Annotated in this window: 199 protein-coding genes, 1 tRNA gene, 1 other RNA gene, 2 pseudogenes and 1 riboswitch (1 of these 204 cut by a window edge); of the genes and pseudogenes, 77 read left to right on the forward strand and 126 right to left on the reverse strand. The window is 60.4% G+C overall.

Going from position 1 to position 230,686, the window contains the following annotated elements:
• From SIAM614_RS02565 to SIAM614_RS02625, 13 genes and pseudogenes are all read right to left on the reverse strand, one after another.
• A pseudogene (locus SIAM614_RS02565) lies at positions 1 to 214 on the reverse strand (hypothetical protein); the annotation flags it as partial.
• A 210-nt stretch (positions 215 to 424) separates the two neighbouring features.
• On the reverse strand, positions 425 to 1,867 hold the full coding sequence (locus tag SIAM614_RS02570) for a Ni/Fe hydrogenase subunit alpha (RefSeq protein ID WP_006931831.1): 1,443 nt from the start codon (positions 1,865 to 1,867) through the stop codon (positions 425 to 427).
• 11 nt (positions 1,868 to 1,878) lie between these two features.
• Complete coding sequence (locus SIAM614_RS02575) at positions 1,879 to 2,448, reverse strand: NADH-quinone oxidoreductase subunit B family protein (RefSeq protein ID WP_006931832.1); 570 nt, start codon at positions 2,446 to 2,448, stop codon at positions 1,879 to 1,881.
• Positions 2,445 to 3,173 carry a 2Fe-2S iron-sulfur cluster-binding protein gene (locus SIAM614_RS02580; RefSeq protein ID WP_006931833.1) on the reverse strand — a complete coding sequence of 243 codons (729 nt, stop codon included), beginning with the start codon at positions 3,171 to 3,173 and terminating at the stop codon, positions 2,445 to 2,447. Before SIAM614_RS02580 ends, SIAM614_RS02575 begins: the two co-directional genes overlap by 4 nt.
• Entirely contained in the window at positions 3,170 to 5,050 is a 1,881-nt protein-coding gene (locus SIAM614_RS02585; RefSeq protein ID WP_006931834.1) for an NAD(P)H-dependent oxidoreductase subunit E, read from the reverse strand. The genes SIAM614_RS02580 and SIAM614_RS02585 overlap by 4 nt, the downstream gene beginning before the upstream one ends.
• Before the next feature lie 483 nt (positions 5,051 to 5,533).
• A complete protein-coding gene (locus SIAM614_RS02590) occupies positions 5,534 to 6,721 on the reverse strand; it encodes a M56 family metallopeptidase (protein ID WP_006931836.1) in 1,188 nt (395 codons plus the stop codon).
• On the reverse strand, positions 6,708 to 7,103 hold the full coding sequence (locus tag SIAM614_RS02595; RefSeq protein ID WP_006931837.1) for a BlaI/MecI/CopY family transcriptional regulator: 396 nt from the start codon (positions 7,101 to 7,103) through the stop codon (positions 6,708 to 6,710). The genes SIAM614_RS02590 and SIAM614_RS02595 overlap by 14 nt, the downstream gene beginning before the upstream one ends.
• 170 nt (positions 7,104 to 7,273) lie before the next feature.
• Positions 7,274 to 7,552, reverse strand: a complete 279-nt coding sequence (locus tag SIAM614_RS02600; protein WP_040438985.1) for a DUF2160 domain-containing protein — start codon at positions 7,550 to 7,552, stop codon at positions 7,274 to 7,276.
• Complete coding sequence (locus SIAM614_RS02605) at positions 7,552 to 8,349, reverse strand: carbohydrate ABC transporter permease (protein WP_006931839.1); 798 nt, start codon at positions 8,347 to 8,349, stop codon at positions 7,552 to 7,554. The genes SIAM614_RS02600 and SIAM614_RS02605 overlap by 1 nt, the downstream gene beginning before the upstream one ends.
• A gap of 11 nt (positions 8,350 to 8,360) precedes the next feature.
• A complete protein-coding gene (locus SIAM614_RS02610; RefSeq protein WP_006931840.1) occupies positions 8,361 to 9,227 on the reverse strand; it encodes a carbohydrate ABC transporter permease in 867 nt (288 codons plus the stop codon).
• Positions 9,224 to 10,315, reverse strand: a complete 1,092-nt coding sequence (locus tag SIAM614_RS02615; protein ID WP_006931841.1) for an ABC transporter ATP-binding protein — start codon at positions 10,313 to 10,315, stop codon at positions 9,224 to 9,226. The genes SIAM614_RS02610 and SIAM614_RS02615 overlap by 4 nt, the downstream gene beginning before the upstream one ends.
• A 12-nt stretch (positions 10,316 to 10,327) precedes the next feature.
• Complete coding sequence (locus SIAM614_RS02620) at positions 10,328 to 11,392, reverse strand: ABC transporter ATP-binding protein (RefSeq protein ID WP_006931842.1); 1,065 nt, start codon at positions 11,390 to 11,392, stop codon at positions 10,328 to 10,330.
• Positions 11,393 to 11,565: 173 nt separating this feature from the next.
• Positions 11,566 to 13,305: an ABC transporter substrate-binding protein gene (locus tag SIAM614_RS02625; protein ID WP_040439129.1), complete on the reverse strand. Its 1,740-nt coding sequence runs from the start codon at positions 13,303 to 13,305 to the stop codon at positions 11,566 to 11,568.
• A 539-nt stretch (positions 13,306 to 13,844) separates the two neighbouring features.
• Between SIAM614_RS02625 and SIAM614_RS02630 the strand changes: the two genes are divergently transcribed.
• The gene (locus tag SIAM614_RS02630) at positions 13,845 to 14,903 is read left to right on the forward strand and encodes an NAD-dependent epimerase/dehydratase family protein (RefSeq protein WP_040438988.1); all 1,059 of its coding nucleotides are present in this window, start codon (positions 13,845 to 13,847) and stop codon (positions 14,901 to 14,903) included.
• A gap of 396 nt (positions 14,904 to 15,299) precedes the next feature.
• Here the strand turns inward: SIAM614_RS02630 and SIAM614_RS02640 are convergent, their stop codons facing one another.
• The 3 genes from SIAM614_RS02640 to SIAM614_RS02650 form a co-directional block, all read right to left on the reverse strand.
• Positions 15,300 to 16,436, reverse strand: coding sequence for an ABC transporter substrate-binding protein (locus SIAM614_RS02640; RefSeq protein ID WP_006931846.1), 1,137 nt, complete (start codon positions 16,434 to 16,436; stop codon positions 15,300 to 15,302).
• Positions 16,437 to 16,561: 125 nt separating this feature from the next.
• On the reverse strand, positions 16,562 to 17,416 hold the full coding sequence (kynA, locus tag SIAM614_RS02645; RefSeq protein WP_006931847.1) for a tryptophan 2,3-dioxygenase: 855 nt from the start codon (positions 17,414 to 17,416) through the stop codon (positions 16,562 to 16,564).
• A 133-nt stretch (positions 17,417 to 17,549) separates the two neighbouring features.
• Complete coding sequence (locus SIAM614_RS02650) at positions 17,550 to 18,638, reverse strand: ABC transporter substrate-binding protein (protein ID WP_208983877.1); 1,089 nt, start codon at positions 18,636 to 18,638, stop codon at positions 17,550 to 17,552.
• A 565-nt stretch (positions 18,639 to 19,203) separates the two neighbouring features.
• Between SIAM614_RS02650 and SIAM614_RS02655 the strand changes: the two genes are divergently transcribed.
• The 4 genes from SIAM614_RS02655 (at position 19,204) to SIAM614_RS02670 (ending at position 27,468) form a co-directional block, all read left to right on the forward strand.
• Complete coding sequence (locus SIAM614_RS02655) at positions 19,204 to 22,536, forward strand: transglutaminase family protein (RefSeq protein WP_006931849.1); 3,333 nt, start codon at positions 19,204 to 19,206, stop codon at positions 22,534 to 22,536.
• A 33-nt stretch (positions 22,537 to 22,569) separates the two neighbouring features.
• On the forward strand, positions 22,570 to 24,975 hold the full coding sequence (locus SIAM614_RS02660) for a circularly permuted type 2 ATP-grasp protein (protein WP_006931850.1): 2,406 nt from the start codon (positions 22,570 to 22,572) through the stop codon (positions 24,973 to 24,975).
• Positions 24,976 to 25,017: 42 nt separating this feature from the next.
• The gene (locus SIAM614_RS02665; RefSeq protein ID WP_006931851.1) at positions 25,018 to 25,893 is read left to right on the forward strand and encodes a transglutaminase family protein; all 876 of its coding nucleotides are present in this window, start codon (positions 25,018 to 25,020) and stop codon (positions 25,891 to 25,893) included.
• A gap of 138 nt (positions 25,894 to 26,031) precedes the next feature.
• Positions 26,032 to 27,468 (forward strand): serine protease, encoded by a 1,437-nt coding sequence (locus SIAM614_RS02670; RefSeq protein ID WP_006931852.1) that lies wholly within the window; start codon positions 26,032 to 26,034, stop codon positions 27,466 to 27,468.
• A 41-nt stretch (positions 27,469 to 27,509) separates the two neighbouring features.
• Here the strand turns inward: SIAM614_RS02670 and SIAM614_RS02675 are convergent, their stop codons facing one another.
• The 10 genes from SIAM614_RS02675 to SIAM614_RS02720 form a co-directional block, all read right to left on the reverse strand.
• A complete protein-coding gene (locus SIAM614_RS02675; protein ID WP_006931854.1) occupies positions 27,510 to 28,568 on the reverse strand; it encodes an ABC transporter ATP-binding protein in 1,059 nt (352 codons plus the stop codon).
• Between the two features lie 10 nt (positions 28,569 to 28,578).
• Positions 28,579 to 29,868, reverse strand: coding sequence for an MGH1-like glycoside hydrolase domain-containing protein (locus SIAM614_RS02680; RefSeq protein WP_006931855.1), 1,290 nt, complete (start codon positions 29,866 to 29,868; stop codon positions 28,579 to 28,581).
• A gap of 43 nt (positions 29,869 to 29,911) precedes the next feature.
• Entirely contained in the window at positions 29,912 to 31,144 is a 1,233-nt protein-coding gene (locus SIAM614_RS02685; protein WP_006931856.1) for a carbohydrate ABC transporter permease, read from the reverse strand.
• Positions 31,141 to 32,445, reverse strand: a complete 1,305-nt coding sequence (locus SIAM614_RS02690) for a carbohydrate ABC transporter permease (RefSeq protein ID WP_040439134.1) — start codon at positions 32,443 to 32,445, stop codon at positions 31,141 to 31,143. The genes SIAM614_RS02685 and SIAM614_RS02690 overlap by 4 nt, the downstream gene beginning before the upstream one ends.
• 201 nt (positions 32,446 to 32,646) lie before the next feature.
• Positions 32,647 to 33,996: an ABC transporter substrate-binding protein gene (locus tag SIAM614_RS02695; RefSeq protein WP_006931858.1), complete on the reverse strand. Its 1,350-nt coding sequence runs from the start codon at positions 33,994 to 33,996 to the stop codon at positions 32,647 to 32,649.
• Position 33,997: 1 nt separating this feature from the next.
• On the reverse strand, positions 33,998 to 34,795 hold the full coding sequence (locus SIAM614_RS30420) for a substrate-binding domain-containing protein (protein WP_229597934.1): 798 nt from the start codon (positions 34,793 to 34,795) through the stop codon (positions 33,998 to 34,000).
• A complete protein-coding gene (locus tag SIAM614_RS32695) occupies positions 34,792 to 35,103 on the reverse strand; it encodes a LacI family DNA-binding transcriptional regulator (RefSeq protein WP_040438993.1) in 312 nt (103 codons plus the stop codon). Before SIAM614_RS32695 ends, SIAM614_RS30420 begins: the two co-directional genes overlap by 4 nt.
• 298 nt (positions 35,104 to 35,401) lie before the next feature.
• The gene (rbsD, locus tag SIAM614_RS02710; RefSeq protein WP_006931868.1) at positions 35,402 to 35,812 is read right to left on the reverse strand and encodes a D-ribose pyranase; all 411 of its coding nucleotides are present in this window, start codon (positions 35,810 to 35,812) and stop codon (positions 35,402 to 35,404) included.
• Between the two features lie 26 nt (positions 35,813 to 35,838).
• On the reverse strand, positions 35,839 to 37,020 hold the full coding sequence (locus SIAM614_RS02715; RefSeq protein WP_006931870.1) for a GAK system CofD-like protein: 1,182 nt from the start codon (positions 37,018 to 37,020) through the stop codon (positions 35,839 to 35,841).
• Between the two features lie 70 nt (positions 37,021 to 37,090).
• Positions 37,091 to 38,347 carry a glycerate kinase type-2 family protein gene (locus SIAM614_RS02720; RefSeq protein ID WP_006931876.1) on the reverse strand — a complete coding sequence of 419 codons (1,257 nt, stop codon included), beginning with the start codon at positions 38,345 to 38,347 and terminating at the stop codon, positions 37,091 to 37,093.
• A 190-nt stretch (positions 38,348 to 38,537) separates the two neighbouring features.
• Here SIAM614_RS02720 and SIAM614_RS02725 point away from each other — a divergent pair, with 190 nt between their 5' ends.
• Positions 38,538 to 38,927, forward strand: coding sequence for a DUF427 domain-containing protein (locus tag SIAM614_RS02725; protein WP_208983878.1), 390 nt, complete (start codon positions 38,538 to 38,540; stop codon positions 38,925 to 38,927).
• Between the two features lie 65 nt (positions 38,928 to 38,992).
• Here SIAM614_RS02725 and SIAM614_RS02730 read toward each other — a convergent pair whose 3' ends face one another.
• The 5 genes from SIAM614_RS02730 to SIAM614_RS02750 form a co-directional block, all read right to left on the reverse strand.
• Positions 38,993 to 39,364: a hotdog family protein gene (locus tag SIAM614_RS02730; protein ID WP_006931878.1), complete on the reverse strand. Its 372-nt coding sequence runs from the start codon at positions 39,362 to 39,364 to the stop codon at positions 38,993 to 38,995.
• Positions 39,361 to 39,750, reverse strand: coding sequence for a MaoC/PaaZ C-terminal domain-containing protein (locus SIAM614_RS02735; protein ID WP_006931880.1), 390 nt, complete (start codon positions 39,748 to 39,750; stop codon positions 39,361 to 39,363). The genes SIAM614_RS02730 and SIAM614_RS02735 overlap by 4 nt, the downstream gene beginning before the upstream one ends.
• 3 nt (positions 39,751 to 39,753) lie before the next feature.
• Positions 39,754 to 41,295 (reverse strand): AMP-binding protein, encoded by a 1,542-nt coding sequence (locus tag SIAM614_RS02740; protein ID WP_006931883.1) that lies wholly within the window; start codon positions 41,293 to 41,295, stop codon positions 39,754 to 39,756.
• A gap of 102 nt (positions 41,296 to 41,397) precedes the next feature.
• Complete coding sequence (locus SIAM614_RS02745) at positions 41,398 to 42,171, reverse strand: enoyl-CoA hydratase/isomerase family protein (protein ID WP_006931885.1); 774 nt, start codon at positions 42,169 to 42,171, stop codon at positions 41,398 to 41,400.
• 10 nt (positions 42,172 to 42,181) lie between these two features.
• On the reverse strand, positions 42,182 to 42,808 hold the full coding sequence (locus SIAM614_RS02750) for a TetR/AcrR family transcriptional regulator (protein ID WP_006931887.1): 627 nt from the start codon (positions 42,806 to 42,808) through the stop codon (positions 42,182 to 42,184).
• A 459-nt stretch (positions 42,809 to 43,267) separates the two neighbouring features.
• On the opposite strand from SIAM614_RS02750, the gene hemA reads away from it, so the two are divergent.
• The 10 genes from hemA (at position 43,268) to SIAM614_RS02795 (ending at position 53,502) form a co-directional block, all read left to right on the forward strand.
• Positions 43,268 to 44,485, forward strand: coding sequence for a 5-aminolevulinate synthase (hemA, locus tag SIAM614_RS02755; protein WP_006931889.1), 1,218 nt, complete (start codon positions 43,268 to 43,270; stop codon positions 44,483 to 44,485).
• A 472-nt stretch (positions 44,486 to 44,957) separates the two neighbouring features.
• Positions 44,958 to 45,692, forward strand: a complete 735-nt coding sequence (locus tag SIAM614_RS02760; protein WP_208983879.1) for a DUF1194 domain-containing protein — start codon at positions 44,958 to 44,960, stop codon at positions 45,690 to 45,692.
• 148 nt (positions 45,693 to 45,840) lie between these two features.
• Positions 45,841 to 47,094, forward strand: a complete 1,254-nt coding sequence (locus SIAM614_RS02765) for a cation:proton antiporter domain-containing protein (protein ID WP_006931894.1) — start codon at positions 45,841 to 45,843, stop codon at positions 47,092 to 47,094.
• A gap of 48 nt (positions 47,095 to 47,142) precedes the next feature.
• Positions 47,143 to 48,753 carry a glutamate synthase-related protein gene (locus tag SIAM614_RS02770; protein WP_006931897.1) on the forward strand — a complete coding sequence of 537 codons (1,611 nt, stop codon included), beginning with the start codon at positions 47,143 to 47,145 and terminating at the stop codon, positions 48,751 to 48,753.
• Positions 48,754 to 48,782: 29 nt separating this feature from the next.
• Positions 48,783 to 50,759: a thiamine pyrophosphate-binding protein gene (locus SIAM614_RS02775; RefSeq protein WP_006931899.1), complete on the forward strand. Its 1,977-nt coding sequence runs from the start codon at positions 48,783 to 48,785 to the stop codon at positions 50,757 to 50,759.
• A gap of 293 nt (positions 50,760 to 51,052) precedes the next feature.
• Complete coding sequence (locus SIAM614_RS02780; RefSeq protein ID WP_006931900.1) at positions 51,053 to 51,274, forward strand: hypothetical protein; 222 nt, start codon at positions 51,053 to 51,055, stop codon at positions 51,272 to 51,274.
• Positions 51,271 to 51,438, forward strand: a complete 168-nt coding sequence (locus tag SIAM614_RS32400) for a hypothetical protein (RefSeq protein ID WP_006931902.1) — start codon at positions 51,271 to 51,273, stop codon at positions 51,436 to 51,438. The genes SIAM614_RS02780 and SIAM614_RS32400 overlap by 4 nt, the downstream gene beginning before the upstream one ends.
• The gene (locus SIAM614_RS02785) at positions 51,435 to 52,502 is read left to right on the forward strand and encodes a Rieske 2Fe-2S domain-containing protein (protein ID WP_006931904.1); all 1,068 of its coding nucleotides are present in this window, start codon (positions 51,435 to 51,437) and stop codon (positions 52,500 to 52,502) included. Before SIAM614_RS32400 ends, SIAM614_RS02785 begins: the two co-directional genes overlap by 4 nt.
• Entirely contained in the window at positions 52,499 to 53,260 is a 762-nt protein-coding gene (locus tag SIAM614_RS02790) for a hypothetical protein (protein WP_006931906.1), read from the forward strand. The genes SIAM614_RS02785 and SIAM614_RS02790 overlap by 4 nt, the downstream gene beginning before the upstream one ends.
• Positions 53,257 to 53,502 carry a hypothetical protein gene (locus SIAM614_RS02795; protein WP_006931908.1) on the forward strand — a complete coding sequence of 82 codons (246 nt, stop codon included), beginning with the start codon at positions 53,257 to 53,259 and terminating at the stop codon, positions 53,500 to 53,502. The genes SIAM614_RS02790 and SIAM614_RS02795 overlap by 4 nt, the downstream gene beginning before the upstream one ends.
• Positions 53,503 to 53,730: 228 nt before the next feature.
• Here SIAM614_RS02795 and SIAM614_RS02800 read toward each other — a convergent pair whose 3' ends face one another.
• The 8 genes from SIAM614_RS02800 to SIAM614_RS02835 form a co-directional block, all read right to left on the reverse strand.
• Positions 53,731 to 54,513: an alpha/beta fold hydrolase gene (locus tag SIAM614_RS02800; RefSeq protein WP_006931909.1), complete on the reverse strand. Its 783-nt coding sequence runs from the start codon at positions 54,511 to 54,513 to the stop codon at positions 53,731 to 53,733.
• A gap of 8 nt (positions 54,514 to 54,521) precedes the next feature.
• Positions 54,522 to 55,583 (reverse strand): branched-chain amino acid ABC transporter permease, encoded by a 1,062-nt coding sequence (locus SIAM614_RS02805; RefSeq protein WP_006931911.1) that lies wholly within the window; start codon positions 55,581 to 55,583, stop codon positions 54,522 to 54,524.
• 15 nt (positions 55,584 to 55,598) lie between these two features.
• Positions 55,599 to 56,627: a branched-chain amino acid ABC transporter permease gene (locus tag SIAM614_RS02810; RefSeq protein ID WP_006931913.1), complete on the reverse strand. Its 1,029-nt coding sequence runs from the start codon at positions 56,625 to 56,627 to the stop codon at positions 55,599 to 55,601.
• Positions 56,624 to 57,349 carry an ABC transporter ATP-binding protein gene (locus tag SIAM614_RS02815; RefSeq protein WP_006931914.1) on the reverse strand — a complete coding sequence of 242 codons (726 nt, stop codon included), beginning with the start codon at positions 57,347 to 57,349 and terminating at the stop codon, positions 56,624 to 56,626. The genes SIAM614_RS02810 and SIAM614_RS02815 overlap by 4 nt, the downstream gene beginning before the upstream one ends.
• Entirely contained in the window at positions 57,349 to 58,131 is a 783-nt protein-coding gene (locus SIAM614_RS02820; RefSeq protein WP_006931916.1) for an ABC transporter ATP-binding protein, read from the reverse strand. Before SIAM614_RS02820 ends, SIAM614_RS02815 begins: the two co-directional genes overlap by 1 nt.
• A gap of 139 nt (positions 58,132 to 58,270) precedes the next feature.
• Positions 58,271 to 59,470, reverse strand: coding sequence for a substrate-binding domain-containing protein (locus SIAM614_RS02825; RefSeq protein ID WP_006931918.1), 1,200 nt, complete (start codon positions 59,468 to 59,470; stop codon positions 58,271 to 58,273).
• 786 nt (positions 59,471 to 60,256) lie between these two features.
• On the reverse strand, positions 60,257 to 61,318 hold the full coding sequence (locus SIAM614_RS02830) for an ABC transporter ATP-binding protein (RefSeq protein WP_006931920.1): 1,062 nt from the start codon (positions 61,316 to 61,318) through the stop codon (positions 60,257 to 60,259).
• Positions 61,319 to 61,345: 27 nt separating this feature from the next.
• Entirely contained in the window at positions 61,346 to 62,134 is a 789-nt protein-coding gene (locus tag SIAM614_RS02835) for an IclR family transcriptional regulator (RefSeq protein WP_040438999.1), read from the reverse strand.
• Positions 62,135 to 62,252: 118 nt separating this feature from the next.
• On the opposite strand from SIAM614_RS02835, the gene SIAM614_RS02840 reads away from it, so the two are divergent.
• The 9 genes from SIAM614_RS02840 to SIAM614_RS02880 all read left to right on the forward strand — a co-directional run bounded on the left by SIAM614_RS02840 (position 62,253) and on the right by SIAM614_RS02880 (position 72,752).
• Positions 62,253 to 63,512 (forward strand): ABC transporter substrate-binding protein, encoded by a 1,260-nt coding sequence (locus SIAM614_RS02840; RefSeq protein ID WP_006931925.1) that lies wholly within the window; start codon positions 62,253 to 62,255, stop codon positions 63,510 to 63,512.
• A gap of 87 nt (positions 63,513 to 63,599) precedes the next feature.
• Positions 63,600 to 64,517: a carbohydrate ABC transporter permease gene (locus SIAM614_RS02845; protein ID WP_006931927.1), complete on the forward strand. Its 918-nt coding sequence runs from the start codon at positions 63,600 to 63,602 to the stop codon at positions 64,515 to 64,517.
• Position 64,518: 1 nt separating this feature from the next.
• Positions 64,519 to 65,367 carry a carbohydrate ABC transporter permease gene (locus tag SIAM614_RS02850; protein ID WP_006931929.1) on the forward strand — a complete coding sequence of 283 codons (849 nt, stop codon included), beginning with the start codon at positions 64,519 to 64,521 and terminating at the stop codon, positions 65,365 to 65,367.
• A complete protein-coding gene (locus tag SIAM614_RS02855) occupies positions 65,364 to 67,439 on the forward strand; it encodes an alpha-galactosidase (protein ID WP_006931932.1) in 2,076 nt (691 codons plus the stop codon). Before SIAM614_RS02850 ends, SIAM614_RS02855 begins: the two co-directional genes overlap by 4 nt.
• A 61-nt stretch (positions 67,440 to 67,500) precedes the next feature.
• The gene (locus SIAM614_RS02860) at positions 67,501 to 68,265 is read left to right on the forward strand and encodes an SDR family NAD(P)-dependent oxidoreductase (protein ID WP_006931933.1); all 765 of its coding nucleotides are present in this window, start codon (positions 67,501 to 67,503) and stop codon (positions 68,263 to 68,265) included.
• On the forward strand, positions 68,262 to 69,182 hold the full coding sequence (locus tag SIAM614_RS02865) for a 2-dehydro-3-deoxygalactonokinase (RefSeq protein ID WP_006931935.1): 921 nt from the start codon (positions 68,262 to 68,264) through the stop codon (positions 69,180 to 69,182). Before SIAM614_RS02860 ends, SIAM614_RS02865 begins: the two co-directional genes overlap by 4 nt.
• A complete protein-coding gene (locus SIAM614_RS02870) occupies positions 69,179 to 69,793 on the forward strand; it encodes a 2-dehydro-3-deoxy-6-phosphogalactonate aldolase (RefSeq protein WP_006931937.1) in 615 nt (204 codons plus the stop codon). Before SIAM614_RS02865 ends, SIAM614_RS02870 begins: the two co-directional genes overlap by 4 nt.
• A 4-nt stretch (positions 69,794 to 69,797) precedes the next feature.
• Positions 69,798 to 70,637, forward strand: coding sequence for an SMP-30/gluconolactonase/LRE family protein (locus SIAM614_RS02875; RefSeq protein WP_040439139.1), 840 nt, complete (start codon positions 69,798 to 69,800; stop codon positions 70,635 to 70,637).
• Between the two features lie 213 nt (positions 70,638 to 70,850).
• Positions 70,851 to 72,752, forward strand: coding sequence for a beta-galactosidase (locus tag SIAM614_RS02880; protein WP_006931942.1), 1,902 nt, complete (start codon positions 70,851 to 70,853; stop codon positions 72,750 to 72,752).
• Between the two features lie 590 nt (positions 72,753 to 73,342).
• On the opposite strand, the gene SIAM614_RS02885 is transcribed toward SIAM614_RS02880, so the two are convergent.
• The 5 genes from SIAM614_RS02885 to iolG form a co-directional block, all read right to left on the reverse strand.
• On the reverse strand, positions 73,343 to 74,020 hold the full coding sequence (locus SIAM614_RS02885) for a DsbA family oxidoreductase (RefSeq protein ID WP_157139653.1): 678 nt from the start codon (positions 74,018 to 74,020) through the stop codon (positions 73,343 to 73,345).
• 153 nt (positions 74,021 to 74,173) lie between these two features.
• Positions 74,174 to 76,063 carry a monovalent cation:proton antiporter-2 (CPA2) family protein gene (locus tag SIAM614_RS02890; RefSeq protein ID WP_006931946.1) on the reverse strand — a complete coding sequence of 630 codons (1,890 nt, stop codon included), beginning with the start codon at positions 76,061 to 76,063 and terminating at the stop codon, positions 74,174 to 74,176.
• On the reverse strand, positions 76,063 to 76,680 hold the full coding sequence (locus SIAM614_RS02895) for an NAD(P)H-dependent oxidoreductase (protein WP_006931948.1): 618 nt from the start codon (positions 76,678 to 76,680) through the stop codon (positions 76,063 to 76,065). Before SIAM614_RS02895 ends, SIAM614_RS02890 begins: the two co-directional genes overlap by 1 nt.
• A 189-nt stretch (positions 76,681 to 76,869) precedes the next feature.
• Positions 76,870 to 78,003, reverse strand: a complete 1,134-nt coding sequence (locus SIAM614_RS02900; RefSeq protein WP_006931950.1) for a Gfo/Idh/MocA family protein — start codon at positions 78,001 to 78,003, stop codon at positions 76,870 to 76,872.
• Positions 78,004 to 78,178: 175 nt separating this feature from the next.
• Positions 78,179 to 79,177 carry an inositol 2-dehydrogenase gene (gene iolG, locus SIAM614_RS02905; protein WP_006931952.1) on the reverse strand — a complete coding sequence of 333 codons (999 nt, stop codon included), beginning with the start codon at positions 79,175 to 79,177 and terminating at the stop codon, positions 78,179 to 78,181.
• A gap of 117 nt (positions 79,178 to 79,294) precedes the next feature.
• Here iolG and SIAM614_RS02910 point away from each other — a divergent pair, with 117 nt between their 5' ends.
• From SIAM614_RS02910 to iolB, 8 genes are all read left to right on the forward strand, one after another.
• Complete coding sequence (locus SIAM614_RS02910) at positions 79,295 to 80,161, forward strand: MurR/RpiR family transcriptional regulator (protein ID WP_006931953.1); 867 nt, start codon at positions 79,295 to 79,297, stop codon at positions 80,159 to 80,161.
• Positions 80,162 to 80,306: 145 nt separating this feature from the next.
• On the forward strand, positions 80,307 to 81,248 hold the full coding sequence (locus SIAM614_RS02915; RefSeq protein ID WP_006931955.1) for a sugar ABC transporter substrate-binding protein: 942 nt from the start codon (positions 80,307 to 80,309) through the stop codon (positions 81,246 to 81,248).
• A gap of 168 nt (positions 81,249 to 81,416) precedes the next feature.
• A complete protein-coding gene (locus SIAM614_RS02920) occupies positions 81,417 to 82,544 on the forward strand; it encodes an ABC transporter permease (RefSeq protein ID WP_006931957.1) in 1,128 nt (375 codons plus the stop codon).
• A gap of 1 nt (position 82,545) precedes the next feature.
• Positions 82,546 to 83,325: an ATP-binding cassette domain-containing protein gene (locus tag SIAM614_RS02925; protein ID WP_006931959.1), complete on the forward strand. Its 780-nt coding sequence runs from the start codon at positions 82,546 to 82,548 to the stop codon at positions 83,323 to 83,325.
• Between the two features lie 28 nt (positions 83,326 to 83,353).
• Positions 83,354 to 85,312 carry a bifunctional 5-dehydro-2-deoxygluconokinase/5-dehydro-2-deoxyphosphogluconate aldolase gene (locus SIAM614_RS02930; RefSeq protein ID WP_006931960.1) on the forward strand — a complete coding sequence of 653 codons (1,959 nt, stop codon included), beginning with the start codon at positions 83,354 to 83,356 and terminating at the stop codon, positions 85,310 to 85,312.
• Complete coding sequence (gene iolD, locus SIAM614_RS02935) at positions 85,309 to 87,150, forward strand: 3D-(3,5/4)-trihydroxycyclohexane-1,2-dione acylhydrolase (decyclizing) (protein ID WP_006931962.1); 1,842 nt, start codon at positions 85,309 to 85,311, stop codon at positions 87,148 to 87,150. The genes SIAM614_RS02930 and iolD overlap by 4 nt, the downstream gene beginning before the upstream one ends.
• Before the next feature lie 205 nt (positions 87,151 to 87,355).
• The gene (iolE, locus tag SIAM614_RS02940; protein ID WP_006931964.1) at positions 87,356 to 88,252 is read left to right on the forward strand and encodes a myo-inosose-2 dehydratase; all 897 of its coding nucleotides are present in this window, start codon (positions 87,356 to 87,358) and stop codon (positions 88,250 to 88,252) included.
• Positions 88,249 to 89,052 (forward strand): 5-deoxy-glucuronate isomerase, encoded by an 804-nt coding sequence (iolB, locus tag SIAM614_RS02945; protein WP_006931965.1) that lies wholly within the window; start codon positions 88,249 to 88,251, stop codon positions 89,050 to 89,052. Before iolE ends, iolB begins: the two co-directional genes overlap by 4 nt.
• Positions 89,053 to 89,391: 339 nt before the next feature.
• Here the strand turns inward: iolB and SIAM614_RS02950 are convergent, their stop codons facing one another.
• From SIAM614_RS02950 to SIAM614_RS02980, 7 genes are all read right to left on the reverse strand, one after another.
• Positions 89,392 to 91,824 carry a methyl-accepting chemotaxis protein gene (locus tag SIAM614_RS02950; RefSeq protein WP_006931966.1) on the reverse strand — a complete coding sequence of 811 codons (2,433 nt, stop codon included), beginning with the start codon at positions 91,822 to 91,824 and terminating at the stop codon, positions 89,392 to 89,394.
• Between the two features lie 312 nt (positions 91,825 to 92,136).
• The gene (locus SIAM614_RS02955; RefSeq protein ID WP_006931967.1) at positions 92,137 to 93,045 is read right to left on the reverse strand and encodes a sugar kinase; all 909 of its coding nucleotides are present in this window, start codon (positions 93,043 to 93,045) and stop codon (positions 92,137 to 92,139) included.
• A gap of 191 nt (positions 93,046 to 93,236) precedes the next feature.
• On the reverse strand, positions 93,237 to 94,058 hold the full coding sequence (locus SIAM614_RS02960) for a carbohydrate ABC transporter permease (RefSeq protein WP_006931969.1): 822 nt from the start codon (positions 94,056 to 94,058) through the stop codon (positions 93,237 to 93,239).
• Entirely contained in the window at positions 94,055 to 94,945 is an 891-nt protein-coding gene (locus SIAM614_RS02965) for a carbohydrate ABC transporter permease (RefSeq protein ID WP_006931972.1), read from the reverse strand. The genes SIAM614_RS02960 and SIAM614_RS02965 overlap by 4 nt, the downstream gene beginning before the upstream one ends.
• A gap of 121 nt (positions 94,946 to 95,066) precedes the next feature.
• Complete coding sequence (locus tag SIAM614_RS02970; RefSeq protein WP_006931974.1) at positions 95,067 to 96,350, reverse strand: ABC transporter substrate-binding protein; 1,284 nt, start codon at positions 96,348 to 96,350, stop codon at positions 95,067 to 95,069.
• A gap of 65 nt (positions 96,351 to 96,415) precedes the next feature.
• Positions 96,416 to 97,504 carry an ABC transporter ATP-binding protein gene (locus tag SIAM614_RS02975; protein WP_006931976.1) on the reverse strand — a complete coding sequence of 363 codons (1,089 nt, stop codon included), beginning with the start codon at positions 97,502 to 97,504 and terminating at the stop codon, positions 96,416 to 96,418.
• Positions 97,501 to 98,307: a DeoR/GlpR family DNA-binding transcription regulator gene (locus SIAM614_RS02980; RefSeq protein WP_006931978.1), complete on the reverse strand. Its 807-nt coding sequence runs from the start codon at positions 98,305 to 98,307 to the stop codon at positions 97,501 to 97,503. Before SIAM614_RS02980 ends, SIAM614_RS02975 begins: the two co-directional genes overlap by 4 nt.
• 478 nt (positions 98,308 to 98,785) lie before the next feature.
• On the opposite strand from SIAM614_RS02980, the gene SIAM614_RS02985 reads away from it, so the two are divergent.
• From SIAM614_RS02985 to SIAM614_RS03005, 5 genes are all read left to right on the forward strand, one after another.
• Complete coding sequence (locus SIAM614_RS02985; protein ID WP_006931979.1) at positions 98,786 to 100,288, forward strand: alkaline phosphatase; 1,503 nt, start codon at positions 98,786 to 98,788, stop codon at positions 100,286 to 100,288.
• 109 nt (positions 100,289 to 100,397) lie between these two features.
• Entirely contained in the window at positions 100,398 to 100,856 is a 459-nt protein-coding gene (locus SIAM614_RS02990) for a hypothetical protein (protein ID WP_208983880.1), read from the forward strand.
• A 9-nt stretch (positions 100,857 to 100,865) separates the two neighbouring features.
• The gene (locus SIAM614_RS02995) at positions 100,866 to 101,546 is read left to right on the forward strand and encodes an ABC transporter ATP-binding protein (protein ID WP_006931983.1); all 681 of its coding nucleotides are present in this window, start codon (positions 100,866 to 100,868) and stop codon (positions 101,544 to 101,546) included.
• Entirely contained in the window at positions 101,539 to 102,861 is a 1,323-nt protein-coding gene (locus SIAM614_RS03000) for an ABC transporter permease (protein ID WP_006931985.1), read from the forward strand. The genes SIAM614_RS02995 and SIAM614_RS03000 overlap by 8 nt, the downstream gene beginning before the upstream one ends.
• Before the next feature lie 26 nt (positions 102,862 to 102,887).
• On the forward strand, positions 102,888 to 103,451 hold the full coding sequence (locus tag SIAM614_RS03005; protein WP_006931987.1) for a copper chaperone PCu(A)C: 564 nt from the start codon (positions 102,888 to 102,890) through the stop codon (positions 103,449 to 103,451).
• A 282-nt stretch (positions 103,452 to 103,733) separates the two neighbouring features.
• Here SIAM614_RS03005 and SIAM614_RS03010 read toward each other — a convergent pair whose 3' ends face one another.
• The 4 genes from SIAM614_RS03010 to SIAM614_RS03025 form a co-directional block, all read right to left on the reverse strand.
• On the reverse strand, positions 103,734 to 104,825 hold the full coding sequence (locus SIAM614_RS03010; protein WP_006931989.1) for an ABC transporter ATP-binding protein: 1,092 nt from the start codon (positions 104,823 to 104,825) through the stop codon (positions 103,734 to 103,736).
• Positions 104,826 to 104,858: 33 nt separating this feature from the next.
• A complete protein-coding gene (locus SIAM614_RS03015; RefSeq protein ID WP_006931990.1) occupies positions 104,859 to 106,007 on the reverse strand; it encodes a carbohydrate ABC transporter permease in 1,149 nt (382 codons plus the stop codon).
• The gene (locus SIAM614_RS03020) at positions 106,007 to 107,248 is read right to left on the reverse strand and encodes a carbohydrate ABC transporter permease (protein WP_006931992.1); all 1,242 of its coding nucleotides are present in this window, start codon (positions 107,246 to 107,248) and stop codon (positions 106,007 to 106,009) included. The genes SIAM614_RS03015 and SIAM614_RS03020 overlap by 1 nt, the downstream gene beginning before the upstream one ends.
• Before the next feature lie 143 nt (positions 107,249 to 107,391).
• Complete coding sequence (locus tag SIAM614_RS03025; RefSeq protein WP_040439006.1) at positions 107,392 to 108,759, reverse strand: ABC transporter substrate-binding protein; 1,368 nt, start codon at positions 108,757 to 108,759, stop codon at positions 107,392 to 107,394.
• 249 nt (positions 108,760 to 109,008) lie between these two features.
• Here SIAM614_RS03025 and SIAM614_RS03030 point away from each other — a divergent pair, with 249 nt between their 5' ends.
• A complete protein-coding gene (locus tag SIAM614_RS03030; protein ID WP_006931995.1) occupies positions 109,009 to 110,052 on the forward strand; it encodes a LacI family DNA-binding transcriptional regulator in 1,044 nt (347 codons plus the stop codon).
• Here the strand turns inward: SIAM614_RS03030 and SIAM614_RS03035 are convergent, their stop codons facing one another.
• Positions 110,053 to 110,721 carry a GntR family transcriptional regulator gene (locus tag SIAM614_RS03035; protein WP_006931996.1) on the reverse strand — a complete coding sequence of 223 codons (669 nt, stop codon included), beginning with the start codon at positions 110,719 to 110,721 and terminating at the stop codon, positions 110,053 to 110,055.
• A gap of 854 nt (positions 110,722 to 111,575) precedes the next feature.
• Here SIAM614_RS03035 and SIAM614_RS03040 point away from each other — a divergent pair.
• On the forward strand, positions 111,576 to 113,036 hold the full coding sequence (locus SIAM614_RS03040) for a TolC family outer membrane protein (protein ID WP_006931997.1): 1,461 nt from the start codon (positions 111,576 to 111,578) through the stop codon (positions 113,034 to 113,036).
• A gap of 122 nt (positions 113,037 to 113,158) precedes the next feature.
• Here the strand turns inward: SIAM614_RS03040 and SIAM614_RS03045 are convergent, their stop codons facing one another.
• The 4 genes from SIAM614_RS03045 to SIAM614_RS03065 form a co-directional block, all read right to left on the reverse strand.
• A complete protein-coding gene (locus SIAM614_RS03045) occupies positions 113,159 to 114,190 on the reverse strand; it encodes a quaternary amine ABC transporter ATP-binding protein (RefSeq protein WP_006931998.1) in 1,032 nt (343 codons plus the stop codon).
• On the reverse strand, positions 114,183 to 115,067 hold the full coding sequence (locus SIAM614_RS03050) for an ABC transporter permease (protein WP_006931999.1): 885 nt from the start codon (positions 115,065 to 115,067) through the stop codon (positions 114,183 to 114,185). Before SIAM614_RS03050 ends, SIAM614_RS03045 begins: the two co-directional genes overlap by 8 nt.
• A gap of 83 nt (positions 115,068 to 115,150) precedes the next feature.
• Positions 115,151 to 116,143, reverse strand: a complete 993-nt coding sequence (locus SIAM614_RS03055; protein ID WP_006932000.1) for an ABC transporter substrate-binding protein — start codon at positions 116,141 to 116,143, stop codon at positions 115,151 to 115,153.
• A 488-nt stretch (positions 116,144 to 116,631) separates the two neighbouring features.
• The gene (locus SIAM614_RS03065; protein ID WP_006932001.1) at positions 116,632 to 117,492 is read right to left on the reverse strand and encodes a LysR family transcriptional regulator; all 861 of its coding nucleotides are present in this window, start codon (positions 117,490 to 117,492) and stop codon (positions 116,632 to 116,634) included.
• A gap of 90 nt (positions 117,493 to 117,582) precedes the next feature.
• Here SIAM614_RS03065 and SIAM614_RS03070 point away from each other — a divergent pair, with 90 nt between their 5' ends.
• The 3 genes from SIAM614_RS03070 to SIAM614_RS03080 all read left to right on the forward strand — a co-directional run bounded on the left by SIAM614_RS03070 (position 117,583) and on the right by SIAM614_RS03080 (position 119,844).
• A complete protein-coding gene (locus SIAM614_RS03070; RefSeq protein ID WP_006932003.1) occupies positions 117,583 to 117,996 on the forward strand; it encodes a VOC family protein in 414 nt (137 codons plus the stop codon).
• Positions 117,993 to 118,940 (forward strand): 2-hydroxyacid dehydrogenase, encoded by a 948-nt coding sequence (locus SIAM614_RS03075; RefSeq protein WP_006932006.1) that lies wholly within the window; start codon positions 117,993 to 117,995, stop codon positions 118,938 to 118,940. Before SIAM614_RS03070 ends, SIAM614_RS03075 begins: the two co-directional genes overlap by 4 nt.
• 85 nt (positions 118,941 to 119,025) lie before the next feature.
• Complete coding sequence (locus SIAM614_RS03080) at positions 119,026 to 119,844, forward strand: sugar phosphate isomerase/epimerase family protein (RefSeq protein ID WP_006932008.1); 819 nt, start codon at positions 119,026 to 119,028, stop codon at positions 119,842 to 119,844.
• Positions 119,845 to 119,989: 145 nt separating this feature from the next.
• On the opposite strand, the gene gndA is transcribed toward SIAM614_RS03080, so the two are convergent.
• A complete protein-coding gene (gndA, locus tag SIAM614_RS03085; RefSeq protein WP_040439160.1) occupies positions 119,990 to 121,414 on the reverse strand; it encodes an NADP-dependent phosphogluconate dehydrogenase in 1,425 nt (474 codons plus the stop codon).
• 347 nt (positions 121,415 to 121,761) lie between these two features.
• Here gndA and SIAM614_RS03090 point away from each other — a divergent pair, with 347 nt between their 5' ends.
• Positions 121,762 to 122,742 carry an ABC transporter substrate-binding protein gene (locus SIAM614_RS03090; protein ID WP_006932014.1) on the forward strand — a complete coding sequence of 327 codons (981 nt, stop codon included), beginning with the start codon at positions 121,762 to 121,764 and terminating at the stop codon, positions 122,740 to 122,742.
• Positions 122,743 to 122,998: 256 nt separating this feature from the next.
• Positions 122,999 to 124,699: an ABC transporter permease gene (locus tag SIAM614_RS03095; RefSeq protein WP_006932016.1), complete on the forward strand. Its 1,701-nt coding sequence runs from the start codon at positions 122,999 to 123,001 to the stop codon at positions 124,697 to 124,699.
• Between the two features lie 151 nt (positions 124,700 to 124,850).
• Here the strand turns inward: SIAM614_RS03095 and SIAM614_RS03100 are convergent, their stop codons facing one another.
• Both SIAM614_RS03100 and SIAM614_RS03105 read right to left on the reverse strand, forming a co-directional pair.
• Positions 124,851 to 125,897: an ABC transporter ATP-binding protein gene (locus SIAM614_RS03100; RefSeq protein ID WP_006932017.1), complete on the reverse strand. Its 1,047-nt coding sequence runs from the start codon at positions 125,895 to 125,897 to the stop codon at positions 124,851 to 124,853.
• Positions 125,898 to 125,952: 55 nt separating this feature from the next.
• A complete protein-coding gene (locus SIAM614_RS03105) occupies positions 125,953 to 126,870 on the reverse strand; it encodes a phosphotransferase (protein WP_006932019.1) in 918 nt (305 codons plus the stop codon).
• Positions 126,871 to 127,095: 225 nt separating this feature from the next.
• Here SIAM614_RS03105 and SIAM614_RS03110 point away from each other — a divergent pair, with 225 nt between their 5' ends.
• A complete protein-coding gene (locus SIAM614_RS03110) occupies positions 127,096 to 128,673 on the forward strand; it encodes a trimethylamine methyltransferase family protein (RefSeq protein WP_040439163.1) in 1,578 nt (525 codons plus the stop codon).
• Between the two features lie 66 nt (positions 128,674 to 128,739).
• Entirely contained in the window at positions 128,740 to 131,175 is a 2,436-nt protein-coding gene (locus SIAM614_RS03115) for a GcvT family protein (RefSeq protein ID WP_040439011.1), read from the forward strand.
• 289 nt (positions 131,176 to 131,464) lie between these two features.
• On the opposite strand, the gene SIAM614_RS03120 is transcribed toward SIAM614_RS03115, so the two are convergent.
• The 3 genes from SIAM614_RS03120 to SIAM614_RS03130 form a co-directional block, all read right to left on the reverse strand.
• A complete protein-coding gene (locus SIAM614_RS03120) occupies positions 131,465 to 131,773 on the reverse strand; it encodes a hypothetical protein (protein WP_006932025.1) in 309 nt (102 codons plus the stop codon).
• Between the two features lie 122 nt (positions 131,774 to 131,895).
• Entirely contained in the window at positions 131,896 to 132,723 is an 828-nt protein-coding gene (locus tag SIAM614_RS03125) for a phosphate/phosphite/phosphonate ABC transporter substrate-binding protein (RefSeq protein ID WP_208983881.1), read from the reverse strand.
• Positions 132,720 to 133,655: a fatty acid desaturase gene (locus tag SIAM614_RS03130; protein ID WP_006932027.1), complete on the reverse strand. Its 936-nt coding sequence runs from the start codon at positions 133,653 to 133,655 to the stop codon at positions 132,720 to 132,722. The genes SIAM614_RS03125 and SIAM614_RS03130 overlap by 4 nt, the downstream gene beginning before the upstream one ends.
• Positions 133,656 to 133,940: 285 nt before the next feature.
• On the opposite strand from SIAM614_RS03130, the gene SIAM614_RS03135 reads away from it, so the two are divergent.
• Complete coding sequence (locus tag SIAM614_RS03135; RefSeq protein WP_040439013.1) at positions 133,941 to 135,263, forward strand: NAD(P)/FAD-dependent oxidoreductase; 1,323 nt, start codon at positions 133,941 to 133,943, stop codon at positions 135,261 to 135,263.
• Positions 135,264 to 135,821: 558 nt separating this feature from the next.
• Positions 135,822 to 136,943 (forward strand): ATP-dependent DNA helicase, encoded by a 1,122-nt coding sequence (locus tag SIAM614_RS03145; protein WP_006932031.1) that lies wholly within the window; start codon positions 135,822 to 135,824, stop codon positions 136,941 to 136,943.
• Here the strand turns inward: SIAM614_RS03145 and SIAM614_RS03150 are convergent.
• Entirely contained in the window at positions 136,927 to 137,577 is a 651-nt protein-coding gene (locus SIAM614_RS03150) for a TetR/AcrR family transcriptional regulator (RefSeq protein WP_006932032.1), read from the reverse strand. The two genes, SIAM614_RS03145 and SIAM614_RS03150, sit on opposite strands and share 17 nt — an antisense overlap.
• 406 nt (positions 137,578 to 137,983) lie before the next feature.
• On the opposite strand from SIAM614_RS03150, the gene SIAM614_RS03155 reads away from it, so the two are divergent.
• From SIAM614_RS03155 to SIAM614_RS03165, 3 genes are all read left to right on the forward strand, one after another.
• Positions 137,984 to 140,449: a Tex family protein gene (locus SIAM614_RS03155; protein ID WP_040439015.1), complete on the forward strand. Its 2,466-nt coding sequence runs from the start codon at positions 137,984 to 137,986 to the stop codon at positions 140,447 to 140,449.
• A gap of 258 nt (positions 140,450 to 140,707) precedes the next feature.
• Positions 140,708 to 141,394 carry a DUF2270 domain-containing protein gene (locus SIAM614_RS03160; RefSeq protein WP_006932035.1) on the forward strand — a complete coding sequence of 229 codons (687 nt, stop codon included), beginning with the start codon at positions 140,708 to 140,710 and terminating at the stop codon, positions 141,392 to 141,394.
• A 225-nt stretch (positions 141,395 to 141,619) separates the two neighbouring features.
• A complete protein-coding gene (locus SIAM614_RS03165) occupies positions 141,620 to 142,045 on the forward strand; it encodes a GNAT family N-acetyltransferase (protein ID WP_006932036.1) in 426 nt (141 codons plus the stop codon).
• Positions 142,046 to 142,132: 87 nt separating this feature from the next.
• Here the strand turns inward: SIAM614_RS03165 and SIAM614_RS03170 are convergent, their stop codons facing one another.
• Positions 142,133 to 143,374 (reverse strand): NAD(P)/FAD-dependent oxidoreductase, encoded by a 1,242-nt coding sequence (locus SIAM614_RS03170; protein ID WP_006932037.1) that lies wholly within the window; start codon positions 143,372 to 143,374, stop codon positions 142,133 to 142,135.
• 192 nt (positions 143,375 to 143,566) lie between these two features.
• On the opposite strand from SIAM614_RS03170, the gene SIAM614_RS03175 reads away from it, so the two are divergent.
• Positions 143,567 to 144,214: a GntR family transcriptional regulator gene (locus tag SIAM614_RS03175; protein ID WP_006932038.1), complete on the forward strand. Its 648-nt coding sequence runs from the start codon at positions 143,567 to 143,569 to the stop codon at positions 144,212 to 144,214.
• Here SIAM614_RS03175 and arsB read toward each other — a convergent pair.
• Positions 144,211 to 145,257: an ACR3 family arsenite efflux transporter gene (gene arsB / locus SIAM614_RS03180; RefSeq protein ID WP_040439017.1), complete on the reverse strand. Its 1,047-nt coding sequence runs from the start codon at positions 145,255 to 145,257 to the stop codon at positions 144,211 to 144,213. The two genes, SIAM614_RS03175 and arsB, sit on opposite strands and share 4 nt — an antisense overlap.
• A gap of 58 nt (positions 145,258 to 145,315) precedes the next feature.
• On the reverse strand, positions 145,316 to 145,669 hold the full coding sequence (locus tag SIAM614_RS03185) for an ArsR/SmtB family transcription factor (protein WP_006932040.1): 354 nt from the start codon (positions 145,667 to 145,669) through the stop codon (positions 145,316 to 145,318).
• Positions 145,670 to 145,891: 222 nt separating this feature from the next.
• On the opposite strand from SIAM614_RS03185, the gene SIAM614_RS03190 reads away from it, so the two are divergent.
• Positions 145,892 to 147,043, forward strand: coding sequence for a calcium-binding protein (locus SIAM614_RS03190; RefSeq protein ID WP_040439020.1), 1,152 nt, complete (start codon positions 145,892 to 145,894; stop codon positions 147,041 to 147,043).
• A gap of 15 nt (positions 147,044 to 147,058) precedes the next feature.
• On the opposite strand, the gene SIAM614_RS03195 is transcribed toward SIAM614_RS03190, so the two are convergent.
• The 8 genes from SIAM614_RS03195 to SIAM614_RS03230 form a co-directional block, all read right to left on the reverse strand.
• Positions 147,059 to 147,889 carry a dipeptide ABC transporter ATP-binding protein gene (locus tag SIAM614_RS03195; protein WP_006932042.1) on the reverse strand — a complete coding sequence of 277 codons (831 nt, stop codon included), beginning with the start codon at positions 147,887 to 147,889 and terminating at the stop codon, positions 147,059 to 147,061.
• A 1-nt stretch (position 147,890) separates the two neighbouring features.
• Positions 147,891 to 148,727, reverse strand: a complete 837-nt coding sequence (locus SIAM614_RS03200; protein ID WP_006932043.1) for an ABC transporter ATP-binding protein — start codon at positions 148,725 to 148,727, stop codon at positions 147,891 to 147,893.
• Positions 148,728 to 148,730: 3 nt separating this feature from the next.
• Positions 148,731 to 149,660, reverse strand: coding sequence for an ABC transporter permease subunit (locus SIAM614_RS03205; protein ID WP_006932044.1), 930 nt, complete (start codon positions 149,658 to 149,660; stop codon positions 148,731 to 148,733).
• 16 nt (positions 149,661 to 149,676) lie between these two features.
• Positions 149,677 to 150,684 (reverse strand): ABC transporter permease subunit, encoded by a 1,008-nt coding sequence (locus SIAM614_RS03210; protein ID WP_006932045.1) that lies wholly within the window; start codon positions 150,682 to 150,684, stop codon positions 149,677 to 149,679.
• A 118-nt stretch (positions 150,685 to 150,802) separates the two neighbouring features.
• A complete protein-coding gene (locus SIAM614_RS03215) occupies positions 150,803 to 152,407 on the reverse strand; it encodes an ABC transporter substrate-binding protein (RefSeq protein WP_006932046.1) in 1,605 nt (534 codons plus the stop codon).
• Between the two features lie 295 nt (positions 152,408 to 152,702).
• The gene (gene glpK, locus SIAM614_RS03220; protein WP_006932047.1) at positions 152,703 to 154,196 is read right to left on the reverse strand and encodes a glycerol kinase GlpK; all 1,494 of its coding nucleotides are present in this window, start codon (positions 154,194 to 154,196) and stop codon (positions 152,703 to 152,705) included.
• Positions 154,197 to 154,272: 76 nt separating this feature from the next.
• The gene (glpD, locus tag SIAM614_RS03225) at positions 154,273 to 155,793 is read right to left on the reverse strand and encodes a glycerol-3-phosphate dehydrogenase (RefSeq protein ID WP_006932048.1); all 1,521 of its coding nucleotides are present in this window, start codon (positions 155,791 to 155,793) and stop codon (positions 154,273 to 154,275) included.
• A gap of 180 nt (positions 155,794 to 155,973) precedes the next feature.
• On the reverse strand, positions 155,974 to 158,265 hold the full coding sequence (locus SIAM614_RS03230; RefSeq protein WP_157139654.1) for a mechanosensitive ion channel domain-containing protein: 2,292 nt from the start codon (positions 158,263 to 158,265) through the stop codon (positions 155,974 to 155,976).
• 298 nt (positions 158,266 to 158,563) lie between these two features.
• Between SIAM614_RS03230 and SIAM614_RS03235 the strand changes: the two genes are divergently transcribed.
• Positions 158,564 to 159,679: a DUF2336 domain-containing protein gene (locus SIAM614_RS03235; protein WP_157139655.1), complete on the forward strand. Its 1,116-nt coding sequence runs from the start codon at positions 158,564 to 158,566 to the stop codon at positions 159,677 to 159,679.
• A gap of 127 nt (positions 159,680 to 159,806) precedes the next feature.
• On the opposite strand, the gene SIAM614_RS03240 is transcribed toward SIAM614_RS03235, so the two are convergent.
• From SIAM614_RS03240 to fliI, 3 genes are all read right to left on the reverse strand, one after another.
• Positions 159,807 to 160,241, reverse strand: coding sequence for a paraquat-inducible protein A (locus tag SIAM614_RS03240; RefSeq protein ID WP_006932051.1), 435 nt, complete (start codon positions 160,239 to 160,241; stop codon positions 159,807 to 159,809).
• Positions 160,242 to 160,445: 204 nt separating this feature from the next.
• Positions 160,446 to 160,853, reverse strand: a complete 408-nt coding sequence (gene fliJ, locus SIAM614_RS03245; RefSeq protein WP_006932052.1) for a flagellar export protein FliJ — start codon at positions 160,851 to 160,853, stop codon at positions 160,446 to 160,448.
• 28 nt (positions 160,854 to 160,881) lie between these two features.
• Positions 160,882 to 162,207 carry a flagellar protein export ATPase FliI gene (fliI, locus tag SIAM614_RS03250; protein WP_040439023.1) on the reverse strand — a complete coding sequence of 442 codons (1,326 nt, stop codon included), beginning with the start codon at positions 162,205 to 162,207 and terminating at the stop codon, positions 160,882 to 160,884.
• 371 nt (positions 162,208 to 162,578) lie between these two features.
• On the opposite strand from fliI, the gene ctrA reads away from it, so the two are divergent.
• A complete protein-coding gene (gene ctrA / locus SIAM614_RS03255) occupies positions 162,579 to 163,271 on the forward strand; it encodes a response regulator transcription factor CtrA (RefSeq protein ID WP_031270498.1) in 693 nt (230 codons plus the stop codon).
• Between the two features lie 116 nt (positions 163,272 to 163,387).
• Here the strand turns inward: ctrA and SIAM614_RS03260 are convergent, their stop codons facing one another.
• From SIAM614_RS03260 to SIAM614_RS03295, 8 genes are all read right to left on the reverse strand, one after another.
• On the reverse strand, positions 163,388 to 164,359 hold the full coding sequence (locus SIAM614_RS03260; RefSeq protein ID WP_006932056.1) for an MBL fold metallo-hydrolase: 972 nt from the start codon (positions 164,357 to 164,359) through the stop codon (positions 163,388 to 163,390).
• A gap of 309 nt (positions 164,360 to 164,668) precedes the next feature.
• A complete protein-coding gene (locus SIAM614_RS03265) occupies positions 164,669 to 165,553 on the reverse strand; it encodes a CheR family methyltransferase (protein ID WP_006932057.1) in 885 nt (294 codons plus the stop codon).
• Positions 165,550 to 166,773 (reverse strand): protein-glutamate methylesterase/protein-glutamine glutaminase, encoded by a 1,224-nt coding sequence (locus tag SIAM614_RS03270; RefSeq protein WP_006932058.1) that lies wholly within the window; start codon positions 166,771 to 166,773, stop codon positions 165,550 to 165,552. The genes SIAM614_RS03265 and SIAM614_RS03270 overlap by 4 nt, the downstream gene beginning before the upstream one ends.
• 20 nt (positions 166,774 to 166,793) lie before the next feature.
• Complete coding sequence (locus SIAM614_RS03275; protein ID WP_006932059.1) at positions 166,794 to 167,159, reverse strand: response regulator; 366 nt, start codon at positions 167,157 to 167,159, stop codon at positions 166,794 to 166,796.
• A gap of 36 nt (positions 167,160 to 167,195) precedes the next feature.
• On the reverse strand, positions 167,196 to 167,687 hold the full coding sequence (locus SIAM614_RS03280; protein ID WP_006932060.1) for a chemotaxis protein CheW: 492 nt from the start codon (positions 167,685 to 167,687) through the stop codon (positions 167,196 to 167,198).
• Positions 167,684 to 170,488, reverse strand: coding sequence for a hybrid sensor histidine kinase/response regulator (locus SIAM614_RS03285; protein ID WP_006932061.1), 2,805 nt, complete (start codon positions 170,486 to 170,488; stop codon positions 167,684 to 167,686). The genes SIAM614_RS03280 and SIAM614_RS03285 overlap by 4 nt, the downstream gene beginning before the upstream one ends.
• 134 nt (positions 170,489 to 170,622) lie before the next feature.
• Positions 170,623 to 171,267 carry a histidine phosphotransferase ChpT gene (gene chpT, locus SIAM614_RS03290; RefSeq protein WP_006932062.1) on the reverse strand — a complete coding sequence of 215 codons (645 nt, stop codon included), beginning with the start codon at positions 171,265 to 171,267 and terminating at the stop codon, positions 170,623 to 170,625.
• Between the two features lie 183 nt (positions 171,268 to 171,450).
• Positions 171,451 to 171,852, reverse strand: a complete 402-nt coding sequence (locus SIAM614_RS03295) for a YHS domain-containing (seleno)protein (RefSeq protein ID WP_006932063.1) — start codon at positions 171,850 to 171,852, stop codon at positions 171,451 to 171,453.
• Between the two features lie 207 nt (positions 171,853 to 172,059).
• Here SIAM614_RS03295 and SIAM614_RS03300 point away from each other — a divergent pair, with 207 nt between their 5' ends.
• The 3 genes from SIAM614_RS03300 (at position 172,060) to SIAM614_RS03310 (ending at position 175,080) form a co-directional block, all read left to right on the forward strand.
• Positions 172,060 to 172,665: a DUF1134 domain-containing protein gene (locus SIAM614_RS03300; protein ID WP_040439029.1), complete on the forward strand. Its 606-nt coding sequence runs from the start codon at positions 172,060 to 172,062 to the stop codon at positions 172,663 to 172,665.
• Positions 172,666 to 172,804: 139 nt separating this feature from the next.
• Entirely contained in the window at positions 172,805 to 174,151 is a 1,347-nt protein-coding gene (locus SIAM614_RS03305) for a coiled-coil domain-containing protein (RefSeq protein WP_157139657.1), read from the forward strand.
• A gap of 146 nt (positions 174,152 to 174,297) precedes the next feature.
• Positions 174,298 to 175,080, forward strand: a complete 783-nt coding sequence (locus tag SIAM614_RS03310) for a DeoR/GlpR family DNA-binding transcription regulator (protein ID WP_006932067.1) — start codon at positions 174,298 to 174,300, stop codon at positions 175,078 to 175,080.
• Between the two features lie 91 nt (positions 175,081 to 175,171).
• Here SIAM614_RS03310 and SIAM614_RS03315 read toward each other — a convergent pair.
• Together SIAM614_RS03315 and SIAM614_RS03320 are read right to left on the reverse strand one after the other, a co-directional pair.
• Positions 175,172 to 175,247 (reverse strand) — tRNA-Glu (locus tag SIAM614_RS03315).
• Between the two features lie 135 nt (positions 175,248 to 175,382).
• Positions 175,383 to 175,739, reverse strand: a complete 357-nt coding sequence (locus tag SIAM614_RS03320; protein ID WP_006932068.1) for a hypothetical protein — start codon at positions 175,737 to 175,739, stop codon at positions 175,383 to 175,385.
• On the opposite strand from SIAM614_RS03320, the gene SIAM614_RS03325 reads away from it, so the two are divergent.
• Together SIAM614_RS03325 and rpoH are read left to right on the forward strand one after the other, a co-directional pair.
• The gene (locus tag SIAM614_RS03325; protein WP_006932069.1) at positions 175,738 to 176,763 is read left to right on the forward strand and encodes an RluA family pseudouridine synthase; all 1,026 of its coding nucleotides are present in this window, start codon (positions 175,738 to 175,740) and stop codon (positions 176,761 to 176,763) included. The genes SIAM614_RS03320 and SIAM614_RS03325 overlap by 2 nt on opposite strands.
• A gap of 177 nt (positions 176,764 to 176,940) precedes the next feature.
• On the forward strand, positions 176,941 to 177,825 hold the full coding sequence (gene rpoH / locus SIAM614_RS03330; protein ID WP_006932070.1) for an RNA polymerase sigma factor RpoH: 885 nt from the start codon (positions 176,941 to 176,943) through the stop codon (positions 177,823 to 177,825).
• 282 nt (positions 177,826 to 178,107) lie between these two features.
• Here rpoH and SIAM614_RS03335 read toward each other — a convergent pair whose 3' ends face one another.
• The 5 genes from SIAM614_RS03335 to SIAM614_RS03355 form a co-directional block, all read right to left on the reverse strand.
• Positions 178,108 to 179,049, reverse strand: a complete 942-nt coding sequence (locus SIAM614_RS03335; protein ID WP_006932072.1) for an ABC transporter substrate-binding protein — start codon at positions 179,047 to 179,049, stop codon at positions 178,108 to 178,110.
• A 22-nt stretch (positions 179,050 to 179,071) separates the two neighbouring features.
• On the reverse strand, positions 179,072 to 179,824 hold the full coding sequence (locus SIAM614_RS03340; RefSeq protein ID WP_198137256.1) for an ABC transporter permease: 753 nt from the start codon (positions 179,822 to 179,824) through the stop codon (positions 179,072 to 179,074).
• Positions 179,825 to 179,974: 150 nt separating this feature from the next.
• A riboswitch (TPP riboswitch) is annotated at positions 179,975 to 180,081 on the reverse strand.
• 297 nt (positions 180,082 to 180,378) lie between these two features.
• Positions 180,379 to 182,130 (reverse strand): hypothetical protein, encoded by a 1,752-nt coding sequence (locus SIAM614_RS03345; protein ID WP_006932075.1) that lies wholly within the window; start codon positions 182,128 to 182,130, stop codon positions 180,379 to 180,381.
• Positions 182,131 to 182,395: 265 nt separating this feature from the next.
• The gene (locus tag SIAM614_RS03350; RefSeq protein ID WP_006932076.1) at positions 182,396 to 183,688 is read right to left on the reverse strand and encodes an adenylosuccinate synthase; all 1,293 of its coding nucleotides are present in this window, start codon (positions 183,686 to 183,688) and stop codon (positions 182,396 to 182,398) included.
• A gap of 283 nt (positions 183,689 to 183,971) precedes the next feature.
• Entirely contained in the window at positions 183,972 to 185,240 is a 1,269-nt protein-coding gene (locus tag SIAM614_RS03355) for an MFS transporter (protein ID WP_006932078.1), read from the reverse strand.
• Between the two features lie 320 nt (positions 185,241 to 185,560).
• Between SIAM614_RS03355 and SIAM614_RS03360 the strand changes: the two genes are divergently transcribed.
• Entirely contained in the window at positions 185,561 to 186,457 is an 897-nt protein-coding gene (locus SIAM614_RS03360; RefSeq protein ID WP_040439032.1) for a DMT family transporter, read from the forward strand.
• 156 nt (positions 186,458 to 186,613) lie between these two features.
• Here the strand turns inward: SIAM614_RS03360 and serA are convergent, their stop codons facing one another.
• The 18 genes and pseudogenes from serA to ruvC all read right to left on the reverse strand — a co-directional run bounded on the left by serA (position 186,614) and on the right by ruvC (position 206,741).
• Positions 186,614 to 188,200, reverse strand: coding sequence for a phosphoglycerate dehydrogenase (serA, locus tag SIAM614_RS03365; protein ID WP_006932080.1), 1,587 nt, complete (start codon positions 188,198 to 188,200; stop codon positions 186,614 to 186,616).
• Positions 188,201 to 188,279: 79 nt separating this feature from the next.
• The gene (locus SIAM614_RS03370; protein ID WP_006932082.1) at positions 188,280 to 189,458 is read right to left on the reverse strand and encodes a phosphoserine transaminase; all 1,179 of its coding nucleotides are present in this window, start codon (positions 189,456 to 189,458) and stop codon (positions 188,280 to 188,282) included.
• Positions 189,459 to 189,733: 275 nt separating this feature from the next.
• A complete protein-coding gene (locus tag SIAM614_RS03375; RefSeq protein WP_040439034.1) occupies positions 189,734 to 190,531 on the reverse strand; it encodes an outer membrane protein in 798 nt (265 codons plus the stop codon).
• 430 nt (positions 190,532 to 190,961) lie between these two features.
• The gene (glmM, locus tag SIAM614_RS03380; protein WP_006932089.1) at positions 190,962 to 192,305 is read right to left on the reverse strand and encodes a phosphoglucosamine mutase; all 1,344 of its coding nucleotides are present in this window, start codon (positions 192,303 to 192,305) and stop codon (positions 190,962 to 190,964) included.
• Between the two features lie 186 nt (positions 192,306 to 192,491).
• Complete coding sequence (gene ftsH / locus SIAM614_RS03385) at positions 192,492 to 194,411, reverse strand: ATP-dependent zinc metalloprotease FtsH (RefSeq protein ID WP_006932090.1); 1,920 nt, start codon at positions 194,409 to 194,411, stop codon at positions 192,492 to 192,494.
• A 169-nt stretch (positions 194,412 to 194,580) separates the two neighbouring features.
• On the reverse strand, positions 194,581 to 195,954 hold the full coding sequence (gene tilS, locus SIAM614_RS03390; protein ID WP_157139658.1) for a tRNA lysidine(34) synthetase TilS: 1,374 nt from the start codon (positions 195,952 to 195,954) through the stop codon (positions 194,581 to 194,583).
• Positions 195,938 to 196,885: a tol-pal system protein YbgF gene (gene ybgF, locus SIAM614_RS03395; RefSeq protein ID WP_006932092.1), complete on the reverse strand. Its 948-nt coding sequence runs from the start codon at positions 196,883 to 196,885 to the stop codon at positions 195,938 to 195,940. The genes tilS and ybgF overlap by 17 nt, the downstream gene beginning before the upstream one ends.
• A 244-nt stretch (positions 196,886 to 197,129) precedes the next feature.
• Positions 197,130 to 197,615 carry a peptidoglycan-associated lipoprotein Pal gene (gene pal / locus SIAM614_RS03400; protein ID WP_006932093.1) on the reverse strand — a complete coding sequence of 162 codons (486 nt, stop codon included), beginning with the start codon at positions 197,613 to 197,615 and terminating at the stop codon, positions 197,130 to 197,132.
• Between the two features lie 151 nt (positions 197,616 to 197,766).
• A pseudogene (gene tolB / locus SIAM614_RS03405) lies at positions 197,767 to 199,115 on the reverse strand (Tol-Pal system beta propeller repeat protein TolB).
• A 45-nt stretch (positions 199,116 to 199,160) separates the two neighbouring features.
• Positions 199,161 to 200,123: a cell envelope integrity protein TolA gene (locus tag SIAM614_RS03410; protein ID WP_006932096.1), complete on the reverse strand. Its 963-nt coding sequence runs from the start codon at positions 200,121 to 200,123 to the stop codon at positions 199,161 to 199,163.
• Positions 200,124 to 200,129: 6 nt separating this feature from the next.
• Positions 200,130 to 200,582, reverse strand: coding sequence for a protein TolR (tolR, locus tag SIAM614_RS03415; protein WP_006932097.1), 453 nt, complete (start codon positions 200,580 to 200,582; stop codon positions 200,130 to 200,132).
• A gap of 3 nt (positions 200,583 to 200,585) precedes the next feature.
• On the reverse strand, positions 200,586 to 201,290 hold the full coding sequence (tolQ, locus tag SIAM614_RS03420) for a protein TolQ (protein WP_006932098.1): 705 nt from the start codon (positions 201,288 to 201,290) through the stop codon (positions 200,586 to 200,588).
• Between the two features lie 276 nt (positions 201,291 to 201,566).
• Positions 201,567 to 202,034, reverse strand: a complete 468-nt coding sequence (ybgC, locus tag SIAM614_RS03425; RefSeq protein ID WP_006932099.1) for a tol-pal system-associated acyl-CoA thioesterase — start codon at positions 202,032 to 202,034, stop codon at positions 201,567 to 201,569.
• A gap of 80 nt (positions 202,035 to 202,114) precedes the next feature.
• Entirely contained in the window at positions 202,115 to 204,169 is a 2,055-nt protein-coding gene (locus SIAM614_RS03430; RefSeq protein WP_208983883.1) for a methyl-accepting chemotaxis protein, read from the reverse strand.
• A 170-nt stretch (positions 204,170 to 204,339) separates the two neighbouring features.
• Positions 204,340 to 205,380: a Holliday junction branch migration DNA helicase RuvB gene (gene ruvB, locus SIAM614_RS03435; RefSeq protein ID WP_006932101.1), complete on the reverse strand. Its 1,041-nt coding sequence runs from the start codon at positions 205,378 to 205,380 to the stop codon at positions 204,340 to 204,342.
• Positions 205,370 to 205,615, reverse strand: coding sequence for a hypothetical protein (locus SIAM614_RS03440; protein WP_006932102.1), 246 nt, complete (start codon positions 205,613 to 205,615; stop codon positions 205,370 to 205,372). The genes ruvB and SIAM614_RS03440 overlap by 11 nt, the downstream gene beginning before the upstream one ends.
• Positions 205,612 to 206,229, reverse strand: a complete 618-nt coding sequence (gene ruvA / locus SIAM614_RS03445; protein ID WP_006932103.1) for a Holliday junction branch migration protein RuvA — start codon at positions 206,227 to 206,229, stop codon at positions 205,612 to 205,614. Before ruvA ends, SIAM614_RS03440 begins: the two co-directional genes overlap by 4 nt.
• Entirely contained in the window at positions 206,226 to 206,741 is a 516-nt protein-coding gene (gene ruvC / locus SIAM614_RS03450) for a crossover junction endodeoxyribonuclease RuvC (RefSeq protein ID WP_081455180.1), read from the reverse strand. The genes ruvA and ruvC overlap by 4 nt, the downstream gene beginning before the upstream one ends.
• A 187-nt stretch (positions 206,742 to 206,928) precedes the next feature.
• On the opposite strand from ruvC, the gene SIAM614_RS03455 reads away from it, so the two are divergent.
• Entirely contained in the window at positions 206,929 to 207,690 is a 762-nt protein-coding gene (locus SIAM614_RS03455; RefSeq protein ID WP_006932105.1) for a sulfite exporter TauE/SafE family protein, read from the forward strand.
• A gap of 155 nt (positions 207,691 to 207,845) precedes the next feature.
• Here SIAM614_RS03455 and SIAM614_RS03460 read toward each other — a convergent pair whose 3' ends face one another.
• From SIAM614_RS03460 to SIAM614_RS03485, 7 genes are all read right to left on the reverse strand, one after another.
• Entirely contained in the window at positions 207,846 to 208,157 is a 312-nt protein-coding gene (locus SIAM614_RS03460) for a MazG-like family protein (RefSeq protein ID WP_006932106.1), read from the reverse strand.
• Positions 208,158 to 208,257: 100 nt separating this feature from the next.
• Positions 208,258 to 209,004: a YebC/PmpR family DNA-binding transcriptional regulator gene (locus SIAM614_RS03465; protein WP_006932107.1), complete on the reverse strand. Its 747-nt coding sequence runs from the start codon at positions 209,002 to 209,004 to the stop codon at positions 208,258 to 208,260.
• A gap of 99 nt (positions 209,005 to 209,103) precedes the next feature.
• Positions 209,104 to 209,934, reverse strand: a complete 831-nt coding sequence (locus tag SIAM614_RS03470; protein WP_006932108.1) for a TIGR00282 family metallophosphoesterase — start codon at positions 209,932 to 209,934, stop codon at positions 209,104 to 209,106.
• Positions 209,935 to 209,977: 43 nt separating this feature from the next.
• Complete coding sequence (locus SIAM614_RS03475; RefSeq protein WP_006932109.1) at positions 209,978 to 210,556, reverse strand: 5-formyltetrahydrofolate cyclo-ligase; 579 nt, start codon at positions 210,554 to 210,556, stop codon at positions 209,978 to 209,980.
• A 43-nt stretch (positions 210,557 to 210,599) separates the two neighbouring features.
• Positions 210,600 to 210,754, reverse strand: a non-coding RNA gene (ssrS, locus tag SIAM614_RS31095) — 6S RNA.
• Between the two features lie 311 nt (positions 210,755 to 211,065).
• Complete coding sequence (locus tag SIAM614_RS03480; protein WP_006932110.1) at positions 211,066 to 211,446, reverse strand: cell division protein ZapA; 381 nt, start codon at positions 211,444 to 211,446, stop codon at positions 211,066 to 211,068.
• A gap of 6 nt (positions 211,447 to 211,452) precedes the next feature.
• On the reverse strand, positions 211,453 to 211,749 hold the full coding sequence (locus tag SIAM614_RS03485) for a DUF4164 domain-containing protein (RefSeq protein WP_006932111.1): 297 nt from the start codon (positions 211,747 to 211,749) through the stop codon (positions 211,453 to 211,455).
• A gap of 435 nt (positions 211,750 to 212,184) precedes the next feature.
• Here SIAM614_RS03485 and tkt point away from each other — a divergent pair, with 435 nt between their 5' ends.
• From tkt to SIAM614_RS03535, 11 genes are all read left to right on the forward strand, one after another.
• Complete coding sequence (tkt, locus tag SIAM614_RS03490) at positions 212,185 to 214,173, forward strand: transketolase (RefSeq protein WP_040439192.1); 1,989 nt, start codon at positions 212,185 to 212,187, stop codon at positions 214,171 to 214,173.
• Between the two features lie 143 nt (positions 214,174 to 214,316).
• Positions 214,317 to 215,327 carry a type I glyceraldehyde-3-phosphate dehydrogenase gene (gap, locus tag SIAM614_RS03495; protein ID WP_006932119.1) on the forward strand — a complete coding sequence of 337 codons (1,011 nt, stop codon included), beginning with the start codon at positions 214,317 to 214,319 and terminating at the stop codon, positions 215,325 to 215,327.
• A 165-nt stretch (positions 215,328 to 215,492) separates the two neighbouring features.
• Positions 215,493 to 215,681, forward strand: coding sequence for a hypothetical protein (locus tag SIAM614_RS03500; RefSeq protein ID WP_006932121.1), 189 nt, complete (start codon positions 215,493 to 215,495; stop codon positions 215,679 to 215,681).
• A gap of 34 nt (positions 215,682 to 215,715) precedes the next feature.
• Positions 215,716 to 215,889 carry a hypothetical protein gene (locus tag SIAM614_RS31850; protein ID WP_006932123.1) on the forward strand — a complete coding sequence of 58 codons (174 nt, stop codon included), beginning with the start codon at positions 215,716 to 215,718 and terminating at the stop codon, positions 215,887 to 215,889.
• A 40-nt stretch (positions 215,890 to 215,929) separates the two neighbouring features.
• The gene (locus SIAM614_RS03505; RefSeq protein ID WP_006932125.1) at positions 215,930 to 216,553 is read left to right on the forward strand and encodes a LysE family translocator; all 624 of its coding nucleotides are present in this window, start codon (positions 215,930 to 215,932) and stop codon (positions 216,551 to 216,553) included.
• A gap of 28 nt (positions 216,554 to 216,581) precedes the next feature.
• Entirely contained in the window at positions 216,582 to 217,775 is a 1,194-nt protein-coding gene (locus SIAM614_RS03510; RefSeq protein ID WP_006932132.1) for a phosphoglycerate kinase, read from the forward strand.
• Between the two features lie 507 nt (positions 217,776 to 218,282).
• On the forward strand, positions 218,283 to 219,350 hold the full coding sequence (gene fba, locus SIAM614_RS03515) for a class II fructose-bisphosphate aldolase (RefSeq protein WP_006932134.1): 1,068 nt from the start codon (positions 218,283 to 218,285) through the stop codon (positions 219,348 to 219,350).
• A gap of 116 nt (positions 219,351 to 219,466) precedes the next feature.
• Entirely contained in the window at positions 219,467 to 220,108 is a 642-nt protein-coding gene (locus SIAM614_RS03520) for a thiamine phosphate synthase (RefSeq protein WP_006932135.1), read from the forward strand.
• Between the two features lie 14 nt (positions 220,109 to 220,122).
• The gene (locus SIAM614_RS03525) at positions 220,123 to 221,307 is read left to right on the forward strand and encodes a tetratricopeptide repeat protein (RefSeq protein ID WP_006932136.1); all 1,185 of its coding nucleotides are present in this window, start codon (positions 220,123 to 220,125) and stop codon (positions 221,305 to 221,307) included.
• Positions 221,308 to 221,553: 246 nt separating this feature from the next.
• Positions 221,554 to 222,117 carry an elongation factor P gene (efp, locus tag SIAM614_RS03530; protein ID WP_006932138.1) on the forward strand — a complete coding sequence of 188 codons (564 nt, stop codon included), beginning with the start codon at positions 221,554 to 221,556 and terminating at the stop codon, positions 222,115 to 222,117.
• A gap of 73 nt (positions 222,118 to 222,190) precedes the next feature.
• Entirely contained in the window at positions 222,191 to 222,997 is an 807-nt protein-coding gene (locus SIAM614_RS03535; RefSeq protein WP_006932140.1) for an inositol monophosphatase family protein, read from the forward strand.
• Between the two features lie 189 nt (positions 222,998 to 223,186).
• On the opposite strand, the gene SIAM614_RS33500 is transcribed toward SIAM614_RS03535, so the two are convergent.
• Positions 223,187 to 224,218, reverse strand: coding sequence for a hypothetical protein (locus SIAM614_RS33500; RefSeq protein WP_157139660.1), 1,032 nt, complete (start codon positions 224,216 to 224,218; stop codon positions 223,187 to 223,189).
• A gap of 55 nt (positions 224,219 to 224,273) precedes the next feature.
• Here SIAM614_RS33500 and SIAM614_RS03545 point away from each other — a divergent pair, with 55 nt between their 5' ends.
• From SIAM614_RS03545 to SIAM614_RS03555, 3 genes are all read left to right on the forward strand, one after another.
• Entirely contained in the window at positions 224,274 to 225,239 is a 966-nt protein-coding gene (locus SIAM614_RS03545) for a peptidoglycan -binding protein (RefSeq protein ID WP_006932144.1), read from the forward strand.
• Positions 225,240 to 225,341: 102 nt separating this feature from the next.
• Positions 225,342 to 226,031, forward strand: coding sequence for a M50 family metallopeptidase (locus SIAM614_RS03550; RefSeq protein WP_006932145.1), 690 nt, complete (start codon positions 225,342 to 225,344; stop codon positions 226,029 to 226,031).
• 69 nt (positions 226,032 to 226,100) lie between these two features.
• On the forward strand, positions 226,101 to 226,349 hold the full coding sequence (locus SIAM614_RS03555; RefSeq protein ID WP_006932146.1) for a DUF1272 domain-containing protein: 249 nt from the start codon (positions 226,101 to 226,103) through the stop codon (positions 226,347 to 226,349).
• Positions 226,350 to 226,358: 9 nt separating this feature from the next.
• On the opposite strand, the gene SIAM614_RS03560 is transcribed toward SIAM614_RS03555, so the two are convergent.
• The 4 genes from SIAM614_RS03560 to SIAM614_RS03575 all read right to left on the reverse strand — a co-directional run.
• The gene (locus SIAM614_RS03560) at positions 226,359 to 228,107 is read right to left on the reverse strand and encodes a TRAP transporter permease (RefSeq protein WP_157139675.1); all 1,749 of its coding nucleotides are present in this window, start codon (positions 228,105 to 228,107) and stop codon (positions 226,359 to 226,361) included.
• A gap of 279 nt (positions 228,108 to 228,386) precedes the next feature.
• Positions 228,387 to 229,343: a TAXI family TRAP transporter solute-binding subunit gene (locus SIAM614_RS03565; RefSeq protein ID WP_006932148.1), complete on the reverse strand. Its 957-nt coding sequence runs from the start codon at positions 229,341 to 229,343 to the stop codon at positions 228,387 to 228,389.
• A gap of 208 nt (positions 229,344 to 229,551) precedes the next feature.
• On the reverse strand, positions 229,552 to 230,292 hold the full coding sequence (locus SIAM614_RS03570) for a DUF1013 domain-containing protein (RefSeq protein ID WP_006932149.1): 741 nt from the start codon (positions 230,290 to 230,292) through the stop codon (positions 229,552 to 229,554).
• Positions 230,293 to 230,447: 155 nt separating this feature from the next.
• Positions 230,448 to 230,686, reverse strand: the 3' portion of a protein-coding gene (locus SIAM614_RS03575) for an NAD(P)H-quinone oxidoreductase (RefSeq protein WP_006932151.1). 766 nt of this gene lie beyond the right edge of the window; only the last 239 of its 1,005 coding nucleotides appear in the window; the start codon falls outside the window, past its right edge; it ends in the stop codon at positions 230,448 to 230,450.

Below are 230,686 nucleotides of genomic sequence, written 5' to 3' on the forward strand. Positions count from 1 at the left end.
ATCTCCCGGAAGGAATAAGCCCTTCTCCGCCGATCTCCGCATCGGCGAAGATCACCACATCGTGGCTTGAGACCGCCAGCGCGTGCTCGGCGACAAGCTGATAATCGGTGTCGACCTCAAGTCCCGGCAAGCTGCGCGCGGCAATGGCCTCGGACAAGGCCGGCCCAAGCCCGTCATCGCCTCTACCTGGATTGCCATAGCCGATCAGCAGCATAAAGGCGTCCTCAATTCTGGGTTCCTACAAAAGCCCTTTCCACCGTCATCCCGGGCAAGCGCAGCGCGAGCCGGGATCGGGGAGGCAATCACCATTCCAAGCTTCTTTTTTCCCAAACGGGAACAAGGGGCTCGCCGATCCCGGATCTCCGCTTTGCTGCGTCCGGGATGACTATCTGAGAGGCATTCATTCCACCGAACCTCCCCATGATCAAACACACTGCGTCCGGCTGTCGACCAGCGCGCCGTCCGCGTTGAACAGCTCCACCTGCAGCGGCATCTGGCCGAGGGCGTGGGTGGCGCAGGAAAGGCACGGGTCATAGGCGCGGATCGCGACTTCGACGTGGTTCAGCATGCCCTCGGTGATCTGTTCCTTGCCGGACAGATGCTTGACCGCGACATCCTTCACCGCGCGGTTCATGCCCTCGTTGTTATGGGTCGTGGAGACAATCAGGTTGCAATAGGTCACCTGGTCATGCTCATCGACCTTGTAATGGTGGATGAGGTTGCCGCGCGGCGCTTCAATCACGCCGATGCCTTCCTCGCGCCGGTCGCCCTTCACGATCAGATCCGTTCCCTGCAGGTCGGGATCGTTCAGAAGCTCCCTGATCTTTTCCACGCAGTGCAGAACCTCGATCATCCGCGCCCAGTGATTGGCCAGCGTGGAATTGTTCGGCGTGCCGCAGGTCACGGCCTTCAGGTCCTTCAGGGCGGCATTCGCCAGAGCCGTATCGATGAAGGCTGCCGTGTTCATGCGCGCCAGAGGTCCGACCCGGTACCAGCCTGCGTCTGAACCAAGCGTCTTGATGAAGGGGAACTTCATGTAGGACCAGGAGCGCACGTCCTCGACGATCAGCTCATGATACTTCGTGTAAGGCACCTGATCGAAAATCATGTCTCCGGTCGAGCTGAGCGCCCGCAAATTACCGTGATAAAGATCGAGCGCACCGTCGCTCTCACGCACCAGCGACATATAGTTGGACGGGAACGAGCCGAACTCGGCGACCAGATCCTCATGTTCCAGCGTGTAGTCTTTTGCGAGCTTCACCGCATCCAGGGACCATTCGATCATCTGATCCACTGAAGCCAGGAAATGATCGCGCCGTTCGATGGGAAGATTGCGGTTGATGCCGCCCGGAATGGCGCCGGTGCCATGAACCTTCTTGCCGGCCGTCGCCTCGATGATTTCCTGCCCGTACTTGCGCATCAGGATGGCGCGCTTGCCGAGTTCCGGGTTCTCCTTGATCACCTCGAAGATGTTGCGTTTTTCCGCAGGCGCGCCGAAGCCGAACAGGAGATCGGGCGCTGCAAGATGGAAGAAGTGCAAAACGTGGGACTGCATCACCTGGCCGTAATGCATCAGCCGGCGCATCTTTTCCGCCGTCGGCGTCAGTTGGTCGACACCGGCGATCATGTCCATGGCTTTCGCCGCCGCCAGATGGTGGCTGACCGGGCAGATGCCGCACAGCCGCTGCACGATCACCGGCACTTCCCACATCAGGCGCCCGCGAATGAAGCGCTCGAAGCCGCGGAATTCGACGATATGCAGCCGGGCTTCATCCACCTCGTTTTCCGCATTGAGATGGATCGTCACCTTGCCGTGGCCTTCCACGCGGGTGACGGGGGAGATTTCAATCAGTCTGGGTTCAGCCATTGTGATCCCCCTCAGTCGAACTTGATCATGTCACGCTCAAAGCCCCGGAACTTGCCGGTCAGCAGCTTGGAAAGCGTATCGAAAATGATGTCCCCACTCGGTGCGCAGCCCGGGATCTGGTAGTCGATCTCCACCACCTGGGAACACGGATAGACCTCGTCCAGCAGCAAGGGCAGGGCCGGATCGTTGGGCACGTTGTGGGTCGTGTTGCGGATGTATTTGCCGGTGATATAGGCCTCGTCCAGACATTCGCGCAGCGGTGCATCGGAATGCATGATCGCGTTGCGCATGGCCGGCAGCCCACCCATGATCGCACATTGACCGAGCGCGATCAGCACATCGCAGTTGCGCCGGAAATCATGCAGCACATGCACGTTCTCCTCGTTGCAGCAGCCCCCCTCGATGATGCCGATGTCGCAGCGCTGGGTGAAGCGCTTCTTGTCGGTGAGCGGCGAGCGGTCGACTTCGACAAGCTGCATCAGCTCGATCAGCCTCTCATCGATATCGAGAATCGCCATGTGACAGCCGAAACAGCCGGCAAGAGAAGCGGTCGCGATCCGGGCCTTGGGCAGCTCGCTCATTTGCGCTTCTCCTCGATGTCGTGGCCGATCAGACCATGATCGAATTCCCGCTCGCCGATGGGAACGGCGAAGCCGACGCGCTTGCGGATGATGCAGCCAACCGGGCAGACCTCGGCCGAGATCGCATGATCGGTGACCTCGGCATCGGTATCGGCAAGGTTCTCGCCGTTGACCGCGACCCGCCGGTGAATACCGCGGCCGACATAGCCGAAGATGCCCTTGCCATCGACGTCCTGGGAGGCGCGGATGCAGCGCCCGCAGGAGATGCAGCGGTTGGTGTCCAGCGCGATGTCGGGGTGAGACGCATCCAGGGCCCGGCACGGTTCCAGATACGGAAATCTGGTGGCTTCCGTCATGTCGAGCCGGTAGGCCATGGCCTGAAGCTCGCAATTGCCGCTGGCTTCGCAGATCGGGCAAAGGTGATTGCCCTCATGGAACAGCATTTCCACCAGGTCCCGGCGCATCTTGGTCAGGCGTGGTGTCTCGTTTTCCACCGCCTGCCCCGGCGCTGCCGGCTGGGTGCAGGCGGCAACGCTGCGCCCGCCTGCCTTCACCGTGCAGACCCGGCAACTGCCCTGGTGGCGCAAGCCCTCGTGATCGCACAGGCGCGGGATATAGACCCCGGCCTCGTCGGCCGCTTCCATGATGGTCTGGCCTGCATAGGCGGTGATCTCCACCCCGTCGATGGTGAAGGTAAAGCCGGTCTCTTTCTTCGTGCCGCTCATTGGGTGAAATCCTTGTCGAAGATATAGGAGCGGCGCTTGGCGATCTTGCGCGCACCGTCGATGGCCGACTGGATGTCGAACGTGTCGCGAATGCCGTCCTTGCTCGGCTTGATCACTGCCGAATAGACCAGCGGAAAGTTCTTCAAGGTGGTGAGGACCGGGTTGGGAGACGTCATGCCGAGGCCGCAGCGGCTGGTCTCGATGATCGTTCCGGACAGGTCCTTGAGGTAGTCTATGTCCTCCGGGTTCGCGAGGCCCTTGCGGAACTTCTGGATCGCCTTCTGCAGAAAGACGTTGCCGACGCGGCAGGGTGTGCAATAGCCGCAGCTCTCATGCACGAAGAAGGACATGTAGTATTCGACGATCTCCAGAACGTTGCGCTCGCCGTTGAAGACGATGATCGCACCACCGGTCGCAAGGTCGTCGAACGTCAGTTTGCGGTGAAAGCTGTCGCGGGCAATCATCGTGCCGCTCGGTCCGCCAACCTGGACGGCGGCAGCATCCTCGCCGCCAACCATCGCCAGCAGTTCCCAGACCGTGTGTCCGTAAGGCAGTTCATAGATGCCCGGGTTCAGGCAGTCGCCACAGACGGAAAACAGCTTGGTGCCGTGCGAGCCTTCCATGCCCATGGCATTGAACCAGGCCGCCCCCTTGTCAAGAATGCGCGCGGCGTGACAGAAGGTCTCCACGTTGTTGACCACCGTCGGATACCCGAGATAGCCGCGGTTGACCGGAAACGGAGGCCGCGTCTTGGGTTCGCCCGGCAGGCCCTCGCAGGAGCTGATAAGCGCACCTTCTTCGCCGCAGATATAGGCGCCCGCACCGAGCTGCAGGCGGATATCGAAATCAAACCCCTTCACGCCCAGAATGTCCTTGCCGAGCAGGCCCCGCCAGCGGCGCTCTTCCAGCACCTGAAGCAGAAGCTCGCGCAAATAGACATACTCGCCGCGCAGATAAAGGATGCCCTCGCGGGCCCCGACGGCTCTTGCCGCAATCGTCATGCCTTCGATCAGCAGATGGGGCCGTTCGGTCAGGAGGACGCGGTCCTTGAAGGTGCCCGGTTCGCCTTCATCGGCATTGCAGATGACGAAGTGCTTTTCGGCACGCTCGCTGGCGGCAAAACGCCATTTCCGGCCGGTGGTAAAGCCCGCGCCGCCGCAGCCGCGCAGCCCGCTTTCCTCAATCGCCGAAATGATCTGCGTCGGGGTAATGGTGGCCGCCTTGGCAAGCCCGGCGTCTTCCGGCACCGGACCGAGCAACACTTCACCTGCATGGCGGATATTGTTGTCGACCATATGCAAGGCGCGTTCGGAGGGTGTCAGCGCCTCGAACCGGTCGCTGATCAGCTGCTCCGGGCTGCGGCCTGCCTTCAACGCCTGCGCGGCGCTGCGCGCCGTCTCCGGCGTCAGCTTCGTCAGGACGATGTCGTTGACCATCGCGGCCGGTGCCTGGTCGCACATGCCGATGCAGGGAGTGTATTCCAGCGAAAACGCGCCGTCGTTGCTGGTCTCGCCCACCTTCAGCCCGAGCTCGTCTTCAAATGCGCAGGCAACTTCCGACAGCCCGGAGAAGCGGTCGACGATATCATCACACAGCCGGATGGTGACCCTGCCCTTCGGTGTCAGGGACAGAAAGGAATAGAAGCTGGCAACGCCTTCCACCTCGATCCGGGTGAGACCGGTGGCAGCGGCGATATGGTCCATGGTCGCCGGAGCAATGCAGCGGTAGCGATCCTGCACCTCGCGCAGGATATCGAGCATGCGATGCTTGTCGTTGCCGAATTGCGCGCAGATCGCGTCGATCTCTTCGGCTGAAACAGGTGCGGTTCCGCAGATGGCCGTCGAGATCCCGTTTCCGGTCTTCTGCCCGTTATCCATGGCCCCTCCCTTCCGATACTCAAAGCTGACTGCACCCGAGCAGGCACAAAACAGCGCCGCCCCTTCCGGAACCGATTGCGGGTGTCGCGCCTGCCCTAAATCGATTTGAGGTCTAACCGGCCTGCTGCACATGATGGCAGCGACCCGCGACAGACTTGTGAAATTTCCCGGTGGCCTCACGCTCCCAGACTTGCAGGGCAACGTCTTTGAGGAAGATCAACCTGCATAAAATCGGGGCAGCCTGTGCCCTCACGGCCCGTCATCGGGATGCGGTTGCGGTCCCGGACTGGCGCACACTTGCCTCCGGCAATCACGTGCATGGCTGAATGTTCAAAGTCGGATGTTGTGAAGGTAACGGGAGAGAAAGCGCCAGTTGCGCAAGCAGTACCACACGCTAGCGTGTGCTTGCGTCATCTCACGAGGGCGTGGTGAGACCTATGCCCTGCTCCGGACGGCAAGCCGACCGGAGCAACGCGACATCCCTCAGCGCAGCGGGCGCTGCGCGAAGGTGTTATAGGCCTGCAGCTGCCCGTTCGAACCGTTTCTGGTTTCCAGCCGTTCCAGGTTGATGATCGCCGACAGCATCAGCCGGTCCTGGCTCCAGTCGGCCGGTTTCTGGATCGACAGAGCCGACAGAAACACCACTGCCACCATGGGCAAGACGGCCAGACAGGTTACACCCCAATGCGGGCGCACCCGGTTGGTTTCCAACAGGGCTTCCACCCGGCGGCGCAGTTTCTGTGCCGGTGAGCGGCGCAGCAGCTTGTCCTGCACTTCCAGAAGGGCAACGGCAGCAATGCCGACGGAACGCTTGCGCGCTTCCCTGTCCTGGTGCTTGCGGATTCCCGCCTGGGCGGCCCGCAGCAGGCACATGCAGTAGGACCTCAGGTCCACATGAGCGTTTTCCGCGACCTTTTGATCGCAGGCCAGTTCACGCAGGCGCTCGACTTCGGACTTCCACATGTAGAAGAACGGGTTCCAGAAAAACAGCGGCCGCAGAAGCTCCAGTCCGATTTCCCAGGTGACGTCGCCCTGGCGCAGATGCTGGAACTCGTGCTTGAGAACCAGCTTCAGATCTTCCGGCTCGGCTAGAAGATCGGACGGGATGACCACGTAGTGACGCTTCAGGCCGCGCGCCGAGAACGGCACCATTGCGCGGTCCGACAAAAGCAGTTGCACACGGCCGTTAGTCCGCCATTCATGGCAGGTGGCCAGCACCCGGTACAAACGCACGAAACCGACGACAAGCTTCAATGCGAAATAGCTGAACCCGGCCACCAGGGCAAAAGCAATTCCGGCACCAACGCCGGTAGACACGGTCAGGATCTTTTCACTGAGCTGCGCGCGAAGGCCCAGCAATGACTGGAAGTCTTCCGCCGGAATGGCAATGCCGCCACGCAGGTACTGCGAGACCGCATAATCGGCCAGATTGACGGACAGGGTCCGGGGGACCACTTCCGCCGACAGCATGTGCTGGTAGCCCATGACGGCGAAAGGCGTTAGCAGGATCAGGGCGAACAAGCCGTTCAGCAGCCCAAGCTGCACGGAAAAATCGACCTTTCTACCGGAACGGGCCAGCAGAAGTTTGGCGCCCAGCCACACCATTGCAGTGATGGCGAGTGTGATGTTCAGATCGATATAGATATCGAAAATCTGGTTAAGTAGCGTCATCTGTCCTCCTCCTGTCCAGCAACGCTCTGATTTCCTCCAGATCGTCTCCCGTGAGTTCGTATTCATCGACAAGCCGGGCCACGAGGGACGCAGGTGTGCCGTCGAACAGTTTTTCTGACAGATTTCGGAGAGATCGGGACTGGTAGGTATCCCTGGTCAGCCGAGGGGAATAGATGAAAGTCTTGCCTTCTTTGCGGCTGTCCACGAAGCCTTTTTCATCCAGAATTCGCATGATGGTGGCACAGGACGTATAGGCGAGTTTTCTCTCCGGCGGCAGACAAGCTAGAATGTCCCGCACGGAGCCTTCACCGAGTTTCCAGAGTTCAGTCATGAACTCCAGCTCGACTTCGGTCAAAAACTCGTTGCTCTTACGCTTTCTCATTACAGTCCTGTACCGATCACGGAAAATGAATGTGGCTTACAACATCTATTCATGCACCAGAATATCGGAAATTACTATGTCTTTAGTCGACGAAGAGGTTCGTGTTTCTCCAATCGTTGAGACGTCCTGATGGACGAAACGCGCGGGAAACCCGCGCGCCTTTGGTCACATCAGACTTTCCAGAAGCAGAACACGCCCCAGCTGATGCTCAGGGCCAGCGGCCACCAGAGCGGGTTGCCCACCAGGCCGAGCCAGGCCAGGAAGATATAGGCCGTTCCGAGCAAGGTGATGAAGAGGCGGTCGCCGCGGGTCGTTTCCAGTCCGAGGACGCCCCTTCGGGCAGCTCCGCCGGGAAACTTCACCTCCAGGGCGGTCAGCACCCCGATTGCGGAGAAGATGCCGACGAACAGCAGAGCCGTCGGCAAGGTCCAGGCCATCCAACCGAGCATCATACCCTCCCCAGGGCAAAGCCCTTGGCAATGTAGTTACGGACAAAATAGATGACGATGGCGCCGGGAATGATAGTCAGGGTCCCGGCGGCCGCCAGCAGACCCAGTTCGTAACCGGCGGAGGAAGCGGTTCGGGTCATCACGGCGGCAATGGGTTTCGCCTCGACGGCGGTAAGTGTCTTGGACAGCAGCATTTCCACCCAGGAGAACATGAAGCAGAAGAAGGCCGCCACCCCGACGCCGGACTTGATGGCCGGCAGGAAGATCGTCATGAAGAAGCGCGGGAAGGAATAGCCGTCCACATAGGCGGTTTCGTCCAGTTCCTTCGGCACCCCGCTCATGAACCCTTCCAGGATCCAGACCGCCAGCGGCACGTTGAACAGGCAGTGCGCCAGGGCAACGGCCAGATGCGTGTCGAACAGGCCGACGGCGGAATAGAGCTGGAAGAACGGCAGCGCGAAGACGGCGGCCGGTGCCATGCGGTTGGTCAGCAGCCAGAAGAACAGGTGCTTGTCGCCCACGAAGGAATAGCGGGAGAACGCATAGGCTGCCGGCAGTGCAACTGTGATCGAAATGACCGTATTGATGGTCACGTAGATGATCGAATTGATGTACCCCCAATACCACGTCGGATCGGTGAAGATGTCGATGTAGTTGGCAAAGGTCCAGGTCTGCGGGAACAGGGTGAACCCGGACAGGATCTCGTTGGTGGTCTTGAAGCTCATCGCGACGAGCCAGTAGATCGGCAACATCAGGAAGAGAATGTAAAGGATGGGAACCAGGCTTTTCAGGCGCATGACGGTTCTCCTCAGGACTTGTTATCGTTCATCGTCATCAGCGTGTAGAACAGCCAGGAGGCGAACAACGTGATGGCGAAATAGATGAGGGACATGGCGGCTGCCGGTCCAAGGTCGAACTGACCAAGCGCGATCTTCACAAGATCGATCGACAGCAGGGTCGTGGAGTTGCCCGGACCGCCCCCCGTCAGCACGAAAGGCTCCGTGTAGATGTTGAAGCTGTCCATGAAGCGCAGCAGCACGGCAATGGTCAGCACCGTTTTCATCTTTGGCAACTGGATGAAGCGGAACACGGCCCAGCGGGAAGCCCCGTCGATTTCCGCCGCCTGATAATAGGCGTTCGGGATCGAGACCAGGCCGGCATAGGCCAGCAGCACCACCAGCGACGTCCAGTGCCAGACATCCATGACGATGATCGTCACCCAGGCCGCAATCGGGTTCTGGGTCATGTCATAGGAAATGCCCAGGGTGTGGTTCAGGAAGTAACCGAGCAGGCCGATGTCCGGCAGGGTGAAGATGTTCCACATGGCGCCGACCACGTTCCACGGGATCAGCATCGGCAGGGCCATGGTGACCAGGCAGAACGGCACCCAGAAACCCTTCTTGGGCATGGACAGCGCAATCGCGACGCCGAGCGGCACCTCGATGATCAGGATCAGGAAGGTGAACAGGAACTGCCGTCCGAGCGCATTGTGGAAACGCTCGGAACGAAGCACCTGCTCGAACCAGTCCAGCCCCTGCCAGAAGAACAGATTATCGCCGAAGGTTTCCTGCACGGAGTAGTTCACCACGGTCATCATCGGGATGAGCGCGTTGAAGGCGACGAGAAGGAGCACCGGGGTTACGAAGAACCAGGCGCGTTGATTTTGCGTTTTCATCGGGCACCTCCCTCAGGCTGGCTCGCCAGCCACCCGTCCTTGTAGAGACGCGTCTGGGATTGTTTGAAGTCGAGCATCACGTCGTCTCCGGCATTGGGTGCTTCGCCCTCCAGAATGGCGTTGATGCGCATGTCGTGAGCGACCGCCTCAACCACCTTGTGGCGGCCGATGTCGGCAACCTTGCGAACCTTCGCCGCAATGCCCGCACCACCGGCGGACACCTTGACGAATTCGGGCCGGACGCCGATCTCCGCCGCGCCATCGCCGGCAGTGGCCACCGGGCCTTCCAGCGCGACCCTTTCGCCGCGGAAGAATGCCGCTCCGTTCTGGACGTCGCAGGGAAGGACGTTCATGCCCGGAGAGCCGATGAAGTGCCCGACGAAAGTGTGGGCGGGACGTTCGAACAGATCCACGGGCGTGCCGATCTGCACAACCTCGCCGTCCTGCATCACCACCACCTGATCAGCGAACGTCAGCGCTTCGGTCTGATCGTGGGTCACATAGATCATGGTCGCCCTGACCCGTTGGTGAAGTTCTTTCAGCTTGGACCGCAGCTTCCATTTCAGATGCGGATCGATCACCGTCAGTGGTTCGTCGAACATCACCACGTTGACGTCCTCACGGATGAGGCCACGGCCCATGGAGATCTTCTGCTTGTTGTCCGGCGAAAGATTTGCCGCCCGGACCTTCAGCATGTCTGTGACTTCCAGCATTTCGGCGATCGCGGCGACCCGGCGCTTGACCGTATCCTCGTCGCGCCCCCGGTTCCTGAGCGGAAAGGCCAGATTGTCGTAGACGGTCATCGTGTCGTAGATGACCGGGAACTGGAACACCTGTGCGATGTTGCGTTTCGCCGGCGGCAGCGACGTGACATCCTGATCGTTGAACAGGATCTTGCCTTCAGAAGGCACCAGCAGGCCGGAAATGATGTTCAGCAGCGTGGACTTGCCGCAGCCCGACGGGCCAAGCAGGGCGTAGGCCCCGCCGTCGTCCCAGGTCAGGTCGATCTTCTTCAGGGCGTAATCTGCGTCGCTCGCCGGATTGGGCTGGTAGCTGTGGCGCAGATTGGAGAGCTTGATTTGTGCCATGATGTCCTCTCCTCAGGCGACCAGCTGGCCGTCAGGCGCAAAGAAGAAACAATGGCGCGGATCCAGGTAGAAACTGTGGACCTCGCCGACGGAATAGGGATGAACTCCCGGAGACAACGACACCCAGGCATTGCCGTCCATGTCGAAGTGGGCGCTGCTTTCCGATCCGCTGAGCTCCGTCACCAGAACGTGACCGTCGAGCTTCACCGTGTGATGGGCACTTTCCACCGGCATGACATGGTGGGGCCTTATCGCCAGGGTGTATGTGCCGTCCTGAAGCCCTGAGGCGGCGCCCGTCACCTGCCAGCGTGTGACCTCGTTGAGGATGACCATGTCACCCTGCTTGGTCACCGGCGCGATATTGATCGGCGGGTTTGAGAAGACCTTGGCCGCATCCAGGTCCTTCGGCTTGCGGTAGATGTCGGCGGTCGGGCCGAACTGCACTACGTTGCCATCGGTCATCAGGGCCGTGTGCCCGCCCAGAAGCAGGGCTTCCTCGGGCTCCGAGGTCGCATAGACGACGACCGCGCCGCGGCCTGCGAAAAGCTCGGGAAGCTGATCGCGCAGTTCTTCGCGCAGCTTGTAATCGAGGTTGGCAAGAGGCTCGTCGAGGAACACCGCGTCGCTTTCCTTGACGATGGCGCGCGCCAACGCGGTGCGCTGCTGCTGGCCGCCGGAAAGTTCATGCGGATTGCGCTTGAGATAGGGCTTCAACTTCATCAGTTGAGCGGCTTCTTCCACCCGGCCCTCTATCTCCGACTTGGCAACGCCCGCGACTTTCAGCGGCGAGGCGATATTGTCGAAAACAGACATATGCGGGTAGTTGACGAAAAACTGATGCACCAGGCTGATGTTGCGCTTTTGCGCGGACAGGCGCGACACGTCCTTGCCGTTGAGCACGATCTGCCCGCTGGCCAGGCTGTCGAGGCCCGCCATCAGCTTGATCAGCGAGGTCTTGCCCGAGCCGGTTTCTCCAAGCAAAACGTTGAAGTGACCGGGATGCAGCGTGAGGCTCGTTTCCTTGACATGGGTGATGCCTGCAACGCGCTTGCTGACGTTCTTGAGTTCTAGAGACATTTATTTTTCGCCCGCGTCCGGACAGGTGCAAATGGCGAAACATTGATTTCGCGCCCTGTCGCTTCGGATCGGTGGTGGACCGGGGAAACGCCCCGGTCCGGCTTGTTGGGTGATGGGTGCCCGGGCACCGTGCGCCGCATGGCGGACACGATGCCCCTGCACGTTGCCAAGGCTTATTTTTCAGCCCAGCGTGCGACCAGTTCGTCGTAGTTCACGGTCTGGCCCTGCGGCTTTTCGTTTTCGAGCTTGGCCTTCGGTGCGCCCGGTTTGTCGAGCCATACCTGCGGGTCGGACTCTTCGTTCAGACGCGGGCCGCACCCGCCGTAGACGTTGGCGCGTTCGTCAGCCTGCTGCATGCGGGCCATGACGATGTCCATTTCCTCGGCCAGACGGTCCATGGCTTCCTGCGGCGTGAAGGCGCCGGAGTTCACGTCACCGATCTGCTGCCACCAGATCTGGGCCAGCTTCGGATAGTCCGGAACGTTGATGCCGGTCGGGGACCAGGCCACACGGTCCGGCGAGCGATAGAACTCGACCAGGCCGCCGAGCTTCGGAGCACGCTCGGTGAAGGACTCGTGACGAACGGTACTGTCGCGGATGAAGGTGAGACCGACATGGCTCTTCTTCACGTCAACCGTCTTGGAGACCACGAACTGCGCATAGAGCCAGGCGGCTTTCGCACGGTCCACCGGAGTGGAGTTCAGGATCGTCCAGGAGCCCACGTCCTGGTAGCCGACCTTCTGGCCTTCTTCCCAGTAAGGACCATGGGGGCTCGGCGCCATGCGCCACAGCGGCGTACCTTCGTCGTCAACCGTGTTGTTGCCTTCGGACTTCGGCTTCACCATGTCCGCGGTGAACGCGGTGTACCAGAAGATCTGCTGGGCAACGTTGCCCTGGCTGAGAGCCGGCAGGGACTGGTAGAAGTCGAAGCTGGCAGCACCCGGAGGCGCATAGTTGCGCAGCCACTCGTCCCACTTGCGGATTGCATAGACGGCCGCCGGGCCGTTTGCAGCACCGCCGCGGGAAACCGAAGCACCAACCGGGTTACAGGTGCCGGCTTCCATGCGGATGCCCCACTCGTCAACCGGGATACCGTTCGGCTCGCCCTTGTCGCCAGCGCCCGCCATGGACAGCCAGGCATCGGTCATGCGCCAGCCGAGGTCCGGTGCGCGCTTGCCGTAGTCCATGTGACCATAGATCTGAACGCCGTCGACTTCCTTCACGTCCTTGGTGAAGAATTCCGCAATATCCTCATATGCGGACCAGTTGACCGGCACACCGAGATCATAGCCGTATTTTTCCTTGAAGGCCTTCTGCAGGTCTTCGCGGTCGAACCAGTCCTTGCGGAACCAGTAGAGGTTCGCGAACTGCTGGTCAGGAAGCTGGTAGAGGTCGCCGTCCGGACCGGTCGTGAACTGGGTGCCCATGAAGTCATCCAGGTCGAGACCCGGGTTGGTGACATCCTTGGCGTCGCCGTTCATCCAGTCGGTCAGGTTGTAGGCAAGCTGCAGACGCGAATGGGTGCCGATCAGGTCGGAGTCGTTGACATAGGCGTCATAGAGGTTCCGTCCGGTCTGCATCTGGGTCTGCACGGCCTGAACCACTTCCCCTTCGCCGAGGATCTGGTGATTGACCTTGATACCGGTGATTTCTTCGAAGGCCTTGGTCAGAACTTCCGACTCGTAGGAGTGCGTCGGAATGCCTTCTGACAGGACGTTGATTTCCATGCCTTTGAACGGTTCGGCCGCCTTGATGAACCACTGCATTTCTGCAAGCTGATCGTCTTTCGACAGAACGGATGGCTGGAATTCCTGGTCGATCCACTTTTGCGCCGCTGCTTCATCGGCAAAAGCGGACCCTGCCCCCGCAAGCACAGCACCAGCTGCGACTGCGGTGAGTAGATACTTACGCATCTGCATCTCCTCCCGTGAGATAATATTCGCCGTCTTTATCCGGCTAGGGATAGATGGTCACAGCATCGCCATGATGTCAAACTAAATTTTTAGTAGATAATCAAGCCGCCTCTATGGAGAGGCAATACATTGTTTTTAAAAGCTTTTCCAGGAAAGGAAACCCAATCAAATGCGATCCAGAAACCCTGCAGCCTGTCAAGCCATGCCTGTAGTGTGGCATAAATTTGACACTGTATGTAGCACGAAATCGGGTTTCGAGTCTTTCATATTTTTCATCAAGACGCTTCTATTGAGGTTCGTTTTGCATCGCAAAACGAAATCTGAATTAATATTTTGCACTGCAGCAGAGCGTGTAGAGTTACATGCAGGCGCTGCGTAGAGCCTGATGATGGACCCCGGTCCTGCTCCGGTGATTAGATGCAGCCAGCCGCGGTGCAGATCATCTCCTGCATTGACGCACCCCCTCCAGTGGCTATGTCTCATGGCGAACGAGCCGCCAGCGCCTTCACGGCTCCCCGAAGCGAGGATCAAAGCAACCAATGACCACTTTTCCAACTGATGAACCGGTGCTGGTAACGGGGGCCACAGGCTATGTCGCCGGCTGGCTGGTGAAAGAATTGCTCGATGCGGGAATAACGGTACATGCTGCCGTCCGAGATCCGGGAGACACCAGAAAGACCGCACACCTTCAGGAAATTGCAGCCACATCACCCGGCACCTTGCGCTTCTTCAAGGCCGATCTGCTGAACGAGGGCTCCTACGCCGAGGCCATGGCAGGCTGCGCGATCGTGTTCCACACAGCCTCGCCGTTCACCACGTCGGTCAGGGACCCGCAACGGGAGCTGGTCGATCCGGCCGTAAAAGGCACAGGGAACGTTCTGGAAACGGCCGCCCGGACACCTGGTGTCAAACGCGTGGTCGTCACCAGTTCCTGCGCGGCCATCTACACCGATGCGATCGATTGCTCAAAGGCGCCCGGCGGCGTTCTGACGGAAGATGTCTGGAACACCTCGGCATCCCTCGACTACCAGCCCTACAGCTATTCCAAGACACTCGCGGAACAGGAAGCCTGGAAGATTGCCGAGGCGCAGGACCGCTTCAAACTGGTCACCGTCAATCCGTCACTGGTGATCGGCCCTGCCCTCAACGACAGGCCGACCTCGGAAAGTTTCAACATCGTCCGCCAGATGGGCGATGGCACCATGAAACGGGGCGCGCCGAAACTCGGCCTGGGGGTTGTGGATGTACGCGACCTCGCAAGGGCGCATATGGAAGCAGGCTTCAGGGAAGATGCCGACGGTCGGCACATCATCTCCGGCCACAACACCAACATTCTGGAACTCGGCAAGGCCTTGATCGAGAAATACGGCGACCGCTACCCGGTCCCGCGCCAGTCTCTGCCGAAATGGATCGTCTGGCTGGTCGGACCGATTGTCGGCGATATTTCCCGGAAATTCGTCGCCAACAATGTCGACGTGAAATGGCGCGCCGACAACACCAAGAGCAAACGTGCACTCGGCATGACCTACAGGCCGATGAAGACCTCCATGGAAGAGATGTTCCAGCAGATGATCGACGCCGGGGCCTTCGGGAAATAGCTCGCGTCAGATCACACCCTCTCCGTTCGCTGAGGTCGCGGCATGGATTGCAGGGTCAAGCCCTGCAATGACGGAAGCTGGGCAAAGTATCGAAGTATACATGCCCTCTATTCTCCTACTCGCTCCCCGTCATCCCATGGCTCGACCATGGGATCCATGCCGATGCCCTTGGGCCAGACCGCAGCCCCAACTGGAATGGTCAAGGTGTGGTTTGCCGGGGGCGAGCCCTGGAAAGACCGCAGTCAGGTGAGGTGTAATTTCGCCAGCATAGGCAATGGAACCCAGCCCCGTGCTTCCGGCGAAGCGCGAGCCGGGACCGGGGAGCCCCATGATTTCAAAAAGAAAAAGGCGCAGCCGGAAGCCGCGCCTTTCTGATGAAGAAAACCCGAAGTGGGCTTACATCTTGCACTCGTCCGAATAGGCATCGCCGTGATCGGTCAGGGCCGTTCCGACGATCTTGTTGGTGTAGACGTCACCTTCCTTGATCACCTCACGGACGTAGATGTCCTGGATCGGGTGATGGTTCGGGCCGAAGCTGAACTTGCCACGCACGGACGGGAAGTCGGCGGCTTCAAGAGCTGCGCGGAAAGCGTCCGCGTCCGTCACATCCGATTTGGCCATGGCCGACAGCAGCAGGTTGGCGGTGTCGAAGCCCTGGGCCGCATAGAGCGACGGCAGGCGGCCGTATTCGGCCTGGAAGCTTTCGACAAACGCCTTGTTGGCATCATTGTCGATGTCCTTGCTCCACTGGCTGGTGTTCTTCACCCCCAGCGCCGCATCGCCAACGGCCTGCAGGATGCCCTGATCGAACGAGAAAGCCGGACCGACGACCGGCAAGCCGATGCCGCTGTCGGCATATTGCTTCAGGAAGGAAATCCCCATGCCGCCGGGCAGGAAGAAGAACACGCTGTCGGCGCCCGATGCGCGGATCTGGGCAAGCTCGGCCGCATAGTCGGTCTGGCCCAGCTTGGTGTAGATCTCACCCGCCAGTTCGCCGTCATAGTAGCGCTTGAAGCCCGTGAGCGAATCCTGGCCGGCCGGATAATTCGGCGCCAGGATAAAGGTCTTCTTGAAACCGGCTTCCTTGGAGTACGCACCAGCGGCTTCATGCAGGTTGTCGTTCTGGTAGGCGACGCTGAAATAGTTCGGATGACAGCCCTTGCCGGCCAGTGCGGAAGGCCCCGCGTTCGGCGACAGATAGAACTTGCCCTGAGCCGTTACCGACGGCACCACCGCCATGGCCAGGTTCGACCAGATGATACCGGTCAGGACGTCGACCTTGTCCGACTGGATCATCTTGTCGGCAAGTTGAACCGCCACGTCCGGCTTGCGCTGGTCATCCTCGATGATCACTTCCAGGTCCTTGTTGCCGGCTTGTTTGACCGCCAGCATGAAGCCGTCGCGCGCGTCGATGCCGAGACCCGCGCCACCACCAGACAGCGTCGTGATCATGCCGACCTTCACCGGTTCGGCCTGGGCGGCTCCTGCCAGAATGGCCACCAGGCTGGCAGCCGCAGCAAATTGTTTCAACATAGGAAATCCCCTCTCTTAAGTCCCTTGAGCCCGCTTGCGGGGCTCTTGAAACGACACTCTATCGGCACATTCGCGGATGGCAAACATGCAATTCGTCATAGAGTGAGAGGAGCGCTCCCTTTACTTTAAAGAGCGGTGCGCACGTGCCAGAGTTCGGGGAAGAGTTCGACTTCCAGCATGCGTTTCAGATAGGTCACGCCGCCAGTGCCGCCGGTCCCGCGCTTGAAGCCGATCACCCGTTCCACGGTGGTGACATGATTGAAGCGCCAGCGGCGGAAGTAGTCTTCCAGATCAACCAGTTTTTCACCAACCTCATAGAGCGCCCAATGGGCGGCCGGGTCCCGGTAGACCGTCTGCCACAAAGCCATGATCTCGGGGATTTCGCGATGCGGGGCAGACGAAGGCTCGGCGATGGCGCTCTCCGGCACATCGAGCCCCTGACGGCGGGCAAAGGCAAGCACGACCTGATACAGGCTCGGCCGCGCCAGCTCCGCATTCAGCAGAGCAACGCTTTGCGCGTCATGCTCATGCGGGCGGATCATCGCCGTGTTCCGGTTGCCCAGCGCATATTCGATCAACCGGTATTGCAGCGACTGGAAACCGGAGGACATGCCGAGCGCATCGCGGAACTGCGTGTAGTCGCTGGGGGTCATTGTCCGCAGCACGTCCCAGGCTGAATTCAGCTGCTCCATGATACGGCTCACCCGGGCAAGCAACTTCATCGCCTGCGGCATGTGATCGTCTTCAATGGCCTCGCGGGCGGCGTTCAGCTCATGCAGCATGAGCTTCATCCACAATTCCGAGGTCTGATGCTGAATGATGAAAAGCAGCTCGTCGGACGCATCGGACAAGGGCGCCTGAGCGCGCAATATCTGTGTCAGGCCCAGATAATCGCCGTAGGACATCTTGTCCGCAAAGCGCATCTCGGCGCCTTCCGATTCCGGATTATAGGCTTTTTCCGGCTCGACTTTATCGTTCATGGTTCTCCCCGCTGGTCTCTTCGAACGACCGTTTGACGGCATCTATAGCCTCCACACGGCAGAGTTGGATAGAAGAGATATCAAAGGGTCATGACAAAACGGGTGGATACCGGCGCTTCCCTCCGGCGTGTTCTCAATTGTCGGCGGCTTCCAGAATGGCGGTTGCGGAAAAGTCGTAGTGGCTGCGGTTGGACATTGATTTGCAGAAGCCCGCAAAATCTATCTTGTCCCAGTTCCCGTCCCCAAGCCGACTGAGATAAACGTCCACATTCTGCGAGGTAATGGGCGACATCTTGAACATGACATCGACGGAGACCTCGCTCTGGATGCGTCTGAAATAATGGTCTCTCAGCATGACAATCGACCAGGCACCCGCGAAAAAATGACCGCCATGGGTCATGGTCAGGTTGCCCGATTTCACCGAGTTCATACCCCTGTTTGACCAGTTGAGCCCTGCAAACAAGATGTCCTTGCCGATATGCAATCCGGCCTCGGCCGCTGCCCGTTGTGCGCCGAGGGCAATCTCGTCATTTGCGCCCCACACCACATCGATCCGCGTCCGGTTCAGGACGTTGCGCGTGCGCACGAAAGCAAGTTCCTCGTTCCAGTTCACCGGAATGGCATGGACCAGCTTGACATCGCTGTTGTCCGCGACGGCGCGCATCATGCCGAGTTCGCGTTGAAGGCCGGCAGGTGTGGTCGTGTCACCTGTCAGCGCAAGCAGCCGGATTTCCTTTACCTGCGGATGAAACAGCCGCGCCTCGTCAAACAGCGACTGCGCCATGTCGTAACCGGCCGTTTCATTATCCGGAACGATCGAGGCAATGATGCCGCTCAGATCGATATTCCGGCGTTCGAGTTCAACCCTTTGCTGGGGTGTCAGCTTGTTGAGCAGGAACAGAACCTTGCTGGGCTTGCCTTCCATAAGCTGCATCAGCCGGGCTGCTGACTGGTTCTCGTTGACCAGGATGAAATAGTCGGGCAGGTCCCCCTGGTCCAGACGGCGTCTGAGCAGTTCCTGCATGCCGTAGGGACGCCGGTTTGCGTAGAGAATTTCCAGGTCGACATTCAGATCGGCGGCAGCAGCAGACATCGTTTTGGACACGTCGCCCCAGAAGCCCGTTTCACCACCCGGATTGATGAAGGTCACGCGAAAGTCCGACGCCTGGACCACACTGGCCGCAATCCAGAACCAAACCATGCACAGCAGTCTGACGAACATATCTATCCTTCGCACTTCAACCTTGCCAGCAACGGACCTGCAGCCCGGCTCGCCTTGACAGACGTGCCCCGAACCTTGGCTCTGAAGCCCGTCCGCCGCCAGGGAAAGAGGCTGGAACAGCTTCATGTTCATATGAACCACAAAACACATTCTGAAGAAGCGGCAAGCATTTGCACGCACTTCAGTCGGTCAACACCCAAGATTGTCAGGAACAGGCCCTCAAGACTGCCTGCGAAGGAACCGGGTTCGGCAGGAGAACTGCCACCAGGCCATTTGCAGGCAGGCGGCACCTTGATCCGATTTTCTTAATCAAAGCAAAATCAGCGCTGAAAAAGCACGTTTCAAAACCGGCGTCACCGGAAGGCTCACGGCGTGCTTAACGAACCCTGACCGGCTGATCGGGGGTGCGCTTGACCACCTGCCCGAGCGTCAGCGCTGCTGTCAACACACGACGCTCCGGCCGGTTTGCAAGGCCAAACTGCCTACAGAAAGACGTGGTTATACGTTTGATTTTGTGAAAACCTGAGACACGCGCCTTGAAACGGACACTACCGGGATCCTGTTAATGTCAATTCGTGCAAGCATTTATCATCTCACCCATTACCGATACGACCGTCCAGTTACGTTAAGCCCGCAGATCATTCGCCTGCGGCCGGCCCCTCACAGCCGCACCCGGGTCCTCTCTCACTCGCTCAAGGTTTCGCCGCAAGGACACTTCGTCAATCACCAGCAGGACCCCTACGGCAACTGGCTGTCCCGCTTCGTGTTTCCCGAACCTGTGCGCGAATTCAAGATCGAGGTGGATCTGGTCGCCGACATGGCCGTCTATAATCCGTTCGATTTCTTCATCGAGGAAAGCGCGGAGGAATGGCCCTTCGACTATCCGCCGGAACTTCGCGAGGATCTCCAGATCTACCGGCGGCTCGACCCGACCGGGCCGCGCATGACCGCATTCCTGGAAACCGTCCCGAAGGATCGCCTGAGAACCGTCGACTTCATCGTCGGGCTGAATGCCAAAGTCTCCCAGACCGTCAACTACGTCATCCGCATGGAGCCCGGCGTCCAGACACCGGAAGAAACCTTCGAGAAAGGCACCGGGTCCTGCCGCGATTCCACCTGGCTGCTGGTGCAGGCTCTGCGCCATCTCGGCTTTGCCGCAAGGTTTGTCTCCGGGTATCTCATCCAGTTGAAGCCGGACCTCGAAGCACTGGACGGCCCCTCCGGCACCGACCACGACTTCACCGATCTGCACGCCTGGGCCGAGGTTTTCCTGCCCGGTGCCGGCTGGATCGGACTGGACCCCACCTCCGGACTGCTTGCAGGCGAAAGCCACATTCCGCTGGCCGCGACACCGCATTACGTCAACGCTGCGCCGATTGTCGGCATGGCGAGCAAGGCGGAGGTCGACTTTTCCTTCGACATGAAGGTCGCCCGAGTTGCCGAACATCCGCGCATCACCAAACCGTTTTCCGACGACGCCTGGGCCGCGCTCAATCAGCTCGGTGCCAAGGTCGACCGTATCCTGTCGCAGGAAGATGTTCGCCTCACCATGGGCGGCGAGCCGACCTTCGTCTCGATCGACGATTTCGAAGCCGCAGAATGGAACACCGACGCGGTCGGCCCGACCAAACGCCAGAAGGCGGACATTCTGATCCGCCGTCTGCGCGAACGGTTCGCCCCCGGCGGTTTCCTGCATTACGGCCAGGGGAAATGGTATCCGGGCGAAACATTGCCCCGCTGGACCTTTTCGCTCTACTGGCGGCGCGACGAAAAACCCATCTGGAAAGACCCGGCCCTGATCGCCGAAGAAGGCGACGACACCAAAGCCGGCGCCGAACAGGCAGAAGCGCTGCTGCAGGAGATTGCGACAAAGCTGGAAATCGATCCGGACTATGTCGTGCCTGCCTACGAGGACCCGGCGGTCTGGCTGGTGAAGGAAGCCAACCTGCCGGAAAACGTCACCCCGAAAAACTCCAAGCTGGAGGATGCCGAAGCCCGGCATCGCATCGCGCGCGTCTTCGACCGGGGGCTGACCGAACCTGCCGGCCATGTGCTGCCGATCCAGCGATGGCAGTCGAAGGCTAGCGGACACCGCTGGCGGTCCGAGCGCTGGAAACTGCGCCGTGATGCACTGTTCCTCGTTCCCGGAGACAGCCCCGTCGGCTACCGCCTGCCGCTGGAATCCCTGCCCTATGTCCCACCGGCCCGGTACCCCTACACCAACATCGCCGACCCGACTGTGCCGCGCGACCCTCTGCCGGAGTTTCCCGCCGGTCAACGCGCCGACCGCAAGCAGAATGTCGCCCATTTCACCGCTGCTGAAGGCCAGCAGGACCGGCAGGAGCAGACCCTGCCGGAGGGTGAACTCGGCGAAGCGTCCGTCAGAACCGCTCTGTCAGTGGAAGCCCGCGACGGACGGTTGTGTGTCTTCATGCCGCCGGTGGAGCGGATCGAGGACTATCTGGAACTGATTTCGGTTGCGGAAGCCGCCGCGGCCGATCTCGACCTGCCGGTCCACATCGAAGGGTATCCGCCCCCGACCGACCCGCGCATGAATGTCATCCGCGTCGCACCCGATCCAGGCGTGATCGAGGTCAACATCCACCCCGCGGCCAACTGGCAGGACTGTGTCGCCATTACCGAAGGCGTCTACGAGGAAGCCCGCCAGTCACGGCTCGGGGCCGACAAATTCATGATCGACGGCAAGCACACCGGTACCGGTGGCGGCAACCACGTAGTGGTTGGCGGCGCGACGCCGCTCGACAGCCCGTTCCTGCGCCGGCCCGATCTTCTGCGCAGCCTGATCCTGCATTGGCAGCGCCATCCGAGCCTCTCCTATCTGTTCTCCGGCCTCTTCATTGGCCCGACGTCCCAGGCACCACGTGTTGACGAAGCCCGGCACGACGGCCTGTACGAGCTGGAAGTCGCCCTGGCCCAGATCCACCGCCCCAACGAAGGCGCTGCCCCGTTCCCGTGGCTGGTCGACAGGCTGCTGCGCAACCTTCTGGTGGATGTCACCGGCAACACCCACCGGGCGGAAATCTGCATCGACAAGCTCTACTCACCCGACGGCCCGACGGGGCGGCTGGGTCTGGTCGAGTTCCGCGGCTTCGAAATGCCGCCGGACCCGCGCATGAGCCTTGCCCAGCAACTGTTGCTGCGGGCCCTCATCGCGCGCCTGTGGCAGCAGCCGCTGTCCGGCAACCTGACCCGTTGGGGCACGGCCCTGCACGACCGTTTCATGCTGCCACATTATGTCTGGACGGATTTCCTCGATGTTCTGGGCGATCTGGAGCATCACGGCTTTCAGATGCGTCCGGACTGGTTCGAGGCCCAGGCGGAATTCCGTTTCCCCTTCTGCGGAGAGATTGAGGTGGACGGCGTGCACCTGGAGCTGCGCCAGGCGCTGGAACCCTGGCACGTCTTGGGCGAGACCGGCGCCATCGGCGGCACTGTGCGCTATACCGACAGTTCCACCGAACGCCTGCAGGTCAAGCTCACCACCAGCGATCCGGACCGCTATGCCGTCACCTGTAACCGCCGCACGTTGCCGCTGAGGAAAACCGAGACCAATGGTGTTTCAGTCGCCGGTGTCCGCTACAAGGCCTGGCAACCGGCCGTGGCACTGCATCCTGTGCATCCGGTCGACGCCCCGCTCACCTTCGATATATTCGACCGGTGGAGCGGCCGGGCGCTCGGTGGCTGCGTCTACCATGTTGCCCATCCGGGCGGGCGGAACTATGAAACGTTTCCCGTCAACGGAAACGAGGCAGAGGCCCGGCGCCTTGCCCGGTTCGAGCCGCACGGCCACACGCCCGGGCTCTATCTGCCGGGGCTGGAACGGCCGCATCCGGAGTTTCCGTTGACGTTGGACCTGCGCAGACCGCAGAATGTCTGACGGGCCGGCAGCCCCGCCGATTGGAAACGACGTATGAGCTTGGACGAAAACGCAGAACCCGGAGCGCTTCGCTACGGCCTCTTGAAGGCCTATCGTCACTTTCCGGATGTCTCGGACGAGCTGCTGTTTCCCGACGGGCGGGTGAGACCTGTCTGGCGGCCGTTTCTCGATCATCTGAGCGCATTGACGGCAGATGAAATCACCGAGCGGTTTGCGCGCGGCAATCAGTATCTGAACGATGCCGGTGTCTATTTCCGTCAGTACGGGCAGGATGGGGCCAACGAGCGCGAATGGCCACTGAGCCATATTCCGGTGATCATCAGCCAGGACGACTGGCAGGTGATCGCGGATGGCCTGACGCAGCGCGCCGAACTTCTGGAACAGGTCGTTGCCGACCTTTACGGCGACAACCGGCTGGTGGCGAATGGCTATCTGCCCGCAAGCCTGATTGCGCAAAGTCCCGAATGGCAGCGTCCGCTCGTAGGCATCAGGCCGAAATCGGGGCACTTTCTGCATTTCCTCTCGTTTGAGATCGGCCGCGGGCCCGACGGCACCTGGTGGGTCCTGTCCGACAGGGCCCAGGCGCCATCGGGCGCCGGTTTCGCCCTGGAAAACCGGGTCGCGACGGGGCGCGTCTTCAACGAATTCTTTGCCCGGGCAAACGTTCACCGGCTGGCCGGATTTTTCCGGCGGTTCCGCGATCACCTGGTCGAACTGCGCGGGGAGAGCGACAGCCGCGTTTCCATCCTGACGCCTGGTCCCCTGAACGACACCTATTTCGAGCATGCCTATATCGCCCGCTATCTCGGCTTCATGCTGCTGGAAGGCGAAGACCTGACGGTTGAAAACGGCAAGCTGATGGTGCGTACGGTTGCCGGCCTGAAGCCCGTCAGTGTTCTCTGGCGGCGCCTCGATGCCGGCTGGGCCGATCCGGTGGAGTTGAACGAAACCTCACAGATCGGCACACCGGGCCTTGTTCAGGCCGTGCGCAGTGGCGCGGTGACCATGATCAACGCACTCGGCACCGGCATCCTGGAAACGCGGGCGCTGCTGGCGTTCCTGCCGCGCATCAGCGAGCATCTGCTCGGCGAACCGCTGAAACTGCCGAATGTCGCGACCTGGTGGTGCGGCGAAGAGGGAACGAAAGCCTACGTGAAGGAACACGCAGAGGGCATGATGTTCAGCCCCGCTCTGTCGACCGCCCTGCCTTTCACCTCCTCCCAGACCGACTTTATCGGCAAGGATTTCGGCAAGTTCCACAAGGGCATTCTGGAAACCTGGATCGACAGCAAGAGCGACAAGCTCGTCGGACAGGAAGCCGTCACCCTGTCGACAACGCCGGCCTACGACAACGGTCTTCTGGTTCCCCGGCCGATGAGCCTGCGGGTGTTCCTTGCCCGGACCGCCAACGGCTGGGAAGTGATGGCAGGTGGCTTTGCCCGGATCGGCCAGACGGAAGATGTCAGCGCCATTGCCATGCAGTCCGGCGGGTCCGCCGCCGATGTCTGGATCGTCGGTGGCCAGAAGCAGCACAAGGAAACCCTGCTTCACCAGACGGAATCGCCGTTCTTCAAATCGCAGACCGGCTCGCTGCCCTCTCGCGCAGCCGACAACCTGTTCTGGCTCGGTCGCTATGTGGAACGGGCGGAAGGCGCAGTGCGGCTGCTGCGGGCCTATCATGCCCGCCTGATGGAAACGGCAGACCCGGAGGCCCCACTTGTCGCCCTGACGGCGGACTATCTCGACAAGATCGGCATGTCACCGGCCGAACCGGTTCCGGCGGGTTTATGCGACATGCTGCAATCTGCCGTCGCCAGCGCGGCGAAGGTGCGCGACCGGTTTTCCGTCGACGGCTGGCTGGCGCTCAACGACCTGGCCCAGACTGCAAACGGCGTCAGGCGCACGATGCATGCCAATGCCGACGTCACACGGGCCATGGGCCTGCTCCTGCGCAAGATCACCGGCTTTTCGGGCCTCGTGCATGAGAACATGTACAGGTTCATCGGCTGGCGCTTTTTGTCCATCGGCCGCGCATTGGAACGTGCCCACCGGATGGCCGATCTCCTGTCGGTCTTCACCGCCAAGGATGCACCGGAAGGCTCTCTTGAACTGCTGCTGGAGGTTGGCGACAGCGCCATGTCCATGAGCCGGCGTTATGCGGTTTCCCTCAGCCACGCCACGGTGCTGGACCTTCTGGCGATGGACACGCAGAACCCGCGTGCGGTGCTCTATCAGCTCACCGACATGAAAGATCATATCGGCGTGCTGCCCAACGCGACGGAAAACGGACACCTGTCGGAGCTGGCCCGCTCCGTCCTGCAGGTTCATACCCTTCTGGCAATCGCCACCCCGGATACCCTGACACCGGACTCTCTTGCCGATCTGCGGGACCAGATTGCCTATCTCTCCGTGGAGCTGACCGATGCCTATATCCGCTGACATACGGCCGCGTTTCCACAACTCGCCCGACGTGAGGCACCCTTGCTCTACGATGTAACGCTTGAAATTACCTATGATTATGCCAGTCCGGCCAACTACGGTCATCACGCGCTCAGGCTGATGCCGGCAACCATTCCCGGTGAGCAGAAGTTGCTGTCCGGGCAGATCCACATCGTGCCCGGCCCGTCCGAGCGGCACGACCGGGTGGACTTCTTCGGCAATGCCGTCACGGATGTCGCCTACCGCCGCAGCCACAGCGACCTCGCTTTCAAGCTCAAGGCCCGGATCGACAGAACCGCAATGCCGGAAGAACTCGACATTTCTCCACCGCTGAGCGCCCTGCCGAAGGAACTCTCCGCAGTCCAGTCCCTGGCGCCCAAGGCACCGGTTCATTTCCTGTCCGCCTCCCCGCGTCTGCCCCTCGACCCTGCCTTCGCGGTCTATGCGCAGGATCTCGTGGAACCGGGAATGAGCACGATTTCAGCCGTGGAAGCCATCGGCGAGGCCTTGAACAGGGACATGCGTTTCGACGCTGAGGCCACGACAGTCGACACCCCGGCCATCGAGGCCTTCGAGCGCCGCCACGGCGTCTGCCAGGATTTTTCGCATATCATGATCGCCTGCCTGCGAAGCATCGGAATACCGGCAGGCTATGTCAGCGGTTTTCTGCGGACCATCCCGCCGGAAGGCCAGGAACGGCTGGAGGGTGCCGACGCCATGCATGCCTGGATCATGGCCTGGTGCGGCATCGAGATCGGCTGGATCGAATACGATCCAACGAACGCGCTGCGGGTCGGCCAGGATCACATTGTTGTCGCCCACGGCCGTGACTATGGCGATGCAGCGCCGGTAAAGGGCGTCTTGCGCACGTCCGGGTCTCAATCGACCGATCACAAGGTCGATGTTGTTCCGCTTTGAAACAAGCCGTTATCCGGTCGTTTCCTCTGAATATTGCCTTTGGATATTATCGTAAGATATCCCCGGCTGAGCCGGGCGAACCTGTTTCCATCAGGGCCGATTTGGTAAAATGTGGAACGCGACCAAGGGGAGTTGGTTATGCGTTCTTTGCTTCATGCCATCGTGTTTTTGCTGGTCTCGGCCGGTACCGTTCAGGCAGGTTATGACCAGTCCAGGGACTGGTTCCATGCCAAGGACTGGCGAGAACGGGTCCGCATCCAGTTTCTGCTGGTTTTCACCGGCGATTACGCCTCCCAGGTGGACGGCACCTTTGGCAAGCTCACCTTTAACGCTCTGACCACATTCCAGAAACATCGGGAGTTCTATCCGGACGGTGTGCTCGATGACGAGCAGATGCAGATCCTTCAACGCGACGGTCTCGACCTTGTCGAACGGGTCGGCTTCGAAACCTATAAGGATGCGATTGCCGGACTGCAGCTTGGCGTTCCGGGCAAACTCTTCGAGCCGTCCACCCAGACACAGCGCGGGCACCTGTGGCGGGTCTATGACAACAGCATCGAACTTGAAACGCTGCAGGTCCCGAAAGACGAGACCGCCTATGCGGCCCTCTACAAGCGCCTGACCGACACCAGCGACGGCAGGACCGTGGAGCACAAGCAGTTCCGCAACGATTACTTCGTCGTTTCCGGCCGGCACAACGGACGCGATTTCTATCTGCGCATGATGAAGACCTCTTCGGACAGCCGTGGTTTCTCGCTGACCTGGCAGGCGCGGCATGCCGTCTTCATGGACCGGGTAGCCGTCGCGATGTCGAACAGCATGACGTTTTTCGACGGAACCGATGAGGAGAAACTGGACGCGGTCACATCGGCGCCCGCACTGGAGCTTCCCGAACCCGATAGCCGCAGCGATCCGCTGCCCAAGGGAGCGCGCAAGGATGTTCCCGGCCGCAAGACCTCTTCATCCGGCAGCGGCTATTTCCTGACCACGGAAGGCCACATCGGTACCAATGCGCATGTGGTTGGCAACTGCCGGTCGCTGGATATTCCCGGCCACGGAACCGCAAGACTGGTGAAGGCCGATACGGAAAACGATCTTGCGATCCTGCAGCTCGACAGCAGAAAATCGGAGCATGCCGCGCAATTCCGCTCCGAACAGCCGATTGTGCGCGGCGAGGAAATCTTCGTGATCGGCTACCCGTTTGCCCAGATCCTGGACAACAACCTGAACTTCACTCCCGGCATGATCTCGTCACTGGCGGGCGTGAAGGGCGACAGCCGTCAGTTCATGCTGACGGCCCCTGTCCAGCCCGGCAATTCAGGTGGCCCGGTTCTTGACCGCACCGGAGCCGTCGTCGGCACCGTGGTGTCCCGTCTCGACACGTTCAAGACGCTGAAGCTCGCCGGTGATCTGCCGGAGAACGTGAACTTCGCCGTGCGCGGAAAGCTGATGGCGCAGTTCATGGAAGATCTTGGCCTGTCACCGCGCTACAACACGATCACCAGCATCAAGAGCCCGACCAGGATTGACGAGGAAGCCTCGCAATACACCGTCCTGGTGCTCTGCCGGAACTGAGCCTGCCGAAAAGAGATCCCTTCGTTCCGGCAGGCCTGACTTCAGCGGATGGCCTTGTCCTCTGCATCGAAGAAGTGCAGGCGGCTTTCATCGAAGGTGAGACCGACACGGGTGCCTTCCTCCACTTCGTCCGCCCCGCTGATGCGCACCAGGATCGTGTCCAATCCGTCGAGTGCCACATAAAGGAAGGTGTCGGCCCCCAGGTATTCGGCAACTTCCACCGTGCCGCTGCAATGTCCTTCGCCCGGCGTGGTGATACCGATATGCTCCGGGCGGATGCCCAGTTTCACCGGCACCTGCGCGCCTCCGGCATGCGGATAGGGACCGCCGCCGTGCCCTCGCAGCGAAAACTGCCCCTCTTCCAGCGAACACGGCAGCACGTTCATCTTCGGCGAGCCGATGAACTGGGCAACGAACAGATTGTCCGGCCGCTCATAAAGTTCGCGCGGAGACCCGACCTGCTCGATCCGGCCGGCCTGCAACACCACGATCTTGTCGGCCAGCGTCATCGCCTCGACCTGGTCGTGGGTCACATAGATCATCGTGGTGCCAAGGCTCTTGTGAAGGCGGGCGACCTCGAAGCGCATTTCAACGCGCAGGGCTGCATCCAGGTTGGACAGAGGTTCATCGAACAGGAAGGCGCTCGGCTCGCGCACGATCGCACGGCCAATGGCCACCCGCTGGCGCTGACCGCCTGAAAGCGCCTTGGGGCGCCGGTCGAGATAGTCGTCCAGCTTCAGAACTTCGGCGGCCGCATTCACCTTGCGGTCGATCTCCGCCTTTGGAAAGCCTGCCGTCTTCAGGCCGAAGCCAACATTCTCGCGCACCGACATATGCGGATAAAGCGCATAGGACTGGAACACCATCGACAGCCCGCGCCCGGAAGGCGGCAGCGCCGTCACGTCCTTGCCGTCGATCTCGATGGCACCTCGACTGGTTTCCTCCAGGCCGGAAATCAGACGCAGCAGTGTCGATTTTCCGCAGCCGGATGGCCCGACAAAGATGACGAATTCGCCGTCCTTGATATCGAGGTCGATCCCCTTGATGACCTGCAGGTCGCCGAACCATTTTTCGACCTTGTTGAGCTGGATCGCTCCCATCGCGTCCCCCTTAAGCTGCCTGCTCGGCGTGTGAAGGCGAAGCCCAGGTCAGCCAGATGGCCGACGTCCAGGAGAACGATCGCCCACCTGCGCCCGCCCCCGTTTCCGGACTGAAATATTCGGCAAAGCCACCGGTTTCGATCAGCCGCGCCGTGTCAGCCCGCAACCGTTCGGCCCGGGCGGCATCGCCCGCTTCGGCAAAGCCCTTTGCGATCATGTAATTGATCATCGCCCATACCGGCCCGCGCCAATAGCGCAAGGGCTCGTAGCTGCGGTGGTTAGGATCGTAGGACGGCATCAGATAGTCGACTTTTGCCGCGATCCTGTCGAAATGGTCTTGAAGCGCAGCAAGCGTCTTCGGATCGTTGAGCCCTGCATAGAGCGCCAGGAAGGATGCGCTGGAGAGGCCGTCGGTCAGTTTGCCGCTGCGCTCGTCGAAAGCGACATGAGCCTTGACCTCATCGTTCCACAGCGTCCTGCTGCCTTTTTCCATCGCACCGATCCAGCCCCGGATCTCGTCGGCTTCCGCACTCCTGCCGAGTTTTTCAGCCAGCGCCAGAAGATCCCGGTTGGCACGCAGGAAGATGAAGGTCACACCCGGATCGGCGACGAAGAACGGGCAGGTCTCGGCAACCTTTTGCGGATCCCAGCCAACCTTGCGGCAGGCGGCGACGATGCTGAGGTAGCGGTCGTAATCCTCCTTGTGCGGCCGCATGGCCGGGTCCACATGTGAGGTATCCTTGCGCTCATAGGGACCAATGTCCTTCACCTCGACCGCGCGCAGCGCTTCATCCCAGTCCGGCAGGTTGTCCCGGCCGGATTCCCAGGGGTGGATAACGGCAATGACGCCAAGGTTTTCCGGGTCGCGATAGGCCAGATACCACCGATGCCAGGCCATCAGCTTGGGCAGCAGCGCTTCTGCCCGCTCCAGTGCCTTGCCGGTCCGGTCATCCTCCACCAGACTGTGAACGACGGACGCGGCCACCGGTGGCTGGGAATGTCCGGAACTCGGGATCGGGCCGCCATCGGTGCCCCACACGCTCGGCCCGGGAAAATAACTCGGGTCATCCTTGCGGAACAGGATGTGCGGCACCATCCCGTCGCGCCACTGACCCTCGAACAGCATTTCGATTTCCTGCCAGGCGCGGTCCTGATCGAATTCCGCGAACCCCAGCGCGACGAAGACGGAATCCCAGTTCCACTGGTACGGATAAAGCCCCTTTGTCGGGATCGTATATCCGCCCTGGTCATTTTCGGTCAGGATGGCCCTTGCCGCCTGGTCTAGATCTGTGTGTGCCACAGCAAACTCCCTTGGGCTCTTCACAGCCCCTTCTCTTGATCGTTCAACCCTTGACGCTGCCGGCCGTCAGGCCCTGGACAAGGAAACGTTCGAACCACAGGAAAATGAAAAGGACGGGCACGGTCGCAATCACCGCGCCCGCCATGAGATGCTGACGCGGCACCTCGGAGGAATTGAGGGACACAACTCCGCGCGACAGCGTGAAGATGTCCGGATCGTCCAGGAACATGAACGCGAACAGGAATTCGTTCCAGGCGATCATGAAGACGTAAAGCGAAACGGAGGCCAGCGCCGGCAGGGACAGCGGCAGGGTGATCTTCAGGATCACGCCGATGCGCGACAGCCCATCCATCAGCCCGGCTTCTTCCAGTTCGGACGGCAGACCGCGGAAGTAGCCCTGCAGCATGTAGAGCGCGACCGGGATCGTGGTGGCCGGATAGACGATGAGAAGGCCGGTGAGCGTATTGCGCAGGCCAAGCTGCGAGAACACCGCATAGAGCGGGATCACCAGAACAATGGCCGGCACCATGTAGATGAGCAGCACGGAGCGGGCGAGGAACGCCTGCCCCGGAAACCGCAAGCGCGACACAGCATAGGCGCCTGGCACCGAGAACAGAAGCGTCAGCACGACGGTTGCCACGGAAACGAAGGCGGACACCATCAGGTAGCGGCCGAAATTGAACTGGGTGAACAGCTCGACATAGGACCGGAACAGACCGCTGATGCCCTGACTGACATCGATCGACAGGTCCAGCGGGTTGGCGAGAAGTGCCTGCTGGCTTTTCAGCGACGTCATGATCATGACGTAGAACGGCAAGGCCACGATGATGGAAAAGACGACGAAGCCGATGCCCTTGGCAATGCGGATATAGACCACCTCGCGCTCGTAGCGCGACATGGCGCCAAGCTGGGCGCCGCTGAGACAGATGGCATTGGCACCGGCAACACCGACGATAAACAGCACCAGACCGAGGCCCTGCCACAACGTGTGCTGCCCAAGCGACAGACCGAAGGGAGCCGCGAAGGAGGCCGCGATCAGGACGACGAACAGGACAGCCGCCGACAGACCCCTGTCCGCCATTGCACCAGCGTGGCCCGTCGACTGCCGCCACACCAGAACAAGAGCACTGACAAGACCGGCAAGACCTGCGGCGGATGCCTGCGGCAGGGCCACGTCTCCTGTGACCAGCGTCAGCGTGACCCCGATCACCACCATGGCTGTTACGCCCCAGATGAGGCCCGTCAGGGCAACCAGAACGATGCTGCCGGGTTTCATAGCCCTTCCTCCTTCGGCGAGAAGCGGATGAACAGGGTGGCGAAGGTGACGAGGACGACGAACACGACAACCGCGACAGCCGCACCGGCGCCCAGATTGGACAGGGCGAAACCCTGTTCGTAGACATCGACGGTCAGCGTGCGGGTGCCCGCATTGCCGCCGGTCAGAAGGAAGATGTCGTCGAATTTGTTGAAGGTCCAGATGAAGCGCAGCAGGAACAGGACTGAGAGGATGCCCATGAGCTGCGGCAGCGACAGGTACCAGAATTGCTGCAAGGGCGTCGCCCCGTCCATTTCGGCAGCCTCGTACATATCCGTGTTGATCGACTGCATGCGCGCCAGGATGAACAGGAAAGACAGCGGGAAGTAGCGCCACGCCTCAAAGGCGATCACCGTCGTCAACGCCAGTGGAAACTCCATCGGAATGCCGAGGAAGGAAAACTCGATCGCCCGCTGCCCGAAGAAATTGATCGGATCGGCAATGACGCCCATCTTGGTCAAGAGGGCATTCAGCGTGCCGGAGAACGGGTCGAACAGCACCACCCAGGTAAAGGCGACGGCAATCACGGGCGAGACGTAGGGAAACAGGAACAGGCCGCGCAGGACACCCCGACCCGGAAAGGCCGTGTTCAGGAGCTGCGCCGCGAAGAGCCCCAGCACCAGGGCCCCGCCCGTGCCGAAGATTGTGTAGTAGAAGGTGATGCGCAGCACGGACCAGAATTCGTCCGCGCTGAAGATGCGGCTGAAGTTCTCGAACGTGAATTCGAAGTTGGTCAGCACGTTGTTGGCGTCCCCGGTAATCACGGGTTCGCTGGCCCGTTCGGGTCGATTTGCATCCAGAAATGCTTGTGAAACCGTTCCCACCAGCTCGACGTCGCCGCGCCAGCCGGGCGCCACCATGCCAAGGTCGCAGGTCATCTTCGAGCCGTTCAGCGAACAGCCTTCGGAGTGCGAGGTCACCGTGAAGCCTTCCGGCACCACATCGCTCAGCGTCACGTTGCGGATTTCCTCGTCCTGCGAGGAGTTGCGCAGCCGGTATTCCAGCCGGGCCTCGTCGCCCGGCGCTTTCGGCCGGCCACGCACCCGTTCGTTGACGAGCACGGTCGGCGGCCGCAGGTCTGCAAGCTGAACCGGTTTCACGCTGATCCAGAAATTGGCAAGCAAAGGTCCGGCAACAATCATCAGGATGATCGCAAATGTCGGTGCCAGCATCAGATAAGCCAGCCACATTTCGCGACGCTGCATCGGGCCGATGCCTTTCGGTGGCCCTGAGGACGCGTCGGCTTGGGATTTGGTGTTCATGTTTCCGCCCGGGGTCTTGATCCCGTTCTGCCGCTGGTACCGTTCCGGCACCAACCGGCAACTGTCTGGAGCTCCATCAGGACTGCGGACATGGCCGCAGCAGAAGATGGGGAAGGACCGGGCATCCGATAGACGCCCGGTCCGGGCCGTTATGTGCGGGCTTTCCCACCCCTAAGTGGGGTCTTGAGGGGTGGAAACGCGTTACTGGATCTTGGCCAGTTCTTCGTTGAGCTTGGCAACGGTTGCCGCTGCATCGCGCTCGTCGTCGATGTATTCACGCACCAGACGGTTCATCACCTGGCTGTTGATCATCTTGGACGCGAGCGAAAGCTGGCCTTCCTTGACGCCCCAGCGGCTGGCGGTGTCGAGACCGGACACGATGGTCTTGATGGTGTCCGCGTCGTAGAGATCCGTCAGCGGTGCCTTGCGGTCGACGCCGACCGGAAGCTTCGCCCAGCCATCGACGAATTCGGTCGCATTGTCGGCCGTACCGCGGCGGATCGGGAACTTGCCTTCCGGCGCAATCGACAGCGTCGAGAGGTATCCCTCGTCCATGGAAAATTCGACGAATTGCATGGCCGCTTCCGTGTCCGCATCGTTGGTGATGCCGAAATAACGGATGTCAGCCCAGGCAGCGCCATCGGGATTGGACGGACCGCTCAAGGTGGTGACGACACCGGTCTTGGACGCAAGCTCCTTGGAGGTCGGGTCACCGGTGATGGTCGGCGGGGCGCTGTCACGCAGGCCAGCAAGCTCATCGAGGATGAACGGCGACCAGATGACCATGGCTGCTTTGCCGGCAAAATAAAGTTCGCGCGACTGCTTCCAGAACAGGTCCCCCGGAGGCGATGCCTTGGCGATTGCCTTGTAGAACTCGAGTGCCTCGACGGTTTTCTTCTCGTCCAGCGGCTCGAAGCCTTCTTCGCCCACCGGGCTCACACCATTGGCCAGAAGCACATGCTCCAGCACCTGGCTCATGAAGTTTTCATCCACCTTGGTTGCGGCAACGAAGCCGAACATTTCGGGTGGATTATGCAGCTTTTCGACAGCCGCCAGAATGTCTTCATAGCTGTCCGGCGCAGCAAGACCGTTTTCTTCGAACAGGTCCTTGCGGTAGATCACCATCTGCGTCCAGCCGTCCACAGGGACGGAGGCAACGCCGTCTTCAACGGCGGCCATGGCAACCGCACCCGGTGCAAAGGTGTCAGCGCCCAGCTTCTCGAACACCTCGGTTGCAGCTTCGGTGTCCAGAATGCCGGCTTCAGCCCAGGGCAGCGCATATTGCAGCGTGTGATAGATGACGTCCGGCAAGTCACCGGCGGCAAAGGCTGCCGTGGTGCGCGTGCCGAGATCGGACTCGGTCACCGGAATGACATTCACCTCGATGCCCGTTTTTTCCTTGAACGCAGCGGCCATTTCTTCCTGCTTGGCCAGGCGCTCCGGCTGTTCTTCTGTCGTCCAGAACCGCAACGTCTCGGCCTGTGCGGCCGTCAGACCGAACGCGAGAACACCCGCGATGGTCGAGGCCAGAAATGTCGTCCTCCCAATCATATTACTCTCCCTTCCTGCCGGAATATGGCTGTTGGTTCAGCCGGTCGCGGAGCGCGCTTGCAAGCGCCTCCGATGAATTTGCCGGAGCGCCGTCGGAGGCGCGCCGGATCAGGCTTGCCTTGGCAAGGGCCTGCAGATCCGTGGGGTTCTTGCCGTCCAGAACGTCGATCAGCATGCGCGCAACCCTGCCGCCTGCTTCCTGCGCGCTCTGCGAAAATGTCGTCAGCGGCGGGTCCAGATATTCGCCCACCGGCAGGCCGTCATAACCGACGATGGTGACGTCAGAGCCGACCTTCAGACCGAACTTGCGGCAGAACTGGACCGCCCCGATGGCCAGGGCATCGGTCACGCACAAAAGGGCGGTCGGCGGCGCCTCAAGCGACAGCAGCGCCTCGGCCCCTGCAAAACCGCCCTTCTCGCTGAGCGGCTGGATGTTTTCGAGGTCCGGATCATGCGCAAGGCCCAGCGCCTCGAGGCCCTGCCGGTAACCGTCGCGCCGCTGAAGCGCGAAATTGAGTTCCATCGGACCGCCGATTAAGCCGATCCGCTCATGCCCGAGGCTGTAGAGATGGCGGACGCCATCGGCAAAGGCAGCCTCGTTGTCGATATCGAACCAGGCATAGCCGGCCGGATCGCGCGTTCGGCCGTGAGTGACAAAGGGGAAATTGTTCTCCCGCAGATAAGCGATGCGCGGATCGTCCACCTCCGTCCGGGTGACGATGAAGCCATCCACCTTGCGCCGGGCGATCAACCGCTTCACGGTTTCTATCATGTGTTCGCGTGAATGGGCCGTCGTCACCAGAAGGTCGAGCCCCAGTTCGTCGAGGGCCCTGGCGATGCCGTCGATGAATTCCGAAAGGATGGATCGGCGCCGCTGCCATGGCCAACGGGGATGACGATGCCGAGCGTGTCCTGGCGCCCGCGCTTCAGATTGCGGGCGGTGGCCGACGGCTGGTAGCCGAGATCCTGAACTGCTTTCAGGATGCGCTTGCGGGTGGCATCGGAAATATCGGTGTAATTGTTGAGGACCCGCGACACGGTTCCCTTCGCAACGCCCACATGGCGCGCCACGTCGTCAATAGTGACGGAATCGCGAAGTCGCGACATCGATCCTCCCTGCGAGCCTTTTTCGCTCCGGTCCCTGTCCGCCGCCGCTTTCGGCAACGGTTTGTTTTATTGAGAAAATTTTTACAAAACCGATTTTGTAAGTCAACAAAATCGGTTTCGGAGATGGAATATTTCTTTTTTGCAGAGCGGGAAGCAACTGAGGTTACAACGAAACATGCCGCTGCAACGTTTCGGAAAACAGAAAAGGGAGGAGCATTTCCGCTCCTTCCTTTGCAAGGATCAATCTCTGGTCACCGGCCTTTGAAACAGATCCGACCGCCAACGATTACGGCGAATGTCAGAACGGCACCCCGGAAACGAGAATCAGGTTGGCGTAAGGCGTGCACTCGCCGGTGCGGATAACGGCGCGTGCTTTCGAGCATCGTTCCTTGAAGTCCTCATGAGACATGCGGACGTGTTCGATGGGCTTGCCGGCATCGGCCGCCCAGTGCGCCAGCCGGACCTCGATCTGCGTAACGAGATCCTCCGAAGCTTCATCCGCGAAGACCGCCTGCTCGACAATCATCTCATCGGCCAGCGCTTCCAGGACATCGAAAAAACCCGGAACACCCGGGCTCACCGCCAGGTCGATCACACCGACATTGGCAGGCACCGGCAGGCCCGCATCCGCCAGGACGATTTCGTCCATATGGCCGAGCGAGGCGACCAGTTTGCTGAGGTGCCGGTTCAATAGCTTCGTACGTTTCATGGCCTTGTCCTGATGTTCGGGGGTGCTTACGTGAGAGAGACCAGCGTTTCGCACAGCGGCACGGGATCATAATAGGGTGCGGAGGCCTTGCTGACGAGGGCGAGCCGAACCACGGAAAGACCAAGATCCCGCAGCCCTTCCGTTTCACTTTCCGGAACCGCCTGGTCGACAATCACGAAATTCAGCAGCCGGTCCACCGGGCAGTCGCTGCCCGCGTCCCGCCTGAGATAGGCAAGCAGGGTCATCACCTTGCCCGCCACGCTCATGGTTCCGGTTTCCGGGTCATGCCCCGTTCCGGGCACATAGACCTTCGGCACCGTGCGTGCGGCGATGGCTTTTCCGACCCCAGTCGGCAAAAGGTTGGCAAGCAGGCTGGTGTAGAAGCTGCCAGGGGCATAGCAGATGATATCCGCGGACTGGATCAGGCTCCGGTTGCGGTCCGGAAAAACCGCCTCTGCCACATCCTTGCGGGACAGGCCCCGATTGAGGAAAAGGGATTTGATCGGCGACACCAGCGGCGGATGTTCCTTGCCGGTCAGAAGATGCTGGCCAATGACCACCTCGCCATTCTCCAGCTCCGCGCCCAGATGCAGGTTGTCGTCCGTGACGGCCCGCACGGTGCCCTGAACCCCCACCAGCTTGGCCACCAGAAAGATGATCGGTTCAAGCTGCTGGTTCTGGTTGAGATAGCCCCCGGCCAGGATCAGGTTGCCGATACTGGCGCCCCTGAGATCGAAACTATCCGGACGAGCGTTATCAAACATGCCCAACTGGTTCTGGATCAGCGTGCGCATCGGCTGCTCGATCGCCGCCACCAGAACATGCGTCCCGGCAATCATGCTTTCCAGCTCACCCGCAAGATCGGCTTGCGCCGCCGTTTTGGAAAACCGGTGCGTGAACAGGCGAAAGACATCCGGGTGACCGAGCACCGTCTCGTCGGCAAGGGCCATCAGCCGGCTTCTGAGATCGCCTATGGCCGGCATGTTGAAGGCAATGCGGAGACCTTGCGAGCTGCCGCCGCTATCGAAGGGTGTGACCAGATGAATGGAATTATGCGTATAGCGTTTCAGGCTCTGCGCAACACCGTTGAGGGCCGATCCCCCGCTGAAAAACAGCGTCCTCGGACCAAGCTTGGGGTTGGACAGAAACCGTTCGATCCGGAAGGGATCGGGCAGGCGCGCCACACGGGTGATGGTGATTTCAGTCAAGTCCTGTCCCTTGGGATGTCCGGCCAGATCAGCCAGGTAAAGGAAATGGGGCGCCTATCCGGCCAATGCGCTATCCGATCCATATGGCACGGAAATCATTGACATTCGTCAGTGTCGGTCCGGTGACAATCTGATCTCCGATCGTGTCGAAAAAGCGGTGAGCGTCATTGTTGAGCAACGCTTCTTCCACATGGGCACCGGCCGTGTCCGCCCGGGTGAGCGTATCGGGCCCGATAACGGCCCCGGCCACCTCCGCGGCGCCGTCCACCCCATCGGTATCGCAGGCAATCGCATGGATGCCCGGTGCACCACGCAAGGCGAAGGCCAGAGCCAGAGCATATTCGGCGTTGGGCCCGCCGACACCTTCACCGCGCCGGGTAACCGTCAGCTCGCCGCCGGACAGAAGCAGCAAGGGCCGGCTGCCCTCTGGCCGTTCACTTTGACGATTCAAGGCCAGTTCGGCATGGGCGCGTGCCACGTCCCGCGCCTCGCCTTCCAGCGCATCGCCCAGGATCTCGACATCGCAGCCTTCCGCCTCCGCAAGGCTTCTGGCAGCTTCCAGAGATTGTGACGGAGCCGCGAAGATGACATTCGACACGCGGCTGAGCTTTTCGTCATCCGGCTTCAGAACGCCGCTGCCCTCAGCCAGCACGTTCTGAACCGAGTCCGGAACCTCGATCTTCCACTGGTTCAGGATGGCCTTTGCATCGTCTGCCGTGCTTTCGTCACCAACCGTCGGACCAGACCCGATCTCGGCGGGATTGTCGCCGGGCACATCGGAAATTAGCAGGGCCAGCATCTTGGCCGGATAGGCAGCAGCAGCCAGCTGGCCGCCCTTCACCCGGCTCAGATGTTTGCGCACGACATTCATCTGGCCGATCGCAGCCCCGGAGGCCAGAAGCGCCTGATTGACCGCCTGCTTCTCGGCAAGCGTAATCTCTCCCGCAGGCGCGACAAGCAACGCCGAGGCGCCGCCGGACATCAGCGCCAGCACGAAGTCACCCTCACCCAGGCCGGAGACCAGCTCGATCATGCGCTCGGTTGCGACAAACCCCATTTCGTCCGGAACCGGATGCGCAGCTTCCACGATCTCGATGCCCTCGCACGGCCTCGCGTAGCCGTAGCGCGTGATCACCAGGCCTTCGCAAGGTCCCCAGACCTTTTCGACCGCCTCCGCCATGCGGGCGGAAGCCTTGCCTGCGCCGATCACCACAACGCGGCCTGCCGGCTTTTCCGGCAGAAACCCGGCGAGGCTCTGCATCGGGTCGGCCACTTCGACGGCCCGCAGAAACAACCGCTTCAAAAAATCCTGAACGCTTTCGGCCATGGCACCACTTCTTTCGTAAATCGTGTTGTCCTGTTTGAGCCCAGAACCGGAGGAATTATCAAGGCCGAAACGATGTCTTCCGGTCTGGCATGCCTCAAAACCCAGCGAAACTGTGTGCCGTGCAGCATAGAAATGTTTTGCGTTTTACCCCTGCAATCCACACATGAGCACCAATTCCACGGAGGACATGATGACAGCGCAGACAATGCCTGCCTTTGAAACGGCAATCCGCAATCCGAACGATCCCGGCCACCTGATGGTGATCAAGGATGTTCCCCGGCGCATCCGCATCTACCAGGGCGCGGCCCTGCTGGCGGACAGCATCAACGCAGTTCGCGTCCTTGAAATCGGCAAGTCTTTTTATGACCCCGTGATCTACGTGCCGGAAGCGGATCTCAAGACCCGGTTCGGGTACGTCGACAAATCCACCCATTGCCCCATCAAGGGCGATGCCAGCTACATTTCTCACGATGGTGAGGAGATTGGTTGGGTCTACCGCTCACCAGTGCCGATGGCAGAAAAACTGTCCGGGCATTATGCCTTCTGGCCGTCCAAGGTCCGGATCGTGGAAGGCGAGTAGAAGCCCGGGAACGCGCGTCCGCTCAGCCGAACGCCGCGCAGCAGTCGGAAACCTGAAACAATGGCTCAGCCCTTGCCGACATCCTCGACGTAGACCAGCGCCCGGCCCTGACAGATCCGGGTGCCGTCTTCGGCTTCGCAGACCGTTTCCAGGTCGACCAGGTGTTTTTCGGGCCGCAGGCGCGTGATGGTGACCGAGGCCGTCAACGTTTCCCCGACAGGTGCGGGCGCCAGAAATTCCAGGCTTTGCTTCAGGTAGTTGGTTCCCCTACCCGGCAGCTCAACCCCCAGCAGATAGGAGAACAGCCCGCCGATCAGCGGCCCCGGAACAGAAACCGGAACCTCTGTGGCGTTCCCGGCAAGCTGCGCGAAACCACGCATGTCGTCCTCTGTGTAGCTGCGCCTGACTTCCGCGCGCGCCCCGACTTCCAGGCTCATGACTGTCCTCCGAGTTTGCAGGAACCGGACAAGGTCACGGCACCATCCGCCGCGCGGGCAACTTCGATCATGATCAGATCCGCATCGTTCTCACTCGGCGTGAACGAGAACGTCAGCTCCTCGTCCGCATAGGCCGGGTTCGGAAACATCAAGGTCTGAACAGCATGGCTCCGCCCCGGATAGAGCGCTTCCAGATGCGCGAAGACCCGCGTGTAAAGCAGCATCCCGTGCGAGACTGTCCGGCCGAACCGGGTACGGCTGGAAAACTCGGGATCGACATGGATCGGATTGTCGTCACCGGACAGTTTTGCAAAGGCGTCGAAATCCTCCTGGCGGGGGATCCAGCGAAACGTCGCACCGTGCTGCGCGTCAGCGGTAAGGCTCATCGGTTATGCTTTCTCCAGAGGCTTGTCGGCAAGGAAGTCGTCTTTCAGAATGTTCTTGCGCACCTTGCCCGCTGCGGTGCGCGGCAGATCGTCCACGACGGTGAAGCTTTTCGGCACCTTGTAGGGGGCAAGCTGCTTGCGGCACCAGTCGGACAGTGTCGCCGTGTCGAGATTTCCGCCCGGCCGGGCAATCAGGAAGGCTGCACCAACCTCACCCCATTTGGGGTCCGGCACACCGATGACAACGGCTTCAAGGATTGCGGGATGACCGACCAGCACCTTCTCCACTTCGGCAGGATAGACGTTCTCGCCGCCCGAGATGTACATGTCCTTGATCCGGTCGACGATGTAGTAGTAGCCGTCCTCGTCGCGGCGCCCGATGTCGCCGGATTTCAGCCAGCCGTCGACAGTGAAGGTCGCGACCGTCGCGTCCTTGTTGTCCATGTAGCCCGGCGTGATGTTCGGCCCGCGAAACTGGACCTCCCCCTCGCCCGGCCCTTCGACGATGCCGCCGTCGCCGTCGACCAGACGGACGTCCGTCAGGATCTGCGGCTTGCCGACCGAGCCGATCTTGGCGGATGCATGGTCCTTGTCCATCAGGAACACGGTTGGACCGGTCTCGGTCATCCCCATGCCGTTGCAGATGGTGACACCGCGCTCCTGAAACTCGGACAGCAAGTGTTTCGGCACGGGCGCACCGCCACAGCCGAGCGACCGGACCTTTGAAAAATTCGTCTTGCCGATCCTGGGTGACAGGGCCAGCGCCTGATAGATCGCCGGAACACCGAAGAAGCAGGTGACATTTCCAGCGGAAACGAGATCAAGCACCGTCTCCGCATCGAACTTGCGCAGAACCGTCGACATGCCGCCGTTGAGAAAGATCGGCAGCGTCGGCAGATTGATCCCGGCCGTATGAAAGAGCGGCAGGAAATTGACGCCCTTTTCCCCGATGGAAAGGCCCGTGGCCTGGCAGTAGTTGATCATGTTGGCATAGGCCATGCCCGCCGTTTGGATGACCGCTTTGGGCAGGCCGGTCGTGCCGGAGGTGTAGAGCAGATACCAGGGCGCCGACGCCTTGACCTTGCCGCAACCGATTGCAGCAGGACTTGCCGCTGCCAGAGGATCATCGAGAGCACTGACGCCAGGGCCTTTGGCGCCCAACGGCAGGAGCGACAGGCCGGCACCGGCGGCAAGCTCTGCGGCAATTTCCGCAAAGTCCTGATCATGAAACAACAACTTCGCCCCGGAAGCAGCCAATATGGGCTGCAGCTCGGCCACGGGCTGGCGCCAGTTCAGTGGCACCAAGAGGATACCGGTCTTCTGGGCGGCAAACAGCAGCACGAAGAAATCGGGATGATTGTGGCAAAGCACCGCCATGCGGTCGCCCTTGGCAAGTCCGCGGCGCAGCAGCAGGTTGCCCAGGCGGGTGGCGCGCTGGTTGATTTCACAGAAAGTGAACGATCTGCCGCTGTCTTTGTCGACAAAGGCAGTTGCCCCGGGCGTGAGCTCCGCCCGTTTTGCAGCCATGTCGGTCAAATACTCCATAGGTCCTCCCAGCACCTGATGCGGCCGTGAGCCGGCGGCCCGTGGAAGGTTGAGGCGATCTTATTGGCAGTCGTCGCTCGAACCTTCAGGCCGGACGTCTCCTCAAGCCCACTTCCTGGTGAATTCCTTCATCCCGTCGAGCGTGCTCTGACGGCTTACCAGGTCCAGAAACCTGGTCTTTTCCTGATCAAGACGCTCACGCACACCGTTCCGCCTGCGTTCATCCCAGACACTCTGCCGTGTCGCGCGGTGGGTCTGCGCGAAACCCTTGGCGAAATCCGCGACCCAGCCTTCAATGGTTGCGGCAAGGTCAGCGCCCGGCACGCGGCATTCGGCAAGTCCCAACGCAACCGCATCCGCCGCACCGATGCGGGTGTTGCGATACTGGATTGCAAGTGCCCTGGATGTACCGATCCGCTCGGGCAGCAGCGCAGTCCAGCCGCCGTCCGGCCCAAACCCCACCTGATTGTAATAAGGCTGGACAAAGGCCGTCTCCGACATGGCGACCATATCTGCCGCCAGCATCAAGCCCGCAGAACCACCCGTCACCGGCCCGTTGACGGCCGCCAGCACCGGCGCGGGAAAGGCCAGCAGATCGAGGATTGTCTCGTGCAGGCTGCCGACGAGCTCTTCAGTATAGGCATGAAGTTCCTCGGCTGACCCGGCATGGTCCATGAAGCCGCCGATATCGCCGCCGGTCGAGAAACTGGAACCGCGACCGGACAGCACCAGCGCCACCGGCTCGGCAGCCGAAGCATAAGCAAGGGCGCTCCGCAGATCGGAGACCAGAGCCGGAACCAGGGCGTTGTGCCGCTCGAGCCGATTCAGCCAAAGCCAGATCGCATCGCCGCGTGTTTCTGTCTCTACGAGGCTCATGACATCTGCCTCAGGGTTTGATGCCGTTGGCAATCAGGTCGTAGGCACTGGCCACAAGATCGGAAATGGGTTTTTCCGACTTGAACACGACCAGTTGCTCACCCAGCGCCCGGGCAATTCCCATCAGCGCCCAGGCACGGGTTTCCGTGTCGCCCTTAGAGATCTGGCCGGCAGCCTCGGCAGCGACCAGCCCCGACCGGTAGCCGTCGGCAAATGTCCTGTAATATTCCTCATAGGCGGCAGGATCGACAAACAGTGCTTCCTGCACGATCCGGTAGAGATCGGGGTGGGCCTGGACGAATTCCAGAAAAGCCCGAAGACCGGCCTCCTCTGCTTCCAGCCGGTTGCCGATGTCCTGCGTCGCCTCGGCGATCGTATGGCGGACAAGGCGGCCCATTTCCAGAACGAGTTCGGAGAACACCTGCTCCTTGGTGGTGAAGTAGATGTAGAAAGTGCCTTGGGCGACGCCGGCCTCACTGGTAATGTGGCCGATGGAAGCGTCGTTGTAGCCTTTCTCGCCGATCACCCGTTCGGCAGCGGTCAGGATCGCCTTCCGGGTGGCTTCCCCGCGCGCCGTTTTCGGCTGATTGCCCGCACCCTTTTGCGATGCATGTGCTTCTGCGGCCGGTTTGCCCACCTGCTGTTTCCTCCCAAATCCTGAAACATGAATCAGTATTCATGTTTGAGAAGTGAAAGCAAGAACCTTCTTCAAAGAGACCCGCGCACTGCGGCCATTCGGCGCTGTGGGGAGGCCCGGACCAGCCTGCTGTTCGAGGCGCACCCGCAAACTTTCCGGCAATCAATTTTGCATATCCTTGCGGTTCACCGGAAATAGCGAGCGTTTTCCACCATTGGATAGGCGCTGGTTTCTCCGGTTAAACTGCGGCGACTGACAGTATGGCGTTTGGACGCAGCCGGGGTTTTTGACCTTGATCAAGGCCAAAACTTTGATAAGCAGTTTTGAATGGCTATAAGTTAGCTGCTAGTCTGGAATCGGACGGAAAGGCTCCAGACAGCAAATTAGCCGCGCGGGACGCGAGTTGCGCGGGCAGGAGAGAGGCGCTGGCAAAGTGCCCGCGATGAGAGGATCCTGAGAATGGACGTGAACGCGTATCTGGAAGAACGCCTGGGCAAACTGCATGACAATGGTAATTACCGCGTGTTTGCAGATCTGGAACGCCAGGCAGGTGATTTTCCGCGCGCAACCCGCTACCGCGAGGATGGTTCCGTTCAGGACGTGACCGTCTGGTGCTCCAACGACTATCTCGGCATGGGCCAGAACGAAAAGGTCGTGTCCACGATGCAGGACGTGATCTCCAAATGCGGCGCAGGCGCAGGCGGAACGCGCAACATTTCCGGCACCAACCACTACCATGTTATTCTGGAGAACGAGCTGGCCGACCTTCACGGCAAGGAAGCTGCTCTGATCTTCACTTCCGGTTATGTTTCCAACTGGGCAGCGTTGGGTACGCTCGCCTCCCAGGTCCCGGGCATGATCGTCTATTCGGACTCGCTCAACCACGCGTCCATGATCGAGGGCATCCGTCATGCCCGCTGCGAAAAGCGCATCTTCAAGCACAACGACTATGAAGACCTGGAACACCAGATGGCGGCGGACGACCCGAACGCGCCGAAGCTGGTCGCATTCGAGAGCGTCTACTCCATGGATGGCGACATCGCGCCGATCAAGGAAATCTGCGACGTTGCCGACAAGTTCGGCGCTCTGACCTACCTCGACGAAGTACATGCCGTCGGCATGTACGGCCCGCGCGGCGGCGGCGTTGCCGAACGCGAAGGCCTGATGGACCGGCTGACCATCATCGAAGGTACGCTCGGCAAGGCTTTCGGCGTCATGGGCGGTTACATTACCGGTTCGAAGACGGTGGTCGATTTCATCCGCTCCTTTGCGTCCGGCTTCATCTTCACCACTGCTCTGCCGCCTGCACTGGCAGCAGGCGCGGCCGTCTCCATCCGTCACCTGAAGAACAGCCCTTTCGAGCGCAAGGCGCACAAGGACCGGGTCGCTCAGGTGCGCGCCGCTCTCGACAAGCGCGGCATTCCGCACATGGAGAACCCGAGCCACATCGTTCCGGTGATGGTGGGCGATGCCAAGAAGTGCAAATGGATCTCCGACATCCTTCTGGATACCTACGGCATCTACGTTCAGCCGATCAACTATCCGACGGTCCCGGTCGGCACGGAGCGCCTGCGCTTCACCCCGACCCCGCTGCACACGGCCGAGGACATCGAACATCTCGCCAACGCGATCAACGACCTGTGGTCGCAGTGCGCTTTGGCCCGGGCTGTCGCGTAAGTTCAGGTTTCAAACAGATCAGGCAAAACCCGCTTTCGGATGGAAGGCGGGTTTTTCTTTGACCGTTTTCAACCGTGGTTATCCCGTGACTTGAGCACGAGTTCCAAGCTGTTGCAGTTCCTGTGAACGATAAAGCGCATTAGCATGGACTTCAGGATCGAACCTTCATGATTTGTCGTCCCGGTTTGTTGCGTCAACAGCAAGACCGGGACCAAGTACGCCGTGTGGTATGAGACGAAAAACGCAAACTCAGTGAGTTACTGGATCCCTGCCTGCGCAGGGATGACAAGTTGCCAGTGCTTGAGTGCAAATATTCTGTGGCGAGGGCTTCCCCGAATACGAGTGGGGCAAGCCGCATAATGACACGTGAAAACAACGACAAACTACGCGACACGACCATCATTCACCCTGCCTTTTTCGCGCCCCTGCCCTAGCTACCCTTGAGGGTCTTTGTTTCGGGGAGATGATTGCGATGCGGATAATCCTTGCTGTTGTTGTCTGGTGCCTGTTCCTGATCCCGCCGGCCTATTCGGAAGAGCTCGACCTGGAACTGGTGCTCCTGGCCGATGCGACCGGGTCCATCGATGACGAGGAAATCCGCTTCCAGCGCAAGGGATATGCCGATGCGATCACGGATCCGTCAGTGCTGAATGCCATTTCCAGCAATATCTACGGCAAGATCGTCGTCACCTATGTCGAATGGGCGGACATGCTGTCACAGGACGTTGTCGTCGACTGGACGATCATCGACGGACCGGAGAGCGCCCAGCATTTTGCGACGCAACTGATGGCAGCCCCACGCCGCGCCTATGGTCGCAACGCCATCGGCGCAGCGCTTCTGAAAGGCAAGGAACTGATCGACGGCAATGCCTATGCGGGCCTGCGCAGGGTGATAGACCTCTCCGCCGACAGCGCCAACAACTGGAACGGCCCGACCATACCCGAAGCCCGGGATATCGTGGTTTCCTCCGGAATTGTGATCAACGGCCTGGCGGTTCTGTGCCGTCACTGTTCCGGCCGGCCGATAGCCTACGACCTGGAAGAACGGTTCTATCAGAGCATCATCGGCGGACCGGCCGCCTTTGTCGTGACCGCCGACAGTCCCGAAACCTTCGCCGAAGCCGTTCGCAAGAAACTGATCCTGGAAATTGCCGCGAAGCCCTCTGACGCACAGCACATCCTGAAACAGTCAGCGGCCTTGCAGTAACCCTCACACGGGCTTTTCCCGGCCCCTTCCAACTGCACTTTCGCCCGTGACAAATCACGGCTGTCACACAACCGCGTCATCGCATTATGATTTGAGACGGCAGCCTGCGCTGTCCTAACGTCACAGCGTCCGAGGGGAAAATCGTTTCATGACAACCGGCCTGTTGCTTCTGGCGCTGTTTACGGTCAGCTACACGCTGCTGGCCAGGACATTGTCGAACGGCATACTGACGGCGCCGATCCTCTTCATCGGGTTCGGTTACCTGATGGCGCAGACCGGGCTGATGCCCGGGACCGATGCGGAACGCCTGCTGCACATCGTTGCCGAAATGGCTCTCATCGTCCTTCTGTTTCTGGATGCTGCACAGATCAACCTTCATGCCTTGCGCCAGCGCCACCAATGGCCCCTGCGGATGCTCGCCCTTGGTCTGCCATTGGCCATCGTTATCGGCACACTTGCCGCAATGCCGTTTCTGCGTGGCGAACCACTTATTGTCGCGGCTCTTGCCGCTGCGCTTCTTGCACCGACCGATGCCGCTCTCGGCCAGGCAGTCATCACCAACAAGGCAGTGCCGGAGCGGGTGCGCCGGGCCCTGACGCTGGAAAGCGGCCTCAATGACGGCCTGGCTCTGCCTGCCATTTTGCTGTTCGCGAGCCTTGCGGGGGAAATGATGCAGCCGGGCGCGACCGACTGGCTGATGTTCGGCGCCAAACAACTGGTCCTCGGCCCCCTGGCCGGTGCGGCCCTCGGCGCAGCTGGAGGCGTGCTGTTTCTGACAGCCAAACGCCGAGGCATGACCACCGACACCATCGAAGGTATCGGCGCCATCGCCATGGCCGGCGGCGCTTATCTGGCTGCGGATGAAATCGGCGGCAACGGCTTCATTTCAGCGTTTGTCGCAGGGCTGTTCTTCGGCAATGTCATAAAGGGCCAATGCGCCTTCATTTACGAATTCACTGAAAGCGAAGGCCAGATGCTTTCCTGGGGGGCGTTCTTCCTGATCGGCCTTGCCCTGTTGCCCGAGGCCATCGCGCACCTTGATGCCGGCAGCCTGGCTCTCATCCTGGTCAGCCTCTTCATCGTGCGGCCGCTGGCGGTCTGGCTGTCTCTCGCCGGCACCGATGCGGCTCCGCTGACCAAGCTCTTTTTCGGCTGGTTCGGCCCGCGCGGGCTGGCAACCGCCCTGTTCGCGCTGCTTATCGTCGACCAGATCGATCACGAAATCGGCCAGCAGTTGCTGAACCTTGCCGTCAACGCCGTCTGGATCAGCGCGGTCCTGCACGGCGTCACGGCTGTGCCTTTTGCAAGGTGGTACGCCGCTCACATGTCCGGCCAGGACGGTGCGGCGGAACTCAAGGCCATGCCACCCATGAGGCCGGAGGTGACCGCCGAAGCGAAGTGAGATCAATCCAATAGTCAAGGCGCGAAACGCCAGTAGCCGGGGGAAGACATGACAAAACAGGTTGTTGCCAAACTCAGCGAATTGCCGGACAGAAAACCGCAATACGCCCTCGTCGCCGATGTCGACCTGGTGGTTGTCCGCTTCGACGACGACATCTCCGTCTTCTACGGCCGCTGCCTGCATCGCGGCGCGCTCATGTCCGATGGTTATGTCAGCGGCAACAACCTCATCTGCGGCGTTCATTACTGGGATTACCGGCTCGACAGCGGCGTCTCCGAGTACAACGACTCGGAGGCCCTGCCGAAATTCAAGAGCTGGGTGGAAGAGGACGATATCCTGGTCGACGCGGACGAGGTCGCGGCCTGGGCAAAGGAACACCCGCAGCCATTCAACCGCGAAAGCTACCTTGGCCTTTATGCCGACACCAGCCATGGCACCGAGGAAGAACCCTACAATGGCCTGATACAGCAATACGCCCGCGACGGCCTCAGCAAGACGGGTCATCATGGCCGTGTCGACGCCATGGGGGTGCCGCGCAACCAGTTGCCCGACTGGGACGACATCCAGCTCCTGACAGCTCAATTGCAGAAATTTCCGCTGCTGGAGGACGAGCCGGTCGGCACCGACGTGGTGGTGGGGCCGAACGCACAAAAGCCGCTGAAGCTGAAAATTCCGCTGCTTGTCTCCGACATGAGCTTCGGTGCCCTGTCGGAGCCGGCCAAGATCGCCCTTGCCAGAGGCGCGGACCTTGCCGGCACCGGCATCTGCTCCGGCGAAGGCGGCATGTTGCCGGAAGAACAACAGGCAAATTCCAGATATTTCTATGAACTTGCCTCCGCCCGTTTCGGCTTTGCCTGGGACAAACTCGACAAGGTTCAGGCTTTCCACTTCAAGGGCGGTCAAGGCGCGAAGACCGGCACCGGCGGCCATCTGCCCGGTGCCAAGGTCAAGGGCAAGATTGCCGAGGTACGTGGCCTCAAGGAAGGCGAGGACGCGATCTCGCCGCCGCGTTTTCCCGACTGGACAGAGCGCTCCCAGATAAAGGATTTCGCCGACGAGGTCCGCACCCGCACCGGCGGCATCCCCATCGGCTACAAGCTGTCAGCCCAGCACATCGAAAAGGATATAGACGCGGCGCTGGAAGTGGGTGTCGACTACATCATCCTTGACGGCCGCGGCGGCGGCACCGGAGCTGCGCCGATCATCTTCCGGGACAACATCTCCGTTCCGACCATTCCCGCGCTTGCCCGCGCCCGGCGGCACCTCGACGCTTCGAGACGGCCGGATGTCACGCTGATCATCACCGGCGGCCTGCGCAAACCGGCCGATTTCATCAAGGCCCTGGCCCTGGGCGCCGATGCCGTGGCGCTTTCCAATTCGGCCATGCAGGCCATCGGCTGCATCGCCATGCGGGCCTGCCACACCAACAATTGCCCGGTCGGGATCGCCACCCAGAAACCGCATCTGGTCAATCGGCTGGAAATCGAGAAATCCGCCCGCCAGCTGACCAACTTCTTCGAAGCCTCGGTTGAACTGATGCAGGTGATGGCAAGGGCCTGCGGTCATTCGCACCTGAACCAGTTTACCTCGGAGGACCTGACCACCTGGAAACGTGAAATGACGGAGCTCTCCGGCGTTGCCTATGGCGGCATCGCGTAATCGATCGGCATTTTGAGGGAGGAAGACCAATGGACGCTCAGGACCTCGACTGGATCAGGGTAGGCAACGTCAAAGACCTGCCCGAAGGCCGGGTGAAAACAGTCACGGCCCGCACGACCTCGATCTGCCTGTCCCATTTTGACGGCCAGTGGGCGGCAATGGACAATCACTGCCCGCATCAACGCGGCCCGCTCGGTGAAGGCTCCATCGAAAAGGGATCGGACGGCAAGTGCTGGATCCGCTGCCCCTGGCACGGCTGGGATTTCGATCCGCTGACGGGCACTCCACCCGGCGGCCACGAGGACAGTGGCCAGACACTCTATCCGCTCAGGATCGACGGCGACGAGATCTTCATCGGACTGGAACCGGAGCCGCCTCACGAACGCACGGTGACAGACGTCATGGCCGAAACCATGGTCAACTGGGGCGTCAAGCGTGTCTTCGGGATGGTCGGCCATTCCAACCTCGGCCTTGCCGATGCCATCCGTCGTCAGGTCGACAAGGGCACATTGGGCTATGTCGGCATTCGCCACGAAGGCGCCGCCGCCTTCGCCGCCTCCGCCTATGGCAAGCTGACAGGCAAACCGGCGGCCTGCCTCACCATTGCCGGACCCGGCGCGACCAATCTTCTGACCGGCCTCTGGGACGCCAAGGTCGACCGGTCACCGGTGCTGGCCCTCACCGGCCAGGTTCAGACCCAGGTGTTCGGCCCGGGGGCCTTTCAGGACATTGATCTCAAATCCGCGTTCGAAGCCGTCTCGAAGTTTTCCCAGCCGGTGCTCAGCACCTCCAACCATGCCGAGCTGATGTCGCTGGCCCTGAAGACTGCCCTGGTAGAGCGGGACGTTGCCAACCTGATTTTTCCGGACGATGTCCAGACCAACCCGAGCAGCAGGGAAGCGGGCCACCCAGAAGGCCGCCTCGGCGGAACCGCCGTCACGCCCTCGGGTGAGGACCTTGCCAGAGCCATCGAGATGATCAATACGTCGAAACGCCCGGTGATCGTGCTTGGTTATGGCGCCAAGGATGTCCGCGACAAGGTCATCGCGCTTGCCGAGAAGATCGGCGCGCCGGTGCTGACCACCTTCAAGGGCAAGGGGCTTATCCCCGACACGCATCCACTGGCGGCCGGTGTTCTGGGCCGCTCCGGAACGCCCATTGCAAGCTGGTTCATGAACGAGGCGGACCTGATCGTCTCGCTCGGATCGTCCTTTGCCAACCACACCGGCATTGCCCCCTACAAGACCATCATCCAGGTCGATTTCGAGCGCATGCAGCTCGGCAAGTTTCATCCCGTGACCTTGCCCGTTTGGGGCGAGATCGGCACCTTCTGCGAGGCGATTGTCGATCAGGTGCTGAAACCGGCAGATGCCCCTGACCAGACGAGTGAACTTGTAGAACGCTGGACAATCTGGCGCGCGGAAAAGGAACATCGCCTTTCCGAGGACAGCGGCAGGGGCATTCACTCGGCGGCCGTTTTCAAGGCGTTGAGCGAACTGTGCCCTCCTGACGCGATCATCCCGGTCGACGTCGGCAACAACACCTATTCCTTCGGGCGGTATTTTGAGCCTTGCGGACAACGCATCCTGATGTCCGGCTATCTCGGCTCCATCGGCTTCAGTCTGCCGGCAGCCCTCGGCGCCTGGAGCGCGACCCAGGACTTCGAGGAATTCCGCGGCCGCAAGGTGATCTCGATTTCCGGTGACGGCGGCTTCGGCCAATACGCCATGGAGTTCACCACCGCCGTCAAATACGGAATGGATATAACCCATATCCTTTTGAACAATTCCGAGCTCGGCAAGATCTCCAAGGAGCAGCGCTCGGGCGAATGGCCGGTCTGGGAAACGAACCTCACCAACCCGTCCTTCGCCGCCTTTGCACGCCTCTGCGGTGGTCACGGTCACAGGGTGACGGAGGCTGCCGATCTGAAAGACGCCCTCGCGGCAGCCATCGCCCACAACGGCCCGTCGCTGGTGGAAATCATCACCGACGCGGATCTGGTTTGATGGGGTTTCGCGATGAGACTTGTCATCCCTGCGAAGGCGGCATGGATACTCCAGCATCACCCCCTCTCCTCCTCCGTCATCCCACGGCTCGACCATGGGATCCATGCCATTGCGGTTCGACATGACCGACCTTGCTCAAGGCACGGAACCGGCATGGATTGCAGGGTCGAGCCCTTAAATGACGGGGTTAGAGGAGAGGCCAACGCGCACCGGAAGAAATGAAGAACCCGTTGGCAATGTTTCTTATTGAGCTAAGCTGACACCAATCACATCCAGACCTGGCGGGGGTCCACGTGCAAACAGCAGCCATTCTGATCGATATCGGCAAATACTATCTCATGGCCGGCGGGCTGGTCGCGGCACTCTTTCTTGTCATCGGCATCGACCGGGTGGAGCCATCCGCACGCGGGTCTCATGTCTTCCGGCCCTTGCTCATTCCCGGTATCTGCCTGATCTGGCCGCTGGTGCTCTATCGCTGGTACATGCTTGAAAAGCATGGGGAGGCCGGCCGGTGAAACGGGCACATCGCAAGGCTCATGCCCGTATCTGGACTGTCCTTGGGCTGCTCCTGCCGCTGGTCTTGTTCGCACTTCTGGCCATGCGCCAGTCACCTCCGACGGACAGGCCGGCTGTGCTGATCGAAGCTCCGGCGGGCAGCTCCGGGGAGGCAAGCCAATGAGCGTGCAATACACACCGGTGATCTGGAACCGCAACAAGATGGTCTATGACGCCATCCTGCTGATTGCCGTTGCGCTTTATCTTTACATCTTCATTCGGGTCGGGCCGTTCTACGAGGATGTCACCCGGCCGATCGACGGAGCCATCCTGAGGATGCGCGCTTTCGGAAGCTGTGCCTTCCTGATGCTCACGGTGATCCTGTGCATCGGGCCGCTGGCACGGCTCGACCGGCGCTTTCTGCCGCTGCTTTACAACCGCCGCCATTTCGGCGTGATGACCGCCGGCATCGCCGCTGTCCACGCCAACTATGTGCTTGGCTGGTATTTCAACTTCTCCCCGACCGACAGCTATGTCGCGCTGCTGTCCTCCAACACAAGCTACGGGCAGGTGCTCGGCTTTCCCTTCGAGGCCTTCGGCATCGCTGCGCTGCTGATCCTCTTCGTACTGGCCGCCACCAGCCACGATTTCTGGCTGAGCTTTCTGGGAGCGCCGATCTGGAAGGCGCTGCACATGTTCATCTATGCTGCCTATGCTTTCGTGGTGCTGCATGTCGCACTCGGCGCGCTGCAGGGACCGTCCGATCCCATCTTCACCAGCATGGTTGCGGCAAGCGTTGTCCTGGTCTCCGGTCTGCACTTTGCAAGCGGGCGCCTGGAGGCCAATCGGGAAAAGGGTCATGCCACGGCAAAGGCCTCGCTGGAAGAAGCCGGCTGGGTCGTTGCCGGAGAGGTGGATGAGATCGACGACAACTGCGCCAAGGTCGTGACCCTGAGCGAAGAGGAGCGTGTCGCCATCTTCAGGTACGACGGCAAGCTGTCGGCGGTCACCAACGTCTGCGCCCACCAGAACGGCCCGCTTGGCGAGGGCAAGGTGCTGTGGGGCTGCATCACCTGCCCCTGGCACGGGTATCAGTACAATCTGGCCGATGGCCGTGCGCCCGCGCCCTTCACCGAGAAGATCGCCACCTACAAGCTGAAGCTGGTCGGCTCCACGGTCCTTCTCGATCCCAACGCCCTGCCGCCTGGAACCTATGTCGAGCCGGTCGTGATCGGAGGTGCGTCATGAGCTGGAAACAAACCAAGTCTGCGCCGTTTTTCGTCGGTTACCTCAACAAGGTGCCGAAGCCGCTGGTCGCCTTTCTCGGGGTTTTCTCCCTCTGCTTTGTTGCTGGACTGGGCCTTGCAGCCTTTGCCCTGTCCTCCACTCAGAACGACCCAGGCAATGGTGCGTTTCAATGGGGCAACCGGTTCGAGCAAACGGGACTGCTTGAACTCCGGCCCTACCCGGTGTTCCGCATTCCGGCTAATGGTGACGCCCCTGCCCGCACCTACATGCTGGCAGGCCAGGGCAAGCGGGGTGTCTTCGAACAGACGGAAGCCAATCGCGAGACGCCGGTGACCTTGCGCGGAGTGCCCGTGAACCGGGGTGACCTGACGATGATCCAGGTGGGACAGGTGGAACCTGCAACGGGCGATCCGTCCGGCTTCACCCCCTCCGAACCCGTCTCGCTCGGCCGCTGGAAACTGACCGGCGAGATCTGTGACGGCAAGTGTTATGCGGGCGCGATGCGCCCCGGTCGTGGCCTCGCGCACAAGGCCTGCGCAGACCTCTGCCTCACCGGCGGCATTCCGCCGGTCTTCGTCTCGTCCGGACCGGTCGAGGGACGCACCTTCTTTCTCATGGCCGGCAAGGACGGCCAGCTTCTCGGCGAGGCCATCGATCCGCTGCTGGCGCTCTACATCGAAGTCGAAGGCGAGGTCGAAAAACTGGACGACCTGATGGTGTTCAAGGCTGACCTTCTGACCGCAAGGGTGCTGAAATGAGCGAACAGCCACAAAAGCCCCTCTGGCAAACCATCCTGATCTCGCTGGTGATGACGTCCCTCCTCGCCGGGATCGCCTGGGCCGTATGGACCTACGCCAACACCGGCGTACAAGAACTCGCCCCCGGCACCTTGCTGCGCGACCTCCGCTTCTTCATCGGCCTGCTCGCCGTCTTCCTGGTGCTTAGTCTGCTGGACCGGATTGTCGAGTTCGTGAAGGCGAAATTGGGCGGCGGACACTGACGAGAAAACCAGCACGATGGCCATCCCCGGGCGAGCATCGCGAGACCCGGGGCCTACTCGTTTCCAGAGGGCAGACCGGAGAATTGGAGCGGGCGGATCTTCTTCAGGAAATCTTGCCTGCTTGTGCAAGTGGCCCTGCGAGTAGGCCCCGGATCTGCGCTGCGCTTGTCCGGTGTGACACCCATGAAATCGGCGACGAGACCGCCCCAAAAAGCCAGTTTGTTCGCCTCAGCCCTTCACCAGGCTCCGCAGCAGGCTGTTGAACGTCTCCGGCTCTTCCATGTGCGGCGCATGGCCTGACGCTTCGAAGCCATGGAAATGGAAATCCGGAACATTGTCCGCGTGCCAGCGATGCACACCTTGGCCATAAAGCTGGCTGCGCAGCCCGGCCACCAGATGAAACGGCACGGGAAAGGCTTTCAGAAGCGGGCGGAAATCCTGTGCGGTCAGCGATGCCCACATCGGCTTCAAAAGCACGGGATCGGCGCCCGCGATTTCGGTGCGGGCGAGCTCTGCGGCGCCCTCCGGCACCGGCAGGCCTTCCGCGAACAGGCGTCTGGCGATCCGGGCCGGCAGTTTGGCCCAGTCCGCCACAATGGCATTCAGGAAATGACTGTTGAGGTCTGCATTGAGGCCGTTCAGCGTCCCGTTCTGCCAGTCGGGATCGTTGAGAACCTTCGGTGTCATGTCGATGGCAACGAACTCTGAAATCCGGTCTGCGCCGTGGCGCTCGATCATTGCATAAGACACCAGCGCACCCATCGACCAACCGCAGAGGATTGCATCGGTCAGGTCGCGCTCGGCCAGGGCGGCATGAACCGCATCGGCAGCCGCCTCGATGGTCAAGGGCAGCCGGCCAGCCGTTTTGCCATGTCCCGGCAGATCCGGAACGATACAGCGGGCGTCCGCCTTGAGCGCATCGATCTGACCGTCGAAGAAACGGCCCGGACAGGACCAGCCGTGGATCAGCACCAGCGGTCTGCCCGTTCCCTCGTCGCGGATATGCAGCATATTCCCGCTCACGCACGCCCTGCCCGTAGCCGTCCGACAATGCCCGTCGGGAAGAAATAGATCGACAGAATGAAGAGAACACCCAGCCACAACAGCCAGCGTTCCGGCGCCACCAGCGTCGAAAACACCGGCACCGCGCTGGTTGCTTCTGCAGCAACGCCCATCAGGTTCTGCAGATAGGTCTGCGCCAGAATGAACAGGGTCGCCCCGAGCACGGCCCCGTAGAGCGTGCCCATGCCCCCTATCACGACCATCAGCAGAATGTCGATCATGATCTCCATGGAGAGCGTTGTTGCCGGGCCGGTGTAACGCAGCCAGATGGCCAGGAGAGAGCCCGCAAGCGCCGCCATGACGGCCGACAGAACGGTGGCCGTGGTGCGATACCAGACCACGCGGTAGCCGATCGCCTCCGCCCGAAAGGCATTATCGCGCACCGCCTTCAGCGTGCGGCCGAAGGGCGAATTGACGATGCGCAGCATGACCAGAAACAGGATGGCGGCGGCAAAGAACACCAGGTAATAGGCCAGGATCTTGCCGTTGATGCTGACGTCGAAGACCTTCGCCTTGATAAGCTTGAAGGCCGGCGTCAGCTCGCGCGGGATCTTGTAATTCAGCCCGTCTTCACCACCCGTCAACCAGGACATCTGCGATACCAGAACGGCAAAGGCGCTTGCCACTGCCAGCGTCACCATGGCGAAGAAGATCGCCTTCACCCGCAGCGAGAACAGCCCGATGGCCAGTGCGAACAGGGCCGCAACCCCGGCGCCCGCCGCCGTTCCCCAGATCAGCGAGCCATAGTTCGGCCCGGTGGTCGACAGGGCAAGCGCGGTCCCATAGGCGCCGATGCCGAAGAACATGGTGTGGGCGAAGGAAACGATACCCGCATATCCGAGCAGCAGGTCGTAGCTTGCCACCAGCACGATGAAGATGCAGATCCGCGCGGCCGTTTCCAGCGACTTGGTGCCCGGAAAGAGAAACGGTGCAAAGGCGAGCGAGATCAGCACGATCAGCAGCAGCGCGGTCAGAAGGCCACTGCGCGGCGTGTCACCGGAAAGAAGTCTGGTCAGCATGATCTTGTCCCGTCCCTACTTCGCCTTGACGACCGGATAAAGGCCCTGCGGCCGCCACATCAGCACCACGACCATCAGCGCGATGGTCGAGATCAGCGCCACCTTCGGCGCCAGAAACGCGGTGTAGTTGGCAAGCAGTCCCACCAGCATGGCGCCGATGAAACAACCCTCGACCGAGCCGAGACCGCCGATGATCACCACGATGAACACCAGCACCATGATCTCCGAGCCCATGTGTGCGGTAATCGTTTCCTGATAGAGGCCCCACATGACGCCCCCGAGCCCGGCCAGCGCCGACCCTGTCATGAACACGATCAGGAACAGTCGGCGGATGCGATAGCCGAGCGCTTCCACCATCTCGCCGTTCTCCACCCCGGCGCGCACCAGCAGACCGATCTTGGTGTTCTTCAGGATATGGCGCATGCCGATGAACAGCGCGAGGCCAATGCCGACCGCCACCAGACGGTATTTCTCGATGGCCGCTTCGCCGATCACCAGTGATCCCTGCAAGGCTTCCGGCCGGGACATGTGCAGCTCGTCCGGCCCCCAGACCACATAGATCATCTGCTGGGCAACGATCAGCCCGCCCATGGTGACAAGGATCTGCTTCAGGTGTTCGCCGTAGACCGGCATCACGATCACCCGCTCGAAGGCAAGACCGAGCAGGCCGGTGACGAGCATGGCCGCAAGGATCGCGATCAACACGGCGGAGAGGTTCATGAAGACGCTTGGCGAAGCCGTCCAGCCGGCCAGCCAGGCCAGCACCGTGAAGCCGACAAAGGCACCGACGGCGACAAAGGCGCCGTGGCCGAAGTTGATCACGTCCATCAGCCCGAAGACCACCGTCAATCCCGACGCCATGATGAAGATCATCATGCCCATGGCGAGCCCGGCCACCGTCAACGTCAGCCAGCTTGCCGGATTGCCGATGGCAATGAGACCGACGGCGGCCAGCACCGGCACCAGCAGCACCGGCAGCTTCTGGGCAAGCTGTTCTTTCAGCGGGATCTCCTCGATCCGCGGTTTGATCGCCGTTTCGCTCATTGATGCGCCTCCAGGCTCAGTCCCATGAGTTTTTCCTGCAAGGCGACATCCGCCACCAGTTCGTCCATGCGGCCGGAATGAATGATGTGACCATCATCCATCACCGCGACCGTGTCGCCGATGCTCGATGCCATGGCGAAATTCTGTTCCACCAGCAGGATGGTGGTGTCGGTTTCCTTCAGTTCCTTCAGTGCATCGATCATTGCCTTGATGATCGCCGGTGCGAGGCCTTTCGTCGGCTCGTCGATCAGGATCAGCCGGCGCGGCTCGATGATCGCGCGCGCAACGGACAGCATCTGCTTCTGACCACCGGACAGCGTTCCCGCGGAAGAATTCCAGAAGCTGCCGATCGGCGGAAACAGCTCCTTGATCCAGGCTAGGCGCTTCTGGTCCATCGGCCCGTTGGCGGCGGCCAGGAGCATGTTTTCGGCAACCGTCAGATCGGTGAAGATACCCATGTCTTCCGGCACGAAGGCAATTCCCCTGCGGGAAATCTCGGGTGTCGACAATCTGGTTATGACATGATCGCCGAAGCGGATATCGCCCTGGCTCGCCGTCCAAAGCCCCATGATCGTCCGCAAGGTGGTGGTCTTGCCCGCGCCGTTGCGACCAAGCAGAACGGTCACGCCGCCTTCCGGCACCGCGAGCTCCACACCCTGCAGGATGTGATAAGGGCCGATGTGGGTGTGCACCCCGGAAAGGGTGAGCAGGTTTTCCGCCATCACGCAACCTCCCCGGAGGAAGCTGGTGCCTTGCCGAGATAGGCCTCCTGCACGATCGGCAGGGCAATCACTTCAGATGGCTCTCCGTCGGCCACAAGCGCCCCGTTGTGCAGAACGATGATGCGGTCGGCCAGGGTGCGGATGACATCCATCTTGTGTTCCACCAGCAGGATCGTGCGATCCATGTCGCTCTTCAGTTTCTGGATCAGCTCCAGGATCACCGGCACCTCGTCGACGCTCATGCCGGCGGTCGGCTCGTCAAACATCAGCACCTGCGGGCCAAGGGCGATCAGCAGCGCCACTTCAAGCTTGCGCTGGTCGCCGTGAGGCAGGACGGACACGGTCTGGTCAGCCTGATCGATCAGCCTCACTTCCGACAGCACATGGTCTGCCCGCTCCAGAAGTTCCACATGGCTTTCGGCAACGGTGAAGAGATCGAACCCCTTGCGCGCCTTCGCCTGCGCCACCAGACGCACATTTTCGCGCACGCTCAACGTCGGGAACAGATTGGTCAGCTGAAACGCCCGGCCGATACCCCGGTCGGTACGCTCGGGCACCGACAGTCTGGTGATGGTTTCGCCGTTGAGCAGCACCGCCCCGGAGGTTGCGCTCAACTGGCCGGAGATCAGGTTGAAATAGGTGGTCTTGCCCGCACCATTCGGCCCGACGATCGCCGTCAGGGTACCGCGCTCGAAGGCGCAGGAAACGTGATCGACCGCCACATGCCCGCCGAAGCGGATGGTCAGGTCTCTCGTTTCCAGAATCGGGTGTTCCTTGGCCACGATGCGCGTTCCCAGGCTTGATATGTCGCGAAAACTGTATCGGATGGGTGCCCGGCCGGACGGATTTCACGTCGGCCGGGCAATTTTTGGTCTTGGGGCCACGCAGGCGAAGCTGAAGGCTCCACCGCGTCCTGATTACTTACTGGTTGCGCACCGGGATGTTCATGTCCTCGATTTTCAACTCGCGCACCAGTTCCGGGATGCCCCATTCGACATCCGGGTCGACCTTGATCTTGAAGTGATACATGGACTGGAGAGCCTGGTGATCTTCCGCCCGGAACATCATCTTGCCCTTCGGCGTTTCGAACTCCATGCCTTCCATGGCCGTGATCAGGTCTTCGGTCTCCGTGGAACCTGCCTCGCGGATCGCCTCCACAATCGCAATGCCGGCCGACATGCCGCCCGCGGTGAAGAAGTCCGGCGGCGCGTCGAAGCGCTTCTGGTGCTCTGCCACCAGCCAGTCGTTCACCGGGTTCTTCGGGATCTCGTAGTAATAGTAGGTCGCGCCTTCCATGCCCGGCAGTTCCTTGTAGGCCGCCATAGCCGCCAGGATGTTACCGCCCGTGGCAATCTCGACACCGAAGCGCTCCGGCTCCATTGCCTTGATCTTGCTGATCGGATTGCCGCCACCGGCCCAGATCACGAACAGGAACTTGCGGCCCGGCTCGTCCTTCAGGGCATCAAAGACGCGCTGTGCGTTGGCGGTGAAATCCTTGGTATCGGTCGGAGCATATTCCTCGAACACCAGCTTGGCACCGGTGCCTTCCAGCGCTTCCTTGAAGGCGGCGACGCCATCACGGCCGAAGGCATAGTCCTGCGCCAGCGTCGCGATGGAAACACCTTCCTGACCAAGTGCGACAGCGTTGGAAATCGCGTCCTGGGACGAGTTGCGCGCGGTGCGGAAAATGTAGCGGTTCCAGTTCTCACCGGTGATGCTGTCGGCCACCGCCGGCTCCACCAGAAGCACCTTCTCGTATTCTTCGGCGACCGGCAGCATGGCCAGCGCAACGCCGGAGGAGACGGGGCCGACAGCGATATCGACTTCATCGTCACCATAGGCTTCCGCCAGCGCAGCCTTGCCGATATCCGGCTTCAGCTGTGTGTCCTTCTCGATGACCACGATCTTGCGGCCGTCGATTTCCATGGTGCCGTCGGTGGCATATTCGAGGCCCATCATCAGGCCGGTATGCGACTGTTTCGCATAAGCCTCCAGGGCACCGGTCTTGCCGTAGACATGGGCGATCTTGATATCGTCGGCCTGGGCGCCGGCAATCCCGGCAGCCGCCACGCTGATGCCAGCCAGAAGCGGCACGGCCCAGCGGAAAACGCGTTTCGTCATGAATTCTCCTCCCGTTGCGCGAAAGGCCGGAAAACCTGCAAAGCCGCTCCCACGGCCTCCACAGGGCAACATCATCGCCTGACGCTGGAATATATGACACATGAATCAGTATTCATGTCAAGGCAAGATACGTGTCCAGATCAGCCGCCTCTCCGGGCTGGTCATCGGTGAGTGTAACTTGTGCCGGAACGCGATGGCGCAGGACCGCGAGCGGTGGCGCGACGCGTGGCAGTCATCTGATAAAGGCTGTCTGAGGTATTATGATGACAGAAGGAAAAGATCGGCCCTGACAGGAGAGCCGCGAAATTTGCCTAAGATCAGCCCAACGCCCACTAGACCAATACTGCGAAAGCGGCCCGCAGATCAGAAGCCTTGCACCACGGCATGAGTGAATAAGCTTGTTCGCAATTGCCGGCGCAATCCGGCTTCCAGCGACAACCAAGCACTCCCGAGGTCGCAGACGCCAACACAGATGTCATCTCCGCGAAAGCGGAGAGCCAGGACTCCTCATCGGCACATCATTGCGCGATATGAGCTGCCCAGGTGTCCTGGATCCCGGCTCGCGCTGCGCTTGGCCGGGACGACAATCGGAGGGGGTTGCGTTCTTCACCCTCGTTCGGGGATCTGCCGGTAAAGGGTGAACGAGAGCGAACTCTTTTTCGAACGAGAAGACGCGCCAAAGGCGCGACTGATAGCTGGATTCCGGATCGACGTTCGGCTTTGCCTCACTTGTCCGGAATGACGTGCGGAAGGCGGTTCCCGCCTGGGCTGACGGGCTCGGCGAGACTACCGCAGCCGCTGTTCCGTCTTCGCATCGAAGAACAGCGCCGTAGCTGGATCGAAGTCGATCGCGACAGTGCCATCAGAAACAGGCGCATCCTCGCCCTTGGTTTCCACGATCACACGCTCGCCCGTCGGGCAGATGAGATAGGAATAGGCGACACCGCCAAGCTGCTCGCACAGATCGACCTTCGCCCCTTCCTGTGCAGGCGAGACTTTAAGATGCTGCGGGCGCAGACCGACCAACACCTTCTCGCCCTTGGCGGGCAGCGCGACCGAGGTCGGTACAGAAACGCCGCCGAACGCAGCAATGCTGACAGCGCCGTCTCCGGCGATCCCTTCAACGAAATTCATACTGGGGGAACCGATGAAACCGGCGACAAACCTGTTGTCCGGATCGGAATAGAGCTGCATCGGCGAGCCGACCTGCTCGATAATGCCGCCGCGCAGCACCACGATCTTGTCGGCCAGCGTCATCGCTTCGACCTGATCGTGAGTCACGTAGATCATCGTCGCGCCGATATCCTTGTGCAGGCGGGCGATTTCAACGCGCATGTCGACACGCAGTTCCGCATCCAGGTTGGAAAGCGGCTCATCGAACAGGAACACTTCCGGTCCGCGCACAATGGCCCGGCCGATGGCGACGCGCTGGCGCTGCCCACCGGAAAGCGCCTTCGGCTTGCGTTTCAGATAGGGATCGAGCTTCAGGATGCGGCTAGCTTCGGCAACCTTGGTCTGGATCTCGGCCTTGGGATGACCGTTCATCTTCAGGCCAAAGCCCATGTTCTCTTCAACCGTCATATGCGGGTAAAGCGCATAGGTCTGGAACACCATGGCCACGCCCCGCTCGGCCGGGTCCGACCTGGTCACGTCCCGGCCACCAATCTCGATCCTGCCGTCGGTCGTTTCCTCCAACCCGGCGATCATGCGCAGGAGCGTGGATTTGCCACAGCCGGACGGACCGACAAAAACGCAGAATTCGCCATCCTGGATCTGAAGGTCCACTCCGTGGATCACTTCCAGATCGCCATATTTCTTGACGGCTTTTGTCAGTGTGACGCCAGACATGTAATTCTCTCTCCCTTGGGATTCTTGTTAGGCAGGGAACTGCCAGTCCTCGACTGCCGCCGCGATCTTCGAAGCCGCATCCAGCAGCGCGGGCCGCGCCTCCAGAAGCTGTTCCAGGCTCTTGCGCTGCGTGGACGTGGTAACGGAAAGCGCCCCGACCGGCCGCCCCTTGGACGACAGGATCGGCGCTGCAATGCAGATGATGCCCGGCTCGTGTTCCTCACGGTCGTAGGACAGGCCCTCTTCGCGGATCTTTTCCAGATCGGCTCGCAATTCGGCCTCGCTGGCCAGCGTTGCCGGGGTGTATCGATAGAACGACTGCTTCTTCAAGACGTGATCGAGTTCCGCCGGCTCCAGAAAAGCCATCAGGGCCTTGCCGACCCCGGTGCAATAGGCCGGTCCGACCTTGCCCGCCTGGGAAAACATGTCGATGGCGTTGGTCGGATTGCGCTTGTCGACATAAAGCACCTGCCCGCTGTCGAGCTGCGCCAGGTGCACGGTTTCGCCGACCGCTTCCGACAAGGCATTGATGAAGGGACGCGCAATCGGCGCGATGGAGCTTTGCCGCCAGGCCGCATGCGCCAGCCGAACCAGGCGAATACCCAGCGAATAGGTCTGCTGGCGCTCGTCGTAAGCCAGCATGCCCTGGCTCACCAGCGTCTGCAGCAACCGGTACAGCGTCGCCTTGGGATGGGTGCTTTCGGACAGGAGTTCGGAAAAACGCACGGGCCGGCCGACAGCCGCTACCTTGTCCAGCACTTCCAGCGCCTTGCCGACCGTGCCGTCACCGGTTGATGACCCCGCCTGTTTGTTCATGAGCTCCTCCATAGGCCCGTTTCTTGTTGTCGAGCCTGTTGACAACTTATCGCCTTCGCATCAAAGTATCAATATACAAAACTAAGTTTCACATAATGGAACCTAAAGGGAGGACACCATGCGTTCCATGCTGAAAACGTCCGTAGCGGCATTTGTCATGTTGGCAGCCGCGATGGGCGCAGCTTCTGCTGACGGCCTGACCGGCAATCTGAAAATCTTTCTCGACACATCGAACCCGGCGCCACGCGCGACCATGGAAGAGCTGATCGCTCAGTTCCAGGAAAAGAATCCGGAGCTGAACATCGAGACGACGGTGATTGACCGGGAAGCGTACAAGACCCAGATCCGCAACTTCCTGACGGCAAATGCGCCGGACGTTGCCACATGGTATGCAGCCAACCGGATGCGGCCCTACGTGGAGGCCGGCCTTTTCGAGGACGTTTCCGACCTGTGGGCGGACCCGGCCATCGGCGACAACCTCGCCTCGACCAAAGGCGCGATGACCATCGACGGCAAGCAGTGGGGCGTGCCCTACACCTACTATCAGTGGGGCGTTTACTACCGCAAAGACATCTTCGACGAGCTTGGCCTGTCCGAACCCACCACCTGGGAAGAGGAGAAGGCGAACTGCCAGAAGATCATCGATGCCGGCAAGAAGTGCTACACCATCGGCACCAAGTTCCTCTGGACCGCTGGCGGCTGGTTCGACTACCTGAACATGCGCACCAACGGCTTCGACTTCCACATGGACCTGCTCACGGGCAAGGCCTCCTGGAAGTCCGACGAAGTCCGCAAGACCTTCGCCAACTGGCGCGAGCTCATCGACATGGGTGCCTTCATCGACAACCACCAGACCTACTCCTGGCAGGAAGCCCTGCCGTTCATGGTCAAGGGCGATGCGGCCGCTTACCTGATGGGCAACTTCGCAGTGGCGCCGCTGCGCGAAGCCGGCCTTTCTGATGACCAGATCGATTTCTACCAGTTCGTGGAAATCACGCCGGGCATCGCCAAGGCGGAAGACGCACCAACGGACACCTTCCACATCCCGGCCAATGCTGAGAACAAGGAAAACGCGCGCGAGTTCCTGAAGTTCGCGGTCTCTCCGGACGTCCAGACCTGGATCAACGACGGCAAGCATCTCGGCCAGTTGCCGGTGAACGCCAAGTCGTCGGTGGACGATGACAAGTTCCTGGAACAGGGCTTTGAAATGCTGTCGACGAATTCGCCAGGCGGCGTTGCCCAGTTCTTCGACCGCGATGCTCCGGCTGAAATGGCAAAGGTTGCCATGGAAGGCCTGCAGGAATTCATGGTCAAGCCGGACAACCTGGACAAGATCCTGGACCGTTTGGACCGTGCCCAGGAGCGTATCTACAAATAAGGTCTGCTTTTGCATGACCGGACAGGGGGCAACCGCTCCCTGTCCTCTTTTCCGGTATACGCCGACGACTCACGAAGAGTTCCGAAAATGGCCCAAGCATCCGTCACCGAGACCCGCCAGAGTTCCTGGTGGCATCGCAACCAGCAACAGCTGACACCCTGGCTGTTCCTGGCTCCCGGGATCCTATTCTTCCTGTTCTATGTGATCTTCCCGATTTTCCAGTCGTTCAACCTGTCGCTCTACGAGTGGGACGGTTTGGGCCAGGCGGAATTTGTCGGGCTCTACAATTACGAGGAACTCTACTGGGATGACGCGTTCTACACCTCGCTGAAGAACAACGTCATCTGGTTGCTGCTCTATCTGCTTGCCATTCCGGCAGGTCTGTTCATCGCGCTGTTCCTGAACCAGACCGTCACCGGAATCCGGCTCTACAAATCCCTGTTCTTCTTTCCCTTCGTGATCTCCCAGGTCGTTGTCGGCCTGGTGTTCACCTGGTTCTACGACCCGACATTCGGCATCCTCAACGTTCTTCTTGGCGCAGTCGGCCTGCCGCCACTCAACGTTCTGGGAGACGAGAACTGGGTCACCGTCGGCATCATCGTCGCGGGCCTCTGGCCCCAGACCGCCTATTGCATGATCCTCTATCTCACCGGCCTCAACGCGGTTGACCCGGAACAGATCGAGGCCGGACGCCTCGACGGCGCCAAGGGCTGGCGCATGCTCTGGTACATCATCGTGCCGCAACTTCGCCCGGCCACCTTCATCGCCTTCGTCGTCACCATCATCGGCGCGTTGCGCTCCTTCGACCTGATTTCGATCATGACCAACGGCGGGCCCTTCGGCGCCAGCCGTGTGCTCAGCTTCTACATGTTCGAAGTGGCGCTCTCCGAATACGGTTTCCGCATGGGCTATGGCGCGGCCATTGCCGTGGTGCTGTTCCTGATCATGCTGGCCTTCATCGCCTACTTCCTCTGGTCGATGTACAAAGAAGAAAAGGCGCGCTGACATGTTCCCGACACCGATCGAACGCACGTCCCGCTCCTGGCAGATCACCTATCAGACGCTGCTGCCGCTGGCGCTGATCCTGTGGCTGCTGCCGCTGATTGCGGTCGCCATCTTCTCCGTCAAGCCGGACTCGGATTTCTCCAACGCCAACTACTGGGGCTGGCCGTCGTCCTTCGAGGGCTTCACCAACTACGCGCTGGTCTTCACCGGTTCGGACATGCCGCAGTATCTCCTGAACTCGTTCAAGATCACCATCCCGACGGTGATCGGCGCGGTCGCTCTGTCGTGCATGACCGGCTTTGCCCTCGGCATCTACAAGTTCAAGGCCAATATCTGGATCTTCTTCATGTTCGTGGCCGGCAACTTCGTGCCGTTCCAGATCCTGATGGTACCTGTGCGCGACCTGACCCTGCAGATGGGCCTCTACAACACCATCACCGGCCTGGTGCTGTTCCATATCGCTTTCCAGACCGGCTTCTGCACGCTCTTCATGCGCAACTTCATCCGCGCCCTGCCCTTCGAACTTATCGAGGCGGCCCGCGTTGAGGGTGTCTCCGAATGGCGGATCTTCTGGTATGTGGTACTGCCGCTGATGAAGCCGGCCATCGCCGCCCTGTCGGTGCTGATCTTCACCTTCATCTGGAACGACTATTTCTGGGCCGTGGTGCTGACGCAGGGTGTTGAAAGCCAGCCCGTTACGGCAGGCATCACCTCCTTCAACGCCCAGTACCGCGCCGCCTATCACCTGATGAGCGCCGGTTCCATCGTGGCCGCCCTGCCGCCTGTCGCGATGTTCTTCCTGATGCAACGCCACTTTATTGCAGGCCTCACACTCGGAGCTGTGAAATGATCCGCACCTGGCATCTTCAAGATGACAGACAGAGCCTGGTTCTCGCCAGCTTCGACAATCGATTGCCGGAAGCCGTCTACTGGGGGCCCGCCCTTCCCACTGGCGAAAACCTGGAGACGCTTTCGGCAGCCGCGCTCGCCGATGTCGCCGCTGGCATGGTCGACCGCAATGCAGGCCTGAGCCTGTGCCCGGAAGCCTCCGAAAGCTTCCCAGGCCAAACCGGCCTGACTGCCAGGGACAGAGCCGGCGCCCCGCTCATGCCGAGTTGCCGGTTCGAAAGCGAAGCAACTTCAGAGCATGGCCTGACGCTTGTCTTCGCCGACAAGAGCCTCGACCTCTCTCTGGTGTTCGATCTGGTCCTGACACCGGAAACGTCCCTGCTGAAATTGCAGACGCGGCTGGAATGCGCGGACGAGATCACGGTCGACTGGCTGGCCGCTCCGGTTCTGCCGGTGCCGGCCCACACCGACGAAATGATCGAGTTTTCCGGCCGCTGGTGCGCGGAATTCCTGACGCGCCGCCTGCCCTTTGCGCCCGGCGCCCGCGTCCGCGACAACCGCACGGGCCGCACCGACCATGCTCATTTTCCGGGCCTGATCGTCTGCGGTGCCGGAACATCCAACACGGTGGGCGAGGCTTTCGCGTTTCACTACGGTTGGTCCGGTGGTCACAAGATGGTGGCCGAGGAACTTGCCGACGGTCGCCGCCAGGTCCAGTTCGGCCACGCCACTGCCAGCCTGGCCAGCGGACGCCATTTCGTCAGCGCACCGCTTTACGCCACCTATTCTGACACCGGCTTCAACGGTGCTGCTGTGCGGTTCCAGCGCCATGCCCGCGATCACGTGGTTCACGGGGCCCGCATGCCTCGCCCGGTGCACTACAATTGCTGGGAAGCGGTCTATTTCAAACACGACCTCGAAGAGCTCAAAGCCATCGCCTGCCGTGCGGCGGACCTGGGCGCCGAGCGGTTTGTGCTGGACGACGGCTGGTTTGGCCGCCGGGATGACGACACCTCGTCTCTGGGCGACTGGGTGATCGACAAACGCAAGTACCCGGACGGTCTCACCCCGCTGATCGACCATATCAAGGTGCTCGGCATGGAGTTCGGCATCTGGTTCGAGCCGGAAATGGTCAATGAGGACAGCGATCTCTACCGCGCTCATCCGGACTGGGTTCTCGGGCATGCCGACCAGATCCGCGGACGCCAGCAGCTTGTGCTGGACATGTCCCGTCAGGAGGTTCGCGACTATCTTTACGCCCATATCGCCGACGTCCTGCAAAACAACGACATCGGCTACATCAAATGGGATCACAACCGCATCCTGCCGGTGGTCGATGCCCGGCAGGCCGAAGGCTATTACGAGTTGGTCGACCGTCTGCGGGCGGACTTTCCCGGAGTGGAGATCGAAAGCTGCTCATCTGGCGGGGGACGCATCGATTTCGGCGTTCTGGAGCGCACGCACCGGGTCTGGCTTTCGGACAGCAACGACGCGCTGGAACGCCAGCGTATCCAGCATGATGCCGCCCTGTTCCTGCCCGCTTCCGTAACCGGCTCTCACGTCGGCCCCCGTCACTGCCATACCTCCGGCCGCACGCTCGACATCCGTCTGCGCGCCTGGACCGCGGCGCAACGTCATATGGGTTTCGAGATGGACCCGCGCGAACTGACGGAAGACGAAGCTGCCATTTTGCGTGAGGTGACGAGCTGGTGGAAAGCCAACCGGGACTGGATGATGCAGGCCGATATCCTGCGGCTCGACAGCACCGACCCGGCGGTGATAGCCGAACAGCAGCTTTCACGCGACGGTGGCCAATTCGTCGCCTTCGCCGCGCTGACGCGCCCAAGCGACCAGATCCTGCCACGCCCCTTGAGACTGACCGGACTGGACCCGCAAGCCAGATACAGGATATCTGTCGTCAATCGGGACGAAGCACCCCGGCTGTCTCGCGGCGCGCCTCTCCTGAAAACCCAAGACCTTGAAGCCAGTGGACAATATCTGATGTCCCACGGGCTGACGCTCCCCTGGAGGTTCCCCGAAACGCTCTGGGTTGTGGAAGGCAAACGTATTTGAGTAACGTTACTCAAAACGAACCGATTTCGGCTGCGGCCACCAAGACAATTGAGGAAGTGCCATGTACGCAACATACCCGGATCTCGACAATGCATCGGTTTTCATCACCGGTGGCGGCTCCGGAATTGGCGCGGCGCTGACCGAAGGGTTCCTGCGGCAGGGCGCAAAAGTTGCCTTTGTGCAGCGCTCCGATGCAGCGCCCTTCTGCGACGAGATGGAACAGAAATACGGCCGCCGTCCGCTGTTCCTGCCGTGTGACATCACCGACATGACCGCCCTCAAGGCCGCGATGGATCAGGCGGCCGAAACCCATGGCCCGATCACCGTTCTGGTCAACAACGCCGCCAACGACAAACGCCACAAGACCGAAGAGGTCGACGAGGCGTTCTGGGACTGGTCCGTGGCCATCAACCTGAAGGCCTATTTCTTCGCCTGCCAGCATGTCATCGCCGGCATGCGCGCCGCCGGCGGTGGCTCGATCGTCAACTTCTCGTCCATTTCCTACATGATGGGCAATGCCGGTTACCCGGTCTACACCACCGCCAATTCCGGCATCAACGGCATGACCCGCAGCCTTGCCCGCGAGTTCGGCCCGGAGAACATCCGCGTCAACGCAATCGCCCCGGGCTGGGTTCTGACCCAGAAACAGAAGGACATGTGGGTGACGCCGGAAGGTCTGGCGGCCCACATCGACCGGCAGTGCCTGAAGGTTGAACTGCAGCCGGAAGACATGGTCGATCCGGTCCTGTTCCTGGCCTCCCAAACCAGCAAGGCCATGACCGGCCAGGCCCTGGTCGTGGATGGCGGCGTGGTGGTGACGGGATGACCACGCACCCAAAAGCATCCTGGATCGCAGCGGATTGGGGCACCACCAATCTGCGCATCTGGGCGCTTGACGAAACCGGCGGCATCCTGGCCCATCGAAGCTCGGACAAGGGCATGGGCCGGTTGGAGAAACCGGACTTCGAACCCGCCCTGATCGAACTGGCCGGAGACCTCCTGAAGGAGGGCGTGGCCACTCCTGTGATCGTCTGTGGTATGGCCGGGTCCCGTCAGGGCTGGGCCGAAGCCCCCTATATGACCGCTCCCTGCGCGCCGCCGTCGATCCGGAACGCCACCCGTGTGGACGCAGCCGACCCGCGCCTCGATGTGCGCATCCTGCCCGGTATCAAGCAGCTTTCTCCGCCCGACGTCATGCGCGGCGAGGAAACGCAAATCGCAGGTTTCCTGGCGGACAATCAGACCTATTCCGGCACCCTCTGCCTGCCTGGTACACACACCAAGTGGGTCTCCCTCAAGGACGGACGGATCGAGCGGTTCCGCACCTTTATGACAGGAGAAACCTTCGCGCTTCTGTCCAGGCACTCGGTGCTGCGGCACGGCCTTTCCGCCGATGAGCTTGACAGTGCGGCCTTTGCCGCTGCGGCCGAACACAGTTTCAATGCGCCCGAAGCGCTGACTGCCGATCTCTTCGGCGTGCGTGCTGCCGGTCTCGTCGCGGACCTTGGCCCGGCGCAGGCCAGCGGCAGATTGTCGGGCCTTCTGATCGGCGCCGAACTTGCCGCCGTCAGCCGCGACTTCGACCTCGGCAACACAGCCCTTCTGGGCAGCGACAAGATCGCCGGTGCCTATCACGCAGCCCTCTCCCAACTCGGGCACGCCTCCAGGCTGCTCGACGCCGAGACCATTACCTTGAAGGGTCTGACCCTGGCCTATTCCTCCTACGAACCGGAGCATTCATGAGCCGTAACCTGATTGCCATCCTGCGCGGTCTGACCCCGGACGAAGCCTTGCCCGTTACCGAATGCCTGATTGCCGCCGGCATCACCCGTATCGAGGTTCCCCTCAACTCGCCGGACCCGCTTGTCAGCATTGCCGCCATGGCCAAGGCCTTTTCCGCAAAGGCGGAAATCGGCGCAGGCACCGTGCTGGCACCCGAGCAGGTGCGCGATGTCAAGAACGCCGGCGGCACGCTGGTTGTTTCCCCCGACTGCAACCCGGATGTCATCAAGGCGACCAAGGCAGAAGGCATGTCTTCCTTTCCCGGTGTGATGACGCCGAGCGAGTGCTTCACGGCCCTGCGCAGCGGGGCAGATGGCCTCAAGTTCTTCCCTGCCTCGCTCATCGGCCCGGATGGATTGAAAGCGATGTCGGCGGTATTGCCGAAGGGCACCGCGACCTATGCCGTCGGCGGGGCAGGCCCGGATAATTTCGGTGACTGGATCAAGGCCGGGGCGGCCGGTTTCGGCATTGGCACGGCTTTGTTCAAACCCGGTTTCAGCGTTGCCGAAATCAGCGACCGGGCCGAAAAAATCGTCGCCGCCTATGACGCGGCCGTTGCAGCATCCAGGTGATTTCATGAGCACAGTTTTCGACGAGCGCCAGTGCACCCTTGGTGAGGGACCGCTTTGGCACCCTGAACGCCAGCAACTGTTCTGGTTCGACATCCTGAACAAGCGGCTGCTGAGCCGCGACAACGGCACCGAGAAAACCTGGCAGTTCGATGAATATGTCTCTGCTGCCGGCTGGGTTAGCCGGGCTGAACTCCTGATCGCGAGTTCTTCCAGATTGTTCCTGTTCAATCTGGAAACGGAAGCCTCCGCAAAGATCTGCGACCTTGAAGCCGACAACGCAATCACGCGGTCCAACGACGGCCGCGCCGATCCCAAGGGCGGTTTCTGGATCGGCACCATGGGCTTTGGTGCAGAAAAGGGTGCCGGATCGATCTACCGCTATTACAAGGGCGAACTGCGCAAGCTGTTTTCCGGCATCACCATTTCCAACGCCATCTGCTTTTCACCGGATGGCAACACGGCCTATTTCGCCGACACCGACACCTTGACCATCCAGCAGGTCGCTCTGGATGCCGAAGGCTGGCCTGCGGCCAACCCGACCCTGTTCACAGACCTGTCTTCCGACGGGTTCAATCCGGACGGTGCGGTGATCGACAGCGAGGGATATCTGTGGAACGCCCATTGGGGCGCGAGCCATGTCGCCCGCTACAGCCCGGACGGCAAATTCGCCGAGGCAATTTCCATGCCCGCAAAACAGATCTCCTGTCCGGCGTTTGGCGGTGCGGATCTGCAGACCCTCTTTGCAACATCTGCCGCCGACGGCCTGACTGGCGAAGCCGAAGGCAAGACCTATTTCGCTCAGGTGAAGGTGCGCGGGCAGAGTGAGCACAGGGTCGTCCTGTAACAGCCGTTCGCCATCTTTGCCCGGAACGCTGTCCCGGACGGAGCGCAGTGAAGGCCGTGGTCCTGGTTTTCCGGGCGGCGGCAAATGCCATGAATTCAACGGACTTGTGAAAAAGTCCCGGATCCCCGCAGTCGCGGGACGGACACGGAAAATGAAGCAACGCCTCCCCCCTCGCAGGAGCGTTGCCGAACCATCAAGCAGTGAGCATCCATCATGAAACGCACTCTTGGCACCTGCTATTATCCGGAACACTGGCCGGAAGAGATCTGGGAAGCCGATGCCCGCCGGATGGCGGAAACCGGGCTGACATGGATCCGCATCGGTGAGTTCGCCTGGTCGCGCCTTGAGCCCGGCCCCGGCGACCTGCGCTTCGAGTGGCTGGACCGGGCCATCGAGACCCTCGGCCAAGCCGGACTGAAGGTCGTGCTCGGCACACCAACTGCAACGCCGCCGCGCTGGGTCGTCGACAAGCATCCCGACATGGTCGCGGTCGATGCCGATGGCAAACCGCGCAAGTTCGGCTCCCGCCGCCACTACTGCTTTTCGCACGAGGGTTTTCGTCAGGAGAGCGACCGGATCGTCAAGCTCGTCGCCGAGCATTACGGCAACAATCCGCATGTCGCCGCCTGGCAGACCGACAACGAATATGGCTGCCACGACACCATCCTCTCCTATTCGGGTGCTGCCCGAAAGGCGTTCCGGGTCTGGCTGAAGCAGCGTTACGGCTCCATCGAGGCGCTCAACCGCGCCTGGGGCAACGTCTTCTGGTCTATGGAGTATCTCTCCTTTGACGAGATCGACCTGCCGAACCTGACCGTGACCGAACCGAACCCTTCGCACACGCTTGCCTTCCGGCGGTTCTCGTCCGATCAGGTGGTTACCTTCAACAAGCGTCAGGTCGATATCATCCGGGCGCATTCCAATGCACCGATCAGCCACAACTACATGGGCCGGGTAACTGATTTCGACCACTTCAAGGTCGGCGACGATCTGGAAATTGCCACCTGGGACAGCTATCCGCTCGGCTTTCTGGAAGACCGCGTCGGCGCGAATGATGCCCATCAGCGGGCCTTCATGCGCCAGGGCGATCCGGACTTCCAGGCCTTCCACCACGATCTTTACCGCGCTGTCGGCAAGGGCCGCTGGTGGGTGATGGAACAGCAGCCGGGACCGGTGAACTGGGCGCCCCATAACCCGGCCCCGCTGCCGGGCATGATGCGGCTCTGGGCCTGGGAAGCCTATGCCCATGGCGCGGAAGCCGTGTGCTATTTCCGCTGGCGCCAGGCGCCCTTTGCCCAGGAACAGATGCATGCCGGCATGCTGCGCCCGGACAATGCCGATGCACCTGCCCTTCTGGAGGCCCGCAAGGTAGCAGACGAATTGCGTGATGCGCCCAACGTCTCGGCCCCACAGGCTCCCGTCGCGCTGATCTTCGACTATGACGCGGATTTCGCCTGGACCACCCAGCCGCACGGCAAGGAGCTTTCCTACTTCCAGCTTGTATTCGACACCTACAAGGCCTTGCGCAAGCTCGGACTTTCGGTCGACATCCTGCGCGGTGAAACCCGAGATTTCTCCGGATACAAGATCGTCGCCCTGCCCGGCCTGATCTACGTACCGCAGGATTTGAAAAAGGCGCTTGCGGAAACGGAGGCCCTGGTGGTGATGGGCCCGCGCACGGCCGCCCGCAACGCCGACATGGTCATTCCCGTGCCCTTGCCACCCGACATGCCTGGCCTCGATCTTGCTGTCTCACGCGTTGAAAGCCTGCGCCCGGATATGCCGATGCCGCTCAAGGGCGGTGGCGCCTTCACCGGCTACCGCGAGGAACTGGAAGGCGCTGGGGAAGTCATCCTTGAACTGGAAGACGGCCAACCCGCCGCCTACCGCCAGGAGCATCTTGTCTATCTCGGCGGCTGGGGCGACGAAACCGTGCTGAAGCGGCTCTACACCATGCTGTGCAAGGAAGCCGGGATCGACACACTCGACCTTACCGGCGGCGTCCGCTGCCGCATGACCGACGGTGTCAGGATCTGGACCAATTACGGCGCAGAACCTGCCGACACACCGGCCGGCCGGATCGAAGCTGCAGGGGTGTTGTTCGAAAAGCTCTAGGAAAATAGAGGCTTTACCCTGGGTGGGGTTAGAGAACCAAGCTCTTCCTCCTCCCCGTCATTGCAGGACATGATCCTGCAATCCATGCCGCGACAACGCCTCAAACCGAGACCCGTCGAGCAGAACCGGAACGGCGTGGATGCCATGGTCGAGCCATGGCATGACGAGTGGGTGGGCTGTGTTTCTTAACCTGACACCTGCAGTCACGACGCGCTGAGTTGAAGTCGCCAACAACCGTCCCCACCGCGTCATTGCAGGACTTGATCCTGCAATCCATGCCGTGCCATCGCCTTCAACCAAGGCCCGTTGAGCGAAACCGGAACGGCGTGGATGCCATGGTCGAGCCATGGCATGACGAGTGGGTGAGCTGTGGTTCATAACCTGACACCCGCAGTCACGACGCGCTGAGTTGAAGACGCGAAAAACCGTCCCCACCGCGTCATTGCAGGACCTGATCCTGCAATCCATGCCGTGCCATCGCCTCAAACCGAGGCCTCTCGAGCGGAACCGGAACGGCGTGGATGCCATGGTCGAGCCATGGCATGACGAAGAAATTGGACGATCTGAAGGTTATCTCCAAGGCTATGCCGTCAGGCCGCCTTGCCCTTTGTCAGTTCGGTGATGATGGCCGCGAAATTGTCGACGCCCTGCGCGCCTGAAACCAGGTGCTGACGTTCGAAGATGACCGCCGGAACGCCGTGGATGCCGTTGCCGGTCCAGAAGGCTTCTTCCGCGCGCACGATTTCGGCAAACCGGCCATCTTTCAGAACCGCGAGGGCTTCAGCGCGGTCCAGGCCGACGCTTTCGGCCACATCCGCCAGCACCTGATCGCTGTGAACGTCCTTGCCGTAGCGGAAATAGGCCTGGAACAGGGCCATCTTCAACGCATGCTCCTTGCTGCTCTCGCCAGCCCAATGGATCAGCTGGTGCGCCTTGAACGTGTTCACCATGCGCATGTCGTCGGTAAACCTGAAGTCGAAACCGAGGCTTGCCCCGAGCTCCGTCAGCCTATCCCGCGCCGCCTGGGATTGCTCCGCGCTGGAGCCGTATTTGCGCATGATGTGCTCTCGCAGGTTCTCCCCCTCGGCAACCATGTCCGGATTGAGTTCGAACGGATGCCACTTGATGGCGGCCGAAACGCCGGTGCGGGCGATGGCCTGTTCAAGCTGCTTGAAGCCGACGATGCACCACGGGCAGACCACGTCGGACACGATGTCGATCTGCAGAACGTCATCGAGGCCGGTCGTGTCGGTGTCTTGTGAAGTCATGATGTTTCCTTTGCCGGCGCTGTCAGCCGAAGTCCGGCAAGCGCCATTGTCTGTCTTTCGCTGCATATAGGAGCCGCAGCCGCACGGGAAAAGGCGACGGTTACCGACGGGTAACCGCCTTTTCCGGTCAACTAGCTGCGTTCTGTCTCTCTTTCACAGGGTCTGATCGCCTTTCGGCGGCGGCGTCCAGCCGCGCTCCATGCCTTCCGTACGATCCCCGCCCCGGTCAACCTGCATGATTTCGAACAGGGTTTCGGAATGGGCGCGCATGGCATCGATATAGGAGGTATCGACACCGCCATCGTTGAAGTTCCCGCGAAGGTCATCAAGCATCGCAATGTCGTGATGCCGGAACTCCCGCGTCTTGGTGCGGGCCCGGAACGGATGGAAGCCCAGTTCAATCAATGCCTGGCGGCTTAGCGCGAGCGCCCCTTCGAAGACTTCCCGTTCGGCAAAATGAGCACCGGCATTTTCCAGTTCATAGACGTGATGCCGGTCGCGGGCACGGGCAAGAATCCGAACCTTCGGATAGGTCCTGGCGACATGTTCCACCAGCTTTGTCTGCTTGTCGCGATCGTCCAGCGCGGCAATGAAGAGGTCGGCATCATCCAGCCCGGCACCGTGCAGGAGGTCCGGCCGGGTTGCATCGCCATAAAAGGTCTGAATGCCGATCCTTCGCAGGTTCTCGATCGTCTGCGGATCATGATCGAGAATGATCACGTCATAGCCGCTGGTCAGCAGCAGCCGCGAGACGATCTGCCCGAAGCGGCCCATGCCCGCGACAACGACGCGGCCGCGCCGGTCGATGACATCCGGCTCCCGGTCCGTTTTGGCAAAGGCACGCGGAGCGACGATTTTTTCGTAGAAGATGAACAAGGCAGGCGTCAGCAGCATGGAAACCGCCACGACCAGGGTCATGGTCTGGATCAGGGCCGGTTCCAGAACGCCGCTGCCGGAAGCAAAGCCGAAGAGAACGAAGGCAAACTCCCCGGCCTGGGCAAGACCGAGCGCAAACAGCCAAAGGTCAGGCCCCTGGAGACGGAACAAGGCCCCCAGCAGGAAGAGCACCACAAACTTGACCGCAATCAACCCGAGCGCAAGGCCGAGGATCGTCAGGGGAGCGCCGAACAGGAGACCGAAATCGATCCCCGCCCCCACTGTCAGAAAGAACAGGCCAAGCAACAGGCCCTTGAACGGTTCGATGTCGCTTTCGAGCTCATGACGGTAATCGCTGTCGGACAGGACCACCCCGGCAAGGAAGGTTCCAAGCGCCGGCGACAGGCCGACAAAATCCATCACCAGCGCAATTCCGATAACCAGCAGCAACGCCGTTGCCGTGAAGATTTCCCGCAAGCGCGCTTCGGCAATGAACCGGAAGACGGGCCGCAGCAGATGGCGGCCGGTCAGAATGATCGCCGCAATCACCGCCAGAATGATCAGCGCCTGCGCCCAACCCGGCAGGGCAGCAAGAGCTTCGCCGCCATGACCGGCGCTCTGGCCGTGATCCTCCGCAGCGGCGCCGCCGCCGTGCCCGCCGAGGGCAAGCAGAGGCAACACGACCAGCATCGGAATGACCGCGATATCCTGGGTCAGCAACACCGAGAAGGAACTCTGCCCGCCCTGTGTTTTCAGCCAGCCTTTCTCGTTAAGTGTCTGCAAGACGATGGCGGTGGAGGAAAGCGACAGGATCATGCCGAGTGCCAGGGCGTTCTGCCACTGAAGACCGAACGCCAGACCGGCCCCGGCAAAGGCAAGAGCCGTCCCGACAACCTGCAAGCCGCCAAGCCCGATCAGTTGCTGGCGCATTTTCCAGAGCATGGCAGGCCGCAGTTCCAGCCCGACCAGGAACAGCATCATCACCACGCCGAATTCGGCAAAATGCTGAACGTCGGCCGCCTCCGACCCGACAATGCCGATCACCGGTCCGATCACCACACCGGCGATCAGATAGCCGAGCACAGATCCGAGGCCGAGGCGGTTTGCAATCGGCACCGCAATGACGGCCGCACACAGATAGACGAAGGCTTCGCTGAGTAGCGCCATCAGACCGCCTCCCCTGTCAACAGAAAGCTCTCCAGCTCGCCGGACAGCACAGGCGCCGCAGCTGCCTTTTGAAGATCCAGCCGGCCACTGACGAGTGCCTTCAAGAGCTTTTCATAACCAAGACGATGGCTTTCCAACCGGCTTTCCTCCAGGGCCCGCCCCGCTCCGAACAGCGCAAAGGGGGCGAGATAACGCATGCCGCAGAGGTCCGCCGTCTTTTCGAAAGGCCCCAGCAGACTGCGCAATTCGGCATGGTTCATACCCGTTTGCGAGTAGGCATCCTGTTTGGCACCGGTCGTCACCGCGTTCAGGAAGATCTTGCCATGCAGCGCCTTGCCTTCATGGCCATAGGCAAAGCCATGTTCCAGCACCAGATCCAGCCACTCTTTCATGAGGGCCGGGGCTGAATACCAGTAGAGCGGATGCTGGAAGACAATCACCTCATGCGCCCGCAGGCGATCCTGCTCCCGGTCGATGTCGATGCTGAAATCCGGATAGTCCGCATAAAGATCGACGGCGGTGACACCCTCGATCGATCGCGCGGTTTCAAACAGTGGCAGGTTGATTTCCGACCTGTGCGGACGCGGATGCGCAAAGAAAACGATTACCTTGGGCAAGAAAATCTCCTGGATCTGAGCAAGCCCGCAGAGCCGGCAATGCCTTCCAGGCGAGGCTGACCAACGGTCTGTATTCCGCAAAGTTTATAGGGATCATTGCCGACAGATAAAGGGCGCGAACAGGAACCAGCCTGTTCGCGCCCATCGAACAATAACCGTCAAGGGGAAATGTCATTATCGCCGGCGGCGTCAACCCACCTTCGAGACCTGCACCCGGCCGCCGGTCTGACCGGCTTCGGCGATTGCATGGATCACCGCCTCGAAATGAAGCGCTTCGCGGAAAGACGGCACCGCGTTGCGGCCTTCGGCAATTGCCGTCAGGAATTCATGAACTTCGATCACCTTCAGATCGTTGAAGCCGAGCTGGTGACCCGCAGCCGGAACGAACTGGCCGTACGGCGGATGGGCCGGTCCGGTCAGCAGTGTCTTGAAGCCCTGTTCGGCAGCTTCACCCCGGTTCTGGTAAAGCCGGAGTTCGTTCATGCGCTCCTGATCAAAGGTGATCATGCCTTCGGCTCCATGCACCTCGAAGGCGATGTAGCTCTTGCGGCCCCAGGCGCTGCGCGATGTCGAGACAACCCCATGGACACCGTTTTCGAAGGTCAGCAGCGCAGAGGCGATGTCTTCGTTTTCAACCGGACGGCGCTCGGTTGAACCGTCCCCCATGGGCCGCGTTTCGTGAACAGTCTTCGTTTCAGCGATCAGGCTTTCGACCGGCCCCACGAGGGCCGTTGCCAGCGAGATCAGGTGGCAACCAAGGTCGCCCAGCGTGCCGAGGCCCGCGTCGGCCTTGGTGGCCCGCCAGGTCCAGGCGAGGTCCGGGTCAGCCTGATAGTCTTCATCGACCATCCCCCGGAAATGCACGATCCGGCCGATGGCCCCGTCCGCGATGAGTTTGCGGGCATGGGAAATCGCCGGATTGTGCAGGTAGTTGTATCCGACGATGGTTTTCGCCCCCGTCCTTTCGGCAACGGCCAGCATCTGCCTGGCGTCCTCCAGGCTGAGCGCCATCGGCTTTTCCAGGTGCACATGCTTGCCCGCCTCAAGCGCGGCAAGCGCCATCTCCTTGTGCACCTTGTTGGGGGTGGTGATGCAGACGATATCGACCTTCGGATCCGCAATCAGATCTTTCCAGTCGCTGGTTGCCCTTGCAAAGCCGAACTGGTCGGCAAAGGCTTCGGCCTTGTCCGCCGGAACGTCGCACAGCACTTCCAGGCGGGTCGCCGGCACATCGCCGAACACCGCCTTCACCGAACCATAGGCAAGCGCATGGCATTTGCCCATGAAACCGGTGCCGATCAATCCGATACCGAGACTTGTCATGTAATCCGATCCTCGTGAACGCCGTCAAGCGGGCCGCCACGCCCTTCTGCCTCATCCTGAGGAGGACCTTCAGGTCCGTCTCGAAGGATGGGCGGCTCCCACAGGAGCGAGCGGCCCATCCTTCGAGACAGCGCTCGCGCGCTTCCTCAGGATGAGGTGATGCTTGTTCCGATGCTTAAACCTCGTCCATGCCGACAGCACGGCGTTCGGCGACGGACTTGAGGGCGGCTTCCGCCAGGGCGAGCGCCTTCAGGCCGTCCTCACCGCTGGGAGACGGCGCCGTGCCGGTTTCGATGGCCTCGACAAAGGCGGTGATTTCCGCCGCATAGGCTTCCGTGTAGCGGGTCATGAAGAAATCATGCAGCGGCGGACGGGTGTAACCGGCCTCAGTCGCCACTTCGATGGACACCGGACGCTGGTTTTCCGCACTGACCACACCCTTGGAGCCGTGGACCTCTATCCGCTGGTCGTAGCCATAGGTTGCCCGGCGCGAGTTGGAGATCGAGCATTGCTTGCCGGAGGCCGTTGTCAGCACCACGGTGGCGCTGTCGTAATCGCCCAGCTTGCCGATTTCCGGATCGACCAGAACCGACGCTGTAGCGTAAACGGTGGTGACTTCATCGCCCAGCAGGAAGCGGGCCATGTCGAAATCGTGGATCGTCATGTCGCGGAAGATCCCGCCGGACGACGTGATGTAGGACGGCGGCGGAGCGCCCGGATCACGCGAGGTGATCTGCACCATTTCCACGTCCCCGATCCGGCCTTCGTCGATGGCGGCACGCACGGCGCGGAAATGCGGATCGAAGCGGCGGTTGAAACCGAGCATCAGGGTCGCGCCGAGGTCTTCGACCGTCTTCAGGCAGGCCTTCACGCGGTCCAGTGACAGATCGACCGGCTTTTCGCAGAAGATCGCCTTGCCTGCCCGTGCGAATTTCTCAATGAGATCCGCGTGGGTGTCGGTCGGCGTGCAGATGACCACCGCATCGACATCACCTGCACCTGCGATCTCGTCGATGGTGCTGACGCGTGCGCCATAGGCCGCCGCAAGTGTTTCGGCAGCTTCCGGGAAAGCGTCCGCAACCGCGACAAGCGTCGCGCCGGCGGCCGCGCCAATGGCCTTTGCATGCACTTTACCGATACGTCCGGCCCCTAGCAGGGCGACATTGACGGCCATGATACTTCCTCCCGGATGACATGTGGCAGAGCGGATTGAACCAGCGCTTGCCAATTTAGAATAAAAATTCCAAAATCATTTTCGACGGAATGTGTCAAGCCGGAAAAGAAGAAGACAATGAATGACGCCTCGCCCGATCCTGACAAGGACCCCAACCTCGCTTCCGCCGAAATCCTTGCCCCGCCTCAGTCCATCGACGCGTTTTTCGCCCGTCTCGGCAGCACTGCGGACAGACTGCCCAAACGTCTGAAACAATTCGCGAACTACATTGCAGCCAATCCAGACAAGGTGGCGGTTTCCACCGTTGCCGAACTTGCCGAGGGCGCTGATGTGCAACCGTCCGCGGTGATGCGTTTCTGCCAGGAAATGGGTTTTTCCGGTTTTTCGCAAATGCAGAAGCTGTTCCGCTCCGATTATTCGCAGAAGTGGCCGGACTACGCCACCCGCCTCGCCAAATTGCGCGAACACGGCACTGAGTCCCCCTCCGCCCTTCTGGCTGAATTCGTCGAGGTTGGCCGGGCGTCCCTGGAAAACCTGCTGACAACCGTCGACCCCATCGCCCTTCAACAGGCGGTCGATGTGCTGGCCCGCGCCGAGACAATTCACATGATCGGCTTCCGCAGGGCCTTCCCGGTCACGTCCTATCTCGCTTATGCCTTCGAAAAGATGGACGTTCCCGCCGTTCTCCATTCCGGCATCGCCAACATAAACATGGAACACCTGATCCGGCCGAACGATGCCGTGATCGCGGTGACGTTTGCGCCTTACACCGAAATGACCATCGACATGGCCACCAAGGCCCGTGCCAGCGGCGCCGATATTGTCGCCATCACGGATGTGGTCACCAGCCCGCTCGCGCGCCTCAAGGCGATTCAGCTTCTGGTCTCTGAACTGGACGTCGGCGCCTTCCGGGCCCTGTCCGCAAGTCTCTCTCTGGCCATTGCTCTCGCGGTTTCCGTCGGGGCGCAGAGGAACCGGATGTGAGATTTATGGAAAAAATCTGTTGCGCTCAGATCAAAATGGAATTTATATTCCAAATGCGGCGACGGACAGCCGGAGCCGCCACAGACTTCTGATGACGCGGGTGGGATTGTTTGAGGCCCGCGGTCCACGTTCTGGGAGGAACACCATGAAGAAGACACTTATCGCGATGGCGGCTGCCGCCGTTGCCTTCACCGGGCTTGCCGCTCCGGCTTCCGCTGACGGAGAACGTTTCGTTCTGGTCAGCCATGCGCCGGACAGCGACAGCTGGTGGAACACGATCAAGAACGCCATTGCCGTTGCCGGCGACCAGATGGGCGTCGAAGTGGAATACCGCAACCCGCCGACGGGTGACCTTGCCGACATGGCCCGCATCATCGAGCAGGCGGCTGCGTCCAACCCGAACGGCATCATCGCGACGATCGCCGACTACGACGTTCTGAGCGGCCCGCTGTCCAATGCGGTTGCCAAGGGCATTCCGGTCATCACCATCAACTCCGGCACCGAAGAGCAGTCCAAGGAAATCGGCGCTCTGATGCATGTCGGCCAGCCGGAATACGATGCCGGCAAGGGAGCAGGCGAAAAGGCCAAGGCGGCCGGCGTCACCAGCTTCCTTTGCGTGAACCACTACATCACCAACCCGGCGTCGGTTGAACGGTGCCAGGGCTATGCCGACGCACTGGGCGTCGAACTCGGCAACCAGATGATCGACAGCGGCCAGGACCCGGCTGAAATCAAGTCCAAGGTCATGGCCTATCTGCAGGGCAACCCGGACACCAACGGCATCCTGACCCTCGGGCCGACCTCCGCCCACCCGACACTGGCAGCGCTGGAAGACATGGGCAAATCCGGCACCATCCACTTCGGCACCTTCGACATTTCCGGCGAAATCGCTGAAGCCATCAAGGGTGACGTGATTGCCTTTGCCATCGACCAGCAGCCTTACCTGCAGGGCTACCTGCCGGTCGTCATCCTGACGAACCTGGCGCGTTACGGCGTGGTTCCGGGCAACTCCATCAACTCCGGTCCGGGTTTCGTGACCAAGGGCAACATTGCCCTGGTGGAAAAATACGCCGGCGAATACCGCTAAGGTGACCGGCCGCCACGTGCGGCCCAGCGGAGAGGCGGCTTCCGCCTCTCCAATGCAACAGACACACCCGCGCACCCCGAAGGGGACGCGCTGAATTCCAGAACACTGTTCTGCGGCCGGGCCGCATACTGGACGCGGCCGGCCACCCCGGCACGCAGGAGGAGACCTATGGCTGAGACACAATCGGCAGCCGCCCCTCAGAAAGACGAGCGCATCCGCGAAATGTCGCCCATGCGCAAAGCCCTGATCCGCCCGGAACTGGGCGCGATCTGCGGCACCATCCTCGTTTTCATGTTCTTTCTCGGCATCGCCAGCGACAGCGGCATGTTCGCCCCCGAAGGCATCATCAACTGGGGCACAGTCTCTGCCCAGTTCGCCATCATCGCCGTCGGCGCCTGCCTCCTGATGATCGCAGGCGAGTTCGACCTCTCCGTCGGCTCCATGATCGGCTTTTCCGGCATCATCATCGCACTCATCACCGTGCAATGGGGGTTTCCGGCCTGGTTCGGCATCCTGGTCGCTTTCGCCATGGCACTGGCCATCGGCGCGCTCAACGGTTACCTCGTCATCAAGACCGGCCTGCCCTCCTTCATCGTCACCCTCGCCTTTCTCTACATTCTGCGCGGCCTGACGATCTTCATTTCCATCGCCACCACCCGCAAGACCATCATCGGCGGTGTGCGTGAAGCGGCAGAGGGCGATCCGATTGCCTGGATCTTTGGCGGCAAGGTCTTTTCCGGCCTGTTTGTCTGGCTGGCCGATCTCGGCATCGTCGGCAAGTTCGTAGCCGGCCCGAAAGCCGGCCAGCCGGTGGTCGAAGGCATTCCGATGCTGATGATCTGGGCACTCATCCTGATCGTGTTCGGCCACATCCTTCTCACCCGCACCCGCTTCGGCAACTGGATCTTCGCCGCCGGCGGCGACACCCAGGCCGCGCGCTACGTCGGCGTGCCGGTGAACCGGGTCAAGATCCTGATGTTCATGTTCTCAGCCTTCTGCGCCACCATTTTCGCCACCTGCCAGGTGATGGAATTCGGCTCAGCCGCAGCCGACCGCGGCCTGTTGAAGGAATTCGAAGCCATCATTTCCGTGGTCATCGGCGGTGCGCTTCTCACCGGCGGCTACGGCTCGGTGGTTGGCGCAGCGCTCGGCGCGCTGATCTTCGGCGTCGTCCAGCAGGGCCTTTTCTTCGCCGGGGTCGAAAGCTCTCTCTTCCGGGTTTTCCTCGGTGTCATCCTGCTGCTCGCGGTGATCCTCAACACCTACATCCGCCGCATGATCACGGGGGAAAGATAAGATGTCCGACAATCTGATCGAACTCGTCGATATCGAGAAACACTTCGGCCCGGTGATCGCCCTGAACGGTGTCTCCGTTTCCGTGAAGGCAGGCGAATGCCACTGCCTTCTAGGCGACAATGGCGCGGGCAAGTCCACCTTCATCAAGACCATGTCCGGCGTCCACAAGCCGACCAGGGGCAAGATCCTGATGGAAGGCAAGGAAGTCAGCTTCGACAGCCCGCGCGATGCCATGGAAGCCGGCATCGCGACGGTCTATCAGGACCTGGCGATGATCCCGTTGATGTCGGTTACCCGGAACTTCTGGATGGGCCGTGAACCGCAGAAGCGCTTCGGCCCGTTCAAGTTCTTCGATTTTTCCCAGGCCAATGAGGTCACCATGACCGAAATGGCCAAGATGGGCATTCACCTCCGCTCGCCGGACCAGGCGGTTGGCACCCTCTCCGGCGGTGAACGCCAGACAGTGGCGATTTCCCGCGCCGTCTTCTTCGGTGCCAAGGTGCTGATCCTGGACGAGCCGACGTCGGCCTTGGGTGTGCGCCAGACCTCCAACGTTCTGGCGACCATCGACAAGGTCCGCCAGAAAGGCATCGGCGTTGTCTTCATCACCCACAACGTGCGCCATGCCATGGCTGTGGGCGACAGGTTCACGGTGCTCAACCGCGGCAAGACACTTGGCACCGCAGAGCGCGGGGACATAAAAGCGGAAGAACTTCAGGACCTGATGGCCGGTGGCCAGGAACTGGCGGAACTGGAAGGTTCGCTCGGCGGCACCATCTGACGGGCTGAATGAAAAACGGAATGTGCACGTGAAGAAACTCGATGTCATCACGATAGGCCGCTCGTCGGTCGACCTTTACGGAGCCCAGGCGGGCGGCCGTCTGGAGGACATGGCGTCCTTCAACAAGTATATCGGCGGCTCGCCCACCAACATGGCCTGCGGCACCGCGCGGCTCGGCCTGAAGTCCGCTTTGATCACCCGTGTCGGCGACGAGCACATGGGCCGTTTCATCCGTGAGGAACTGGAACGGCACGGCGTCGACACACAAGGCGTGATCACCGACAAGGAGCGGCTGACCGCCCTCGTCCTGCTTGGCATCCGCGACCAGGAACAGTTCCCGCTGATTTTCTACCGCGAGAATTGTGCCGACATGGCGCTCGTCGAAGATGACATCGACCCCGCATTCATCGCCTCGGCCAAGGCCGTGGTGGCAACGGGCACGCACCTGAGCCACCCGCAGACGGAAGCCGCTGTTCTGAAAGCCCTGAGGCTTGCCCGCGAAAGCGGCAGCCGCACAGCGCTCGACATCGACTACCGCCCCAACCTGTGGGGCCTGTCCGGTCATGGGGACGGCGAGAACCGCTTCATCGCCTCCGACAAGGTCACCGAGAAGCTGCAATCGACGTTGCAGCTGTTCGACCTGATCGTCGGCACGGAAGAAGAGTTCCACATCGCCGGAGGCACCACCGATACAGTCGAGGCGCTGCGCAATGTGCGCAAGGTCTCCGATGCGACGCTGGTCTGCAAGCGTGGACCGATGGGCGCGACCGCCTTTAAAGGCACGATTCCCGACAGCCTCGACGACGGCATTTCCGGCCCCGGGTTTCCGATCGAGGTCTTCAACGTTCTGGGGGCCGGTGACGGCTTCATGTCCGGCCTGCTGAAAGGCTGGATCACCGGTGAAGACTGGGTCACGGCCCTGACTTATGCCAACGCCTGCGGTGCCTTTGCGGTGTCCCGGCACGGCTGCACGCCTGCCTATCCGAGCTGGGAGGAACTGCAGTTCTTCCTGAAACGGGGCGTGAAGGACAAGGCCTTGCGCAAGGATCCGGAACTGGAGCAGATCCACTGGTCCACCAACCGGCACCGGCTGCACGGCGGCGACTGGTCGACCATGCGTGTCTTTGCCTTCGATCACCGCATCCAGCTGGAACAGATGGCCGATGCGGCCAATGCCGGTCACGAGCGGATCGGATCGTTCAAGAAACTCTGCCTCGACGCGGCCCTTGCGGTTGCGGACGGCCAGCCGGGCTATGGCATCCTGTGCGACAGCCGGCACGGCCGCGAGGCGCTCTATCGGGCCGCCGGAACCGGGCTTTGGATCGGTCATCCGGTGGAGTGGCCTGCCTCCCGGCCACTGACCCTGGAACCGGAAATCGGTCCGGATTTCGGCGGCCTGGCCGAATGGCCGGCAGAGCACGTGGTCAAGGTGCTCTGCTTCTATCATCCGCACGACACCGACGCGATGAAGGCCGAGCAGGAAGATGTCCTGAAGCGGCTGTTTGCCGCCTGCCGCCGCAACCGGCTGGAAATGCTGCTGGAGGTCATCCCCTCCAAGGTCGGCCCGGTGGATGCGGATACGACCGCGGACATCATCCGCCGCTTCTATGACATCGGCATCTACCCGGACTGGTGGAAACTGGAACCGATGACATCCGCAGAGGCCTGGGCGAAAGCCTGTGCGGCAATTTCCGACAACGACCCCCACACCCGCGGTATCGTGGTGCTCGGTCTCGATGCGCCGGAAGACGAACTCGCCGCCAGTTTTGCCGAGGCGGCCCGCTTCCCGTTGGTGAAGGGCTTTGCCGTCGGCCGGACGATTTTTGCCGAAGCCGCCCGGAAATGGCTGGCAGGAGAATTGACAGACAAAGCGGCCATCGCCGACATGGTGAGCCGCTTCGACCGCCTGTGCCGCATCTGGGACACCGCCCGCGCAGAAGCCGGACTTGAGGCGAACGAAAACGAACTTCGAGGAATTTCCGCATGAGTACGATCCGTCTGACAGCCGCCCAGGCGATGGTCCGTTATCTTTCGGCGCAAATGACCGAGGACGGCGAGCGTTTTATCGATGGTGTCTGGGCGATCTTCGGCCACGGCAATGTCGCCGGTCTGGGCGAGGCACTGGAGCAGGCCGGCAACGCCCTGCCGACCTGGCGCGGCCAGAACGAACAGACGATGGCGCACACCGCCATCGCCTATGCCAAGGCCAAGAAGCGCACACGCGCAATGGCCGTAACCTCTTCCATCGGCCCCGGCGCCACCAACATGGTGACCGCCGCCGCCCTTGCCCATGTCAACCGCCTGCCCGTGCTGCTGATTCCGGGCGATGTGTTCGCCAATCGCGCGCCGGACCCGGTACTGCAGCAGGTGGAGGACTTCGACGACGGCACGGTTTCGGCCAATGACTGCTTCCGTCCCGTCGCTCGCTATTTCGACCGGATCAGCCGCCCCGAACATCTGCTGACGGCACTGCCCCGGGCCTTCCGCGTAATGACCGACCCGGCCAACTGCGGCCCGGTCACCCTCGCCTTTTGCCAGGATACACAGGCAGAAGCGTTCGACTATCCGGCGAGCTTCTTCGAACCGAAGATCTGGCGCATTCGCAGGCCGGAACCGGACAGCCGGGACGTTGCCGATATCACCGCACTCATCAAGGCTGCGAAAAACCCGGTCCTCGTCTGCGGTGGCGGCGTGATCTATTCACAGGCCGAAGAGACCCTTGGCGAATTCGCCACGAAACACGGCATTCCGGTGATCGAGACCCAGGCCGGCAAATCGGCGCTGGCCCAGTCGCACCCGATGAACTTCGGCACTGCCGGTGTCGATGGTTCGGCCTGTGCCAACGATATTGCTGAAACCGCCGATCTCGTCATTGGTGTCGGTACCCGTTTCCAGGACTTCACCACAGGCTCCTGGGCGCTTTTCAAGGCGCCCGGCCGAAAGCTGGTATCGATCAACGTGCAGAGCTACGACGCGCTGAAGCACGGCGCCATGGGCCTGGTCAGCGACGCGAAAGTGGCCCTGGAGAAGATCTCCGCCGCGCTTGGCGACGACAAGAAGTCCGCCTTCGATCCGCAGTCCCGTCTCGACTGGCTGTCCAGGGTCGACGCCCATTGCAGCGCCCGCACCAACGTACCCGCAGACTACCTGCCGCTGGATGCGGAAGTGATCGGCGCGGTTCAGCGGACCTCTTCGGAAAAGACCATCGCCATGTGCGCTGCCGGCACCATGCCCGGCGCGCTGAAGCTCCTGTGGCAGGCGCCGCAGGGTGGCTATCACATGGAATACGGCTATTCCTGCATGGGCTACGAGATTGCAGGCGCCATGGGCGTCAAACTGGCCCAGCCGGAGCGGGACGTCGTCTGTTTCCTCGGTGACGGCTCCTACATGATGGCCAATTCGGAGCTGGCGACCGCCGTCATGCGGCGGGTGCCGTTCACCGTGGTCCTGACCGACAACCGTGGTTACGGCTGCATCAACCGGCTGCAGATGGGCACCGGCGGCAACCAGTTCAACAACCTCTATCAGTCCTGCAACGTCGAGGCCCAGCCGGACATCGACTTTGTCGCCCATGCGGCCGCCATGGGCGCTCATGCTGTGAAGGCAAAGGACATCGCCGACCTGGAAGCGCAGATCCTTGCCTCCAAGAACCGGGCCATTCCGACGGTGATCGTCATCGACACGGACCCGATGCACGGGCCGGGCGAAAACGGCGGCGGCCACTGGTGGGATGTTGCAGTTCCCGAAGTTTCGCAGCGCGCCGAAGTCAGACAGGCCCGTGAAGGCTATGTCGACGCGCTGAAACACCAGAACCTGGTCGATTGAGGGAGAGGCATCGCAGCACACCGACCTCCTTTCCCAAAGCCTCATCCTGAGGAGGACCGTCAGGTCCGTCTCGAAGGATGGGCGGCAAATTCCGAACAAGCGGCCCATCCTTCGAGACAGCGCCAAGGCGCTTCCTCAGGATGAGGTCGAGAAAAACACAGATATCGAACCCAACACTCCGCCTCGGCGGACAAGGACAACAGCCATGATCCTTTACGGCACCAACCCGATTGCCTGGGCCAATGATGACGACCAGACCCTCGGCGCGCATATTCCAACGGAACAGATCCTGTCCGAAGCCTCCGAAATCGGCTTCGACGGTATTGAGAACGGCCACCGCTGGCCGAACGATCCGGAAGAGCTGAAACAGCTCCTCGGCAGCCATGACCTCAAATTCATTTCCGGCTGGTATTCCCTCAACCTGCTGGCCCAGTCGGTCGAGGACGAAAAGAAGGCGATCCAGCCGCATCTGGACAAGCTGAAGCACAATGGCTGCAAGGTCTGCATTACCTGCGAGACCTCCAACACCATTCAGGGCTCCCAGACCGACATCAACACCAGCCCGGTTCTGACCGCCGACGAGATGAAAGCCTTCGGCGCCAAGATCGAGGAACTTGCGGCCTTCTGCGCTAGCCAGGGCATCGACCTTGTCTACCACCACCACATGGGCACCGTTGTCGAGACACCGGAAGAAATCGACGCCTTCATGAGTGCCACCGGCCCGGCAACCAAGCTGCTGTTCGATGCCGGCCACTGCTATTTCGGCAGCAACGGCCAGGATCCGGCACCTGTCCTGGAAAAACACGCTGCCCGCGTGAAACATTTCCATGCCAAGAACGTGCGTCCGGCCGTGATGAAGGAAATCCGCGAGAACAAGAAGTCCTTCATGGACGGCGTGCGCGCAGGTGTCTTCACCGTGCCGGGCGACGAGGAAGGCGGCGTCGATTTCAAGCCGCTTCTCAAGATCCTGAAGGATACCGGCTATGAAGGCTGGATCGTCATCGAGGCGGAACAGGACCCGGATGTCCGCAATCCGTTCCAATATCAGAGCCTCGGCCTCAAGACCCTCAAGCAACTCGCAAAGGAAGTGGATTTGACATGAGCCATCTTCTCGTCAAGCCGTCCGGCACCTCCGGCAAGGTGCACGACATCACTCCGGAAAGCGCCAAGTGGGGCTATGTCGGCTTCGGCCTCTACCATCTGGAAGCAGGGCAATCGGCGTCCGAAGAAACCGGTGACAAGGAAGTCATCCTTGTCCTCGTGGAAGGCAAGGCCTCGATTTCCGCTGGTGACGAAGACTTTGGTGAACTCGGCGACCGGATGAGTGTGTTCGAGCGCAAGAAGCCGCATTGCGTCTATGTGCCCAACGGCAGCAACTGGTCCGCAAAGGCGACAACGGACTGCGTCCTGGCGGTCTGCACTGCCCCCGGCAAGGGCAATTACAAGGCCCGTGTCATCACCGATATCGGCCAGGTGGAACGCGGCAAGGGCGCCAACACCCGTTATATCCACCCGATCGCGATGGAAGAAAGCGATATCGCCGACAGCCTGCTGGTAACGGAAGTCTATACGCCCCAGGGCAACTGGTCGTCCTATCCTCCGCACCGGCACGACGAAGACAATTTTCCGGATATGACCTATCTGGAAGAGACCTATTACCACCGTCTCAACCCGAAACAGGGGTTCGGCTTCCAGCGCGTCTTCACCGAAGACGGCGAGCTGGACGAGACGATGGCTGTTTCCGATGGCGACGTGGTGCTGGTTCCCAAGGGCCACCATCCTTGTGGCGCGCCCTATGGCTACGAGATGTATTATCTCAACGTCATGGCCGGCCCCTTGCGCAAGTGGCGCTTCCAGAACCACCCGGATCATGACTGGATTGCCCAGCGAGACGCTGGATAGGTTCAAGTAGCAGGGACTGAGGCGCTTTGCAGCGTGCAGGCAAACCGGCTTCACGGCGCCTGATCTCTACTTGAGGAAGCGCGTGGGCGCTGCCCCGAAAGATGGACGCAAGTATTGAGCAAGAGGCCCATCCTTCGAGACGGGCTTTTGGCCCTCCTCAGGATGAGGATTGCGCAAGGTGAAGACAGGAAAGAAAGGCGCTAACGGGCGCCTTCTTTTTCCCTCAACCGTCGGCCCCGGACGCAGCGAAGCGGAGATCCTGGACCGGGGAGCCAAGGTCCGTCTTCAACAAAAAAGGGCGCCATACAGGCGCCCTTTTCGTTTTTTGAGACTGCCGTCTTATGCGGCGATGAGGATGTGACTGTCCGAAAGCTTCTCCGCGAACTCGACGCCGCACCCTGCTCCGGTCTGGCGCACGACCTTGGCCTGCAGCACCGTGCCATCCAGGAACTCCAGCGTCAGGCGTTCGCCGTTCGGCAGATCGGTGACATTCAGGATCTGGGCACCCGTGATGCTGACATCGACCAGTTGAGCGGTGCGCTTGTGGCCATTCGCGCAGGTAAGGGTGACATCTTCGGAGATCGCCTTGCGTGTTGCCCGCCTGCGGTCCTCGACATCCTTGGTAACGTCGGCAAGAAACTTCTCGACCTCCCGCGCCAGGCTGGAGCTCGCCTCCGAAACCAGATCAGAAGCCGTGCTGACAGATCCGGCTTCCGTGGATGTCTGTTCGACGGCACCGGAAACCGAAGACATGCTGCTGGCGGCGTTGCCGGTGCTGTCGCTGGCGGACCGCGCCGAGCGCGCGATTTCCTGGTTTGCCGCCCGCTGTTCTTCGATGGCCCCGGCCACGGAACTGGTCAGGTTCTTGATGTCGGATACCTTGTCGGCGATATGCTCGATAGCCCCTGCCGCATCGCGAACCGAGGTCTGAATGCCCGTTATCCGGCCGGAAATCTCGTCCGTTGCCTTGGACGTCTGCTCCGCAAGCTGCTTGACTTCCGATGCCACGACCGCGAAGCCGCGGCCGGCTTCGCCTGCACGGGCCGCCTCGATGGTGGCGTTCAGTGCCAGAAGGTTGGTCTGCTCCGCGATGTCGCGAATGAGATTGACCACACTGCCGATATGTTCGGCGGCTTCCGACAACGTCTGAACGTTCCGGTTCGTCTCTTCCGCAGCTGTCACGGTTTCCAGAACGATGCGGGTTGTGGCTTCGGTCTGGTTGGCGATTTCCTGAACGGTGGCCGTCATTTCTTCCGTCGCAGCAGCAACGGCGGCAACGTTTTCCGAGGCGCTGATGGAGGCCTGCCCTGCCTGATCGGACTCCGACTTGGCATTGATTGCGAGGTCTTCCAGCGTTGTGGCGGCTCCGCGCATGCGGTCCATCTGCTCGGACACGGTTGCCAGACGCTCGGACATGATCGACTTGAAGTGATTGATCACGCCCTCCAGGAAGGCCTGGCGCTGGCGTTCCTTATCACGCTCATTGCGGGCCTGATCTTCCAGGTGGCGGCGTTGAATGGCGTTTTCCTTGAAAATCGCAACGGCCTTGAACATGTCGCCGATCTCGTCGCCGCGCTTGGCGTCATCGGTCTCGACACGCGTATCGCCACCGGCAAGCCGGTTCATGGCGTCAACAACCTTGCCGATGGGTTTCGTGATCGTGCGTGCCGCAAAGAACCCGACTGCTCCAGCGACAACAAGCAGAACAAGCCCTGTTGCCAGCATGCGGTTGCGCATGGTCGTGACAGGTGCAACGGCCTCTTCATAGGTCTGCATGGCGATGATCACGAAGTTCTTGTCATGAAACGCAAATCTGATCGCGTCCACTTCCATGGGCTCTTCGCTGAAAAACGAACCTATCCCGAAGGCTTCACCAGAAGCGAAGGCCTTATCGATGATGGAATTGTCGACTTTCGTGACAAGAATGTCGTTTTCGTCGGACGTGAGCTCGGTATTGTTGCGCATCAACCGGTCCTCGCCGATCAGGACAAGCTCTCCTGTCTGACCAAGGCCGAGGTTATGGCTCATGAGCTCATCGATTTTTCCGACAGGCATTTGATACGCAAGCACACCAACCGTCTCACCGGCAATACGAACCGGGTGTGCGATAAAACTGGCCGGAACACCAAGACTGGGCTCGTAAGGCGCGAAATCCTCGAATGCGACCTTCCCGTGCTCCGTGATTGACATCGCCTTGCGATAGACTTCACCAAGGTCGGTACCGGCCCACTTGCCTCCGCCAGCATTGAAGTTGGTCGCGAAGTCCTGCTCCTTGAACACCGAATAAACAAGGTTGCCCTCGGTATCGAACAGGAAGACATCGTAGTATTCGTTGTCCTGCTGAAGCTGCCGGAACCAGGGATGATATTTTGCATGCACCTCGTCGTAGTCGGTGCCGGTGTCACCCTTGTCGAGTAGATGTTTTTCACCATTGGGATGCGGGTTGTCGGTAATATAGGCTTTCTGCAGCGCCGGACCCGGCTCGCCACCGGACTGTTTCCAGTTTCTCCAGACTGACGAAAATTCCTGAGCGGCTGCGGCGGTTCCCGGATGATCTGCAACCAGCGAAAGGTCCCGCTCGATCACCTCCAGAAAATCGAGCGTTTCCTGCTTCGATATCTTCGCAGCCGCCATAAGGCGTTCTCGCGTCTGCTGGTTGACGCTTGCTGCGGACGTCACATAACTGGAAACACCAATACCGATACCGACCACCGCAGCAGCGCCCAATACCAGCGCCGGGATCTTTTTCGACAAACGCATGCCTGAGAACATTCGCCCCCCCTTTGATGGCCAATTTGCCAACAACCAAAATCAGACGCAGGGTAAGGACAAGGAGCGAACGAGTTACTAATTTTACCGCTTAGAGTTATCTTCGAGTAAATAAAACGACAAGAATTATAAAAATAAACAAGATCGCACTGTCAATATTCACAATACCTGTATTTTGGATCGTGATTTTGTTCTTGAAAACCTCAGTCTTCGATCGAATCACAGCGTCCTACCCCTAGGGCACACCTCTATAAGTGAAGACCGAAATGGCGTCAGGAAGGGAGCTCAGAGCGGGTTCATTTATGGGTCCACACCCTAGGCTGGTTCGAGACACGCAACCAGAGCACCACGGTGCTGGATCACGTTACCGGCGAGATTTGCGCCTGCATCGACGCTTTCCGCAAGGCTGCCGTCGCAAAGATATTTCGCCAGAAAAGCAGCATTGAAACTGTCTCCGGCGGCCGTCGTGTCGACGATGTTCGAAACCGGCGCCGGCTGAAAAGCCTGCCGCGACCCCGCGTCCGCACAGATCACCTGTTCAGGGCCGTTCTTGACCACGACCATGCCGGCGCCGGCAGCCAGATAGCGGTCGGCACTGACGTCCGGCGTCGCGTCGCCGAAATGGGCCAATTCGTCCTCGAAGGACGGCATCAGGAAATCGCAGCAGCCGGCAGCATCCGTGACGCTTGCACGCATGGTGTCCGCATCTTCCCAAAGACGCGGGCGCAGGTTCGGGTCGAACGCCGTTTTGGCGCCGGCTTTTCGTGCGGTTCTGAGTGCATCCAAGAATGTTGCCCGGTCCTCCGGCGGAAGGATGGCGAGGGTAATGCCGCTGAAATAGATCAGCCCCGCCCCGGAGAGCGCCGACGCCAGATGCTCCTTGTCGGCTGCCAGGCAACGGGCCGCGGATTGGGAGCGCCAGTAGGCAAAGCTGCGTTCGCCATTTTTCAACTGGATCATGTAGAGACCGACAGTCCGGTCGTCCCGCTTCTGGATAGCGGACGTCTCCAGATCCGATGCCTTCAGGAAAGACAGCATCTCTTCCGACACCTGATCGCGGCCGACGGCGGTGTAGTAACCGACGGTCCAGTCGGCAGGCAGGCATTTGCGCGCATACCAGGCGGTGTTCAGCGTATCGCCCGCAAACCCCATGGCGTAAGTACCCTCGCCCGTTGGCGCCATCTCAACCATACATTCGCCAACGGCAAGGAATTTGAGTGACACGGCGGGGCTCCTCGGGCTTCGGGGATCGAAAAACTAAAGATGAAAATCCCGCAGAAATCCGGGATTTAAATCCATTAGCATAAAAGCCCCTGCCAGAAAAAGTGCCCAACAGCCAATGACTTGAGCCAAAGCGGTTTGGCCATTCAGCAAAAGCGCATCCCCCCCCGGTTTCCGCCGTTTCCTGATTAATTTTATTTGATGCCCGCACGCATGAAGCTTTGGACAAACTGGCGCTGGAAGAGAAGGAAGGCAATCAGCAACGGCCCGGAGGTCATCAGCGTGGCCGCATTGATGACCGACCATTCCACCCCGCTGTCGATCGCCGAGAAGATGCTGAGACCGACGGTTACGGGCCGGGTGTCCACCGAGTTGGTCACGATCAGCGGCCACAGGAAATTGTTCCAGTGGTGACTGACGGAAACGAGGCCATAGGCAAGATAGGTCGGCTTTGCGAGCGGAATATAGACCCGCCACAACACGCCCAGAACCGACGCGCCCTCGATGCGGGCTGCCTCGTCCAGTTCCTTCGGAATTGTCATGAAGGTTTGCCGCAGCAGGAAGATACCGAAGCCCGACGCGATGTAGGGCAGCGCGATGGCAGGGATGGTATCCACCAGGTTGAGCAGCCGAATGGTCTGATAGTTTTCCACCATCAGGATGTCGGGCATCACCAGAAGCTGCAGCAGAACCAGGGTGAAGAGGAGATTGCGCCCTGGAAACTGAAACCTTGCAAAGGCAAAGGCGGCCAGAGTGCCGAGGAAAAACTGCCCGGCGAGGATCAGCGACACCAGCAGGAAGGTGTTCAGGAAATAGCGCGCGAAAGGCGCCGCATCCCAGGCCTTGGCGAAATTGTCCAGCGTCAGCGGGGCCAGAAGCTCGAACCTTGCCTCGTAGGCTGCCGGATGAAAGGCGGTCCACACGGCATAGGCCAGCGGCAGCACCCAAAGCAGCGCCAATGACCAGGCAGCAAAGGTGTTGAGTATCCTGTCGAGGGAGAAGCCGGTGCCGGTCATTTGTAATGCACCTTGCGGTCGAAGAAGAAGAACTGGCCGATGGCGAGCAGCGACAGAAGCACCAGCAGGGCAACGGTCAGCGTCGCGCCATAGGCGGTTTCCCAGAAGCGGAAGGCGACCTCGTAGATGTAGAACAGCAGCAGCGCCGATGCGTTGTCGGGCCCGCCGTCCGTCAGAATGAAGATATGGTCAACCAGGCGGAAGGAATTGATGACCGCATTGACGCAGACGAACAGGGTTGTCGGCATCAGGAGCGGAAAGGTGATCCGCCAGAAAACAGTCCAGCGCCCGGCGCCTTCGATCTGCGCGGCCTCCTTCAGCGTGACCGGGATCGCCTGCAGCGCCGCCAGATAGAAGATCATGAAGAACCCGGCTTCCTTCCAGACCGTCACCACGATGATCGCGTTGAGCGCGGTGTCCGGGTTGCCGAGGTAATTGCTTGCCGGCCAGCCAAACAGGGCACCGGTGATCTGGTCGACCAGACCGAACCCGGGCGTATAGAAGAACAGCCAGATGTTGGCGACGGCGATCAGCGGCAGAACGGTCGGCGTGAAATAGGCCATGCGAACGAAACTTCTGCCTGCCAGCCTGTCGTTGACCCAGAGCGCCATGACGATGGCCAGGCCCACGGACGCCGGAATGGTGCCGAAGGCGAACCAGACGTTGTTCCACAGCACTTTCCAGAACACGGGATCGTCCAGCATGCGCTCATAGTTGGATAGGCCGATGAACTTGGCCGGACGGCGTCCGCGCGGGGTGGAAAAGAAGCTGTTGAGGAACGTGGTCACGGCGGGGATGTGGGTAAAGGCAAACAGAAACACCATTGCCGGCAGCAACAGCAGCCAGCCGTGGATCCAGTCGCGTTTCAAGGCAAAGCCCCGCTTCATGATCTAGGCTCCAATAAGGAGAAAGAGACCGACCTGAGTTACCTTGCGGTGAGGACGGCGAAAGGTCTGGGGAACGGGGCGGAACGCCGGAGTGGGATCCGGTGCTCCGCCCCGAATGGCGTTAGCGGTATTCGCTCAGGATCTCTTCGGCCTGCGCCTGAGCTTCCTTCAGCGCCGTTTCGGCGTCCTTCTGGCCGGTGATGGCAGCCGCAAGCGCATCGTTGAAGATGCCGGTCACGCGCTGGTTCTGGTACGTCGCCAGCTCAGCCTTGGCGAATTCAAGCTGGTCACGGGCAACCAGCACAGCCGGGAAATCGGCTGCATAGGCCTTCATCGTGTCGGAGTCCCAGGTTTCGGCGCGCGGAGCGACGTAACCGGTTGCGATGGTCCACTTGGCGGACTGTTCCGGAGCGGTGATCCATTGCACGAACTTGACGGCGGCCTTGTTCTGTTCGTCGGACGCGCCCTTGAACAGGTAGAAGTTGCCGCCGCCAGTCGGTGCGCCGCGCTGCGCCTTTTCCGGCAGCATGGCAACGCCGAACTTGAACGGAGCATTGTCACGCACGTTGGTGAGGTTGCCGGTGGAGGTCCACATCATGGCCGTCTGGCCTTCGAAGAAGGCTTTCGGCGTTGCGCCCCATTCGATGATGCCCGGAGCCATCACTTCGTATTTGGTGCTGAGATCAACCATGTACTGAAGGGCCTCAACCACCTTCGGATCATCGAAGTTGGTCTTGTTGCCCTCCGCATTGGCCAGGATCGCGCCGTTTTCGATGGCAAGGCCCTGGAACAGCCAGTACGGGAACCCGGAAGACGGAATGCGCACGCCCCACTGGGTGACGTTGCCGCTGTCGTCTTTCCTGGTCAACTTCTTGCCGAATTCCACCATTTCGTCCCAGGTCGCCGGGGCGACTTCCGGGTCGAGACCGGCAGCCTCGAAGGCTTCCTTGTTCCAGTAGAGCACCGGCGTGGAGCGCTGGAACGGGATGCCGTAGGTCTTGCCGCCGGTCTGGCTGTTTTCCATGAACGCCGGATAGAAGCCCTCGAGCCATTTCTTGTCTTCGTCGCTGGTCAGATAGTCGTCGAAGGGCTGGATCAGGTCTTCATCGATCAGGGTGAACATGTCGGCAGACAGGATCACCGAAAGCTGGGGCGGGTTGCCGCCACGCGAAGCGGTGATCGCCTTGGCGACGGTGTCCTGATAGGAGCCGGCATAAACGGCATCGATGGTCACATCCGGGTTCTGCGCAACATAGGCGTCGGTCAGTTCCTGGATGGTTTCAGCAGCTTTTCCGCCAACAGCGACCGGAAAATAGAATTGCAAGTCAACAGCCTGAGCGGAGGCCCAGGTGCTGAAGGTAAGCGCCGTTGCGGCAACGGCTTTCAGGAAAGTGGACTTCAACATCAGTTTACTTCCTAAGGTTTGAAAACCCGCAGATCTGCGGTCGGTCTACGCGGGCGCGCAGCAGGTCAGGAGCGCAACAGGGCTCCAAATTCGGAAATGAGATCGTCACGGCGGCAGCCGGTATCGGCGTCGAAAACATGAAGGGCGTCCGGCGAAAAGCCGAGCTGCACGGATTGACCGGGCGTGAAGGCCCGGTTCGCCGGAAGGCGCACCTGAAAACTGGTGCCGGCAACTTCGCAATCGGCCAGCACGTCCGCGCCCAGATATTCGACGGCACGAACAGCGGCGTTCACCGGGCCGCCATCTTCCAGGTGCATGGCCTCCGGACGCAGGCCGAGCTTGAAGTCCGGCGCGGTGCACAGCTTGCGGAAGGCGTTGGCGGGAAAGAGGTTCATTGGCGGCGTACCTATGAAGCGGGCCGCAAAGGGCGTCGCCGGTTTTTCATAGAGATCCCGTGGGCTCGCCACCTGCTCCAGCCGGCCACCGTTCAAAAGCACCACCTGGTCGGCCATGGTGATGGCCTCGACCTGATCATGCGTGACATAAACCATGGTGAAGCCGAGCTGCTGCTGCAGCGCACGGATCTCCACCCGCATTTCATGGCGCAGCTTGGCATCGAGATTGGACAGTGGCTCGTCCATCAGGCAGATCGGCTTTTCACCGATGATTGCCCGCCCGAGCGCGACACGCTGCTGCTGCCCACCCGAAAGCTGCCCCGGCTTGCGCTCCAGCAACTGGCCAAGACCCAGAAGATCGGCCACCCGTGCAAGACGCCGGTCCCGCTCGGCCCTACCGACCCGGCGGACCTTGAGGCCGAAAACGATGTTCTCGCCAACATTCAGATGCGGAAACAGCGCGTAGGATTGAAACACCATGGACAGGTCGCGCTTGGCCGATGGTTGGCCGGTAACATCCTCTCCACCGATCAGAATGCGTCCGCTGCTGACAGTCTCAAGCCCCGCGATCATGCGCAGCGTCGTCGACTTGCCGCAGCCCGACGGCCCCAGAAGCGCCGTGAACGAACCTGCGGGAATCTCGATCGACAGCGCATCGACAGCCACCGTCTCGCCCCAGGTGCGCGACACCTGCTCAAGAACAATCGGCTTGCCGGCACCAGGGGTCTTGGGGCCTGGGATATGCGGAGCTGATGTCACGCCTCATCCCCATTGTCGGCCACGAACACTTCTGTATTCGTGCCTTCCAGTGACGCCAGGAAGACATCCGACACCGGACAATCGGTGAAGATCGCATCGACATCGCTGAGCTGGCCGCCGCGCACATGGGCATTCCGGCCGAACTTGCTGTGATCCAGCACCAGAAAGGACCTGCGGCAATTGGCAAGGATGGACTGGCGCGCGGCCACTTCATCCTCATGGAAATCCAGCAACGTGCCGTCTTCATCCACCCCGGCGACACCAAAAATGCCGATATCAACCTTGTAGTTGGAGAAGAACGCCTGCGCTGCCGCCCCCAGCACGTCGCGGTCTCCATGGCGCAGACGGCCACCCGTGATCGTCACCTGAAACGACGGATTGACCGAGGCGGTGAAAGCAACGTTCAGATTGTTGGTGAAGACCGCCAGCTTCTCATGCCCGACGAGTGCCTGCATCACGATCTCCGGCGTGGTGCCGATGGAAAAGGCGATCGACTGGTTGTTGCCCACATGCCCGGCGACCAGCTTCGCGATGAGCTGCTTTTCCGGAAGGTTCAGAATCTGCCGGGTGGAATAGTGGATGTTGGACGCCGGCGCGGGCGGTTCGACGCCGCCATGGGTCCGGCGCAGGATGCCAAGTTCGCAAAGACCGTTGACATCCCGGCGGATCGTCTGAGTGGTCACCTCGAACCGGTCTGCCAGCTCCTCGACGGACGCAAATCCAGCCTTTTGTACCAGATCCGCAATTTCGGCCTGACGCTTTGAAATATCTATTTGCCCAAGCATGTTCTTCTGATCCGCCATCGTCCCCTTTCCTTCCGCAGCCGCGGAAGGCCAGCTACTCCAAAGGCATCATGTTGACTCGAAAAAGTCTGACTTCGAAGCCCGTTAAAACATTTTCATATGAACCTTATTCGACGCTCATATGAAAATGATGTGACAATAGAGGATCGAACGGGACGAAGGAACACGAGCAGAGCTCTGCAACCGGGGATGGCGCTCATATCCCCGGATCGAGGAATATTCTTTTTTCAGAGGGAATTGCCGTGTCCTGTTCAGCGCTCCGTTAAACCGGTTATCCGGCAAAGGCCTGAACTGTACGGACTTCAGTAAAGATGCCGCCGGACAAAAGATAAGACAGCTCAGGAGCAAGAAGTTTACGCGCTACGCTCAAGGTTATGTAATAAAATTACAAATCTGTTTCGTCATCTAACTGTCAATCAAATGTCACGCAGCATTTTTATGTAGCTCACGGGAAGCACCCTCACCTCCGGGAGATATCATGAAAACCATCATTTGCACTTCTCTGGCGCTGGCCCTGACGGGCTCCGTTGCCTTTGCTCAGGACACCGTGCCGCAAGCCTCCAGCCAGTGGTACAAGGATGGCGAAGCCGCCATTCAGGCTCTCCTGGCCCGTCAGCCGAACACCAACCGCGCCAAGAACGTGATCCTGCTGATCGCGGATGGCAACGGCGTCGGCACCAACTACGCCACCCGCCTGTTCGACGGCCAGCAGAAGGGCATGCTGGGCGAGGAAAACGTTCTTCCTTACGAGACCCCGGACTTCCACAGCGCCCTGGTCAAGACCTACAACATCAACGCCCAGACGCCGGATTCCGCTCCGACCGCCGGTTCGATGAACACAGGCGTGAAACAGCGTTTCAACCTGATCAACCTTGGTGAAGAAGCGATTCATGACGATTGCTCCACGGTTGCAGGCAACGAACTCACCGTGTTCTCCGAACTGATGACCGAAGCCGGCAAGTCTGTTGGCGTCGTCTCCACCGCCCGCCTGACCCACGCAACGCCGGCTGCCGTCTATGCCAAGACCGCAAACCGCAACTGGGAAGACGCCGTACCGGAAGGCTGCACCGCGCAGAAGGACATCGCAACCCAGCTCATCGACGCCATGGAAGCCGGCACCGTCGACTTCGCAATGGGCGGCGGTGGCCGTTATTTCCTGCCGAAGGACAAGGAAATGGGTGGGCTGAAGGGCCGCCGCGAAGACAATGTCGACCTGGTCGAGCGCGCCACCGGGCTGGGTGCCCAGTTCGCAACCGACACAGCCGGTTTCAAGTCCCTGAAGCTTGACGGTTCCAGCCCCGTGCTGGCGCTCTTCAACAGCAGCCACATGGAATATGAAGCCGACCGCGCCGAGGATGACGAGCCGTCCCTGGCCGACATGACCAAGGCCGCCATCGAGTATCTGTCCAAGAACGAGGACGGCTACTATCTGGAAATCGAAGCCGGTCGCGTCGACCACGGCAACCATGCCGGCAACGCAGCCCGCGCCCTGCGCGACGGTGTCGCCTTTGTCGAAGCCGTTGCCATGGCTGACGAACTGACGAATGACGAAGACACGCTGATCATCGTCACCGCCGACCACGAACACGCAATCGCCTTCAACGGCTATTGCGGCCGCGGCTCTGCCATCCTCGGTCTTTGCTATGACGTTGCCCAGAAAGGCATCAAGCATTCCGACAAGGTCCTGACCGCGGACGACGGCAAGCCCTACACCGTGATCGGCTACCTGAACGGCACCGGTTCGGTTCTGAAGAAGGGTGAAGGCGAAAACGACTACACCGGCTCGCGCCCTGAGCTGGACCAGGAAACCGCCACCGACCTGGACTACATCCAGCAGGCCCTGATCCCGAAATCCTCCGAAACCCATTCGGGTGAGGATGTCGCGGTCTACGCAAAGGGCCCCTGGGCGCATCTGGTCGACGGCACCATCGAGCAGAACGTTATCTTCCACGTCATGAACCACGCCGTAAACGCTCAGTAAGCGGACGGCAGGTTTGCCGCCGGGCGACCGGCCACCGATCTGAAAGGCCTGCCTCGTTGCAGGCCTTTCGCCTGTTTGTCACAATTGCCGGATAGATGAGGAACGTGTGTTGACCAGACCCGAGGATACCATGAACCGCAGACAGCTCGTAGCCGGGCTCGGCCTTGCCCCGCTTGCCTGGTATCTGCTGCCGGAAACGGCCGGTGCCAAGGAGGCCCCTCTCAAGCTGCGCACGCTCTACAACAAGGACCGGAGTTTTTCCGATCTCGCCCATTCGCTGGAAGGCACCAGAGTGTCGGTCGGCGGCTACATGGCGCCGCCCCTGAAAGCCGACAGCCAGTTTTTCGTGCTGACTAAAATTCCGATGGCGGTCTGCCCCTTCTGTGAAACCGAAGCGGAATGGCCGCGCGACATTCTCGCCGTCTACACCAAGCGCATTGTCGATGTCGTCGCGTTCAACAGCAAGATCGTGACGAGGGGTGTTCTGGAACTCGGCACCTTCAAGGATCCAGAGACAGGTTTCGTCAGCCGGGCACGGTTGTCCGATGCCGTTTATGAACGCGCCTGACGCCGTCTTATGAGCCTCCCCCTTCATGTCAGCGACCTTCAGGTCAGCACGCCCGGGGGACGGGTCTTGCTCACCTGCAGCCTGTTTCAAGCCGGGCCGGGCGAGACCATTGGTCTGCGCGGCCCGTCAGGCGCTGGAAAATCAACCTTTCTGTATGCCCTGGCAGGCCTGCATCCGGCCATGACAGGCCATATCCGCTGGGGAGACACCGATCTGGTGCAACTGACCGATGGCGCTCGCGCCGCTTTCCGCCGGAACCACATCGGCCTGATCTTCCAGGATTTTCTGCTGTTTGAAGAACTGAGTGCGCTTGGCAACGCCGCCCTTGCAACAAGCTTCAACCCGGCCTCCAAGCGCCGGTTGATCGTCAACACGGCAGAGCGGTTTTTGAAGAGCCTCAATGTTCCGGCAGACGCGCGGACCGTAGACAGTTTTTCCGGCGGCGAGCGACAACGCACTGCGATTGCCCGCGCGCTTGCCCACGACCCGGCCATCATTCTGGCGGACGAACCGACAGCCAGCCTCGACCGCAAGACGGCTGATGGACTGATCGAAGACCTGATCGGTCTCACCCGTGCTCAGAACAAGACCCTCGTTGCCGTCAGCCACGATCCGCATCTGCTGGAGCGGATGGACCGGGTGATTGACGTCGAGGACGGACGCCTGCAAACGGAGGCAGCCGGTGTCTGAAGCTCTTATAGACCTCTGGCAGAACCTTTCGCCGCTGTCGCAGGACATCCTGTGGCTTGCTATGCTTCTGCTGCCTGCCGTGGCAACCGGGCTGATCGTGACCTGGGGGTTCCGGCCCGGAGCTCTCGCCGGAGCACTGCTCTGGCGTTTCCGCTGGACGAACCTGACCTTCATTGCCCTGATCGCCATTTCCATCGGCATCGGCGTCGGCTTGATTGCCCAGGAACGCGGCCTTCGAAAAGGTACGGCACGGGCGGCGGAAAAATTCGATCTGATCGTTGCCGCCCCCGGCAGCGAAATCACCATGATGTTTGCCGCCGTCTATCTGCAGCCAAGCGACGTACCGCTGCTGGACGGTGACATCTACACCGAAATCGCCACCCATGCCGACGTCGATCTTGCCGCCCCGATTGCCTTCGGCGACAGCTACCTGTCCTCTCCCGTTGTTGGCACCACGCCGCAATTCGTCACCCATCTGGCGGGTGAACTCGACGAAGGAAGGATGTTCACCGCCAGCGGTGAAGCGGTTGCCGGATCGCGGGTCGAGCTGCAAATCGGCGAAACCTTCGAACCCGCCCACGGGGTTGGTGATAGTGCGGAAGAAGAAGCCCATGCCGGTCACGCGGTAAAGATCGTCGGGCGCATGCCACCAACCGGCAGCCCGTGGGACCGCGCCATCCTTGTGCCTGTCGAAAGCGTCTGGGAGGTTCACGGCCTGACCAATGGCCACAGCCCGGAGCACAAGACCCGGATCGGCCCGCCCTTCGACGCCGACTATTTTCCCGGCACGCCCGCGATACTTGTTCACGCCAATGAGCTTTGGGCAAATTACGCCCTGCGCTCCGAATTCACCCGCGACGACACCATGGCGTTCTTCCCCGGCGCGGTCCTGGCGCAGCTTCATTCGCTCATGGGCGACATCCGCCAGATCATGTCCGTCATGGCCGTGCTGACCCAGGTGCTGGTGACGGCAGGTGTGCTGACGGGGCTGATTGCCCTCGCCCGGCTGTTCGCCAGACGGCTTGCGCTCTTGCGGGCACTTGGCGCACCGGGCCGATTCGTCTTCGCCGTTGTCTGGTCCTATGCGGCCACACTGATTGTCCTGGGTGCAGCCGCAGGGCTCGGTGCCGGCTGGATAGCGGTCGATGTCATCTCATCGATCGTCACTTCGCGAACGGACATCCTGGTGACGGCAACACTCGACTGGCCCGAGTTTCATCTCATCGCCGGCTTCGTCAGCCTGACGGTGCTGCTCGCCCTGCTGCCCGCCTTCATGGCAATGTCACGTAATATCATTACTGATTTGCGCGCCTGACCTGAAGCCTGAAGGATCTTCCCGATATGCGCGCTCTTGCCGTCCTGTTGTCGCTGCTGTTCTGTCTGTCTCAATCTGCCCTGGCATCTGAAACACATAGCGGCACCGGCCAAAGCCACGCTGACGCAGACCAGCACCATGCGCAGGAAGAAGAGGACCACCATCACCCTGAAGACGACGGCAGCCACGAGGGCATGTCAGAAGGGGTGCGCGCGCTCCACGCGTGGATCCGGGAAACCTCCGAAAACACCGCGCTGCTTTTCGTCAATATCGAGAACAGGTCCGAACGTTCGGTAAGGCTCGTCGGCGGACATTCCGGCGTTGCCTCAAAGGCTGAACTCGTCGGCTTTGCCCTGAAGGACGGTGAAACCGGCTACGACGCCCTTCCGCCCGTTCCGATCCAGCCGGGCAAAAGCCTTGTCCTCGCCCCAACCGGCCTTGCCCTGCGCCTCACCGGCCTCACCCGGTCTTTTCGCCAAGGGGACACATTCGACATCGAGATCGAATTCGACTTCGGCCATATCGAGATGCAGGCCCAGGTGGAGTCGGTCAACGCGACCCGGCACAGCCACGCCGGGCATCAGCATTAGATCTGCCGGGGTTAGAGGCAGGGATTAAGTGGGGTTGGTATCACAAGGCTTCAGTCTTTGAATACCCCCCACCCCTAACCCCTCCCCACAAGGGGGAGGGGGATCAGTCCGTGCAGATTGAAAAGATCTCACTTGTCTGCCCGAATACCTGAAAAGGGATAGCGGGTTTCAGCGCACCTACATCGTGGCGCGGTAAAGCATTCGTCCCCCTCCCCCTTGTGGGGAGGGGTTAGGGGTGGGGGTCAACAGCATTACCGAAAGCCCCCAAGCCTGCCGCGATTATCACCTGTAAAGGAACGACTGCCCCTCGCCGTCGAACAGATGCAGTTTTTCCGGCGCGGCCGTCAGGCGGATGGACGTGCCCTTCGCGATCTTGTGGATGCCGGGCAGCTTGGCGATCAAGGCCGGTGCGTCGTCTTTCGGACGGAAGTACAACACCGTCGTCTCGCCAAGCGCTTCGACGATTTCGACGTCGGCGGAAACCAGGAAATCGTCGCTGTCCGTCACCGTCAGATCTTCCGGCCGCACGCCAAGCTTCACCGTTGCGCCCTTGTCGCTGTCCAGCGAGGCAATCGGCACGTCCGCGTGGCCACCGTCGGACATGACAACAGAAGTCTGACTGCCGGTTGCCGTCACCTTGGCATCGATCAGGTTCATGGCCGGCGAGCCGATGAACTGGGCGACAAATGTGTTGGCCGGACGTTCGTAAAGATCCAGCGGCGCGCCGAATTGTTCGATGTTGCCGCCATGAAGCACGACGATCCGGGTCGCGAGCGTCATCGCCTCCACCTGATCGTGGGTCACGTAGATCATGGTGCTTTCCGGCATGCTCTCCTTCAACTGCGCGATCTCGATCCGCGTCGCAACGCGCAAGGCGGCATCGAGGTTCGACAGCGGTTCATCGAACAGGAAGACCTTTGGATCCCGTACGATCGAACGGCCGATGGCAACGCGCTGGCGCTGCCCGCCGGAAAGCGCTTTCGGCAGGCGGTCGAGATAGGCAGTGAGCTGCAGCCTGTCGGCCGCAGCCCGTACCGCCCTGTCGATTTCGTCGCGCGACTTGCCCGCCAGTTTCAAGGCGAAAGCCATGTTGTCGTAGACCGTCATATGCGGATAAAGCGCATAGGACTGGAACACCATGGCAATGCCGCGCTGTGCCGGCGGCACGTCGTTGACGACAACCCCGTCGATCTCCAGCTCTCCGCCGGTGATCTTTTCAAGCCCTGCGATCATCCGCAGCAATGTCGACTTTCCGCAGCCCGAAGGACCGACGAAAACGATCAGCTCGCCTGCGTTGATCTCCATGTTGATGTCGCGCAGAACTTCGACGGCTCCGTAGGACTTGCTGACACTCTTCAAGGACAACGATGTCATGCCGGCTGCTCCCGATTGTTGATTTTGTTCATGTTATTTCACCGACCCGGCCAGCAAGCCGCGCACGAGGTAGCGTTGCATCGCGAAGAACACGAAGAGCGGTACGGCGATGGATACAAAGGCCGCGGTCGCGAGAATCTCCCAGTTGCCGCCGCGTGTTCCCAGAAGTTCGACGATCTGGTTGGTCATCACCGTGGTCGAGCCCGTGGCGTCGATCAGGAACACCTTGGCCACCAGAAGGTCGTTCCAGGTCCACAGGAACTGGAAGATGGCGAAGGACGCCAGAGCCGGAAAGCTGAGCGGCAGGATGATGCGGGTAAAGATCTGGAAATCCGTCGCCCCGTCCACCTTCGCGTTCTCGATGATGTCCCGCGGCAATCCGACCATGTAGTTCCGGAGCAGATAGACCGCGAGTGGCATGCCGAAGGCCGTATGGGCCAGCCATACCCCCATGTAGCCCTTGCCGATACCGACGGCCAGATGCAGCCGCAGCAGCGGAATGAGCGCCAGTTGCAGCGGCACGACAAGCAGCGCCACAACGGCCGCGATCAGCAGCGCACGGCCGGGAAATTCCATCCAGGCAAGGGCGTAGGCTGCGAACGCCGCAATGACGATCGGGATGATCGTCGCCGGAATGGTGACCGTCAGCGTATTGAAGAACGCCTTGCCCATATTGTCCTGTCCGGTGCCGGAAAAGAGGATGGTGGCGTAGTTCTGCAGGGTGAATTCCGGCGGCACGGTCGCGGTGACGAAGACACGCTGGCCGCGGCCGGAAATCTGCTTGTCATTACCCTTCCAGACATAGGACCCGTCGGCCTGAAGTGTAAGGCTTTCGCCGTCGCCCATATCGGCCGTTTCTCCGGGCTGGTAGGCGGAGACATCGCGTGAGGACACGCCCCAAGAACGGATATCGCGCGGCTCGCCTTCGAAGATATTTCCGGTGACGGTGAACTGACCACCGTCGGCCACACGGGTCCCGTCCGGATCGGATGTCCGGTAGACCTCGTTCTGCTCGGCCGGAAACAGCGCCGCCCACCAGCCGGAGCTGGAGATCTGGTCGGCGGTCCGGAAGGACGAGACGAACAGCCCGACGGTGGGAAACAGCCACAGGAGCACGAGGGCTGCGACGGAGATATGAACGGCCCAGGTCAGGCCGGATTTTTTCCCAGCTATACTGGCCATCACTTCATCTCCTTGCGGGCATTGTAGACGTTCCAGACAAGGATCGGCGTGACAAGCAGCATGATGATGATGGCGCTTGCCGACCCCACTCCCCAGTCATTGGCGCGGAAAAGCTTGTCGTACATGTAGTTGGCCAGAACCTGGGTTTCCCACTGGCCGTTGGTCATGGCGAAGACGATGTCGAATACCTTGAGCACAGTCAGCGTGATCGTGGTCCACACCACCACGATGGTTCCCATGATCTGCGGCACCTTGATCTTGAAGAAGATCTGGAACGGGTTGGCGCCGTCAACGATGGCGGCTTCCACGGTTTCCTCGGGAATGCCGCGCAGGGCCGCCGACAGGATCACCATGGCAAAGCCGGTCTGGATCCAGATCAGCACCACCATCAGGAAGAAGTTGTTCCACAGCGGCAGCGTCAGCCAGGTTTGCGGCTCGCCGTAAGGCACGTCTGTAATCCAGACGCCGAGCGCGGAATTCAGCGAAATCCAGATCAGCCAGACCCCACCGACGGCGACCAGAAGGCGCAGTGGCAAAAGCCAGAGCGACTTGTCCTCGCCCCGGGCAACAATGCCGCGCACGAAGGTCCAGGCCACATAGGCGACGACAACGGAGAAAGCCAGCAGAAGCAAGGTCGGCAAGAGCTGGAGAAAGATGACGGAGCCGATGCCGCCGTCGAACTTCAGCCAGATCGCGTTCAGGACGCCGATCTGGTTCTGGTCGGCCGCGCGCGTATCATAGATCAGCTTGAAGATGACCGACGCGCCAACAAAGGAGATCGCCATCGGCATGAAGATCAACGACTTGGCGAAGTTGCCCCATCTGATCCGGTCCGTAAGCTGGGCGACCAGCAGACCGAAGGCCGTAGAGGCAGCCGGAACCACGATGAGCCACAGCATGTTGTTGCGCACCGCTTCCCAGAACTTCGCCTCGTTCATCATCTGGCGATAGTTGGCAAGGCCGACGAAAGCGCCCCCTTGCGAACGGTCCGTCAGCGACAGGCGCAAGGTCTCGAACACCGGATAGGCGAGATATAGCGTCAGCGCGAACAAGGCCGGGAACAGGAACAGCCACGGCCGGATCATGTTCGCCCGGTTGATGTTCCTGCCTGCATTGGGGCCACGGGCCGGAAACAGAACCTTGTCGATGAAGACATTCGAAAAGAAGAAGTAGGCAAGGCAGGCTCCAACGCCGATGACGATGGTAAAGAGCCCCAACAGTGCCGGATTATCCGATAGCATGGCCGTTCCCTCCCATTATTGATTATGGGGAAGCACCCGGAAGACCGGGGGCCTCCTGCGTTTAGGAACTGTGTTTCTTGAACGTTACGCCAATCCGTCAGAAAAACGGCCAGTCTCCCTGGGGAGACCGGCCGCCTGGAGGATTACTTGAGGGCGTCCCAGCTTTTCTGGATTTCCTCGGCGACGGCTGTTGCATCCTTGCCGCCGGTATAGTCGACCATTCCGGTCCAGAACGTGCCTGCACCGACTGCGCCCGGCATCAGGTCGGAACCGTCGAAGCGGAAGGTGCTGGCATTGACCAGGATTTCCCCCTGACCGCGCAGCGTGTCGTCCTTGTAGGCCGCAGGGTTGGCACCCTTGTGCGGTGTCAGGAAGCCGGTCTGGGCCATCATCACTTCATGCGCGAGCGGCAGTTCGAAGAACTTCATCAGCTCGTTCGTCGCGTCGGACGGATTGGTGATCGCCATCAGCGTGCCACCGCCGAGTACCGGATTGCCGAGGTCTTTTTCCGCGTAGGCCGGGAAGTAGAAGAAGTCGACATCGGTACCGAATTCCACGCCGTCCGGGAAGAAGGCCGGCACGAAGGACGCCTGACGGTGCAGGTAGCACTGCGGCGGCGAGGCGAAAAGACCTTTCGGGCTGTCGCGGAAATCGGTGGAGGCAACAGCGCCCGCACCGCCGGCAACCTTGGCATCGTCGCGCGCAAACCAGCCGAATTCCTCGATAGCGGCAACGACGCGTTCATCGTCGAAGGGGATCTCGTTGGTGGTCCACTGGTCGTAGACTTCGGGCGGCTGCGTGCGCAGCATCAGGTCCTCGACCCAGTCGGTCGCCGGCCAGCCGGTGGCTGCGCCCGATCCCAGACCGATACACCAGGGGGTTTCGCCATCGGCGACGATTTGCTCCGTCAGCGCCTTCAGCTCTTCCATGGTCGTCGGCACTTCATAGCCGGCGTCCTCGAAGTTTTCAGGCACGTACCAGACAAGGCTCTTGACGTTGACGTTGTAGAAGAACCCGAACAGTTGATCCTGTCCGTCCGCATCCTTGTAGGTACCGAGGTCGACCCAGCTTTCACCGGCCCCGTAATTGTTGGCGACCCAGTCGGCCATGCCTTCCGGCAGTGGCTTAAGCAGACCGCGTGCGGCCATATCGGCAGCAAGGCCCGGCTGCGGGAAAACGGCAATGTTCGGAGCAGCGCCGGCTTCGGCGTCGATCACGATCTGCTGCTCGAAGGAGTCGGAACCGGTATAAATGACTTCAGCGCCGGTGGCTTCGGTGAAATAGGCAAGCACATTGCGGAAAAAACCGTCTTCCGGCTGCAGCCACGGACCGGCGATCGTCACCGTCTGGCCCTTCAGGTCAGGCGCGCTCTTTGCCCACTCGTTGTAGCTGTCCCAGTTGAAGGGACCTTCGCCCGGAGCGAATTTCAGTTCAGCCGCGGACGCGGCGCCCGCGCAAAGGCCAATAGCCAGCGCAAGACCAGCCGTGCAGGCTTTCAAACGTAATTTCATATCTGTCCTCCCAGATTGTCCCTATTCCGGAACACTCCACTCAAGGTGGCACACCTTACCACCTTGCAGCAATACCCACCCGTGTCACCGGGTCGGCAATTCTACCAGAACCCTTTATCCAAACCGCTTTGGATTTGGCCCTAACCATGTCTTCAGGCTTCGGTCTTGTCAAGCGCGCAGCTCGCGAATTAATGTTGCATTTCAATAACAGCCTGTTGGGAGGGCGCTTTCAAAGCGTTTTGGGCCTGAATGAGCAATGGCGTAAACTTGAAAGAACTGTCGCAACGGCTGAACCTGTCTCAGACCACGGTCAGCCGCGCGCTTAACGGCTATCCCGAAGTCAGCGAGGAAACCCGCAAACGGGTGAGCGAAATGGCCGAGAAGCTCGGCTATGCGCCCAACAGCCAGGCACGGCGCCTTGCGACCGGTCGCGCGATGGCCATTGGCCATGTCATACCCCGCTCCATTCACGAGATGATGAACCCCATCTTCCTGGAGTTCATTGCAGGCGCCGGAGAGACCTACTCGCGTCACGGTTACGACATGATCATTTCCGTCGTCGATGATGACAAGGAGGAAGACGCTTACCGGCAGATTGCCTCGCGCAAGAAAGCGGACGGCGTGATCGTTCACGGCCCCGCCAATGAAGAGCACCGGCACAAACTTCTGAAAGAGCTCAACCTTCCCTTCGTCGTCCACGGCCGCATTCCCGGCGCCGAGCGGGAAACCTCGTGGATCGACATGAACAACAGGCGCGCATTCGAGCGCGCAACCAACCTGCTGCTGGACCTCGGCCACACCCGGATCGCGCTGCTGAACGGCCTGGAGCACATGGATTTTGCCAGTCGCCGCCGTCGCGGGTTCGAAGAAGCGCTGGCGGCTCGAGGGCTGACGCCGGACCCTGCCCTGATGCGCAGTGCCGACATGACCGAGCCTTACGGCTGCGACAATGCGATGGAAATGCTGAAGAGTGACAATCCGCCGACCGCCTTCCTGATATCATCCATGATATCGGCGATCGGCGTCGCGCGCGCAGCCGGGCAATGCGGACTGAAGACAGGCAAGGACGTCTCCATCATCACGCATGACGATGCCCTGTCCTTCCTGCCCAACAGCGGCGAGGTGCCTATTTTCACCTGCACCCGCTCATCGGTCCGCTACGCCGGGGAAAAGGCCGCCGAACTGCTCCTGAACATGATTTCCAACCCGGCCGCCAAACCGGCGTCCCTGCATCTGGACGCGGAACTGATCATCGGTCAGTCCACGGGCCCGGCCCCGGCAGCATCGCGATAATCAGACGTGGTTGAGACCGCAGTGCTGAAGCAGATCGTTCATCCGGGCCAATCCGTTCAGACGGTGCACTCGCGCCACTTCTGCGGCGGCGTCTGACTTGCCTTCCCGGATCGCCTCAACAATCGCGCGATGGTCGGCCGCGTTTGAGGCCGGAGCCTTGTTCAGGCGCAGCAACACGAGGTTTGCCCGGTAGACCTGATCAAGAAAGCCCTCGATCTCGGCTCTCAGACGCAAATTGCCACTCGCCCTGGCGACCAGCCTGTGGAACCTGTCGTCGCATATCGCCCAGGCCTCGATATCCTGATCTTCGAGTGCCTCATCAGCGCCGTCGAGCACACAGTTGATTTCGGCAAGAGCTTCATCGCTTGCCTTGCCGCATGCAGTGCCGGCCGCAAGCGCTTCGAGCACTGCAAGGATCTGGTAAATCTCGCAGATGTCCTGCCGCGAAATCGGCAAGACCTTCGCCCCGCGGCGCGGCACGAGATCCACCAGACCATCTGCCTCCAGACGGATCAACGCCTCCCGGACCGGCGTCCGGCTCATGCCCAGCCGGGTCGCGATGTCGGGTTCCGGTGCCTGAAAGCCGGGCGGCAATTGCCCGCTCAGAATCTCTGTTTTCAGCCGCTCGTAAGCGTTGTCGACGCGGGTGGATCTGGCTTTCGTTGACATTGCGGGATGCACCCGTTCTCCTGACGTGTCTTAAAATGTTTGCGTTATCCCGCGCCTCTCGATTGAGGCCAGCGCGGCTCACTTGAGCGCTGAAAGCAATTCCCATCGGCGCGGCCGGCCTTTTTTGAAAGCAAATCAATGCCGTATTGATAACAAAATCGGTAGAATTTTAGTCATCCACCTGCCGTCAGGGCATCTGGCATGAACGCTGTCTCGGCCGGAGCGCGCATTTCCTCGATTTTCTGCAAATTTACGGCTTTCTTCCGGCGGAAAAAATACTGTAAAAAATTACAGACATAACTGAACCTGTCCCCAATCCCCCGACGTCAAATCAGGTCTGTCCAGGCTGCTTTTCCCCAGGAACAACGATCAAGCCGCCTCAATCGTTTACGAATTCCCCCGGCCAGACCGCCCGAAGAGAATCGCACCCGCGACAATGCTTCAGCCGGCATCCCTTTTCCGTCAGCGTTTCAACCCTTCAGTAGTTGCCGAAGGTGTCGAAGCGAAGCAACAACTACACATCCTCCATCAGGCCAAACGTCTGCAAGTAAAGGGATCTCTACCCGGAAAAGATTTGCCCTTGCGACAGACAAAAAAATCTCAATCAAGTTTACACCGCACCAGGCACTGATATTCGATCATGTCAGGCATGATTTCAGTAACGATAGACTTGCGAAACTGGGTTTTATACAAAAATCCAAGTTACCTCTAAATATTACCTTGGGTAACTACTGAAAAGTATGACTAATAATCTCTACTCTCAACTTACCTTTGATTAACTATAAAATTTTACCTTGAGCGCAGACAACAATCGTGGTGCCGCTGTGACGACTTTCCCTGCCCCTGCCAAACTGATGCACGGATTGAAAACCCGTCTTGCCAGTCTTCTGGCGGGCGCGTCGCTTGTCAGCCTGTTTTTCGCCAGCGCCCCGGTATCCGCGCAGTCGCTTGAGGAAGCCATGGGGGCCGCCTATGCCACCAATCCGGGCCTGAAGGCGGAACGCTCGCGGTACGAAGCGATCAACCAGGACATCTGGACCGCGAGGTCCGAGTTTTTGCCCACCGTTACCGGCACTTATTTGGGCGAACAGAATGCCTTCCGCAGTGAGCGCAGCGGCAACAGTGACAGATCGTTCTTTCACGAGCTGGGTGTGTCCATGTCCCAGACCGTGTTTCAGGGCTTTGCTGGCGTCAACCGGCTGAACCAGGCACATGAAGAAGCAAATTCAGGCCGCAACCAACTGATCGGCGCCGAGCAAACGCTGCTTTTCAACACCGCTGATGCTTATCTGCGCGTCGTTCGCGACCGGGCTATCCTCTTCCACCTGCGGGCTTACACCAATGTGGTGCAGCGGGAAGTGAATGCCGCCAGGGCGCGGTACAAGTCCGGGGACGCCACCCGCACCGATATCGAACAGGCCCTCGCCCGCCTTGGCGAGGCACAGGGAAATTCCGACCAGGCAGCCGGCGATCTGGAAGCCTCCGAGGCAGCCTATGAGCGCCTGACCGGACAGAAACCGGGCAAACTCGGCTGGCCCGGAATACCGTCATCAATTGAGCCCGCCGGGCTGGACGATGCGATCAACGTCGCGCTGCAGAACAACCCCTCGATCCGAGCCGCGACGGCGGATGCCAGGGCAGCACGCTATGCCGCCCGCGCGGCAGTCGGCGACATGCTGCCGCGCGTTTCGCTGGAAAGCGAGTGGCAGAGTGGTTACCGGGGCAACCTCGGCAATGAGGACGAAGAAGATTTCCGTTTTGGCGTGCGCGTTACCGCCCCCCTGTTCACCGGCGGCCGCAACATCGCCGCCGTCAAGCGGGCGAATTACACCGCCGCCCAGCAGGAATACGAACTGGACGACACCCAGCAGATCATCCGCGAAAACGTTGTCCGTGCCATGAAGCAGCGGGCGGCCTCGCGGCTCAAGGTCAAGGCGGTCAAGCGCGCGATTGACGCCAACCAGCGTGCGGTCAAGGGCCTGCAGGTGGAATTCGACAGTGGCCAGCGATCCCTGCTCGATGTTCTCAACGGCGAGCGGGAACTGCTGCTCACCAGGGTCGACCATGTGGAGGCACGCTACGACAGCCGCATCGCGGACTTCTTCCTGCTGGCCAACATCGGCCGTCTGGCACCACAGCATTTCGGGATCATCGAGGAACGGCCGGCTCCGATCCCACGCATCATGCCCGAATTCAACACCTGGGACCTGCGCCTCGGACCATCGGAAAACGACATCTTTCAGGCGGCCGTCGTCGAGGTTGCAACCAGCGAGACCGTGGTCATCGAAGCCCAGCCGCTACCACCGGCCAAATAAAAGCAGCCCATGCTTCGAGACGGATCTGGCGGCCCTCCGCAGCATGAGGCTGAAGCTTGCAGCCGGCGCAATAAAACCCCGAAGCACGCTTCGGGGTTTTATTGTTTTCAGGGGTTTGCAGCTCAGTGGGTTGCGGGTGTCACCATGGCGTAGATCGTGTCATGCACGTTGAGCACACCGATCGGACGGCCATCTTCGTTGACGATGTTTGCCTCGCCCTCACCCGTGTCGGCAAAGGTCCGGGCCGCTTCTTCCAGCAGGATACCGCTTGAGATCGTCGGTCCGTTTTCCAGCGTCCGGGACGTATCCATGACCGTGTCGACCAGGATCACCCGGCCACGGTTCACTTCCTTGACGAAGTCGGCGATGTACCCATCCGCAGGCTTCAGCACGATATCCTGGCCGGTTCCCTGCTGGATCACCGCCCCGTCGCGCAGGATCGCGATCCTGTCGCCGAGGCGCAGCGCCTCGTCCAGATCGTGGGTGATGAAGACGATGGTCTTGTGCAGCTCTTCCTGAAGATCCAGAAGCACGGTCTGCATGTCCATGCGGATCAGCGGATCGAGCGCCGAGAACGCCTCGTCCATCAGCAGGATATCGGCATCGTTGGTGAGCGCGCGGGCAAGCCCTACACGCTGCTGCATGCCACCGGAAAGCTGGTTCGGATAATGATCCTCGAAGCCTTCCAGCCCCACCCGCGCGATCCAGCGGGCCGCACGCTCCTCGGCTTCCTTCGCCGGCACACCCTGGATCTCCAGGCCGTAGACGGCATTCTTCATGACGGTCCGGTGCGGGAGAAGGGCGAACTTCTGGAACACCATCGCAGTCTTGTGCCGCCGGAATTCCCGAAGTTCCTTCTGTGACATCTTGCAGACGTCATCATTGCCGTAGAGCACTTCACCCGCCGTCGGATCGATCAGCCGGTTGATGTGCCGGATCAGCGTGGACTTGCCGGACCCCGACAGCCCCATCACCACCTGGATCTTGCCGCCAGGCATGGAGATGTTGATGTCGTTCAGGCCGAGCACATGGTTGAATTTCTCGTTCAGCTCGGTCTTGGAAATACCGTCCTTGACCTTCTGAACCATCTCCTTCCCGTCCGGACCGAAGATCTTGTAGAGGTTCCTGACCTCGATACCCGTTGCCTCAGCCATGAACCACCTCCGAGTGTTTCTGAAGGCGTTTCCCATAGGCCTGGGTCGCACGATCGAAGATGATGGCGATCGCGACGATGGACAGGCCGCTGAGCATACCTGCAGTCAAGTACTGGTTGTTAATGGCAACGAGCACTTCCTGCCCAAGTCCACGTACGCCAATCATGGAAGCGACAACAACCATGGAAAGCGACATCATGATGCACTGGTTGATCCCGGCCATGATGGTCGGCAAGGCCAACGGAAGCTGAACGTTCATCAGCTTCTGACGGGCGCTGGATCCAAAGGCATCAGCCGCTTCAAGCACATCCGTATCGACAAGCCGGATACCCAGATTTGTCAGGCGGATCATCGGCGGAATGGCGTAAATCACAACGGCTATCAGACCCGGGACCTTGCCGATACCGAAAATCATCACAACGGGAATGAGGTAGACGAAGCTCGGCATCGTCTGCATCAGGTCCAGGATCGGATTGACGAACCCCTGAACACGATCAGACCGCGCCATCACGATGCCGATCGGCATACCTAGAACGATTGCCAGCAGGGTGCATACGGTAACCATGGCGACGGTGCGCATGGTGTCTTCCCAGAGTCCGAACACCCCAATGAACACCAGGGCCAGAACTGTTCCGACCGTAACACTGATCTTGCGGCTCAAAAAGTAAACCGCCAGCGCGAAAACCGCGAGAATGATCGGCCAGGGCGAGTTGATCAGAAGGTTTTCGAGGAAGACCAGGAAATCTTGCAAGGGGTTGAAAAAGTTGTCGATATAGTCGCCGTAGGTTCTGGTGAAGCCTCTGAACGAACCGTCGATTGTCTTCTTGATCGCCAGCAGGTCTGTTCGACCCAGCGATGGAAATTCAATCCAATCCATCTTTGTTATCCCGATGGTTTAGTTTTTGCCCCAAATGGTTGGGGCCGCACCATTGGAGCGGCCCCTGTTGTTTCTTTTGCCTGTCAGAGCGCGGCTTTCACTTTTTCAGCGACTTCAGGGCTGACCCACTGGGTCCAGACGTCCTCGAAGTTTTCGAGGAAATAGTAGGCACCATCTTCGTTGGCAGCCTGGTTGTCGGTCATCCAGGCAAGAACCTTGCCGGCCGTCCGGTTGTCCCAGGTGCGGCCCTTGATGTAATCCATGGCCGGGCCTGCCTTGTTGGCAAAGTCGTCGGTGACGACGGTAAAGACTTCAGACTTCACCCAGGAGTTCGGCTTCGGCTCCGGGCAGTCCTCGATCACGGTGCACGTGTCCCACTCTTCCTTGTCATGCGGGACTTCGAAGTCGAGCAGGGTCATATCGTACTTGCCGAGGATCGCGGTTGGTGCCCAATAGTAACCGAGCCAGCCTTCCTTGCGCTCGTTGGCTTTCGCCAACGCACCGTCAAGGCCCGCGGCGGAACCCGGATCGACCAGTTCGAAACCGCCCTTGTCGAAGCCGAAAGCCCGGAACAGGTTGCCGGTGGTAATGCGGCAGTTCCAGCCTGCCGGGCAGGAGAAGAAAGCACCCTTGCTTTCGTCTTCCGCGCCGGGGAACAGTTCCGGATGCGCAAGAGCGTCCTTCACTGTGTAGATATTATGCTCTTCGGCTAAGTAGGTCGGAACCCAGAAGCCTTCGACGCCGCCTTCGTTCAGGATCTCGCCGCCGATGATCAGGGAACCTTCGGCAACTGCCTTGTCGAGAGGCTCGCGCACGGCGTTGATCCACAACTCCGGAGCCATGTCCGGTTCGCCTTTTTCATTCATGGAGGTGAATGTCGGCATGGTATCACCACTCACCAGTTCAACGGTGCAGCCATAGCCGTTTTCCAGAATGATCTTGTCGATCTGCGCGATAGCGCCTGCCGACGCCCAGTTCATTTCCGCAACGGTGACCGTGCCGCACTCTTCTGCCATGGCGGACGAGGCCATGCCGATGAGAGCGGTCGCGGCGACCGAGACAAACAACTTCTTCATGAGGATGCTCCTGTGCAGTCTGTTTGCTTGAGATTGAATTGGGTGCGGCGCGCGAAAGCTTTCGTAAAAGCAATCACCTCCCTGCGCATCCAATGGGAAAGAATAATGAGCTGCGAACACAAGTTCGCTGTGAAGGCCTTTAGATTAATTCTTATTAATTCAGCCTTCATTTGACGCATATACGATTTTCTTGCTCGAAATAAGCCTGACCACCTTCTCAGATCGAGAAGAAGGTCATGCCCGGTATTTGTACCGAGTTCAGGCCCAACCGCCAATACAATTGCATTAAGAATGCCACTAGCACAACAGTATAGTCTCAACTCTTGTACCAATCATACGTCAAATTTCGTGGCCACGCCTTCAAACGACATTTTAGTGCCGGTATTCGTCATGTTGAATAATTTTCTTACTGATGAAACGAATCTCTTCACACTTAAAAAGTGTTTAACCGCAACAAAATCAACTATTAAGTGCTGCATTTCAGCAGGTCACTTGACGACCTGCTCACGCAGGACCTCGTGCACGAGGTCGGCAAGTACCGGTGCGGCACAAGCGTGTTTTCGCAAGTAAACCATTTCGCGTCCCGTGCCGCCCGGAAGAGCTTTCAAGGTCATCGCCGGTCCATGCGTCCGCAAGCCCTGCCAGACAGGCAGGATCGCCTGTCCGGCTCCGTGAGACACCATCTGCGCAATCGTTTCAGGGGCATCGAGTTCGCAAAATATGTGCTCTTCGCCAACCATCCCCCCGAACGCCGCCCATAGCTTGCGGCCGCCCCACGACTGTCTGTCGTAGACGATCCAGGGCAGGTCTTCAGCACTGAACGATGTGTAACGGTCCGGTGGCAAGGCATGAACGACAGCCTGAACCTCCAGCGTTCGGCTGATGATGTCCTTGGGCAAATCAAAGGGAGCGGCAACCGTGATGGCCGCGTCCAGGCCCCCGTTGCGCAAACCTTCGTAAAGATCGGCCGACGTCCCGGGCCGGACTGTCAGCACAGCCTGAGGCGCCTTGACCCGGAAGTGTTGAATGACAGCAGGCACCGTGTCCGAAAGCGCCGTCGACACAGCCCCCAGCCGGAACGGGCCACTCAGACCGGAAGCATCTATGCCGCTGATCAATTGTTCCGCGTCGCGCACCAGACGACGCGCCGCAGGCAAAAGCCGGAAGCAGGTTTCGGTCGGCAAGGCCGCGTGCGCCGTCCGGTTCAACAGCGCTGCTCCGAATTCGGCTTCCAGCACACGGATACGCTGGCTCACAGCAGCGGCCGTTAGCCCCTGCTGGCGAGCCGCAGCCGCGATGGAGCCGGTTTCGGCAACGGCCAGCAGGCTTTCGAGAAAATGGGTATCCAAAATATTTTCCTTCGCTCAGAAGCAGAAAAACATCTTAAATGTTTTGGATCGGATCTGCTACTCAACACTCGTTTTCAAAGGAGCCGAGCGATGCAACCCTGTTTCCATCTTGCCTACCACGTTACCGATCTGGACGAAGCCCGTGCGTTCTACGGCGGCCTGCTTGGCTGCAAGGAGGGCCGCAGCACAGACACCTGGGTCGATTTCAATTTCTTCGGCCATCAGGTTTCACTCCATCTCGGCAAACCGTTTGAAACGACCAACACAGGCAAGGTTGGGGATCACATGGTGCCGATGCCGCATCTGGGGGTGGTGCTGGACATGGAGACCTGGAAGGCGCTTGCGCAAAAATTGACAGACGCTAACCTCGCCTTCGTCATCGCCCCGACCGTCCGGTTCGAGGGCCAACCCGGCGAGCAGAGCACCATGTTTTTCAAAGACCCTTCCGGCAACCCCATCGAAATAAAAGGCTTTGCGGATGAAGCCGGGGTTTTTGCCGCATGAGGCCAGTTGTCCCCTTCGTATCTTCCGCCAGCCCCGATGAGCGCCAGACTTGGCGGGCGGCCCTGCCGCAGGCTCTCGACGGTATCGCCGCCGTCAAGCCGTTTGAGGACCTGACGGAAGAGGAACGCACCGCAGCGCGCGTTGCCATTGTCGCCAATCCCGATCCGGCCAATGTAGCAGCTCTTCCCAATCTGGTCTGGGTGCAAAGCCTGTGGGCCGGCGTGGAGCGCCTGATGAGTGAACTTCCTGCGGACGGCCCGCAGATCGTCCGCCTCACGGATCCGCAAATGGCGGAAACCATGTCGGAAGCCGTTCTCGCCTGGACGCTTTACCTGCACAGGGCCATGCCCCGGTACATGGCCCAGCAGCGCCAGAAGATCTGGCAGGATCATGAACTCAAAAGCCCTCAGGAACGCACGGTCGGCGTCCTGGGCCTGGGCAAGCTCGGCGCAGCGTCTGCCTTGCGGATGAAAGCCAACGGCTTCAACGTGCTTGGCTGGAGCCGGTCCAAAAAAACAATCGAGGGCATTGTCTGCCGCCATGGCCGCGACGGCCTTCTGGAGGTGCTCGGCCAGTCGGATTTCATCGTCCTGCTGATGCCGTTGACGGATGAAACACGAGGGCTGATCGGCCAGGACGAACTGAGCGTCTGCAAGAAGGGTGCTTCGGTCATCAACTTCGCCCGGGGCCCGATTATCGACACCGCCGCTCTCATCAACGCACTCGACAACGGCCCACTCGACCATGCCGTTCTCGACGTCTTCGATGAAGAGCCGCTGCCGCCGTCAAGTCCGCTGTGGGATCATGACAAGGTCACGGTCCTGCCGCACATCACCGCTCCAACCGGCATCAGCACTACCTCCAGGATCGTTGCCGACAATATCGGCCGGTATTTTGAAGACGGCACGGTTCCACCGGCAGTCGACCGGGAGCGTGGATACTGACATTTGATCCGCCGGCCGTCGCAATAGTGTCAAGGATCAGCCTCTAATCAGGCGGCAACCGTATCGTCTATTTCAAAGGTGTTTCATGACCGACCTACCCATTCTCGGCGCCGCGCTGACAGTCTCCTCGCTGGAAACCCATCGCAAGCTGATGCTGGACAAACCACGAGATCTGGAATTGCAGGACTTCTGGCCAGCGGAAGTTCTCAATGGCGACTGGAAGCCGATTGTCGAAAAGGCCAAAAAACTGCTCGACGGCCATCAGGGCCGCGTCGGCATCCACGGCCCTTTCTTCGGCTTTACCGTCGACAGCATGGATGTCGAGGTGCGCGAGATCGTGCGCAAGCGCCTGCTGCAGGGGCTGGAAGTCTGCGAGGCCCTGGGTGGCACCCATATGGTGGTGCACAGCCCCTTCACGACGTGGGACTACAACAACCTCGACAATTACGAAAATGGCAGGCAGCGCAAGATAGAGCTCTGCCACCTGACCATGACGGACGCGGTCAAGCGAGCCGAAGACATCGGCTGCGAACTTGTCATCGAGAATATCGAGGACAAGGATCCCTCTGCCCGGATCGAACTGGCCGAAAGCTTCGGTTCGGATGCGGTGAAAATCTCGATCGACACCGGCCATGCGCATTATGCCCATGGCACGACCGGCGCTCCACCGGTTGATTATTACGTCAAGATCGCCGGCAACCGCCTTCGCCACATCCACCTGCAGGACGCGGACGGCTACGCCGACCGCCACTGGACACTTGGGCAGGGCACCATCAACTGGCATTCCGTGTTCGATGCGCTGTCCAAGCTCGACAGTGACCCGCGCCTGATCATCGAACTGCGCGACCATTCCGGCCTGCCGGCCTCGATCGCCAACATGGCCGCACTTGGCCTGGCGCAGTAACCACAAGACAGCTCTGCACGACGGCGCCTGTCAGTGCGCCGTCGTTCCGGGAAAGTGCAACGCAAGACGCACGTCGATCCGGAATGCTGCGCTTGTCCGAAATGACGCTCAGACGAGAGCCTGAGCGCACAATGTTCGAGAAAACTCAGCCCATCGCCCAGGGGCCGTGGTAGCCGCTGCCGTCCTTGTCGGTGCGCTCAAACCCATGGGCGCCGAAGAAATCGCGCTGGCCCTGAAGCATGTTGGCGGTGGAGCGGCCGGTGCGCATGATGTCGAAATAGGACAGCGCTGCCGAAAGCGCCGGAACCGGCAAGCCGTGCATGGCCGACTGGGCAACGACCTGGCGCAGCATCGCTTCGGTTTCCTTCAGCTTTGCCGAGAAGAACGGCGCCAGCATCAGGTTGCGTTCGGCGTTGTCCGAGAGTGCGGACGACATGTCGTTCAGCATGGACGAGCGGATGATGCAGCCGTTGCGCCAGATCTTGGCGATTTCCGGCAGGGGCATTGCCCAGCCATATTGCTTGGCTGCTTCCAGGATCAGACCGAAGCCCTGCGCATAGCAGATGATCTTGCCGGCAACGAGCGCCGCTTCCAGCGCATCGATGGCCACCGCTTCGCGGTCCATGCCGGTGGGTGCCGCGCCGAATTCGGCTTCGCCTTCCTTGCGTTCCTCATACCGCGCCGACATGTTGCGCACGGCAACCGCCGCCTCAATGGCGCTCGCCGGCGTGCCCAGCATCAGAGCCTCGATGGCGGTCCAGCGGCCGGTGCCTTTCTGGCCGGCCTTGTCGAGAATGATGTCGAGCATCGGCTTGCCGGTGTCCGGATCTGCAGTCTTGGCAACCTTGCCGGAAATCTCGATCAGGTAGGACTGCAGGATGCCGCCGTTCCACTTCTCGAAGACATCGCCGATCTCGGACGCCGACATGCCGAAACCGTCACGCATGACGCCGTAGACTTCGGCAATCATCTGCATGTCGGCATATTCGATGCCGTTATGGACGGTCTTGACCAGATGGCCCGCGCCCGCTTCACCCAGATAAGCCGCACAGGGCGTTTCTTCGTGCTTGGCGGAGATCGCTTCCAGAATATGTCCGACCTGATCCCACGCGTCCTTCGCACCGCCGCCCATGATGGACGGACCGAAGCGCGCGCCTTCCTCGCCACCGGAAACGCCGATGCCCATGAAGCGCGGGCCCTTCTCGGCAGCATCCGCCGCACGGCGGTTGGTGTCGTGGTAATTGGCATTGCCCGCATCGATGATGAGATCGCCGGCATCGAGCAGCGGCCGCAGAGCTTCGATCTGCGCATCGACCGCGTCTCCGGCTGGAACCATCAGGATGACCGCGCGCGGCGTCTTGATGGAGGCAACGAACTCTTCCAGCGTCTTGGTCGGCACGAGTTTCGGCGCAAGTTCACCGGCCTTTGTCATGAACTGGTCGGTCTTTTCCGTGGTCCGGTTGAAGACCGCGATCTGAAAGCCATGTTCGGCAATATTGAGCGCAAGATTGCCACCCATGGTACCGAGACCGATCAGGCCGATTTCCGCGGCCGCGCCGTTTGAGCTCATGAACATGCCTTTCATAAATCGATTAATGTCTGGTGGGGCGGTGATAGCCGACAAGCTCTCCAACGGCAATCTCTCGATTGGGCAAGATCATGTAAAATCCTCGCGCATTCGGAAGCGGCGGCCCCACCTTCCAAATGCGTCTGCTTTGGATTGTTCTGAACGCAGAACGGATATGTCCCATGACGGCACATACGCCACCGATTAACGCCGTTCTACCTGACCCTTCTTCATTTAGCCGGCTAAATTACTCGTAAAAATACTGGCATTCCGAATAAAACTGTCATGTAGAGCTGATAGGCGATCTTCATCCGCAACCCTTTTGCTGTTGTGCGCAAAGGATCTGTCACATGAAAAAGCTTCTGATTGCAGCCGGCCTTCTGGCCGCGGCATCCGCCTCCGCCTACGCTGAAGATGTTACCGGCAAGCTGGTGCTCTACACTTCGCAGCCGAATGCCGACGCCCAGGCGACCGTTGATGCCTTCACCGCGGCGCATCCCGGCGTTGAAGTCGAGTGGGTGCGCGATGGCACCACCAAGATCATGGCGAAGCTGCTGGCCGAATTCGAAGCCGGCGCACCGAAGCCGGACGTTCTTCTGATCGCCGACATGGTGACCATGGAAAGCCTGAAGCAGGAAGACCGCCTGATGGCCCATGAGGCGGCTGACGTTTCCGCCTACGACCCGGCGATCATGGACAAGGACAAGACCTACTTCTCCACCAAGCTGATCACCACCGGCATCATGTACAACACCAATGCGACGATGAAGCCGACGTCCTACAAGGACCTCTTGAAGCCGGAAGCCAAGGACAAGCTGGCCATGCCCTCGCCGCTGACCTCCGGTGCCGCAACCATCCACATGACCGCGCTGACCTCCAACCCGGATCTCGGCTGGGCCTATTACGAAGGCCTCGCAGACCAGGGCGCCAACCCGCAGGGCGGCAATGGCGGTGTCTACAAGGCGATTGCCGGTGGCGAAAAGCTGTATGGCTTCGTTGTCGACTTCCTGCCGATCCGCGAAAAGGTAAAAGGCGCCCCGGTTGAGTTCGTCTTCCCGGAAGAAGGCGTTTCCGCTGTCACCGAACCGGTCGCGATCCTCTCCACCGCGCAGAACCCGGATGCGGCCAAGGCATTCGTCGACTTCCTGATCTCCGAAGACGGTCAGAAACTTGCTGCTTCCCAGGGTTATCTGCCGGCGCACCCGGGCGTCCCGGCTCCGGAAGGCTTCCCGGCTCGCGATCAGATCAAGCTCATGAAGTTCGATCCTGCCGAAGCCCTGAAACAGGACCAGGCCAACAAGATGAAGTTTTCCGAGATCTTCGGCGGGTAAGGCTGCCGACTCAAAACAAGTTCGGCTGCGCGGTACTCGTTTCCCGCGCGGCCTTCCATTCTTTTCACGTCATTCCGGACAAATGCAGCTCTGCTGCATGCTGATCCGGAATCCAGACATCAGCATGAGCAAAGCGAATACTTTTCCGTTTGGAATTTGGCCGCGCCTCCGGCGCGAAGTATGTCTGGATTCCGGATCATCGCTCGGCTGCGCCTCACTTGTCCGGAATGACTGCGGGAAGCAACGGTAAATCCCTGTGCAGCTATCAAGGCTTTCCGAAAAGACCACCCTCCTCGCACTCGTTCTCGGCGCAACGCTGATCTGCGGCCTGCCGTTGCTGCTCTTGTTCAAGACCGGGCTGACGGGTGAGCATGGACTGAACTTCGGCCCGCTTCTGGAGGCCATGCAGAACCGGTCGGTCCGCAGCGCGCTATGGCATTCCGTTGAGAGCAGCTTCTGGTCTGCCCTGGCGGCGACCGCGCTCGGTACCCTGCTCGCACTGCTGATCGGTCTCACCGATATTCGTACCAAGGGGCTGCTGGTCTTCCTGATCCTGCTGCCGATGATGATCCCGCCGCATGTCACGGCAATTGCCTGGATCCAGGCGCTCGGTCCGGGAAGCCCGGTTTTGCGCTGGCTCGGGCTTGCTCCCGAACTCGGCTCCACCCACCCGCTTTATTCGCGTGAAGGCCTCGTCCTGCTGCTGACGCTGCAGCACAGCCCGCTGGTGTTCCTTTTGGTGCGCGCCGCGCTCCGGTCGCTCCCGCGCGAACTATCGGATGCAGCCCGCGTCTCCGGGGCCGGTAGTCTGTTGATGCTGCGCCGGATCACACTGCCGCTTCTGGCCCCTTCACTGCTGGCCGGTTTCGCACTCGCCTTTGTGGCAGCGCTTGGCAACTTCGGCATCAACGCGCTGATCGGCATTCCCGCGCGCTACACCACCTTGCCCGTATTGGTCTGGCGGAGGCTGGCAAGCTTCGGGCCTGATGTCCTGCCCAATGTGGCGGTGATTTCGGTCATTCTCTCTGCTGTTGCCCTTGCCGCGATTCTGTTGCAAGGCGTGTTGCAGCGGCGCATGCGCACCAGCCTCATCGGCCTGCCGCAGGCTCCGCTGGCGATTTCCCTTGGCAGCAAGCGCCCCTTTGTCGAAGCGGCGCTCTGGCTGTTCGTCGCCTTCGTGCTGCTGTTGCCGACGGCCTCGCTGCTGGCAACCTCGCTGGTCCGCACCTACGGCCTTCAGCTTTCAGCCGAAACCCTGACCTTCGAAAACTTCACCGAGGTGCTCTGGCGCCAGTCCGTTACCCTGCGCGCCTTCGCCAATTCCACGATCATCGCCGGATCGGCAGCACTAGCCATCGCCTTTGTCAGCCTGTTCCTGGCCTATTTCCTCGCGCACCGGAAACGGGCCCACCGAAACTGGGCAAACCTTGCGCTGACACAGTCGGAAATCGCCTTTGCGGTTCCCGGTCTGGTGATGTCGATCGCCTTCATTCTGGCCTTCATCCGGCCCCTGCCACTTTTGAACATCTCGCTCTACGGCACACTCTGGATCATTCTGATTGCTTATGTCTCCGTCTTCCTGGCAGTCGGCCTGAAACCGGTCGCCGCCGCCTTCCTGCAGATGGACCGCTCGCTGGAAGATGCGGCACGGGTGGCCGGCGCCGGCTTCTTCCGGCGCATGACGCGGATCTTCACCCCGCTCGCAGCCCCGGCGGCTGCCTCCGGGGCAATCCTGGTGTTCCTGACCGCTTACAATGAAGTGACGGTTTCCGCCCTGCTCTGGTCGACCGGCAACGAAACCATCGGCACCACGATCTTCAACTACGAAGACGGCGGCTACACCACCCTTGCCGCGTCCATGTCGGTGGTAGTGGTTGCCGCAACGATTTTCATCATGCTGGCAATGAACGCGCTTGCAAAGCGGGTACCGGCCGGGACGATCCCGTGGAAGGATTGAGCGATATTCGCAGCTCTTGTCATCCCGGGCAAAGCGCAGCGCAGACCTGGGATCGAGTAACCGCAGGCATCGGGGATACGCCAAATCTGCTGCGGCGTACTGGATCCCGGTCTTGGCTATGCCAAACCGGGATGACAACAAGGAACAAAACTCATTCCGGCAGCACCCAGCCTCGGAGAACCGTGAGCCGAAGGATCTCCCCCGGTTCCGCCTTGCGGTGTAGCATCATCAGAAGCGGCTGCGAAAGGCCGTCGAGACGGACAAAGACATCCCAATACCCGCCGCGATAGATCGTCCGCTCAACCGTTGCCTTGAAACCGGAAGCCCCTGTTGCCAGCACAAGATGCTCGGGTCGCAGCAACAAAGTCGACGGACCGGGAACCGTTTCCTCCGGGCAATCGACAACTGCGGAAATCTCGCCGAAGCACACCTGCGCCTCACCGCCGTCGACCCGTTCCACGTCCACGGAAACCAGGGTACTGCGGCCGATGAAACCGGCGACCTTTTTCGAATTCGGCCGGCGGTAAAGCGTGTCGGGATCCGCCACCTGCAAGATGCTGCCGTCCCACATCACCGCCACCTTGTCGGCAAGGGCCATCGCCTCGCGCTGGTCATGGGTGATGAACAGGGTCGTTGCGCCGCTTGCCCTGTGGAACGCCGCAAGCTCCTCTTCCATCGCGCTGCGCAGATGGGGGTCGAGATTGGCGAGCGGTTCGTCCATCAAGACGGTGCGTGCTCCTTGCGCCAGGCACCGCGCCAGCGCCACCCGCTGACGTTGACCGCCGGAAAGTTCAGCCGGTTTGCGCTGGCCGTAGGGTGTCAGGGCCACCGTTTCCAGACACTCCGCCACACGGGCAGCCACCGCGCCCCGCGTCTCTCCTGCCGTTTCCAGCGGAAAGGCGACATTGGCAGCAACATTCATATGCGGCCAAAGCGCATAGGACTGAAACACCACCCCCACCTGGCGCTGCTCGGGCGGCAGGTGCAGCCCCTTGCCCGCAACGGCCTGCCCGCCAAGCGTTATCTCGCCCGCATCGACCGGCTCCAGTCCGGCAATGGCACGCAGCAGGGTAGACTTGCCGCAGCCGGAGGGGCCGAGCACCACGAAAAACGTGCCGTCCTCGATGGAAAGCGACACATTGTTCAGCGCCTTATGGGCATCGAAGGACTTGGTAACAGAAGCAAGCTGGATGGACATGCCTCCCGTTAGCGCTCTCCCATGACAGATTGATTACAAGCGCTGCGAACGCCCCTCATCGGCCGCGCAAACGCAACAGCAGGTCGACTTCCTCTTCCAGCGCACGGCCATAGGCCCGCGCCGCCGGGGCATTGGAATGCATCAGGGTTTCATGCCGGAACAGGCAATAGGCCGCCAGGCACCAGTGATAGGCGCCGCGTTCCTTCAGGAAATGCGCGACCGTTTCCTGAACCGGATAGCGCGTCAAGAACACCTCCTCCGCATGGGCAACCAGCGGGTGAAGGCCATAGAGTGTTGCAAGACCCGGCGAGACAAAACAGGCGATATCCTCCACCGGATCGCCAAGCCCTGCAAATTGCCAGTCGATCAGCCGGGCGCCGTCGCCGGTTGCCTGGATCGTACCGAGACAGAAACTGCGATGAACGAGCGACCGCTTGATCTCGCGTGGCTCGACTACCTTGTCGGCTGGGCGCAGGCGCTTGAGGTTGGCTGCCTTGCGGCTCATTGGAATGAGCGCCAGCATGGCATCGCCCCGCGCCAGCACCTCGTGATACCCGGCCGGAACGGTCTGGTGCCCCGGCACCGGTTCGCTCAAGGCAGCGAAGCGCCCGATCAGTTCCGCCGCCTCGCCGACATCGATCTCATTGTCGACAGGGGTCGGATAGCCATAGATCAAAATCGGTGTTTTCACCGGGCTGTAGGTGAAAGCTTCCAGTTCCGGCGACAGGCCGTGGCGGGAAAGCACGGCAAGGGCATCGGCTTCCTGACGCGGCAAGGTCGGATAAAGCGGGTTGTCCTCGTTTTCGGGAAAAAACTCCTTGATGACGTAGCTTCGCCCGGGCGTGTCGAGGCGCCAGAACCGTGAGGTATAGGCAACCGGCAACGGCCGCAGGCGCGCCGCCCCCCAGTCCTTCACCGGCAGCAGCGTTTTCAAATAGGCCAGAAGGTCTGTATCCGACAGCGACAGGCGCACCAGGGATCCCCTCGAAAAGTCTCTGTGTTCTGATCGCTTTGAAGGACCTTGCCGTCAAGCCCCGATTGGTCCGCAAGGGCTGATGAGCCAGACACCGGTCGCCGATGTCGGAGTTGTAGCACTGGCCGTCGTTCTGAGACTGCCCGCCGAAAGCGCCGTCTCAAGTAACGTCGGATGAAATGGCACCGGACCGCACTCCGGCTTTCTGCAACAGTGGCGGACGACATGACCCATGACATCGAAACGGCCGCGCTTGCCGAGACGGCTCCGGCACGGCGCGGACGGCGGCGCAGGGGCGGCGACAAGGCCGGACCGGATCTCTTTCCGCAAAAGCCCTTCAAGCAGCCTCGGCATATCTTCAAGCCGCTGGAAGCTGTTTCCGCTGACGAACTGGAAGCGATCCACGACGCATCCATGCGCGTTCTGGAAGAGATCGGCATCGACTTCCTGCATGAGGAGGCGAGGCAGATCCTGAAAGACGCCGGTGCCGACATCACGCCGGGTGATGACCGTGTGCGCATGGACCGGGCGATGGTGGAGGAACTTGTCGCCAAGGCTCCGCCCGAGTTCACGATCCGCGCCCGCAACAGGGCGCATGATCTGCTGGTGGGCGGCAATGCCCTTGCCTTTTCCTGCGTGGCAAGCGCGCCCAACGCCGTCGACCGCGACCACGGCCGTCGCCCCGGCAACCAGGAGGACTATCGCAACTTCCTGAAGCTCGCCCAGTTCTTCAACATCATTCACTGCGTCATGGGCTATCCGGTCGAACCGGTCGATATCCACGCGTCCGTGCGCCATCTGGACTGCGTTGCCGACATGCTGCGGCTGACCGACAAGGTCTTTCACATCTATTCGCTCGGCAAGGAGCGCAACCTCGACGGACTGGAACTGACCCGGATCGGCTACGGGCTGACGCGGGAGGAATTCATCGAGACCCCCTGCGTGGCAACGGTCATCAACACCTCCTCACCGCTGAGGCTCGACACACCGATGCTGCAGGGCCTGATCGAAATGGCCAAGGCCGGCCAGGTCTCCATCGTCACGCCCTTTACCCTTGCCGGAGCCATGGCTCCCGTCACGGTGGCAGGTGCACTGACCCTGCAGAACGCGGAAGCCCTCGCCGGGATCGCCTTCGCCCAGCTTGTCCGGCCGGGCGCTCCGGTGGTCTATGGCGGCTTTACCTCCAATGTCGACATGAAATCCGGCGCGCCTGCCTTCGGCACGCCGGAATACATGAAGGCGGCAATCGTCGGCGGCCAGCTTGCCCGCCGCTATCATCTTCCCTATCGCTCGTCCGGCGTATGCGCGGCCAACACCGTCGACTACCAGGCGGCGCTGGAAACCACCCTGTCGGAATGGGGCGCGATCAATGGCGGTGCACATATCATCAAACATGCAGCCGGCTGGCTGGAAGGCGGATTGAGCGCCGGTTTCGAGAAATTCATCACCGACATCGACCTGCTGCAGAAGATCGCCGAATACCTGACACCGCTCGACGTCTCGGAAGCTGCCCTTGCCGTCGATGCGATCCGCGAAGTCGGGCCTGCGGGCCACTTCTTCGGCACCCAGCACACCCAGGACCGCTACAAGGACGCTTTCTACGCCCCCATCGTATCCGACTGGCGCAATTACGAAACCTGGGCAGAGGCCGGCAGCCCGACCGCCTACGACAAGGCGAACAGGCTCTACAAGAAGGCTCTGGAAGCCTATGAGCAACCGCCGCTCGATCCGGCCATCGATGAGGAAATCACCGCCTTCGTCGAAAAGCGCAAGGCCGAGGGCGGCGTCCCGACAGACTTCTGATCATTTCACGTTCACCGATTGAACACGGCCTGCCGCGCAAGAGCAGGCGCTTCCGGAGCAGATTGCATGAATACCCACACTCAGGTTGTTGTCATTGGCGGTGGCGTTGTCGGCTGCAGCGTTCTGTATCACCTGACCAAACTCGGCTGGAAAGACGTCACGCTGATCGAGCGCGACGAACTGACCTCAGGCTCTTCCTGGCACGCGGCCGGCGGTTTCCACACCCTCAACGGTGATCCGAACGTTGCCCAGCTTCAGAGCTACACCGTCGATCTCTACAAGGAGCTGGAGGAAATCTCCGGCCAGTCCTGCAGCCTGCACCTGACCGGCGGCGTGATGCTGGCCGACACACCCGAGCGCATGGACTTCCTGCGCCTGGCCCAGGCTAAGGGCCGCTATCTCGGCATGGACCTGGAGCTGATTTCCGTTTCCGAAGCCAAGAAGATGTTCCCGCTTCTGGACGAAAAACACTTCATCGGCGCGCTCTGGGACCCGATCGAAGGCCATCTCGACCCCTCCGGCACCACCCATGCCTATGCCAAGGCCGCCCGCGTCAACGGCGCGACCGTGCTGCGCCACACCAAGGTGGAAGACCTGGTTCAAACGCCGGACGGAACCTGGGATGTCATCACCAACAAGGGTACGATCCACGCCGAGCACGTGGTCAACGCAGGGGGGCTGTGGGCGCGCGAATGCGGGCGCATGGTCGGTTTGGAGTTACCGGTGCTCGCCATGGAGCACATGTACCTCCTGACCGACGAGATGGAGGAAGTGACCTCACACAACGAAGCCGCGGGCAAGGAGCTGATCGGCGTGCTGGATTTCGGCGGCGAGATCTACACCCGCCAGGAAGGCAAGGGCGTGCTGCTCGGAACCTACGAGCAGAACTGCCGCCCGTGGAGCCCGCGCCAGACCCCCTGGGACTTCGGCCATGAACTGCTGGCACCTGATCTCGACCGGATCGCGCCGGAGCTGGAAGTCGGCTTCGAGCATTTCCCGGCCCTTCAGAATGCCGGCATCAAGCAGATCATCAACGGGCCTTTCACCTTCGCCCCGGACGGCAACCCGCTGGTCGGTCCGGTGCGCGGTCTTCGGAACTACTGGGTTGCCTGCGGTGTCATGGCCGGGTTCAGCCAGGGCGGCGGCGTCGGCCTGACGCTGGCCAACTGGATGATCAACGGCGACCCCGGCTACGACATCTGGGGCATGGACGTTGCCCGCTATGGCACCTGGGCAACGCTGTCCTACACCAATGCCAAGGTTCAGGAAAATTACCGCCGCCGCTTCCGGATCCGGTTCCCGAACGAGGAACTGCCGGCAGGCAGGCCGCAGCAGACGACGCCGCTTTACGACCGCATGCTGGCCCAGGGCGCAGTCATGGGCGACAGCTGGGGCCTGGAAACACCGCTGTGGTTCGCTCCGGACGGCGTGGAAGCCAGGGACATCGTCTCCTATCACCGCTCCAACGATTTTGAGCATATCGGTGCCGAGTGCCGGGCCGTGCGTGAGAGTGTGGGCGTGACGGAGACCGCCAACTTCGCCAAATACGAGATCACAGGCCCGGGCGCGGAAAGCTTCCTGTCACTGCTGATGACCAACACCATGCCGAAGGTCGGTCGCATCGTGCTGACGCCGATGCTGAACGAAAACGGCAAGCTGATCGGCGATTTCACCATCGCCCGCGCCAGTGATCAGACGTTCTACATGTGGGGCTCGTCCCAGGCCGAGATCTATCACATGCGCTGGTTCGAAAAGCACCTGCCAGAGGACGGCTCGGTGACGATCCGCGCCATCAATCTCGGCTGGGTTGGTCTGTCCATCGCCGGCCCGAATTCGCGCAAGGTTCTGGAGAAGATCACCGGAGACGATGTCTCGGGCGAAGCCTTCCGCTTCATGGACTTCCGCGAGATGGACGTCGCCAACGCGCCCTGCAAGGTCAACCGCATCACCTACACGGGCGACCTTGGCTACGAGATCTGGATGGCGCCGGAGTATCAGCGCCAGGTCTATGATGCCCTGATGACAGCCGGGGCCGAGTTCAACATCGTCAACTTCGGCATGCGCGCCCTGCTCTGCCTGCGACTGGAAAAGAACTTCGGCACCTGGTTCCGCGAGTTCCGCCCGATCTACGGTCCTTTCGAAGCCGATCTTGGCCGTTTCGTGAAACTGTCCAAGGACGCCTTCATCGGCAAGGACGCGGCCCAGAAAGAGTTCGATGAAGGGCCGAAGCGCCTGCGCGTCAGCTTCGTGGTCGACGCTTCGGACGCCGACGTCATGGGCGATGAGCCCGTGTGGCACGATGGCAAGGTGATCGGCTGGGTGACCTCCGGCGGTTACGCCCACTACCTGCGCAAATCCCTCGCGCAAGGCTACATTCCAACGGAGCTGGCAACACTCACGCAGGAAGGCGCCTTCGAGATCGAAATCCTTGGCGAGCGCCGCAAGGCCACGATCATCAGCGAACCGCTCTTCGACCCCAAAGCCGAACGCATGCGCATGTGAGGGTTTGGTCTGGCCGGGCGAACCTGCCCGGCGATACGCCTGCCTCGGCGTACATCGTGTCGGAACACAGGCTGAAATTCATCAATGATTTCCGCGCATGGGGCCGTCCAATCTTCCCCCAGACATCCTGAGTCTCGTCTCTCACAACCTCATCCTTCGAGACGGCGCTTCGCACCTCCTCAGGATGAGGAGTTTGGTGGGGACTGGTAGATTGTCATGCAACCTGAGTAAACCGACGGCAGAAGCCAGTCGGCTTATCAGAACACGCCTGCAGACCGAGTCCCGACGTTTACTTCAACCGGATGATCTTCGGCCCAAGGGCGCGCACGTAATCGCTCTGGTTGGCGAACACCATCACGTTGGTCTCGGTCACTTCGGTCTGCTTCAGTTCCAGCGGCGTCTTGCCGTCCGGATTGACGATCACCTTGCGGGTCGGCGGCAGGCCGCGGAAGACCAGAACACCGGCTTCCTTGGTCACGATGGCGCCGTAGGGCTCGTTGTGGACAATGCGCGTCGTGCCGCTTTCGGCCTGCGCCGCGGCTCCAAGGGCGATGCTCATGCCGGCTGCAGCCAGCAGGGTTTTGCAGAACGAATTCATGACACGTCTCGCTGTTAACGCTTCATTTACCATGAATCGTAACCGCTCGTTAACTTTTGCGCCAGAGCCTCTGCGGGTTTCTCCCGGGAAACGGCATTTATGGTTAACGCGAAACGCCAGCGTCAGGCCAGCACGGGATAACCGCGTTCAGTGGCCTCGGCTTCCATTTTCAAGATCACCGCATAATCGTCGGAAGACAGGTTCGAAAAGCCGTGAATGCCGAGACGTTCGCGGCTTTCTTGCGCTTCAGGGGCCGTAAAGACCCCGGCAACGGCCTCGGTTATCAGGCCGAGTTCCGCGTCGCTGAACTGGCAGGAGGTAATCAGGGGCAACCCGGGTGCAGACGCTGTGCGTGCAAGCGGCCGCAACTGCCGCGCCAGGTCCGGCACCTCCCGGCAGACCAGGGCCCAGCAGACCGCGTCGATCGAAGCGATGTCGGCCTTGCCGTCCGCGACGGCCTTTAACGAGTCCAGATGACTGCCGCTCTCGCCCACGCCTGAAAAGAAACATCCGCCGTTTTCAAGCTGCGCCACCGCGTGACGAAAGGCATTCATGCCCGACTGGCTGTCCGGACCGTTGAAGACGGCCCGCTTCCCGCGCAAGTCTTCCAGGTTCTGATGGGCACTGTCGCGCTTTACGATAAGCTGGCTGCAATAGCGTGGGCCATCACACCCTTCGGCATCGTAATGAGGCGTCCCCACCAGCCTGACCTTGCCTGAGAGTGCATGGGTCAGCGGATAACCGCAGGTCTGCGACAGGAGAAGATCCGGATCCGTCCAGGCGTCAGCAAGGTCACGCCCCTCCGGCCAGGGACGGATGTCACGATCCGTCAGGTTCAGAGCATGACAAAGTGCGGACTGAAGTGCGCTTTCAAGATCCTGCGTCGCAGCGTGCACTTCCGGCCAGTCATACATCGGCAACCGGACGGCGAGAAAAGATCTTCCGGTCAAGACACCGCCTTTTCCGCGGCAGGAAACCCGCTTGTTTCCTTGTATTTGATCGGGTGCACGACGGGCTCCTTCACCTTGAACAGGTAATGTCTGGCCAACTGGAAATAGCTGGCAAAGACATAGCCGCCGTTCCGCTCGTGCCATTGCGTTCGGGCAGCGCGGTAGAGCTGCGGCAGGCGATACCAGGGCGCGCGCGGATTGGCGTGATGAACGACATGGAGATTATTGTTCAAAAACAGAAGCGAGAACACCGGGCAAAACTCGACGATGATGGATCGCGCTTCCGCCTGTTCATGCGCGCGGTGTTCCGCATAGGTGCGCAGCATCAAAAGGCTCATCCCCGGATAGGCGACACCGAGGACGTAAAGCCAGAGCGGCATGTCGCCAACCAGAGTGACATAGAGAACTACCGGCACCAGACCCGCGGCATGATGCGCCCAGGCCCGCATGACCGCCTTGTCCCCGGCCAGCATCATCCGGATTTCAGCCCCGACGAAGCCGGCCACGGAAACCACCGGGCCAATCAGCAGCCTGCCGATCAGCGTGTTGTTGATCGTCAGCACCAGTTGGATCGGACGCGGCAGCTTCTGCCAATCCGCCCAGGCCAGATAGAAGCTTTCCGGATCGTCATAGGGGTCCGTCAGGCGGTCGTTGTTGTGATGGCGCAAGTGGAGTGACTTGAAGCGGCGATAAGGCACGCACAGGCCGAACGAGCAGTAGACAAGGGCTTCGTTGAGTGCGGGACTGCGTGTCGGGTGGCCGTGCAGAACTTCATGTTGCAGCGAGGATTGCAGTGTCACCAGGATCGCCGCCAACGGGCAAACCACCAAAGGGCCAAGCTCGGAATAGAGCCCAATCACCAAAATCCATGCCGACGAGGTGGCCAGAATAAGGGCCAGTGTCGGCCACTCGCAGAATGTCGCTCGCGGCAAGGAGGTCTCCAAATGTTTGAAAAATCGGCGCAAACCGAAGGGAACTGGCTCAACTATGCGCGCAGGCCATCTTCAGAACAATTTGAGACTTGAGAACAAATTCTGCGTTATTTCGCAAATTCATCATCATGGTAATATTTTTAAACATCTGATGATTTTTATTCGCAATTGTAGTCTTTTTGAAAAGGCAGATGGCCGGATCGGAACATCAAGTGGCGGTTTTGCCGCTGGACAAAAAAGAGGCTGTCCCCTGTTGTTGGCCAAATGCCGGAAGGAAGGACAGCCATGCCAACATCGCACGAAACGCCGCTCCGTTACGACGTCATTATCATTGGCGCCGGCATCATCGGTTGCGCAATCGCACTGTCTCTTACCCGCAAGGGCTACAAGACGCTGAATGTCGACGCCTTGCCGGCTGCAGGCTATGGCTCCACCTCCAGTTCGGCTGCGGTGATCCGAACCTATTATTCCACCCGCGACGGCACGGCCATGGCGCTGGAGGGCTATCACGACTGGAAGAACTGGCAGGCCTATCTGGACACGGAAGAAACGGACGGTCTGGCCCGTTTCATCGAAACCGGAACCCTGGTGATGAAAACGGCGTCCGACAATTATCAGAAGCATGTTCTGGAACATGCAGACGCTCTTGGCATTCCCTATGAACACTGGTCGGCCGACCGCATCACACGGGAACTCCCGGGCTACAATCTCGACTGCTTCGCGCCGGCCAAGACCATGGACGACGACGACTTCGGCATGCCGACCGGCGGCGCGCTTCAGGGCGGTGTCTTTTTTCCGGCGGGTGGATACGTCGACGATCCACAGATAGCCGCGCGCAATCTCAAGGACGCCGCTGCAAAGCTTGGGGCCGAGTTCCGCTTCAAGACCAAGGTCGTCAAGATCCCGGTGGAGAACGACCGTGTCACCGGAGTGGTCTGCGAAAGCGGCGAACACATTGCCGCAGGGATCGTCATCAATGTGGCCGGTCCGCATTCCGGCAAGGTGAACGGCCTTCTGGAAGGGGAGACAGGGCTGAAGATCGGCCACCGTCCACTGCGGCAGGAGGTGGTCCAGATCGCGCCCCCGGAAAGTCTCAACTACTCCCGCGAAGGCCTGGTCGTTTCCGACAACGACATCTCGGTCTACGTCAAACCAGGCGGTGGCGGCCAGTTGATGATCGGCAGCCAGAACCCGGCCTGTGATCCGCATCTCGAAGAAGACCCCGACGATTTCGCCATGGACCTGACAGACCGCGGCCTCACCTATGCCTACCGCTACTCCCAGCGTGTGCCTGAACTGGGCGTCTCCCAGCACCCGGTGGGTGTGGCAGCGCTTTATGACGCCACGGACGACTGGCTGCCGATCTATGACCGCACCAATGTCGACGGCTATTACCTGGCCATCGGCACCAGTGGAAACCAGTTCAAGAACGCAACGGTCGCCGGACGCCTGATGACGGACCTGATCGGTTACTGCGAGGCCGGCAACGACCATGATGCCGACCCGCTGCAATTCAAGCTGCAGCATGTTGCCCACACGCTCAACACGGCGACATTCTCGCGCAAGCGCGAGCTGACGAAGGAAAGTTCATTCTCGGTCCTGGGGTAGCTCCGGCTTGTATGCACGGCACTTCTGGCAGCGCCCCCTCCCCCGCCCCCTCCTGAGGAGCCGCCTTGGCGGCGTCTTGCAGGATAGCCCGCCGGCGCTGAGAATGCCGCCCATGCTTCGAGACAGGCCTGGCGGCCTTCCTCAGCATGAGGGTTGAGGTTTGGTGCTGGTTCGGTTTTGGGAGTGAAGCAGCATCGTTCAGTTGGAGCAAAGACGCCGGGACTTTGCCCCCGACCCAAGGAAGCTTGCCCCAACCATCCACCTCATTCTGAGGAGGACCTTCAGGTCCGTCTCGAAGAATGGGCGACACGCGAAGCACCAATTGGCCATCCTTTCAGATGCTCATTTTCATACACTCCTCAGGATAAGGCAGAGGTTCAGACCCGGGTCGACAACAGGCCGGGAGCTGAAGAGGGCTCCGGCAGGCCAGCATTTGACGACCTTGCCGTTCAGCAACCACAAGCAAAACTCCCAAGAGCCAGAGCTTCCGATTTCCGCCGTGGTCGAATCGCCCGTTTCGGGGTAAGCAACCGGGTCTGATCCTGAAGGAGCATTTCCGTGGCCTGGTCCCCGCAACAAGACGAAGCCCTGAAAGAAGCCGCTGCCTGGCTGAAGCGTGGCGACCGGCAGGTGTTCCGCCTGTTTGGCTTTGCCGGCACGGGCAAGACCACACTGGCCCGGCATCTGGCGGAAGGCATCGACGGCGATGTCTGTTTCGGTGCCTTCACCGGCAAGGCAGCGCATGTGCTGCGCCAGAAAGGCTGCGAGGATGCAGGCACGATCCATTCGCTGATCTATCGTCCGCGCTCGGCCAAGGAAGAAGAAGATCTCGACGACGATGAGGACGACAACGGCCCGCAGTTCGCCATCAAGCGGGACAGCCAGGCCGCGACGGCCAGCCTGATCGTCATCGACGAATGCTCCATGGTGGACGAAGACCTGGGCAAGGACCTCCTGTCCTTCGGCACGCCCGTTCTGGTACTTGGCGACCCGGCGCAGTTGCCTCCGGTCAAGGGGGGCGGCTTTTTCACCGAAGCAGAGCCTGACGTGATGCTGACCGAGGTTCACCGGCAGGCGCAGGACAATCCGATCGTGCGCATGTCGATGACCATTCGCGATGGCGGCCAGCTCGACTACGGCACGTTTGGCGAAAGCCGGGTGATCCATCGGCGCGACATCGACAAGGACCAGATCCTTGCCGCCGATCAGGTGCTGGTCGGAACCAACAAGACACGCAGGCTTTACAATGCCCGCATTCGCGAGCTGAAGGATTTCTCGACACCGATGCCTGCTGTCGGCGACAAGCTGGTGTGCCTCAGGAACGACAAGACCAAAGGGCTCCTGAACGGCGGCCTGTGGACGGTGAAACGCCTGCGTCCACCGCGCGGCAACACATTGCGCTTCGACGTCGTGTCCGAAGACGAGCTATCGAGAAACGCCGTCAAGGTGAAGGTATTGCCGGCGATGTTCGAAGATGGTGCGGAAAGCATTCCCTACGCCATCCGGCGCAAGGCGGACGAATTCGACTACGGCTACGCCCTGACCGTGCACAAGGCTCAGGGCTCGCAGTGGGACAATGTGGTGCTCTTCGATGAAAGCTGGGCGTTCCGCGAACACAAGAGCCGCTGGCTCTACACCGCGGTCACCCGTGCTGCCGAACAGATCACTGTCGTAAGATAGGCGCGTTCGCCGGGACGCCGGAATACTCCTGCACGCCGTCGTTTCCCGGAAGAGCCTGAAGACCTGTTTCGACAAAGGTCTTCAGATCGTTTTCGGTGCTGCCGCTGCGCCCGAGCAGGGCAATTGCTGAAAACTGTCCGTCGATGAAGGTCGCCGTGCGGTCGATATCCGTGTCTTCGGGTATCTCGCCGGCTGCAACCGCCTTCAGGAGACGGTCCCTGATGGCCTTGAACCGGGCCGCCCGCAAGTTCAGGACAACCTCCTGATGCCGCTGCGCGCCGTAGGTGCAATCGACAAGGGCATTGACCAGGAAACATCCTGCAGGCGTTTCCTTGTCCAGCGTCAGGTCCGCGACCGCGCCCAGGAAATCCCGAAAGTCTTCAACCACGTGCTTTTCGGCCCGTTTCAATTTGTCGAAAACCGGCCCGCCATAGGTCTCGAAATAATGCATCAGCGCTTTTTCAAACAGCGCTTCCTTATCGCCGAATGCAGCGTAAAGGCCCGGTTTCGCCATGCCCGACGCTTCGGCGAGGTCGGTCATCGAGGTTCCGGTATAGCCGTTTTGCCAAAAAGCGATCATCACGGAATGAAGAGCGTCTTTGGTATTTACTTTTCTTGGCCGTCCGCGTGCCATCGGTCTGCACTCCTCATAACAAACCGTGTTATCTGGTTATAAAAGCTCGAGAAACCCGAACTCCGGCAGGTCATGCATTTTTGTAAAAACATGCACACTGCCAACCAACCACGATATCGTGTTCAAAGAATACCTGCTCGTTTCGTACGTAGAATACGCAATTTATTGCAATCCGTACAGCAACCACCCCAAACTCAACCTAAGAGTGTATCTCAAATCCTTCTCTTTTCAATACCTGCCCTGAAGCCGGGAAATCCCGGGGCGCGAGAAGGGTTGATCCGGCGCTTGCGGAATGGCGCGATGCGGGCATTTGACAGTGGACGGAGCCCTCTTGTCCCTTTTCCGCCCGATTGTGGGGGCTTATCGTCTGCGGCTCAGTTTTTTCGACGGAAAGTACCTTTCGCAAATGGCAAGCGTAACGATGACCGACCCGGCCGCCTCCCCTTCCAAGGGGGCCCACAGCGCCCAGACTGCCCTGCGCATCGCTCAGAGGATCGCGGATGAAATCGGCTGCAAGGCCGGCCAGGTGAATGCGGCCGTCCAGATGCTGGACGAAGGCTCCACGGTGCCTTTCATCGCCCGCTACCGGAAGGAAGCCACCGGCGGTCTCGACGACACCCAGCTTCGCAAGCTGGAAGAGCGGCTGATCTATCTGCGCGACATGGAAGACCGCCGCGTTGCCATCACCAAATCCATCGAGGAGCAGGGCAAGCTCACCGACGATCTGGCCGCCAGCATCCAGGCGGCCGATACCAAGTCCCAGCTTGAGGACATCTATCTGCCGTTCAAGAAAAAGCGCCGCACCAAGGCGCAGATTGCCCGCGAAGCCGGTCTGGAACCGCTGGCGGACGCTCTTATGGACGATCCGTCCCGGGATCCCGAAGCCGAAGCGGCTGCCTACGTCGATGAAGGCAAGGGCGTTGCCGACACCAAGGCAGCGCTGGACGGCGCACGCCAGATCCTGATGGAGCGCTTTGCCGAAAACGCCGACCTGGTCGGCCGCTTGCGCCGCTATGTCGAGGAACGCGGTGTCGTTCAATCGAAGCTCATCGACGGCATGGCCGAAAAGGGCGCGAAATTCGCCGACTATTTCGACTACTCCGAACAATGGTCCAAGATCCCCAGCCACCGCGCTCTCGCGCTGTTCCGCGGCCGCAACGAAGGCATCCTGTCCGTCGACCTGACGGTCGATGCGGACGACGTCTCTCCGGTGCTGCCCGCCGTGAAGATGGTTGCCGACACCTATGGCATCGCCGACCGGGGCCGGGCTGCCGACAAGTGGCTGATGGAAGCGGCGCGCTTTGCCTGGAAGGTGAAGCTCGCCCTGCACCTGGAACTCGACCTGATGGGTGTTCTGCGCGACAAGGCGGAAGAAGAAGCCATTCAGGTTTTCGCCCGCAACCTCAAGGATCTGCTGCTGGCAGCCCCCGCCGGTTCCAGAACGACGCTCGGTCTCGATCCGGGCATCCGGACCGGTGTGAAGGTTGCCGTCGTCGATGCGACGGGCAAGCTGGTCGACACCGCCACCATCTATCCGTTCCAGCCACGCAATGATGTTTCCGGGTCCCGCGCCGCCCTGCTTGCCCTGATCGCGAAACACAAGGTCGGTCTGATCGCCATCGGCAACGGCACCGCCAGCCGGGAAACCGACAAGCTGGCGGGCGATGTTCTTGCGGACATCCCGGCCGCCCAGCGCCCGGTCAAGGTGATCGTCAACGAGGCTGGCGCCTCGGTCTATTCGGCCTCGGAACTGGCGGCGAAGGAAATGCCGGATGTCGACGTTTCGCTGCGCGGTGCAGCCTCCATCGCCCGCCGTCTGCAGGACCCGCTTGCCGAACTGGTGAAGATCGAACCGAAATCCATCGGCGTCGGTCAGTATCAGCACGACGTCAACCAGACAAAGCTGGCCCGTGCGCTGGATGCGGTTGTCGAAGATGCGGTAAATGCCGTCGGCGTTGACCTCAACACCGCCTCGCCTGCGCTGCTGTCGCGCATTTCCGGCCTGTCGGACAGTCTGGCAAAGGCCGTGGTCGAACACCGCGAATCCATCGGCCGCTTCGACAGCCGGACTCAGCTCAAGGACGTGCCGCGCCTTGGCGCAAAGGCCTTTGAGCTTTGCGCCGGTTTCCTGCGCATCAACGAAGGCAAGGAGCCGCTGGACGCCTCCTCCGTCCACCCGGAAGCCTATCCGCTGGCCAAACGGATCGTGAAGGCCTGCGGCCGCGACGTGCGCCAGATCATGGGCGACGCCTCGCTTCTGAAGGGCCTGGAACCGTCCGAATTTACCGACGAGAAATTCGGTCTGCCGACCGTCAAGGACATCCTGTCGGAACTGGAAAAGCCTGGCCGCGACCCGCGTCCCGAATTCAAGACCGCCACCCTTCAGGACGGTGTTGAGGAAATTTCCGACCTGAAACCCGGCATGAAGCTGGAAGGCACGGTGACCAACGTCACCAACTTCGGTGCCTTCGTCGATGTCGGCGTCCACCAGGACGGGCTGGTGCATGTCTCCCAGTTGGCCGACCGTTTCGTCGATGATCCCCACAAGGTCGTCAAGGCCGGCGATATCGTCAAGGTGACGATCCTGGAAGTGGATGTTCCACGCAAGCGCATCTCCATGACCATGAAGTCCCAGGCCGACTATCAGGGCCAGCGCGAGCGCGGCGGTCAGGACAGGAGTGGACAGGACAGGGGCAGTCAGAACCGGAACGGACCAGGCGGCAGAGGACCCGGCGGCAGAGGACCTGCTGGCAAAGGACCTGGTGGTGGCAACGGCCCGCGCGGCGGCGGAGCGCCAAAATCCTCCGGCGGCGACAGCGGCAACAACGCACTGGCCGCGGCCCTTGCCGCTGCCATGAACAAGAAGAAATAGTCGCCTGATCCAGCGGTGATTACCCGCGCCGCTGGATCAGTCCGCTACTGGTTTTCAGAACAGCTATCGGCCTCCGAAGGCGTCTGGAGAAGGAGTTCCCGCCCCTTTCTGTGACCGTGACCGAATGCCGGAGATCCCGCTCTCAGGCCAATATGACGCGTTCCCTGCCCCAGGCTTCACCTGGTCAATTTTGCCCCTCTGGCATTACCGGGAAACTGCATTACTCTGTTCGGCAGGAACTCCGTCGAGGAACGGATAATGCCGGAGAAGGATCAAGAGCAACACTGGCCCAAGCAGGACATGGAGTCCGGCACGCTCACCGCGCTTGCTCACCTTTACCGCGCTGAGGTGTTTCGCAGCACCCATTGGCGCACTCGCCTCGACAACACCACCAACTGGGCTGTCGTTACCACCGGCATCGCCCTGTCGGCGACATTTTCCAACAAGGATGCCTCGCCCCTGCCCATGGTGCTGGTCGGATTGCTGGTGACGGTTTTTCTGATCTTCGAAGCCCGGCGCTACCGCTACTACAACATGTTCCGGGCCCGCGCCCGGCTGATAGAGACGGATTTTTACGCCCCCATCCTTGCCGGACGAAAGGTTCCCATGCAGGGGAGCTGGGCAACCATGCTCGCCGACGATTATGAGATGCCGCATTATCACATCTCCCTCGTCAGAGCGGCAGGACGGCGGCTGCGCAGCAACTATTCCTGGATCCTGGCGATCCAGGCAGTCGCCTACTACGGCAAGCTGGCGATTCATCCCGTTCCGCTGACCAGCCTTGCCGATGTGTTTCACCGGGCTGCCATCGGCCCGATCCCCGGATGGACCGTCATCCTTGCCGGACTTGTGTTTCACACAAGCTGGGTGGTGTTTGCCATGGTGACCTTGCGGTTGGACAAGCTCTACCGGGAAAAACGCCAATCGCCGATGCAGGCGATCTGAGCCGGAACAGGTCAGCTTCAACGGTGCGCCGCCCTTTTCCTTCGTTTGCGAGCTGTGGTATGGGGAAATCAGTCCACTTCGGAGATTTTATGTCCTGACCTTCCGGGCACCCGCCGGTGCCCATCCACAAATCGCCCCCGGCCCTTCCGGGCTGCATTTGCCGAACATCATCAGAGACAATACCCGGTCATGACTCCATGATCGGACCAGGACAATGTTATCCAAATGATCAGACCCTATGTCAGCCAGGACGCTGAACGGATTATCCATATCTGGCGCAAGGCCAGCGAATACGCGCATCCGTTTCTGAGCGACGACTTTCACGATACGGCAGCTACCCTCATCCGCGACATTTATCTGCCGCAGGCGGAAACCCATGTCATGGAGATCGACGGCATTGCCGTTGGCTTCATTTCACTGCTGGACACCTACATAGGCGGCTTGTTTCTCGACCCGCGCTTCCACGGACAGGGCCTCGGAAGGGCCCTTGTGGAACATGCGGTGAAACGAAAGGGGCCGCTCACCGTTGAAGTCTTCAAGGAAAACACGAGCGCCCGGCGCTTTTATGCCGCCTGCGGCTTTGAGCAGACCGGAGAATACTTTCACGAGATGGCGCAGCATATCAGCGTCAAGATGGCCCTGAAGCCCTAAGGATCTGAAGATCTGAGGCTCTGACACGACAGCGGCGGCCCCCGGGCCGCCGCAACTGTTCGTCAAAAAGCAAATGCTGCCCTTGGCTCAGAACCGGCTTGCCGCAAAGGGCGCTGGATCGATGCCCGGCCGCCCCCCCTCGATCATATCCGCAATCATCTCGCCGGTGACGGCGGATTGGGTCAGACCGTGGTGGGCGTGGCCGAAGGCATAGAAGACGCGGTCGTGCCGTGTTGCCGGGGAAATCACCGGCAGGCTGTCCGGAATGGACGGGCGGAAGCCCATCCAGCGTTTGCCGCCCTCCGACTTGAGCTCGGGAAAGAACAGCTTTGCCTTGGCCAGCATGGCATCCACCCGGCGCCAGTTCGGCGGCAGATCCAGACCACCGAATTCCACGGCGCCGCCCACCCGCAAGCCGCTGGACAAACGCGACAACACGAACCCGTGGCCGGACAGCATGATCATGCGGTTCACGGTAACGCCGGGCTCCGGAATGGTGATGTTGTACCCACGCTCCGTATCCAGCGGGATCCGGTCTCCCAACTGCGCGGCAAGTGTCTTCGACCATGCACCGCAGGCAATCACCAGCCGCTCGGCTTCGATCTTGCGGCCATCTTTCAGAACCACATCACAGCCAGTGTCATTGGGCTGCAGGCGGCTGACCTCACCCACCTCGAATTTGACACCCTGCGAGGAAAGCCACTCGGCAACCGAAAGGCAGAGCACCTTCGGCTCATCCACCTGAACCCAGTCCGGCACCAGCGCGCCGCCGACGACACGGTCAGAAAGGTCTGGCTCCAGATCGCGGATCGCAGACGCGTCGAGTTCCTCCACCTTGATGCCGTAGTCGCGCTGCTCGGCCCAGCCCGCGCGCGAGGCTTCAAGTGACTGCACCGTGTCGAACAGTTCCAGACAGCCGTCCCGGCGTACCTGGTTGTGGGTTCCCGTCACACGCCAAAGCGCCTCCCAGGCCGGGAGCGCTCCACCGTTCAGGTCCGCCAGCGCCTTCGTGCTTTGCTCCACCTTCGCGGGATTGGAGGCTGCCATGAACCGCAGCATCCAGGGCAGGATCTTGAGCGCATAGGCCGGTCGCACCGACAACGGCCCCAGTGGATCGAGCATCCATTTGAAGGCCTGCTTCCACAGACCGGGCGACGCCAGCGGTGCGACATCCGTCCAGGCGATGGCGGCCGCATTGCCCTGGCTTGCCCCTGCCGCCGGGCCTTCGCGGTCCAGCACCGTAACCCCATAGCCACGCTGCACCAGGGCGGCTGCGGTTGCCAGGCCGACAATGCCGGCACCTATCACATGGACATGTCCCTTGCTCATTCCGCGTGTCTTTTCTCGTGTGTCATCACTTGCGTGTACCGCCGGATCAGGCGGCAACTGCCTGCGGCAGCCAACAAGGATCGGTAATTGTTTTCTGGTTCCACGTCCTGCCAGAACCGGCAAGGCTCGTCTACTGCTTCGTTTTGTGATATATCAAAAATACATTTGAAACATACAAAGGTCTTTTCTTCCATGTCCGCAGAATCCAGCCGATCCGCGCAGGCTTATCGCCTGCTGGAAGAAGAGATCGTTACCCTGAAGCTGAAGCCAGGCGGCACGATAACCGAAATTGCCCTCACCGAAAGACTGGGCCTTGGCCGAACGCCCATTCGAGAGGCCATTCAACGGCTGTCCTGGGAAGGCCTTCTCAACATCCGGCCACGTCTCGGCATTGTCGTTGCCGAAATGAACCCGTCCGATTTTCTGAAAGTCCTCGAGGCCCGCCATGCGCTGGAACGCCTCGTTGCCGGTCTGGCTGCACGGCTTGCCAGCAAGGACGAGCGAAGAACCCTTGAAGCGATTGCGGAAGACATGCGCGAGGCCGCCGCGAAACCGGATGTGGAGGATTATCTGCGCCTGGACAAAGCCTTCGACGAGGTCGTCGCGACGGCCGCCTGCAATCCGTTTGCCGCAAAGGCTCTTGCTCCCTTGCAAACGCAAAGCCGCCGGTTCTGGTACCGCCATTTCGGTGAGGCAGATCTCATCCCGGCGGCCTGGAGCCATATGGAGGTGATGCGTGCCATTGCCGCGGGAGACGAGGCCGCCGCAATGGATCACGCAGAAAACCTGATGCTGTATCTGCGCCGCCAGGCAACGACGCTGGTCAGCGGCTCCGGTTAGGCAGCCGCCGGAAAATGGGACCGCGTCCTGTTTGCAAAGGCAACCAGCGACAGCATCACCGGTACTTCCACAAGAACACCGACAACCGTCGCAAGGGCCGCCCCGGAATTCAGGCCGAACAGGCTGATGGCAACGGCAACAGCAAGCTCGAAGAAATTGGAAGTTCCGATCAGCGCTGCCGGTGCGGCGGTGTTGAACGGCACGCGCCAGAAATAACCCCAGGCATAAGCCACCAGGAAGATGCCGTAGCTCTGGATCAGCAGAGGGACAGCGATCAGCACGATCACCAGGGGTTTCTCCAGAATGGTCTGGGCCTGAAATCCGAACAGCAGCACGACGGTCGCCAGAAGGCCCATCACGGAGAAGGGTTTGACCTTTGCCGTAAATTCGGAGATGCGCGCGTCATTGCCCGATCCATCCAGCGCCTTGCGGGTGAAATAGCCGGCCACCAGCGGAATGATCACATAGAGGATCACGGAAAGAAGCAGGGTCTGCCACGGCACTACGATGTCGGTCACACCAAGCAGCAGCGCTGCAATGGGCGCGAAGGCGAACACCATGATGATGTCGTTGATGGAGACCTGCACGAGCGTGTAGTTGGCATCGCCGCGCACCAACTGGCTCCAGACGAAGACCATGGCAGTACACGGTGCGACACCGAGCAGGATCATGCCGGCGATATATTCCTTGGCGGTCTGCGGATCCACCAGCCCGGCAAACACATGCTCGAAAAACAGGATGCCGAGCGCCGCCATCGTAAAAGGCTTGATCAGCCAGTTGACCACGATCGTGATGCAGAGGCCCTTGGGTTTGCGGCCGACATCTTTCAGCGAAGCGAAGTCGACGTTGACCATCATCGGGTAGATCATCACCCAGATGAGTACGGCGACGACCAGGTTGACGTTGGCATACTCCAGAGATGCGATTGCCTCGAAGGCTCCGGGAAAGACTGCGCCGAGACCGACCCCGGCAGCAATGCACAATGCGACCCAGAGCGACAAGAAGCGCTCGAAGATCCCCATGGGTGACGTTTCCTGTGTCATTCCAACTCTTTCTCAACTCGGATTTTCAGCAAACCGGATGCGAGGTTGCACCGGAGCGTCAGCACGTTCCACCCGGCTCACAACCGCCACCGCCGACAAGCGAAGCAATCGGGGCGCAGAGCTCCGGATTGCCGCCGCAACAGTCCTGCAGCAGATAGGTGACGAGGCCCTGCATCGCCTCAAGGCTCGCGCGATAACAGATCGAGCGCCCGTCCCGTTCGGCGTGCACAAGGCCGGAGCGGGACAAGGCGCCCAGGTGGGTCGACAGGGTATTCGGACGCACATTGAGCGCATCTGAAATGGCACCGGCGGACATGCCTTCTTTTCCGGCTTTCACCAAAAGGCGAAAGACGTCGAGGCGTGTTTCCTGACCAAGCGCAGCCAATGCATTCAGGGCGTCTTCTTTTTCCATAATTCGAGAATACTCGAATTATGGAAATGATCAAGAGATTTTTGGCGCATGCTCAGGCAGGAATACAAACGGATCCTCTTCGGAGAGCCAAACGTGCTTTCGTTCACCCCACTCTCGCAGAAGCCTCTCGGCAAATTAAGGCATTCTTAAATACGCGCAGGAACAATCATGGTGAAATTTTACAACTTCCTGTCGTGCAGCGCTTCAAATCGGAAAGTGTCGATGAACATCAACGGTGCCTTTTCACAATACCCGGCTTATTCTCCCCAATCATCGGCGCGCATGTCCACGGAAGCCGGACAGGTCAAACAGACGAACACCGAAGTTCCCGACGTTCTGGAGAAAGCGGTTACCGAACAAAAGAACGTTGAAAAGCTGATTGAGAGGTTCAGACTCAGCCTGGCGCTTGAGAACTCGGACAGCTCCGCGTCGCAAGGCCGGTCGATAGACGATCTGATTGGCTCAATCATCACTGCGAACGCAAGAAACGAAATCATCACTGGCGCTGAAAGCGACATCATTCTGGTCAATGCCGAAAACACGATCGACGCTGGCGACGGCGACAACGTAATTCAGGCCAATGCGGGAAACACGATCAGAACCGGCAACGGAAATGATACGATCGACGCAAACGCCGATAACACCATCGACGCCGGAGATGGCGACAACATCATCAGGGTCAATGCAAACAATGTCGTCACGACCGGAAGCGGAAACGACGCTATCAACGCAAATGCCGACAACACCATCGACGCCGGTGACGGTGACAACGTCATCAGGGTCAACGCGGACAGTGCCGTCACGACCGGCACCGGAAACGACGTTATCAACGCGAATGCGGAGAACGTAATCGACGCAGGAAACGGCGACAACGTTATCAACGTCAACGCGAGCAACACTGTAACTTCCGGCAGCGGAAACGACATCATCAACGTCAATTCCGGGAACACCATCCATGCGGGCGCCGGCGACGATGTGATCACCGGCAACTCCGGCAACGTGATCCATGCCGGTCGAGGAAACGACACGATCAGGGTCAACACGGATACGGTCGTCTATTTCGAGAAGGGAGACGGTGCCGACACGATCTCCTCGGCCGGAGGTCTCGAAATCAGAATAGGCAACGGCTATTCCGCCGACGATCTGACAATCTCCTACGACAGCGGTTCTCCCGTCCTGTCCTTTGCCGGCTCCGAGGATTCGATCACCCTTTCGGGAATTTACTCCGGCAAACCGGCCACCGTGACCTTCAGCGACGGCACCAGCCGCGATATTTCCTCCCAGACGCCCCTTCGCCTCGATGGAATAAAGCAATACGAAGTCGCCGGCGCGGCCGCCCGGCAGGCGCCAGCGGCCGCAGAAACCGTTGCCTGAGGATTTCCCGCGACGTCAGGCCGCCTTGGCGGCCAGACGTTTCCTGATGCTGGCCACATCCGCCCGGGGCGTCGCGGCAAACAGCGTCTTGGTGTAGTCGTGCTGCGGGTTTTCGAACACCTCGTCCCGCGTACCGTATTCCACCACCTCACCGAAGTACATCACCATCACCTTGTCGGCGATGTAGCGCACCACAGACAGGTCATGGGAGATGAACACATAGGTGAGGCCCATTTCTTCCTGAAGATCGGCAAGAAGGTTCAGGATCTGCGCCTGAACCGACAGATCCAGCGCGGACACCGGCTCGTCGAGCACCAGCAGCTTCGGCTTCATCATGATCGCCCGCGCAATCGCGATGCGCTGGCGCTGACCACCGGAGAACATATGCGGATAGCGGCCGTAATGTTCCGGCTGCAGCCCGACCTTCTCCAGCATCTGAAGGGCCAGATCGCGGCGCTCTGCCGACGGCATGTCGGTGTTGAGCAGCAGCGGTTCTTCCAGCACGTGGCCGATCTTCTGGCGCGGGTTCAGCGAACCATAGGGGTTCTGGAACACAATCTGCACCTTCTGGCGCATTTCCTTCGAGATACCCGTCTTCGAGATATCGATCGACAGACCGTCGATCTCGATCATGCCGGAGGTCTGCGCGTCAATCATGGTGAGCATCCGGGCAAGGGTCGACTTGCCACAGCCGCTTTCACCGACCACCGCCAGGGTGGTACCGCGCTCCACGTCCAGGTTCACGCCCTTGACGGCCGTCAGGGTCGACGCCTTCTTGAACATGCCGCCCTTGATGTCATAAGTCCGGTAGAGATCGCGGACCTTGAGGATCACGTCGTCAGCCATCTCAGAAACCTCCTGCTTCGGCAAAGTCGCTCACCGTGGGCAAACGCTTGCCGGTGGCATTTTCCGGCAGGGCCGAAAGCAGCGCCCTGGTGTAGGGGTTCTTGGGGTTTTCGAAGAGAGACAGCACGTCGGCTTCCTCCATCTTGCGGCCCTTGTACTGCACGATGACCCGGTCGGCGGTTTCGGCCACCACACCCATGTCATGGGTGATCATGATCAGCCCCATGCCGCTGTCCTGCTGAAGCTGGACCAGAAGATCGAGGATCTGTTTCTGGATCGTCACGTCAAGGGCGGTCGTCGGTTCATCGGCAATCAGCAGCTTCGGCGCGCAGGAAATTGCCATCGCGATCATCACACGCTGACACTGACCACCGGACATCTGGTGCGGGAAGGCCGAGAGACGTTCAGCCGGGTTCGGAATGCCGACGGAGGTCAGGATCTCGACCACCCGGTCGCGGGCCTGACGGCCCTTCATCCCCATATGGGTCTTCAGCGTTTCACTCAGCTGGAAGCCGACCGTGAAACACGGATTGAGGCTGGCAATCGGCTCCTGGAAGATCATCGAGATGTCTTTGCCGATCACCCGGCGCCGTTCCTTGGCCGACAGGGTGCGCAGGTCCAGACCCTCGAATTCCATCTTGTCGGCGGTGATCGTTGCCGTATTCGGCAGCAGGCCCATGGTTGCCAGCATGGCAACCGATTTTCCGGACCCGGACTCGCCGACGATGGCCAGAACCTCACCCGCGTCGACCGTGTAATCGACCCCGTCCAGTGCCTTGAACGGACCCTTGGCGGTGTCGAACTCGACCTTCAGGTTTCTGATTTCAAGAAGAGACATCGCTTAGCTCCTCTTCAGTTTCGGATCGAGCGCATCGCGCAGGCCGTCGCCAACCAGGTTGATGGCAAGAACGGTGACCAGGATCGCAATGCCCGGGAAGGTGACCACCCACCAGGCGCGCAGGATGAATTCGCGCGCTTCGGCCAGCATGGTGCCCCATTCCGGGGTTGGCGGCTGTGCACCCATGCCGAGGAAGCCGAGGGCGGCTGCATCCAGGATCGCGTTGGAGAAGGACAGTGTCGCCTGAACGATCAGCGGTGCCAGGCAGTTCGGCAGGATCGTCTTGAACATCAGCCGCATGTGCCCGGCCCCGGCCACCTTTGCCGCGACGACATAGTCACGCGTGCGTTCGGACAGGACGGCCGCACGGGTCAGCCGCACGAAATGCGGCTGCAGCACGATGGCAATCGCGATCATGGCATTGATCAGCCCCGGCCCCAGGATGGCAACGAGCACCAGAGCCAGCAGGAGCGAGGGGAATGCCAGGATGATGTCCATCACGCGCATGATCAGCGTGTCGGTCATGCCGCGCATGTAGCCTGCGACAAGGCCGATCACGACACCGCCGACAAGGGCGATGGTGACCACGACGACGCCGATGAACAGCGAGAAGCGCGCACCGAAGATGAGGCGCGACAGGATATCGCGGCCGACGGCATCCGTGCCCAGCAGGAACGCGGCCTTGCCGCCCTCTTCCCAGAACGGAGGCACCAGGAAACTGTCGCGGTACTGGAAGTCGGGGCTGTGCGGCGCCACCAACGGCGCGAAGAGCGCCATGAGGACCAGAAGCGAAAAGATCACGAGGCCGATCACGGCGCCCTTGTTCTGCGAGAAGTAGTACCAGAACTCCAGAAACTGCGCTTTGGTGGCGTTGCGGCTTTCGGCCTGGAGCTTGGTCTGGTCGGCTTTCACAGCCGGCGAGGTATTTGTCATTTTCCTTGTCCCCGGCTCAGTTGTGGCGAATACGCGGATTGATCAGGCCGTAGAGCACGTCCACGATCAGGTTGACCATCATGATGATCCCGGCGATCAGCAGCAGACCGCCCTGAACCACGAAGTAGTCGCGGCGGGAGATACTGTCGACGAGCCATTTGCCGATGCCCGGCCAGGAGAAGATTGTCTCCGTCAGGATGGCGCCTGCGAGAAGCACCCCGACCTGCAGACCGATGGTGGTCACCACCGGGATCAGCGCGTTTCTGAGCGCATGCAGACCGACGACAGCACGCGGCGGCAGCCCTTTCGCCCGGGCTGTGCGCACATAGTCTTCCCCCAGAACCTCCAGCATGGCGGAGCGGGTCTGGCGTGCGATGACGGCCATCGGAATGGTCGCCAGCACGATGGACGGCAGGATCAGGTGCCGGACGGCGGAGAGGAACGCCCCCTTCTCGCCGGACAGCAGACTGTCGATCAGCATGAAGCCGGTGACCTGCGGGAAGAAGAACATCAGCGAGATGCGCCCGGAAACCGGTGTCCAGCCGAGCGTTCCCGAGAACAGGATGATCAGCAGCAGGCCCCACCAGAAGATCGGCATCGAGTAGCCGACCAGAGCTGTTCCCATGATGGCCTGATCGGCGATCGATCCGCGCTTCACGGCCGCGAAGATGCCGGCAGGAATGCCAAGGCAGACGGCGATGATGATTGCGCAAAGAGCCAATTCGGCGGTTGCCGGAAACAGCGTCAGAAATTCATCGAGCACAGGCTTCTTCGACACGAAGGAGGTGCCCAGATCCCCCTGGAAGATGCCGGCGATGTAATCGAGATACTGATGCCAAAGCGGTTTGTCGAAGCCAAGCTGGCTCAGAACCTGAGCCCTCCGTTCATCAGATATACCGCGCTCGCCGGCGAGCAGCTCGGCAGGATCGCCCGGCAGCATGCGGATAAACGAGAAGGCGACGAGGGTGACGCCAAAGAATGTCGGTATCAACAGGCCGAGTCGACCTAGAAGAAAGCGAAACATGTCAGGATCCAGATACAAAGAGCCAGCGGACACGACCTGATGTCAGGAAGGCATCCGCCGGCCAGAATGTCCGAAGGCGCCGGCATTGCTGCCAGCGCCTCCTTCGAGTTAGGCGGATTTACTCCGCAATGTCCACGCCGTCAAACCAGTGACCGCCGAGCGGGTCCATGATGTAACCGGTGACCTTGGAGGACATCGGCATGAAGACGACGGAGTGAGCGATGGTTGCCCACGGAGCCTGCTCCTTGAACACGACCTGCGCTTCTTCGTAGAGCTTGGTGCGCTCTTCCTTGCTGGTCACGGTCTTTGCCTTCATGATCAGTGCGTCGAACTCTTCGTTGCACCACTGGGCGCGGTTGGAGCCGCCGACACCATCACAGCCGAGCAGAACGGCCAGGAAGTTGTCCGGGTCGCCGTTGTCACCGGTCCAGCCAAGAAGCACGGCACCGTCACGGTTCTCGTCCTTGGAACGGGACAGGTATTCACCCCACTCGTAGGAAACGATCTCGACGTTCACACCGATGTTGGCGTAATCGGCCTGAATGACTTCAGCCATACGGCGGGCGTTCGGGTTGTAAGGACGCTGCACCGGCATTGCCCAGATCTTCATGGAAAGATCTTTCACACCAGCGGCTTCCAGCATTTCCTTTGCCAGTTCCGGGTTGTAGTCGTCGTCTTCAACGGCGTCGTTGTAGGACCACATGGTCGGCGGGATCGGGTTCTTCGCAGCCTGGCCGGAGCCCTGGAAAACTGCGTCGAGGATCGCCTGCTTGTTGATCGCGTGGTTCAGCGCCTTGCGGACTTCCGGCTTGTCGAACGGTGCCTGCTTGGTGTTGTAAGCAAGGTAACCGACGTTCAGGCCCTGCTGTTCCATCAGGGTCAGAGTATCGTCAGACTGGATGTCTGTGATGTCGGCCGGTGCCGGGTACGGCATGATGTGACATTCGCCGGCCTTCAGCTTCTGAAGGCGCACGGCTGCATCCGGAGTGATCGCGAAGATCAGGTTGTCGACCGGCTGCTTGCCACCCCAATAGTCCGCGTTGGCGGCATAACGGATCACGGCGTCTTTCTGGTAACCCACGAAAGTGAACGGACCGGTGCCGACCGGCTGCTGGTTGAGCTGGTCCTTGGTACCCGCAGCTTCGAGCTGGGCTGCATATTCGGCAGACACGATGGAAGCGAAATCCATCGCCAGGTTGGCGATCATCGGAGCTTCCGGACGGTTCAACACGAACTTGACCGTGTAATCGTCAACCTTGACGATTTCCTTGATCAGGTCCGGCATGGACATGCCTTCGAAATATTCCCAGGCGGTGCCGGCGGTGTATTCGTGCCACGGATGATCCTTCTTGAGCTGACGCTCGAAGGTGAAGAGCACGTCGTCGGCATTGAATTCACGGGTCGGCGTGAAGAAGCTGGTGGTGTGGAACTTCACGCCCTGACGCAGCTTGAAGGTGTATTCCAGGCCGTCTTCGGAAACTTCCCAGCTTTCAGCCAGGCCCGGCAGCACTTCGGTCGTGCCGCGCTTGAACTCGACAAGCCGGTTGTAGATCGGCTTGGAGGAAGCGTCGAACGTCGTACCTGCTGTGTAGAGTGCAGCATCGAAGCCTTCAGGCGAACCTTCAGAGCAGTAAACCAGGTTTTTTGCAGAAGCGCCGGTTGCTGCAATCACAGCAAGGCTTACGCCAAGAAGGGATGCCTTCAAGGTTTTTTGGAAATTCATCAAACTGTTCTCCCCTTGATGAAGAGCAAGGGCCTTGCATCGTTGAATCGCGCAAAGGAGTTAAGCCCAAGCCAGCGCAAACTAAGGCGTTTTTTTGTCAGAAAATCAACTGCCAACATATTTCTAATTTGACGACGATATTGAAATTTTTTTGCTAGGTAAGAGTTGCTGCCGTAAATATTTAACACGCCAGGGCGGCCACAGGAAAACAAATACCGCTGTGGCAGCTTTTTCATACATCCGCTAACCGACTGAAATTTATAGGCTCCCGCAAAATCGGGAGCCCATGCGATCGTCAGTCCTGCGTGGAACGCGTGCGTTTGACGGCATCCTGCCATCCGGCAAGCAATCTTGTCCGCTCACTTTCCTGTAAACGCGGCTCAAACCGCTTTTCCAGCTTCCATTCCGCCGAGAAAGCCTCGGCGCCGGGCCAGATACCGGCCTTCGAACCGGCGAGCCACGCCGCACCGAGGGCGGTTGTCTCCGGCACGGTTGGGCGGTCGACCGGCGCGCCCAGAATGTCGGCCAGGAATTGCATCGTCCAGTCGGACGCCGTCATGCCGCCATCGACACGTAGAACCGGCTGCTCGGCTTCCGGCCAGTCCGCCCGCATGGCTTCAACAAGGTCGCTCGTCTGAAAGCCGACGCTTTGCAGCACCGCACGGGCAATTTCCTTCGGTCCCGTGTTGCGCGTCAGACCGAACAGCGCACCGCGGGCCTCCGCATCCCAGTAAGGTGCCCCCAGCCCGACGAAGGCTGGCACAAGATAGACGTCCTGGTTCGGGTCTGCCTGCTCGGCAAGTGCCTGGGTGTCGGCGGCGTTTTCAATGAGACCCAGACCATCCCGCAGCCACTGGACGGCGGCACCGGCAACGAAGATGGATCCTTCGAGCGCATAGGTGGTTTCGCCGTTCAGCCTGTAGGCGATGGTCGTCAGCATGCGGTTATTGGACCGGACCGGCTTGGAACCGGTGTTCATCAGCGCAAAGCAGCCTGTGCCATAGGTGGACTTGACCATGCCGGGCTCGAAACAGGCCTGCCCGACCGTTGCCGCCTGCTGGTCGCCCGCAACACCGAGGATCGGGATCGCCCGGCCGAACAGCTCGGTGTCTGAGACACCGAATTCATCGGCGCTGTCCTTCACCTCGGGCAGCAGGCTTTGCGGAATGTTGAGGAGCTTGCAGAGTTCCTCATCCCACTTGTTGTCATGAATGTTGTAGATCAGCGTCCGGGAGGCGTTGGTGGCGTCTGTTGCATGCACCTTGCCGCCCGTGAGCTGCCAGATCAGCCAGGTATCGACGGTTCCGAAAGCAAGCTCTCCGCGATCTGCGCGCTCACGCGCACCGTCGACATTGTCGAGGATCCAGGCAATCTTGGTTCCGGAAAAATAAGGGTCGAGCAGCAGGCCCGTCTTGGCCGCAAAGGTGCCTTCCCGGCCTTCCGCGCGTAATTTTGCACAGAACTCCGCTGTACGCCGATCCTGCCAGACAATGGCGTTATAGACGGGTTCGCCTGTTGACCGGTCCCAGACAAGCGTGGTTTCGCGCTGGTTGGTGATCCCGATCGCGGCAACATCCGCCCCGCCAGAGGGAGCCTTTTCCAGTGCCTCGCGGCAAACGCGCAAGGTGCTCGCCCAGATGTCGGCCGGTGAATGTTCCACCCATCCCGACTTCGGGAAATGTTGCGGAAATTCCTGCTGCCCCACACTGATTGGATGGAAATCTTCGCCGAAGACAATTGCCCGGCTCGACGTCGTGCCCTGGTCTATTGCCAAAACACATCCGGCCATGGCGCACCTCCCGTTTTCTTCTTGTCATGAAAACTGCCGGCAAGGCCGGCAGGTCGTCTGGTTCCGTTTGACAAAACTATGCCGCAGCGCCGGCCTGCTCTGCAAGATAGGCCGACAGATAGGTGTCCAGTTCGGCCGCTTCCTCCCGGCTGAGCCGCAACCCCAGCTTCGTCCGCCGCCACAGAATGTCCTGAGCGCTGCGGGCCCATTCACGGCGGACCAGCCACTTCACTTCCGCTTCATGGAGATTGTAGCCAAAGCAGCGGCCGAGGTCTTCCAGCGTCTTCGCCTCTCCCAGGATGTAGCGCGCATCAGTGCCGTAAAGCCGGATCAAACGGGTGGCGAACACCTTGTCCAGGAACGGATAATCGGCTTCGAGCCGGGAAACTTGCGTGTCGAATTCGCTGACCTTGAAATCACCGCCCGGCAGCGGCGCATAGGCGGTCCAAACCCCGCGCTTCAACGGCAGATACGGCTCCAGCTTATCCAGGACATGCTCGGCCAATTTGCGGTAGGTCGTGATCTTGCCACCGAAGACGGACAGGATCGCCGGCCTTGCGTCGCCGACATCCAGTTCGAGCACATAGTCGCGCGTCGCCGCCTTGGCGTCCTTTGCGCCATCGTCGTAAAGCGGGCGAACGCCGGAATAGGTGTGCACCACATCTTCGGGTGTGATCGCATTTTCCAGGTACTCGCTCGCCGCCTTGCACAGATAGGCGATCTCGTCCTTCGAGATCTCGACCTTGCTCAGGTCGTCCTGGAAATCGACATCGGTCGTGCCGATCAGCGTGAAGTCGTTTTCATAAGGGATGGCAAAGACGATCCGGCCATCGCCGTTCTGGAAGATAAAGCAGCGGTCATGCTCGAACTGGCGCTTGACGATGATGTGACTGCCTTTCACCAGGCGGACACTGGAACTGTTGTTCGCGCCCGCCACGCCGTTCAGCATGTCGGCAACCCAGGGCCCTGCCGCATTGACCAGCACATTGGCGGTTAAGGTCTTTTCCTCGCCGCTCGCCAGATCCTTCAGAACAACCTGCCAGTGATCCCCGTCCCGCCGCGCGCTGATGCATTTGGTGCGGGTCAGGATATCCGCCCCGCGATCGGCCGCATCACGCGCGTTGAGAACGACAAGACGGGCATCGTCCACCCAGCAGTCCGAATATTCGAACCCCTTCTTGAAAAGCTTCTTCAGCCCCTGCGAGAACGGTGCCTGGTCCAGACGAACGGTCTTGGTGGCCGGCAGCAGTTCGCGGCCGCCCAGATGGTCATACATGAACAGACCGAGCCGCAGGAGCCATGCCGGGCGCAGATCCTTGTGGTGTGGCAGGATGAACCGCAGCGGCCAGGCGATGTGGGGCGCGGCCCGCCACAGCACTTCGCGCTCCTTCAGCGCTTTGCGCACCAGGCCGAACTCGTAGTACTCCAGATAACGCAGCCCGCCGTGGATGAGTTTGGTGGAGGCCGACGATGTGGCGCCGGCAAGGTCACCCATCTCGACCAGAAGAACCGAAGCCCCCCGGCCGACCGCGTCGCGGGCAATACCCGTTCCGTTGATGCCCCCACCGATGATCAAAAGATCGTAATCCGCAGCCATAACTGTCCCCGGCCTGTGTTTTTGCGTCTCAGGATTGAAAATGAAAATAAAACGAAACTTCTCGAAATTCAATCAACAATTTCGCAGATAAAGACGAAAGACCCCGGCAAGAGGCTTGCGTCTCCGCCGGGGTCAAACAATTCATCAGGAATGCGCAAGGCATTGATCTGACTTCTATTCTCAGTCTTCAGCCGGCGCATCGTCCTCAAGCTGGTCCGCGGAGACGTCAACCTTCTTGCGCTGTTTCGGTTTGCTGTCTTCCTCGACGAAAGGCGGCGTCGCAGAATGGTAGGTGACCTGCGGGAACGGGATTTCGATATCCCGCTCGTCGAAGACCTGTTTGACGAATTCGTTATATGCGCGCCCAACGCCCCACTGCTCGCCCGGGATCGTCTTGATACGGCCACGGATATCGATGGAGCTGGCACCGAAGTTGGTGACGCCGTGCATCTCGAAATCGCCAATGATCTTGGGTCCGAAATCCGTTTCCTGCAGCCTGCGGAACGCTTCCAGCATGGCGTCCTTCGCGTCGGATATATTGGTGTCGTAGGCAACGCCGATCAGCGCGACATGATAGGAGAAGCCGCGCATGAAGTTGGACACCATGTCGACGGAAGAGAACGGAATGATATGGGTCGTTCCATCCAGGTCGCGCATGCGCACGGACCGGACGGTGATCCCCTCGACTGTCCCCGTCACGCCGGCAACGGTGACGACGTCGCCTTCGTTGATGGCATTCTCGATCTGGATGAAGGCACCGGTGATGATGTCCTTGACCAGGGTCTGCGCGCCGAAGGAAATCGCCAGGCCGACAACACCGGCACCGGCGATCAGCGGGCCGATGTCAATGCCGACTTCCGACAGGGACAACAGCAGCGCCATCACCACGATGACCACCGTCGACGCGTTCCGGAACAACTGGAACAGCGTGCGCTCGCGTGCGGTCACGATGTATCCGGAGCGCGATTGCAGCCTGAGATCCACCCAGGACATGACGGCCAGCCAGATGACGAAGGCGACGAACAGGACCAGGAAGGCGGATCCATAACTGCTGAGAAGCTGCACCCCGGCTTCGCTTGCCAGCCACTCGGCAATCGTCAACAGACCCCAGATATCCAGAAGCAGCAGCACGGTTGCCAGGAACACGGCAAACCGGATGAACTTCAAAAGCCGCGGCACGAACGCGTTCAGCCGGCTCTGAAGCGCCGGAAGGGTCCGGTTCAGGTCGTCCGGCAGGCGGATCCCGCCCTTGATGGCTTTGGTGACGACAAGTGAGATGGCCATACCCGCCATGATGGTCAGGATCGACAGCCCCGTCGCTCTCAGGATGATGGTCGTGGCGTCAAACGGCCGGGTGACCCAGATGATGAAGACCGCCGCGATGTAACCGAAGGCAGCCAGATGCCAGAGCTGGCCGACCAGAACGAGCGCGCGCTTGGCAATGGCGCTCTGCAGGTGTTCGGCGTAATCCTTGGCGCCAGCGTTCACGCGGTGCCTGTTCTGGTGCACCAGAACCAGCAGATAGACCATACCCAAAAGGACGACGATGAACCGCAGGGCGTTGCCCAGAACGAAGGAGACGGCAACGTTGGCGATCGGCACCGCCAGAAATACACCGAAAATCATCCAGTACATGAACAGCCGCAAACGGCGATACCAGTAAAGTGAACTCTGATCGGTGAACGGCAGAAGCCGCAGTTCCGGCCGCCCGGGCGCAAAGATGAAGCGCAGCGAGACATTGGCCATGCCGAGGATGAAAAACGCGTTCAGCGCCAGGCTTTCCTGCAACGTGACGCCCGCTTTTAGGCCTCCGAAACTCGCCAGCGCAGCCGCGTTGCCAACGGCCCAGCCGAGCCCGACCGTAACCGCATCGACAACCGATGTCAGAACGAGAACGAAGGTCCGGGTCAGCCCGCCGCCGTAGCGCGCATAGACCGAAATGCGCGGATAGAGCCGCTTGGCGACAAACTGGCTGATAAGAAAACCGGCATAGGCGGCAATCAGCACCATGACGACCTGAACCGCGATATCCTTCACCCGGTCCCATTTGACCGGGATATCGCCCCGCGCGACGAGAACCAGACCATTCAACGAGCGCATGGCCTGCTGCAGCAGATAGCCCGCATCGTCCACCAGCGCGCGCGTGTATTCGCCGATCCGCAAGGCGAAATTTTCCTGCTGCAGGGGCTGGGAAGCCCCTTCCACCGGAGTTGCCGCTTCGTTTCCGGGAACCTGCCTGTCACCATCGGCGGGCTGAGCGCTGCCGGCGTTCTTTTTCAACAGATCGATCAGCGCGGCCCGGCTTTCCGGATCGTTCAGGACCTTTATCAGTGCCTGATTCGCCTGTTCGACATCAGCCGATGGGACCTGCTCCTGCGCTGTAGACTGCCCCCCGCTTTCCTGAGCCAGAACCGGAGACATTCCGGCGAAGATCATCATCAGAGAAAAGAGGCAACAGCGCAAAATCGTCATTTCAAACCCTTGTTCGTTCCGGAAAGGCCAACAGGCGTCCGGCCATGGCAGGGACAATATGGAGGAACAACACGCGATGAAAAGGCTCAGGCAGCCGTCTTCAGTTATTTTTTAGGTACTATTGTGGAATGCAAGTTGACTGAGTAGTAAGCAGACTGCCGGTTCCAGCATAAGTAGCGTTTCATTGGAAATTGGAAAAAGATCTCACACTAACGCAAGGTAATATGCCAACCTCAACCTATCGGGTAACGCAATAATAACAATGTGGGCGCCAATCTGGCCCGACGAGGAGGAAGGGATGCCCAGGTCCTTGATCAAACTCGCCCTTGAAGGCACCGACGAAGCGCGACGGCGACTGTTCGCGCAGGTGAGCGAACTTGTGATCTCGAACCTGGAAGAACGGACCGACCGGGAACTTGCCATCTTCTCCGAAGTGATCATCAAGCTTTACAGCGTCGGCACCCCGAAAGACCGGGCACGACTGGCGCACAAGCTGGCGACACATGTGAACACGCCGCCGGAACTTGCCCGCAAGATTGCCCAGGACGACGTCAGTGTGGCCATGCCCCTGCTTGCGCAAAGCCCGGCGCTGACCCAGGAAGACCTGATCGATTTCGTTGAACGCCTGAGCAATGCTCACCTGCAGGTGATCGCCCGCCGCACGGATCTTTCCACTGAAGTGTCCGATGCAATTGCCGAAAAGGGCGACCGCCCGGTGCATCGCATTCTGGTTGGCAATCGCGAGATCAAGCTGTCACGGGAGACGATGCTGTCTTTCGTAAAACACGCCACGGAAGACGTGGTCTTGCGTGAAGACCTTTGCCTGCGCTCCGACCTTTCCCCCGCGGTTTGCCGGGCCCTGCTGCCACTCGTGGACGACGAGACCAAGAAGCGGCTGCGCAGCATCATCGAAGGTTCCCTGTCGCAGGAACAACTCGATCAGATCGCAAGGCTCAAGGTTCTGCGCCGGGAATTCGGCGAAGCGCTGAACAATCCCGACATGGCGCTACTGTGGCGGGAAGCCGAGCGTTCGGACATCACCGTCAACGAACTGATGATCCTGCTGTTGCAGGATGGCCGCTTCAATCACGCGATCGAACTGCTCAGCGCACGCGGGCGGACAGCGCAAAAAGCGCTCAAGGACGCGGTTTTCAATGGCAAGAAGGATGTGGTTTTGAGAACGGCAGCGAAGGCTGGCCTCGACATCCCGACCTTTGCCCTATTCGCCAAGGTACGCTGCGACCACTTGAAGATCCCTGCGGCACAGGGCTCCGAATGGACCGTGACCTACAAGAAATATCTCGACGGTTCGGCGCAATCAAAACAGTCACGCTGCGGTGACTTCCAGGCAAATCGGCGAGAAAAAAAAACAAGAAACGCCACTGACCGGCCGGCACGCTCCGCGGCGATGTAGCGCCAGCACGGCTGACGGATACCGGCGCACCGGACCGCGCGCCTGCCCGCTCCGTTCCGGCAGGAAGGCCGGCTAGCCGATGTGCGCCAAACCGCAGCTTCCCGCATGAGCCGGATTTCGTGGGACTTCAGTTTCGTGAACAAAGCGTCGCGGCGATCGCGGTCGACAAGGTTGCGGCGGCATAGAACCAAAGCCCCGGCAAAATGGCGGCGGCGGCCAATCCGCTGGTCTTGGCCGCGAAAAGCACCAGCGCTACCAGCATGACGTCCAGCATCGACCACTTGCTGACCATCGACAGAAGCGCCAGCGAGCGTGTCTTCGCACCGCTGAGCACGGCCACATGGATCAGCAGGATCTTCAGTGCGGGAAATCCGATCGAAAACAGCGCCACAATCGCGGCAAGAACGGCATCGCCTTCCCGATAAAGGCTCGTCACCATTTCGATCAGCGTGGGGCGTTCTTCCAGAAAATAGAGACGTTCGAACCGCATCAGCGGCTGCGTCAGCCCAAGGGCAAAGGAAAACGTGGAAACGGGAAGCAGGAAAGCCAGAAAAAATCGCATCGAAACTGCCGTACCCTGGCTACCGTCTTAAAATATTGCGGCCTGGCACCCGGTGAAGGCGGTCCGACCAACCGTTTCCATATCACCCGGACCGGAAAGCACAAAACCTGACCGCCGCAAGCAACGATCAGGAATATAAGTACATGCATCCAACGTCGCCAGCCCCCTGTTGGAGACCGGCGTTGCAGGGGAAGGTCTGAAGCCTTAGCGCCCGCGTGCCCGCGCGGCGACCTCGTCGAGCAGATCCTGCTCCGCCATTTCCTGGGCGGTGCGTTCGCGCTGCTGGTCGCGCTCTTCAAGCTGCTCGAACTTCTTCAGCTCTTCAATCGCCTCGCTGAGCTCGTCCCGGGCGCGTTGAAGCTGATCATCCAGTTCATGCGCGGAATTGCGCAGATTGTCACGCCGGTCCGCAGCGGCCTTGGCGAACGTCGGATAGGCAAAATGTGTGACATCCGTGATACCGACCCGCTCCTGCTCCGACCGGATCTGGTCGTCAAGTTCATCGGCCATACGGTTGAACTCGGCGATCATGCTCTCGATCTGAGCAAGCTGTCGCCGTTTTTCGTCAACCTGAAACCGCTTCAAACGGATCAAACTGTCTCGGGTTTTCATTACTCAATACTCCCCTAACACGGGCAGTTTACCCCTGAGTCATTTCCAAAAGGTTGGCAAGTTGCGCATACCCGTCAGAAAGTGATGTCGCTTCGTCTTTTCCCTGATTGAGAAAATCGTCGATCATGTCGAACCTGTAAATGGCCTCGTCCACGGTCGGGTCCGATCCCTTTCGGTATGCGCCCAGCCGGATCAGTTCTTCCATGTCGGTATAGGTCGACAGAAGCTGGCGGGCCCGGCGCAAAACCGGAAGTTGCTCCGGCGGCACGCAGCGCGGCATGGTCCGGGAGACGGATTTCAGGACATTGATCGCCGGATAACGGCCCCGCTCGGCGATGCCGCGTTCCATCACCACGTGACCATCGAGAATACCACGAACCGCATCGGCCACTGGCTCGTTGTGATTGTCCCCTTCCACCAGCACGGTGAAGAGCCCGGTGATCGATCCGCTGTTCTCCTTGCCGGGACCGGCCCGCTCCAGAAGACGCGGCAATTCGGTGAAGACCGTCGGCGTGTAGCCCTTGGAAGTCGGCGGCTCGCCAATCGAGAGGCCGATCTCGCGCTGCGCCATTGCGAATCGCGTCACCGAATCCATCATGCACAGGACATTCTTGCCTTCGTCGCGAAAATGCTCTGCAACCGTCATGGTCAGATAGGCAGCCTGCCGGCGCATCAGAACACTTTCGTCGGAGGTCGCGACCACCACCACGGAGCGTTCCAGCCCCGCTTCTCCAAGGTCATCCTCGATGAATTCCTGAACCTCGCGGCCACGCTCACCGATAAGACCGATCACCGCAACATCGCATTTGGTATTGCGCGCCAGCATGGACATCAGCACGGACTTGCCGACGCCCGAACCGGCGAAAATGCCCATCCGCTGCCCCTCGCAACAGGTTACGAAGGTGTTAAGCGCGCGCACACCGAGATCGAGAGGCGGCCCAACTCGTTTACGTTCGGAGGCCGGAGGAGGTGAACTTCGCAATTTGCGAGGCACTCCGCCATGAACAAGGTTTCCTTTACCATCAATCGGTTCACCAAGTGCGTTAATGACTCGGCCAAGCCAGGCATTGGCCGGATGCACCACGCTGTCGCGCGCCTGAATCACCGCTTTGCAACCCATTCGCACGCCTTCCAGCCCGGAAAACGGCATGCAAAGCGCGTGTCCTTCGCGAAAACCGACCACTTCTGCGGGTACTTTGGGGTTATCCTCACCGTTATCGATCAATAATCTCGATCCGACACTCATTTCGTGAATCGGGCCCGCGATCTCGACGAGAAGTCCCTGAACCGCAGTCACCCGGCCATAAATTTCGGTCGGCATAAGCGAATCAATCTCGGCGAAAAGCGCCTTCACGTAAATTTCCTTCCCTCGTTAACGGATTTGGTAACCGATCGTTTACGACTCTGGTTAATCTTAACCTTTGGAAGGCTGACAAGCGAGAGCCATTTCGGAGTCAAAACGGCTTTGTTGAAAGGAATCTGAACGGAATCGGTTAGCGCCGGTTCTTAAAGTTCAACATTAAGATTTGTGAATCCGGATTTTTTTGGGGATTCAATAAGTTGACTGTTGTTCACAGTTTCCTCTCTCCAGAGCTTGCCGTTACGAATCATATTTTGTTAACCATTAACCGGTAGCTTTGAGTCGGGGTTAACATCAGTCCTTCGTAGCAGGCACCGACAGAGCCGTTGCGACTTGCCCAGGAAAGGCAGAACAAGGGGATTGGCATGCGTGTATTGTTGATTGAGGATGATAGCGCCACAGCGCAGAGCATCGAGTTGATGCTGAAGTCCGAGAACTTCAACGTCTACACGACAGATCTTGGCGAGGAAGGTATCGACCTCGGCAAGCTGTACGATTACGACATCATTATGTTGGATTTGAACCTGCCGGACATGTCTGGCTATGAGGTTCTCCGGACGCTTCGCGTTTCAAAGGTCAAGACACCGATCCTGATCCTTTCCGGCAACGCGGGCATTGAAGACAAGGTTCGTGGCCTCGGCTTCGGCGCTGACGATTACATGACCAAGCCGTTCCACAAGGATGAGCTTGTCGCACGTATCCACGCCATCGTTCGCCGCTCCAAGGGCCATGCGCAATCGGTGATTGTCACCGGCGACCTGAAGGTCAACCTAGACACCAAGACCGTCGAAGTCGGCGGCCAGCGCGTCCATCTGACCGGCAAGGAATACCAGATGCTGGAGCTTCTCTCCCTGCGCAAGGGAACGACGCTCACCAAGGAGATGTTCCTGAACCATCTCTACGGCGGCATGGACGAGCCGGAACTGAAGATCATCGACGTGTTCATCTGTAAGCTTCGCAAGAAGCTGGCAGCAGCAACTTCCGGCAAGAACTACATCGAAACGGTGTGGGGCCGCGGCTACGTGCTGCGCGAACCGGATGTCGAAGCAGCCGCCTGATCCGGCATCAGACGTAGACGTTTTAAAGCCCCGGCCTTGCGCCGGGGCTTTTGTTTTGACGGGAGGACAGCTCTAACCGGGGCTGCGGCAGGTTCCTTGCTGTCACAAAGACGGGATCAGAGCTTCAACTGATAGGATGCCGGAACGTAGCGGAACCCGCTGTCGTTCGTGTCCACGTAGCCGACCGCCGGAAATGGCATGTGGTACCCGACAAAGGGGATCTTGTCGGCGGCCAGCATTCCGAAAACATCCTTGCGGGTGGCGGCAGCACCTTCCTTGTCCATGTCGAAACGGACTTCCCATTCGGGATGCGCCAGGGACCAGACATAGTGGTTCGCCGTATCCGCCGTTATTGCAAGCTGTTTGCCGTCGCTCTCCAGCATGTAGATCATGTGACCGGGCGTATGTCCTGACGCGGCCATCGCGGTGACACCACTTGCCACGCTGCCACCGTCGTCAAGGAAAGTCATCTTTTCCGCCAGCGGCTTGACATGACTTGCCATCAGTTTGGTAACGCCGTTGGCTTCGGCATCCATCGCGGCCCAGAAGTCATATTCCTTCTGCCCGGTGACGTAGCGCGCGTTGGCAAAGGCAGGTGAACCGCCCTCCATCAGACCGCTGATATGGTCGGGATGCATATGCGTCAGCACCACCAGATCCACCTGCTCCGGCGTGTATCCCGCACTTTCCAGCGCGGCGCGCATGTTGCCCCTGCCCGGCCGCGCCCCCTCGCCATTGCCGGTATCAAAAAGAATCAACTCGTTGCCCGTGTTGACGAGCGTTGGCGTGAAACTGATCTGGAAACTGTCGTCAGGCAGGAAATTTCTGGCGTTGGTCGCAGAAAAAGTTTCCGCGTCAACATTCATGGCGAATGTCTTCTGCGGCTCGTTCAAGGTGACCGCCCCGTCGTGCAATGTCGTGACTTCGAAACCACCCACGGAATAACGGGCGACCGACGCCGGCAAGGCGGACTGCTTTTCGGCGGCTGCATGAACCACGGTGGTTCCGGCAAGGCTTGCTCCGGCAAGCACACCGCCGGCCCCCAGAAGCGCTGCGCGGCGCGTGAGTTCAACTTTAATCTCGGTCATATGTCCACTCCCTGCAATTCCGATGCATCAAGACCGTCCCGCAAACGGACACGCCTGGTATCCGGCAGGACGCAAAGCTTACGTCGAAGAAGATGGAATGGTTTCAGGTCCAGACAAGTACCGGCCGGCGTCAGTTGGACACCCGCAAGGAACGCGCATTAAAGAACAGGATTTCAATAACTTAGCGGGAGGCAACGGGCAGCTCGCATGCTCTTTCCCCTTCACGATACCGTGAATGGAAAAGGCGGCCGTGGCCGCCTTTTTGAATTGAACTGCTTTGCTGCGCCAGTGGTGCGGGCATAGGAGCCCTTAGCGCTGCAGCCCCAGACCGCCACCGACGGCCAGCCGCGGCGTTGCGGCCGAACCGGTCGTCGCCTGGGCCGCCTGTTTCTTCTGGAACAGGCCACGCTTGCCGGCAACGGGCTTGAAGGCGTCCGTCAGACCGACCACGGTTTCCGCGGCTCCAAGAACGAGATAGCCGTCGTCGGGCAAGGATTTAGCCAGCCTTCCGAGGATTTCCGTCTTGGTTGCCTGATCAAAGTAGATCAGCACGTTGCGGCAGAAGATGATGTCGAACTCGCCCAGATGGGTGAAGCTTTCCAGGAGGTTCAGCTTCTTCCATTCGATCATGGCGCGCATGCCGGCATTGATCTGCCACATCTCGCCCTTCTGCTCGAAATACTTCAGCAGCATCTGGATCGGCAGGCCACGCTGGACCTCGAACTGGCTGTAGAGGCCGGTCTTGGCCTTTTCCAGCACTTCGTTGGACAGGTCCGTACCCAGAATCCGGGTCCGCCAGCCAGCCATTTTCGCGGCATCTTCCTTCAGGCAGATCGCCAGGGAATAAGGTTCCTGGCCGGTCGAGGCCGCCGCGCACCAGATCTTGATCTGCTTGCGCGTCGCGCGGCTTTGCAGCAGCGCCGGCAGCATCGTGTCCTTGAAGTGGTCGAACGGGGTCTTGTCCCGGAAGAAGAACGACTCGTTGGTCGTCATTGCTTCAACCACATCCGTTTCCAGCGCCCGGTTGGTGCCGCGCTGAAGCTGCTGGATCACCGCGCTGAGTGTTTCCAGCTTGGAACTGCGTGCGACCGGCAGAAGGCGGCTTTCGACCAGATACTGCTTGTCGTTGGACAGAACCAGGCCGGAGCGGGTCTTCAGAAAGTTTTTCAGAAACTCGAACTCGCTCGGGGTCATCTCGTGTTCCCCTTCAGAACGCGCGAGATCTTCGGGCCGATCTCCTTCAAGGGTAGAATTTCGCTGCAAACGCCCGTTTGTGCAGCTGCGCCAGGCATGCCCCAGACCACGCTTGTGGCTTCGTCCTGCGTGATCACGCTGCCGCCGCCCGCCGCAATGGTTTTGACGCCTTCAGCACCGTCGTGTCCCATCCCGGTCAGGATGACTGCAAGACTTGCCGAACCGAACACCTTGGCGACACTGTCGAACAGGGGATCGACGGCAGGCTTGCAGAAATTCACGGGAGGACCGTCCGTCAGCCGGATTTTGGCGACGCCGCCGTCCTTCTCGATGATCATGTGCTTGCCGCCAGGCGCGACATAGATATTGCCGGGCTTCAGCACTTCGCCATCCTCGCCTTCCTTGGACGGACGCAGGGCAGCCTTGCCCATGTGTTCGGCCAGAATGGCAGTAAAGGTTGGCGGCATATGCTGGGTGATGACCACCGGCACATCGTTCATGGCCGTACCCACTTCGCGCATGACTTCCTGCAGAGCCTGCGGACCGCCCGTGGAGGAGCCGATCGCCAGGATGCGCGGACGCGCGGATGAATACGGACGTGTCTGGTATTTGACCGCTCCGGCAGCAGCTCCCGCCGGTTGAGCCGCCCCACGAAAGGTCGCCCGAGTGTCGGTTGCAGGGCGCACCGAGACCGGCCTGACCGGCTGTGCGGTGCGGCCAGCGCTGGTTTCCGCACGCATGGTGCGTGCCGGCCCGCGCATGCGTATGGCACGCGCGCCAAGCGCCTTGACCTTCTCGATCAGTTCGCGGCGAAAATCGATTGAAGTCGTGACCTCGGACGTCGATTCCGGCTTCGGCACATAGTCCGCAGCGCCGAGCGACAGGGCCTTCAAGCTGATCTCCGCGTTCCGGCGGGTCAGTGTGGAAGCCATGATCACGACGAGATCGCGCTTCTTTGCCAGCATGAGCGGCAAGGCCGTCATGCCATCCATCTCCGGCATCTCGATGTCGAGAACGACGACGTCCGGATTGCTTTTTTCGATATCTTCTACAGCAAGCTTGCCGTTGCGGTGCGAGCTGACGACTTTCAGACTTTTGTCTTCACCGAGCCAGCGTGTCAGAAGTCCGCGGATGACGACGGCGTCATCTACGACCATGACCTTGATGGGATCGCTGCCCGGACTCGTGCCCGCAGTTATGCTTCTTTGCGCAAACGCCATTTAGATTGCCCAACTCGAAACTAGATAAGACCGACTTCCTGAAACTTGGCTTCCACGATTTCGCGGTCGAACGGTTTCATGATGTACTCGTTTGCGCCGGCGCGAATGGCACGGGCGATGTGCGCAACGTCGTTTTCAGTGGTACAGAATACGACGATCGGGTTTTCACCACCCTCTTCCGCCCGCAGGCTGGTCAGGAATTCAAGTCCGTCCATGACGGGCATGTTCCAGTCCAGCAGAATTGCGTCCGGCATGGTCTTGCGACATTCGTCAAGCGCCTGCTGGCCGTCTTCCGCTTCGGTGATCTCGAAATTCATATCCTCGAGAATGCGGCGAGCCACCTTCCGGATGACACTTGAGTCATCGACTACGAGGCACTGTTTCATCAGGCTTAACTCCACTCAATAGCCATTATGGCCTTACTATGCTGCAGCCATGGGTTCGGTGAACATCGAGCCGAGCAGTCGATCGACATCCAGAATGACCATCAGGCGGCCATCCAGGCGATGCACGCCTCCGGATATCTCTGCCCAGCGGCGATCCAGGTTCGACGGGTTGGGTTCCGCCGATGCGGACGAAAGCGTCAGCACTTCGCCAACCGTATCGATGACAAGGCCGTAGCTTTCCTGCTTGTACTCGATGCCGACGGCCATCATCTGGCCTTCCTTCAAAGGTGGCAAATGCAGGCGGCGGCGCATGTTGATCGCGGTGACGATGCGTCCGCGGAGGTTCAGGACACCCTGAACCTCGGGAGCCGACATCGGTACGCGTGTCACGCTTTCCGGCACGAACACATCATGTACCTGGGATATGGGCAGGCCGAACAACTGGCCGCCGATGACCACGGTTACATACTGGATCATGTCACTTGCGGATTTCTGTTCCGCGTTGAGTTTGTGTTCCAGCACACTCATGCTGCAGCTCCCATTTCACCGGAGAAGACGTCTTTCAGGGCAGCGATCAGGCCCGGACGGTCGAATTTGGCGACATAGTCGTCAAAGCCTGCCTGACGGCCGCGTTCGATCGAAGCCGGCGTCACCATGGACGACAGGGCCAGGATCGGAATGTTGCGGAACCGGGGATCGCGGCGCAGCGATTCACAGAACTCGAAGCCGTTGATTTCCGGCATTTCGATGTCGCTGACGATCGCATGGAACTTGTCGCCGTTTTCCAGAAGGTCGAACGCCTGATGCGGACCGGTACAGGTGGTCACATCATAGCCGGCGGCCTTCAGAACCGGTGTCAGCATGTTGCGGAAGAAGGACGAGTCATCCACGAATAGAACCTTCTTGGTGAGCGCCTCGATGTCCATTTCCTTGCGCATGAACCAGTCTTCGAAGGCCTGCGGCAGGTAGTAGCCGAGGTCGATGATCTCGGTCGCACGTTCCTTGACCACGGCGGAGCCGAGGATGCCAGGACGCTCCGAACCGACTTCGATGTTCATGCGGTCCTCGACAATGTCGACGATCTCGTCGACCACGAGGCCCATGGAGCGGCCCGCATCGGAGAACACCAGCATCGGCTGGGTGCCTTCCGACTTGTGGCTGTCACCTTCGTTCAGATAGACGAGCGGCATGAGCGCACCGCGGTACTGGACCAGATCGCGGCCGTTCGACCGTTCGATCTTGGAGACCTCGAACTCTTCCAGACGCGTGACCAGCGACAGCGGCACGGCCTTCGGCTCCGGCGCACCGGCACGGAACAGCAGGAGAGAGATCGAGCTCTGGCCCGAAACGGCACGGCTCTGCAGGTCTTCGTGTTCGTCTTCCTGGTTCTCGGTAACCGCGCTCGATGCATGGCTTGCCATGGCACCGGCGATCCCGTTCGGATCGATGATCATGATCACCGAGCCGTCGCCTAGGATGGTGTTGCCGGAGAACATGCCGAGGTTGCGCAGCATGGTCGACATCGGCTTGACCACGATTTCCTCCGTATGGAAGACACCGTCGACGACCACGCCGAATGTCTGGCTGCCGACCTGCATGACAACGATAAAGCCGTTGTCCGCATCGATCGCCTCGTCCGCGTTTTCTCCCTCATAGATACCGAGGAGCTGGGACAGGTGCACCAGCGGCAGCAGCTTGTTGCGCAAGCGTAGAACCGGGGTGTCCTTGATCCGCTCTATACGGTGTTCCGAATTGGTCTGCACGCGGACCAGTTCGACAACGGAGAGCTGCGGGATCGCGAACCGGTCGCCGCCGGCTTCGACGATCAGCGTCGAAACGATGGCAAGCGTCAGCGGGATCTTGATGATGAAGCTCGAGCCCTTGCCCTGTGTAGAGCGCAGGTCGACCGTACCGCCGATCAGTTCGATGTTGTTGCGCACCACGTCCATGCCGACGCCGCGGCCTGAAACGCTGGTGACCTTTGCAGCCGTGGAGAACCCGGCAGCGAAGATGAACTTGTGGATCTGGGCGTCCGTCATCTTGTCGACTTCGGCTTCCGACGCCAGACCGCGTTCCACGACCTTCGCCTTCACCCTCTCGACGTCAATGCCGTTACCATCATCACGAACTTCGATGATGATATGGCCGCCTTCATGATAGGCCGCCAGGGTAATGGTACCCTTTTCCGGCTTGCCTGCCGCGCGGCGATCTTCCGGACGCTCCAGACCATGGTCGGCCGAGTTGCGGACCATGTGTGTCAGCGGGTCCTTGATCATCTCAAGAACCTGGCGGTCCAGTTCGGTATCCGCGCCGATCATTTCCAGTTCGATCGGTTTTTCAAGTTCCTGGCTGAGATCGCGAACGATACGCGGCAGTTTCTGCCAGGCGTTGCCGATGGGCTGCATGCGCGTCGCCATGACGCCTTCCTGCAGTTCGGCGGTAACGTTCGACAGGCGCTGCAACGGCACCTTGAATTCGCTGTCCTCGTGACGGCGCACGATTTCCAGAAGCTGGTTCCGGGTCAGCACCAGTTCGGACACCATGGTCATCAGGTGTTCGAGCGTGTCGACCGCAACGCGGATACTCTGGTTGGAAACACCGCCGCCGGAAGACTTCTTCTCGCCGCCTTCGCCACCGGATTTCTTCGCCGGGGTCTTGGCAGCCACCTTGGCTTCGGCCTTGACCGCAATGGGAGCGGGCTCGGGCTCTTCGACTTCTTCGACGATTTCTTCAGCTTCCTGAACCACCGGTTCAGCAACTTCAACTTCGGTTTCGCGGAAGGCGCGCTCAAGTTCGTCCAGCGACACTTCGCCAGGACGGAGCGGGCGCTCCAGCGATTGATCGGCTGAAACTTCCTCTACGGATGCTTCCGGCTCGGCCTCGGCTGTTTCCGCCACAGGCTCGGGCGCCGGAGCTTCCTTGGCAGCCGCACCACCCTTCATGGCGGCGTCAGCCTTCGCGGACATTTCTTCCAGCTGACCGATCAACTCACTGTCGTCGCCTTGCGGCTCTTCGCCTTCAGCAGATTCCAGGTCTCCCAGAATGTCCTTGATCTGATCGATCGAGGTCAGAATGAGGGAAACGGCTTCTTGCGTGACAGGAGCGCCGTCGCGGAATTTCCCCATGAGGGTTTCAGCAGCATGCGCGATACCTTCAAGACGGGGAAGGCCCAGGAAGCCACAGGTGCCCTTGATCGTGTGCACCAGGCGGAAAATGTTATCTAGGATAGTGGCGTTGTTCGGTTCCTGCTCGAACTTTACGAGCTCAACGTCAACAACATCGAGACTCTCATTGGTCTCTGTAATGAATTCCCTGAGGAGGTCGTCCATGGCCTGCTCTCACCCGACTTGTTACTGGTTCCGCACCCCAAAAGGGATGTCTGGACCGAGAAGTCCATGAGAGCTAGGTTGACGGCAAACAGTTAAGATACGCTGAAGCGGATGGAGTCTTTTGAAGGCCTTGATTATTCTGCCAAAAGGGCCGTTATTTTTACCAACTCTTCTTGTTTATCTATCGTTAATACCATGCCGCATTCGCGGGCCAGCAGCAACGTGTAGATTGGCTGCACGGAATGCGCATCGACCCGCTCAGGCTCTTCCCCGCCAAGGGTTTCCTTCATTCCCAGTGGAATGCGCGGATTGAGGCCGCTGGCCTGGAGCGTGAAGGCCGGCGATTGTGGGTCACCTTCCATTTCAACCTTGATTTCGCCGCCGCGCGGAACGCACTGGTTGGCGATCAGGATCAGGTTAAGAAGTAGTTTTACGTAGTTTTTCGGCATCAGATGCCGGGACAGTTGCCAATTTAAGTCGGATTTTTCGTTTTCCATGAACCCGGTTGCAACGACCTGAGCATCCCCGAGGTCGATTTCGGCACCTGCGGAACCTGCTGCCCCGAATGCAAGACGGGCAAACTGCAGTTTGGCCGAGGCCTGACGAGCGCTCTTGCGGATGAGGTCCATGGCGAATTCACGCATGTCCTCCGACCCTTCCTCGTCCAGCACTTCCAAACCGTTGGTTATCGCGCCGACCGGAGAAATGATGTCATGGCAGACGCGGCTGGCCACCAGGGCGGCAAGATCAAGAGAGGAAAGCTCTTTAAGTGCAGACATGGCGTTTTGAGGCTCTTCTTGAGGAGGCTGCGGAAACTGATTCGACATAGTGACTGCAAGCGTTACACATCCTCGCGGCGGCTGCCAAGGCAGCCGGGGGCTGCAATCCATGTCATCCAGATGAAAGTTTGCGCCGAAATCCGCCTTTTCCGGCACTCGCATGCGGCCGGACAGGACGTCTGTCTACCGCTGGGGCACGCAGCCGACCCGCTCGGCATTGTCGTGAGCGGCCGTCATCAACGGACTGCCGTTGACGACGAACAGGAACCGGTTGACCACCGAATGGAAAAAAACCAGATGGCCGTCGACAATGGCATAGATGAACGGATTGCCTGCTGTCGCAAATCCTTCGGACAGCGCATGCGCGCCGCAACCGGCAAACAGGGGTGCGTAAGCTTCAGGATCGCGCTTGAAGGCGGCAAGATTGCCTTCATTGACGAAGATCCATTCGGTTCCGCCCCATGCGTGCGTGTGCTCACGCTTGCCCTTGCGCGGATAGCCGTCGACGAAATAACTCACAGGGTCATGCCCGCCCAGAGCGTATCCGGTGATCGGATCTGGAACAAAAACCTGGGGACGTGCCAAGGCTTTCCCCGCAAATTGACAGGAGAGCAGGATCAATACAGCGCAAAGACATAACCTTGTCTTTTTTTGGGGCCAGCTTTCCATTGATTCGGCTTATGTAAGGTGCACGATCACATGCGAATCAGCATGATATTGCATCAGTTTAACATTGCGGCCTGACCGGACGGCAACAATCGGCGCGGCCAAGAAACTTTGGGAGAATATCGAATGTCACAAAGTTCCCGGCGAGTTGTATCCCTGATATCGGCTGCGTTCCTGGCCTTGTGCGCATTTGCGTTTTCCAACCCGGCGTTCTCCCAGACGTCCGGAAATGAACCGATTGCAACGGGCCAGACCTATGACCAGGACGAAATCCTGCAAGCCGGCCACCAGTTCTTCGGCTCCGTATCGGGCGGCCTTGCGTCCGTTGTCGAGAAGGCCTTTTCCAGTTACGGCGAGCCGAACGGATATGTGCTGGGTGAAGAAGGCTCAGGCGCACTCATCGCCGGCGCGCGTTATGGCGAAGGCAACCTCTACACGCGCAACGCCGGAACTCACAAACTGTTCTGGCAAGGCCCGTCCGTCGGCTGGGACTTCGGCGCCGACGGTGCCCGCGTCATGATGCTTGTCTATAACCTGCCGACCGTGAACTCCATCTACACCCGCTTTGCCGGTGTCAACGGGTCCGCCTACCTGGTCGGCGGCGTGGGCATGACTGTGCTGTTGAACAATGAGATCGTGCTTGTGCCTGTGCGCGCGGGTGTCGGCGCCCGTCTCGGGCTGAACATGGGCTATCTGAAGTTCACCGAAAAGCCGACCTGGAACCCGTTCTGATCTGACTGGACGGGCGACCAACGCAACCTGACGACGAAGCCGGGTTGCATTCGTTCCACGTAGAACACTTGGCGGCAGTGCGACTGTCGTTTATTGATGGAGTTGTGGGCGTTTTTCAAGACGTAACCGGGAGCCGGACTTGATTGAAGCAGCGATGTATGTGGCGCTGGGGTTTTGCACCGCCGGCCTGATCGGACTGGCAATCCTGCCCGCATTTTATCGCCGGGCCGCCCGGCTGACCGAAGAAGCCCTACGCGCCGTCAATCCGACCAGCTATGCCGAAGTCCGCGCCGCCCAGGATCAGGAACGCGCGCGCCATGCCGTCGAACTGCGCCGGGTCGAAAAGCGGCTCGACAGCGAGCGCGAGAAGGCTGCCAAATTTCAGCTCGAAACCACGCGGATGCGGGCTGAAGTCGAAGCGCTGAAAAAATCTCATCAGGACACAGTCTCGGGCCTGGAAGCCAAGATCGCCGCCGAGGCGAGCGATCAGCACGCCGTCGACATGCTGTCGTCTGAAGTGACCAACCTGAAAAAGAAGCTGTCGGAAGCAGAACGAGCCCTTGCGGAAACCTGGACAAAGTCTCCCGAAGACAAGCCGGCCGCCAAACGCGCCGACACCGAAGAAGATGACGGCGGCTGGCTGCCTGCCTCCGGCACCATGGCGCTTGCCACCATTACCGGGCTCGAAGCGGAAGTCGCCATGCTCAAGGCCAAACTGGCGCGCTATGAGCCGACAGTCGCGGGCCAGATGGATGCGGCACGCAGCGAAACCGCCAAGACCAGGCTTGCCGAACTGGAAGCCCAACTGGTCGACACGGAATCCAACTATGTGTCTGCCCAGGCGGAAGTCACGCGCCTGTCGCTCATGCTGGATGCCGCCAGGTTCCCTGAAAGCGAGCGCCAGAAGCACCTTGATGCCAAGCTGGAGAAGCTTTCCGACGACGCAGCGCGCTATCAGGCGGACGCGGCCGAAAAGGGTCGTGCCCTTCAGCGGATCACCGCTCAGATGGCGAAGCTGCAAAAGGACCTTGCTTCGGTTCCTGCCCTTATGGACCTGCGCCGAGATTTCCGCGCGCTCGCAGAAAAGCTGACCGGTCAGGAAGCTCCGGACTTCAGGCTCTCCGAAACGACTGCCCCTTCAAAGCCGGCAGCGCCCCTCGCCGCGCGCAGCGCATCTGTTGCTGCAGGATCCGTTGCTTCCGGTTCGGGCGAAAATGCCCCGTCAGACGGAAACGCGCCAAAGGCGTCGTCCAGCGAAGCTTCTGCGTCGAAAGAGGCAGGGGATGAAGATCAGACTCCCGTTCAGGCTCAGTCCAAATCCGCAAATATCGCAAACGCCGCCGAGGCTCTGGTGAGCAGGATCGTCGCCTCCAGCCGGATCAAGTCCAAACCGGACGCCGAAACCACGTCGGCAGGCACCGGGGCCACGCAAGACATCGACCGGAAAACGAAAGCCACGAAACAAAAAAAGAAAGATGTGGCTTGATCTGACACGGCCGCTCCGGTCATCTAGTCCCATGGACACTCATCTGAAAATCCAACGAAGCTGACCTGCTGATCCCCTCACCTGCGTTTGCAGCCTGCTGAGGCAGGGTGGGTCAGCCATCTTTCACTCAATCGAGTCTGCGGTACATGTTGATCGAACGCCACAACGCCATTCTGGAACTCGCCCGGCAAATGGGCCGCGTCAGCGTCGACGATCTCGCCCGTCGCTTCGATGTCAGTCCGCAGACCATCCGCAAGGACCTGAACGAGCTGTGCGACCGGCGGCTGCTGGCACGTACACACGGCGGGGCTCTGCTCTCATCCGGCATCGAGAATGTCGGCTATGAGGCGCGCAGGATCATCTCCAGCCGGGAAAAAGCGGATATTGGCGAGAAGGTCGCTTCTCTCATTCCCGACAACGCGTCGATCTTCATCAACATCGGCACCACCACCGAAGCCGTTGCGCAGGCGCTGCTGCAGCATCGCGGCCTTATGGTGATCACCAACAACATCAACGTCGCCAGCCTGATGCGCGGTTATTCGCAGATCGAGGTGGTGATCGCTGGCGGGGTGCTGCGCCACTCAGACGGCGGCATCGTTGGCGAGGCGGCAGTGGATTTCATGCGTCAGTTCAAGGTGGATTTCGCGGTCATCGGCGCATCTGCAATCGATCCGGACGGCTCCCTGCTCGACTACGACTATCGGGAAGTGAAAGTCACCAAGACCATCATGGACAATGCACGGCACGTCATTCTGGCGGCCGACAGCACCAAGTTCGAGCGCACCGCCCCGGTTCGTGTCGGGCATCTGCGCCAGGTCAGCACCTTCGTGACAGATTATTGCCCCTCGCCGGACTTCGCGCAGATCGCGCAGGAGGCCGAAGTCGAACTGATCGAGACCGGACAGCAGGAAGACACCGCCAGCGGCTGATCAGCTGTCGCGGCGTGCAAAACTGGTGCACAAACGGGTGGAGAACCCTGTGTGCAAGGTGTGCATATGCTGTTTGTGCCTTGGGGAAAAATGGCACGCCCAACGGGACTCGAACCCGTGTTTCCGCCGTGAAAGGGCGGCGTCCTAGACCGCTAGACGATGGGCGCGCGGGGCTTGAGAAGCTCACTGTCTCAAGCCGAGGACCGTGCGTATAAGGCTGCATGGAAAAAGACGCAAGCCCTAATTTTCATTTTTATGTCACATGCCTGTTCATAACCGAGCCACTCAGGCTCGACGCTACGTCAGCGCGCGACAAAATCCGTGCGACCCAATTGTTTCCCCGTGACAGGATCAAAGCGCAGCAAGGCGGTCTTGCTGCCCTCGCGCACCAGAACCATCAGCAAACCATCGGAGATATTTGTCTGCAGGATTTCCGCATCAGCGCCAACCGCCACCGTCGCGGCATATTGATCGGCGGAAACATCGGTCGTATTGGAGTTGATCTTGTAGAGAATTGCTGCAAAGACAGCGATAAAGCCGGCGATCATGACGAGGGACGAGCCGAGCAGCAGACGCTTCAGCTTGGCCTGGATGCGTTCGGCCGCAGGATCAAGCGGCTTTTCACCCGGCCCCTCATCCCGATAATCAGGTTGTGACATGACAGACAATTCCCTCGAGTATCCGGCCGGTCTGGACCAGGATTTCAGTTTAACAGTTGATGCAGCCGATGCCGGGAAACGGCTGGATGCGGTGCTGGCGACTCATCTGGAAGCCCTTAGCCGCAACAGGATCCAGTCCCTGATCAAGTCCGGGGACGTCACCGTCGGCGGCGCGAAAATAGTTGAGCCGAAATACCGGGTCAATGAAGGCGATGCCCTGACCCTCACTTTGCCGCAGGCGGAGGACCCCGAGCCCAAGGGTGAGGATATCCCCGTCACGGTCGTCTTTGAGGACGAACACCTCATCGTGGTCGACAAACCGGCCGGCCTTGTCGTGCATCCGGGCGCAGGCAACTGGACCGGCACGCTCGTCAATGCGCTGATCCACCATTGCGGTGACAGCCTGTCGGGCATCGGCGGCGTCAAGCGTCCCGGTATCGTCCACCGGATCGACAAGGATACGTCCGGTTTGCTGGTCGTCGCCAAGACAGACCAGGCGCACAAGGGCCTTGCCGCCCAGTTTGCCGACCACGGCCGCACCGGCCCGCTGGAACGGGCCTATTCTGCTCTGGTCTGGGGCGCCCCCTCCGGCCTGAAAGGCACGATCAACGCCAATCTGGCACGGTCGCAGGCAAACCGGCAGAAGATTGCGGTGGTCAAGACCTCCGGCCGCCAAGCCATCACCCATTGGCAGGTGAAGGAACGCTTCGGCAATGCCGAGCAGCCCGCCCTCGCCTCGCTGCTGGAATGCCGCCTTGAAACCGGACGCACCCACCAGATCCGCGTTCACATGGCCCACATCGGCCATCCGTTGATCGGTGACGACGATTACGGGTCAGGTTTCAAGACCAAGGCCAACCGTCTGGAGGAGCCGCTCAAGAGCCTCGTGAACGGTTTTCACCGGCAGGCGCTGCATGCAGGCCTGCTGGCTTTCGAGCACCCCGTAAACGGTAAAACCTTGCGCTTTGAGAGCCCTTACCCGGCCGATTTCGCAAATCTTTTATCCGGATTACAAAAATTTTAGGATTCGTTTTCGTTTTCTGACCATGCATTCGCCGAATTTGGACCTATATTAGGCTATCTTGTGTGCCTGTACGGACACGATTGTGCGTCCGACTTCCCTCCCAAATGGCTTGCTTGCGTATCACTGTGGGGCAGCGGGAGGAAGGCGACGCAAACTTGACGAAAGGGGGTGCATGATATGGCCCAAAACGTTCCGACGCTTACAGCAGGGGAAGGCGGTCTCAGCCGGTACCTGGACGAGATCCGCAAGTTTCCGATGCTTCAGCCGCAGGAAGAGTACATGCTCGCCAAGCGCTACAAAGAGCATGAGGATCCTGAAGCAGCCGAACGCCTGGTCAATTCCCATCTACGCCTCGTCGCCAAGATTGCCATGGGTTACCGCGGCTATGGCCTGCCGATTGGAGAAGTCGTTTCCGAAGGCAATGTCGGCCTGATGCAAGCGGTCAAGCGCTTTGAACCGGACAAGGGTTTCCGGCTCGCGACCTATGCCATGTGGTGGATCAAGGCGGCTATTCAGGAGTACATCCTGCGCTCATGGTCTCTCGTGAAAATGGGGACCACGGCCAACCAGAAACGCCTGTTCTTCAACCTGCGTCGCCTCAAGGGCAAGATTCAGGCGCTGGACGAAGGCGATCTGAAGCCGCATCAGGTATCGGAAATCGCCACCAAACTCGGAGTGTCCGAGGAGGAAGTGGTGTCCATGAACCGCCGTCTGGGCGGTGATGCCAGCCTGAACGCGCCCGTGCGCGCGGAAGCAGACGCAGGTGAGTGGCAGGACTGGCTTGTCGATGAAAGCGACAGTCAGGAAACCCTGCTCGCCAACCAGGAAGAACTGGACATGCGTCGCAAGATGCTCAACGACGCGATGGACGTGCTCAACGAACGCGAACGGCGCATCTTTGAAGCGCGCCGCCTGTCGGAAGATCCGATGACGCTGGAAGACCTTTCGGGCGAATTCGGCGTCAGCCGCGAACGCGTCCGCCAGATCGAGGTTCGCGCTTTCGAAAAGGTTCAGAAGGCCGTGCGCAACAGCGCCCGCACCATGGACCAGCCTGCCGCCTGAGGCAGGTAACCGTAGGATAACAAAAATGCGCCGGAGCCCGCTCCGGCGCTTTTCTTTTGATTGACACCTCATCCGAAGTCATCCCGGACGCAGCGCAGCGAAGATCCGGGACCGGAGAGCCGCCGGGTGAAAAGACTGACATGCGGATAGGCTTTCGCCTCCCCGGTCCCGGCTCGCGCTTCGCTTGGCCGGGATGACTTCGAATGAGGAATTTTCGGTTCTGACAGTTCAAAGCACTGGAGCCAGGCTCCAGCGCTTTTTCCTTTGCGTAAGATGGTTGGATCAGCGGATCTCGGCTGTATAGCTTTCCACCGGCACGACCTTGCTGATCAGGCCGGCTTCGGCCATGAACTCGGCAAAGCGCTGATAGCGACCGGCGTCGAGTGCGGCCGGGCGTTTGGCGAAGCGCGGCAGCGTGTCGAACCAGGCCCGTCTGTTCAGCTCGTCGTTGAGGTTCGGATACGCCTCTATGAACGCGTTCCAGGCTTCTTCAGGGTGATTGCTCAGATAGATAGTGGCCGCTTCCACAGCCGCCAGGAACTTCGCAAAGCGCGGATCGTCCGTCTTGTCCTTGTTGACGACATAGATCAGCTCGTCAAAGATCGGCACACCGTTTTCTTCCGGAAAGAAGGCCTTGCCCGGCTTGCCTTCGATTTCGAGCTGGGTCAGCTCGAAATTGCGATAGCCACCGATCACCGCATCCACCTGTCCGGCAAGCAGTGATCCCGAAAGCGCGAAATTGACGTTGACCAGCTCCACGTCATCAATGGTCAATCCCACCGACAGCAGCATCTGGCCCAGCATTGCGTCCTCGAACCCGGACACGGAAAAACCGATGCTCTTGCCCTTCAGGTCCTTCAGCTCCTGAATGGGACCATCCTTGAGCACGATGAGCGAATTGAGCGGCGTTTCCACCAGCGTGCCGATCCATTTCAGCGGCAGCTCTTCGTCAATCTGCGCATGAAGCGTCGGCTGATAGGAGACCGCAATATCGCCCTGCCCGGCAGCGACCAGCTTTGGCGGCATTGCCGGATCTGCAGGCTCGATGATCTCCACGTCGAGACCTTCCGCTTCGAAGAAGCCTTTTGTCTGAGCGGTAACCAGCGGCGCGTGATCCGGATTTACGAACCAGTCGAGCAGCAAAGTCAGTTTTTCACCGGCCTGCGCCGGGCCCGACGCCAGCAATCCGGCGGCAAGAACAAGAGACAGGAATTGTTTTTTCATGAGGTCCTCCGTTGAGTGGCAGCTAGCTGAGCGTCTGCCAGGGAACAAGAAGTCGGGTGAGATGGTTCACGGCAAAGCGCATGATCAGCACCATGGCCGCGAGAAGGATCAGGGCGGCGAACATCATGTCTGCCTGCATCCGGTTGCTGCTTTGAAGCATGATGAAGGCAAGGCCGCCCTTTGCCCCTGCCCATTCGCCGATGATCGCCCCCATAGGCGCGAACACGGCAGCGACCCGCAAGCCGGAGGCAAACGCCGGCAAGCCTGACGGCAGGCGGAAGAACCAGAGTTCCTTCAAACGAGACAGACGATAAAGCCGGGCGAGATCGTGCAAACCCGGATCCAGCCGCTGCAGGCCGTCGAAAAATGTCGATGTGACCGTGAAGAAGATGACCAGGATGACGACGACGATCTTGGACGCCAGCCCGAACCCCAGCCAGAGCACAAGGATCGGCGCGATGGCAAAGACAGGCAGGGCCTGCGTAACCAGAATGGGCGGCATGGCCAGCCTTGCAGCGACCGGAAACAGCCACAACAGAACGGAAAGCAGCGCCCCCGCCGCAGCTCCGAGCACAAAGCCCAGCACTGTCTCATAGGCGGTGATACCGGCATGATGCAGCAGAAAGCCGGCGTGTTTGGCAAAGGCCGCCAAGACCCGGTCCGGGCCCGGCAGGATGTAGTGCTGGGTGTCGAAGATGTGGACGATGGCCGCCCAGATCGCGACGGTCAGGATGAGGCCGAACACCGACCGGCCGACGGCTTTCAGGAAAACCATCATCCAGCCACCCTCGTTGTCACAGGCTGACAGGCAGGTTCAGGCGCCGATAGCGGCAGTCGGATGTGCAGCCAGGGCTGCGGTCGCAGACAAATACGCATAGGATCTCCCGTCTTCGGACAAGCCGAAAATGACAATGGAGATCCGGGAATAGGCTAAGGATTCCGTCCCTTCGCCGGCATGACCCGGATCAGGTTCTAAGGGTTCGGCATCACGCCATCTCAGCTCCGGTAACCGGAACACCCCTCGGACCAAGTCGGAACATGCCTCGTGTCAGGGAAAAAGGCAAGTCGCTGCGAAACGGTTTTTAGGTGGTTGCCAAGGGCTCGCGCCGTCCATTCGGACGCAGCGCCGCTTGGACCCGAGACCAGGGACCCCAGATCATCGCCCTTTGGATGTAGCGATAAGCCTATGAAGAAATCGAGATTCTCGGTGCCTGGTCCCGGCTCGCAGTTCGCTCTGCCAGGATGGAAAGGGGACAGACGACTTGGCGTAAACAGCCAGAAGCCGCTTTGAAGCGGCTTCTGCCAATTCTCAAAACAGGCAAATACCGCTTAGCCGGCTTGCCAGGCCGTGATGGCCTTTTCGACGGCGTCCGCACCGACCGTGCCCTTCTCAAGGGTCAGAATACCGCGCTTGCCGTTTTCATACAGCATCGGAATGTCGATCCAGCCGCGTTCACGCAGCAGGGCAAGATTGCGTTGCTGCTCGTTCGGCAGGCTGGACAGGGCAATCCAGAAAAAGCCCGGAGACACCTTCACCGAAGCGCCGATCAGCGCATCGCCGCGGGCCTCTTCCGTAGGCTTCATGACAAGACCCGGAACGTTGACGACATCGCCCGGAGCGAAGTTTTCCGGAAACTCGTATTTGATCTCGACAAGGTGACTGGCAGGCAGGGAGGTGTCGTCATTCGGCTTGATGCGAATGTCGACCTTCACATCCCGCTCGGGGATTTCGACGGACGCACTCAGAACCGCCAGAGCCTTGCCATCGAGATTGGTTTCTTCCTCGACGCTCCAGACAACGGCACCTTGCGCCGCAGTGCCGGCGCCACCGGACTCTTCGCCCTCTTCATAGAGAATGGAGCGCTGTACCGAAGGATCCGCCGCTGCAGCAGCAGACGGTGCGGGCGCACTGTCATCGGGCGAAATCGCTGAGAGATTGTCTTCCGGAACGGCAACCGGATTTTCGGTTGCCGCTGGCGCCGGATCGCTGTCGGCGCTCGTCACGATGGACGGCTGGGACGGCTCCGGCGCGGTCTCTGGCGGCGTGTCGGCCTGTGAGTTGTCGGACTGTCCGGTAATGGTTGTTGTGGTAACCGTACGCGCATCCGGAGCAACCACATCCGTCTCGCCTTCATTCAGCAGACGGTCGGTGTTCTTCGACGGTTCTTCGCCTTCCCCGGCGGCCGTCGAGACCGGCGGTTCCGGATCGGTGACCGGTTCGGTGTCCGAGGCCGTTTGTGAAGACGATGCGGCAGGTACGTTGCCACTATCGACACTCTGCTCGCCCGCGGGCATCAGGAAATAAGCACCTGCCCCCAGAAGGACCAGCACCAGCACTGCGGCAGCAAGAGCAATCGGAACCGTGCGGCTGCCGGACGTATCCCCGCGCAGCGCATCGGACGCCTTCGGCTTCGACCGCTTGTCGCGGCTTTTCTTCGGTGCCGGCTCATCCTTGGGCTTGCGGGTCTCCTCGCCGTGATACGGCTGATCGACGGAAACGGATGCCGCGGCACCGTTCGTCGGTTCGAACAGGCTGTCATCCGCCGGTTCCGCCTGCGCCGGTCCACCAAACGAAGGTTCCTGGCGCACGGGCGCCGCGCTCGGATCGGAAGCTTCCTTGGCGTTGTGAACAGCCTGGCTGGCTGCCGTGCCAAGCGCTTCGGCCTGCGACAGGGTTTCTTTCAGGGGCGAAGGGTCGGGCGTTTCCACTGTTGGCGCGGGAGCTGCTTCCGGCTCCTGCGGGGCAGGCACGTCAGTTGTGGCCTCTGCGGCCGGCTCAGCCTGCGGCGGCGTCACGGGTGGAGCGGAAACCTGCGGTGCGGGGGCCGGCGTTTCAACCTTCGGAACGGTCGGACTCAGCCCCAGGCTTTCGCGTGCGGCCTCGGCCTCCACCTTGCGGATGGCTTCTTCAAGACGCAACTGCTCAGCCGTGATTTCGGACGGCGCCAACGGCGGTTCATAGGCTTTGAGCTGATTGACGATGGCATTGCGCGCACGGCTGTAAACGCTTCTGCGTGCAGCACCATTGTTTTCAGGTAAAGACGCGATCGTTTTCTTCAGAATCGAATAGTAATCAGCCATCTTCCTGCCTACCGGCCGACTGCAAGGATCTGTTCTGCGGGCCCGAGATTTCGTATCATTCTCAGGCTTATAGCAAGTTTTTCGAAAACAGGTGCTATTTCTTCAATATCTCGCCGCGACAGAAACCCTCGCAGTACCCTTTTTCCTAACACAGATTTGTCTCTTCGGCACACACATGGAACGCCGAAAACGAAGGGCGGTTGCATGCAGCGATTCGCAGCACGCAACCTAAGTCCTTAATAATGTGCTTTTAACGTCACATATCTCAATCCTGGAAGGGATTCTGCACAAGAATTGTGTCGTCCCGTTCCGGACTTGTCGACAGAAGAGCCACCGGAGCACCGATCAGTTCTTCGACATGACGCACATACTTGATCGCCTGCGCCGGCAGATCGGCCCAGGTCCGGGCCCCTTCGGTCGATTCCTTCCAGCCCGGCAGGCTTTCGTAGATCGGCTTCACCCGCTCCTGCGCGCCCTGCGAGGCCGGCAGATAGTCGATCCGCTCGCCGTCCAGCTCATAGCCGATACAGATCTTGATTTCATCAAGGCCGTCCAGAACGTCCAGCTTGGTCAGCGCGATGCCGTTGATGCCGGAGGTGCAGACGGTCTGGCGCACCAGAACCGCGTCGAACCAGCCACAGCGGCGACGGCGGCCTGTCACCGTTCCGAATTCATGTCCGCGCGTGCCCAGGAACTCGCCAACCTCATCCTTCAGCTCGGTCGGGAACGGACCTTCGCCGACACGGGTCGTGTAAGCCTTGGTGATGCCGAGCACGTAGTTGATCGACCCCGGGCCGAGGCCGCAGCCCGTTGCGGCCTGGCCGGCAACGGTGTTGGAAGACGTTACGAACGGATAGGTGCCATGGTCGATGTCCAGAAGCGCACCCTGGGCGCCCTCGAACAGGATCCGCTTGCCCTGGCGTCGCTGTTCGTCCAGCAGGTACCAGACCTTGTCCATGTAGGGCAGCACCTTGTCGGCGATGCTGGCGAGTTCGTCATAGATCGCCTGTGCGGAAATCTCGTCCTGACCGAGACCCCGGCGCAGCGCATTGTGGTGCGTCAGCAAGCGGTCGATCTTGGCCGGAAGGGTCGCAAGATTCTTCAGGTCCATCAGGCGGATGGCACGGCGACCAACCTTGTCTTCATAGGCCGGGCCGATACCGCGCTTGGTGGTGCCGATGCGTGTACCGGTGTTGGAATTCTCGCGCAGGGCATCGAGTTCGCGGTGCAGCGACAGAATCAGCGTCACGTTTTCGGCAACGCGCAGAGATTCGGGCGTCACGACGACACCCTGCTTGCCCAGGCGCTCGACTTCCTCTGCAAGGGCGTGCGGGTCCAGCACGACGCCGTTGCCGATTACCGAAAGCTTGCCTTCACGTGCAACCCCGGACGGCAGGAGAGACAGCTTGTAGCTGACACCATCGATGACAAGGGTATGACCGGCATTGTGCCCGCCCTGGAACCTTACGATGACATCGGCCTGTTCCGACAACCAGTCGACAATCTTGCCTTTGCCTTCGTCACCCCATTGCGAACCGACAACAACCACATTCGCCATCTAGACTTTGCTCTCCTGAAGCAGCTTCCGCACCATCCGGAACATGTCCGGGATGCCAACACGACAAGCCCCGGCAACCGGACCGGGGCAAACGGCGCGGACTATAGACAGGTTTCCCTGCTCATGCGAGTCTCCGCACGGAGATTGCGAGCCAAAAGCAAGTTTTTTTGCCGGCGCTCCTGACCGGCCCGGTCACCCTTGTGACAATTGACCGCTCACAGCGCGCCCATATCGGACGTTTCCCGGATTTAGACCGCATTTGCGGCAATGTCGCGACGGCAGATTATTTTGCCGGCGGCTCACCTGCCTCCGGCTTGTCGTTACGGGCTAGCCTGAAGATCATTGGCGATGTGCGCAGCAGCCAGACGAAACGATGGCGTTTGTTTGCCGGTACGGCATCCCGGCTCACGATGCGCGCGAAGACGAACACCACCAGCGACAGGTGCAAGGTCGCGGTATAGAGGAAAAAGGCCGAAGGGCCGAATTGCTCCATCACCAGAGACGCGATGAACGGTCCGGCCATCGCCCCCACCCCATAGGCCAGCGTAAGCCCCGCCACCACATCGATAAATTGTCCCGGCTCTGCATTGTCGTTGGCATGGGCCGCACACAGGGAATAGAGCGGCAGCGCAAATCCGCCGAACAGAAAGACCCCGGCAAAGAGCTCCAGACGGGTCGACGATCCTGAAATGAAAAGACAGGCCAGCCCGGCACCGACCGTGAAGACGCCCAGCACGATACGCCGGTCCAGCCGGTCGGACAGCCAGCCGGCGGGATACTGGAAGATGGCCCCGGCGAAGACCCAGATCGCGACGAACGCGGCAACCGTTTCCAGTCCCAGCCCCACGCCTTCCGCATAGACCGGGCCGACCATGCGGAAGGCGCCGTTGGTAAGGCCGATGGTGAAGACGGCGACAAGGGCGACCGGCGACACACGCCACAGCATCAGCGGATCGAAAAAGCGCGCTGGCGGTGCTTTGGGATTTTGCTCGCTGGTCAGCGAAATCGGCACCAGCGCAAAGCAGAACAGGATGGCCAGCACGATCAGAATATCCGGCCCCAGAGGCCCGAAGGCCGGCAGCATGAACTGGCTGCCCATGACGGCGATCATGTCAACGATCCGGTAGACGGACAGGATCCGCCCCCGGGACGCATTGGTTGCAATCGAATTGAGCCAGCTTTCCAGAACCATGGTGGTACCGCAAAACGCCGCTCCGCTGACCAGACGCACCACCATCCACAGCCACCCGGCCGGAGTAAAGGCAATCGCCAGAATGGCTATGGCGCTGATGGCCGCCAGAGTGGAAAAGACGCGAATGTGCCCTGCCCGGGCGATCAGAAAGGGCGTCAGCAACACGCCGACAATCATGCCGGCGAAATAACATGAGCCGAGCAGCCCGATCAGCGCATCGGACATGCCTTCCGACTTCGCGCGAACGGAGATCATGGTGACGGAAAGCCCGTTCGCGCCCAGAAGGCAGGCGGCAGCAACCAGCAACGGTGTCAATCGTCCGGCAAGCGATCTCGTGCCTGCCGCGGCAACCTGGGTCATGAATGAAAAACTCTTGCGAGCAACCGAAGAAAACTCGGAAGGAACACTGTTGCCGGACTGAAACAACCGCGCAAGTCCGGGACCGACGCTTTTGCAGACAAAACGGACAGCGCGGCCTGAATTCTGTTCCGGACGAGCGAAGTCGGTGCCCTGATACGCAGGATCTGCCTGCGGTCAGGCAACCGGCCCAACACACAAGGGCCCGTTTCAATGGGTCTCGCCCCTTGAAGAAAAACGGCAATCCGGGCGCTCGCGTTTCGGGTTTTCTTCATACCGGCGAAGTGATACCTGAAAAACCTCTCTCAAACGGAGGTTGTAAATTGCCCCTTCGAAACTGGATCATGCTGACCGTGCTTGGCGCCATCTGGGGCGGTTCCTTTTTGTTTGCAAAAGTGGCCGTCGCGGAAATCCCGCCCTTCGTTCTTGTCTTCCTGCGCGTTTCCATCGCCTGTGCTGTCCTGCTGATCATCCTTTGGCATCGTGGCATGTTGAACCGGCTGGAACGACAGCACGCCTTGCCGTTCCTGGTCATGGGCCTGTTGAACAACGCCGTTCCTTTCTCGCTTCTGTTTCTCGGTCAGACAGCAATCGGTGCCGGTCTCGCGTCGATCCTGAATGCGACGACACCCGTCTTCACGGTTGTCGTTGCCAGCCTGCTGACCAAACAGGAAACACTACAGGGCAACAGGATTGCCGGTGTGGTGCTGGGTGTGGCCGGTGTTGCCATCATGCTCTGGAGCAGCCTGTCAGGACTTGCCAGCGATCCCTTGTGGGCGCAGCTCTGCTGCCTGGGTGCGGCCATCTCCTACGCCTGCGCGGCAACCTTCGCCCGCCGCTTCAAATCGCTGCCGCCGCAAGTCTCCGCAACGGGTCAGTTGATCGGCTCCAGCACACTCATGCTGCCGGTCGCGCTTCTGACCGCGGGAAACTGGTCCATCGCCGATCCCAGCCTGACGGCCTGGTTCAATGTGCTCGCGCTCGGCGTCCTGGCAACCGCCCTCGCCTACCTGATCTACTTCCAGATTCTGGCCGAAGCCGGAGCGACAAATGCGTCGCTGGTCACGCTTCTCGTGCCGGCAAGCGCGCTGTTCTTCGGCTGGCTGATCCTGGGAGAAAATCTCGGGGTAACGCAGCTCGGCGGCTTTGCCGTACTGCTGGCAGGTCTGGTCGTCCTGGACGGACGCATCCTGAAACGGCGCCGCGCGCCGGCAGTGTGACCAATTGCGAAAAAAGGAGCCTTCTGCAAAAGGCAGAAGGCTCAAGCGCCAGGAACTTGGGCTGCACCTGACGAATATCCGGGAGGCATGATTAGGGGCACGCCCCTTTAGACCGGACAGCGGGTTGGCGGGCGCTTGACTAAACGCCCGCCGTTTTCAGAATTTCAGGGCCTTGACCTGTTTGACGTGAGAAACGGCTTCCAGTCGCGCCAGAACGTCCGGCGACACATCCCCGTCCACCTCAACAAGGCAGATCGCATCGTCCCCCGGGGCCAGACGGCCGAGATGGAAGGTCGCGATGTTGACGCCGCTGTTGCCGAGTTCCATGCCGAGGTGCCCGATGAAGCCGGGTTTGTCCTCGTTGGTGATGTAAAGCATCTGCGGGCCAAGCTCGGCCTCCATGTTGATGCCCTTCACCTGGATGATGCGCGGTTTCCCATCGGCAAAGACCGTGCCCGCAACCGAGCGCTCCTGCCGCTGGGTGACCACCGTCAGGCGCATGTAGGTCTCGTAGGCACCGTCTTTCTCGCGGCGAATTTCCTCGATCTTCATGCCGCGTTCCTTGGCCAGGATCGGCGCGGAGACCATGTTGACCGTCTGCAGGAGCGGCGTCAGCAGCCCTGTCAGCGCGGCCGCCGTCAGGGCCTGCACGTTCATTTCAGCCACGGCACCGGCATATTCCAGGCGGACACCCTCGATGCCGGTTTCCGTCAGTTGGCCCGCGAAAGAACCGAGCTGTTCCGCCAGCCGCACGAAGGGAACCAGCTTGGGCGCTTCCTCGGCAGTGATGGACGGCATGTTGAGCGCGTTGCGCACGGCACCCTGAAGCAGGTAGTCGCACATCTGTTCGGCCACCTGCAGCGCGACATTTTCCTGGGCTTCCGTAGTGGACGCGCCCAGATGCGGCGTCGAAACGAAGTTCGGCGCACCGAACAACACGTTTTCCTTGGCCGGTTCCTCGACAAAGACGTCAAACGCCGCCCCGCCGAGCTTGCCTTCGTCCAGGGCTGCGCGCACGGCCGCTTCATCGGCGAGCCCGCCGCGGGCACAGTTGATCAGATAAGCGCCCTTGCGCATTTTCTCGATCGCCTTGGCATCGATGATGTTGCGCGTCTTGTCGGTGAGCGGCGTGTGCAGGGTGATGAAATCCGACCGGCACAAGAGACCGTCAAGTTCGACCTTCTCGACACCGAGCGCAACGGCCCGTTCCGACGTCAGGAAGGGGTCGAAGGCAATCACCTTCATCTTCAGGCCGATGGCCCGGTCTGCCACGATCGAGCCGATGTTGCCGCAACCGATCAGGCCGAGTGTCTTGCCGGTGAGTTCGCGGCCCATGAAGCGGGATTTCTCCCACTTGCCTGACTGGGTCGACGTATCGGCAGCCGGGATCTGGCGCGCCACCGCCATCATCATCGAGATTGCATGTTCGGCCGTGGTGATCGCATTGCCGAAGGGCGTGTTCATGACGATGATACCGCGTGCGGTCGCCTTCGGAATATCAACATTGTCGACGCCGATCCCGGCCCTGCCGATCACCTTCAGATTTTCAGCGGCGGCAATAATTTTTTCCGTGACCTTGGTGGCCGAACGGATCGCCAGACCATCGTAATTGCCGATGATCTCCAGCAGCTTTTCCTTATCCTTGCCGACCTCCGGCAGAAAGTCCACGTCGACGCCGCGATCCTTGAAAATCTGCACGGCAGCATCCGACAGCTTGTCGGAAATCAGTACCTTGGGAGCCATTGGAGCCTCTCCTTGAATACGAGAAACGATCCGGGCAGCGCACCGCCCGGGACTGTTGTCGTTGAAGGATTGAACAGGCTCAGGCGGCCTGAGGAAGCTTCGCTTTTTCTGACTGGAATGCCCAGTCAAGCCAATGGGTCAAGGCCTGAAGATCGCTCGTCTCCACGGTCGCACCTGCCCAGATCCGGAGACCGGAAGGTGCATCACGATAGGCACCGATGTCATAGGCGATGCCTTCGGCGTCGAGCGTACCTGCAAGCGCCTTGGCAAAGGCGGCCTGCTGGTCGGCGGTGAGTGCCAGAATGCCCGGATCGGTCACCTTGAGGCAGACGGACGTATTCGACCGCGTTGCCGGATCGACCGCCAGGAAATCCACCCAGGAGGTTTTCTCCACCCAGTCGGCAAGCACCTTGAGATTTGCATCGGCACGCGCGCGCAAGCCGGCAAGCCCGCCGAGGCCGTCAGCCCATTTCAGTGCGTCGATATAATCCTCGACACAGAGCATGGACGGCGTGTTGATGGTTTCGCCCTTGAAGATGCCCTCGATCAGCTTGCCGCCTTTGGTCATGCGGAAGATCTTCGGCATCGGCCACGCTGGCGTATAGCTTTCCAGACGCTCTACGGCGCGCGGGCTGAGGATGAGCATGCCGTGGGCAGCTTCCCCGCCCAGCACTTTCTGCCAGGAGAAGGTCACGACATCCAGCTTGTCGAACGCAAGGTTCTGCGCGAAGGCGGCGGAGGTCGCATCGCAGATGGTCAGGCCTTCACGGTCGGCCGGGATCCAGTCGCCGTTGGGAACACGCACGCCGGAGGTGGTGCCGTTCCAGGTGAAGACCACGTCTTTGGTGAAATCGACGGAGCCAAGATCCGGCAGTTCGCCGTAAGGCGCTTCCAGAACCCGGGCATCATCGAGCTTGAGCTGTTTGATCACGTCGGTGACCCAGCCGGAGCCGAAGCTTTCCCAGGCGAGCATTTCGACGCCACGGGCGCCGAGCAGCGACCAGAGCGCCATCTCGACAGCGCCGGTGTCGGACGCCGGGACGATACCGATCCGATATCCGTCCGGCACGTTCAGCACCTTGCGGGTCAACTCGATGGCTTCGGCAAGCTTGGCCTTGCCGGGCTTGGCGCGGTGAGACCGTCCGAGCGGCGCATCGCCCAAAGCTTCAAGCGACCAGCCGGGACGCTTGGCACAGGGACCAGAAGAAAAATTGGGATTGGCCGGACGCACGTCCGGCTTGGCGGTGAGGTCTGTCATATCTGTCTACCCTCGCAGATAGTTGCCTCTCGTTGGGGAGAGGTGGCCCACCTATGGGGATAGGACCATCCCGGCCTCCGGTCAATTCAAATCGCGAGTGACCGAATAATTTCTCTCACGTACCACCCTTTCAAATAATCCCTCGCACCTCAGTCGGTCCGGCCTTGTCTCGGGATCGAACTCACCCAGCCCGAGACAAACCGCCAGAAATTGCAGGCGCAAAACAAGAAAAGGCCGGTCAACAGACCGGCCTTTCAAAATCGCTGATCGGATGATCAGAAGTTGCTGGTGATCGGACCCTGCGGCTCGTAGTAAACCGGGCCGGCTGGGGCTGCCATCGTGTTGAAAGTGTAGCGAGCACCAAGGCGGAATTCGTGCGCCTGGAGATCTTCGTATTCGATGCGTGTGTTCTGGCCAGCCGTCGAAAACTTGGCAGAGTGGGCGTCACCAATATTCAGATAACGATACCCTGCATCCAAGGCCAGGTTCGGCGTGATGTCATAAGAAGCACCTGCCATCAGCGCCCAGGCGAAGTTCCACTTGCTGTCACCTTCGTAGGTTCCTGCCACGCCGTTCGGGTTAACAAAGTTGATGTTGCTGGTGGTCACGTAAGACGCACCGACACCAGCACCGACATAGGGCGTGATCCGGTTCCAGGTACCAATGTCGACGTAGCCGTTCAGCATGAACGTCCAGACATCGATGTCTGCCTTCTCGACGGAATATCCGGGAGAACCACAAAGGTTACAGGGACCCTTTGATTTCGCCTCAGCCGGGAACTCATAATCGATAGTGAAGTCAGTTCGAAAATGGTCACTGAACTTGTAACCAACACCGGCACCCATCATGAAGGTGCCTTCCATCTCTTCGTCATAGAAATCCAGGGTACCGTATTTGATATCCGGCGCCTGATAGATCTTATACCCGATATCACCACGCAGGTACCAACCACCAACGGCAGGAACTTCCGGGATGTGCTCGATGACCGGGGTTGGCAAATCCGCGGCATAGGCTGCAGTGGAAAGCGCAACAGCAAAGCCGGTCAAAGACAAACGCTTAAAGAAATTGTCCATGTCCTCGTCCTTTTCCAGTGAGCGTCCGCTTTAACCAGTGCCGGACACATCAAACTTGGAAGCATACTGAGGGGAATTCATTAATTGTGACTTAACTCTGTTCTTTAACCCCGTTTTTTTACCTTAAGGAAAGCTTAACAACCCAAAAGACATCGACAAAATGGACATTCCCCCCGAAAAGAACGGGAATGACAGGAGACACTACTGACAGCTTTAAAAGGGGGGCTGCCGAACGAAACGCAACAACGAGGCGGAAGCAAAGTCCTGCTGGCCGCAGGGATTTCCTCAAAACAGGGACTGCCGGGCAGTACGCTCCTGAACGCGACGCGCGCTTCACCGCACCATGACAGCAGCAGCGAAACAGACATGGTTCGCCAAACAAAAAGCCGCCTCAATCAGGCGGCTTTTCAAGTCTCGTTTACTCTGGCGTTCAGGCAGCGGTGGTTGCCACCACACCGGCGATATCGTTGACGACCTGCTTGACCAGGTCCGCATCGTCGCCTTCCGCCATCACCCGGATCAACGGTTCAGTGCCTGATGCTCGAATCACGAGACGGCCGGAATTTCCGAGGCGGGCTTCGCCATCCTCGATGGCGGACTTGACCAGATCCTGCTCGAGCGGCTTGCCACCCTTGTAGCGTACGTTCTTGAGGATCTGCGGCACCGGCTCGAACCGGCGGCAGACTTCCGAAACGGGCTTGTCCTGATCCTTGACGCAGGCAAGAACCTGCAGACCTGCAATGAGGCCATCCCCGGTCGTGGCAAAGTCGGACAGCACAATGTGACCAGACTGCTCGCCGCCGACATTGTAGCCGTTGGCACGCATATGCTCGACCACATAGCGGTCACCCACCTTGGTGCGGGCAAGGCCGAGCCCGAGGCTCTGAAGATACCGTTCCAGCCCGAGATTGGACATTACCGTCGCGACGATGCCAGGAGCTGACAGGCGGTTGCTGGCCTGCCAGGACTGCGCCACCACGGCCATCAACTGATCGCCGTCAACAACGGAGCCATTTTCATCGACGATGATGACCCGGTCGGCATCGCCATCGAGGGCGATACCGATGTCGGCGCGCACCTCATGCACCTTGCGCGACAGGGCGTCGGTCGACGTGGAGCCGCATTCCTTGTTGATGTTGAAGCCATCCGGCGTGACGCCCATGGTGATGACATCCGCACCAAGCTCCCACAGTGCCTCGGGCGCAACCTTGTAGGCCGCGCCATTGGCGCAATCGATGACAACACGCAGGCCTTCCAGGCTCATTTCCCGTGGCAGGGTGCGCTTGGCGGTTTCGATATAGCGCTGCTGTGCACCATCGATCCGCTTGGCCCGGCCAAGCTCGCTTGCGCTTGGCAGGCGGGAGGTCAGGTCGCTTTCCATCAGCTCTTCGATAGTCTGTTCAATCTGGTCGCTGAGCTTGAACCCGTCGGGACCGAAGAACTTGATACCGTTGTCCTGGAAAGGATTGTGAGACGCAGAGATCATCACGCCGAGATCGCTACGCAGCGAGCGCGTCAGCATGGCGACCGCAGGTGTCGGCATCGGCCCCAGCAGGAACACATCCATGCCGACAGAGGTAAACCCGGCGACGAGGGCGTTTTCCAGCATATAGCCGGAAAGCCTTGTATCCTTGCCGATCACCACCCGGTGGCGGTGTCCGCCGTTCTTGAAAGCCAACCCGGCGGCCATGCCGACCTTCAGTGCCATTTCGGCAGTCATGGGATAGCTGTTCGCCTGACCGCGGATGCCGTCGGTGCCGAAAAACTTGCGCATCTAATATGCCTTGTCGATCTAACTGTCTTGGTTGCGCCCTTTGTAACGCAATCAGGCGCACGCACGATTCAAAATATGTGAGCAATTGTTACCATTAACCGGCGTCTGTGGAACCCGGTAAATGCTCAAAACGAAGATGCCCGGCAAATGGCCGGGCATCTGAACGTGTCATTGGATCGGGATCGATCAGGACTGCGGCTGCGGCTCCATGCCGCCGCTGGCCTCGTCGCCGCCGCGCTTGGCGCCGGCAGTCGGGACCGCGGACGACCGGCCGACCGGCTGGTCATCATCCGTGTCGCGCACCGGCGGCTTGCCGTCGAGCAGACCCTTGATCTCGTCGCCGGACAGGGTTTCGTATTCCAGAAGGCCCTTGGCGATCGTGTGAAGCTGGTCTTCGTGGTCGCCCAGGATCTTCTTCGCGGTTTCATAGCCCTGGTTGACGAAGGACTTGATTTCCGCATCGACGATCTTCTGGGTTTCGTCGGAGACATGCTGGTTCTTTGCGACGGAATGCCCCAGGAACACTTCTTCCTGGTTCTCGCCGTAAAGCAGCGGACCAAGCTTGTCGGACATGCCGAACTGGGTCGCCATTGCGCGGGCCAGCTTGGTGGCCATCTGGATGTCGCCGGACGCACCGGAGGTCACCTTCTCGTAGCCGAAGATCATTTCCTCGGCGACGCGGCCGCCCATGGCCACGGCAAGGTCTGCCTTGCACTTGGCACGGGTGAGCGACACCTGATCCTTTTCCGGCAGACGCATGACCATGCCGAGCGCACGTCCACGCGGAATGATGGTCGCCTTGTGGATCGGATCGGAAGCTTCCTGATGCAGAGCCACCAGCGCGTGGCCGGCCTCGTGATAGGCGGTCAGCTTCTTTTCTTCCTCGGTCATCACCAGCGTGCGGCGTTCCGCACCCATCATAACCTTGTCCTTGGCGTCCTCGAACTCGGCCATGGTCACCAGCCGCTTCGAGCGGCGGGCAGCCAGAAGCGCGGCTTCGTTGACGAGGTTCATCAGATCCGCACCGGAGAAGCCCGGGGTACCACGAGCCAGCGTCTTGACGTCGACATCCGGAGCCAGCGGAACCTTGCGCATGTGCACTTTCAGGATCTTTTCGCGGCCGGTGATATCCGGGTTCGGAACCACGATCTGCCGGTCGAAACGGCCCGGGCGCAGCAGCGCCGGGTCGAGAACGTCCGGCCGGTTGGTCGCGGCGATGATGATGATACCTTCATTCGGCTCGAAACCGTCCATCTCGACCAGCAACTGGTTGAGCGTCTGTTCGCGCTCGTCGTTACCGCCGCCGAGACCGGCGCCACGATGACGGCCGACCGCGTCGATTTCGTCGATGAAGATGATGCACGGTGCATTCTTCTTGGCCTGCTCGAACATGTCGCGGACGCGGGATGCACCCACACCGACGAACATTTCCACGAAGTCCGAACCGGAAATGGTGAAGAACGGCACATTGGCTTCGCCGGCAACCGCACGCGCGGTCAGCGTCTTACCGGTGCCCGGAGGGCCGACAAGCAGAACGCCGCGCGGGATACGACCACCAAGACGCTGGAACTTCTGCGGGTCACGCAGGAATTCAACGATTTCCTGAAGGTCTTCCTTGGCTTCATCAATGCCGGCAACGTCTTCAAAGGTTACCCGGCCATGTGCCTCGGTCAGCAGCTTCGCCTTGGACTTGCCGAAGCCCATGGCCTTGCCGCCGGACCCCTGCATCTGGCGCATGACGAAAATCCAGATACCGAGAATGATCAGCATCGGCAGCCAGGAGAACAATGCGCTGAGCAGCGGAGAGCTTTCCGCAGGCGGACGGGCATTGATCAGCACGCCCTTGCGGCGCAGCTCATCGACATATTGCGCACCGTCGGGAGCGTAGGTCTGGAAGGCGCTACCGCTGCTATAGGTACCGGTGATCTTCTGTTCCTGAATGACGACCGATCGGATCTCGCCATTGTCGACCTGCTTCATGAAGTCCGAATAAGCAATGTCATTCGTTGCGCCATGCTGCGCGGGACTTTGAAATAGCTGGAACAATGCGATCAATAGCAGGGCAATGATCACCCACAGAGCGAAGTTGCGAAAATGTGCGTTCATTTCGTTTCCTTAACCGCCCAACGCGACTAACTGCACGCGGTTACGTTTCTTTAGAGCGAAGATAGGTCGCCCAAAGCCCGCTGCCAAGGCGGTGCGCCATAGTTGCGCAGATGCGCTGACTATTTTCTTAAGCACGGACCTCTAACAGATGTTCCAGATGGGGAAAACCTCAGATTTCCTCGTCTGCGTCCCCATTGTCCATAAAGTTATCCGGCAATTTACCTTGGATCGGCATTCGCTCCAATTCCAAATCTGCACGCCTGCAGGAATTGCCAATGGTCAAAACGGCCGTTGCGGAAGCTGGCACCACGATCTCCCCCGCCCGCCACAGGACCGGCGCGCAGTCGAAAGCGGCCTTCGGCCAGCCTTCCGGCCAGTCAATTTCCCGGCGGGACACCGGCGCGCTCGTCAGGGGACCCAGGCAAAGCGGCGCATCGCCCTCTCCAGTCACACGCTCGGGTGCGCGGTAAAGGTAGCGGCCGTCCCATGTCCCGGTCCCCGCCAGGCCTGTAACGACAGTCGGAGGCGTCCGCCCAGCCTCTTTCCAGACCCTGATCGTGTCTGCATCAGCATCAAAAACCGATCCTTGAAACGTCTGACGGTTTTGAACGCCGGAGATCAGCACCCGGTCCAGGGCCTGAAGCTTGGCAAGCCTCGGACGGGAGACCTTTCCCGACACGCGCGCCAGCAGATAGACCAGCAGCCGGAGCCGAAATTCTTCGGCGAGGGTCCTGTACGCGTACCTGTCAAGACGGACCGGTCCGGCCGGATGTTCGGTGACCAGCCGCGCCGCCAGATCTTCCACGGTCAGTTCCAGAGCTTCCCGCGCCCGGCGGATGTTGGCGGCGGTCTGCGCCAGCCGCTCGGCGCTCAATCCTTCCTCGGCGAGCAGCGACAAGATAACGCGGAGCCGGCTGCGCTTGTATTTCGGGTTCCGGTTCGAGGGATCCGTGCACCAGGGGCGGCCCCGCTGTTCAAGCGCGGCGATGAGATCGGATTTCGAAACGCTTAGAAGCGGCCGCAGCAGGCGCAGGCCCTCCGGCCCGCAGCCTTCGTCGGCCGCCATGCCGCTCAGGCCTGAAACGCCGCTTCCCCGGGTCAACCGGTCGAGAAAGGTTTCCGCCTGATCGTCAAGATGGTGGCCGAGGACAAGCGCCTCAGCCTCGGTGTCCCGCATACGGCCAGCCATCAGCCGGTAGCGGGCAAGGCGCGCTTCTTCCTGGACATTTGCAGACGGCTTATCGCCCGACCAGCGCAGCACCGTGCAGTCAAGGCCGCAAGCGCGCGCATTCATCGCAACAAATTCCGCCTCCTGGCCGCTTTCGGGCCGGAGTTGATGGTCGACACACAGCACTTCGGCGGCACCCTGCCAGCCGGTGCGTTTACGCCACTCATCGAAAAGAACGAGAAGACAAAGGGAATCCGAGCCCCCGGACACGGCCAGGGCCAGATTGGAAAAAGAGCTTAGCGGTGAAAAAAGAGCATCGACGCGATTGGCCGGGAGCCTGTCTGGCTCAACCGGCCGGTCAGGAACACTGGGCACGGCGGCGTTCATCCCGCGCCTGAGACAAGACAGCAGGAGCTGCGTTCGGATATTTGCTCAAGAGTTCGGAAAAGGTTGCACAAGCCGCATCGGCTTCACCGAGACCCCGAAGCGAGACACCCAGCTTGAGCAGGCTGTCCGGACTTTTGGCGTTGCCGGGATGGTCTGTGTAGGTTTTCAGGAACGCATCGGCAGCCTCGCGGTAGTTCTGCTGCGCCAGCAGGCTTTCACCCAGCCAGTATTGAGCATTCGCGGCCTGCGCATCATCCGGATAGGTTTCCAGAAAGTTGCGGAACCCGCGCTCGGCAGCCGCATAATCGCCGTTGACCGCAAAGGAATAGGCCTGATTGTAGTCGGAGCTCGGATCTCCGCTGCCGATGACATTGGCAATCTGGTCGTCATCGGTGGCAAGACCCGGATCGGGCGCGATTTCCTGTCCGGTGCCCGGCAGATTTTCAAGACCATTGGCAAGCCGTGACAGATCGATCGGGCCGTCGCTCGGCAAGCCGCTGTCATAGCCGCCGGACTGATCCCAGTTGCCGTCTCCCGACCCGTCCGCAGGAAGGGTCGCAAACCCGCCGCCCGGCGCAATCAGGCTGCCGGACTGCGGGGTACCGTCCGGGCCTAGGCCCGGAGCGGTCGATCCTGGTGCGGCGTCCGAGCGTTTGCCCGGCGTGCCGCCTTCCAGTTGCTGGAAGCGGTATTCATTGTCTTCCTGCATACGGCGCATCTGATCCTGCAATTCCCGCATCTGGTAGGACAACTGTTCGATCTGGCCGGTCAAAACCCGGATCCGTTCCTCAAGCTGGCCGATCCGCACGCTGGAATCGTCGTTCTTGCGTCCGAACAGCTGGGCTTGCGACGGTGTGGCAGCGGCGAAGGTGATGACCAACGCCATGATGAGACCTGCCAGTCCCTTTAGTTTCAGCATTCGCTCCTCCGGTTGGATGTGCTGTACCAGTGTCTGGCCGTGGTCCGACAAACGCTAATACTCAAGCAGATCCACGCGCATGATGTCTTACCATGCCCGGCTTCTTACTCAAGTGCACAGAGCGCTCCGACTTCGGCCAAATTTTGACGTTTCCTGCTGAAATTGAAGTGATTTCGCCAATTCAGGCAGGACCAACGAAAAAGGCCGGGCAACTTGCCCGGCCTTTTGTTCGGCATTTGCGCGATCAGTTGGTCGCGTTGTTCAGCACGGTCACCGCACGGCGGTTCTGCGACCAGCAGCTGTTGTCGTTACAGACCGCCACAGGCCGTTCCTTGCCGTAGGAAATCGTCTTGATACGCGAGGCGTTCACGCCCTGCGCAACAAGGTAGTCCCGCGCGGACTGGGCGCGGCGGGCACCCAGCGCGATGTTGTATTGGCGCGTGCCGCGCTCATCCGCATGCCCCTCGACCGTGATCGTGTACTGGGAATAGCGGTTCAGCCACTTGGCCTGATTGGCAAGGGTTGCCTGGCCCTGCGCGTTCAGCACAGACTGGTCTTCCTCGAAGAACACGCGGTCACCCACGTTGACGACGAAGTCCTGGCCGGTGCCTGGCTTAACGTTGCTGGACAGCCCGTCCGGCTTGGTCTGGGCACATGCTGCTGCGAATAGAACCGCGAAACAGACTGCAATCCAGCGTGCGCTTCGTCCGGCGTTTAAACTCATGAACATTCCTGTCTCCTACACCCCAGCCCGCCAACCCGACACTTCATCCGTCTGGTTCTTGGTAAACGCTTTCTAGCCAAAACTGGTAAAAAACGCCTTTTCAAACATGGTTAGCGAAAGCTTAACACGACCTGCCTTTGCAGGCCGAATGTCTACGTCAGTCGATCAGCGGCGACCAGGAGGGGTCCGACGCGAAGGCCGGGGTCTCCACCCGCTGTTCGTTGTATCCGGTCAGGTCCACGGTCCAGACCTGAGGCCCGCCATTGGCACCCGGCGTATCGCGGAAGAACACAAGCACACGGCCGTTCGGCGACCAGGCAGGGCCTTCGTTGTGATAGCCTTCGGTCAGGATACGCTCGCCTTTTCCGTCCGGCCGCATGACGCCGATCATGAAGCGGCCCTGATGCTGCTTGGTAAAGGCAATCAGGTCTCCGCGCGGCGACCACACCGGCGTGGAATACCGGCCAGGCCCGAAGGAAATACGCTGCGCCCCGCCGCCACCGGCACTCATCACATAAAGTTGTTGCGTGCCGCCGCGGTCGGATTCGAACACGATCTGGCTTCCGTCCGGCGAGAACGACGGGCTTGTATCGATTGCCGCGTCGTTGGTCAGCCGAGTTGTCTGGCGCGAGCGCAGGTCCATCTTGAAGATGTTGGCGTTGCCACCCTGTTGCAGGCTCATCACCACGCTCTGGCCATCGGGTGAGAACCGCGGAGCAAAGGTCATGCCCGGGAAGTTGCCGACGATTTCGCGCTGTCCGTCTCGATGTTCAGCAGATAGACGCTCGGGTCCGTACCGCCGTAGGACATGTAGGTGATTTCCTGGCTTGTCGGCGAAAACCGTGGTGTCAGCACCAGATCGTCACCCCGTGTCAGGTAGCGCACATTCGCTCCGTCCTGGTCCATGATTGCCAGGCGTTTGACGCGCTTGTCCTTCGGGCCGGTCTCGTCGACAAAGACGATGCGGGTGTCGAAATAGCCCTTTTCGCCAGTCAGGCGTTCATAGATCGCATCGGCGATGATATGCGCCAGCCGCCGCCAGTTATCCGGCGTGGTGTAGAATTGCTGGCCAAGCATCTGCTCCGCCGCAAATACATCCCACAGGCGGAACTCCGCTCTCAGACGCCCATCCGGCTGCTTGGTCACCGTGCCGGTGACAAGCGCCTGGGCACTGATCTGGCGCCAGTCGCCGAATCGCGGGGTCGAATTCACGCTCATGTTCTTCTGAATGAAGCTCGCCGGATCGAGCGGCCGGAACAGGCCGGACCTTTTCAGGTCGGCCGCAATGACGTTGGTCATGTCGGCGGCCAGCTTGCCGTCGCCGCCCTCGGCGGAAAACGACGGCAGTGCAATCGGCAACGGTTCGATGTTGCCCTGGGTAATATCGATTTCGACAAGCGCTGCGGCCGGCAGCGGCGCAATCACGACAAAAGAAGCGAGAACAAATGCGAGCCCTCTGGCTTTCCGGTTTGTGAAAACAGAAAGTTTTTTCAGTATTCCGCGCATGAGCACAACAGCTCCCTTATGGACGTTTGAACTGGCCGGGCCAGCCTATCCCCCGAGCATCTCTCTGGGGTCGAAATTGATGATGACTTCCTGCCAAGCTTCATACTTGGAAATTGGCAGATTGTATGGCTGGCAGCGCATGATCGCACGAACGGCACTGCTGGAGGCTGCACCGAAGGCCGGGTTGCCGCTGGAATTCATGACTTCCGGCTGGCCCGAAACCTGACCGTCCTGGGACAGGTTGAAACGGACACGGACCTTCAGATCTTCCGCGCCGACGGCACCCACCGGCGGGTTCCAGCATTGCGCCACCATGCCGCGCAGCGCATCCAGTTCGGACTGGCTCATGCGCACGTCCTGCTGACCTCTCCTGGAGCCCAGGGACGCCTCGTTCTGGCTGGTTTCGCCCGTCTGTTTGGCGGGCTCGATCTTGTTCAGAAGCGCGGCCACATCCTTGCTGTTGAAGTTTTCCTTCGGCGGCTCGGGCGCGTTCCTCGGCGGCGTCGGCTTGGAGCGCGGCGAAACCTTGGTCACGATTGGCTGTGGCGCCGGCGCGGCTTCCTGCTGCTGCGGCACAGGTTCTGGCGCGGGAGCAGGATCCGGTGCAGGCGAAGGCGCAGGTTCGGCCACCGGGGCCGGTTCGGGCGCAGGGGCCGGTGCCGGTTCCGGATCCGCGACAGGCTGCGGCTCAGGGGCAGGCGCTGGGGACGGCGCCGGCGGCGTCGGAGTCGGCGGCGTCGGTTGTTCCACCCTGCTTTCGCCCGGCTTCTCCGCCGGTTTCGGCGGTTCCTCCGCCGGGGTCTCGCTCGGGTTTACCGCAGCCACATCCCGGACCTCGGCCGTTTTCTCGCCGATGCGAAGCTTTGTAATATCCTCGATGGGAACCAGTTCGACAGGCAAAGAATCCACCTGAGGAACCGCAAAGCTCTCGGCGTCCGGAAAGGCAATCAAGCCCCAGAGCAGTAAAGCCGAATGACCGGCCAGAGACGCGATGAGACCTGCGCGCATGACGCGTTACGAGTCCCGTTCTTCCAGAGTGACCAGACCGAGGCGTTTAAACCCGGCCGCGCTGATGCGGCCCATCAGCTTCATCATGGTACCGTAGTCGGCATCCTGATCGCCGCGCACGTAGATGCGCTCCTCATAGCCGTTGGCGGCAATGGCCTCGAGCTTCGGTACGATCTCGTCGAGGGTGATCGGGGTGTCCTGAATGAAGATTTCACCAGCCGCGTTCACGGAGATGGTTATCGGCTCCGTGTCGCCTTCCAGGGCCTTGGCGCTGGTCTCCGGCAGGTCGATAGGCACACCGACCGTCAGAAGCGGAGCCGCCACCATGAAAATGATCAGGAGCACCAGCATCACGTCGACCATCGGCGTGACGTTGATTTCGCTCATGGGCGCATGGCGGCGCCTGCGCCGTCCGCGCCGACTGCCTCCTGCCTGACCTGAACCGACCTGCATGGCCATGGATCAGCCCCTCTCGTCGATCTGACGGGACAGGATGGCGGAGAATTCGTCCGCAAAACCTTCCATGCGTGCAACCGCCTTGCCGACATCCGAGGAGAACTTGTTGTAAGCGATAACCGCCGGAATGGCCGCCAGCAGGCCAAGCGCGGTTGCAAACAGCGCCTCGGCAATACCGGGCGCTACCACGGCCAGGTTGGTGCTTTCGGATGCCGCGATGGCCTGGAAGGCTGTCATGATGCCCCAAACCGTTCCGAACAGACCGATGAACGGTGCGGCAGAACCCACCGTCGCCAGGATCAGCAGCCGGCTTTCCAGCCGCTCGGCTTCGCGCTGGATGGTGACATCCATCACCCTGTCGATACGCTGCTGCAGGCTGCCGATGGCAGGCCGCGCGCCCTCGTGGCTGCGCTTCCATTCGCGCATGGCCGCGACGAACAGCGCCGCCATGGAATGATTCACACGATTGTGAAGCGTATTATAAAGCTCTTCGAGAGACTGGCCGGACCAGAACACCGTTTCGAACCGGCTCATCTGGCGCCGTGTCCGGCCGACCAGCATGATCTTGTCGACGATGATCGCCCAGCACCACACCGAAGCGCCCAGCAAGCCGAGCATCACGAGCTTGACGACGATATGCGCCTGCCAGAACAGCGCAAAAAACGAGATGCCGCTCTCTGGCGCCAATGTCGATTGGACAAGTGTTTCCATAAATTCAATGACCTCTTGGCCGTCTGACGCTGTGTTGCATTCAAGGTTTCGAAAACGACAGCGAGGAACCGGAATCAGCCGGCCGGCTCTTGTAACTAGCCGCCTCTCTGACGTTTGATTTTGTCAAAACTGGGACTTTTCCTATCAAAGGCAGTCCCTCTCTAAAGGAATCAATTAAGGTTACTGCAAGATTAACGCAGTAATATGTTTTGAAAGTATTTTACCGCCGGGAGGCTGCCTGCCCATCCAGAAAGCGTCCAGGCATCGCCAAGACGTTCAACCACCAGCGTTTTCTGCCGGCACAAATTGGCGAAGCCGTTCCGCCAGGGCCGACGGCAACCGGGCTGGACGGCCCTGCGAGGAGATGATCGCGACGGTCACGGCGGCCGAAACCAGCAACTGGTCTCCCCGGTAGATAAGCTGATCGAGCCGGATCCGGGCACCCTTGTACTCCGCAAGGCTTGTGTGCACCTGCAGAACGTCGTCTATCCGGGCCGGTTTCTGGAAGTCCAGCGTCATTGTCTTGACCGCAAAGGCCTGGGAGGCCCCATGCGTGCCCTCTGCCATCTCGGTATGGTGGATGCCAATAAGACGCAGAAAGTCCGACCGGGCGCGCTCGAAAAAGCGCACATAGGCGCCGTGATAGACCACGCCCGAGAAATCCGTGTCCTCGTAATAGACCCGAATGGGAAGCACATGACCGCCGTCTTCCAGGCGGCCGGCGAGATCCGGCCAATCCGACACGCTTTATTCCTCACAAGCTGAATGAAAAAGCCTCCCGGCAAGCCGGGAGGCTCCTGTGTTGCTGAAAGGTAAGCCCTGACTTATGCAGCGGCAACCTCGGAGAGGAATTTCTCGACGGACCGGCGCAGCTGTTCCGCCTGCTGTTTCATCTCGATGGTCGCGTTCAGCATGTCGCCGACCGCTTCGGAGTTTTCCGCAACCCCTTCGTTGAGCGATGCCACCGTGTCCGCCACGCTGCGCGTACCTTCCGCGGCTTCCGCGACGTTTCTGGAAATTTCGCTGGTGGCAGCGCCCTGCTGCTGCACGGCGTCCGAAATCGTGGTGGTGTAGGAATTGACTTCCTCGACGGATTCCGACACCCGGGCAATCTCTTCCACCGCTTCGGTGGTCGATGCCTGGATCGCCGCGATCTGAGCCGAGATTTCTTCCGTTGCCTTGGCGGTCTGGCCCGCAAGCGACTTCACTTCCGACGCAACGACGGCAAAGCCCTTTCCGGCATCACCCGCACGCGCGGCCTCGATGGTCGCATTGAGCGCCAGCAGGTTGGTCTGCTCGGCGATCTCGGAAATCAGCGACACGACATCGCCAATCTTGTTGGCCGCTTCCGCAAGCCCGGAGATCTTCGTATTGGAGCTTTGCGCGGCTGTCGTTGTCTGGGCCACGATGTCTGCCGTGGTTTCGACCTGACGGGAAATTTCGGAAATGGACGCGTTGAGTTCCTCGGTCGCGGAGGCAACCGCCTGCACGTTGGAGGAGGCGTTTTCCGAAGTCGACACGGCGGCCTGGCCCTGACCCGATGCAGCAGCGGAGCGCTCGCTGAGCGCGGAGGATACTTGCTCCACACGGGCGATGTTCGTTTCCACCAGCTCGAGAACAGCCTGGGATTCCGCCCGGAAGGCAGCAATCAGCGAGTCGATCGTCTTTTCTCGCTTTTCGCGGGCGATATGGCCAACCTTGCGCTCCGACGCCAGACGCTCGCGTTCCAGCGAGTTGTCCTTGAAGACCTCGATACAGCGTGCCATGCGGCCGATTTCGTCCTGACGCTCGGTGGCTTCGACAGCCACTTCCAGATCACCGTCGGCAATCTGGCGTGCAGCCGCCGAGAGACGTTCCAACGGAGCGAACATACGCCGTGTCACCCACCAGATCAGACCAACGATCGGCACCAGGCACAGGAAACCGGAAATGATCGCCCCATAGGTGATGCGGTCGGCCGCCGCTGACAATTCCGTCTGCTTGACGGCATCAACAACGCCGAAGGGGGAACCGACAAAGGTGTTGCTGGCTTCCGCAAAGCGATAATCGCCGTCGTCCAGGCGGATCAGCCGGTCATCGACCTTGATATCGGAAAGCTTGTGAACGGCGCTGGCATGGCCACGCTCGTCGAGTTGAACCAGCTTGCCGTCCGAATCGGCCAGAAAAATCCGCTCGCTGTCGCCAAGGCCCGTCTTCTCGTTCAGCAAGCCGGCCAGATGCTCCATGTTGGTCGTGAACGCAATCGCACCGAAAAACCGGTCGAGGTAGAAGACCGGCACGGCAAGAACTTCCGAAACGGTGCCGTCATCTGTCGTGACGAAGCCCGAGGAATAGATCTGCCCGGCTGCAAGCGTCTCGTTTTTCGACGCCTCGAACAGCTTGCCCATGGCGATCTGCACCGGATGTCCTTGGATCTGCGCGTCATCCACGTGGAACGCGAATTCCGGCCCCTTGCGGTAGGAATAGGTGATGAACCCCTCGGGATTGGCCAGCGCCGCATCGGAGAACAGGCCTTGCCCCACAAGTTCCTGGTAGATCGGATGAACGACCTTGTGGTTGTTGACGTAGTAGTTGGATTCTTCCGGCTCCACCAGGAGATGACGCTCTCCTTCCGGATGCGGATTGTCGGTGACGAAGATCTTGCGGAGCAGTTCGTTCTGCCCTTCCTTCAGGTTCTTCCACCCGACCATGGTTTTCATCAGGCTGTCCTTGGCGCCTTCCAGCGTGGAGAAGAACGCCGCGCTGTCCCTCACCTGCCCGAGAGACAGCTCGATAACCTTCTGCTTGGCGCGGGTCGCACTTTGCAGACCGGCGTCCGCCTGGCCGTTTGCGACATCTCGCGAAATGGTCGACGTGACCGTGACAATTGCAACGCACATGGTCAGTGCGCCCGCCAAGAACATTAGAGCCAGTTTAGATGAAAGCCGTTTCCGCATCGATTCCCCCGCATAGTTAACGGGAAGGTACGGCAGCATTCGCGAATAAATGCTTAATCGCCATGCAGACACAGATGAACAAGACGGCGTTTTTCTTATAAATACTACGTAACCTACTCAGGCTCCGAGAAAAGCCCGAGTTGCGGCGCATCCGGCCTGGATGGTGCGGCAAGACCCAGGTGTTCGAACGCCATCGGCGTCAGGATCCGGCCTCTTGGCGTGCGCTGCAAGAACCCGTTCTGGATGAGATAGGGTTCCACGATTTCCTCGATCGCATCACGAGGCTCGGAAAGCGCTGCTGCGATGGTCTCGATGCCGACAGGCCCGCCGCCGAAATTGACAGCGATCTGGCTGAGATACCGCCGGTCGAGACTGTCGAGCCCGGCGCTATCGACTTCGAGCTGCAGAAGGGCCCTGTCGGCCAGCTCCCTGTCCACCCGCTCGACACCGGCCACGATGGCAAAATCGCGCACACGCCGCAGCAGCCGCCCGGCAATACGCGGCGTCCCGCGCGAGCGCTTGGCAATCTCGCGTGCGCCCTCTTCAACCATGCCGATGCCGAGGATGGACGCGCCGCGCTTGACGATATGCTCCAGCTCGGGGACCGTATAGAACTGCAGCCGCACCGGAATGCCGAAGCGGTCGCGCAGCGGCGTCGTCAGCAAACCGAGCCGTGTTGTCGCCGCAACGAGCGTGAACTTCGCCAGATCGATCTTGACCGAACGCGCCGCAGGGCCTTCGCCGATGATCAGGTCGAGCTGGAAATCCTCCATCGCCGGATAAAGCACTTCCTCGACCGCCGGATTGAGACGGTGGATCTCGTCGATGAAGAGCACGTCGCGTTCTTCCAGATTGGTCAGAAGGGCCGCAAGGTCCCCCGCCTTGGCGATGACCGGTCCGGACGTGGCCCGGAAATTGACACCGAGCTCGCGCGCCATGATCTGGGCCAGTGTCGTCTTGCCGAGGCCGGGAGGCCCGACGAACAAAACATGGTCCAGCGCCTCTCCACGGGCCTTCGCCGCGCCGATGAACACCTTCAGATTGGCGCGCGCCTGGGCCTGGCCGACAAAATCGTCCAGCACCTGCGGGCGCATGGTTGAATCGATCTCGTCTCCCCGGATTTCCGGCGTCACGATGCGAGTGTCATCCGACATGGCTTACGACCACAAACAGCAGCACCAGAAGAGCCAGGGAATAACCCACCCGGAGCGCATAGAATTTCTTGAACTGGCGCAGGACAAACGGATCGTCCGACTCCACACGGCGTCCGTTGACGGTAAACGGACGATCTCCCACCGAAGCGCTGAAGCGGTGATCGAGATACATGTTACCGCCGATCCCGAGAACCAAGAACACAACGGCAATGATGCCATAGGTAACGGCGATCATCCCGCCAATTCCTTCAGACCCAAGCGGATCAGCGTTTCGGTCGTCGCATCCTCGCCAGCGGACTGCAGGGCCTTGGCAACCGCTCCGCTTGCCTGCGCCTGCGCATAGCCCAGATTGGTCAGCGCCGACACTGCCTCTGCCACCGGCCGTGCGGCCACGTTGTCCGCAATGGTCTGGGACACGGCAATGGTGCCCTGGTCCACCGTGGCAAGCCCCGGCGCCTTGTCCTTGAGTTCGGAGATGATGCGTTCGGCGACGCGCTTGCCGACGCCGGGCGCCCGAGAGATGACGGCCTTGTCACCAAGGGCGATCGCATTGGCAACTTCACTTGCCTTCAGGATACCCAGAATACCGAGCGCCACCTTGGCCCCGACCCCCTGAACCGTCATCAGAATGCGGAACCATTCGCGTTCCGCCTCGATCCCGAAGCCATAGAGACGGATCATGTCTTCGCGGACGATCGTCTCGATAAAAAGGACCGCCGCCTCGCCCGGACGCGGCAGGCCCTGAAGAATGCGCGAGGGGCAGTGAACCTGATAGCCCACCCCATGCACATCCAGGATCACGTGATCCTCGCCATAGCTGTCGATGGTGCCCTTCAGCTTACCGATCATATCGCCCCCATGGCGGCAAGCCGCGCTGTGCTGTTGGACCGGTGCTGTGCGTGACAGATGGCAATTGCAAGCGCATCGGCAGCATCGTCCGAATTGAAGGTTGCCCGCGGCATCAGAATCTTGACCATGGCCCGGATCTGTTCCTTTTCCGCGTGCCCGGTGCCGACCACGGTCTTCTTGACGAGGTTCGGCGCATATTCGGCGACCGGAAGCCCGGCGAGCGAAGGCACCAGCAGCGCAATCCCGCGTGCCTGCCCCAGCTTCAGCGTCGCGCCCGCATCCTTGTTGACGAACGTATGCTCGACCGCAGCTTCCGCCGGATCGTGCCGGCGTACGACCTCGCTGAGGCCGTCATGCAACTCCACCAGGCGCTCCGCCAGGCTCTTCTTGTTGTCGGAGGTCACCGTGCCGGAAGCGATGAAGGACAGGCGATTTCCCGTCGCCTCGATCATGCCCCAGCCGGTACGCCGCAGCCCCGGGTCGATGCCCAGCAAACGAATCGCGTGTGTCATGGAACAAATCGGTAACAAAACTTCCCCGTTGACGCCAGACAAAGCGCGGCTTACCACCGCAATGCCTGTCAAAAACACCTCTGAACGCGTGTCATCAGGCCTTGCCGCCAGCGGCAGCCCCTCCCCGCACAGGCCCGCCACGTGCCGGGCCTGACCGTTTCCGATCCCGTCCGTCCAGCGAGCTCCCATGGCCGACATCTTCAATTCCTTTCCGCCCGGCCTTCTGGTGTTTCTCGCCGCCGTCCTGTTCGTGGCCGGTTGCGTACGCGGGTTTGCCGGGTTTGGCGCGGGGATGATCTTCATGCCGGTGGCCACCAGCGTGATGCTGCCGTCGACCGCGGCCGCCACCTTTCTGTTCATCGATGGCATCGTCGCGCTGCCGCTGGTGGTCAGAGCGCTGAGGCTGTGCAACTGGGCAACGGTGCTTCCCGCGGTCGTGGGCGCGGTGATCTTCGTCCATGTCGGCGCCTGGCTGCTGGCCAATGCGGACGTACTGGTCCTGCGCTGGACGATCTTTGCAATCGTCACCGGCCTTCTTCTGCTGTTGGTGTCCGGCTGGCGCTACGAACGCAAGCCCTCCAGGCCGGTGTCCTTCGGAGTTGGCGCGGTTGCCGGTGTCCTTGGCGGTATCTCGCAGGTTTCCGGCCCGCCGGTGGTGGCCTTCTGGCTGTCCAGCGCCAGGGAACCGGCCATCGTGCGCGCCAACCTGATCGTCTTCTTTGCGCTCGCCAGCATTGGCACCTTCATTGCCTACATCTTAAATGGCTTCTTCACGCTGGAAGTCTTCCAGCTCCTGACAATGGCAATCCCCGTCTATGCTCTTGCCATCTACCTCGGCTCCAACGGCTTCAAGCGCGCCGACCCCGCCCTCTACCGCAAGCTCGCCTACGGCCTGATCGCCCTCGCCGCCCTGTCGAGCATGCCCCTGCTCGATCCGCTGTTCCGGTAGAGCGTCCCACCGTTGAAGCGTTTCCGCACCCCAGACAGCCTCATCCTTCGAGACAGCGCTTCGCGCTTCCTCAGGATGAGGTCGAAAATGACTGAACCCGTGCTGTTTCAGGTCATGAAGTTGGTAAAAACTGTCGGCAAATCTCAGCGCAAGCCCTATTCACCCGCGGTCTTTTCCTGAAGCTTCTCCTGCCACTTGGCACATTTTGCCGCCATCAGCCGGTTAAGCTCAGCCTCGAACTCTTCCTTGCTCGCAGACGCCTGCGCCAGAACACTGAGAGCAACAATGGCAGCATCGGCGGCTTCCTCGCGCACGTCCGCCAGTGTCTGCTTCTTGTATTCGCTGCCCGGCGCCTTCGTCGCTGAAAGCACAGCCTGCGCCAGTTCCCCGGCCTCTTCCGCCAGCTTGAGCGCCCGCTCCTGCAGGGTTTTCGGGTCTTTTTGCGTCAGCTCGAAGATATTGAACATCTGATCGGTTACCCTTCTTCAGTGAAGACTCAAACCCTTGTCCTCCAAAACAAAAAAAACCCGGCAAGACCGGGGTTTTCAAAGTCATGTCCTGAAGACGTCAGGACGCCAGCGACGCCATGGTTTCTTCATCAACATCGAAGTTGGAGTAGACGTTCTGGACGTCGTCGTCGTCTTCCAGCATGTCGATGAGTTTCATCATGGTCTGGGCCTTGTCGGCATTGACCGGTGTCAGGTTCTGCGGCTTCCAGATGATCTTGGTCGAATCCGCTTCGCCCAGCGCCTTTTCAAGGGCAGCGGAGACATCGTTCAGGTCTTCGAAGGCGGTGTAGATCGTATGGCCGCTCTCGTCGGACTGGACGTCTTCCGCGCCAGCTTCGATTGCCGCTTCCAGAACAGCGTCGGCTTCACCGGCTTCCGGCTTGTAGATGATCTCGCCAACCCGGTCGAACATGAAGGACACCGAACCGGTTTCCCCAAGTGACCCGCCGCATTTGGTGAAATAGGAGCGGATGTTGGAGGCGGAGCGGTTGCGGTTGTCTGTCAGGGCTTCGACGACTACGGCAACGCCCGCCGGGCCATAGCCTTCGTAGCGGACTTCTTCATAGTTGTCGTCGTCACCGGACTGGGACTTGTTGATCGCCCGCTGGATGTTTTCCTTCGGCATGGACTGGGCCTTGGCGTTCTGGACGGCAAGGCGAAGGCGCGGGTTGGAATCCGGATCCGGGTCGCCCATCTTCGCAGCGACGGTGATTTCCTTGGACAGCTTGGAGAACATCTTGGAGCGGGCCGCGTCCTGGCGTCCCTTGCGGTGCATGATGTTCTTGAATTTTGAATGGCCTGCCATGGCTCTTCTCGGTTCTTTACAGGTGATGTCAGTGAAAACTGCGCCGCTTATAGGCAACTTGCCCCGGAAAATCCAGCGCAGAGAAAATCTCGCCGGCGCTCAGCCCCCGTTCGGCCAGAAGGACGGGATCACGGGTTCCAGACGTCCACCGATCCTGAGCGGTGCGATTTGCTCGGCAAGTCCCGTGCGGTCGTCGGTCTCGATGGCAACGCCGCAGATCGTGGCATCCCCGGTTGCCGGCGTGAACCGGGAGCTCGGAATCTTGCGCTGGAACCGGTTGACCGGCTCTTCCTTGTCCATGCCCAGCACGCTGTCATATGCCCCGCACATGCCCGCGTCCGACATGTAGGCCGTGCCGTTTTCCAGGATCTGGTGATCGGCGGTCGGCACATGGGTATGCGTGCCCACGACGAGACTGACCCGGCCGTCCAGAAAATGGCCCATGGCCTGTTTCTCGCTGGTGGCTTCGGCATGCATGTCAACGATGATCGCATCGGCCACATCGCCAAGCGGACACCCGTTGATGACGTTGTCGATGGCGGCGAAGGGATCGTCGAGCGCGTCCATATAGACCCGCCCCATCACGTTGGCGACCATCACCCGCGCGCCGTTCCTGGCCGTGAACAGATGCGCGCCGCGACCAGGCGTTCCGGAGGGATAGTTCACCGGGCGAAGCAGCCGGTCCTGCCGTTCGATATAGACCAGCGTGTCGCGCTGGTCCCAGACGTGATTGCCGGTGGTCACCACGTCGGCCCCGGCGTCCAAGACATCCTGCAGGATCGTTTCGGTGATTCCGAATCCGGACGCGGCATTCTCGCCGTTGACGATCACGAAATCGAGCCGGTTGCTTTCCACAAGCTCCGGCAATTGCTCAATGACGGCGGTCCGGCCCACGCGGCCAACAAGATCGCCCAGAAACAGAATACGCATATATCCTCACTGGGCGGCCTGCTTCCGGCTCTCAAATTCGCCGTCACCCGAACGCCCGGTACCCCTGCTCGGTCAGAATTCCATTCAACGGCTTGTCATGCGCTTCAGAAGGGACGTGGTCAACCTCCTGCACGGAAAACGCAAGCCCGATGCACAAAAGGGGACCGGACTGTTGCAGCTTCGCAATTGTCGTGTCGTAAAAAGCCTTGCCGTAACCGATGCGCGTGCCCCTGCCGTCAAAGCCGGCAAGCGGCATCAGAAGAACGTCCGGCCGCACCTCCTCGGACGACGGGCCCGGTTCCGACGTGCCGAAACCGGCGGAGACCAGTTCCGTATCCCGTTCCAGGCGGCGAAAGATGAGGCTCGGGCCGGTCATCACGGGCAGACACAGAGGATGCCCAAGCTGGCGCAGGCGATCCATCAACGGACGCGGATCGATTTCGTCCCGGATCGGCCAGAACCCGGCGACCACCGCTCCCGCAGGCAATGGCAGATCCTCGGCATGATCAGAGAGCTGGAGGCTGAATTCGATCCGCTCGACCACCGGCATCGCCTTGCGGCGGGCCAGTACATCCTTGCGGAGCTTGTCTTTTTCGGCAGCGATGGAGGAAAGGTCGGTCATGGGGCCTCGAACTGAATGGATCGGCCCGCGTCCGGAAAAGGAACGTGCAGCCGCCCGACCGTTGGATTTGCAATCCCGGGAAACCTACTATGTAGGTGGGCGCCGTTTGCAACGGACCACGGCCCAGCGCAGGGACAGCTCCCAAGGGAATGCGTAAGGCCCCGGGGATAATGTTCCTGACGTATCGGGCAGCCGCAAGTACCGCATATAGTCCGGTGCAGCCGCAATTACCAGTGCGGCATGAATTTCATCACAAACGAAGTATCTGAAACGCTCCGCCGTCAGCCCGGGCGAACGTAGTGAGACCCGCAGCCTACTCGCTGGACACCTTGCTGACGCAGCCAATGGGTCCTTGGGACATCCCGCGCAATGTCGACACTCTGGAAACGAGTACTCCCCGGATCTGCGCTGCGTTTGCCCGGGGGACGCTGTGGCTGTCAGTTATTCAATTGGCGATGAGAAAAGACAGAATGCCCGCCAGGACAATGCCGCCGGACCGACAAGTCGCCTCAGGCGTTGTCCTGGGTTCGCAAACTCTTGGACAGGCCGTCCGCGAGGCTTTCGATGCGTGCTGCGGCTGTGTTGACCGCCCGCGACAGCTCTTCCTCGTTCTGGCTCATGTTGTCGAGCGCGGCCACCTGCTGTTTCCTGGCGTCGGCCAGTTGCTCTTCAAGCCCGGCGACCTTGCGCTCCAGCTCCGAAAGCTGGTCGGCCGCCATGATTCCGGCCATCACCGTCAGGCGCTGGTCGCCGATTTCGCCGAAGGCCCCTCTCAGGTCGTTGATCCAGCCATCGAAGCGCGCGGCAAGACCCATCAGGCGTTCTTCCTCGCCATCATCGCAGGCCATGCGGAAGGATTTGCCGTTGATGGTAACGGTGATTTGAGCCATTTGCGCCTAGCCTCCGTGCGCGTCGAGCACGCTGCGAATGGTTTCCATCGCCGAGACGAGCCGCCGGGACACATCCCGGTTGGCTTCTTCCAGCCGCGAAGCCCGGGCTTCGCTTTCATCGAGTGAGGCTGCCAGTTGGGAGCGGTCTTCGCCGAGCCGCTGCAAATCGTCCTGAAGGGCGTTCAGCGACCTGTCTGCGTCAAGGCGCCGCTGGACAGCCGCTTCGAGACTACCGACGGCTTTGTCCAGACGCTTTACCGCATCGGACAGGCTGGTCTTTTCCATGCAGTCGACATCCGCCATTAATTACGTCGTCCCAATCGTTCTTCTGTGGCGGTCCGCCCATTCCTTCCTAGGTCAGACTGGAGATTTGGCGCTTTCGACCCTGGAGTGCTGCTCAAATAACGGGCATTTCAGACAATGCGCGGCAAAGCACGTTTCATGGCGAAAAAGCAAATCTTTGTTAGAGCGCCGAGCTTAGGCACCGCAACTTCTCTCAGTCAATGCCAGCATTGGCAGAATCCTCAACTCTATAACGCGCGGTCGAAAAAATTCTTCCCCTGCAGTGCCCTCAAAAGACCCCAAGCAGCTTTATTGACTCGGGTGCGGTTCCTGATATTTGTCTGGCGCTTGTTCGAGATTGACGAAAGTTAAATCATGAGCAGCGCACCTCAGAACAACCTTGCCGGGCTCCCTGCTGCGGCCAAGGGGGGCTCCAAAGCAAGCAACGGGACGACGATGACCGATCTTGATAAACACCAGCGCATGGCAAATGCGATCCGCTTTCTTGCCATCGATGCCGTGGAAAAGGCTAATTCCGGTCACCCAGGCCTGCCGATGGGCGCTGCGGATATCGCGACAGTTCTTTTCACCGAATTCCTGAAATTCGATCCGACCGCCCCGAACTGGGCCGACCGCGACCGCTTCGTTCTGTCCGCCGGCCACGGCTCCATGCTGCTTTACAGCCTGCTGTATCTGCTCGGCTATGAAGATTTCTCTCTCGACGAGCTGAAGAATTTCCGCCAGCTCGGCGCACGCACCGCCGGCCACCCGGAATACGGCCACGGCGCCGGCATCGAGACCACCACCGGCCCGCTCGGCCAGGGCCTGGGCAATGCGGTCGGCATGGCGATTGCCGAGCGCCTGCAGTCTACCCGCTTCGGTGAAGATCTTGTCGATCACTACACCTATGTGCTGGCCGGTGACGGCTGCCTCATGGAAGGCATCAGCCAGGAAGCCCTGACGTTGGCAGGCCACCTGAAACTCAACAAGCTGATCGTCATCTGGGACAACAACGGCATTTCCATCGACGGCAAGGTCGAGATCACCGATTCCACCGATCAGCAGGCCCGCTTTGCTGCTTCTGGCTGGAACACGCTCAGCGTCGACGGTCACGATCCGGTTGCCATTTCCGCGGCCATCCGCCAGGCCCAGGCCAGCGACCGCCCGACCCTGATCGCGGCCAAGACCACCATCGGTTTCGGCGCGCCGAACAAGTCCGGCACCGCAAAGGTCCATGGCTCGCCGCTTGGCGCCGAGGAGATTTCCCTCACCCGTGCCGCACTCAACTGGCCACATGCAGCGTTTGAGGTTCCGAGCGACATTCTGGACGCCTGGCGCATCGCCGGCCTGCGCTCCGCTCAGGCTCACAAGGACTGGCAGAAGCGTTTTGCCGAGGCCGATGCCGAGACCCGTGCCGAATTCGAACGCCGCAACCGTGGCGACCTGCCGGCCGGCTTCAGCAAGGCCGTTCAGGACTACAAGAAAAAGCTCGCCGACGAACAGCCGACCATGGCGACCCGCAAGGCGTCTGAAGCAGTCCTGACCGTCATCAACGAAGTTGTGCCGGAAACCATCGGCGGCTCCGCCGACCTGACCGGTTCCAACAATACCAAGACCTCGCAGACCGTACCGGTTACCCCGGACGATTTCTCCGGCCGTTACATTCACTACGGCATTCGCGAGCACGGCATGGCGGCAGCCATGAACGGCATGGCTCTGCACGGCGGTCTGATCCCCTACTCCGGCGGCTTCCTGATCTTCTCCGATTACTGCCGTCCGTCGATCCGCCTCGCAGCGCTCATGGGCCAGCGGGTCATCCATGTCATGACCCACGATTCCATCGGCCTTGGCGAAGATGGTCCGACCCACCAGCCGGTGGAGCATTTCGCCGCCCTGCGTGCGATCCCGAACCTGACGTTCTTCCGCCCGGCCGACATCACCGAGACGCTTGAGTGCTGGCAGCTTTCGCTGGAAAACCGCGACGGACCGTCGGTCCTGGCTCTGACCCGTCAGAACCTGCCGTCGCTGCGCAAGAGCTATGAGGAAGACAACCTCTGCGCCAGAGGCGCCTATGTTCTGATCGACAGCGACGAGGACGCGGCCGTCACGATTTTCGCGACCGGTTCGGAAGTCGAGATCGCCGTCGACGCGCACAAGGACATGAGCGCGGCCGGCATTGCCGTGCGCGTGGTTTCCGTGCCGTCGTTCGAACTGTTCGAAGCTCAATCCGACGACTACAAGGCCGCCGTCATCGGCAACAGCCCGGTCAAGATTGCGATCGAAGCTGGCATCCGCATGGGCTGGGACCACTTTATCGGTTCCGATGGCATCTTTGTCGGCATGACCGGCTTCGGCGCCAGCGCTCCTTACAAGGAGCTCTACGAACATTTCGGTATCACGGCGGATGCCGTGGTCGCAGCCGCCAAGGCAAAGCTCGGCGCTTAATCGAAATCAATTCCCGGCACCAAGACTTCCTCCTATGGTGCCGGGACTTCGAGCACGAATGTGCTCATCAATCGACCACACTAAGTGGTTTTTAAATCGGTTTAGCCCCTTGAAAGGCACACCGAAGATTGCGGGAGTGGATTATGGTAACCAAGGTAGCAATCAATGGATTTGGACGTATCGGCCGCAACGTGCTGCGCGCCATTGTCGAATCCGGCCGCACCGACATCGAAGTCGTTGCGATCAACGACCTCGGCCCGGTCGAGACCAACGCGCATCTGCTGCGCTACGACAGCGTGCACGGCAGGTTCCCGGCAGAGGTCAAGGTCGACGGCGACACCATTTCCGTCGGTGGCGGCAAGCCGATCAAGGTAACCGCGATCCGTGACCCGAAGGAACTGCCCTGGGGCGAACTCGGCGTTGAAATCGCCATGGAATGCACCGGCATCTTCACCGCCAAGGAAAAGGCGTCCATGCATCTGGAAGCCGGCGCCAAGCGCGTTCTGGTCTCCGCTCCGGCCGACGGTGCCGACAAGACCATCGTCTACGGCGTCAACCACGATGCCCTGACCGCAAACGACCTGGTCGTTTCCAACGCATCCTGCACCACCAACTGCCTGTCCCCGGTCGCCTATGTGCTGAACGAAGCCATCGGCATCGAAAAGGGCTTCATGACGACGATCCATTCGTACACAGGTGACCAGCCGACCCTGGACACCATGCACAAGGATCTCTACCGCGCCCGCGCTGCGGCCATGTCCATGATCCCGACCTCGACCGGCGCCGCAAAGGCCGTTGGCCTGGTGCTGCCGGACCTGGCCGGCAAGATGGATGGTGTCGCCATCCGCGTTCCGACCCCGAACGTTTCCGTGGTCGACCTGAACTTCATTGCAAAGCGCGACACCACCGTTGAGGAAATCAACGAAGCCATCAAGGCAGCCGCCAACGGCAAGCTGAAGGGCGTTCTCGGCTACACCGAAGACAAGCTGGTTTCCATGGACTTCAACCATGACAGCCACTCCTCGGTCTTCCATTGCGACCAGACCAAGGTCATGGACGGCACCTTCGTGCGTATCCTGTCCTGGTACGACAACGAATGGGGCTTCTCCAACCGCATGGCCGACACGGCCGTGGCAATGGCAAAGCTCATCTGATTGTTGCCTTTAAAAGACGCCGGTTCATCCGGCGTCTTTTTTGTCGGCTCGGGTGCCAAGTCCAACAACACCGCGACACGATTCTCATTTCAGGCATAGCTCCAGGGCAAAGGTCATGTAGACTGGAACTGCAGACACGTGCAGTTCAATCCTGGAGACGCCGTCATGACCGCCTTACTGGTCATTCTTGGGTCGTTGTTCGCGGTGGGTTGCCTGGTGGGTTTCGGCTTCTATTGGGTCGACATGAAGAGGGACAATGAAAGGTTCCCTTCAGATCGGGACACGGAGCCTGACCTTGGCACCCCCGGCAACGACATCTTGCGAAAGCCGGACTTTCCGGCCAGAAATTCCTGACAACATTTCTGATACGAATTGAAGGATCTGAACCATGACCACTCTGGCCTTTTTGTTCGGATTTATTGTGCTGATCGGCGTCGGCTTCTATTTCGTCGAGCGGTCGAAAGAACGCTCCGCAAGAAACACCAGAGGGAGCTGGCAGCCGGAAGTGGATGGCAAAAAGTCCCAAACGATGGCCAACCTGCAAACACCGCCCGATCGATAGCTCTCCCGAGACGCCTCTTTTCCTTTCCGGAGTTCCCAGCTTGCTCGAACTGCTAACTGTCATTTCGCTGACCGTCGTGGTCGCAATCGTTCCCGGGCCTGACTTTGCCGTCGTCCTTCGCAACGCTCTCATTGGCGGACGTCTCGCCGGCATCATGACTGCGCTCGGCATCGCGCTGGCGCTCGGCGTCCATGTCACCTACGCACTGGCGGGCATCGGCCTGATCGTTTCCCAGTCGATCCTGCTTTTCAACGCGCTGAAGCTGATCGGCGCGGCCTACCTCGTTTTCCTGGGCGTCACCATGTACCGCACGGCCTCGAAGGAGATGCCTGCCGATGGTGCCATGTCCGGCATGTCGCCCTTCCGCGCGCTCCGCTGGGGGTTTTTCACCAATGTGACCAATCCGAAGGCAACCATGTTCGCCCTCTCGGTTTTCCTTCAGGTGACGTCTCCCGCAACGCCGCTCTGGACCCAGATTGGCTACGGCGTGATCATGGCCGGGGGTGTGTTCCTGTGGTTCGTGCTGGTTACCGTCTTCTTCACGCTGCCTGCCGTGCGCCTCAAGTTCATGCGCGCCAAGCTCTGGATGGAGCGCTCTTTCGGCATTCTGCTGACCTTGTTCGGCATCGGCATCGCCGTTTCCACCAACTCCAGCCGTCCCTGACGACAGGCATTTCCCAACAGGTGAACCAATGGCTTTCAAAACTCTCGACGATCTGACAGACATTGCCGGCAAACGCGTTCTGGTCCGGGTCGACCTCAATGTTCCGATGGACGGCGGGAAGGTGACGGATACCACCCGCATCGAACGCGTTCTGCCGACCATCCGCGAACTGTCCGACAAGAAGGCAAAGGTCATCCTGCTGGCCCATTTTGGTCGTCCGAAGGGCGAACGGGTTGCCAGCATGTCGCTCGGCCCGGTTGCCCCGGCGGTTGCCGCTCTGCTTGGCAGACCTGTGGTCTTTGCGGATGATTGTATCGGCCAGGCGGCAAAGGATGCGGTCGACGTGATGGTCGATGGCGACGTGCTGCTTCTGGAAAACACCCGCTACCATGCCGGTGAAGAAAAGAACGACCCGGACTTCGCAAAGGCCCTTGCCGCCAATGGCGATGTCTACGTCAACGACGCCTTTTCGGCAGCCCACCGGGCCCACGGCTCCACTGAAGGTATTGCCCGGCTGTTGCCTGCCTACGCCGGACGCACCATGCAGGCGGAACTGGAAGCCCTAGGCTCGGCGCTCGGCAATCCGGTCCGTCCGGTTCTGGCCGTTGTCGGCGGCGCCAAGGTGTCTTCCAAGATCGATCTTCTGGAAAACCTTGTGACCAGGGTCGACATGCTGGTGATCGGCGGCGGCATGGCCAACACGTTCCTGGCCGCCAAGGGTACGGATGTCGGCAAGTCGCTGTGCGAACATGATCTGGCCGAAACCGCGAAACGCATCATGACCGCAGCCGACAAGGCCGGTTGCGAGATCGTGCTTCCGGCAGATGCCGTTGTCGCGAAGGAATTCAAGGCCGGTGCGGAGAACGAAACCGTAGCGCTCGATGCCATCCCGTCGGACGGCATGATCCTCGATGTCGGCGCAGCTTCCATCGAAACGGTAAAAACCAAGATCGATGCAGCCAAGACCCTCGTCTGGAACGGACCTCTGGGTGCGTTCGAGATCGCCCCCTTCGACACCGCAACCGTTGCAGCCGCCAAGCATGCCGCTGCCAAGACCAAGGCAGGCAAGCTGAACTCCGTGGCCGGTGGCGGCGACACCGTCGCAGCGCTCAACCACGCGGGCGCGGCAGACGATTTTTCCTACGTTTCCACCGCCGGCGGCGCTTTCCTGGAATGGCTGGAAGGCAAGGAACTGCCGGGCGTGAAGGCACTCGACGCCTGACGGACGAAAAGGCTGAAACCGCCCTGCAGCGCGGTTTCAGCACGCTCCTGACCCGGAAGGTCGCCCTCTCAGCGGCCTTCTGTCAGGGGCTTTCAGGACATGCGCGCAATTCGTATCCGGTTGATTCGTCTGTCAGGGCGATGCGGATAAGCCTGGCTCTCGAACTCGGCATGAATGTTGTCGAAGTCCGTCAAGAAACGGACTTTGGCCAGATACGGTCGAGTGTCAGAGATCCGGCGGAAACGTTTGCCAATATCGGTTCGCCGGTTTAAAATTCAGCCTATCGGTCAGTTCGACCGCCTCAAATTAATTCGATCTACGAATTAATTCTGCCGGGATGATTTCCGGCAGGCCATTGTATTTTAATTGATTTAAGCGGCCACGGCCCTCTTTCCATGGCCGAAAATCTTGCTAGAACGACCGGGACTTGACGCACCGCAAAACAGGTGTCGTGATTTTTCGCTAGCCTTGTTGGCTCATCGGAACCGCACCCTCGGGAGATTTTTGATGGCACGTATCACCCTCCGCCAGCTTCTTGATCATGCTGCTGAACACGACTACGGCGTTCCGGCATTCAACATCAACAACATGGAGCAGGCGCTGGCGATCATGGCAGCGGCGGACCAGACCGACGCGCCGGTCATCATCCAGGCCTCCCGTGGCGCCAGGTCCTATGCCCACGATGTGATGCTGAAGCACATGATGGACGCGGTCGTGGAAATCTATCCGCACATTCCGGTCTGCGTGCATCTGGACCACGGCAACGCACCACAGACCTGCATGACGGCCATCCAGGCCGGCTTCACTTCGGTCATGATGGACGGCTCCTTGGAAGCGGACGGCAAGACCCCGGCAAACTGGGACTACAACGTCGGCGTCACCAAGACCGTGACCGACATGTCCCATCTGGGCGGCATCTCCGTCGAAGGTGAACTCGGCGTTCTGGGCTCGCTGGAAACGGGCATGGGCGACAAGGAAGACGGCCATGGCGCGGAAGGCAAGCTCAGCCATGACCAGTTGCTGACCGATCCGGAAGAGGCGGTCAAATTCGTGCAGGAAACCAAGGTCGACGCGCTTGCCATTGCCATGGGCACCAGCCACGGCGCCTACAAGTTCACCCGCAAGCCGGACGGCGAGATCCTCGCTATGCATGTGATCGAGGAAATCCACCGCCGTCTGCCGGAAACCCACCTTGTCATGCACGGGTCGTCTTCCGTGCCGCAGGACCTGCAGGACATCATCAACCAGTATGGTGGCCAGATGCCGCAGACCTGGGGTGTGCCGGTGGAAGAAATCCAGCGCGGCATCAAGAACGGCGTGCGCAAGGTCAACATCGACACCGACAACCGCATGGCGATGACCGGTCAGATCCGCAAGATCCTGAGCGAGAACCCAGGCGAATTCGATCCGCGCAAATATCTGAAGCCTGCGCGCGATGCCATGCAGAAACTGTGCGTCGAGCGCCTGGAAGCCTTCAACACCGCAGGCAAGGCCTCCAAGATCAAGAAGATCATAACGCTTGCCGATATGGCCAAACGCTACCAGACTGGCGAACTGGATCCGAAGATCGCCTGATTTTCGGCCGGACCGGCAGAGAAATTCTTTCACTTAATTGAAAGAGGGGCCTTGCGTCCCTCTTTCGCCGTCTTTAGGGACAAAATCCCGATCAGACATTAATCAGGACTGCACAAGTGAACCGTCCCCGCCTTTTTCTCGTGACGCCGCCGGAATTTGACACCGCCGACATGGCGGTCAAGCTCAAACAGGCCTTCACCGGTGGTGACATCGCTTGCGTGATGATCTACCGGCCCGGCGCCAGCACCAAGGACCTGCAGGCCGTCGCAAGCGAGCTTGTGCCGATCATTCAGGACGGCGGCGCGGCGGCAATCGTCTACCGCGACACCCAGGCGGCCGGTCGCAGTGGCGCCGATGGCGTCCACGTCGACACATCCCTGGAAGACCTGAAACTGGCCGTGGAAAGCTTCAAGCCCGACCGTATCGTCGGCACCGGCGGCACCAAGCTGAAGCATGATTCCATGGAATGGGCTGAAACCGGGGTCGATTATATCCTGTTCGGCAAGCTGGATCTGCCAGAGAAGGCGGAAGCCCATGACAGGACCCTGGCCAGCGCGTCATGGTGGGCGGAACTGTTCGAGACACCCTGCGTCGCCCTTGCCGGCAACACGGTCGAGACGCTGGCAGACGTCGCCGCGACCGGAGCGGATTTTGTCGCTGTGAAGGACGCTGTCTGGCAATCCGGCAGCGACATTGCAACTGTTATCGCCGAAGCAAACCGTATTCTGGACGCCCATCCCTTTCCCGAAGCCGAATAGCCCGAGCTGGATGCATGCCGACACCTGAAACGAGCCTACGCCGGAAACTTCGCGCCCCATTTCTGCTGGCAGCAGGGCTGCTGGCAGCCGGAGTACTTTCCTCCGCGCCGTTGTCTCCGGCACAGGCCCAGGAGACGGCCCCAGAGAAGGCTCCAGAGAAGGCCGACACCAGCGAAACGACCGAAGATGGTGCAGCTGCCCCGGAAGCGGAAACGCCGAAAGGTGCGGACGGCAAGCCGTTGCCGGTCCTGATCGACGTCACGACCCAGAACAAGACGCTTCTGAGCATCGTCGACGCAGGCCCGCCAAAACTGGAAGAAGGGGACGTCGCGACCGCCGAGACCGCCTATGCCGCCTTCCAGCGCGGCTGGTTCCTGACCGCGCTCGGCCTGGCGACACCGCTCGCCGAAGACGGCGACAAGGCTGCTCAGGCGCTACTCGGTGTACTTCACGAAGCCGGGCTCGGCATTCACCAGGACAAGGCCAAGGCGGCCGACTGGTACAGCCTGGCCGCCGCCAAGGGCGACACCGGCTCCGCCATGCAGTTGGCCCAGCTCTATCTGCTGGGCACCGGCGTCGAGGTCGACAAGAAGAAGGCGGCTGATCTTTTCGAAGAAGCGGCGAATGCCGGCAATGCCTCCGCGCTCTACAATCTCGCCCTGCTCTACCAGGAAGGCGAAGGGCGCCCTTTCGATGAAAAGAAATCACGCGAGCTTCTGGAACAAGCGGCCAAGCTCAACGATCCCGAGGCTCAATATGCCCTCGGCCTCTCCTACCTCGAAGCGCAGACCGGACTGAACGATCCCGGGCTTGGCGCGTTCTGGCTTGGCCGCGCAGCTCGCCGCGGGCACACCTCTGCACAGGTCTATTATGGCATCCTGAGATTCCAGGGCAAAGGCGTGGACCCGAACGAGGCGGAAGCTGCGGACTGGTTCGAGCGTGCAGCGACCGCAGGCAACCCGGTCGCGATGAACCGGCTGGCGCGGGTCTATGCCTATGGCCGCGGACGGGAACAGGATTTCGCCGCCGCTGCCGGCTGGCACCTGATTGCCCGTACACTCGGCGTTTCGGATTTCTCACTCGACCGGATTATCGAGAGCCTGGACGAAACCACGATGGACGAAGCACGCAAGCTGGCCGAACAATATTCGGCCACATTGATGGCTCCGTCACAGGACCCCACCAAGGAATCGCCGTAAACCGCGCGCCGGCGCCCGGAATCGTAAGGATGTTTGCCTTTTTTCCTTGAACTCCACCGGCTTTTGTGGTGGACAGGCGCGAGCAAATTTCAGGCGCACCGGCGGCCCGCTGGTCACCGCCCTGCTACAGGTTCTGTTGAGTTTTGGAGTTTTGTTGCGATTTGGGTGGAAACCCCATCGAACGCGGCGGGTTTCCAATGGTCACCAGACCCTGAGATCCAAACAAATCAAACAGTCGGTCGTTCCATGAAAATCAACGGAAACGAAATAAAGCCCGGTAACGTGCTTCAGCACCAGGACACGCTTTGGGCGGTTGTCAAAGTCCAACACGTCAAGCCAGGCAAAGGCGGCGCCTTCGCACAGGTTGAAATGAAAAACCTGCTCGACGGCCGCAAGCTCAACGAGCGTTTCCGCTCCGAAGACAAGGTCGAGCGCGTCCGCCTGGAACAGAAAGACTTCCAGTATCTCTTCACCCAGGAAGACATGCTGATCTTCATGGACACGGAAACCTACGAGCAGCTTGAACTTCAGGCTGATTTCGTCGGCGACCGCGCCGCCTTCCTGCAGGACGGCATGATGGTGACCGTGGAACTGCACGAAGAGCGCCCGATCGGGATTACCCTGCCGCAGTTCGTAACCCTGGAAATCCGGGAAGCCGACGCAGTGGTGAAGGGCCAGACCCAGTCTTCGTCCTACAAGCCCGCGCTGATGGAAAACGGCGTGCGCGTCATGGTTCCGCCGTTCATCACGGCTGGCGAAAAGATCATCGTCGATACCGGCTCTCTGGAATACGTCCGCCGCGCGGACTGACCTCCGACTGGCAAGACTTCAAACTGGCGCGCCCGGATTTCGCCGGGCAGCGCCCAACAACAAGTGACGAACAATGGCCCGCACAGCTCTCCTCAACGTGATGGTTCAAGCCGCAACGAAAGCCGGACGCTCTCTGGTTCGCGATTTCGGTGAAGTTGAAAACCTTCAGGTATCCCGCAAGGGACCCGGCGACTTCGTCTCGGCAGCAGACCGCCGCGCCGAGGACATCGTGCGTGCCGAGCTGACCAAGGCCCGCCCGACCTTCGGTCTGGTGATGGAAGAAAGCGGCGAAGTCGAAGGGACGGACGGCCAGCACCGCTGGCATGTGGACCCGCTCGACGGCACCACCAACTTCCTGCACGGGATTCCGATCTTCGCCACCTCCATCGCACTGGAGCGGGCTGGCGAGATCGTTGCCGGTGTCATCTACAACCCGGTGATGGACGAGCTTTACACCGCAGAGCGCGGCCGCGGGGCCTTCCTCAACGACCGCCGCCTGCGCGTTGCCGGCCGCTCGGAACTGCATGAAATGGTGTTCGGCACCGGCCTTCCCTTCATCGGGACGGGTGACCATGGCCGCACCCTGCGCGAGCTGCGTTATATCATGCCGGAAGTGGCAGGCGTGCGCCGCTGCGGCGCTGCCGCGCTCGATCTGGCCTGGACCGCGTCCGGCCGCCTGGATGGCTTCTGGGAGCGCAACCTCAACACCTGGGACATCGCAGCAGGTCTCCTGATGGTTCGCGAAGCCGGTGGCTTCGTCAGCGATCTTCAGGGCAAGAACAAGATGCTGGAAAGCGGCGATGTGGTCGCCGGCAACGAAGACGCCCACAAATATCTGCTGCAGCTTCTGAAAAAGGCGGCAACCCCGGCTCAGGGCTGATTGCTTCCGGAATTTCTGCCATGAGTGGCGGCCCGTCTTTGGAGACGGGCCCTATGGGCCACCTGAAAACGGGAGTGCCCTTTGGATAAGCCATCCGATTTCGGGCTTTCCAGACTTTATTCGGGCCTCTTCGGCAATTCGAGGTTTCCAAGCCGTTAAAAATCACGCTATCAATCAGTTACGTCCAATTCAGGTGATTGATAACGCAATATGGCCCGTGAATTCGACCCCTACAGCCTGTCCAGTCCGCGGGCCTATCTGACCTTCATGATCATCTTCCTGGTGATCGTTGCCTTCATCGCCTTCATCCTGTTCCCGCAGATATCGACGGCTTTCATGAGCAACCCGGGTCTGAATGGCCTGATCGTGCTTGTTGGCGTGTTCGGTGTGCTGCTGCTCTTCGGCCGCGTGATCCGCCTGTTCCCGGAAATCTCCTGGGTCAACAGTTTCCGGATCGGCGACCCGGGCCTCGACACGCGTTCGCCGGTGCTGCTGGCACCGATGGCAGCCCTGCTCGGCAACAAGTCCGGCGACATGGCCCTGACGCCGACCACTGCCCGGTCGATCCTCGATTCCATCGGCATGCGCCTTGAGGAAAGTCGCGAGATGTCGCGCTACCTCACCGGCCTTCTGGTGTTCCTCGGCCTGCTCGGTACCTTCTGGGGCCTGCTCCAGACTGTCAGCTCGGTCGGCGCCACCATCCAGTCGCTCGACGTCGGCTCGGGCGACGCCAACGTCATCTTCGAGGACCTGAAAGCGGGCCTGGAAGCGCCGCTCTCCGGCATGGGCACGGCCTTCTCGTCCTCGCTGTTCGGTCTCACGGGCTCGCTGGTGCTGGGCTTCCTGGATCTGCAGGCCGGCCAGGCGCAGAACCGATTCTACAACGAACTGGAAGACTGGCTCTCCACGGTCACCGACATTGATCCGGAAGAAAGCCTGTTCAACGCACCCGATTCTCCGGGCGTCGAACAGATACAGGCCTCGATCTCCGCCTTGCAGAAAAGCGTCGAGGAAGGTGGCAGCAAGAATGCCAACCAGGCCATGGCCAATCTTGCGGAAGGCATCCAGGGCCTCGTCAAACATGTGCGCTCCGAACAGCAGATGATGCGCGACTGGGCCGAGGCCCAGGGCGAACAGCAAAAGCGCATCGAAGGCTCCTGTCGTCGATCGCCGCGGCCTTCGACCGCGCGAAGGAGTAAACGATGGCCGGACTGGCAGCATTACGCGCCCGCCGCAGGCCCAGTCGACCGACTACTGGCCCGGCTTCGTCGACGCCATGGCGACGCTGCTGCTCGTCATCATCTTTCTGCTGTCCATCTTCATGATCGCGCAGTTCTTCCTGTCGCAGCAGCTTTCGGGACGCGACACGGTTCTGAACCGGCTCAACGCCCAGATCAGCGAGCTCACCGAGCTTCTTGCGCTGGAGCGCGCCAATTCCGGCGAACTGGAAGACACCATCCTCGGCCTGCAGGCCAGCCTCTCCGATGCAGAGGCCGAACAGACCCGTCTGCTCGGTCTTCTGGAAAACAGTTCCGGTGCAGCCGATGCCGCCGGCGGACGCGCCTCGCAGCTTGAAAACCTGCTCGACGACGAACGCCAGATCAGCCAGGAGGCCCTTGCGCAGGTCGAGCTGCTCAACCAGCAGATCGCGGCACTGCGCCGCCAGATTGCGGCCGCCAACGCCGCCCTTGAAGCATCCGAGGCAAAGGAAGCCGACAGCCAGGCCAAGATTGCGAGCCTCGGCAAAAGGTTGAACGCCGCGCTGGTGCAGCGCGTGCAGGAACTGTCGCGCTACCGCTCGGACTTCTTCGGCCGCCTGCGTGAGATCCTGTCCCAGCGCTCCGACATCTCCGTTGTCGGCGACCGGTTCGTGTTTCAGTCCGAAGTGCTGTTCGACAGCGGCCAGGAAGACATCAATCCGGAAGGCCGGCAGGAGCTCGACAAGCTCGCAGACGCCATCCAGGAACTCAGCGCCCAGATCCCCGACGAGATCAACTGGGTGCTGCGTGTCGACGGCCACACCGACGCCCGCCCGCTGTCGGGCACCGGGCGCTTGCGCAACAACTGGGAACTTTCCGCAGCCCGCGCCATTTCCGTGGTCCGCTACCTGATCGAACGTGGCGTCGATCCCAAGCGGCTTGTCGCGGCCGGTTTCGGCGAATTCCAGCCGCTGGAAGAAGGCGACACGCAGGAAGCCCTTGCCAAGAACCGCCGGATCGAACTGAAGCTGACGGAACGCTGAGCATCGCCTCACGTCAACGAAGCCTGACCAGGTCGCGCGGCATCCCCATCTGATCCGACATGCTGCTTGACTTTTCCGCCCTCAGACGGACTTTTCAAACGCATGCAGATCCTCAAAGGCCATTGGCAGCTCATTCTGATCACGGCGGTCATGTTCCTTTTCTGGAACACGATCTTTGTTGTGCCTCTGAAGATCCTGATCGTCTATCTGCATGAGCTTTCCCATGCGCTTGCCGCACTTCTGACCGGCGGCTCAGTGGAGGAGATCTCGCTCTCGCCCTGGCAAGGCGGTCATGCGATCACGCGTGGCGGCAGCCGTTTCCTGACGCTGACTGCGGGCTATCTCGGCTCCCTTACCATCGGCATGGCGCTGTTGATGATCGCGCTGAAGACAGATGCGGACCGCATTGTGCTGGGGCTGCTCGGCGCCTTCACCTTGCTGGTTGCCCTGCTTTATATTCGCGATCTCTTCGCCCTCGCCTTCTGCATCGGCACAGGTATAGCCATGCTGGCGGCTGCAAGGTATCTCAGTGTCACGGTCAACGACCTGATCCTGCGCGTCATCGGCCTGACCAGCATTCTCTATGTGCCCTTCGACATCTTCGACGATACCATCCGCCGCTCGGGCGCCCGTTCGGACGCTTACATGCTGGCGGAAGAGTTCGGCGGCCCCACCATTTTCTGGGGCGGGCTGTGGCTGCTGGCAAGCCTTGCCATCATCTACCTCTGCCTGAGGCACGGTCTCGGCAACAGCAGCAACGTGGATTTCGGAAAGCGCGTTCAAAAAGGCTAGCATTTGCCGCTTGACCTTACGGCCTGCAAGGGCTGTCCTATAGGCGCACCATCCTTCCCGGAGACCGCCATGCTGGACCTTCGCCCCAACTGTGAATGCTGCAACAAGGATCTTCCGCCGCATTCGGAAGAGGCCTTCATCTGTACCTTCGAATGCACGTTCTGTGCGGACTGCGCCCGAAACGTACTGCAGGGCACCTGCCCCAACTGCGGCGGTAATTTTCAGCAGCGCCCGATCCGGCCAGCTGGAGCCCTTTTACGCCATCCTGCTTCCACGCAGCGGATCTACAAACCGGAAGGCTGTGGTCAGAACACCTAGAGCCTCGCTCTAGAGCAAGTTGCCCCCGACGAAGATCACCAGAAGGCCCGCGCCGCCTGCAGCCAGTTTCTGCAGGGGCTTCCTGAAGCCGATGACCCCGAAGGATACGAGGCCCAGGCCAAGGCCGATCTTGACCGCGGCAAGCAACGCCGGCAGCGGACGGGCGGCAAGTTCCAGCACCGCCGGATTGGCCACCATGGCCAGCGGGATGATGTAAAGACCGATACCGAGCGCCATGGCAGAAAGCGCAACCTTCAGCCAGTTCTCGCCAATCATACCCGCGGCAATGAAGACCGCGCCGCAGACCGGCGGTGTGATGGTCGACAGCAGTGCGAACCAGAAAACGAACAGATGCGCCTGCAAGGGCTCCAGCCCCTGCTGCATCAAGGCCGGTCCGGCAACGGAAACGCAGATCACATAGGCAGCAGTCGTCGGCACTTCCATGCCCAGGATCAGACAGGCGAGCGCGGTCAGGAACAGGGACGGCCACAGATAGCCGCCGGATCCGGACAGGATCAGCGACGTGATCTTGACGCCGAGGCCCGTGATCGCCAGCACGCCGACGATGATCGAGGCGCATACGATGATCGAGGCGATGACCGACACCTGGCGGGCAGAGTTCAGAACCGCGTTCTCCAGCCGAAGCAGAATTTCCTTTATCGAAAAGGTGCCACGGGCGTTGAAAAACAGCAGCGCGAAGCCGGCCAGAATGGCAATGCAGGCGGCATATTGCGGTGTGTAGCGCGCAACGAACATGCCCCACAGAAGCACGGTAAACGGCACCAGGAAGAAGGCGGAGGTGATAATCACCTGGCGCGCCTTCGGCTGGTCTTCCCGGTCGATCCCGGCAAGGTCATAGCGCTTGGCATAGGCATTGATGCCCACCCAGACCGCGAAGAAATAGAGAACTGCGGGCAGCAGCGCCGCGGCCATGATCTGGGTGTAGGGCACCCGTGTCAGCTCCACCATGACGAAGGCCCCCGCCCCCATCAGAGGCGGCATGATCTGGCCGCCGGAAGAGGCGACCGCCTCGACGGCTGCCGCCAGCTTCTTCGGGTAGCCGAGCCGCGTCATGGCCGGCAGGGTGATTGCACCCGTGGAGGCCACATTGGCCGAAGCTGACCCGGAAATGGAGCCAAACAGTGCCGAGGAGAGAACCGACACCTTGGCCGCCCCACCCTTCAACCGCCCGGCTGCTGCGGCGGCGACATTCATGAACCCCTGTCCGGCTTCCCCGGCGTTCAGAACCGCGCCGAAAATAACGAAAATCGCGACCACGCCCACCGAGACACCGGTCAGGCTGCCCCAGACACCGCCTTCGGCAATGGTCAGCGTGCCGAGAAAGCTGGCAAGCGGTGTGCCGGAATGGCCGAACTCACCCGGAATGTGCTGACCGAACATGCCGTAGGCCAGTGTCAGCGCGGCGACCACCGGCAGCGGCCAGCCGATTGCGCGGCGCGCGCCTTCAAGCACGACCAGCAGCAGGACGCCGGCCAACCAGAACTGAAAGTCGCCTTCCAGAAAACCGTATTGATCGGAGAGCGCGGACTGGTTTACCGCGATCCACAGGCAGACGGCCACACCTGCAACACACAGGATTGCCCCGCTGGCACGCGTGACGAAGCCACCTTTGGCGAAGACGAAGATCCACGGCAGAGCCAGTGCAAGATGAAGCGGGCGGCTGACGAGGTTGGGTACCAATCCTGAGAAGACCAGCCCGAGATGGAATACGACAAGCGCCGTTGCAAGAAGAAGCATGGCCATTCGCTGGAAGGGCGATGTCGCGGTGTCACCACTGATCATGGGCAGGTAATCTATCTGGTTGCGCAGCTCATCGGCCGAAAGGAGCGACAAGCCACTGCACGGTTTCAATCTGTCAGAGCGCTCTTCTGCGCAAGGCAGGAAGCTGATGCTTGTGGACAGTCCTGGAATGGCCCGGCGGATGATTTCCTCCGGCCCCTTATATCTTCTCGAACGATAAAGGGGCGCCACTTTCCGGCAGATCCTGCCATGGCGCCCCACATCCGCTCTTGAAACTTATTTCTGGGCGTCGGTCAACTCGATGCCGGCTTCCTCATAGTAGCGCGCAGCACCGGGATGGATCTTGCCGGTGATGTTGGCCATCAGCGCCTGATCGACACCGTTCCACCACGGGGCTTCTTCCCCCATCTTGGCTTTTTCTTCCCAGAAGGTCTTGGTCAGCGCATAGGCCGTATCGTCGTCCATGGCACTGGTCGTATAGGCGACAACCGGCAGCGACGTGGTGACGATGTCCTCGGCCTGACCGGCATAGGTCCCGGCCGGAATGACCAGCTTGGACCGCTTGGTTTCGGCAATCTGATCGTCGCTGAGCGAAAGCACCGTCACGTCCGCTGAGGCAGCAGCCTCGATGACATTGGGCGCGGGCCAGGAACCGGCAGTCACGAACCCATCGATCTGGCCGTTCTTGAGCGCGGCAACGGCGTTGGAAAGTTCCGCGTCAGCGATGTTCACCTTGCCGTCGAGACCGAACATCTTCAGATACTTTTCACCTTCCGTCGCACCGAAAGAGCCCTTGCCGAGCAGGATCGTCTTGCCTTCCATCCCGGCAAAGTCGGTCACACCACTGTCGGCCGACATGACGAAATGCATGGTCAGCGAAGGGATCGGGAACAGAGCGCGGATTTCGTCGAACTTCGGATCGCCCTTGCCTTCGAACATGGCCTTGCCGCCCTGGGCGAGGGAAACGAGCGCAGGCGGCGTCGTGAACACATAGTCTCCACCGCGCGCCTTGGCTTCCATGACGTTCTGAACGGAGCCCTGGCTTTCTTCCACGGTGACGATCATGTCGCCGTTGCTGCCGGCCTTGATGGCTTCCGCGATCTGGACGCCCATCTGGTAGTAGGAAGACCCGGTCTTGGCGGATTTATAAGTGATCCGTGTTTCGGCATGGGCCTGGAACGTGCCAAGCGCAAGGGTCAGACCAAAGGCAAGTTTCAAAAATGTGTTTGTCATGAGCGTCTCCCGAATTTTTCAGGAAGACTATTGTGTGATCCTCAGCGTGGCAACGCGTTTTCATATGATCTGGGTACGCCTCACAACGAAATTTCGGCCACGCCACACGCTGGACGGGCAAGCCGGAAACCTACGCCCGGCAGGTCAAACAAAAACCGCCGGCTGATCCCAGCCGGCGGTTTAAAAATCTGCTGAAAGCGGGAAGCGATCAGCGGTTTTCGTCGTCTTCCTCGTCTTCGTCCTGAGCTTCGCTCTTCAGCGAGTTCAGTTTGGCGAACACGGCGTCGGCGTCGATTTCTTCTTCTTCCTCACGCTGGATCGGCTTGGACGGATCAAGCGAGAAAGCAGCCGCGATGGCGTCTTCGCTGGTGCTGTCTTCGACAGACATCAGGGTCTCGTTCAGTTCGCCTGCCGTCGGCAACGGAGCGTTCTTCGCCGCCTTTTCGACTTCCATGTCCAGCTCGAGCTGGCTGCACAGACCCAGCGTGACCGGGTCGGACGGTGTCAGATTGGCGGAGTTCCAGTGAGTCCGGTCGCGGATGGCGGCAATCGTCGGCTTGGTGGTGCCGACAAGACGCATGATCTGCGCGTCCTTCAGTTCCGGATGGTTGCGCACCAGCCACAGGATCGCATTCGGACGGTCCTGACGGCGGGACACAGGCGTATACCGCGGTCCCTTGCGCTTGGATTCAGGCACGACCACCTTCGATCCCTGCAGCTTAAGCTGATAGTTCGGGTCTCGCTGAGCCTTTTCGACTTCTTCACGGGAAAGCTGGCCGGTCAGGATCGGGTCAAGGCCCTTGATCCCCTGCGCGGCTTCGCCATCGGCAATGGCCTTCACTTCAAGCGGATGCAGTTTGCAGAAGGAGGCGATCTGAGTGAAACTCAGCGCGGTATTGTCCACGAGCCAGACGGCGGTTGCCTTCGGCATAAGCGGCGTGTTCGCCATCAGATAAATTCCTCTCGTCTGCTCCCTCGCCTGGCAGGGCGAAAAAGCGGTGTTCCTTGATCAGTTTCCTGGAAAGTGGGCGGAATATATGTCGAAAAACTCCGAAACGCAAATACTCGCGTAACAATCGTTCGGACAAGGGTATCCCTGCGGCATCAGACATCTACTGTCAGGACGATTTTACCAATATGACCAGAGCCTTCCATGCGCCGATGGGCTTCGGCAGCCTCGGCCAAGGGATAGGTGGAATCCATCACCGGAGCGACTTTTCCCGATTCGAGAAGAGGCAGGACTTTTTCCTTGAGACTTTCCCCGATCGCCGTCTTGAAGGCATCGCTGCGCGGGCGCAGCGTCGATCCGGTATGGGTCAGGCGTTTGACCATCAGGCGGGAGA

Origin of the sequence: Roseibium aggregatum IAM 12614, from assembly GCF_000168975.1 — a bacterium.
In the GTDB taxonomy this organism is placed as follows: Bacteria; Pseudomonadota; Alphaproteobacteria; order Rhizobiales; family Stappiaceae; genus Roseibium; species Roseibium aggregatum.

Bases quoted from the DNA above. Each gene is read 5' to 3' on its own strand.
- SIAM614_RS02570 (WP_006931831.1), bottom strand. From the start codon at position 1,867: ATGGCTGAACCCAGACTGATTGAAATCTCCCCCGTCACCCGCGTGGAA.
- SIAM614_RS02575 (WP_006931832.1), bottom strand. From the start codon at position 2,448: ATGAGCGAGCTGCCCAAGGCCCGGATCGCGACCGCTTCTCTTGCCGGC.
- SIAM614_RS02580 (WP_006931833.1), bottom strand. From the start codon at position 3,173: ATGAGCGGCACGAAGAAAGAGACCGGCTTTACCTTCACCATCGACGGG.
- SIAM614_RS02585 (WP_006931834.1), bottom strand. From the start codon at position 5,050: ATGGATAACGGGCAGAAGACCGGAAACGGGATCTCGACGGCCATCTGC.
- SIAM614_RS02590 (WP_006931836.1), bottom strand. From the start codon at position 6,721: ATGACGCTACTTAACCAGATTTTCGATATCTATATCGATCTGAACATC.
- SIAM614_RS02595 (WP_006931837.1), bottom strand. From the start codon at position 7,103: ATGAGAAAGCGTAAGAGCAACGAGTTTTTGACCGAAGTCGAGCTGGAG.
- SIAM614_RS02600 (WP_040438985.1), bottom strand. From the start codon at position 7,552: ATGCTCGGTTGGATGGCCTGGACCTTGCCGACGGCTCTGCTGTTCGTC.
- SIAM614_RS02605 (WP_006931839.1), bottom strand. From the start codon at position 8,349: ATGCGCCTGAAAAGCCTGGTTCCCATCCTTTACATTCTCTTCCTGATG.
- SIAM614_RS02610 (WP_006931840.1), bottom strand. From the start codon at position 9,227: ATGAAAACGCAAAATCAACGCGCCTGGTTCTTCGTAACCCCGGTGCTC.
- SIAM614_RS02615 (WP_006931841.1), bottom strand. From the start codon at position 10,315: ATGGCACAAATCAAGCTCTCCAATCTGCGCCACAGCTACCAGCCCAAT.
- SIAM614_RS02620 (WP_006931842.1), bottom strand. From the start codon at position 11,392: ATGTCTCTAGAACTCAAGAACGTCAGCAAGCGCGTTGCAGGCATCACC.
- SIAM614_RS02625 (WP_040439129.1), bottom strand. From the start codon at position 13,305: ATGCGTAAGTATCTACTCACCGCAGTCGCAGCTGGTGCTGTGCTTGCG.
- SIAM614_RS02630 (WP_040438988.1), top strand. From the start codon at position 13,845: ATGACCACTTTTCCAACTGATGAACCGGTGCTGGTAACGGGGGCCACA.
- SIAM614_RS02640 (WP_006931846.1), bottom strand. From the start codon at position 16,436: ATGTTGAAACAATTTGCTGCGGCTGCCAGCCTGGTGGCCATTCTGGCA.
- kynA (WP_006931847.1), bottom strand. From the start codon at position 17,416: ATGAACGATAAAGTCGAGCCGGAAAAAGCCTATAATCCGGAATCGGAA.
- SIAM614_RS02650 (WP_208983877.1), bottom strand. From the start codon at position 18,638: ATGTTCGTCAGACTGCTGTGCATGGTTTGGTTCTGGATTGCGGCCAGT.
- SIAM614_RS02655 (WP_006931849.1), top strand. From the start codon at position 19,204: ATGTCAATTCGTGCAAGCATTTATCATCTCACCCATTACCGATACGAC.
- SIAM614_RS02660 (WP_006931850.1), top strand. From the start codon at position 22,570: ATGAGCTTGGACGAAAACGCAGAACCCGGAGCGCTTCGCTACGGCCTC.
- SIAM614_RS02670 (WP_006931852.1), top strand. From the start codon at position 26,032: ATGCGTTCTTTGCTTCATGCCATCGTGTTTTTGCTGGTCTCGGCCGGT.
- SIAM614_RS02675 (WP_006931854.1), bottom strand. From the start codon at position 28,568: ATGGGAGCGATCCAGCTCAACAAGGTCGAAAAATGGTTCGGCGACCTG.
- SIAM614_RS02685 (WP_006931856.1), bottom strand. From the start codon at position 31,144: ATGAAACCCGGCAGCATCGTTCTGGTTGCCCTGACGGGCCTCATCTGG.
- SIAM614_RS02690 (WP_040439134.1), bottom strand. From the start codon at position 32,445: ATGAACACCAAATCCCAAGCCGACGCGTCCTCAGGGCCACCGAAAGGC.
- SIAM614_RS02695 (WP_006931858.1), bottom strand. From the start codon at position 33,996: ATGATTGGGAGGACGACATTTCTGGCCTCGACCATCGCGGGTGTTCTC.
- SIAM614_RS32695 (WP_040438993.1), bottom strand. From the start codon at position 35,103: ATGTCGCGACTTCGCGATTCCGTCACTATTGACGACGTGGCGCGCCAT.
- rbsD (WP_006931868.1), bottom strand. From the start codon at position 35,812: ATGAAACGTACGAAGCTATTGAACCGGCACCTCAGCAAACTGGTCGCC.
- SIAM614_RS02720 (WP_006931876.1), bottom strand. From the start codon at position 38,347: ATGGCCGAAAGCGTTCAGGATTTTTTGAAGCGGTTGTTTCTGCGGGCC.
- SIAM614_RS02725 (WP_208983878.1), top strand. From the start codon at position 38,538: ATGACAGCGCAGACAATGCCTGCCTTTGAAACGGCAATCCGCAATCCG.
- SIAM614_RS02730 (WP_006931878.1), bottom strand. From the start codon at position 39,364: ATGAGCCTGGAAGTCGGGGCGCGCGCGGAAGTCAGGCGCAGCTACACA.
- SIAM614_RS02735 (WP_006931880.1), bottom strand. From the start codon at position 39,750: ATGAGCCTTACCGCTGACGCGCAGCACGGTGCGACGTTTCGCTGGATC.
- SIAM614_RS02740 (WP_006931883.1), bottom strand. From the start codon at position 41,295: ATGGAGTATTTGACCGACATGGCTGCAAAACGGGCGGAGCTCACGCCC.
- SIAM614_RS02745 (WP_006931885.1), bottom strand. From the start codon at position 42,171: ATGAGCCTCGTAGAGACAGAAACACGCGGCGATGCGATCTGGCTTTGG.
- hemA (WP_006931889.1), top strand. From the start codon at position 43,268: ATGGACGTGAACGCGTATCTGGAAGAACGCCTGGGCAAACTGCATGAC.
- SIAM614_RS02760 (WP_208983879.1), top strand. From the start codon at position 44,958: ATGCGGATAATCCTTGCTGTTGTTGTCTGGTGCCTGTTCCTGATCCCG.
- SIAM614_RS02765 (WP_006931894.1), top strand. From the start codon at position 45,841: ATGACAACCGGCCTGTTGCTTCTGGCGCTGTTTACGGTCAGCTACACG.
- SIAM614_RS02770 (WP_006931897.1), top strand. From the start codon at position 47,143: ATGACAAAACAGGTTGTTGCCAAACTCAGCGAATTGCCGGACAGAAAA.
- SIAM614_RS02775 (WP_006931899.1), top strand. From the start codon at position 48,783: ATGGACGCTCAGGACCTCGACTGGATCAGGGTAGGCAACGTCAAAGAC.
- SIAM614_RS02785 (WP_006931904.1), top strand. From the start codon at position 51,435: ATGAGCGTGCAATACACACCGGTGATCTGGAACCGCAACAAGATGGTC.
- SIAM614_RS02790 (WP_006931906.1), top strand. From the start codon at position 52,499: ATGAGCTGGAAACAAACCAAGTCTGCGCCGTTTTTCGTCGGTTACCTC.
- SIAM614_RS02795 (WP_006931908.1), top strand. From the start codon at position 53,257: ATGAGCGAACAGCCACAAAAGCCCCTCTGGCAAACCATCCTGATCTCG.
- SIAM614_RS02800 (WP_006931909.1), bottom strand. From the start codon at position 54,513: ATGCTGCATATCCGCGACGAGGGAACGGGCAGACCGCTGGTGCTGATC.
- SIAM614_RS02805 (WP_006931911.1), bottom strand. From the start codon at position 55,583: ATGCTGACCAGACTTCTTTCCGGTGACACGCCGCGCAGTGGCCTTCTG.
- SIAM614_RS02810 (WP_006931913.1), bottom strand. From the start codon at position 56,627: ATGAGCGAAACGGCGATCAAACCGCGGATCGAGGAGATCCCGCTGAAA.
- SIAM614_RS02815 (WP_006931914.1), bottom strand. From the start codon at position 57,349: ATGGCGGAAAACCTGCTCACCCTTTCCGGGGTGCACACCCACATCGGC.
- SIAM614_RS02825 (WP_006931918.1), bottom strand. From the start codon at position 59,470: ATGACGAAACGCGTTTTCCGCTGGGCCGTGCCGCTTCTGGCTGGCATC.
- SIAM614_RS02830 (WP_006931920.1), bottom strand. From the start codon at position 61,318: ATGTCTGGCGTCACACTGACAAAAGCCGTCAAGAAATATGGCGATCTG.
- SIAM614_RS02835 (WP_040438999.1), bottom strand. From the start codon at position 62,134: ATGAACAAACAGGCGGGGTCATCAACCGGTGACGGCACGGTCGGCAAG.
- SIAM614_RS02840 (WP_006931925.1), top strand. From the start codon at position 62,253: ATGCGTTCCATGCTGAAAACGTCCGTAGCGGCATTTGTCATGTTGGCA.
- SIAM614_RS02845 (WP_006931927.1), top strand. From the start codon at position 63,600: ATGGCCCAAGCATCCGTCACCGAGACCCGCCAGAGTTCCTGGTGGCAT.
- SIAM614_RS02850 (WP_006931929.1), top strand. From the start codon at position 64,519: ATGTTCCCGACACCGATCGAACGCACGTCCCGCTCCTGGCAGATCACC.
- SIAM614_RS02855 (WP_006931932.1), top strand. From the start codon at position 65,364: ATGATCCGCACCTGGCATCTTCAAGATGACAGACAGAGCCTGGTTCTC.
- SIAM614_RS02860 (WP_006931933.1), top strand. From the start codon at position 67,501: ATGTACGCAACATACCCGGATCTCGACAATGCATCGGTTTTCATCACC.
- SIAM614_RS02865 (WP_006931935.1), top strand. From the start codon at position 68,262: ATGACCACGCACCCAAAAGCATCCTGGATCGCAGCGGATTGGGGCACC.
- SIAM614_RS02870 (WP_006931937.1), top strand. From the start codon at position 69,179: ATGAGCCGTAACCTGATTGCCATCCTGCGCGGTCTGACCCCGGACGAA.
- SIAM614_RS02875 (WP_040439139.1), top strand. From the start codon at position 69,798: ATGAGCACAGTTTTCGACGAGCGCCAGTGCACCCTTGGTGAGGGACCG.
- SIAM614_RS02880 (WP_006931942.1), top strand. From the start codon at position 70,851: ATGAAACGCACTCTTGGCACCTGCTATTATCCGGAACACTGGCCGGAA.
- SIAM614_RS02885 (WP_157139653.1), bottom strand. From the start codon at position 74,020: ATGACTTCACAAGACACCGACACGACCGGCCTCGATGACGTTCTGCAG.
- SIAM614_RS02890 (WP_006931946.1), bottom strand. From the start codon at position 76,063: ATGGCGCTACTCAGCGAAGCCTTCGTCTATCTGTGTGCGGCCGTCATT.
- SIAM614_RS02900 (WP_006931950.1), bottom strand. From the start codon at position 78,003: ATGACAAGTCTCGGTATCGGATTGATCGGCACCGGTTTCATGGGCAAA.
- iolG (WP_006931952.1), bottom strand. From the start codon at position 79,177: ATGGCCGTCAATGTCGCCCTGCTAGGGGCCGGACGTATCGGTAAAGTG.
- SIAM614_RS02910 (WP_006931953.1), top strand. From the start codon at position 79,295: ATGAATGACGCCTCGCCCGATCCTGACAAGGACCCCAACCTCGCTTCC.
- SIAM614_RS02915 (WP_006931955.1), top strand. From the start codon at position 80,307: ATGAAGAAGACACTTATCGCGATGGCGGCTGCCGCCGTTGCCTTCACC.
- SIAM614_RS02920 (WP_006931957.1), top strand. From the start codon at position 81,417: ATGGCTGAGACACAATCGGCAGCCGCCCCTCAGAAAGACGAGCGCATC.
- SIAM614_RS02925 (WP_006931959.1), top strand. From the start codon at position 82,546: ATGTCCGACAATCTGATCGAACTCGTCGATATCGAGAAACACTTCGGC.
- iolD (WP_006931962.1), top strand. From the start codon at position 85,309: ATGAGTACGATCCGTCTGACAGCCGCCCAGGCGATGGTCCGTTATCTT.
- iolE (WP_006931964.1), top strand. From the start codon at position 87,356: ATGATCCTTTACGGCACCAACCCGATTGCCTGGGCCAATGATGACGAC.
- iolB (WP_006931965.1), top strand. From the start codon at position 88,249: ATGAGCCATCTTCTCGTCAAGCCGTCCGGCACCTCCGGCAAGGTGCAC.
- SIAM614_RS02950 (WP_006931966.1), bottom strand. From the start codon at position 91,824: ATGTTCTCAGGCATGCGTTTGTCGAAAAAGATCCCGGCGCTGGTATTG.
- SIAM614_RS02960 (WP_006931969.1), bottom strand. From the start codon at position 94,058: ATGACCGGCACCGGCTTCTCCCTCGACAGGATACTCAACACCTTTGCT.
- SIAM614_RS02965 (WP_006931972.1), bottom strand. From the start codon at position 94,945: ATGAAGCGGGGCTTTGCCTTGAAACGCGACTGGATCCACGGCTGGCTG.
- SIAM614_RS02970 (WP_006931974.1), bottom strand. From the start codon at position 96,350: ATGTTGAAGTCCACTTTCCTGAAAGCCGTTGCCGCAACGGCGCTTACC.
- SIAM614_RS02980 (WP_006931978.1), bottom strand. From the start codon at position 98,307: ATGGCGGATCAGAAGAACATGCTTGGGCAAATAGATATTTCAAAGCGT.
- SIAM614_RS02985 (WP_006931979.1), top strand. From the start codon at position 98,786: ATGAAAACCATCATTTGCACTTCTCTGGCGCTGGCCCTGACGGGCTCC.
- SIAM614_RS02995 (WP_006931983.1), top strand. From the start codon at position 100,866: ATGAGCCTCCCCCTTCATGTCAGCGACCTTCAGGTCAGCACGCCCGGG.
- SIAM614_RS03005 (WP_006931987.1), top strand. From the start codon at position 102,888: ATGCGCGCTCTTGCCGTCCTGTTGTCGCTGCTGTTCTGTCTGTCTCAA.
- SIAM614_RS03010 (WP_006931989.1), bottom strand. From the start codon at position 104,825: ATGACATCGTTGTCCTTGAAGAGTGTCAGCAAGTCCTACGGAGCCGTC.
- SIAM614_RS03015 (WP_006931990.1), bottom strand. From the start codon at position 106,007: ATGGCCAGTATAGCTGGGAAAAAATCCGGCCTGACCTGGGCCGTTCAT.
- SIAM614_RS03020 (WP_006931992.1), bottom strand. From the start codon at position 107,248: ATGCTATCGGATAATCCGGCACTGTTGGGGCTCTTTACCATCGTCATC.
- SIAM614_RS03025 (WP_040439006.1), bottom strand. From the start codon at position 108,759: ATGAAATTACGTTTGAAAGCCTGCACGGCTGGTCTTGCGCTGGCTATT.
- SIAM614_RS03030 (WP_006931995.1), top strand. From the start codon at position 109,009: ATGAGCAATGGCGTAAACTTGAAAGAACTGTCGCAACGGCTGAACCTG.
- SIAM614_RS03035 (WP_006931996.1), bottom strand. From the start codon at position 110,721: ATGTCAACGAAAGCCAGATCCACCCGCGTCGACAACGCTTACGAGCGG.
- SIAM614_RS03040 (WP_006931997.1), top strand. From the start codon at position 111,576: ATGCACGGATTGAAAACCCGTCTTGCCAGTCTTCTGGCGGGCGCGTCG.
- SIAM614_RS03045 (WP_006931998.1), bottom strand. From the start codon at position 114,190: ATGGCTGAGGCAACGGGTATCGAGGTCAGGAACCTCTACAAGATCTTC.
- SIAM614_RS03050 (WP_006931999.1), bottom strand. From the start codon at position 115,067: ATGGATTGGATTGAATTTCCATCGCTGGGTCGAACAGACCTGCTGGCG.
- SIAM614_RS03055 (WP_006932000.1), bottom strand. From the start codon at position 116,143: ATGAAGAAGTTGTTTGTCTCGGTCGCCGCGACCGCTCTCATCGGCATG.
- SIAM614_RS03070 (WP_006932003.1), top strand. From the start codon at position 117,583: ATGCAACCCTGTTTCCATCTTGCCTACCACGTTACCGATCTGGACGAA.
- SIAM614_RS03075 (WP_006932006.1), top strand. From the start codon at position 117,993: ATGAGGCCAGTTGTCCCCTTCGTATCTTCCGCCAGCCCCGATGAGCGC.
- SIAM614_RS03080 (WP_006932008.1), top strand. From the start codon at position 119,026: ATGACCGACCTACCCATTCTCGGCGCCGCGCTGACAGTCTCCTCGCTG.
- gndA (WP_040439160.1), bottom strand. From the start codon at position 121,414: ATGAGCTCAAACGGCGCGGCCGCGGAAATCGGCCTGATCGGTCTCGGT.
- SIAM614_RS03090 (WP_006932014.1), top strand. From the start codon at position 121,762: ATGAAAAAGCTTCTGATTGCAGCCGGCCTTCTGGCCGCGGCATCCGCC.
- SIAM614_RS03100 (WP_006932017.1), bottom strand. From the start codon at position 125,897: ATGTCCATCCAGCTTGCTTCTGTTACCAAGTCCTTCGATGCCCATAAG.
- SIAM614_RS03110 (WP_040439163.1), top strand. From the start codon at position 127,096: ATGACCCATGACATCGAAACGGCCGCGCTTGCCGAGACGGCTCCGGCA.
- SIAM614_RS03115 (WP_040439011.1), top strand. From the start codon at position 128,740: ATGAATACCCACACTCAGGTTGTTGTCATTGGCGGTGGCGTTGTCGGC.
- SIAM614_RS03120 (WP_006932025.1), bottom strand. From the start codon at position 131,773: ATGAATTCGTTCTGCAAAACCCTGCTGGCTGCAGCCGGCATGAGCATC.
- SIAM614_RS03135 (WP_040439013.1), top strand. From the start codon at position 133,941: ATGCCAACATCGCACGAAACGCCGCTCCGTTACGACGTCATTATCATT.
- SIAM614_RS03150 (WP_006932032.1), bottom strand. From the start codon at position 137,577: ATGGCACGCGGACGGCCAAGAAAAGTAAATACCAAAGACGCTCTTCAT.
- SIAM614_RS03155 (WP_040439015.1), top strand. From the start codon at position 137,984: ATGGCAAGCGTAACGATGACCGACCCGGCCGCCTCCCCTTCCAAGGGG.
- SIAM614_RS03160 (WP_006932035.1), top strand. From the start codon at position 140,708: ATGCCGGAGAAGGATCAAGAGCAACACTGGCCCAAGCAGGACATGGAG.
- SIAM614_RS03165 (WP_006932036.1), top strand. From the start codon at position 141,620: ATGATCAGACCCTATGTCAGCCAGGACGCTGAACGGATTATCCATATC.
- SIAM614_RS03170 (WP_006932037.1), bottom strand. From the start codon at position 143,374: ATGAGCAAGGGACATGTCCATGTGATAGGTGCCGGCATTGTCGGCCTG.
- SIAM614_RS03175 (WP_006932038.1), top strand. From the start codon at position 143,567: ATGTCCGCAGAATCCAGCCGATCCGCGCAGGCTTATCGCCTGCTGGAA.
- arsB (WP_040439017.1), bottom strand. From the start codon at position 145,257: ATGACACAGGAAACGTCACCCATGGGGATCTTCGAGCGCTTCTTGTCG.
- SIAM614_RS03185 (WP_006932040.1), bottom strand. From the start codon at position 145,669: ATGGAAAAAGAAGACGCCCTGAATGCATTGGCTGCGCTTGGTCAGGAA.
- SIAM614_RS03190 (WP_040439020.1), top strand. From the start codon at position 145,892: ATGAACATCAACGGTGCCTTTTCACAATACCCGGCTTATTCTCCCCAA.
- SIAM614_RS03195 (WP_006932042.1), bottom strand. From the start codon at position 147,889: ATGGCTGACGACGTGATCCTCAAGGTCCGCGATCTCTACCGGACTTAT.
- SIAM614_RS03200 (WP_006932043.1), bottom strand. From the start codon at position 148,727: ATGTCTCTTCTTGAAATCAGAAACCTGAAGGTCGAGTTCGACACCGCC.
- SIAM614_RS03205 (WP_006932044.1), bottom strand. From the start codon at position 149,660: ATGACAAATACCTCGCCGGCTGTGAAAGCCGACCAGACCAAGCTCCAG.
- SIAM614_RS03210 (WP_006932045.1), bottom strand. From the start codon at position 150,684: ATGTTTCGCTTTCTTCTAGGTCGACTCGGCCTGTTGATACCGACATTC.
- SIAM614_RS03215 (WP_006932046.1), bottom strand. From the start codon at position 152,407: ATGAATTTCCAAAAAACCTTGAAGGCATCCCTTCTTGGCGTAAGCCTT.
- glpK (WP_006932047.1), bottom strand. From the start codon at position 154,196: ATGGCCGGATGTGTTTTGGCAATAGACCAGGGCACGACGTCGAGCCGG.
- glpD (WP_006932048.1), bottom strand. From the start codon at position 155,793: ATGGCTGCGGATTACGATCTTTTGATCATCGGTGGGGGCATCAACGGA.
- SIAM614_RS03230 (WP_157139654.1), bottom strand. From the start codon at position 158,265: ATGACGATTTTGCGCTGTTGCCTCTTTTCTCTGATGATGATCTTCGCC.
- SIAM614_RS03235 (WP_157139655.1), top strand. From the start codon at position 158,564: ATGCCCAGGTCCTTGATCAAACTCGCCCTTGAAGGCACCGACGAAGCG.
- SIAM614_RS03240 (WP_006932051.1), bottom strand. From the start codon at position 160,241: ATGCGATTTTTTCTGGCTTTCCTGCTTCCCGTTTCCACGTTTTCCTTT.
- fliJ (WP_006932052.1), bottom strand. From the start codon at position 160,853: ATGAAAACCCGAGACAGTTTGATCCGTTTGAAGCGGTTTCAGGTTGAC.
- ctrA (WP_031270498.1), top strand. From the start codon at position 162,579: ATGCGTGTATTGTTGATTGAGGATGATAGCGCCACAGCGCAGAGCATC.
- SIAM614_RS03260 (WP_006932056.1), bottom strand. From the start codon at position 164,359: ATGACCGAGATTAAAGTTGAACTCACGCGCCGCGCAGCGCTTCTGGGG.
- SIAM614_RS03265 (WP_006932057.1), bottom strand. From the start codon at position 165,553: ATGACCCCGAGCGAGTTCGAGTTTCTGAAAAACTTTCTGAAGACCCGC.
- SIAM614_RS03270 (WP_006932058.1), bottom strand. From the start codon at position 166,773: ATGGCGTTTGCGCAAAGAAGCATAACTGCGGGCACGAGTCCGGGCAGC.
- SIAM614_RS03275 (WP_006932059.1), bottom strand. From the start codon at position 167,159: ATGAAACAGTGCCTCGTAGTCGATGACTCAAGTGTCATCCGGAAGGTG.
- SIAM614_RS03280 (WP_006932060.1), bottom strand. From the start codon at position 167,687: ATGAGTGTGCTGGAACACAAACTCAACGCGGAACAGAAATCCGCAAGT.
- SIAM614_RS03285 (WP_006932061.1), bottom strand. From the start codon at position 170,488: ATGGACGACCTCCTCAGGGAATTCATTACAGAGACCAATGAGAGTCTC.
- chpT (WP_006932062.1), bottom strand. From the start codon at position 171,267: ATGTCTGCACTTAAAGAGCTTTCCTCTCTTGATCTTGCCGCCCTGGTG.
- SIAM614_RS03300 (WP_040439029.1), top strand. From the start codon at position 172,060: ATGTCACAAAGTTCCCGGCGAGTTGTATCCCTGATATCGGCTGCGTTC.
- SIAM614_RS03310 (WP_006932067.1), top strand. From the start codon at position 174,298: ATGTTGATCGAACGCCACAACGCCATTCTGGAACTCGCCCGGCAAATG.
- SIAM614_RS03325 (WP_006932069.1), top strand. From the start codon at position 175,738: ATGACAGACAATTCCCTCGAGTATCCGGCCGGTCTGGACCAGGATTTC.
- SIAM614_RS03320 (WP_006932068.1), bottom strand. From the start codon at position 175,739: ATGTCACAACCTGATTATCGGGATGAGGGGCCGGGTGAAAAGCCGCTT.
- rpoH (WP_006932070.1), top strand. From the start codon at position 176,941: ATGGCCCAAAACGTTCCGACGCTTACAGCAGGGGAAGGCGGTCTCAGC.
- SIAM614_RS03335 (WP_006932072.1), bottom strand. From the start codon at position 179,049: ATGAAAAAACAATTCCTGTCTCTTGTTCTTGCCGCCGGATTGCTGGCG.
- SIAM614_RS03340 (WP_198137256.1), bottom strand. From the start codon at position 179,824: ATGGTTTTCCTGAAAGCCGTCGGCCGGTCGGTGTTCGGCCTCATCCTG.
- SIAM614_RS03345 (WP_006932075.1), bottom strand. From the start codon at position 182,130: ATGGCTGATTACTATTCGATTCTGAAGAAAACGATCGCGTCTTTACCT.
- SIAM614_RS03350 (WP_006932076.1), bottom strand. From the start codon at position 183,688: ATGGCGAATGTGGTTGTTGTCGGTTCGCAATGGGGTGACGAAGGCAAA.
- SIAM614_RS03355 (WP_006932078.1), bottom strand. From the start codon at position 185,240: ATGACCCAGGTTGCCGCGGCAGGCACGAGATCGCTTGCCGGACGATTG.
- serA (WP_006932080.1), bottom strand. From the start codon at position 188,200: ATGGCTCCCAAGGTACTGATTTCCGACAAGCTGTCGGATGCTGCCGTG.
- SIAM614_RS03370 (WP_006932082.1), bottom strand. From the start codon at position 189,458: ATGACAGACCTCACCGCCAAGCCGGACGTGCGTCCGGCCAATCCCAAT.
- SIAM614_RS03375 (WP_040439034.1), bottom strand. From the start codon at position 190,531: ATGGACAATTTCTTTAAGCGTTTGTCTTTGACCGGCTTTGCTGTTGCG.
- glmM (WP_006932089.1), bottom strand. From the start codon at position 192,305: ATGCGCAAGTTTTTCGGCACCGACGGCATCCGCGGTCAGGCGAACAGC.
- ftsH (WP_006932090.1), bottom strand. From the start codon at position 194,411: ATGAACGCACATTTTCGCAACTTCGCTCTGTGGGTGATCATTGCCCTG.
- ybgF (WP_006932092.1), bottom strand. From the start codon at position 196,885: ATGCTGAAACTAAAGGGACTGGCAGGTCTCATCATGGCGTTGGTCATC.
- pal (WP_006932093.1), bottom strand. From the start codon at position 197,615: ATGTTCATGAGTTTAAACGCCGGACGAAGCGCACGCTGGATTGCAGTC.
- SIAM614_RS03410 (WP_006932096.1), bottom strand. From the start codon at position 200,123: ATGCGCGCAGGTCTCATCGCGTCTCTGGCCGGTCATTCGGCTTTACTG.
- tolR (WP_006932097.1), bottom strand. From the start codon at position 200,582: ATGGCCATGCAGGTCGGTTCAGGTCAGGCAGGAGGCAGTCGGCGCGGA.
- tolQ (WP_006932098.1), bottom strand. From the start codon at position 201,290: ATGGAAACACTTGTCCAATCGACATTGGCGCCAGAGAGCGGCATCTCG.
- SIAM614_RS03430 (WP_208983883.1), bottom strand. From the start codon at position 204,169: ATGTGCGTTGCAATTGTCACGGTCACGTCGACCATTTCGCGAGATGTC.
- ruvB (WP_006932101.1), bottom strand. From the start codon at position 205,380: ATGTCGGATGACACTCGCATCGTGACGCCGGAAATCCGGGGAGACGAG.
- SIAM614_RS03440 (WP_006932102.1), bottom strand. From the start codon at position 205,615: ATGATCGCCGTTACCTATGGCATCATTGCCGTTGTGTTCTTGGTTCTC.
- ruvA (WP_006932103.1), bottom strand. From the start codon at position 206,229: ATGATCGGTAAGCTGAAGGGCACCATCGACAGCTATGGCGAGGATCAC.
- ruvC (WP_081455180.1), bottom strand. From the start codon at position 206,741: ATGACACACGCGATTCGTTTGCTGGGCATCGACCCGGGGCTGCGGCGT.
- SIAM614_RS03455 (WP_006932105.1), top strand. From the start codon at position 206,929: ATGGCCGACATCTTCAATTCCTTTCCGCCCGGCCTTCTGGTGTTTCTC.
- SIAM614_RS03460 (WP_006932106.1), bottom strand. From the start codon at position 208,157: ATGTTCAATATCTTCGAGCTGACGCAAAAAGACCCGAAAACCCTGCAG.
- SIAM614_RS03465 (WP_006932107.1), bottom strand. From the start codon at position 209,004: ATGGCAGGCCATTCAAAATTCAAGAACATCATGCACCGCAAGGGACGC.
- SIAM614_RS03470 (WP_006932108.1), bottom strand. From the start codon at position 209,934: ATGCGTATTCTGTTTCTGGGCGATCTTGTTGGCCGCGTGGGCCGGACC.
- SIAM614_RS03475 (WP_006932109.1), bottom strand. From the start codon at position 210,556: ATGACCGACCTTTCCTCCATCGCTGCCGAAAAAGACAAGCTCCGCAAG.
- SIAM614_RS03480 (WP_006932110.1), bottom strand. From the start codon at position 211,446: ATGGCTCAAATCACCGTTACCATCAACGGCAAATCCTTCCGCATGGCC.
- SIAM614_RS03485 (WP_006932111.1), bottom strand. From the start codon at position 211,749: ATGGCGGATGTCGACTGCATGGAAAAGACCAGCCTGTCCGATGCGGTA.
- tkt (WP_040439192.1), top strand. From the start codon at position 212,185: ATGACCGATCTTGATAAACACCAGCGCATGGCAAATGCGATCCGCTTT.
- gap (WP_006932119.1), top strand. From the start codon at position 214,317: ATGGTAACCAAGGTAGCAATCAATGGATTTGGACGTATCGGCCGCAAC.
- SIAM614_RS03500 (WP_006932121.1), top strand. From the start codon at position 215,493: ATGACCGCCTTACTGGTCATTCTTGGGTCGTTGTTCGCGGTGGGTTGC.
- SIAM614_RS31850 (WP_006932123.1), top strand. From the start codon at position 215,716: ATGACCACTCTGGCCTTTTTGTTCGGATTTATTGTGCTGATCGGCGTC.
- SIAM614_RS03510 (WP_006932132.1), top strand. From the start codon at position 216,582: ATGGCTTTCAAAACTCTCGACGATCTGACAGACATTGCCGGCAAACGC.
- fba (WP_006932134.1), top strand. From the start codon at position 218,283: ATGGCACGTATCACCCTCCGCCAGCTTCTTGATCATGCTGCTGAACAC.
- SIAM614_RS03525 (WP_006932136.1), top strand. From the start codon at position 220,123: ATGCCGACACCTGAAACGAGCCTACGCCGGAAACTTCGCGCCCCATTT.
- efp (WP_006932138.1), top strand. From the start codon at position 221,554: ATGAAAATCAACGGAAACGAAATAAAGCCCGGTAACGTGCTTCAGCAC.
- SIAM614_RS03535 (WP_006932140.1), top strand. From the start codon at position 222,191: ATGGCCCGCACAGCTCTCCTCAACGTGATGGTTCAAGCCGCAACGAAA.
- SIAM614_RS33500 (WP_157139660.1), bottom strand. From the start codon at position 224,218: ATGCTGCCAGTCCGGCCATCGTTTACTCCTTCGCGCGGTCGAAGGCCG.
- SIAM614_RS03545 (WP_006932144.1), top strand. From the start codon at position 224,274: ATGGCGACGCTGCTGCTCGTCATCATCTTTCTGCTGTCCATCTTCATG.
- SIAM614_RS03550 (WP_006932145.1), top strand. From the start codon at position 225,342: ATGCAGATCCTCAAAGGCCATTGGCAGCTCATTCTGATCACGGCGGTC.
- SIAM614_RS03555 (WP_006932146.1), top strand. From the start codon at position 226,101: ATGCTGGACCTTCGCCCCAACTGTGAATGCTGCAACAAGGATCTTCCG.
- SIAM614_RS03560 (WP_157139675.1), bottom strand. From the start codon at position 228,107: ATGCTTCTTCTTGCAACGGCGCTTGTCGTATTCCATCTCGGGCTGGTC.
- SIAM614_RS03565 (WP_006932148.1), bottom strand. From the start codon at position 229,343: ATGACAAACACATTTTTGAAACTTGCCTTTGGTCTGACCCTTGCGCTT.
- SIAM614_RS03570 (WP_006932149.1), bottom strand. From the start codon at position 230,292: ATGGCGAACACGCCGCTTATGCCGAAGGCAACCGCCGTCTGGCTCGTG.